At 40.1% G+C, this 230,686-nt stretch carries 194 protein-coding genes and 1 tRNA gene (1 of these 195 cut by a window edge); 88 read left to right on the plus strand and 107 right to left on the minus strand.

The genetic code is table 11. The annotated features are described in order from the left end of the window. The 4 genes from KO529_RS18645 to KO529_RS18660 all read right to left on the minus strand — a co-directional run. The coding region (locus KO529_RS18645; protein ID WP_215949382.1) for a DUF1549 domain-containing protein at positions 1-1,052 on the minus strand (1,052 nt) is incomplete at its 3' end. A gap of 201 nt (positions 1,053-1,253) precedes the next feature. Beyond that, positions 1,254-2,648 carry a DUF2231 domain-containing protein gene (locus tag KO529_RS18650; protein WP_215949383.1) on the minus strand — a complete coding sequence of 465 codons (1,395 nt, stop codon included), beginning with the start codon at positions 2,646-2,648 and terminating at the stop codon, positions 1,254-1,256. 43 nt (positions 2,649-2,691) lie between these two features. Continuing rightward, positions 2,692-4,203, minus strand: a complete 1,512-nt coding sequence (locus KO529_RS18655; RefSeq protein WP_215949384.1) for a DUF1501 domain-containing protein — start codon at positions 4,201-4,203, stop codon at positions 2,692-2,694. Between the two features lie 34 nt (positions 4,204-4,237). Then, positions 4,238-7,462 carry a DUF1553 domain-containing protein gene (locus tag KO529_RS18660; RefSeq protein ID WP_215949385.1) on the minus strand — a complete coding sequence of 1,075 codons (3,225 nt, stop codon included), beginning with the start codon at positions 7,460-7,462 and terminating at the stop codon, positions 4,238-4,240. Between the two features lie 214 nt (positions 7,463-7,676). Between KO529_RS18660 and KO529_RS18665 the strand changes: the two genes are divergently transcribed. Continuing rightward, positions 7,677-8,549 (plus strand): helix-turn-helix domain-containing protein, encoded by an 873-nt coding sequence (locus KO529_RS18665; RefSeq protein WP_215949386.1) that lies wholly within the window; start codon positions 7,677-7,679, stop codon positions 8,547-8,549. 119 nt (positions 8,550-8,668) lie between these two features. Here KO529_RS18665 and KO529_RS18670 read toward each other — a convergent pair whose 3' ends face one another. Together KO529_RS18670 and KO529_RS18675 are read right to left on the minus strand one after the other, a co-directional pair. Then, positions 8,669-9,217 carry a YceI family protein gene (locus tag KO529_RS18670; RefSeq protein ID WP_215949387.1) on the minus strand — a complete coding sequence of 183 codons (549 nt, stop codon included), beginning with the start codon at positions 9,215-9,217 and terminating at the stop codon, positions 8,669-8,671. Positions 9,218-9,263: 46 nt separating this feature from the next. Continuing rightward, positions 9,264-10,295 carry a formylglycine-generating enzyme family protein gene (locus KO529_RS18675; RefSeq protein WP_215949388.1) on the minus strand — a complete coding sequence of 344 codons (1,032 nt, stop codon included), beginning with the start codon at positions 10,293-10,295 and terminating at the stop codon, positions 9,264-9,266. Positions 10,296-10,456: 161 nt separating this feature from the next. Between KO529_RS18675 and KO529_RS18680 the strand changes: the two genes are divergently transcribed. Next, the gene (locus KO529_RS18680) at positions 10,457-13,171 is read left to right on the plus strand and encodes a M16 family metallopeptidase (RefSeq protein ID WP_215949389.1); all 2,715 of its coding nucleotides are present in this window, start codon (positions 10,457-10,459) and stop codon (positions 13,169-13,171) included. A gap of 194 nt (positions 13,172-13,365) precedes the next feature. On the opposite strand, the gene KO529_RS18685 is transcribed toward KO529_RS18680, so the two are convergent. The 7 genes from KO529_RS18685 to KO529_RS18715 all read right to left on the minus strand — a co-directional run bounded on the left by KO529_RS18685 (position 13,366) and on the right by KO529_RS18715 (position 23,455). After that, positions 13,366-13,548: a CPXCG motif-containing cysteine-rich protein gene (locus KO529_RS18685; RefSeq protein WP_215949390.1), complete on the minus strand. Its 183-nt coding sequence runs from the start codon at positions 13,546-13,548 to the stop codon at positions 13,366-13,368. Positions 13,549-13,618: 70 nt separating this feature from the next. Next, complete coding sequence (locus tag KO529_RS18690) at positions 13,619-14,983, minus strand: TolC family protein (RefSeq protein ID WP_215949391.1); 1,365 nt, start codon at positions 14,981-14,983, stop codon at positions 13,619-13,621. Beyond that, positions 14,984-18,283: an efflux RND transporter permease subunit gene (locus tag KO529_RS18695; protein WP_215949392.1), complete on the minus strand. Its 3,300-nt coding sequence runs from the start codon at positions 18,281-18,283 to the stop codon at positions 14,984-14,986. Next, positions 18,283-19,419, minus strand: a complete 1,137-nt coding sequence (locus tag KO529_RS18700; protein ID WP_215949393.1) for an efflux RND transporter periplasmic adaptor subunit — start codon at positions 19,417-19,419, stop codon at positions 18,283-18,285. The genes KO529_RS18695 and KO529_RS18700 overlap by 1 nt, the downstream gene beginning before the upstream one ends. Positions 19,420-19,575: 156 nt before the next feature. After that, positions 19,576-20,481: a leucine-rich repeat domain-containing protein gene (locus tag KO529_RS18705; RefSeq protein ID WP_215949394.1), complete on the minus strand. Its 906-nt coding sequence runs from the start codon at positions 20,479-20,481 to the stop codon at positions 19,576-19,578. Positions 20,482-20,493: 12 nt separating this feature from the next. After that, positions 20,494-21,372: a hypothetical protein gene (locus KO529_RS18710; protein ID WP_215949395.1), complete on the minus strand. Its 879-nt coding sequence runs from the start codon at positions 21,370-21,372 to the stop codon at positions 20,494-20,496. A gap of 166 nt (positions 21,373-21,538) precedes the next feature. Beyond that, the gene (locus KO529_RS18715; RefSeq protein ID WP_215949396.1) at positions 21,539-23,455 is read right to left on the minus strand and encodes an ABC-F family ATP-binding cassette domain-containing protein; all 1,917 of its coding nucleotides are present in this window, start codon (positions 23,453-23,455) and stop codon (positions 21,539-21,541) included. 65 nt (positions 23,456-23,520) lie between these two features. Here KO529_RS18715 and KO529_RS18720 point away from each other — a divergent pair, with 65 nt between their 5' ends. Next, positions 23,521-23,913 carry a DUF983 domain-containing protein gene (locus KO529_RS18720; protein ID WP_215949397.1) on the plus strand — a complete coding sequence of 131 codons (393 nt, stop codon included), beginning with the start codon at positions 23,521-23,523 and terminating at the stop codon, positions 23,911-23,913. Here KO529_RS18720 and KO529_RS18725 read toward each other — a convergent pair. The 8 genes from KO529_RS18725 to KO529_RS18760 form a co-directional block, all read right to left on the minus strand. After that, complete coding sequence (locus tag KO529_RS18725) at positions 23,903-24,958, minus strand: NAD(P)/FAD-dependent oxidoreductase (RefSeq protein WP_215949398.1); 1,056 nt, start codon at positions 24,956-24,958, stop codon at positions 23,903-23,905. The genes KO529_RS18720 and KO529_RS18725 overlap by 11 nt on opposite strands. 196 nt (positions 24,959-25,154) lie before the next feature. Continuing rightward, on the minus strand, positions 25,155-26,057 hold the full coding sequence (gene gldN, locus KO529_RS18730) for a gliding motility protein GldN (RefSeq protein ID WP_215949399.1): 903 nt from the start codon (positions 26,055-26,057) through the stop codon (positions 25,155-25,157). Between the two features lie 106 nt (positions 26,058-26,163). Then, positions 26,164-27,732, minus strand: a complete 1,569-nt coding sequence (gene gldM, locus KO529_RS18735) for a gliding motility protein GldM (RefSeq protein WP_215949400.1) — start codon at positions 27,730-27,732, stop codon at positions 26,164-26,166. Positions 27,733-27,790: 58 nt separating this feature from the next. Further along, entirely contained in the window at positions 27,791-28,441 is a 651-nt protein-coding gene (gene gldL / locus KO529_RS18740; protein WP_215949401.1) for a gliding motility protein GldL, read from the minus strand. Positions 28,442-28,526: 85 nt separating this feature from the next. Then, positions 28,527-29,882, minus strand: coding sequence for a gliding motility lipoprotein GldK (gene gldK, locus KO529_RS18745; RefSeq protein WP_215949402.1), 1,356 nt, complete (start codon positions 29,880-29,882; stop codon positions 28,527-28,529). Between the two features lie 115 nt (positions 29,883-29,997). Beyond that, positions 29,998-31,155, minus strand: a complete 1,158-nt coding sequence (locus tag KO529_RS18750) for a formimidoylglutamase (protein WP_215949403.1) — start codon at positions 31,153-31,155, stop codon at positions 29,998-30,000. Between the two features lies 1 nt (position 31,156). After that, positions 31,157-33,652 carry a type I DNA topoisomerase gene (gene topA, locus KO529_RS18755; protein ID WP_215949404.1) on the minus strand — a complete coding sequence of 832 codons (2,496 nt, stop codon included), beginning with the start codon at positions 33,650-33,652 and terminating at the stop codon, positions 31,157-31,159. Between the two features lie 117 nt (positions 33,653-33,769). After that, positions 33,770-35,017: an LVIVD repeat-containing protein gene (locus KO529_RS18760; RefSeq protein WP_215949405.1), complete on the minus strand. Its 1,248-nt coding sequence runs from the start codon at positions 35,015-35,017 to the stop codon at positions 33,770-33,772. Between the two features lie 156 nt (positions 35,018-35,173). Here KO529_RS18760 and miaB point away from each other — a divergent pair, with 156 nt between their 5' ends. From miaB to groL, 7 genes are all read left to right on the plus strand, one after another. Continuing rightward, positions 35,174-36,619 carry a tRNA (N6-isopentenyl adenosine(37)-C2)-methylthiotransferase MiaB gene (gene miaB / locus KO529_RS18765; RefSeq protein WP_215949759.1) on the plus strand — a complete coding sequence of 482 codons (1,446 nt, stop codon included), beginning with the start codon at positions 35,174-35,176 and terminating at the stop codon, positions 36,617-36,619. A gap of 3 nt (positions 36,620-36,622) precedes the next feature. After that, positions 36,623-37,891 (plus strand): sigma-54 interaction domain-containing protein, encoded by a 1,269-nt coding sequence (locus KO529_RS18770; protein ID WP_215949406.1) that lies wholly within the window; start codon positions 36,623-36,625, stop codon positions 37,889-37,891. A gap of 32 nt (positions 37,892-37,923) precedes the next feature. Continuing rightward, positions 37,924-38,442: an LptE family protein gene (locus KO529_RS18775; protein ID WP_215949407.1), complete on the plus strand. Its 519-nt coding sequence runs from the start codon at positions 37,924-37,926 to the stop codon at positions 38,440-38,442. Positions 38,443-38,445: 3 nt separating this feature from the next. Beyond that, entirely contained in the window at positions 38,446-39,375 is a 930-nt protein-coding gene (locus KO529_RS18780) for a hypothetical protein (protein WP_215949408.1), read from the plus strand. A 3-nt stretch (positions 39,376-39,378) separates the two neighbouring features. Beyond that, the gene (gene secG, locus KO529_RS18785) at positions 39,379-39,747 is read left to right on the plus strand and encodes a preprotein translocase subunit SecG (RefSeq protein WP_215949409.1); all 369 of its coding nucleotides are present in this window, start codon (positions 39,379-39,381) and stop codon (positions 39,745-39,747) included. Between the two features lie 142 nt (positions 39,748-39,889). Then, positions 39,890-40,168: a co-chaperone GroES gene (locus KO529_RS18790; RefSeq protein WP_072860635.1), complete on the plus strand. Its 279-nt coding sequence runs from the start codon at positions 39,890-39,892 to the stop codon at positions 40,166-40,168. A gap of 103 nt (positions 40,169-40,271) precedes the next feature. Next, positions 40,272-41,900, plus strand: a complete 1,629-nt coding sequence (groL, locus tag KO529_RS18795) for a chaperonin GroEL (protein WP_215949410.1) — start codon at positions 40,272-40,274, stop codon at positions 41,898-41,900. A 91-nt stretch (positions 41,901-41,991) separates the two neighbouring features. Here the strand turns inward: groL and KO529_RS18800 are convergent, their stop codons facing one another. From KO529_RS18800 to KO529_RS18810, 3 genes are all read right to left on the minus strand, one after another. Then, entirely contained in the window at positions 41,992-42,348 is a 357-nt protein-coding gene (locus tag KO529_RS18800) for a heavy-metal-associated domain-containing protein (RefSeq protein ID WP_215949411.1), read from the minus strand. Between the two features lie 40 nt (positions 42,349-42,388). Further along, entirely contained in the window at positions 42,389-44,590 is a 2,202-nt protein-coding gene (locus tag KO529_RS18805; RefSeq protein WP_252734485.1) for a TonB-dependent receptor, read from the minus strand. 120 nt (positions 44,591-44,710) lie between these two features. Further along, positions 44,711-45,127 (minus strand): HYC_CC_PP family protein, encoded by a 417-nt coding sequence (locus KO529_RS18810; RefSeq protein ID WP_247097702.1) that lies wholly within the window; start codon positions 45,125-45,127, stop codon positions 44,711-44,713. A gap of 161 nt (positions 45,128-45,288) precedes the next feature. Between KO529_RS18810 and KO529_RS18815 the strand changes: the two genes are divergently transcribed. The 7 genes from KO529_RS18815 (at position 45,289) to rodA (ending at position 53,023) form a co-directional block, all read left to right on the plus strand. Beyond that, the gene (locus tag KO529_RS18815) at positions 45,289-45,741 is read left to right on the plus strand and encodes a GAF domain-containing protein (RefSeq protein WP_215949412.1); all 453 of its coding nucleotides are present in this window, start codon (positions 45,289-45,291) and stop codon (positions 45,739-45,741) included. A 93-nt stretch (positions 45,742-45,834) separates the two neighbouring features. Beyond that, the gene (purH, locus tag KO529_RS18820) at positions 45,835-47,367 is read left to right on the plus strand and encodes a bifunctional phosphoribosylaminoimidazolecarboxamide formyltransferase/IMP cyclohydrolase (protein ID WP_215949413.1); all 1,533 of its coding nucleotides are present in this window, start codon (positions 45,835-45,837) and stop codon (positions 47,365-47,367) included. A gap of 55 nt (positions 47,368-47,422) precedes the next feature. Next, positions 47,423-48,451 (plus strand): rod shape-determining protein, encoded by a 1,029-nt coding sequence (locus KO529_RS18825; protein ID WP_069858480.1) that lies wholly within the window; start codon positions 47,423-47,425, stop codon positions 48,449-48,451. A gap of 116 nt (positions 48,452-48,567) precedes the next feature. Beyond that, positions 48,568-49,389: a rod shape-determining protein MreC gene (gene mreC / locus KO529_RS18830; protein WP_215949414.1), complete on the plus strand. Its 822-nt coding sequence runs from the start codon at positions 48,568-48,570 to the stop codon at positions 49,387-49,389. Continuing rightward, positions 49,376-49,885: a rod shape-determining protein MreD gene (gene mreD, locus KO529_RS18835; RefSeq protein WP_215949415.1), complete on the plus strand. Its 510-nt coding sequence runs from the start codon at positions 49,376-49,378 to the stop codon at positions 49,883-49,885. The genes mreC and mreD overlap by 14 nt, the downstream gene beginning before the upstream one ends. Then, the gene (locus KO529_RS18840; RefSeq protein WP_215949416.1) at positions 49,882-51,750 is read left to right on the plus strand and encodes a peptidoglycan D,D-transpeptidase FtsI family protein; all 1,869 of its coding nucleotides are present in this window, start codon (positions 49,882-49,884) and stop codon (positions 51,748-51,750) included. Before mreD ends, KO529_RS18840 begins: the two co-directional genes overlap by 4 nt. Then, complete coding sequence (rodA, locus tag KO529_RS18845; protein ID WP_215949762.1) at positions 51,740-53,023, plus strand: rod shape-determining protein RodA; 1,284 nt, start codon at positions 51,740-51,742, stop codon at positions 53,021-53,023. Before KO529_RS18840 ends, rodA begins: the two co-directional genes overlap by 11 nt. Here rodA and KO529_RS18850 read toward each other — a convergent pair. Further along, positions 53,020-53,832, minus strand: coding sequence for a DNA/RNA non-specific endonuclease (locus KO529_RS18850; protein WP_215949417.1), 813 nt, complete (start codon positions 53,830-53,832; stop codon positions 53,020-53,022). The two genes, rodA and KO529_RS18850, sit on opposite strands and share 4 nt — an antisense overlap. A 195-nt stretch (positions 53,833-54,027) precedes the next feature. Between KO529_RS18850 and msrB the strand changes: the two genes are divergently transcribed. From msrB to KO529_RS18875, 5 genes are all read left to right on the plus strand, one after another. Next, positions 54,028-54,492, plus strand: coding sequence for a peptide-methionine (R)-S-oxide reductase MsrB (msrB, locus tag KO529_RS18855; RefSeq protein ID WP_215949418.1), 465 nt, complete (start codon positions 54,028-54,030; stop codon positions 54,490-54,492). After that, complete coding sequence (msrA, locus tag KO529_RS18860; protein WP_215949419.1) at positions 54,482-55,033, plus strand: peptide-methionine (S)-S-oxide reductase MsrA; 552 nt, start codon at positions 54,482-54,484, stop codon at positions 55,031-55,033. The genes msrB and msrA overlap by 11 nt, the downstream gene beginning before the upstream one ends. Before the next feature lie 195 nt (positions 55,034-55,228). Continuing rightward, positions 55,229-55,525 carry a GNAT family N-acetyltransferase gene (locus tag KO529_RS18865; protein WP_247097698.1) on the plus strand — a complete coding sequence of 99 codons (297 nt, stop codon included), beginning with the start codon at positions 55,229-55,231 and terminating at the stop codon, positions 55,523-55,525. A gap of 7 nt (positions 55,526-55,532) precedes the next feature. Further along, positions 55,533-57,101 (plus strand): protein adenylyltransferase SelO, encoded by a 1,569-nt coding sequence (locus KO529_RS18870; protein ID WP_215949420.1) that lies wholly within the window; start codon positions 55,533-55,535, stop codon positions 57,099-57,101. A 27-nt stretch (positions 57,102-57,128) separates the two neighbouring features. Continuing rightward, a complete protein-coding gene (locus KO529_RS18875; protein WP_215949421.1) occupies positions 57,129-57,380 on the plus strand; it encodes a peptide methionine sulfoxide reductase in 252 nt (83 codons plus the stop codon). 70 nt (positions 57,381-57,450) lie between these two features. Here the strand turns inward: KO529_RS18875 and KO529_RS18880 are convergent, their stop codons facing one another. Then, positions 57,451-59,619, minus strand: coding sequence for a carboxy terminal-processing peptidase (locus KO529_RS18880; RefSeq protein ID WP_215949422.1), 2,169 nt, complete (start codon positions 59,617-59,619; stop codon positions 57,451-57,453). 355 nt (positions 59,620-59,974) lie between these two features. Here KO529_RS18880 and surE point away from each other — a divergent pair, with 355 nt between their 5' ends. From surE to KO529_RS18905, 5 genes are all read left to right on the plus strand, one after another. Continuing rightward, positions 59,975-60,754 carry a 5'/3'-nucleotidase SurE gene (surE, locus tag KO529_RS18885; RefSeq protein WP_215949423.1) on the plus strand — a complete coding sequence of 260 codons (780 nt, stop codon included), beginning with the start codon at positions 59,975-59,977 and terminating at the stop codon, positions 60,752-60,754. Next, positions 60,747-61,028: a hypothetical protein gene (locus KO529_RS18890; RefSeq protein WP_215949424.1), complete on the plus strand. Its 282-nt coding sequence runs from the start codon at positions 60,747-60,749 to the stop codon at positions 61,026-61,028. The genes surE and KO529_RS18890 overlap by 8 nt, the downstream gene beginning before the upstream one ends. A gap of 67 nt (positions 61,029-61,095) precedes the next feature. Further along, positions 61,096-62,220 carry a lipid-A-disaccharide synthase gene (lpxB, locus tag KO529_RS18895; RefSeq protein ID WP_215949425.1) on the plus strand — a complete coding sequence of 375 codons (1,125 nt, stop codon included), beginning with the start codon at positions 61,096-61,098 and terminating at the stop codon, positions 62,218-62,220. 190 nt (positions 62,221-62,410) lie between these two features. Further along, entirely contained in the window at positions 62,411-62,971 is a 561-nt protein-coding gene (locus tag KO529_RS18900; protein ID WP_215949426.1) for a C40 family peptidase, read from the plus strand. Then, complete coding sequence (locus KO529_RS18905) at positions 62,940-64,997, plus strand: ComEC family competence protein (RefSeq protein ID WP_252734476.1); 2,058 nt, start codon at positions 62,940-62,942, stop codon at positions 64,995-64,997. Before KO529_RS18900 ends, KO529_RS18905 begins: the two co-directional genes overlap by 32 nt. On the opposite strand, the gene KO529_RS18910 is transcribed toward KO529_RS18905, so the two are convergent. From KO529_RS18910 to KO529_RS18920, 3 genes are all read right to left on the minus strand, one after another. Beyond that, a complete protein-coding gene (locus tag KO529_RS18910) occupies positions 64,998-66,782 on the minus strand; it encodes a peptide MFS transporter (RefSeq protein ID WP_215949427.1) in 1,785 nt (594 codons plus the stop codon). Between the two features lie 130 nt (positions 66,783-66,912). Further along, a complete protein-coding gene (locus KO529_RS18915) occupies positions 66,913-68,271 on the minus strand; it encodes a peptide MFS transporter (RefSeq protein ID WP_215949428.1) in 1,359 nt (452 codons plus the stop codon). 16 nt (positions 68,272-68,287) lie between these two features. Next, positions 68,288-70,393: a S9 family peptidase gene (locus KO529_RS18920; RefSeq protein ID WP_215949429.1), complete on the minus strand. Its 2,106-nt coding sequence runs from the start codon at positions 70,391-70,393 to the stop codon at positions 68,288-68,290. Between the two features lie 280 nt (positions 70,394-70,673). On the opposite strand from KO529_RS18920, the gene KO529_RS18925 reads away from it, so the two are divergent. Next, positions 70,674-71,996: a hydroxymethylglutaryl-CoA reductase, degradative gene (locus tag KO529_RS18925; RefSeq protein ID WP_215949430.1), complete on the plus strand. Its 1,323-nt coding sequence runs from the start codon at positions 70,674-70,676 to the stop codon at positions 71,994-71,996. Beyond that, a complete protein-coding gene (locus KO529_RS18930; protein ID WP_215949431.1) occupies positions 71,993-72,916 on the plus strand; it encodes a GYDIA family GHMP kinase in 924 nt (307 codons plus the stop codon). Before KO529_RS18925 ends, KO529_RS18930 begins: the two co-directional genes overlap by 4 nt. Before the next feature lie 112 nt (positions 72,917-73,028). Here the strand turns inward: KO529_RS18930 and KO529_RS18935 are convergent, their stop codons facing one another. From KO529_RS18935 to KO529_RS18965, 7 genes are all read right to left on the minus strand, one after another. After that, a complete protein-coding gene (locus KO529_RS18935) occupies positions 73,029-75,146 on the minus strand; it encodes a peptidylprolyl isomerase (protein ID WP_215949432.1) in 2,118 nt (705 codons plus the stop codon). A gap of 105 nt (positions 75,147-75,251) precedes the next feature. Further along, positions 75,252-76,547 carry a hemolysin family protein gene (locus KO529_RS18940; protein WP_436835205.1) on the minus strand — a complete coding sequence of 432 codons (1,296 nt, stop codon included), beginning with the start codon at positions 76,545-76,547 and terminating at the stop codon, positions 75,252-75,254. Further along, positions 76,547-76,750, minus strand: coding sequence for a hypothetical protein (locus KO529_RS18945; protein WP_031445465.1), 204 nt, complete (start codon positions 76,748-76,750; stop codon positions 76,547-76,549). Before KO529_RS18945 ends, KO529_RS18940 begins: the two co-directional genes overlap by 1 nt. Next, positions 76,743-77,360, minus strand: a complete 618-nt coding sequence (lptC, locus tag KO529_RS18950) for an LPS export ABC transporter periplasmic protein LptC (protein WP_215949434.1) — start codon at positions 77,358-77,360, stop codon at positions 76,743-76,745. The genes KO529_RS18945 and lptC overlap by 8 nt, the downstream gene beginning before the upstream one ends. Before the next feature lies 1 nt (position 77,361). Then, positions 77,362-78,732 carry a tetratricopeptide repeat protein gene (locus KO529_RS18955; protein ID WP_215949435.1) on the minus strand — a complete coding sequence of 457 codons (1,371 nt, stop codon included), beginning with the start codon at positions 78,730-78,732 and terminating at the stop codon, positions 77,362-77,364. A 37-nt stretch (positions 78,733-78,769) separates the two neighbouring features. Next, positions 78,770-80,032, minus strand: coding sequence for a hypothetical protein (locus tag KO529_RS18960; protein ID WP_215949436.1), 1,263 nt, complete (start codon positions 80,030-80,032; stop codon positions 78,770-78,772). Further along, positions 80,033-80,761: a type III pantothenate kinase gene (locus KO529_RS18965; protein ID WP_215949437.1), complete on the minus strand. Its 729-nt coding sequence runs from the start codon at positions 80,759-80,761 to the stop codon at positions 80,033-80,035. 101 nt (positions 80,762-80,862) lie between these two features. On the opposite strand from KO529_RS18965, the gene KO529_RS18970 reads away from it, so the two are divergent. Continuing rightward, a tRNA-Phe gene (locus KO529_RS18970) sits at positions 80,863-80,935 on the plus strand. Positions 80,936-81,046: 111 nt separating this feature from the next. On the opposite strand, the gene KO529_RS18975 is transcribed toward KO529_RS18970, so the two are convergent. From KO529_RS18975 to KO529_RS19010, 8 genes are all read right to left on the minus strand, one after another. Next, entirely contained in the window at positions 81,047-82,186 is a 1,140-nt protein-coding gene (locus KO529_RS18975) for a sialidase family protein (protein WP_215949438.1), read from the minus strand. Between the two features lie 95 nt (positions 82,187-82,281). Next, on the minus strand, positions 82,282-83,958 hold the full coding sequence (locus tag KO529_RS18980) for an FAD-dependent oxidoreductase (RefSeq protein ID WP_215949439.1): 1,677 nt from the start codon (positions 83,956-83,958) through the stop codon (positions 82,282-82,284). 41 nt (positions 83,959-83,999) lie between these two features. Next, complete coding sequence (locus tag KO529_RS18985) at positions 84,000-85,730, minus strand: FAD-dependent oxidoreductase (RefSeq protein ID WP_354667785.1); 1,731 nt, start codon at positions 85,728-85,730, stop codon at positions 84,000-84,002. A gap of 54 nt (positions 85,731-85,784) precedes the next feature. After that, the gene (locus KO529_RS18990; RefSeq protein ID WP_215949440.1) at positions 85,785-86,810 is read right to left on the minus strand and encodes a metallophosphoesterase family protein; all 1,026 of its coding nucleotides are present in this window, start codon (positions 86,808-86,810) and stop codon (positions 85,785-85,787) included. A gap of 109 nt (positions 86,811-86,919) precedes the next feature. After that, positions 86,920-88,230, minus strand: a complete 1,311-nt coding sequence (locus tag KO529_RS18995; protein WP_215949441.1) for a TolC family protein — start codon at positions 88,228-88,230, stop codon at positions 86,920-86,922. A 1-nt stretch (position 88,231) separates the two neighbouring features. Next, positions 88,232-91,315 carry an efflux RND transporter permease subunit gene (locus KO529_RS19000; RefSeq protein ID WP_215949442.1) on the minus strand — a complete coding sequence of 1,028 codons (3,084 nt, stop codon included), beginning with the start codon at positions 91,313-91,315 and terminating at the stop codon, positions 88,232-88,234. Beyond that, positions 91,312-92,394, minus strand: coding sequence for an efflux RND transporter periplasmic adaptor subunit (locus KO529_RS19005; RefSeq protein WP_215949443.1), 1,083 nt, complete (start codon positions 92,392-92,394; stop codon positions 91,312-91,314). The genes KO529_RS19000 and KO529_RS19005 overlap by 4 nt, the downstream gene beginning before the upstream one ends. A gap of 325 nt (positions 92,395-92,719) precedes the next feature. Continuing rightward, positions 92,720-94,270, minus strand: coding sequence for a glycoside hydrolase family 32 protein (locus KO529_RS19010; protein WP_215949444.1), 1,551 nt, complete (start codon positions 94,268-94,270; stop codon positions 92,720-92,722). Positions 94,271-94,642: 372 nt separating this feature from the next. On the opposite strand from KO529_RS19010, the gene KO529_RS19015 reads away from it, so the two are divergent. Then, positions 94,643-95,368 (plus strand): energy transducer TonB, encoded by a 726-nt coding sequence (locus tag KO529_RS19015; RefSeq protein WP_215949445.1) that lies wholly within the window; start codon positions 94,643-94,645, stop codon positions 95,366-95,368. Between the two features lie 51 nt (positions 95,369-95,419). Here the strand turns inward: KO529_RS19015 and KO529_RS19020 are convergent, their stop codons facing one another. Then, complete coding sequence (locus KO529_RS19020; RefSeq protein WP_215949446.1) at positions 95,420-96,322, minus strand: metallophosphoesterase; 903 nt, start codon at positions 96,320-96,322, stop codon at positions 95,420-95,422. Positions 96,323-96,526: 204 nt separating this feature from the next. On the opposite strand from KO529_RS19020, the gene KO529_RS19025 reads away from it, so the two are divergent. Beyond that, the gene (locus tag KO529_RS19025) at positions 96,527-98,896 is read left to right on the plus strand and encodes a ubiquitin-like protein Pup (protein WP_215949447.1); all 2,370 of its coding nucleotides are present in this window, start codon (positions 96,527-96,529) and stop codon (positions 98,894-98,896) included. A 15-nt stretch (positions 98,897-98,911) separates the two neighbouring features. On the opposite strand, the gene KO529_RS19030 is transcribed toward KO529_RS19025, so the two are convergent. After that, a complete protein-coding gene (locus KO529_RS19030) occupies positions 98,912-100,102 on the minus strand; it encodes a Pycsar system effector family protein (RefSeq protein ID WP_215949448.1) in 1,191 nt (396 codons plus the stop codon). A 54-nt stretch (positions 100,103-100,156) separates the two neighbouring features. Here KO529_RS19030 and KO529_RS19035 point away from each other — a divergent pair, with 54 nt between their 5' ends. Beyond that, positions 100,157-103,864: a metallophosphoesterase gene (locus KO529_RS19035; protein WP_348646979.1), complete on the plus strand. Its 3,708-nt coding sequence runs from the start codon at positions 100,157-100,159 to the stop codon at positions 103,862-103,864. A 28-nt stretch (positions 103,865-103,892) separates the two neighbouring features. Here the strand turns inward: KO529_RS19035 and KO529_RS19040 are convergent, their stop codons facing one another. From KO529_RS19040 to KO529_RS19060, 5 genes are all read right to left on the minus strand, one after another. Then, positions 103,893-104,753 (minus strand): hypothetical protein, encoded by an 861-nt coding sequence (locus KO529_RS19040; RefSeq protein ID WP_215949450.1) that lies wholly within the window; start codon positions 104,751-104,753, stop codon positions 103,893-103,895. A gap of 66 nt (positions 104,754-104,819) precedes the next feature. Continuing rightward, positions 104,820-105,716, minus strand: a complete 897-nt coding sequence (locus KO529_RS19045; RefSeq protein WP_215949451.1) for an AraC family transcriptional regulator — start codon at positions 105,714-105,716, stop codon at positions 104,820-104,822. A gap of 73 nt (positions 105,717-105,789) precedes the next feature. Then, entirely contained in the window at positions 105,790-107,136 is a 1,347-nt protein-coding gene (locus KO529_RS19050; RefSeq protein ID WP_215949452.1) for a vanadium-dependent haloperoxidase, read from the minus strand. An 84-nt stretch (positions 107,137-107,220) separates the two neighbouring features. Continuing rightward, positions 107,221-110,469 (minus strand): VCBS repeat-containing protein, encoded by a 3,249-nt coding sequence (locus tag KO529_RS19055; protein WP_215949453.1) that lies wholly within the window; start codon positions 110,467-110,469, stop codon positions 107,221-107,223. Then, complete coding sequence (locus tag KO529_RS19060) at positions 110,462-113,818, minus strand: VCBS repeat-containing protein (protein ID WP_215949454.1); 3,357 nt, start codon at positions 113,816-113,818, stop codon at positions 110,462-110,464. The genes KO529_RS19055 and KO529_RS19060 overlap by 8 nt, the downstream gene beginning before the upstream one ends. Positions 113,819-114,229: 411 nt before the next feature. Here KO529_RS19060 and KO529_RS19065 point away from each other — a divergent pair, with 411 nt between their 5' ends. Next, positions 114,230-115,882, plus strand: coding sequence for a solute:sodium symporter family transporter (locus KO529_RS19065; RefSeq protein WP_215949455.1), 1,653 nt, complete (start codon positions 114,230-114,232; stop codon positions 115,880-115,882). A 94-nt stretch (positions 115,883-115,976) separates the two neighbouring features. Here KO529_RS19065 and KO529_RS19070 read toward each other — a convergent pair whose 3' ends face one another. Then, positions 115,977-117,533 (minus strand): RagB/SusD family nutrient uptake outer membrane protein, encoded by a 1,557-nt coding sequence (locus tag KO529_RS19070; RefSeq protein ID WP_215949456.1) that lies wholly within the window; start codon positions 117,531-117,533, stop codon positions 115,977-115,979. A 10-nt stretch (positions 117,534-117,543) separates the two neighbouring features. Next, positions 117,544-120,666, minus strand: coding sequence for a SusC/RagA family TonB-linked outer membrane protein (locus tag KO529_RS19075; RefSeq protein WP_215949457.1), 3,123 nt, complete (start codon positions 120,664-120,666; stop codon positions 117,544-117,546). A 458-nt stretch (positions 120,667-121,124) separates the two neighbouring features. Between KO529_RS19075 and KO529_RS19080 the strand changes: the two genes are divergently transcribed. The 6 genes from KO529_RS19080 (at position 121,125) to KO529_RS19105 (ending at position 129,439) form a co-directional block, all read left to right on the plus strand. Beyond that, positions 121,125-122,144, plus strand: a complete 1,020-nt coding sequence (locus KO529_RS19080) for a LacI family DNA-binding transcriptional regulator (RefSeq protein WP_215949458.1) — start codon at positions 121,125-121,127, stop codon at positions 122,142-122,144. A 161-nt stretch (positions 122,145-122,305) separates the two neighbouring features. Next, entirely contained in the window at positions 122,306-122,959 is a 654-nt protein-coding gene (pgmB, locus tag KO529_RS19085; protein WP_215949459.1) for a beta-phosphoglucomutase, read from the plus strand. A gap of 106 nt (positions 122,960-123,065) precedes the next feature. Then, the gene (locus tag KO529_RS19090) at positions 123,066-125,381 is read left to right on the plus strand and encodes a glycoside hydrolase family 65 protein (RefSeq protein ID WP_215949460.1); all 2,316 of its coding nucleotides are present in this window, start codon (positions 123,066-123,068) and stop codon (positions 125,379-125,381) included. Between the two features lie 211 nt (positions 125,382-125,592). Next, a complete protein-coding gene (locus tag KO529_RS19095; protein WP_215949461.1) occupies positions 125,593-127,383 on the plus strand; it encodes an alpha-amylase family protein in 1,791 nt (596 codons plus the stop codon). Positions 127,384-127,400: 17 nt separating this feature from the next. After that, positions 127,401-128,153 carry a glycerophosphodiester phosphodiesterase gene (locus KO529_RS19100; RefSeq protein ID WP_215949462.1) on the plus strand — a complete coding sequence of 251 codons (753 nt, stop codon included), beginning with the start codon at positions 127,401-127,403 and terminating at the stop codon, positions 128,151-128,153. Further along, complete coding sequence (locus KO529_RS19105; RefSeq protein WP_215949463.1) at positions 128,153-129,439, plus strand: NAD(P)/FAD-dependent oxidoreductase; 1,287 nt, start codon at positions 128,153-128,155, stop codon at positions 129,437-129,439. Before KO529_RS19100 ends, KO529_RS19105 begins: the two co-directional genes overlap by 1 nt. 7 nt (positions 129,440-129,446) lie before the next feature. On the opposite strand, the gene KO529_RS19110 is transcribed toward KO529_RS19105, so the two are convergent. Beyond that, positions 129,447-130,175, minus strand: coding sequence for an MIP/aquaporin family protein (locus KO529_RS19110; protein WP_215949464.1), 729 nt, complete (start codon positions 130,173-130,175; stop codon positions 129,447-129,449). Positions 130,176-130,193: 18 nt separating this feature from the next. Next, positions 130,194-131,693, minus strand: coding sequence for a glycerol kinase GlpK (gene glpK, locus KO529_RS19115; protein ID WP_215949465.1), 1,500 nt, complete (start codon positions 131,691-131,693; stop codon positions 130,194-130,196). Between the two features lie 202 nt (positions 131,694-131,895). Between glpK and KO529_RS19120 the strand changes: the two genes are divergently transcribed. After that, positions 131,896-132,450 (plus strand): DUF1697 domain-containing protein, encoded by a 555-nt coding sequence (locus KO529_RS19120; protein WP_215949466.1) that lies wholly within the window; start codon positions 131,896-131,898, stop codon positions 132,448-132,450. Positions 132,451-132,520: 70 nt separating this feature from the next. On the opposite strand, the gene KO529_RS19125 is transcribed toward KO529_RS19120, so the two are convergent. Further along, positions 132,521-132,994, minus strand: coding sequence for a TspO/MBR family protein (locus tag KO529_RS19125; RefSeq protein WP_215949467.1), 474 nt, complete (start codon positions 132,992-132,994; stop codon positions 132,521-132,523). Positions 132,995-133,088: 94 nt separating this feature from the next. Here KO529_RS19125 and KO529_RS19130 point away from each other — a divergent pair, with 94 nt between their 5' ends. From KO529_RS19130 to KO529_RS19170, 9 genes are all read left to right on the plus strand, one after another. After that, positions 133,089-134,171, plus strand: a complete 1,083-nt coding sequence (locus KO529_RS19130; protein ID WP_215949468.1) for a diphosphomevalonate/mevalonate 3,5-bisphosphate decarboxylase family protein — start codon at positions 133,089-133,091, stop codon at positions 134,169-134,171. A 117-nt stretch (positions 134,172-134,288) separates the two neighbouring features. Next, positions 134,289-135,227: a mevalonate kinase family protein gene (locus tag KO529_RS19135; RefSeq protein ID WP_072860574.1), complete on the plus strand. Its 939-nt coding sequence runs from the start codon at positions 134,289-134,291 to the stop codon at positions 135,225-135,227. 11 nt (positions 135,228-135,238) lie between these two features. Further along, positions 135,239-136,144 carry a geranylgeranylglycerol-phosphate geranylgeranyltransferase gene (locus tag KO529_RS19140; RefSeq protein WP_215949469.1) on the plus strand — a complete coding sequence of 302 codons (906 nt, stop codon included), beginning with the start codon at positions 135,239-135,241 and terminating at the stop codon, positions 136,142-136,144. A 74-nt stretch (positions 136,145-136,218) separates the two neighbouring features. Continuing rightward, a complete protein-coding gene (locus tag KO529_RS19145) occupies positions 136,219-137,061 on the plus strand; it encodes a pseudouridine synthase (protein ID WP_215949470.1) in 843 nt (280 codons plus the stop codon). Positions 137,062-137,547: 486 nt separating this feature from the next. After that, a complete protein-coding gene (locus KO529_RS19150) occupies positions 137,548-137,997 on the plus strand; it encodes a GNAT family N-acetyltransferase (RefSeq protein ID WP_215949471.1) in 450 nt (149 codons plus the stop codon). 4 nt (positions 137,998-138,001) lie between these two features. After that, positions 138,002-139,414 carry a BNR-4 repeat-containing protein gene (locus KO529_RS19155; protein WP_215949472.1) on the plus strand — a complete coding sequence of 471 codons (1,413 nt, stop codon included), beginning with the start codon at positions 138,002-138,004 and terminating at the stop codon, positions 139,412-139,414. Between the two features lie 26 nt (positions 139,415-139,440). Further along, positions 139,441-140,427 carry an NAD(P)-dependent alcohol dehydrogenase gene (locus tag KO529_RS19160; RefSeq protein WP_215949473.1) on the plus strand — a complete coding sequence of 329 codons (987 nt, stop codon included), beginning with the start codon at positions 139,441-139,443 and terminating at the stop codon, positions 140,425-140,427. Continuing rightward, the gene (locus KO529_RS19165) at positions 140,424-140,960 is read left to right on the plus strand and encodes a Crp/Fnr family transcriptional regulator (RefSeq protein ID WP_215949474.1); all 537 of its coding nucleotides are present in this window, start codon (positions 140,424-140,426) and stop codon (positions 140,958-140,960) included. The genes KO529_RS19160 and KO529_RS19165 overlap by 4 nt, the downstream gene beginning before the upstream one ends. A gap of 57 nt (positions 140,961-141,017) precedes the next feature. After that, positions 141,018-141,578 carry a DinB family protein gene (locus KO529_RS19170; protein WP_215949475.1) on the plus strand — a complete coding sequence of 187 codons (561 nt, stop codon included), beginning with the start codon at positions 141,018-141,020 and terminating at the stop codon, positions 141,576-141,578. A 32-nt stretch (positions 141,579-141,610) separates the two neighbouring features. Here the strand turns inward: KO529_RS19170 and KO529_RS19175 are convergent, their stop codons facing one another. Next, positions 141,611-141,889, minus strand: a complete 279-nt coding sequence (locus KO529_RS19175; RefSeq protein ID WP_215949476.1) for a hypothetical protein — start codon at positions 141,887-141,889, stop codon at positions 141,611-141,613. A 596-nt stretch (positions 141,890-142,485) separates the two neighbouring features. On the opposite strand from KO529_RS19175, the gene KO529_RS19180 reads away from it, so the two are divergent. Beyond that, complete coding sequence (locus KO529_RS19180) at positions 142,486-143,061, plus strand: DJ-1/PfpI family protein (protein ID WP_085498746.1); 576 nt, start codon at positions 142,486-142,488, stop codon at positions 143,059-143,061. A gap of 150 nt (positions 143,062-143,211) precedes the next feature. Then, entirely contained in the window at positions 143,212-144,012 is an 801-nt protein-coding gene (locus KO529_RS19185) for a penicillin-binding transpeptidase domain-containing protein (RefSeq protein WP_215949477.1), read from the plus strand. 82 nt (positions 144,013-144,094) lie between these two features. Here the strand turns inward: KO529_RS19185 and KO529_RS19190 are convergent, their stop codons facing one another. Continuing rightward, on the minus strand, positions 144,095-145,081 hold the full coding sequence (locus KO529_RS19190; RefSeq protein ID WP_215949478.1) for a metallophosphoesterase family protein: 987 nt from the start codon (positions 145,079-145,081) through the stop codon (positions 144,095-144,097). A gap of 499 nt (positions 145,082-145,580) precedes the next feature. On the opposite strand from KO529_RS19190, the gene KO529_RS19195 reads away from it, so the two are divergent. Beyond that, on the plus strand, positions 145,581-146,483 hold the full coding sequence (locus tag KO529_RS19195) for a hypothetical protein (RefSeq protein WP_215949479.1): 903 nt from the start codon (positions 145,581-145,583) through the stop codon (positions 146,481-146,483). A gap of 162 nt (positions 146,484-146,645) precedes the next feature. Continuing rightward, positions 146,646-147,377: a DUF6090 family protein gene (locus KO529_RS19200; protein WP_215949480.1), complete on the plus strand. Its 732-nt coding sequence runs from the start codon at positions 146,646-146,648 to the stop codon at positions 147,375-147,377. 798 nt (positions 147,378-148,175) lie between these two features. On the opposite strand, the gene argH is transcribed toward KO529_RS19200, so the two are convergent. The 19 genes from argH to KO529_RS19295 form a co-directional block, all read right to left on the minus strand. Further along, the gene (argH, locus tag KO529_RS19205) at positions 148,176-149,456 is read right to left on the minus strand and encodes an argininosuccinate lyase (RefSeq protein WP_111622362.1); all 1,281 of its coding nucleotides are present in this window, start codon (positions 149,454-149,456) and stop codon (positions 148,176-148,178) included. Between the two features lie 229 nt (positions 149,457-149,685). Further along, positions 149,686-150,753 carry a M20 family metallo-hydrolase gene (locus KO529_RS19210; protein WP_215949481.1) on the minus strand — a complete coding sequence of 356 codons (1,068 nt, stop codon included), beginning with the start codon at positions 150,751-150,753 and terminating at the stop codon, positions 149,686-149,688. Positions 150,754-150,755: 2 nt separating this feature from the next. Next, positions 150,756-151,535, minus strand: a complete 780-nt coding sequence (gene argB / locus KO529_RS19215; RefSeq protein WP_215949482.1) for an acetylglutamate kinase — start codon at positions 151,533-151,535, stop codon at positions 150,756-150,758. A 109-nt stretch (positions 151,536-151,644) separates the two neighbouring features. Beyond that, positions 151,645-152,010: an endonuclease domain-containing protein gene (locus KO529_RS19220; protein ID WP_215949483.1), complete on the minus strand. Its 366-nt coding sequence runs from the start codon at positions 152,008-152,010 to the stop codon at positions 151,645-151,647. Positions 152,011-152,448: 438 nt separating this feature from the next. Beyond that, positions 152,449-153,393 (minus strand): acetylornithine carbamoyltransferase, encoded by a 945-nt coding sequence (locus tag KO529_RS19225; RefSeq protein WP_215949484.1) that lies wholly within the window; start codon positions 153,391-153,393, stop codon positions 152,449-152,451. A gap of 4 nt (positions 153,394-153,397) precedes the next feature. Continuing rightward, positions 153,398-154,159, minus strand: coding sequence for a glutamate 5-kinase (proB, locus tag KO529_RS19230; protein ID WP_215949485.1), 762 nt, complete (start codon positions 154,157-154,159; stop codon positions 153,398-153,400). 35 nt (positions 154,160-154,194) lie between these two features. Beyond that, on the minus strand, positions 154,195-155,391 hold the full coding sequence (locus KO529_RS19235; protein WP_215949486.1) for a glutamate-5-semialdehyde dehydrogenase: 1,197 nt from the start codon (positions 155,389-155,391) through the stop codon (positions 154,195-154,197). Beyond that, a complete protein-coding gene (locus tag KO529_RS19240) occupies positions 155,388-156,515 on the minus strand; it encodes an aspartate aminotransferase family protein (protein WP_215949487.1) in 1,128 nt (375 codons plus the stop codon). Before KO529_RS19240 ends, KO529_RS19235 begins: the two co-directional genes overlap by 4 nt. Before the next feature lie 58 nt (positions 156,516-156,573). Then, positions 156,574-157,368 (minus strand): pyrroline-5-carboxylate reductase, encoded by a 795-nt coding sequence (gene proC, locus KO529_RS19245; RefSeq protein WP_215949488.1) that lies wholly within the window; start codon positions 157,366-157,368, stop codon positions 156,574-156,576. A gap of 113 nt (positions 157,369-157,481) precedes the next feature. Further along, the gene (argC, locus tag KO529_RS19250; RefSeq protein WP_215949489.1) at positions 157,482-158,456 is read right to left on the minus strand and encodes an N-acetyl-gamma-glutamyl-phosphate reductase; all 975 of its coding nucleotides are present in this window, start codon (positions 158,454-158,456) and stop codon (positions 157,482-157,484) included. Continuing rightward, positions 158,449-159,639: an argininosuccinate synthase gene (argG, locus tag KO529_RS19255; RefSeq protein WP_215949490.1), complete on the minus strand. Its 1,191-nt coding sequence runs from the start codon at positions 159,637-159,639 to the stop codon at positions 158,449-158,451. Before argG ends, argC begins: the two co-directional genes overlap by 8 nt. A gap of 43 nt (positions 159,640-159,682) precedes the next feature. Continuing rightward, positions 159,683-160,312, minus strand: a complete 630-nt coding sequence (locus tag KO529_RS19260; RefSeq protein ID WP_215949491.1) for a GNAT family N-acetyltransferase — start codon at positions 160,310-160,312, stop codon at positions 159,683-159,685. Positions 160,313-160,529: 217 nt separating this feature from the next. Then, positions 160,530-161,915: a polyprenol phosphomannose-dependent alpha 1,6 mannosyltransferase MptB gene (gene mptB, locus KO529_RS19265; RefSeq protein ID WP_354667786.1), complete on the minus strand. Its 1,386-nt coding sequence runs from the start codon at positions 161,913-161,915 to the stop codon at positions 160,530-160,532. A gap of 265 nt (positions 161,916-162,180) precedes the next feature. Then, entirely contained in the window at positions 162,181-163,665 is a 1,485-nt protein-coding gene (locus tag KO529_RS19270) for a cellulose synthase family protein (protein ID WP_215949492.1), read from the minus strand. A gap of 1 nt (position 163,666) precedes the next feature. After that, on the minus strand, positions 163,667-164,356 hold the full coding sequence (locus KO529_RS19275; protein ID WP_215949493.1) for a glycosyltransferase family 2 protein: 690 nt from the start codon (positions 164,354-164,356) through the stop codon (positions 163,667-163,669). 148 nt (positions 164,357-164,504) lie between these two features. Further along, entirely contained in the window at positions 164,505-166,085 is a 1,581-nt protein-coding gene (locus KO529_RS19280) for a 4Fe-4S binding protein (protein ID WP_215949494.1), read from the minus strand. A 9-nt stretch (positions 166,086-166,094) separates the two neighbouring features. Then, positions 166,095-167,441, minus strand: a complete 1,347-nt coding sequence (locus KO529_RS19285; RefSeq protein ID WP_215949495.1) for an NAD(P)/FAD-dependent oxidoreductase — start codon at positions 167,439-167,441, stop codon at positions 166,095-166,097. Positions 167,442-167,663: 222 nt separating this feature from the next. Beyond that, the gene (locus KO529_RS19290; RefSeq protein ID WP_215949496.1) at positions 167,664-168,710 is read right to left on the minus strand and encodes a sensor histidine kinase; all 1,047 of its coding nucleotides are present in this window, start codon (positions 168,708-168,710) and stop codon (positions 167,664-167,666) included. Beyond that, positions 168,710-169,396 (minus strand): response regulator transcription factor, encoded by a 687-nt coding sequence (locus KO529_RS19295; protein ID WP_215949497.1) that lies wholly within the window; start codon positions 169,394-169,396, stop codon positions 168,710-168,712. Before KO529_RS19295 ends, KO529_RS19290 begins: the two co-directional genes overlap by 1 nt. Before the next feature lie 325 nt (positions 169,397-169,721). On the opposite strand from KO529_RS19295, the gene KO529_RS19300 reads away from it, so the two are divergent. The 5 genes from KO529_RS19300 (at position 169,722) to KO529_RS19320 (ending at position 176,386) form a co-directional block, all read left to right on the plus strand. Beyond that, entirely contained in the window at positions 169,722-171,140 is a 1,419-nt protein-coding gene (locus tag KO529_RS19300) for a hypothetical protein (protein ID WP_215949498.1), read from the plus strand. Positions 171,141-171,233: 93 nt separating this feature from the next. Beyond that, positions 171,234-174,062, plus strand: a complete 2,829-nt coding sequence (locus KO529_RS19305) for a TonB-dependent receptor (RefSeq protein WP_215949499.1) — start codon at positions 171,234-171,236, stop codon at positions 174,060-174,062. A gap of 169 nt (positions 174,063-174,231) precedes the next feature. After that, positions 174,232-174,549 carry a T9SS type A sorting domain-containing protein gene (locus tag KO529_RS19310; protein WP_215949500.1) on the plus strand — a complete coding sequence of 106 codons (318 nt, stop codon included), beginning with the start codon at positions 174,232-174,234 and terminating at the stop codon, positions 174,547-174,549. A gap of 173 nt (positions 174,550-174,722) precedes the next feature. After that, positions 174,723-175,046 carry a T9SS type A sorting domain-containing protein gene (locus KO529_RS19315; protein WP_215949501.1) on the plus strand — a complete coding sequence of 108 codons (324 nt, stop codon included), beginning with the start codon at positions 174,723-174,725 and terminating at the stop codon, positions 175,044-175,046. A gap of 362 nt (positions 175,047-175,408) precedes the next feature. Continuing rightward, entirely contained in the window at positions 175,409-176,386 is a 978-nt protein-coding gene (locus KO529_RS19320; RefSeq protein WP_215949502.1) for an acyl transferase, read from the plus strand. On the opposite strand, the gene KO529_RS19325 is transcribed toward KO529_RS19320, so the two are convergent. Continuing rightward, a complete protein-coding gene (locus tag KO529_RS19325; RefSeq protein ID WP_215949503.1) occupies positions 176,381-176,911 on the minus strand; it encodes a hypothetical protein in 531 nt (176 codons plus the stop codon). The genes KO529_RS19320 and KO529_RS19325 overlap by 6 nt on opposite strands. A 68-nt stretch (positions 176,912-176,979) precedes the next feature. After that, positions 176,980-178,275 (minus strand): tyrosine--tRNA ligase, encoded by a 1,296-nt coding sequence (tyrS, locus tag KO529_RS19330; RefSeq protein ID WP_215949504.1) that lies wholly within the window; start codon positions 178,273-178,275, stop codon positions 176,980-176,982. Positions 178,276-178,380: 105 nt separating this feature from the next. Between tyrS and KO529_RS19335 the strand changes: the two genes are divergently transcribed. Then, a complete protein-coding gene (locus tag KO529_RS19335) occupies positions 178,381-179,388 on the plus strand; it encodes an NAD-dependent epimerase/dehydratase family protein (protein WP_215949505.1) in 1,008 nt (335 codons plus the stop codon). On the opposite strand, the gene KO529_RS19340 is transcribed toward KO529_RS19335, so the two are convergent. Genes KO529_RS19340 through KO529_RS19350 form a run of 3 tightly spaced genes read right to left on the minus strand, consistent with a single transcriptional unit; the run spans position 179,369 to position 181,867 of the window. Then, on the minus strand, positions 179,369-179,797 hold the full coding sequence (locus KO529_RS19340; protein ID WP_215949506.1) for a DUF4296 domain-containing protein: 429 nt from the start codon (positions 179,795-179,797) through the stop codon (positions 179,369-179,371). The two genes, KO529_RS19335 and KO529_RS19340, sit on opposite strands and share 20 nt — an antisense overlap. Beyond that, complete coding sequence (locus KO529_RS19345; RefSeq protein ID WP_215949507.1) at positions 179,797-181,137, minus strand: dihydroorotase; 1,341 nt, start codon at positions 181,135-181,137, stop codon at positions 179,797-179,799. The genes KO529_RS19340 and KO529_RS19345 overlap by 1 nt, the downstream gene beginning before the upstream one ends. A 1-nt stretch (position 181,138) precedes the next feature. Further along, positions 181,139-181,867: a polyprenol monophosphomannose synthase gene (locus KO529_RS19350; RefSeq protein WP_215949508.1), complete on the minus strand. Its 729-nt coding sequence runs from the start codon at positions 181,865-181,867 to the stop codon at positions 181,139-181,141. 546 nt (positions 181,868-182,413) lie between these two features. On the opposite strand from KO529_RS19350, the gene KO529_RS19355 reads away from it, so the two are divergent. After that, complete coding sequence (locus KO529_RS19355) at positions 182,414-183,079, plus strand: DUF4271 domain-containing protein (protein ID WP_215949509.1); 666 nt, start codon at positions 182,414-182,416, stop codon at positions 183,077-183,079. After that, entirely contained in the window at positions 183,076-183,822 is a 747-nt protein-coding gene (locus KO529_RS19360) for a uroporphyrinogen-III synthase (RefSeq protein WP_215949510.1), read from the plus strand. The genes KO529_RS19355 and KO529_RS19360 overlap by 4 nt, the downstream gene beginning before the upstream one ends. A gap of 74 nt (positions 183,823-183,896) precedes the next feature. Here the strand turns inward: KO529_RS19360 and pckA are convergent, their stop codons facing one another. Next, positions 183,897-185,513, minus strand: a complete 1,617-nt coding sequence (pckA, locus tag KO529_RS19365) for a phosphoenolpyruvate carboxykinase (ATP) (RefSeq protein WP_215949511.1) — start codon at positions 185,511-185,513, stop codon at positions 183,897-183,899. A 51-nt stretch (positions 185,514-185,564) separates the two neighbouring features. Beyond that, the gene (locus tag KO529_RS19370; RefSeq protein ID WP_215949512.1) at positions 185,565-185,957 is read right to left on the minus strand and encodes a DUF423 domain-containing protein; all 393 of its coding nucleotides are present in this window, start codon (positions 185,955-185,957) and stop codon (positions 185,565-185,567) included. Between the two features lie 77 nt (positions 185,958-186,034). Here KO529_RS19370 and KO529_RS19375 point away from each other — a divergent pair, with 77 nt between their 5' ends. Both KO529_RS19375 and KO529_RS19380 read left to right on the plus strand, forming a co-directional pair. Then, on the plus strand, positions 186,035-187,408 hold the full coding sequence (locus KO529_RS19375) for a saccharopine dehydrogenase family protein (RefSeq protein WP_215949513.1): 1,374 nt from the start codon (positions 186,035-186,037) through the stop codon (positions 187,406-187,408). A 48-nt stretch (positions 187,409-187,456) separates the two neighbouring features. After that, positions 187,457-187,927: an Lrp/AsnC ligand binding domain-containing protein gene (locus KO529_RS19380; RefSeq protein WP_072860523.1), complete on the plus strand. Its 471-nt coding sequence runs from the start codon at positions 187,457-187,459 to the stop codon at positions 187,925-187,927. 51 nt (positions 187,928-187,978) lie between these two features. Here KO529_RS19380 and KO529_RS19385 read toward each other — a convergent pair whose 3' ends face one another. From KO529_RS19385 to KO529_RS19400, 4 genes are all read right to left on the minus strand, one after another. Next, positions 187,979-188,674, minus strand: a complete 696-nt coding sequence (locus KO529_RS19385) for a zinc metallopeptidase (protein WP_215949514.1) — start codon at positions 188,672-188,674, stop codon at positions 187,979-187,981. Between the two features lie 134 nt (positions 188,675-188,808). After that, a complete protein-coding gene (gene ald / locus KO529_RS19390) occupies positions 188,809-189,909 on the minus strand; it encodes an alanine dehydrogenase (protein ID WP_215949515.1) in 1,101 nt (366 codons plus the stop codon). A 250-nt stretch (positions 189,910-190,159) separates the two neighbouring features. Beyond that, the gene (locus tag KO529_RS19395; RefSeq protein ID WP_215949516.1) at positions 190,160-190,414 is read right to left on the minus strand and encodes a SemiSWEET family sugar transporter; all 255 of its coding nucleotides are present in this window, start codon (positions 190,412-190,414) and stop codon (positions 190,160-190,162) included. 92 nt (positions 190,415-190,506) lie between these two features. Then, on the minus strand, positions 190,507-193,440 hold the full coding sequence (locus tag KO529_RS19400; RefSeq protein WP_215949517.1) for a leucine--tRNA ligase: 2,934 nt from the start codon (positions 193,438-193,440) through the stop codon (positions 190,507-190,509). A 111-nt stretch (positions 193,441-193,551) separates the two neighbouring features. On the opposite strand from KO529_RS19400, the gene KO529_RS19405 reads away from it, so the two are divergent. The 7 genes from KO529_RS19405 (at position 193,552) to KO529_RS19435 (ending at position 198,993) form a co-directional block, all read left to right on the plus strand. Next, positions 193,552-193,764 (plus strand): hypothetical protein, encoded by a 213-nt coding sequence (locus KO529_RS19405; RefSeq protein WP_215949518.1) that lies wholly within the window; start codon positions 193,552-193,554, stop codon positions 193,762-193,764. Positions 193,765-193,837: 73 nt separating this feature from the next. Beyond that, on the plus strand, positions 193,838-195,400 hold the full coding sequence (locus KO529_RS19410) for a T9SS type B sorting domain-containing protein (protein WP_215949519.1): 1,563 nt from the start codon (positions 193,838-193,840) through the stop codon (positions 195,398-195,400). A 139-nt stretch (positions 195,401-195,539) separates the two neighbouring features. After that, a complete protein-coding gene (locus KO529_RS19415) occupies positions 195,540-196,418 on the plus strand; it encodes a cell division protein FtsX (RefSeq protein ID WP_215949520.1) in 879 nt (292 codons plus the stop codon). Between the two features lie 9 nt (positions 196,419-196,427). Next, positions 196,428-196,694 (plus strand): DUF3098 domain-containing protein, encoded by a 267-nt coding sequence (locus tag KO529_RS19420; RefSeq protein WP_215949521.1) that lies wholly within the window; start codon positions 196,428-196,430, stop codon positions 196,692-196,694. Positions 196,695-196,697: 3 nt separating this feature from the next. Then, on the plus strand, positions 196,698-197,483 hold the full coding sequence (locus KO529_RS19425) for an undecaprenyl-diphosphate phosphatase (protein ID WP_215949522.1): 786 nt from the start codon (positions 196,698-196,700) through the stop codon (positions 197,481-197,483). Further along, complete coding sequence (truB, locus tag KO529_RS19430) at positions 197,483-198,178, plus strand: tRNA pseudouridine(55) synthase TruB (RefSeq protein WP_215949523.1); 696 nt, start codon at positions 197,483-197,485, stop codon at positions 198,176-198,178. Before KO529_RS19425 ends, truB begins: the two co-directional genes overlap by 1 nt. A 77-nt stretch (positions 198,179-198,255) precedes the next feature. Then, entirely contained in the window at positions 198,256-198,993 is a 738-nt protein-coding gene (locus KO529_RS19435; RefSeq protein WP_215949524.1) for a hypothetical protein, read from the plus strand. Here KO529_RS19435 and KO529_RS19440 read toward each other — a convergent pair. Both KO529_RS19440 and KO529_RS19445 read right to left on the minus strand, forming a co-directional pair. Beyond that, positions 198,970-199,593, minus strand: a complete 624-nt coding sequence (locus KO529_RS19440) for a thioredoxin family protein (RefSeq protein WP_215949525.1) — start codon at positions 199,591-199,593, stop codon at positions 198,970-198,972. The genes KO529_RS19435 and KO529_RS19440 overlap by 24 nt on opposite strands. Positions 199,594-199,712: 119 nt before the next feature. Further along, positions 199,713-200,648: a YitT family protein gene (locus KO529_RS19445; protein WP_215949526.1), complete on the minus strand. Its 936-nt coding sequence runs from the start codon at positions 200,646-200,648 to the stop codon at positions 199,713-199,715. A gap of 137 nt (positions 200,649-200,785) precedes the next feature. On the opposite strand from KO529_RS19445, the gene KO529_RS19450 reads away from it, so the two are divergent. From KO529_RS19450 to KO529_RS19475, 6 genes are all read left to right on the plus strand, one after another. Next, positions 200,786-201,403 carry a rhodanese-like domain-containing protein gene (locus tag KO529_RS19450; protein WP_247095983.1) on the plus strand — a complete coding sequence of 206 codons (618 nt, stop codon included), beginning with the start codon at positions 200,786-200,788 and terminating at the stop codon, positions 201,401-201,403. A 164-nt stretch (positions 201,404-201,567) separates the two neighbouring features. Further along, a complete protein-coding gene (locus KO529_RS19455; RefSeq protein WP_215949768.1) occupies positions 201,568-202,179 on the plus strand; it encodes a TIGR04282 family arsenosugar biosynthesis glycosyltransferase in 612 nt (203 codons plus the stop codon). A gap of 6 nt (positions 202,180-202,185) precedes the next feature. After that, positions 202,186-203,001 (plus strand): purine-nucleoside phosphorylase, encoded by an 816-nt coding sequence (locus tag KO529_RS19460; RefSeq protein ID WP_215949527.1) that lies wholly within the window; start codon positions 202,186-202,188, stop codon positions 202,999-203,001. An 80-nt stretch (positions 203,002-203,081) separates the two neighbouring features. After that, on the plus strand, positions 203,082-204,047 hold the full coding sequence (gene arsM / locus KO529_RS19465) for an arsenosugar biosynthesis arsenite methyltransferase ArsM (RefSeq protein WP_215949528.1): 966 nt from the start codon (positions 203,082-203,084) through the stop codon (positions 204,045-204,047). A gap of 62 nt (positions 204,048-204,109) precedes the next feature. Then, positions 204,110-204,865, plus strand: coding sequence for a DUF547 domain-containing protein (locus KO529_RS19470; RefSeq protein ID WP_215949529.1), 756 nt, complete (start codon positions 204,110-204,112; stop codon positions 204,863-204,865). Next, on the plus strand, positions 204,852-205,559 hold the full coding sequence (locus KO529_RS19475) for a TIGR04283 family arsenosugar biosynthesis glycosyltransferase (protein WP_215949530.1): 708 nt from the start codon (positions 204,852-204,854) through the stop codon (positions 205,557-205,559). Before KO529_RS19470 ends, KO529_RS19475 begins: the two co-directional genes overlap by 14 nt. 6 nt (positions 205,560-205,565) lie before the next feature. Here the strand turns inward: KO529_RS19475 and KO529_RS19480 are convergent, their stop codons facing one another. From KO529_RS19480 to KO529_RS19495, 4 genes are all read right to left on the minus strand, one after another. Then, positions 205,566-206,603: an N-acetylmuramoyl-L-alanine amidase family protein gene (locus KO529_RS19480; RefSeq protein ID WP_354667787.1), complete on the minus strand. Its 1,038-nt coding sequence runs from the start codon at positions 206,601-206,603 to the stop codon at positions 205,566-205,568. 33 nt (positions 206,604-206,636) lie between these two features. After that, positions 206,637-207,896: a POTRA domain-containing protein gene (locus tag KO529_RS19485; RefSeq protein ID WP_215949532.1), complete on the minus strand. Its 1,260-nt coding sequence runs from the start codon at positions 207,894-207,896 to the stop codon at positions 206,637-206,639. Positions 207,897-208,001: 105 nt separating this feature from the next. Beyond that, positions 208,002-209,003, minus strand: coding sequence for a glycoside hydrolase family 113 (locus KO529_RS19490; protein WP_215949533.1), 1,002 nt, complete (start codon positions 209,001-209,003; stop codon positions 208,002-208,004). Positions 209,004-209,047: 44 nt separating this feature from the next. Next, positions 209,048-209,926 (minus strand): hypothetical protein, encoded by an 879-nt coding sequence (locus KO529_RS19495; RefSeq protein WP_215949534.1) that lies wholly within the window; start codon positions 209,924-209,926, stop codon positions 209,048-209,050. Between the two features lie 392 nt (positions 209,927-210,318). Between KO529_RS19495 and trmB the strand changes: the two genes are divergently transcribed. The 7 genes from trmB (at position 210,319) to KO529_RS19530 (ending at position 215,040) form a co-directional block, all read left to right on the plus strand. Beyond that, the gene (gene trmB / locus KO529_RS19500; RefSeq protein ID WP_215949535.1) at positions 210,319-210,990 is read left to right on the plus strand and encodes a tRNA (guanosine(46)-N7)-methyltransferase TrmB; all 672 of its coding nucleotides are present in this window, start codon (positions 210,319-210,321) and stop codon (positions 210,988-210,990) included. A gap of 3 nt (positions 210,991-210,993) precedes the next feature. Continuing rightward, positions 210,994-211,623: a LysE family transporter gene (locus tag KO529_RS19505; protein ID WP_215949536.1), complete on the plus strand. Its 630-nt coding sequence runs from the start codon at positions 210,994-210,996 to the stop codon at positions 211,621-211,623. Next, positions 211,623-211,958: an MGMT family protein gene (locus KO529_RS19510; RefSeq protein ID WP_215949537.1), complete on the plus strand. Its 336-nt coding sequence runs from the start codon at positions 211,623-211,625 to the stop codon at positions 211,956-211,958. Before KO529_RS19505 ends, KO529_RS19510 begins: the two co-directional genes overlap by 1 nt. Before the next feature lie 166 nt (positions 211,959-212,124). Then, the gene (locus KO529_RS19515; RefSeq protein ID WP_215949538.1) at positions 212,125-213,267 is read left to right on the plus strand and encodes an Mrp/NBP35 family ATP-binding protein; all 1,143 of its coding nucleotides are present in this window, start codon (positions 212,125-212,127) and stop codon (positions 213,265-213,267) included. A gap of 2 nt (positions 213,268-213,269) precedes the next feature. After that, entirely contained in the window at positions 213,270-213,512 is a 243-nt protein-coding gene (locus KO529_RS19520; protein WP_072860500.1) for a NifU family protein, read from the plus strand. 69 nt (positions 213,513-213,581) lie between these two features. Next, on the plus strand, positions 213,582-214,640 hold the full coding sequence (locus KO529_RS19525; RefSeq protein WP_215949539.1) for an NAD(P)/FAD-dependent oxidoreductase: 1,059 nt from the start codon (positions 213,582-213,584) through the stop codon (positions 214,638-214,640). A 70-nt stretch (positions 214,641-214,710) separates the two neighbouring features. Further along, positions 214,711-215,040, plus strand: coding sequence for a 2Fe-2S iron-sulfur cluster-binding protein (locus KO529_RS19530; protein WP_031445582.1), 330 nt, complete (start codon positions 214,711-214,713; stop codon positions 215,038-215,040). 136 nt (positions 215,041-215,176) lie between these two features. Here the strand turns inward: KO529_RS19530 and KO529_RS19535 are convergent, their stop codons facing one another. From KO529_RS19535 to KO529_RS19555, 5 genes are all read right to left on the minus strand, one after another. Further along, positions 215,177-216,913, minus strand: a complete 1,737-nt coding sequence (locus tag KO529_RS19535) for an ABC transporter ATP-binding protein (protein ID WP_215949540.1) — start codon at positions 216,911-216,913, stop codon at positions 215,177-215,179. Between the two features lie 173 nt (positions 216,914-217,086). Continuing rightward, positions 217,087-217,848: an SGNH/GDSL hydrolase family protein gene (locus tag KO529_RS19540; RefSeq protein WP_252734478.1), complete on the minus strand. Its 762-nt coding sequence runs from the start codon at positions 217,846-217,848 to the stop codon at positions 217,087-217,089. Positions 217,849-218,156: 308 nt separating this feature from the next. Next, positions 218,157-218,798 (minus strand): hypothetical protein, encoded by a 642-nt coding sequence (locus tag KO529_RS19545; protein WP_215949541.1) that lies wholly within the window; start codon positions 218,796-218,798, stop codon positions 218,157-218,159. Between the two features lie 144 nt (positions 218,799-218,942). Further along, the gene (locus tag KO529_RS19550) at positions 218,943-219,317 is read right to left on the minus strand and encodes a DUF779 domain-containing protein (protein WP_215949542.1); all 375 of its coding nucleotides are present in this window, start codon (positions 219,315-219,317) and stop codon (positions 218,943-218,945) included. An 18-nt stretch (positions 219,318-219,335) separates the two neighbouring features. Next, positions 219,336-220,859, minus strand: coding sequence for an aldehyde dehydrogenase family protein (locus KO529_RS19555; RefSeq protein WP_111622421.1), 1,524 nt, complete (start codon positions 220,857-220,859; stop codon positions 219,336-219,338). A 248-nt stretch (positions 220,860-221,107) separates the two neighbouring features. Here KO529_RS19555 and KO529_RS19560 point away from each other — a divergent pair, with 248 nt between their 5' ends. Beyond that, positions 221,108-222,025, plus strand: a complete 918-nt coding sequence (locus KO529_RS19560; protein ID WP_215949543.1) for an AraC family transcriptional regulator — start codon at positions 221,108-221,110, stop codon at positions 222,023-222,025. 19 nt (positions 222,026-222,044) lie between these two features. Here KO529_RS19560 and KO529_RS19565 read toward each other — a convergent pair whose 3' ends face one another. The 5 genes from KO529_RS19565 to KO529_RS19585 all read right to left on the minus strand — a co-directional run bounded on the left by KO529_RS19565 (position 222,045) and on the right by KO529_RS19585 (position 226,758). Continuing rightward, the gene (locus tag KO529_RS19565) at positions 222,045-223,112 is read right to left on the minus strand and encodes a dipeptidase (RefSeq protein WP_215949544.1); all 1,068 of its coding nucleotides are present in this window, start codon (positions 223,110-223,112) and stop codon (positions 222,045-222,047) included. A 63-nt stretch (positions 223,113-223,175) separates the two neighbouring features. Then, positions 223,176-224,285, minus strand: coding sequence for a D-TA family PLP-dependent enzyme (locus tag KO529_RS19570; protein ID WP_215949545.1), 1,110 nt, complete (start codon positions 224,283-224,285; stop codon positions 223,176-223,178). A gap of 19 nt (positions 224,286-224,304) precedes the next feature. Continuing rightward, the gene (locus KO529_RS19575) at positions 224,305-224,769 is read right to left on the minus strand and encodes a RidA family protein (RefSeq protein WP_215949546.1); all 465 of its coding nucleotides are present in this window, start codon (positions 224,767-224,769) and stop codon (positions 224,305-224,307) included. A 14-nt stretch (positions 224,770-224,783) separates the two neighbouring features. Further along, entirely contained in the window at positions 224,784-226,100 is a 1,317-nt protein-coding gene (locus KO529_RS19580) for a gluconate:H+ symporter (RefSeq protein ID WP_215949547.1), read from the minus strand. Between the two features lie 82 nt (positions 226,101-226,182). After that, the gene (locus KO529_RS19585; RefSeq protein ID WP_215949548.1) at positions 226,183-226,758 is read right to left on the minus strand and encodes a phosphatase PAP2 family protein; all 576 of its coding nucleotides are present in this window, start codon (positions 226,756-226,758) and stop codon (positions 226,183-226,185) included. Positions 226,759-227,011: 253 nt separating this feature from the next. Here KO529_RS19585 and KO529_RS19590 point away from each other — a divergent pair, with 253 nt between their 5' ends. From KO529_RS19590 to KO529_RS19600, 3 genes are read left to right on the plus strand one after another with little or no spacing between them, the layout of a single operon-like run. Then, positions 227,012-227,767, plus strand: a complete 756-nt coding sequence (locus KO529_RS19590; protein ID WP_111622427.1) for a slipin family protein — start codon at positions 227,012-227,014, stop codon at positions 227,765-227,767. Positions 227,768-227,827: 60 nt separating this feature from the next. Then, positions 227,828-228,391 carry a DNA-3-methyladenine glycosylase I gene (locus KO529_RS19595; RefSeq protein WP_215949549.1) on the plus strand — a complete coding sequence of 188 codons (564 nt, stop codon included), beginning with the start codon at positions 227,828-227,830 and terminating at the stop codon, positions 228,389-228,391. After that, positions 228,381-228,947, plus strand: coding sequence for a hypothetical protein (locus tag KO529_RS19600; protein WP_215949550.1), 567 nt, complete (start codon positions 228,381-228,383; stop codon positions 228,945-228,947). The genes KO529_RS19595 and KO529_RS19600 overlap by 11 nt, the downstream gene beginning before the upstream one ends. Before the next feature lie 23 nt (positions 228,948-228,970). Here the strand turns inward: KO529_RS19600 and aat are convergent, their stop codons facing one another. From aat to KO529_RS19615, 3 genes are all read right to left on the minus strand, one after another. Then, a complete protein-coding gene (aat, locus tag KO529_RS19605) occupies positions 228,971-229,606 on the minus strand; it encodes a leucyl/phenylalanyl-tRNA--protein transferase (RefSeq protein ID WP_215949551.1) in 636 nt (211 codons plus the stop codon). 133 nt (positions 229,607-229,739) lie between these two features. After that, the gene (locus tag KO529_RS19610; protein WP_215949552.1) at positions 229,740-230,117 is read right to left on the minus strand and encodes a DUF3127 domain-containing protein; all 378 of its coding nucleotides are present in this window, start codon (positions 230,115-230,117) and stop codon (positions 229,740-229,742) included. A 200-nt stretch (positions 230,118-230,317) separates the two neighbouring features. Beyond that, positions 230,318-230,686, minus strand: the 3' end of a protein-coding gene (locus KO529_RS19615) for a flavin reductase family protein (protein WP_215949770.1). It continues 513 nt past the right edge of the window; 369 of the gene's 882 nt are visible here — the last part of the coding sequence; the start codon falls outside the window, past its right edge; it ends in the stop codon at positions 230,318-230,320.

Genomic DNA, 230,686 nt, shown 5'->3' on the forward strand with positions numbered 1-230,686 from the left:
TGGCATTTGGCACATTCCAAGGTAAGGCCCAAAATTCCCTTCCCCAAGGTGTTGGTACGGTCTACCACATAATAGGACTGGTACTCCTCCTGAATTACACCGCCCTCCTGTGTTATGGGATGGTTCCTGTTGAACCCGGTGGCAAGGATCTGCTCCTTGGTGGCATTGGGCATGAGGTCGCCCGCCAATTGTACGCTCAGGAACCCATCATAGGGCATGTTGTTGTTAAAGGCATGGATCACCCAATCGCGCCAGGGCCACATGCTCCTATAGCTATCGTCCTGATAGCCGTGGGAATCCGCATACCTGGCCACATCCAACCAGACCTGCGTCATGCGCTCCCCATAGCTCGGGGAGGCCAAAAACTCGTCTATGGCCTGTTCCAAAATGTTGTCCGAGGTATTGTTGAGATATCTTTTCACCTGATCGGCATTGGGGGGAAGGCCCGTAAGGTCCAGCCCCATTCTCCTTATAAGCGTATGCTTCTCCGCTTTTTCGGACGGGACCAGAGCGTTCTCCTCCAGTTTTTCCATGATAAAGGCATCGATCTCATTTTGTGCCCAATCCGTCCGTTCCGTTGTTGGCAGCTCCGCCTTCTTGGGCGGGATAAAGGCCCAGTGCTTATCGAACTTGGCTCCCTGTTCTATCCATTTTTTCAATAGTTTCTTTTCATAGGAGTTCAGTGCCAATTGCGAATCCGGTGGGGGCATCAACTGTTTTGGGTCATCCGAGACCACATGTTGGTACAGGAGACTATTGGCGGGCTTGCCCGCTACAATGGCATATTTCCCGGGATTCTCCGGCAGTTCCGACAAGGCCTCCTTCTCCAGGTCCAGGCGCAGACCGGCCTTTCGCTTGTTGGCATCCGGTCCATGACAGGTATAACAGTTGTCCGAAAGTATGGGCTTTATATGAAAATTATAATCCACCACCTCGGGCAGCTTCTGATCGGCATACCCGTCACCGGAGGATTTGAAAAGCCCCGACTTGAATGCGAAAAGCAGGGCCACCAAGGCCGATAAAATTATTCCTATGCCTATTTTTTGTTTCATTAGGGAACTATATTTTCATCTATTTAGATTTCGCTTGGAAAGGGCTGAAAAACCCGATATCCTCCAAGGGAAGGAAGCAACAGTATATTCCTGTTATCACATCATCATCAACTCGTCCGTACTTAAATTTTTACAATTAATTCCGCCGAAAATCAAATTTTAAGAATATTGCACTCTTTACTCCCCGGCTATCACTAATTTTTACATTCCCATTATTATGGCGGGACGATTTTCTTTTTCGGCAAAACTTGTAACCTCAGCTTCGGTTATTGCTGTACCCCAAGCGTATACGCGTTTCAATCCCTTCATTTTTATAAAGTTTTCAAAACTTGATGCAGTAATTTTGGTTTGATATAAATTAAGGCCTGTTATACTTTGAATCCCTGTAATTTCAGCTATACCCACGTCTGTGATCGGATTTTTTTCCAGCTCTACTTTTTGAAGGTTTACGAATTGACCGATGGTTTTTAAATGCCTGTCCCGCACATCATTGTCCTTAAGGGAAAGCCATATAATATTGTCCTTCATTGGAAGTAGCTTTTCCAGCTTTCCATCCAATTCCTCACCGTTCTTGGAACTAATAAAATGAGGGGGCAAAACAACCTCATACAAACCAGATTCAAATATTAATTCCCGAACTTTAAACCCTGCATCCGCAATATCCTTCAGTATTTCCTCATTCACTTGAACAGCTTTAGGCAAAGGAATTCCACTTTTACCGGTCACATCTTCCAAGCCTAACATGTTAGAGGCAATACTTGTTATTTCCTCAGGAGTTTCCAATTCCCCCATTTTTACCCTAAAATCCGCATTTGCCTTTTCTATCCAAAAAGTCAAAATTGATTTCTCCTCATCAGTAAGGGGAGTTTTACCTTCAGGAGGCATATAATCCTCATGGTGGGGATCCAGCATGGTACGTCTAATCATCTCGGACTTGGCGACATTTCCAGCTATAAAGGCCTCACCATTTTTACCTCCTTTTTTAATATCAATACTGTCCTGAAAAGAGAGTCCGCCCTTTTTCTTGTTGGAATTATGGCAACTAGCACACTTGGCATCCAGAATAGGATTTACCAAATAGTCATAGACCGCGGCATCCTCCAATTTGTCAATTGGGGGTAGCACTACTTTTTCCTTTCTACCAAATGGCGCATATTTTACCAAATAATCGCTTCCGTGAGTTAAATTACCTCCGTAATGCCCTGTAATACTCACCAAAACCACCACAAGGGTCAGACTGGCCATATTGGGTTTCAAACCCTTTAATTTTGTTATATTAAGCTTGCCCGAACGTATGGACCATGCGAAAAATACAACTAAAGTAGTTGCAATTCCAAACCAAAAATGGGTATCCAACATACTCTCGTCATAGTCCCCGCTCAAAGAAAGCATATACCCAAGAACACAGGCAACCGCGGCGCTTAGGGCCCCACCTAACAAAGCAAATTCAATAGCCAAGGAGGTCCCGGAATCTCTTTTCCAACGCCCATATAGTTCTAAAATAAAAGCAAAAATTAAGAACCCAATTGGCAAATGCACCACTAGTGGGTGAAATCGACCTAAGAACAATATAAAATCTGGCACACTACTTTCCATTCCTAACTTTTAAAACTGCTGGTAACATATTTTTCTTTTTGCATTAGATAAGAATATCCTTTACAACATCGCCATGCACATCGGTAAGTCTGTACCTTCGGCCTTGATGTTTAAAGGTCAATCGTTCATGGTCAATACCAAATAGATGCAATAAGGTAGCCTGAAAATCGTGGGTATGTACTGGATCTTTGATAATATTATAACCAAAGTCATCGGTTTCACCATAGGTAAATCCAGGTTTTACCCCTGCCCCTGCCATGAACATGGTAAAGGCCTTGGGATGGTGGTCACGACCGTAGTTCGTTTCAGTGAGCTGACCTTGGGAATAAACTGTTCGTCCAAACTCTCCGCCCCACACCACCAAGGTATCTTCCAGCATGCCACGTTGTTTTAAATCCTTTATCAATGCTGCGGTTCCCTGATCTGTATTTTTACTTTGATATTTTACTCCCCCAGGGCAATTGCCATGTTGATCCCAACCTTGATGATACAATTGAACAAATTTCACATCCTTTTCCAATAATTTACGGGCCATCAAACAATTTGCCGCATAAGTTCCGGGATTTCGACTATCTGGACCATACATATCAAAAATATAGTCGGGCTCGTCCGAAGTATCCGTCACATCAGGAACAGAAGTCTGCATTCTGTAGGCCATTTCATATTGCGCTATCCTCGCATTAATTTCCGGATCGCCAAAGGCATCATATGCCATTCCATTCAATTTTTTCAAATAATCCAGCATTTGTCTGCGGTCATTGCCGTCATAGTTCTCAGGGTCCCCTAAATAGAGTACAGGATCCTTTCCTGATCGGAATTGCACCCCCTGATGTTCTGTAGGCAAAAAACCATTGCCCCATAAACGGGAGTACAAGGGTTGCCCTGAACCATTTTTGGAGACCAAGGAAATAAAAGTGGGTAAATTATCGTTGTCCGACCCCAATCCGTAACTGATCCAGGAACCTATAGATGGTCTCCCCGGTTGTTGACTCCCGGTTTGAAAAAAGGTTATGGCCGGATCATGGTTAATGGCATCGGTATGCATGCCCTTAATAAAACAAAGATCATCCACTACCTCGGACAAATAGGGCATGGCATCACTGACCCAAGCCCTGGATTCCCCATACTGCTTAAAATTTAAAGTGGATGCGGCAATAGGAAAAGCAGTTTGGTCGGCGCTCATCCCCGTTAGGCGCTGTCCAGCCCTTATGGAATCGGGCAAATCCTGACCAAACATATCCTTAAGTTTGGGCTTATAATCGAACAGATCCAATTGTGAAGGACCACCACTTTGAAAAAGGTACACAATACGTTTTGCCTTGGGCAAATGATGTGGCAATCCCAATTTATTTTTAGCGAAGGAATTTAAAGAATCAATGGAGCCAGCTACAGGATTAACAGCACCCCAAAGTTTTTCCGACTGCAATAATGAACCAAGGGCCATAGCCCCAATGCCCAAAGAGGTCTTTTTAAAGAACTCCCTTCTATCCCATTGTTTTTCTATACTCTGAAGATCCCGATTGTTAGATCTTAATTTATCATGATGATCGCACATAACCTCCTGTTTAATTCTGCTTTTCTTTATTCTATTATCTTTTGGTAATACAGGCGTCCGCATTCATAATGGTGTTGGCCACCACCGCATTGGCGGCTACCAAAGCCTTATCGTCACCATTTTCCAATTTAAATTCACCCGTATTCAGCCATCCTTTTGTTCTTTCCAAATTGGTCGCGAATTTTTGGTATTCATTCTCCTGAAGTTCCACCAGCAATTGCAGCTCATCCTCTTTAATTTTTCTTCCAGTAAGCTGTCTAAAGACATTGGAAATGGCCAACTTTAAGTCTGCTGAATCGCTCATACGCTTGCCCAAAACTCTTGATGCTTCAATATAAGTGGGATCATTGAGCAATACCAAGGCCTGAAGCGGGGTATTGGTTTCCTGTCGTTGAATGGTACAAACATCTCGAGCCGGGGCATCAAAGGTAGCCAAGGTAGGATGTGGCACGGAACGTTTCCAGATGGTGTACATACTTCTTCGGTACAGTTTATCCCCGGTATCCTGCCTATAGGTAGCGTTGTTCACCCTCCATAGACCTTCAGGTTGGTAAGGACTAACACTTTCCCCACCAATGGTTTTGTTGAGCAATCCAGAACTGGCCAAGGCATTATCGCGCAACATTTCTCCGGATAGCCTCTTGGAAGGTCCTCTTGCCAAAAGCCTATTGTCGCTATCCATTTCCATCAATTCCTTACTTACCATTGAAGATTGCTGATAGGTGTGGGACATCACTATCAATTTCTGAAATGCCTTAACATCCCATCCCGAGTCCCTAAATTCCAGGGCCAACCAATCCAATAATTTAGGGTGACTTGGCATTTCTCCCTGATTTCCAAAGTCCTCCGAAGTCTTTACCAGGCCAAACCCAAAATAGTGTTGCCAGAACCTGTTCACCGCCACTCTGGCCGTAAGGGGATGGTCTTCATGAAACAACCATTTGGCAAATCCCAATCGGTTCTTTGGGTAGTCTTCAGGCATGGGCAATATAGCTTTAGGAGTATTGGGAAACACTTCTTCCCCCCTGGCGTTATACACTCCCCGATCCAATATGTAGGACTGCACCGGTTCCGGGGTCTCCTCCATGACCATTACTTCTTTTACCTTTTCCACACTATCCACATAGCTCTTACGCAATTCCGCCAATTTATGTTGCTGTATTTTGGTGGCTTGGGAAACCGACTTCAAATAGTGTTCCTGCAATATTTTTTTATCCCCCGACCCAAGACTAACGACCTCTTTTTTTAGTAATTCACTTAATTGAGGATCGCTTGCAAGTTGCATTACCTCCACGGCCGACAAATCCCTTTCATACACCCTTATCTCATCTACCACAGCTCCTTTTATTCCTTTACCCCTTAATCTTGCCCCCAATTGCAAGCCGGGTTCATTATTGTTTCTAAAAAGAATGTCCTTGTACAGATTATCAGTTTTTACGGTGGTCTCCATCTCCTTACCATTAACAAACAACCTATATCCTTCAGCCTTGCTGGAGCCATCATAGGTAATGGCAAAATGCACCCATTGGTCCCGTGGAAACGTATTTTTGGCAATCTCTACAATGGCATTGTTGGGTGCTGTATGTGCCATCATAAGTTCCAATTTATTATCCACTATCTTCAGATGATACCCACGCCAATTGTACAAAATGGCGCCATCGCCCTTGTGGAAAATATTACCATTCTCGATATTCGCAGGTATATTTGCCCATAAACCTATACTGAAGGCATCATTTCTTCCAAAAACCCCTGTCTTTCTCAAATCCAGCCAAGTATCTCCATCGAACAGAACCCCTTTGCCCTGTTTTCCCTCGGAAAGATTTATTTTTTGCCCTTCCGTACCTTCCCGCTTCATGGTTCCCCTATGCTTTGGATCGATGACATTTTGCAAACTTTGATCGTTTAGATTGAAGTAGGCCGTTAATCCGTTTGAAGGAACTTTCATCCCAATGGATTTGTATTGCTTTTGCGACAGCCACTTATCAAAATTGACAGCCACTTCCTCCTGTTCCATTTTTTCGATTTCCCCTTCTTTTTCTTGAATTAAACTGTCCATATAGGTTAACACCTTTTCCTCCTCTTCCGTGGTCATCATTAAGGTAGGTACCGGGGTGGCATCATTCCATGAAATCTGTCCCGATTCGTTTACATTATTGAAAAAACTGGTGAGTTCATAAAAATCCTTGTGTGATATGGGATCATATTTATGATCATGACATCTGGCACAGGCCACAGTAAGCCCCATAAACGCTTGTCCAGCTGTACTTGCACGGTCTACCGCATATTCCACCAGAAACTCTTCACTTACTATACCCCCTTCCATATTCTGTGGATGAACACGGTTGAAAGCTGTGGCCAAAATAGTTTCCCGAGTAGGTTTTTCAATAAGGTCACCTGCCATTTGCCAAGTTATAAACTGCTCATAGGACATATTTTTATTGAAAGCATCTATTACCCAATCACGCCAAGGGGACATATCTCGATATCTATCAACACTATATCCATGAGTATCTGCAAAACGGGCCAAGTCCATCCAATCCAAGGCCATTTGCTCGCCGTAGTGGGGGGAGTCCAATAATTTATCCACTTCTTTTTCGTAGGCTTCGGGAGAAGGATCCTTCATAAAAGCATCCATATCCTCCAAAGTTGGTGGCAATCCGGTTAAATCCAGGTACAGCCTTCTCAGCAATAATTCTTTATCCGCTTTTGCAGAGAACTGCAAATTCTCCTGCTCCAACCGTGCCAATACAAAATTATCGATAGGGTTTTGTACCTGTCCAGCCTTATCCATAACTTCTGGCACAGTGTATTCCTTGGGCTTTATAAATGCCCAATGATCTTTATATTCGGCACCTTGTTCTATCCATTTTATCATGACCGCCTTCTCATGGTCGGACAAACTAAGGTGGGAATCCGGTTCCGGCATTACATAGTTGGGGTCTTCCGATATAATTCTATGGAACACCTCACTTTTCTTTAAATTTCCTGGCTTTAAGGCAAACTTTCCCGGGGATTCCTTTAGTTCCCTATAGGCGGCTTCGGGGGTGTGCAATTGAAGGTCGGCCTTTATTTTTGCCTTATCCGGGCCATGGCATATAAAGCATTTATCAGAAAGAATGGGCTTAACATGCAGATTGAAATCCACTTTCTTAGGTAATTTATCATATTCAAGAGATACCAATTCAGGTATTTCCGGACCGCCACAGGAAAAAAATAATAAAACCCAGATATAAACTAAAAGCTTCTTAATAATTGCCATACTCGACCTATCTATTTGCTACCTTTTCAAAGATAAAATTTAAGGATTCATAATACAGGTCCAAATCAGTTTAAGTATTGCACATTTCCGACATTAACACCATGCCAAATCCTATTCCTCACTATAAAATTTATTAAATTAGTAGTGAATTAATCGGTATTTGGATAAAAATATATTGATTACTACTGTTCTAAATCCGACAAAAAATTGAGCCATGTCCAAAATTCTTCAATCCCTAAAATTAGCCCTATTGAATGTAGGTTACGCAAAACTCGGGCCCCTATGGGATTATGATGATGTTATTAGCCCATTTATTAGACTATATTACATCACCGAGGGAAGTGCCATGGTTTATCACAGCAATCAAGCCATTCAATTGAAACCTGGACACATATATATCATCCCCAGCTACACCTTTGGCAGATACAAATGTGATGAATACCACGAACAATATTATATCAGTTGTTTGGAAGAGATAAAGAATGGTTATTCCATATTTAATTATAGCAGTTTTATTTATGAGTCAAAAGCCAATCCAATGGACTTGTATTATTTTAAGCGCTTGTTGGAACTAAATCCAAATAGGCAGCTGGAAAATAACAACCCAAAAGTATATGACAACCGACCCACACTGATGGATTTTGAAAAGAGGAACGAAGAATTAAGTCCTTCGGCCTATATGGAAACCCATGCCATTTTGGAGATATTGATATCCAGGTTCATAAAGGATACCAACTCCCAATTCACAAAGAGTAATGTAAAAAAGGAATTTGGTATGGTATTAAACTATATTCATGAAAATCTCCACGAAAATTTAAGCGTAAAACAGTTGGCCGACTTCTGCCATCTAAACACAGATTATTTTTCTAGGGTCTTCAATGAAAATTTTGGCATGCGCCCCAATAAATACATTCAATCCAAACGAATTGAAAGGGCACAGCTACTCCTACTTTCAACAAATAATTCCTTAAAGCAAATTGCAGAAAAAGTGGGATTGGAAAACCTATCTTATTTCAATAGGATCTTTAAAAGCCATACCGGTAAAACCCCAGGAGTTTTCCGGGAGGAACAACTAGAAAACAAATAACTGCCTCCCTAGACAAGATTCGTAAAAACAAAGACCTTTTGGATAGAAGAATTTACCTTACATTAAGCATATAAGTTTAACCAAAACAATGGCATAGTTATCCCCGTTAACCAATAGGCTTACCCCTTCACAAAAACCAAATCGAAATCGATGGTGACATTATCCCCCACTATTATTTGACCAAACATTGCAGTAGGAGGCTCCATATTATAATCCTGCAACTTTATTTCCTTGCTTCCCTTAAAAAGGTATTTCCCACCCGCTTCTTGGAATTCCGACGTTATATCTACAGCTTTTTCAACACCTGCAATATTTAGCATCCCATGAATCTGAAAAGTATTTTCCGAATCGGTGGTTTTCTTGATTTCTTTAAATTTAAAGGATACTTCAGGGTGTTCTTCCATCTTCAGTGCCGCATGCATCTTTTTATCCATGGCCGCCCCACGCTCGCTTTTAATTTGGGCCACCTCAACCTGAAACACCAAATTCTTTACAGCACCGGCCTTCATTTTCATGGATCCCTTCATTGAATTGGCCGTCACAGTCCAATCATGAATGGTAGACGAACCATTAATTTTGAGGACACTTTCTTTGAACAGGGTAAATGATTCTTGGGAATAACCAGCAACAACCAGGAACGACAATAGTATGAACAGTGTATTTTTCATCTGTTAAATTTAGTGATTTGTTTACAAAAGGTTTTTCTTGATATTCCTACTCGTCCAACACAGTTTGCCAAAACTGCTTTTGCTCCTCTTTTGAGGGTTGCACTTTTGGACTCACCAATCTGAATCCAATAAAGTTGGAATCCGTGTTCCACCAAAAACTTTTTGGAATCTGAGGATCCCTCTTTTGCAATTTTAAGCTGGATGCGATCCTGGCGGAGGACCTAAGTGTCTTTGCATCATCATCCCAAGACCCTCCTTTGATTACCCTAGGATGAATCACAGTGGGTTTTACCCAAGGGTTCTTGGACTCGGTAATGGCCAAGGCATTTTCTTTGTACTCATCCAAAGTCCATTCGGAAACATTTCCGTGCATATCATACAATCCCCAAGGATTGGGCAGTTTGCTTCCCATCTTGGCATATTGATTATTGGAGTTTTTATAATACACGGCATATTCATCAATTTTGGAAATATCATCACCAAAAGAATAGGCCGTATTGGTCCCGGCTTTAGCAGCGTATTCCCATTCCGCTTCTGTTGGTAACCTATAAAACCTGCCTGTAACGGTACTTAACCACTTACAGAACACCAAGGCGGAATATGCTGACATACTTATCGCAGGATACCCAACCTTACCCATACCATAGGAAGGATCTTCATACGGAGGGCTAGGTCTTGTGATGGCATCTATGCCACTTAACTTATCCGCATCCAAAGTCTCGAACAAATTCTTGTTCTGTTTAAAGAACAACTCAAAAACCTCCCAACCTAGTTCGTATTTCCCCATATAAAAGGCATCCAATTCAACAGCCTTCATTGGACCTTCATCGTCCTTTCTATTCACCTGGTCCTCAGGACTACCCATCATAAACTTTCCTTCGGGTATCAATACCATGTCAAAAGAAATATCGGTAGCCGGGATTTTCTCCGTAAACACTTCTGCAACCGGAATTTTATTATCTGATGTGGCCGCTGCGGCCTGTCCCGTTTTACAGGCCTGCAAGGAAATCAATAAGAAACAAAGTGAGAGAAAATTGAAAAGAGGTAGATTAAATAATCTAGAGGCAATTCTTAGCATTTGATAAATTAGTTTAGGTTGATGGGCTAAAAATATTACAATTTTTCCAAAGAGCCATCCCTATGCCATAATATACCTCCAGAACTCAAAATTTCTAAGGCTATAACTCCTAAAACACCCTTTAATTTTTGTATTATTGAATATCAAAAAACTACACTACCATGAGAATAAAAATCTTATCTCTTATACTATTTTTCCTGATCTGCAATAGTCTTTCCTACGGGCAATTACAAAAAGTAGCTACTGTGGAGGGCATAACGGAGTATCAAATGGACAATGGCCTTAAAGTACTGCTATTTCCCGATAACTCGTCACAGACCATAACGGTTAACATCACCTATCTGGTTGGGTCCAGACATGAAGGTTACGGGGAAAAAGGCATGGCCCACCTTTTGGAGCACATGGTTTTTAAAGGTACTCCCAACCATCCGGATATCCCCAAAGAGTTAAGCTCGCATGGAGCCCGACCTAATGGAACTACCTGGTTCGACAGGACCAATTACTTTGAAACCTTTAATGCCACTGACGAAAACCTGGATTGGGCTTTGGACCTCGAGGCAGATCGAATGGTGAATTCCTATATTGCCAAAAAAGATTTGGAATCCGAATTCAGTGTGGTACGAAATGAATTTGAAAGTGGCGAAAACGACCCTTCAAGGGTTCTTATGCAGAATGTTATCAATGCCGGTTTTATATGGCACAACTATGGCAACAGCACTATTGGAAACAGATCCGATATAGAACGCGTTCCCATTGAAAACCTACAGGCCTTTTATAAAAAATTCTACCGACCGGACAATGCAGTTTTAATGGTTACCGGCAAATTTGACGAAGCCAAAACATTGGACTTGATCCAAAAAAAGTTTGGCAAAATTGCAAAGCCCTCTACTCCAATAAGGGACTCCTATACCGAAGAGCCGGCACAAGATGGGGAAAAAACAGTACAGCTCAATCGTGTTGGAGATCTACAGATAGTTTCGGCCATGTACCATACTCCTGCAGGCTCACATGAGGATTATGCCGCCATTTCCATTATTGAAGACGTCCTTGCGGACGAACCGTCCGGCAGGCTATATAAAGCCTTGATCGAGGCAAAGAAAGCCTCCTCCATATGGTCTTTCTCCCCATTCACCAAAGAACCTGGCTTTTTATATATCAACGTAGATGTACCTTCGGATAAGAATGCGGACGAAGTGGAAAAAGTACTAAAGGAAACTTTGAATGCCGTAAAAACCGCTCCTATCACTCAAGAGGAATTGGATCGTGCCAAAGCCAATCTTTTAAAACGAACCGATCAAATCTTTAGAAATTCTTCCTACTTAGGGACCTATATGAGCGAATTTATCGGTGGTGGCGATTGGCGTTTAGCGTTTATACAAAGGGATAGAATTGAAAATGCCAGTCTTGAAGCAGTAAATGAAGTGGCCAAAAAATACCTCATTACCACCAATAGAACCATAGGCAGATTTAATCCCACCAAAAAGCCGGAAAGAATAGAAATTGAACACACCCAAAATCTTGATGCCCTTGTATCAAACTATAAAGGCAAAGAAGACATGGGTACCGGTGAGGCTTTTGATGTTTCCTATGATGCCATTCAATCCAGATTGGACCAAGGTCAACTTTCCAATGGCATTGCCTACGGTATTATTAAAAAGAGTAATCGCGGCAAAACCGTCAGACTAAGTTTCAGTATTAGAAATGGAAACGTGGAATCCCTTAAAAACAAAGGGGTTGTCCCATCCTTTACGGCAAGCATGCTTAACAAAGGTACCCGCTCCAAGTCCAGGCAACAGATCGAGGACGAATTGAGCAAATTAAAATCTTCCGTATCCTTTAGAGCCAGTAATGGGAATGTTTATGCCAATGTAGTTTCTACCGAAGAAAACCTGATGGCCACATTGGCCCTAATGTCGGAAATGCTCAAAACCCCTTCCTTCGATGCGGCAGAATTGGAAAAATTAAAAACCGAGTCCTTGGCCTATTTGGAAAGCAATAAGACCGAACCACAATTTTTGGCCTCCAAAAGATTATCTGTTATAAATAACACCTTTCCCAAGGGACACCCTTTATACACCATGACAGTTGACGAAGAGGAAGCGGCTATAAGAGCAATCAACATAGAGGACATTAAAAGCTTCCATAAAGCGTTTTACGGCTTGGGCAAGTCCATTCTGGTAGGTATAGGTGATATGCAGCCGGAAGAAATTAAAGCCTACATGGAAAAAGAGTATGCCAACTTCAAGAGCAAAAATACCTATGCCAGGCTAAAAGATCCATTTACCGATTCCCCGGTAGTACATGAAGACATTCTTACCCCAGACAAGAAAAATGCCATGACCCTTGGAAACCTTAACGTTAAAATTAGCCAGGACAATGAAGATTATGCGGCGCTAAATATGGCAGCCACCATACTGGGTGGTGGTTTTCTAAATTCGAGGATTGCGGATAGGTTGCGGCAAAAGGACGGTGTTAGTTATGGTGCCGGTGCCGGCTTTCAGGCCGATTCCAATGCGGACGACCAAAATTCATCCATATACCTATATGCCATTTACGCCCCGGAGAACTATGACAAGGTGCAATTAGGGTTTAAAGAGGAATTGGATCGTTTTATAAAAGATGGCATTACAGAGGAAGAGTTGAAGAATGCGGTAAACGGCTGGGTGCAGGAGGAAAATGTTTCCCGGGCCAAAGATGCTGAACTGGCTGGCCTAATAAACAACAACATTTATTACGAGCGCACCATGGAATTCCAAAAAAACTTGGAAGAAAAAGTGAAGAATCTAACCGTAAGCGATATCAACAACGCCATTCTTAAATACATTAAACCTTATAAAAATTGGACTATTATCAATGCTGGGGATTATAAGAAATAAAAGGTATTAAACCTAGATGCCGCCGAAAAAGGCGGGATTAGTTCAACTTGCAATTTTAAGTGCGTCTTACTGACTTCTCAAAATTGAGTTTCACTAATAAATTTAGACTATAATACGGACTTTAAAAAGGACAGCTTAAATACATACATTTAGGCTGTCTTTTTTTTATGGGAAACATTGGTTTTCCCAACATGTTATTGACCAATATCCAAAGCCTCAAATGAAATTAGCTCCCCTTCATTAAAAACCGGAGTAACAGATATAGGATTACAACAAACCTCACAATCTTCCACATAGGTCTGTCGGGAAATGGAGGGATCCAACAACATGGATATTTCTTCCCAGCAATATGGACATTGAAAGTAGTGTTCGTACATGGATAAATGGCTTAAACTTTATAGCAATAAAAAGTCTGCTTTATTCCAATTGGACCGGAATGCAAATCTATCAAAATTCTACCGACAACAACTGCCCAGTTAATTGTAACAGCTGTAATTCCGCCAACTTGGCATCGTATTTGGCCAAATTCTTATTGGTCTGTGCGTTGAGCAAGTTTATTTGGGCCTGCCTAAATTCTATGGATGTTATACGTCCCAATTGAAATTGCTCTCTGGACCGTTCAAAATTATTTTGATTGGTCACAACGTTCTGTTCCTGGATTTTGAATATCTGCAACCTGTTTTCATAGATTTCCAAGGCATTCAAAATATCCCTATCCACTTCAAGTATTACTTGTTCCTTGAATATTTCCTGGTTCTCATAGGCTATTTTGGCATTTTTCACTCTTACGGTTGTTCCGCCACCGTCAAATAAATTCCAAGTAAGGTTGGCACCCAATGCCAAATTTAAACTGTTCCTATTGCTTCCAGGTATAATTTGACCAGGGAGAAATGAAGTTGCCGCACTTTGGTTCAAATTCCACCCGTAGCTACCGCTTAACCCCAAGGTAGGCAGATATCCCGATCTATTTACCTTAATATCATACTCGTTTATGGCCATATTGCGCTCTGTCTGAAGTATGGCCACATTGTTCTCTTTCGACTGGGCAATATAATCCTCCAACTGTAATTTTGGAATAAAAGTTACCAGGGTATCCACTACAAATGTCTCATTGAGATTTTGATTGAGCACCACATTCAAATCCCTTTTTGCATTGGCCAAGTTCTGCTGAACGTTCATTAAACCAATACTATCGTTGGTAACATCTACTTGGGCATTTAAGATGTCCAATTTCGTATTCTGTCCGTATTCAAAGGAATATTCCGCTCTTTTGATCCGGTCCTTGGAAATTTCCAAGGCCTGTCTTAAAACATTCTCGTTTTCGGTAAGCCTGGCAATTTCATAATACACACTAAATAATTGGAGAATAGTATTTTCTATGGTTTCCCTAGCTTGCAGCTCAGACAATTGATACTGTTCTTTTAATCGCTTAAAATTATAAAGTCTGCCCATACCATCGAAGAGGGTATAGTTTAAATTAAGTCCTGCATTATACACTTGGGACTCCGCATTTTTAATTTCCAAATCCTGTCTAGGATCTCCATTGGTTTCAAATTGTCCCGGGTACTCTGTAGTACTATTAAAATCGTTATAGGTGGCTCCGGCCGTCCCAGTAAGTCTGGGCAAATAACCAGAGTTCAAGATTCCCGCGTTATTGTCGGCAATGGCCACCTGATTTTTGGCAACCTTAATTCCAAAATTGTTTTCCAAGGCCAATGATACGGCAGCATCCTTGGACAATAACTCCTCTTGAGCACTTACAACTCCGCAAAAACCAATTAGCAGGCCTTCAATTATATATTTATATCCCATTTACTTATTGTCTTCCAATTCGTTAGATAGTACGGTTTCATCCTCTAACGAAGTTGATATTTCGGGAGAACGACCATTCTGCTCATGTTTTTCAAAATTTTGCATATGACTTTCTTCCATTTGTTCCTTTATTGCCCGTTCCACCTCTTCCTTGGTCACTTTTTTTCCGGTGATCAACCATTTGGAACCTACTTTTATTTTATTACTAAAGGCCAAAAACAAAGGCAACATCAATAAGGTCAAAACGGTTGCATACCCAATTCCATAAGCAATGGATATGGCCATTGGTTTCAAAAATTGTGCCTGTCTACTTTTTTCCAAAAGCAATGGTGCCAAACCGGCAATGGTCGTAATAGAAGTCAAAAATATTGCCCTAAACCTAGATTTACCGGCTTCATAAATGGCATCATCAAACTTCATTCCTTCCCTTAGATTACCATTAAATTTCCCAATAAGTACCAAGCCGTCGTTTACCATAATTCCTATTAATGCTATAATACCCAACATGGACAAAACGTTGATAGGAAAATCATGGATCCAGTGACCCCAGGCCACAGCGGTAATACTAAACGGCACTAAAATAATCAACATAAGGGGTTGACTAAAACTCCTGAAGGTAAAGGCTATGGTAATATAGATCAACAGCAAAACGGATAGGCCCACAAATTTTAAAGATCCAAAAAGCTTGGCGGTCTCCCTGTTCTGACCTTCATAGGATGCAGTTACCGTGGGATATCTAGAATGGATATCCGGCATTATAACCGTCCTTATTTCGTTCATAATATCGGTAGCACTAGTGGTCTTATCATCCTTAATATCTGCCGAAACCTGAATTTCGCGCTGACCTTCCAAATGGTTAATGGCAACATCCCCCCGTACTATTACGTAACTTGCAATTTCCTTTAACGGAACCTTACTCCCACTGGGAGTGCTGATCCTCATATCGTCCAAATCGTTGATAGACGATCGGTCAGAGCGGTCGTAACGCACCCACACCCTAATTTCATCCTGCCCACGTTGAAAGCGCTGAGCCTGGGCCCCAAAAAATCCGGCCCGCACCTGATTCATAACACTTCTTAAGTCCAATCCCATTAAATAGGCATTCTCCTTCAGCTCCAATCTTATTTCCTTTATTCCCGCCGGATCATTGTCCGCGACATCCTTTAAAAGGGCATTATTCTGCAAAATGGCCTTAAGCTCTTTTTTTGCTTCTTTTAATTCCACTATATTATTACCCAATAGGGAAACCGAAACGGGGCTACCCCCAAAATTGCCACCCGAACCATAGATCAGACTTTCAACCCCAATAACCGGACCTACCAATTCCTGCAATCTATTGGTAATCAAATCCGACCGTATTGCGTCTGGTCTTTCTTCCCCAGGTAAGAGGTTAATATCCAGCGAGGCCGTGGAGGAACCAGGTCCCACTTTCCTTATCATGTTTTCAAAAAGCTTTTTACCAGTCCCCTTTAAGTACTTTTCCGTTAGCTCCTGGTCCACAATTTTGGCCTTTTCCTCAATTAAACTAATAATGGAATCGGTTACCCTTTCATGTGTCCCATTAGGCATTAGCAAGTCTACGGACACCCGGTCACTTGCCACCCGTGGAAAAAACGCAGTTCTGATAATTCCGCCCCCTATGGAACCGAAACTCAAAAACAATAACATTACGAATATAGAAAACATCAGAATTTTATAGCGGAGCGAAAAGCGCAGAACCGGCCCATATAATTTATCGCGCATCCATACCATAAAGCTATCGCCCCATTCATTGATGACCCTTAATTTCGCAAACAACTTGGCTATTCCCGTTTTAGGTTTGTTGTCCAATGGCTGAAGGGCTTTGGAATGGGCCAAATGCGCTGGTAAGATAATTAAGGCCTCGATCAAGGACACCACCAAGGTTAAAATTACAATTACCGAAACTTCCCCAAAAAATTCCCCTATCCTACTATCCAAAAATAGGAATATGGAAAATGCCAATATCGTAGTGATGATGGCCGAAATAATAGGAGGCAGTACCTCCATAACACCATCTACCGCTGCTTGTATGGGGGGCTTACCCTTTTCGTAGTTCTGATAAATATTTTCGGCTATTACAATACCATCATCCACCAAAATACCGATTACGATAATCATTCCAAAAAGGGACAATACGTTTATGGTTACGTCAAAGAATCCTGCAAACACAAACATTCCCAAAAATGCAACAGGTAAGCCGAAGGCCACCCAGAACGCCAATCTGGTATTAAGAAACAGTGAAAGGAAGATGAGTACCAAAATCATCCCCATAATGGCATTTTCTGTCAACAATTGCGTGCGTTGCGTGAGTGTTACGGACTGATCGCTGACCACACTCAACTTTACGTTGTTATGCTTTTGATTATACTCTTCTATATATTCCTTTACCTTTTCGGATGATGTTATTAAATCTTCGGTATTGGTACTTGTAATGGCTATATTTACGGCTAGATTTCCATTAAAATAAGTAGCATTGGGCGTTTCTGAAAACCTATCCCTAATAACTGCCACATCCTTTAGCCGTACCGTTTGCCCGGAAGCATTTGCCCTAACGATTACATTTGATAATTCATTTCCATAATACGACCTATTGTTGGCCCTGATTAGAAATTCCTCAGCGCTAGTCTTAATATTACCCCCGGTAACCAAAATATTGGCATTAGAAACGGCTTGGGCTACCTCCTCAAATGACACATTATAAGCCAAAAGGCTATTCTCGTTCACGGCAATCTCTATTTCTTCGGCAGGATATCCGGTAATACTGATCTGGGAGATGCCCTCCATAGCCCTGATATCGTTCTCCACCTGCCTGCCTATCTGCTTCAAAGCAGACAAACTTATATTTTCACCACTAATAGCAAAACTAATGGTTTGCCGTACCGCCTCCAACTTGGAGACCACCAAAGGCTCCATACCCGTTGGGAACGAAGGCACCCTGTCTACGGCATTTTTAACTTCCAAGAGCATAAAGTCTATATCCCTGCCCTTCTCTATCTCCACATTTATAATACCGCTGTTTTCCCTTGAAGTGGAAGTAACCCGGTCCACACCCTCCAAACCTTTTAGGTTATCCTCTATCTTAAGTACAATGCCCTCCTCCACTTCTTGGGGGGAAGCACCTGGATAGGTAACATTTATAGTAATGTTTTTAGAGTCGGTTAGTGGAAAATACGAGGATTTTAATGATAAGGCCCCTACGATACCAAAAATAAGGAAAGCCACAATTATGACATTTACGGCCACGTGGTACTTTATAAAATAGGCTATAATATTCCTCATTATTCCTGGTTGTTGGTTACTTGGTCATTAAATACTTTTACCAACATTCCAGCATAGGCTCCCATAACCGGTTTTGATAGAATTGTTATTCCGTCTGGCACATCCTTTAAAACCACCCTGTTATCCGAAAAATAAACCGGCTTCACCGGTATTAAATCCAATACAGAGTCCCTGACCACAAATATTTCTTCGGTTTCCAGCAATAAACTCCTATTTATCTCAATAGCATTTGGCTCTTCCTTGGCTTTAAGATGGGCCTCAAGGTACATCCCCTCCCTAAGGTCCGGATCCTTTACCTCTATAAAGGCAGTAATGGTCTGGGAAGCCAAATCTACACGGCCATTTATCCTTGTAACTTTCCCTTGGTAGGTTTTGTTTCTATCTATACTTTTTAGTTCCACCACCTCGCCAACATTCAGTAGATCGCTGTAGGTTTTGCTAATGGCAACCTCCAGTTCATAATCGTTGGTATTGATAAATTCGCCCAATTTTTGACCAGACCTGACCAAGGTACCCTCTGTGACCAATGCTTCGGTCAAGACCCCATTAAAAGGTGCCGCTATAGTGTATTTGGCCAATCTTTGCTCTAAATTTTTTATGGTGTAGTAATTGGTCAAAATTCCTCGCCCGGAAATAAAATATTTTTCCTTGTCCGTAGACATTTCAGGAAGGGGAGGAATATTTTTGTTTATATCAAAATTGGCCAGAAATGTTTGCCATTTATCAAACACCTCCGGATAGTCCAACCGAAGGTCCGGCATTATGGAAGTGATTAAATTGTATAAATTACTTTTGGAAGATTGAACGTTGGCATAATATTCGGCAGCATCTATTCTTATTAGTATTTCGCCTGCCCTATATTCCTGTCCGGGTTTAAATAATTTGTTTCCAGCTTTAAAAACACCTTGGACCTCCGCGTATAGCTCCACCCTTCTTTTGGCCACAAGATTTCCGTTTGCAGGAACAATAATTGGCACATTACCATTCTTGACCTTTTCTACAACAACTGTCTTTACTACTTTTTCTGGTCGTGGTTTTGGAGTGGTCTTACTATTGATAATATATTTTGCACCAAAAAAGGAGCCTATTATTAGGAGACCCCCAATAATAGATAATGCAATTTTTCTAGAGTTCATAAAGGGTCTATAAGTTGGTTTGACTGCAAAACTATCTATTAGTTTAAGGGATTCTTGTTAAATGTATCTTAAAGTTCCTAAATACGATGATAATCAAAAAAAAAGGAATACAAATTGTATTCCTTCTAACCAAACCACTTTATTTTTAAGTAATTACTATTCCTCCATTTCATCCTCAAACTTCGTATCTGCCATTCTTGTTTTAATGACATCAAAATCCTTATACTTATTTTCTTTTTCTACTTCTACCTTATCATAATCAAAGACAAGGAATTGACCAGAATTCATGCTTTCCATATTATCAAAAGAGAAAATATTGTTATTCTGAATTTGAAGGACTTTTAGGCTTGACAATTGTCCAAACTCCTTGGGAATTTCCCCACCAAGTTCATTGTTCGCCAGCACCAACTCCTTTAATTCACCCAATTTCCCCAATTCTCCAGGAATAGAACCGAACAATTTATTTTCAAAAAGTCCCAAACTCTCTAATTTAGAAAGCTCTCCCAATGAATTTGGTATACGCCCCGTAAGATTATTGCTGGATAAATTAAGTTCTTTTAGGGTTTGAATGTTCCCAAGACTTTCGGGTATTCTTCCACTTAGGAAGTTATTAAAAGCAGAAAGTTTTACCAACGATTTCATATCCCCTATTTCTGAAGGTATTTCGCCTTCCAACCTATTCATCTCCAGTTTCAACACCTCCAATTTACTTAACTGGGCCATACTTTTCGGAATTTCCCCACTTATGACATTGAAAGCAAGGTTTAGATTCACCAAGTGTTTCAAATCCCCTATACTTTCCGGTAGGCTACCTACAAGGTTATTCCTAAAAAGGTTTATTTCCACCACATGCCCGTTTTGGACCGTAACCCCAAACCAAGTATCAACAGGGGCATTAACATCCCATGTAGTATTCCATTTTTGGCCTTGGGTACTTTTGTAAAGTTCCAATAGTACGTTTTTTTCGCTCTTTGGAACCATGGCATTCACCGCCGTGGTAAATACCAAACAAAATACAATCACCCCAAAAACGTAAGCTCTATGTAATTTTTGTTGTATCATATACATATTCTTTTAATTAAAACTATCTTCAAATCTGGTATCGGCCGTTCTAACGTCCTTATCACTATTTATTTTATTAAGATCAAAGTTTCTGTGATTACTTCCATCAAAATCAAAAAGGGCAAACTTATTTTTACCAGCATCGTTACTGAAATCATTTTCGCCAAATCTATTATTTTGAAGTTGTACCAATTTTAGATTAGGAAGGCTCAAGATATCCTCCGGAAATTCTCCCCTGAATCGGTTTTCCGCCAAAACAAGCATTTTAAGCTTGGTCAGGTTTTCCAGACTATCCGGCACTACCCCACTAAAATTATTATCGCCCAACTCCAAACGCTCTAAATCTTTTAAATTTCCAAAGGTTAAAGGAATAGAACCACTTAATCCGTTATGGGAAAGTAAGATTACCCTTAAACTTTTGATCTCACCCATGCTTAGAGGCAATTCTCCAGAAAGGTGGTTATAAAATAGATCCAACACAAGAAGCCTTTCAAGGCTTCCAATATTTTTAGGAATCATCCCTGTTATCTTATTTTTACCCAACCTTAGTACAACCAATTTTTTTAATTCCGTTATACTTTCTGGGATACTCCCACCAATATTATTCAAGGCAAGGTTCAATACTTTTAAATTCTTTAGGTCCCCTATTGAATTTGGTATGCTCCCCCTAAGGTTGTTATTCATTAAATTAATGGAAACCACCTTATTGTTCTCCAGGGTTACACCCTCCCAGGTAGAAACCGGGGCATTTAGATCCCAACTTTTAGTCCAGGTATCACCCTTTGCACTGTTATAGAGGTCTATAAGTACATTTTTTTCCAGATCGGTAACCTGCCCTGACAAAAATTGCCCAATTAAAACCACAAATAGCATAAGTATGCTTTTTTTCATATATTTCACTTTTATCCTAAATAACGAATAAGAATTGTCCTACAAAATAAGATTATTGTTCGTTAAACAGCAAAAATATTCGATGAAATAAGCCCGAAAGGCCCATATTTGTTGTGAAAGTGCAAAAAGTTGTGGTGAAAGAAATTTGTCCTCCTAGTTTTTTTTCCTACAAAGAGAATTCTTCAAGTTCCAAAGTGATATTTTCCCACGTTTTCATTAGGTTTTCCAGGTTCTTTTTTTTCTTCTGATAAGTGTCGAAAAAATTGGCCTTTGCAATTGTTGCGTCGTAATTCATGAGTAGGTCATGATCAATTCCCGCTATCTCCTTTTCTAAACGGGCAATATCACTTTCCGTTGAACTTAACCTATTTTTTAGGGATTTTATCTTTTTTTGATCTTCGAAATCGATGTGTTTCTCCTGGGATTTTTCTTTCTTTTGGACTACTGTTTGTTTCTTTTCTATTGCCCGGAAATCCTCAACTTTTCTCTGTTCCAAATAGAAATCGATATCCCCAAGATATTCCTTAATACTACCATCTTTAAATTCATAAACCTTGTTGGTAAGTCCCTGTAAAAAATCCCGATCGTGACTCACTAATATCAAGGTTCCATCAAAATTCTGAAGGGCCTGCTTTAGGACATTCTTGGATTTAATGTCCAAATGGTTTGTCGGCTCATCCATAACCAACACATTAAAAGGCTGTAGTAGCATTTTTGCCAGGGCCAATCTGTTCCGCTCACCTCCAGATAGTACTTTTACATATTTCTCCACCTCATCGCCCCTAAATAAAAAAGACCCCAATATATCCCTTACTTTACTTCTGTTCTTTTCATTTGCCGCATCTATCATGGTATCCAAAATAGTCTTTTCCCCATCCAAATATTCTGCCTGATTTTGTGCGAAATAGCCAATTTGAACATTATGCCCTAATTTTAGATACCCCTTATGGTCCAAATCTCCCACCATTATTTTTGCCAGAGTGGATTTCCCTTGGCCATTTTGTCCAACAAAGGCGGTCTTGGAGTCACGCTCTATCAACAGGTCTATTTTCTTTAATACATGGTTATCCCCATAGCTCTTGGACAAGCCTTCTATTTCCGTTACAACTTTACCAGGGGTAACGGAAATTTGAAATCTCAAGTTCATTACACTATTGTCATCCTCATCAACCTCTATCCGCTCCATTTTATCGAGCTTCTTGATCAATGACTGCGCCATGGAAGCCTTTGTGGATTTGGCCCTGAACTTTTCAATCAATCTTTCTGCCTGCTGTATTTCCTTCTCTTGATTCTTCTGGGCATTTAATTGCTGTTGCTTTATTTCGTTCCGCAGAACCAAGTATTTGGAATAGGGCTTATTGTAATCATATATTCTTCCCAAGGAAATTTCAATGGTCCTATTGGTAACATTATCCAAAAACATCTTATCGTGAGAGACTATCATTACACCCCCCGCATAATTCTTCAGGAAATTCTCCAACCAAATTATTGATTCTATATCCAAGTGGTTTGTTGGCTCATCCAATAAAAGCACGTCATTACTCTGTAATAAAAGCTTGGCCAATTCTATCCGCATGCGCCAACCTCCGGAAAAGGTTTCCGTTTTACGATCAAAATCTTCACGTTTGAAACCAAGGCCCAACAATACCTTTTCCGTTTCGCCCTGATAATTGTAACCTCCCAATATCTCATAGTGGTGGGTTACATCGTTCAAGTCTATAATTAACTGATTATAGGCCTCACTTTCATAGTCCGTACGTTCGGCCAGCTGATGGTTAATTTCGTCCAACCTAAGCTCCAAAGCCTTTATCTCCTCAAAGGCCTGATGGGCCTCTTCCTGAACCGTCCTTCCAAGATCAAAATCGATATCCTGCCGTAAGAATCCCATTTTAATATCTTTATCAGAGGCTATAGTTCCAGAATCTATGGGCATATCCTTGGATAAAATTTTCAAAAGCGTAGATTTACCCGCCCCATTTTTTCCTATTAGACCAACTCGATCCCCGGAATTTAAACGGAAAGATATTTCTTCAAACAGATATTCTCCTCCAAAAGAAACGGAGAGATTGTGGATATTAAGCATATTTGGTGACTAATGTTACACTGATTAATGCTACAAAAATGTAATTTTGTAGAAACTTTTTGCAAATGTTAAAAAAAGGAAACAAACTCTACAGCATTTTAACAGGAACTTGTCCTAAATGTCATGAAGAGAGTATGTATCAGGACAAAAACCCATACCATTTGGGCAATATCTTCAAAATGAACGAGCGTTGCTCGCATTGTGGTACCAAATATAAAATAGAACCCTCTTTTTTCTACGGGGCCATGTATGTTAGTTATGGTGTAGGTGTTGCCTTTGCCGTAGCGGCTTTCGTGATTTCCTTTTTATTTTTCAACGCCACCTTGATAAACACCTTTATTGCCATCATTGTTACAATGATCGTATTTATGCCTTTTATTATTAGGGTTTCAAGAAACATATGGATCAATTTTTTTATAAAATACGACCCAAAGGCCAACACCAAGGTCAGTTCCTAAAATGCTTCTTGGTAAAACGGGATAGGTCCATTTCGGGCACCATAGCCTCTTTATTTTCAATTAGAGCATAGAGATGCCTGGACGCCATTGGTGCAATCATGACCCCACGGGAACCTAAACCATTGAGCAAATACATGTTTTCATGTTCCGGATGCCTGCCTACAAGAGGTTTCCTATCACTTACCGTTGGCCTTATTCCAGCTACATGGTCAACAACTTCATATGGACATTTTAGGAAGGTGTCCAACTTTTGCAAAAGCTCCTGTTTGCATTCTTCAGTGGGAGTATTGCTTTTATCTTTCCATTTATAAGTAGCTCCTACCCTATACAGATCCTTGCCCAAGGGAATAATGAAAACAGAGGATTTTATAACCCGCTCCTCTTTTAAAGCCGGTGCCTTAATGGTCAACAATTCACCTTTGGTACCATTGAGCGGCAAATAATTGAAATATGGATTATTTTTTATCCCAAACCCTGTTGCAAAAACTATGTTCTTAGCCTTTGAACCACGGTATTCCACAGATCCACCTTGTAACTCTAGGGCTTCAAAATCAAAGGTTTCCCTAAGCAATAAATTTTTATTCCCCAGATACTGCCCGTAGTGCCTTAATAAAACAGCAGTATCTATCCTACCAGTATGCAATACTTCCCCATAGCCATATGGCGCTTCAATGTTGGGATTATGGTTGGAAAGTATTTTTGGGGCCACAAAATGGCCTAAATTAGGTTTGTCCGAAGCCTCAAACCAAAGGTTCTGTTCATTTATACTGGCAAAACGCCTTAGGATCGGAATCTTGTAATCCAATTGGATCTCTAATTTCTTTTCCAATTCTGAATAGAAAGGTATGGCCAGATCTAACTGTTCTTTGGCATTCCAGGCTAATGTAAAACGTTTAAGGGTAACCGGATTATATAGCCCCCCTGCTACCACGGAAGAAGTTTGGGAATCATCACTGATAACTTTAAACGATTTTTTATTTTTCTCCAATACTTCACAAAAGGAAATACCGGCCAAACCCAGACCCACAATTAGATAATCTACCATTTTGCAAAAGTAGAGAAGGAAATCCAAATCTTCATCAAATTGAAATAATAATCATAATCCGCAAAAAAAGCACATTTTAATATCTAGTCAAAAATTCAAAATCCTCCTCAAAACAAAACAAAACAAAACAAAAAAGAAGCGCCACATCTTAGGATGTGGCGCTTAGCTTTATATGTGAATTGGAATATTATTAAGGCTAGTAGGCCCACATATCTTGTTCCCTATCTCGGATAACCTCCTTAATTCGTTTGGATTCCAATAATTGGAACAAGGCATTATCAGCAATATAGTCCTTAACCTCACGGTCTCCATGCACGTTATCTTCTTTATAGATCGTTGCATTGAATCTTCTTGCATTCAGCAACATATCAAAAGAAATAGGCTGCGCGGAATTCCGTTGGTTAAACACTTTGGCCTCATGTAATATTTGTCTTGCACTAGGATACCATACCCAGAACAATGGAACTTTTGCCTCGGCCAAATCCATAGACTCATCATCTATAAAGTTAACATCCGGAGCTACAGGTGCAATACCCAACAATCGGTATTTTAATTCACCCAATCTTTTGTCGAAATACCAGATTCCTTTAATAAGGTACTCTTCCAAATCGGCAGCAGTAAGGTTCCTACGATTGATATATTCAGGAGAAATAGGCTCTCCCGCATTATACTGCTCGTAACCGTAGTCTGTAGTATCCACTTTTTGCAAAGTTGCAGCCAAATCGCTGAACTTTCTTTTTTCTGTAAAATAGGAATCTACATAAACATCTTGCAATTTTCCGTTTTTGATATTTTTGATCAACACATCGTACAAGGACCTTCTGTCCGGACCTATATCAATGGTGTCCAAAGGATAATACAGTGGAAAGTTTACACGCTCGTCCAAGTCGATTACCTCCCAAACGGTTTTGGACCAGAGAATATCCCTGTCGTCCACATAGGCGTAAGGTAAAGGAGCGTCGTTATCCTTAGCAATTTGCGCTTCTGTCTTCTTCCCTATCTCTTCCGGTAATTTGGCATTTAGAATATTTGCCTGGGCGGAAATAGACAATGGTAACAGGACCACTACTCCAATTAATAAAACATTTTTCCAATTCATCTGTTTAAATTTATTGTTTTTAATCTTCAGTCCTACCAAAGTTTGACTGGTGAATTAGCCATGGTAAACATTCTTCATTTGCCATGGCCATTTCACAACATTTTTACTAGTTTGTTATCTCCACAACAACAGGAGATACCTTTTTAAGCTTATAGCCTTTGTTATTTGTAATGTAAGCCTCGATATCGAATATCTGAACGGCATCGCCACGGCTTGCTCTTTTAAGGGCAGACTTGGCTCTAGCATCCAATTTGTTACCGTTTACATCTACAGTTGGCTGTCCTGGAACTTTAAATTTGAATCCACTAACCGCAAGGTTAAGATCAAAATCAAAGTCTTCCAATAAAGCTCCAATAGTAGAGATCTCTAGGTTGTTTTTACCCATTTTAGCGCTTCCGGATTCTCCTCTTACGGATCCTGAAGGTCTTGGAATATCCTTAATCCTAAACTCAGATGAAGTTTTAATCATTTGTCCATCAGGTAATTTACCTGAAGCAGTTATAGAAACGGTTCTTCCTGTACCAGGATTCATAGCGTATTTACTTCCACTCTGCTTACTAAGTCCTGGAGCAGATGCAGTTACGTTGTTATCAGGTATACCAGGTATGGATATGGTTATAGGGTTTGAAACACCACGATAAACAACATTCATCTTATCAGCTGAAATTACAGCGGCATTTGGTTTGGTAATAGTGGCAAATGTAGAGGATACTGGCACTTCTGTACGCTCTCCATCCTGCATAAACACCAAGTTACCTTCAATCTTATGATCACCAGCACTTCCAGCACTTACGGTTAACCTTACCTTACCGTCCTCGATTACATAATCGGAACCTTCATTTAACTTTCTACCATCTAGGGTCAAGTTAACTTCATTAGGTTTTGTAGTGGCATCTTTACGACCCAATACAATATTTCCTGCAAATTTTTCACCTGCATAAAAGGCAGATTTTTCTTGCTCCAACAAAGTGGTATAATTGGTCATGGAAACCTCACTGCTCAATTGTCCTTGAAGCATTGCTTTTAGGGCATCTTCTTCTGTGGCTTTAATATCTGCCTGAAGAGAAGTGATCTTGGTCAATGATGCAACCAAAGGATAACCTTCAAAGTTATAGTTCAACCAATCTTGCTTGGAACCATCCCTTTTTGTAACCTTACCGTTCTCATCTCCAGTTTCGAACCTAGAATTTACGGAAGACTTTACAGACTCCAATTCTTTAGGCATTACTGCAGCAATCTGGGAACGATAGTTCACCAAGCGATCCAAGAACTCTTTACCATCTGCTCCAAGTTGGTCTCCTTGAAAAAAACGTTGATCTAAATAATCGGTCTTGTCCATTACTTGATAATCTTTTGGATCCTCAACATCGGCCATCATCTCCTTTTTCAAGTTTTCCAAGTATAGGTAATACTCTGCGGACAATTCCTTTATTTTCTTGGCGTCCTCCAAAAGAGGGCCAAATTTCTCAGCATTTTCAGATGCTTTGGTTTCAAGACCACTTAGGAAAGCAGTATTGTTTTCCGTGGTTTTTATGTTAGAAGCTTCTAACTTTTCGTTCATAAGACCGAAAGCCGATAGAACTTCTTTTCCCATATTTAGGGCCAACATCGCGATGAAGATCAAGTACATTAGGTTGATCATCTTCTGACGTGGTGTTGCTTTTCCTCCTGCCATTTTTCTAATTAGTTTTAATTATTAATTGATTTGGGTTTGGTTATTGAATTGTAACTAATTAGTTTCTATTCATTGCAGATAACATACCACCGTAAACTCCGTTCAAAGAAGAAAGGTTGGTTGCCAAAGATTCCATTTGCTCTTTAAGGGCACTTGAATTCTGCACCACTTCCTCGTTGATAGATGCTTGTCTGCTTGCGCTTTCCAATTGTACTTTGTAAAGACTGTTCAAAGATTCCATTTGAGCGGCAGCTTGTACCATTTCATCAGAATACTTTTTAGTAGATTCCATAGCATCAACAGTAGGGGCTATACCTTTGGCAGCACCTTCAAAGTTTCTAATGCTAGATCCAAGACTTTCCATAAGGTTGGCATCTACACCGGCTTCTTTTAACAAATCATCCAATTTTTTGGATAAAGAAGCTTCAGCCTCCTTCATTTCAGCATTGGAATTTGATTTCCCTGAGGCAGCACCTCCGTTTAATTCCGGGTATACCAATGACCAATCGTATTCGTCATCTACTGGCTCAAATGCACTGATGGCAAAAATTAATGCTTCGGTAATAAGTCCGATTGCCAATAATAATCCTCCCGTAAGTGGGCCAAATTGCCAGTGAAGGATCTTAAATAATGCTCCTATAATTACTACAGATGCACCAAGGCCGTAGGCCATGTTAAATAATTTCTTAGTTGATTTTGACTGTGCCATAATTTTAAATTTAATTAAGTAATGTTAATAATAAGTATTTGGTTTAACGTTTGATTCAATATAAAGGTCTTCTTTATTTTATATTCTAATTGGTAGAGTCTTCCTCTCCCATGTAATCCTGTACGGTTCTAAAACCGATATAACTACGTGCCGAATCCTGGTATTCGTAATCCCTGGTGCTTACCTGTAGGAAATAAGCAACATCTTTCCAAGATCCACCTCTTATAACTTTTCTTGCATTTTGTGTAGATTCCGCATTTGGGTTCATAGTGGACACATATTCATAGGAATTTGGGTCATAACTACTGTTGGTCCATTCGGAAACATTACCTGCCATATTATAAAGGTTATAATCATTGGGCTCGTAAGCTTTTGCCTCTACCGTATACAGGGCTTGATCCGCTGCATAATCTCCTCGTTGTGGCTTAAAGTTGGCCATAAAACAACCAGTATCACTGATCACATAAGGTCCACCCCATGGGTATGTTCCTCCTTCTATACCTCCTCTTGCAGCATATTCCCATTCCGCTTCGGTCGGTAGTCTAAAGCGGTTGACAAATTGCTTGCCCCTACTTTTTTGATCGTCGTTCTTAAATTTAGTTCTCCAGTTACAAAAAGCCTGGGCCTGTTGCCAAGAAACACCCACTACTGGATAATCACTATAGGCGTCATGCCAGAAGTAATCGTTGTGCATTGGCTCATTATAGGAGTAGGAGAAATCTTTTATCCATACCGTAGTATCGGGATATATTTCCAATTCCTCTTGTTTTATAAAATCCTTTCTACTTCCCTTTTTGGCACGAGCTGCTGCTTCTATATCCATCCAGGTGTATTTGTATTTCAATTTGGTAACATCTATATGGCGTTGGCCATTATAGGATTCCTCCTGGGAAATATACAGGGAGTCCATTACCTCGGCATAATACTCATCCGGATATTTGGATGTATCCCAGGTTAGGTTTTGTTTTCTATCCAATGCCCTGCCTTCGTAGCCTGTTTCTCCCATACCGGCATAATTGTTCAGCATGTACTTATCGTAGGCAGACAATTTTGTGGTATCGGCATCCTTGAAGGCGTAGTCCCCTATACCTCCATCTTCTGGTCCCAATCCCAACTCATCGGCCAAGATAGCCAAACGGGTTCTTGCAATGGAGTCTTTTACCCATTCTACAAATTGACGATATTCACTATTCGTGATTTCCGTATCATCCATGTAGAAAGATCGAACAGTTACAGTCTTTGTCGGGGCGTTTAGTACCTTAGCCTGATCTTCCTCACTCTTACCCATGATGAATGCTCCTCTTGGAATCAATTCCATACCATAGGGTTTTTCAGGATACCACTTTTTTCCTTGAGCTCCGACCAGCTCTCCTTTTGTTTTGGACCCACAACTTGAGAGTAAAAAAACAAATGCTATAGATGACAACAATAGCTTCTTCATACGTTAGGTTAAATTTCGATTATGATTATAAATGCAAACACAAGTATTATTCTCTAAAACTTATTTTTAAATAATTTATTGTATAAATATTGTTTTTATACCCTAATTTATTATTTCAATTAAACCCTTTTTTGTAGGCTTTAAACCACCGCTCAGGAATATTTTGATTACATGCATCCAGATAATCCAATTCAGTGCATGGTAATAACGCGGGTGAATTTGTTTTAGTATGTGAAGTTAAAATTGAAGGTACCTCTACCCACCATCTTTCGCTGAGATGGCTTTTATAAAAGACGAGGGATTCGTCCTCGGTAGGTACGGTATACTTGGTGAAGTCGTTACTATTACTATTGGGGGACTCTTGAATCCTAAAGTTTAGGCCCTCTATAAAATACCATATTATTTGGGCAACAAGTTGAAAGGATTGATTGCTATTTTCGCATTCGTAAATCCCAAAAACGGATACGTTGTCGCTAATTCCGGCATATCTTGAAATGGCACAAATTTCCCTTCCGTTAAAACCGTTGGGAGAAAAGTTTCTGGAATACCCCATATCTGCAGCACGTATAGCACGCGCATCCAAACTTACCACATGGGCATTTCTAAGCACGGGCTCCGCCAGGGTTATATTGGAAATTAATTCCCCCAACCTATAGGAATCAAAAAAAAGACGCTCCATAAGGTCCATTTCTTCCTGGGAATTAAAATAACTTTGATAACCAATATTCGAGAAGTTAAAAAGATTGTTGGGCTTGTCGGTAATTATTTTACTCATATAGGAATGGGAAGAAATAAGCTCTTCGTCCATCCCAAAGTCGAACCTACTGTCTATGGACACTAGATTAACCATATTCTTAAGACCGTCAAAAGCCCTATATGTAGGGTAGGTCAGATCTTGGGTTGCGCCAATGACAATGGGAATAATATTTTCTTCCAGCAGCCCGGCAACAATTTCCTTGACCACGAAATAGGTATCCTCTACGGTATCACCTTCCTCTATATCGCCCAAATCTATGATGGAGGAATTCCAGTTCCCCATCATCAAATTATACAACTGAAGTCTAATTTCGGAAATATCCAGGCGCTCCGGTTTTTTCTCAAAAGCATTTCTGGATTCATTGACCCCTAGTATAGCTACACTTACATTTGCCAGCACGGGCAGACCATGCCGCGCAGTGTGCATGTAAATGTGTTTCCCCAATGCTTGGGCCGGAAGTAATTCGCAGTGGGCCAATACCCTGTCACTTACGGGTACTAAAAAATCGAATGCCATATTATTTTTTAGCCTTAGGTTTTGCTTTTGCTTTTGTTTTTTTCTTAGGTGTCTTTTTCTCAATTAATTCCTGCGCATCCTTAAGGGAAATCTTGGTAGCATCCACATCTTTGGAAACTTCCACCTTAATCTTACCCTTAATAATGGTATGTCTTCCCCATCTCGCTTTTTCAATTCGGATACCTTCTTCTGGCCATTCTTGGATCAATTTATCGATCTCTTTTTGTTTTTTGGCCTCTATAATCTCTTCAATATCCTGTTTTGAAAGACTATCAAAATCATATTTCTTACTAACATTAATAAACATTCCGTCCCATTTAATAAATGGACCAAATCTTCCTACCCCTTTGGTAACGTCCTTATCCTCATAAATTGCAATAGGGGCATCGGCTTTTTGTTTTTCTTTGATAAGTTCTACGGCCCTATCCATGTCTATCTCCATAGCATTTTCATCCTTGCCCAGTGAAACAAACTTTTTACCAAACCTTATATAAGGACCAAAGCGACCTACATTGGCCTCTACATCTTCCCCTTCATAAACCCCGAGCTTTCTTGGCAATTTAAACAAGTCCATAGCTTCTTCGTAGCTGATGGTATTTAAGGACTGGTCTGGCAAAAGACTGGCAAACAATGGTTTTTCCTCGTCATCTACGGTACCTACCTGCACCATAGGCCCAAAACGGCCCAATCTAACCGAAACCTGTCTTCCAGTTTTTGGGTCAGTACCCAAAACGCGTTCACCACTTGCCCTATCCGCATTTTCCTCAACATCCAAGACCTTGGGATGAAAATCCCCATAAAAATTCTTCAATACTTTTTGCCAATCCTCATTACCTGAAGCAATCTCATCAAAATCCTCTTCCACTTTGGCGGTGAAATGATAATCCAAAATTGTTTCGAAATGTCCTACCAAAAAGTCGGTTACTATTATTCCTATATCCGTAGGCACCATTTTCCCTTTGTCGGAACCTACATTTTCCTTTAGATCTTTAGTAGTAAGCTTATCGGATTTCAGCAGCAGCTGTACATAATTTCTTTCCGTGCCCTCTATGGTTCCCTTTTCTACATAGCCCCTATTTTGAATAGTGGAAATTGTAGGCGCATAGGTAGAAGGTCTTCCTATTCCAAGCTCTTCCAGTTTTTTAACCAAAGAAGCTTCTGTAAATCTATAGGGTGCCCTGGAAAAACGCTCTGTTGCTGTTATATAATTATTAAGGAGTTTTTCACCTTCTTTCATTGCCGGAAGCATTCCTTCCTGCTCTTCACTTATATCCTCCTCATCGGTACCTTCCAAATAGACCTTCAGGAACCCATCGAATTTAATTACCTCTCCGTTGGCAGAAAATTCTTCCTTATGGGTATTGGCCTTTATTTTAACATTGGTACGCTCCAATTCTGCATCACTCATTTGTGAGGCCAAGGTACGCTTCCATATAAGCTCGTATAATTTGGACTGATCCCTTTCCAAAGAAGGGGACTGATTGGTCATCTCCGTAGGGCGGATAGCCTCATGAGCCTCCTGGGCTCCTTTGGATTTCCCTGTAAAATTCCTGACCTTACTGTATTCCTTACCATAATTACTTATAATGGCATCCTTTGCGGCATCTATAGCATCCTGGGATAGGTTAACGCTATCCGTTCTCATATAGGTTATTAACCCTGCCTCGTACAGGCGCTGTGCCACCTGCATTGTCCTTGATACCGAAAAATATAATTTCCTTGAAGCTTCCTGCTGCAGTGTAGAAGTTGTAAATGGTGCTGCGGGCGATTTTTTGGCCGGTTTCTTATCCAGATTGGCAACCGAAAAATTTGCTCCAATATTTTCCTTTAGGAAAGCTTCCGCCTCTTTCTGGCTGGCATAGGTCTTATTTAACTTGGCCGTAAAAATACTTCCCTCGTTAGTTTTAAACTCGGCCGATATCCTAAAAGCTGCTTCAGGATTAAAAGCTTCTATTTCCCGTTCCCTTTCTACAATTAATCTCACCGCAACGGATTGAACCCTACCTGCAGATAATCCCGGCTTAATTTTTTTCCACAAGACCGGAGAAAGTTCGTATCCCACCAATCTATCCAGAACCCGCCTTGCCTGTTGGGCGTTCACCAAATCGTAATTAATTTCCCTGGGATTTTCAATGGCCTTCTGAATGGCCGATTTGGTAATGGAGTTAAAAACTATCCGCTTCGTTTTATCCTTGTCCAATTTCAACTCCTCTGCCAAGTGCCAGGAAATTGCCTCCCCTTCACGGTCCTCATCACTGGCCAGCCATATGGTATCCGCTTTGTCCGCCAAATCCTTAAGCTTTTTAACAAGGGCCTTTTTATCCTTGTCAACAATATATTTAGGAGCAAAATTATTATCCACATCCACTCCCAATTCTTTGGAAGGCAAATCGGCAATATGTCCAAAACTGGACTCTACCTTATAATCCTTTCCTAAAAATTTTTCAATTGTTTTTGCTTTAGCCGGAGACTCTACGATTACTAAATTCTTTGCCATTAACTAGTTTTTGGTGACACAAAAGTATATCAATTTTTTTATTTAATGGATTTTCATTTGTGCCACCATAAAAAAACACCCCTATTTTAAGGGGTGTTTTAATGTATTTCGAAAGAATTAATTAAGTTTAAATGTGCTGATAAGCTTGATTTTATTCCCCAGATATTCATATTGATAAAGAACTTCTTCCCCGATCATCAATAAATTATCCTCCATGGGAATAACATCAAAGGTATCTATATCCTTAAAATGGTTAAGTTGTACCAAATTCTGAACATTGGTCTTATCATAAACTTTAAGTCCTGAAGCCCCATCGCACACAAATAGTTTTTCATCCTTTACTCCCAGGCCATAAGGACCGTCCATGGGATAGGTCTTTACCAATTGAGGGTTGGTGATATCCGAAATATCTACGATAAAGAGGCCACTCTCCGTAGCACCGCACATATTACCGCCCCTTAAGGTTACATAGGCATAATCACCATCAACTACCACAGGATCACAGGCCGTACCGTGTTCAAATTCGGAAATCAAGCTAGGCGTGGCCGGAGATGAGATGTCATAGATATACATACCGCGCATACTGCCTAAAAACAATTGATCTCCCCTGTTAAAAATGGTTTCAATATCAAAACCGGCATAGACGTCATCCAGATCCTTGGGGTTTTCCAGATCTTCAATGTTGAATACATTAATATTATGACTGTCCACGGCATATAAATAGTCATTTACGATCTTAAAGCGTGCCAAGGACCCTCCCTGACCTGTTGGGGCGGAATTTTGGGCGGCATTGGACAGCATTACATCAAACTCACGTGAAAAATCTATCTGCACTTCTTCTATCAACCTTCTCTCCTTTACGGTTTCCCATCCAATCACAATATCATTGTCATAATCTATATCCTGCCACTCATAAATATCTACCTCAAAAGGAAAAATCACGTTGTCCCTCAGAACATTTTCCAAGCGGTTGACCATTTTAATATTATTGATGTCCGATATATCCATTACGATCAAATCCGTAATACTATCGGCATATAGGTAATTGCCCTTTACAGAAACATCTACGTTGCCCGGTATTTTAATAAAGGCTATTTTTTTGGGAGCTCTGGGGTCGGAATTATCAATGACATGAACCCCTTTATATTTCTCATTTACAAATATATAATCATCATAAACATAAATTTTACCGGATTCATCCAAGGGAATAGGAGCTATGACATCTATAGCCGTTTTAAAATCGGCCTTACTCATCTTTAACGGTTTGGCCACCACGTACTCCGCATATTTACCGTCATCCTCGTCATTACAGGAAACAAACCCAAGGGAAGTCAGCATAAACAAAAGTAGAATTGTTCTTCTCATACCAATATAATATTACGGGGTCACCTTTAGAGAGATGCCCCTTAACCCAAAAAGTTGCGTTCATTTTTGATAAATATTTAACTGTCAATATGTCATATTTAGCCATATAATACTATCTTTGCACACTCTTAAAGATGAGGTTGAATGCACAATAAAATGGAGAAGATTATAGATGAATCGGTACAAGGAACTGCCATAACCCTTGCGGAAAACGAAAATAGCACCAGAAAACTATACATAGAAAGCTATGGCTGTGCCATGAATTTTTCGGATAGTGAAATTGTTGCCTCCATACTGTCCAATGAAGGCTTTAGTACCACCCAAGAGTTGGAGGATGCCGACTTGGTCTTGGTCAATACCTGTTCTATTCGGGAAAAGGCAGAGCTTACCATTCGCAAGAGATTGGAAAAATTTAATGCCGTAAAACGGCACAGGCCACATATGAAGGTGGGGGTACTTGGATGTATGGCCGAAAGGCTAAAAACCAAATTGCTGGAAGAAGAGAAAATTGTGGATATGGTGGTTGGCCCGGACGCCTACAAGGACTTGCCCAATCTTATCCAAGAGGTGGACGATGGCAGAAATGCAGTAAACGTAATCCTATCCAAAGATGAGACCTATGGGGATATATCGCCGGTACGCCTCAACACCAACGGCGTAACCGCCTTTGTATCCATTACCCGTGGTTGTGACAATATGTGCACCTTTTGCGTAGTACCCTTTACACGGGGACGGGAACGCAGCAGAGACCCACAATCCATACTGGAAGAAGTAAACGACCTAGCCCATAAAGGATTTAAGGAAATTACCCTGTTGGGACAAAATGTGGACAGCTACCTTTGGTATGGTGGCGGATTAAAAAAAGGGTTCGAAAAAGCGTCCGAAATGCAAAAAGCCACCGCTGTAAATTTCTCGAACCTATTGGAGATGGTAGCTTTGGCGCAACCAAAATTACGTATCCGCTTTTCCACTTCCAATCCGCAGGATATGAGCTTGGATGCGGTTCGGGTCGTAGCAAAATATCCAAACATCTGTAACTATATTCATTTACCGGTGCAAAGTGGCAGTGATAGGATCTTAAAGGAAATGAACAGATTGCACACCAGGGAGGAGTATCTTGAACTGGTAAGGAATATCAAGGAAATAATTCCAGATTGCACCGTTTCACAGGACATGATCACGGGATTTCCGACCGAAACAGAAGAAGATCATCAGGATACTCTTTCCTTAATGAAAGAGATCAAGTATGATTATGGTTATATGTATGCCTATTCCGAAAGGCCCGGGACGGCTGCAGCAAGGAACATGAAAGATGATGTACCTCAAGAGGTCAAAAACAGAAGACTAACGGAAATCATTGCCCTTCAAAGGGAGCACAGCCATTTTAGGAGTAAGCAGCAGCTCGGAAAAACAGTTGAAGTTCTGATCGAGGGATCCTCCAAAAAATCGGATTTGGATTGGATGGGCAGGAACTCCCAAAGTTTTGTAGTGGTATTTCCGAAGGAAAACTACAAAATAGGCGACTTTGTGAATGTCGAAATTACCGATTGCACCTCCGGCACCTTAATAGGTAGGCCGTTGGGGCTATCCAATAACAATTAAATAATGGAATCGATTCAATCAATAAAACAACGCTTTGAAATCATTGGCAATGATGTAAAACTTAATCGTGCCATTGAAAAGGCCATTCAAGTGGCACCTACGGACATCTCCGTATTGGTTACCGGGGAAAGTGGCGTTGGTAAGGAGGCCATTCCAAAAATTATACACTCGCTTTCCCATAGAAAACATGCCAAATACATTGCGGTCAACTGTGGAGCCATCCCCGAAGGCACCATAGACAGTGAACTTTTTGGTCACGAAAAAGGGGCTTTTACAGGAGCAACAGCCACTAGAAGCGGATATTTTGAGGTAGCCGATGGCGGTACCATTTTTTTGGATGAAGTTGGAGAACTCCCCCTAACCACCCAAGTACGTCTTTTAAGGGTTTTGGAAAATGGGGAATTTTTAAAAGTAGGATCTTCCCAGGTCCAAAAAACAGATGTGAGAATAGTGGCCGCTACCAATGTTAATATGTTCGAGGCCATACAGAAGGAAAAATTCAGGGAGGACCTCTATTATCGCCTAAGCACTGTAGAAATCAACATTCCCCCATTGCGTGAACGCAAGGAGGACATCCACTTACTATTTCGCAAGTTTGCATCGGATTTTGGGCAGAAATATAAAATGCCCACGATTCGCCTGGATGACGATGCCGTGCAATTGCTTTTAAAGTACAGATGGCCTGGAAACATTAGGCAGTTGAGAAACATTGCAGAACAGGTTTCAGTCTTGGAGGAAAGCAGGCTTATTTCCCTTGCCACCTTAAACGGTTACCTTCCCAGTTCCGGAAATACCAATCTCCCCGCCATTGTAGGCAAGGAAAAAAAAGAGGGCGACTTTAGTACGGAAAGGGAGATATTGTACAAGGTCCTTTTTGATATGAAAGGTGATCTGAACGATTTAAAGAAATTAACACTGGAATTGCTTAAACACAACGACAGCGAGAAAGTACAGGAAGAAAACGAAAATCTTATCCGAAAAATCTACGGGGATGACGAGGAGGAATATACGGAACAAGAGGAAAGCCCTAGCAAAATTTTGCAGCTTCCCGAGCCTTATATAGAAAAACCAATAGTTAAAACAACGCAAGAGGACAAGTATCACTTTGCGGAAGAAATAGAAGAGGAAGAAACCCTATCTTTACAGGACAAGGAAATAGAGCTCATAAAAAAATCCTTGGAACGAAATAAGGGCAAAAGAAAAGCTGCTTCTGCAGAATTGGGCATCTCGGAACGCACCCTGTACAGGAAAATAAAACAGTACGACCTTTAACAGTAGTCAGTAAAAAATACAAAAAGAAATTAATGATCAAGAGTAAACATATTATTTTAATGCTTGTTTTAGTGGTAAGCATTTCTGGATGTGGTATCTATAACTTTACCGGGGGCGATGTGGGAACCGCCAAAACCTTTCAGGTCAATTATTTTCAGAACTACGCTTCCCAGAATCCAGGATCTACCTTTGAACCGGGAATGGACAGGGATTTTACACTGGCCCTACAGGATCTGATATTGAACCAGACCAGTTTGGATCTAGTTAAATCCAATGGGGATTTATTGTACGAAGGTGAAATTGTGGAGTACAGAATTTCACCTATGACGGCCACCTCCCAACAAACTGCGGCGCAAAACAGGCTGAGTATTGGCGTAAACGTAAGGTTCTTTAACAACACCAAGGAGGATGTAGATTTTGAACAACGATTTTCCTTCTTCTACGATTATCCGGCCAATTCCCAATTGGCGAGTGTTAAGGATGAGGCCCATCAGGTAATATTTGAACGTATTACCCAGGACATATTTAATAAATCATTGGCAGATTGGTAATTTATGAATGTACAGGACTTTACATATTTATTACAAAACCCTGATGAGGTGGTTTCCCCTGTGCAGACCAATCAACTGGAGGATGTATTGGCAGAGTACCCCTATTTCCAAGCAGCAAGGGCCATGCATCTAAAAGGCCTTAAGAACCTCAACAGTTTTAAATACAACAACGCCCTTAAATTAACTGCCGCCTATACCGCGGATAGGGATATTCTTTTCGATTTTATTACCTCCATAGATTTTCTGCAAAATACTATCGCCGATTCTATTTTGGGCAAATCCACCACCTTAAATGATACGCCAACAATTTCCGAAGAGATCGTATCCGAATTTAAAAAGGAAAGTGCACTTATAGAAGAATCGGATGACGAGCCCCTACCAAGGACAGTAAAGGATGCAGATGATATTTTGGATCCCTCCCTTTTTTCCTCCAAAGACCCGAAAATAGACAAGTCTATTTCGGACAATAAAAAAAAAGCTGAAGAGACACTGGAAATCGGGAAACCTTTAAATTTTACCAAAAAAGAAAAATATTCCTTTGGGGAATGGCTTCAATTAACCTCACATAAGCCAAAAAAGCTAAAATCCGAACCCAATACCACAAAAAAAGGAGTTGCCAAAACCAAGGTAGAACCCATTGCAAAGGTGGATAAACTAAAAAAGAAAAAATTTGATCTGATCGACAAATTCATTGAAACAAACCCCAAAATTGTACCCAAAGAAAATACCGTAAAAGTAGCAATCAAGGACTCCCTGAGCTTTGATAAAAATGAATTGATGACGGCCACTTTGGCCAAAGTATATTTGGAACAAAAGAAGTATAAAAAGGCTATTCAGGCCTACAAAATTTTAAGTTTGAAATATCCAGAAAAAAGTAGTTTCTTTGCAGACCGAATTAAAGCGGTAGAAAAGATACAACAAGAAAATAATTAAATAATGAATACAACATTTACAATATTCTTGGTCCTGATCATCCTAGTTTGCATCCTATTGATGCTCGTAATTATGGTGCAAAACCCTAAAGGTGGCGGATTGTCCTCATCCTTTGGCGGAAGTGGCAACCAAGTTGTAGGAGGCGTAAAGAAAACTGGAGACTTTTTGGATAAGAGTACCTGGACATTGGCAACCATATTGGTTGTCTTAATTTTACTTTCCAATGTAGCAATAAAGGGCAGTTTCAGTGATTCCGATTCAAAATTGCTTAACGGCGACCCAATTGAAACAACTGCACCGGATGCTTTGCCAGAAACTCCAATCCCTGCACCTGCCACTAATGGCACAAGCACCCCTGACAGTGCTGAATAATAAGAGAAAACACATTTAAAATATAAAAAATGCCAGCTTAAGTGACAAGCTGGCATTTTTATTTAACAAAGTGTCAGTTTTTAGGCAATGGCATAATTTCTGCCTATTAAAATCAAACTTAAAAACATAAAATCTAAATAATATGGCTAAAGTTAGCATTAAACCATTAGCAGATAGAGTTCTAATAGAACCTATGGCTGCTGAAACAAAGACTGCATCTGGTCTTTACATCCCTGATACCGCAAAGGAAAAACCACAAAAAGGCAAGGTAGTTGCCGTTGGCCCTGGTACAAAAGATGAAAAAGTGACAGTTAAAGTTGGAGATACGGTGCTATATGGCAAGTATGCCGGTACTGAGCTAAAGCTTGAAGGTACCGAATATCTTATGATGCGCGAGAGCGACATATTAGCAATTATATAAAATTGCTCTTGTTCCCTGCACGCTGGGAAAATCCCAAACAACAAACTAAAGAGTATAACTAATTTCATTCCGTTTTATTTGGAATGATAAATGAAATTAAATTATGGCAAAAGATATAAAATTTGATATCGATGCAAGAGACGGCCTAAAAAGAGGTGTCGATGCATTGGCTAACGCAGTAAAAGTAACTTTGGGACCTAAAGGTAGAAATGTAATCATCAGTAAATCGTTTGGAGCTCCAAACATTACCAAGGATGGTGTTACCGTGGCCAAAGAAATTGAATTAGCGGACCCTCTTGAAAATATGGGTGCCCAAATGGTAAAGGAAGTTGCTTCCAAAACCAATGATTTGGCGGGTGATGGTACCACCACTGCGACCGTTCTTGCACAAGCTATCGTAAAAGAAGGCTTAAAGAACGTAGCTGCAGGTGCCAATCCAATGGACCTAAAAAGAGGTATCGACAAAGCAGTAGAGGCTATTGTTGAAGATTTGGCCAAGCAGACCAAAAAAGTAGGCGACTCTTCTGAAAAAATCAAACAAGTAGCCGCAATTTCTTCCAATAACGATGAAACTATTGGTGACCTTATTGCCCAAGCTTTCGGAAAAGTTGGTAAAGAAGGAGTAATTACCGTAGAGGAGGCCAAAGGGACTGATACTTACGTTGATGTTGTAGAAGGTATGCAATTCGACAGAGGATACCTTTCTCCATACTTTGTTACCGATTCTGAAAAAATGACAGCCGATTTGGAGAATCCTTACATATTATTATATGATAAGAAGATTTCTTCCATGAAAGATTTGTTGCCTGTATTGGAGCCGGTAGCACAATCCGGAAAACCTCTTTTGATCATTGCAGAGGATGTTGATGGAGAAGCTTTGGCTACATTGGTAGTGAACAAATTAAGGGGATCTTTAAAGATTGCTGCTGTTAAGGCACCAGGATTTGGGGACAGAAGAAAAGCTATGTTGGAGGATATAGCTATCCTTACAGGTGGAACCGTAATAGCCGAGGAAAGAGGCTTTACAATGGAAAATGCCACCTTGGATATGCTTGGTACCTGTGAAAAAATTACCATTGACAAGGACAATACAACCATTGTAAACGGTTCAGGTGTTCCAAAAACTATTAAGACAAGGGTTAACCAGATCAAATCCCAAATAGAGTCTACCACTTCGGATTACGACAAGGAAAAATTACAGGAGCGTTTGGCCAAATTGGCCGGTGGTGTTGCTGTTCTTTATGTTGGTGCTGCTTCTGAAGTAGAAATGAAAGAGAAAAAAGACAGGGTAGATGATGCCCTTCACGCTACAAGAGCTGCAGTTGAAGAAGGAATCGTTGCCGGTGGTGGTGTTGCTTTGGTAAGAGCAAAATCTGTACTTGCCAAAATCAAGACTGAAAATGCCGATGAGGAAACAGGTGTACAAATCGTTGCAAGAGCTATAGAAGCTCCTTTGAGAACCATCGTTGAAAATGCTGGCGGGGAAGGATCTGTAGTAGTTGCCAAAGTTTTGGAAGGCAAAGGCGATTTTGGATATGATGCCAAATCGGAAAAATATGTGGAAATGATCAAAGCGGGTATTATTGACCCTAAGAAAGTAACTAGAATTGCATTGGAAAATGCGGCATCTGTTGCTGGAATGATCTTAACTACAGAATGTGCATTGACCGATATTAAGGAAGATGCTCCTGCAGGTCCACCAATGGGTGGCGGAATGCCAGGAATGATGTAAGTTTTAAAATTTACAACAATAAAAAAACCGCATTTGGAATTCCAAATGCGGTTTTTCGTTTTTTGTTAAGCCCGTAAAAAAAACAATGCTATTAATGATGCTGCCCATCATCGGTATTATCCTCACGATACTTGCAACAAGGATGTACACTTTCATATGCTTCTTCCGTAGCCTTTAATTCCTTGGTATCATGCCCTACCCCGACAATGGCGGATTTTATTTCCATGGAATTTGTTTTTCTCTCATCAATGATCAACGATAATTGATGGGTCGGAATATCCCATAATGCGTATTTAACCCCTTTTACCGCTAAAGCTGCTTCCTCTATTCTCTCTTTGCACATGGCACATTTGCCATTCACCTCGAAACTCATTTTCTTATTTTTCTCTTGGCCGTAGCCAACTGCCGTTAAAAAGACAAACACGGCTCCTAAAACTAAATTTTTCATTGCTATACTCTTTAAGTTGAATAATTGTTTTTATATAAAACTATAATTTATATCTAAATCCTGCATAAAACATCCTGCCCATTATAGGCGCATACACCATGGTGGTATCAAAATTGGTACCAAAAGGGTCTTCGGCACCTACCACAGGGTTATCCTGCATAAAATTAGTCAAATTTTCCCCTCCCACATATATTTCAAAATTATTGTTGAACACTTTGGTAAGCTGCGCGTTCATTAAACTGTAGGATGGCGAATACTCTCCGGAACTATTGGCGGTATATGGCAAACGCTGTCTTCCCAAGGTATGCACCGTATAATCCATGCGCCATTGGGACCCGTTTTCCTTAGGAACAGTAGTATATCCCAGATTGGCAAAAAATCGATGTTGGGCCTGCAACGGTTTTTGAAGGGTGCCGCTTAAGTAATCGGTTTCCACATCATAAAATTTGTAAGCCGTCCTTAACTCAAAATTCTTTAAAGCATTATAATTTATTTCAAATTGAAAGCTTTTGGCCAAACTCTTTCCCTCCAGGTTATAAAATGACACTTCCAAAGGGTTCTCCCAATCCACCACCACTTGATTTTTAAAATTGGTAACGTAATAATCCAAGGTTATGTTACCCGTTTTACCGAACAAATTAAATCCCTGTATATAACTTGCACCATAATTCCAGGCATCTTCGGGATCCAACCCGTAAATACTGCTATTATCCCCTAGAACCCTTATCTGTCTAGAGGAGGCAAATAATTGTTGGTTTTCCGCAAAGATGTTGGCGGCCCGTTTTCCACGGCCAAAAGACCCCCTAAAGCTCCCTCTTTCCCATGGCATATAGCGCACATGCAATCTGGGTGTAACAAAAGTCCCCAAATTATTGTGGCTGTCCACTCTTATGCCAGCAGTTAAACTCCACTCCTTTAAATTGTCATAACTATACTCAAAAAAAGCTCCAATGGATTTGTCCACCCTAGAAAAATCCTGGGTATTCACCATTTCCCCATAACCATCATAGGCAAAGGTAATGCCTGTTTTAAATTTGCTCTTGGTATCCCCAATTATTGAATTGAACAGCAGGTTGGAATAAATACTTTCGTGATCAATAGTATATTCATTAAAGCCAAAATAAGAATCCTGTTTGTGGATATTGTAGGCCGTTTGAAAACCAAGACTCTGAAAAGGTAGCTCCGGAAATACATAACCCAATTTTAAAGAAGTATCAAACCTTCTGGTATTTATTTCGCCCCCCCATGAATTGGTAGTGAATTTATCGGTAATAGGATCAAAATTTGTCTGCCCCACCTGTTTTTCATCATTTAGAAAACGAAGATTGATGAAACTCACCCAGCCGGTACTTGGGTTTTGGTATTGCCACCTGTTCAAAACGTTTATTTGATTGCCCAAGGGAGCATCCAGAAACCCGTCCCCATTACCATCTTCCTTGGCATCCCTCCGGTTGGTATGGAGATAAAGCCCTGTACTCCATTTATCCGTCAACTTCTTATTCAAATGGGTATTTAACTCCAACCTGCCATTCAAATTGGCATACCCATTAACAAATAAGGCCTTATCCGTTAGAGGTTTTACCAATTCCGTATTTATCTGACCCGAAATACTTTCGTAGCCATTAACCACACTACCCGCGCCTTTTGTAATCTGTATACTCTCCACCCAAGTTCCCGGGGTAAAGGTTAGCCCATAGGCCTGGGAGGCACCCCTTACCATTGGGATATTCTCTTGTGTTATCAATAAATAAGGACTGGTAAGTCCCAACATCTGTATTTGCTTTGTACCTGTCAGTGCATCCGAAAAGTTGACATCTATGGCCGGATTGGTTTCAAAGCTCTCGGACAGATTGCAACAGGCCGCTTTTAATAATTCGGCACTATTTATGGTGACCACGTTCTGTGGACTGAAATAGGATTTCTGTACGGCATCACGCTTCTTTTGAACCACTACCTCGTTTAAGGCATTGGAAGGTTTTAACCAGTGATTTACCATTTTAGGGGAATCAATGAACAAGGTGTCCGACTCAAAGCCCACATAGCTGATGACAAGTTGATTATACTCCTTTTTGAATGGAATTACAAAACTTCCATCCGTCTTGGTAATGGTTCCTGTTTGGGAATTCAACCAATAAACATTGGCTCCCGCCAAACCTAGGTGCTTATTTTCAGGATTGTCCTCCATGACCATACCCTCAATATTGTTCTGGGAGATAGCCAATAACGGAATCCATAAAAACATACTTACAAAAAAATTCTTCACTTATAATATTTTAATATTAGCAGATAATTGAAATCAAAAAAACCATCGGATTATCCAATTTCAAAAAATGGAAAACCGGGGTTACTACCAATAAAAAAATCAAATGAGGAAAACCTGGTCCAAGACATGTATATCTCTGACCAGTACGGGCGGTGGGTAATCGGCATGGGGAACATAGTGCTGCTCCCTTGGCTGAAATAGATTTATATAATAAGAAGCAAAGGCCACCAAAAATTGCTGCTGGCCCAAACTAAGATCATCATTGGAAATACTTAATTCGTCCTGTCCCTGAACAGAAATAATTTCGTCACTGCAGCAACCGTTGGAATCCTTATTCAGGGCTGCATTATCATTTAACAAAGGCATTTCCATACCACAGGTATCTGCTTCATGAAAAAAAGCAATATCCACCAAGGAGCCAAAGCAAAAATGCTTCTCCACTGTCCAGGAAACGGTGGAGACCAGCATAAAAAATGCCATTAACAGGGCCAGTATTTTATGGATCATTACTTTCATCAAGGCAAAAATAATCAAAAGTTATAACTCTATATTTTCCTTCCACAACATTAACTAAAATTTAGGGCAAAAATTGTCCAAATCAACAACAGATTGGAAGTTTAAGGAGGTTATGGCCCAAAGGATTTGGAAATAGCCTTATTTTTGCAAAAAATTATCCTATGCTCAGCACATTAAGACCAAAGGTTTCGGCAATTACAAACAGTACCCAAAAAAGTACAACCGAAAAAATGCAGGCCATATGCGAATTGCTAAAAGAGAATGTTCCCCATTACGATTGGGTAGGTTTCTATTTCAGAAACGGAAATAAAGAAGAGCTTAAATTGGGTCCGTATGCCGGCACCCCTACAGATCACACCATAATTCCGTTTGGCAAAGGAATTTGTGGGCAGGTAGCGGTCTCCAACCAAAACTTTGTAGTTCCCGATGTAATGGCCCAGGACAACTATATAGCATGCAGTATAACCGTTAAAGCGGAAATAGTAATCCCGCTATTTCTAAATGGCGAAAATATTGGCCAAATCGACATCGATTCCAATACTCCGGACCCATTTTCCGAAGAGGATGAGCACTTTTTGGAATACGTAAACCAAGAGGTGTCCAAAATTCTTTAAAACTTTAGGGCGATTGTTAATAAACGTGCTGATTTTTAAGCACAAAAAAATTACTTTTGTGTCCTTATAATCCATAACAACAATCACAACAAAATGAGTACCACTAAAAAAGCTTCCTCAGCCTTAATATCTGTTTTTCATAAAGATGGCCTAGAGCCATTGGTTAAAAAGTTTAATGAATTGGGAATTACCATCTATTCTACAGGCGGTACGGAAACATTCATTAAGGATTTAGGAATTGATGTAGTACCTGTAGAGGACGTTACCAGCTATCCATCCATATTGGGCGGTAGGGTTAAAACATTGCACCCTAAGGTATTTGGTGGTATTTTGAACCGTCAGGACAATAAAAGTGATCAGGAACAATTGAAGGAATTTGAAATTCCCCAATTGGATATCGTCATTGTAGATCTTTATCCTTTTGAAAAAACTGTTGCCAGTGGGGCTTCCGAACAGGATATTATTGAAAAAATAGACATAGGTGGTATATCTTTAATACGTGCGGCCGCCAAGAATTACAAGGATACGCTTTGCGTTTCCTCCATGAACGACTATGATGAAGTTCTGGATATGATTACCAAAGGAAATGGCAGCACTACTTTGGAAGACCGCAGACGTTTTGCGACAAAATCTTTCAATGTGTCATCCCATTATGATTCTGCCATCTTTAATTATTTCAACAAGAACCATGAAGAAGCTGCATTTAAATTAAGTGAAACCAACGGGCAAGTCCTGCGCTATGGTGAAAACCCACATCAAAAAGGTTTTTTCTTTGGTGATTTCGATGCGATGTTCAACAAACTTCACGGAAAGGAACTTTCCTATAACAATTTGTTGGATGTGGATGCCGCAGTCAACCTTATCCAAGAATTTAAGAACGATGCCCCCACCTTCGCCATATTAAAACACAATAATGCTTGTGGCCTTGCAACCAGACCAACAATTCACCAGGCCTATGTTGATGCCTTGGCAGGAGATCCTGTTTCGGCCTTTGGAGGAATATTGATCAGCAACGTTGAAATAGACAAGCCAACAGCCGAAGAAATACACAACCTGTTTTGCGAAGTGGTGATTGCCCCTAGCTACACTCCAGTGGCCCTAGACATCTTAAAAGGCAAGAAAAACAGAATTATTCTGGTACAGAATGAAGTTGACCTTCCAAAAATGACGGTTAGAACATGTTTGAATGGAGTTTTAGTGCAGGAAAAAGATGAAAAGACCGATAAAATTTCCGACCTTACCAATGCTACCAATAAAAAACCTACGGATAGGGAACTGGAAGATCTGATCTTTGCTTCAAAATTGTGTAAACACACCAAAAGTAACACCATTGTTCTTGCTAAAAACAAACAATTGTGCGCCAGTGGAACAGGCCAAACTTCTCGTGTAGATGCCCTAAACCAAGCTATCCACAAAGCCCAGTCTTTCAATTTTGATCTAAATGGAGCTGTATTGGCCAGTGATGCCTTCTTTCCTTTTCCAGATTGTGTAGAGATTGCGCATAAAAGTGGGGTAACCAGCGTTATACAGCCTGGAGGTTCCATTAAGGATCAACTTAGTATCGATTATTGTAATGAAAATGGAATTGCAATGGTAATGACTGGCACACGTCATTTTAAACATTAATTTTATTACTTTTAACGTTCAAACTGACATTTAAACCGAAATATAACAACATATAATGGGATTCTTTGATTTCTTAACCGAGGAGATTGCAATAGACTTAGGTACTGCCAACACCCTCATCATTCACAACGACAAAGTGGTGGTAGATAGTCCATCTATTGTAGCCAGGGACAGAATAAGTGGCAAAATCATTGCCGTTGGCAAGGAAGCCAATATGATGCAAGGAAAGACCCATGAAAATATAAAGACCATACGTCCTTTAAAGGATGGGGTTATTGCCGATTTTGATGCCTCTGAAAAGATGATCAATATGTTCATCAAGAACATACCCGCGCTAAAGAAAAAATGGTTTCCACCAGCCTTGAGAATGGTTATCTGTATCCCTTCGGGAATTACAGAGGTTGAAATGCGTGCCGTTAAGGAGTCCGCTGAACGTGTTAACGGAAAAGAAGTCTACCTTATTCATGAGCCAATGGCAGCTGCTATTGGTATCGGCTTGGATATAATGCAACCCAAAGGGAACATGATTGTTGATATAGGGGGTGGTACAACTGAAATTGCAGTAATTGCCCTGGGCGGAATTGTTTGCGACAAATCGGTGAAGATTGCAGGAGACGTTTTCACAAACGACATTATCTATTACATGCGTACGCAACACAACCTTTATGTTGGGGAGAGTACCGCAGAGAATATAAAGATTACCATTGGATCCGCCACAGAAGATTTACAGACCCCTCCGGACGAGATGTCCGTTCAAGGTAGGGATCTTCTAACCGGTAAACCAAAACAAGTATCCATTTCCTACCGCGAAATAGCCAAGGCCTTGGATAAATCCATTCTAAGGGTAGAGGATGCCGTTATGGAAACCCTATCACAAACGCCTCCCGAACTGGCAGCTGACATCTATAATACAGGTATTTATTTAGCTGGTGGCGGATCTATGCTCCGGGGACTTGACAGACGTTTGTCCCAAAAAACAGATCTACCGGTTTATATAGCGGAAGATCCACTAAGGGCAGTTGTAAGGGGTACTGGTATTGCTTTAAAAAATTTGGAGCGATATAAGAGTATTTTAATTAAATAGTTTATTTAATACCCTACCATCGGCACTACCTTTTTAAAAGGTTACAAATAGCAAACAGGCCTTAATTCCTTACTGGGCAGTTGCCCAAATAAGGTTTTACAAAACAATTTAAGTGAATGCGGCAGATTATCAACTTTATATTAAGATATAAAAATTTCTTGCTCTATCTTTTCCTGTTGATTATATCCTTGGCGCTGACCGTACAATCTCATTCCTATCACCGTTCCAAATACTTTAACTCTTCGAACTGGCTAACTGGAAATATCTATGCGACCACGAGCAATATAACCACCTATTTTGGCCTAGGGGAGGAAAACAAAAAATTAGTAGAGGAAAATAAGCGATTGCGGAACCTTCTTTTTAACCAAAAAAAGGAAGATTCCATGCAATTGGACACAACCAATATTACTTATAGGGTCATTGCTTCCCAAGTAATCAAGAACAGTTATAGCCTGCCTAGAAACTATATTACGATCAAAAAAGGAAGTGCACAGGGGATAAAACCCGATATGGGCGTTATTACTGCCAATGGAATTCTTGGAATAGTGGAAAATACATCCAAAAATTTTGCAACGGTACAGAGCATACTGAATACCAAATCCAGAATCAACGCAAAAATCAAGAACACCAACCATTACGGTTCATTGGTTTGGGATACGAAGGACTATAACACCGTACAACTTGCCGACGTTGAAAGATTGGTACCTGTAAAGATTGGGGACACTATAGTTACGGGTGCGAGTTCCAGCATCTTTCCTGAAAACATTCCCATAGGGATCATCAAGAATTTTGACCTGAACAATTCCCAAAGCTCATATAGTATAGACATTAAGCTCTTTAACAATATGGCCGCGGTTAGAAGCATTTACATAATAGATAACATTCAGCGGGAAGAAATAATAGAATTAGAAGCCAAGACCAATAATGATTCGCAATAGCTACTTTATTAACATAATTAGATTTGTACTATTAATTTTGGTGCAGGTATTGGTTTTTAATAAGCTCAATTTTTTTGGATATATAAACCCAATGGTGTATATTCTATTTCTCTATTGGTATCCCATTAAGGAAAAAAGACAATTGTTTCTACTGTTAAGTTTTCTTCTTGGTTTCTTGATAGATTTATTTTCGGACACCGTTGCCATTCATGCAGCAGCCACCGTTACCATTGCTTATTTGAGACCAACCATAATGCGCTTTTGTTTTGGGGTGAATTATGAATTCCAAAATTTTAAACTAACCAACACCACTAGGGCACAACAAATTACATTTTTAACGTTATTAATTATAATACACCATTTAGTTTTCTTTACCCTAGAAATTTTCAGTTTAGAAAATACACTGTTAATTTTGAAGAAAGTTTTAACTATCAGTATAGCCACTTTAATATTGTGCTTACTATTAAGTTCACTTTTTAGTGTTAAAAAAGAATGAGAAAAATCCTTTTATCCTCCATTATACTACTGGTTGGAATAACTTTTATCGGCAGATTGTCCTATCTCCAGATATTTAGTTTTTCCCCCAATCAAATATTGGAAGATCCGGCCATAAAAGCAGTTTATGACTATCCGGAAAGGGGTTATATTTATGATAGAAATGGGAAACTTTTGGTAGCTAACCAGCCGGCCTATGACGTTATGGTCATTCCAAGGGAGGTAAAACCATTGGACACCCTTGAATTTTGCAACCTATTGGGAATAGATAAAGAAAGGTTCATATCCCAGTTAAACAAGGCCAGAGTATATTCCCCTAGACTTCCTTCTGTTTTGGTACCTCAGCTATCCAAAGAAGACTATGGAAGGCTACAGGAAAAGATGCGGAGATTTGAAGGGTTCTATATTCAAAAAAGATCGCTACGATACTACGATACCAACAGTGGCGCCAACGTTTTGGGATACATCAGCGAAGTTAACGAATGGGATCTGGAAAGAAACCCATCCTACGCCGCGGGGGAATTAAAAGGAACTACCGGCATTGAAAAGGAATACGAGACCATCCTAAGGGGTCGCAAAGGCGTAAAACACATACAAAAAGACCGATTTAATAGGGATATTGGCCCATATAAGAACGGCACATTGGATACACTTCCTGAACAGGGAAAACAAATAACCGTCACTATAGACAAGATTCTTCAGGAATACGGTGAAAAGTTGATGACAGGGAAACATGGAGGAATAGTAGCTTTAGAACCCGCCTCCGGGGAGATATTGGCATTAATTTCGGGTCCAACCTACGACCCCGCCCTTTTGGTTGGCAGGGAAAGGTCAAGGAACTACAGCAAATTACATTACGACACCATTTCAAAGCCCACCTTTGACCGTTCCATTTTGGCCTCTCAATCCCCGGGATCGCCATTTAAGACCATAAACGCCTTGGTTGCCCTTCAAGAAGGGGCCATTACACCGGAAACTACTATTCATTGCTACAACGGTTTCTACGTTGGTAAAAGAAAAAGAGGCTGCCATTGCGGAGGAGGGACACGGAATTTAAATTCTGGCATATACCTCTCTTGTAACGCCTATTTTGCAGGGGCTTTTCGAAAAATTTACGACCAATTTCCAACTTCCGCTGAAGGCATGGATGTTTGGGAAAAACACGTAAAAAGTTTTGGCCTGGGAACTTTTTTGGGATATGACCTACCCACTGGAAGACCGGGACGAATACCCAACAAAGAATATTACAACAGAATTTATGGGGACAACAGATGGTCCTCTTCAACTATAATATCCAATTCCATAGGTCAAGGAGAAGTAGAGGTTACCCCTATTCAACTGGCCAATATGACCGCTGCCATTGCCAACAGAGGACATTATTTTACACCACATGTACTTAAAAAAATTGGCGGTGACCCAATCAGCATTCCAGAATTCACAGAAGCCAAACATACCACCATCGACAAAAGACATTTTGAACCGGTTGTACAGGGAATGGCCGAAGTATACAAAAAAGGTACGGCGGCCAGGCTCCAAATAGAGGGAATCGAAATTGCCGGTAAAACAGGAACGGTAGAAAACTTTACAAGAATCAATGGGGTTCGTACCCAACTAACGGACAACTCTGTTTTTGTTGCCTTTGCACCCGTAGACAATCCAAAAATAGCCATCGCCGTTTACATTGAGAATGGATACTTTGGATCACGATATGCAGGCCACATTGCCTCCTTAATGATTGAAAAATATCTAAAAGGTGAAATAACCCGGGTAGACTTGGAAAAAAGAATGCTGGAAAAAACATTGGAAGAAGAATATGCAAAGCCTTACAGCGGACAACCCTTTAAAATAAATGAGCGTGTCTGGTAAAAGTGTCCTAAAACGCCTGGATTGGTTTAGCGTTCTAATTTACATTTCCCTAGTTTTTATCGGTTGGATAAATATTTATTCCAGCACCTTTACCGACGACAACCCATCCATATTCAATTTTTCCTCATTACATGGAAAACAATTGTTTTTTATTGGAACAAGTGCCGTGTCCATTATTATTATCCTCGCTTTGGAAGCCAATTTCTACGAACGATTTTCCAGTCTGTTTTACATTGTATCCGTAGTATTGCTCCTGGGTCTTTTTGTATTTGGAAAGACTATTGCCGGGGCAACCTCTTGGTACGACCTTGGTTTTTTCAACCTTCAACCCTCTGAATTTGCCAAAGTTGCCACCGCACTTGCCCTGGCCAAATATTTAAGTGATATACAGACAGATATAAAGCGGCAGAAAGATCAAATGATTGCCATTTTAATTATATTGATACCCGCATTCTTGATCATTCCCCAACCAGACCCAGGAAGTGCCTTGGTCTTCTTTGCCTTGATCTTTGTTATTTTTAGGGAAGGTCTCCCACTCTATTATCTTGGAATAGGGTTTATGGTGATTCTTATTTTTATCTTAACGCTAATGTTCGGTACTATTTGGGTCAGCATAATCCTTGGGCTGTTATTGGCGCTGTTCCTATTATTAAAAAAGCCCTCCTTCAAGGTGCCCATAATACCGGTTGCCCTTATTTACGTAGCCATTGTTCTATTCTCCCTTTCGGTCAATTTTGTTTTTAATTCCGTTTTTGAACAAAGGCATAGGGATCGCTTTAGTCTATGGCTTCGATTGGAAAAGGACCCTAAGAAATTGGAAGAGATCCGAAGGGACATCGGTTACAACACCTATCAATCCGAAAAAGCTATTGAATCGGGCGGAAAATACGGGAAAGGATTTTTGGAGGGAACGCGCACCAAAGGGGATTTTGTCCCTGAACAACATACAGATTACATATTTAGCACCGTTGGTGAGGAATGGGGATTTGTAGGCACTGCCACCGTGGTAATTCTATTTACCACCTTACTATTACGGCTGGTATACCTATCCGAACGCCAAAAAAACGACTTTAGTCGTATGTACGGTTATGGCGTAATCTCTATATTGTTTGTACACTATTTCATAAATATAGGTATGGTTATAGGAGTACTGCCTACCATTGGAATACCTCTGCCCTTTTTCAGCTATGGAGGTTCTGGTTTGTTGTTTTTTACGGCACTATTGTTCATTTTCTTAAAATTGGATGCCAATAGATTAAATGAACTGACTTAAAATCTCCAACCGCTGGTACTTAAACCGGCTTCCAAAAAATCCTCTTGTTCATCGGGCAATCCGGCAAAGAAATCGATACCCGTCAATTTTTCAATTGAATCCACTGGGACCACAAATTGATCCAATTTCCCGTTATCTTGCTTATTGGGAAAAAGGAATCCTATGATCTTTAGATTTTCACCCTGTCCCTTAGCTACGATTTTATAAAAATATTTCGGAACGGCCACATCCTCATCCCCTATACTGGACAACCCCCCTTCCAAAACCCCTGCAGTTACAACAAATAATGGTCCATCCTTTTTGGCCCAATACCGCACCTGCTGCTCCAATCTATTCCAGACTCCTGCGTTAAAATCCCTGTCCTGTGGGGTAATATTGCTCGTATAAAAAGTTTCATTATAGGCATTTTTCGAGAATCTGCGATCCCCAGCCGGACACAAATGGCCCCTATCATAGCCCGAACCTTTGTAGTTCCTCCAATCTGCCGATTTGCTGCTCACCTTAGGGTCCTCAAGAAAAAGAGGTCTTTTCCTATCATCATTGGTTAAGTGGGATTTCTCCAAAACATAGGCCACCCACTCCGCCTGTTCATAAGCTTCGTTATAGGACAGGGCAAAATGGGCGTGCTGCACTATTTCACCAGTGGTGGAACTAGGCCATAGCCATTGCGGAATCTCTGTCCTATTTCCCTCCCCTTCTGGAGAGGAATATGGGGCGGGCGTATAAAAATTCTCGAACATCCAAAATAGGACCACACAAACCAGCAGCAGCGTGGTATAAATTATCCTATTTTTCCTATATTTATTCATAGTGTAAATATAGATTAAAACTACCATTCGGGAATTTCCATAGGTGTAAGTATTGGTCTTTTTGTACGACCAATTTGCTGTACATAAATGTTTATGACCAAAACATTTTAACACTCCAAATACCAATAGAGAAAGCTATTAATTATTTGCAATACCGATTACTATTTAAACAATAAAAAAGAAAGGAAAATATTCATGCTAACTTGGAAAGACGTTATTAATTACAGTGTTAAGGGAAACCCACAACCTGATAAAAGAGTGGAGAAAACAGAAAAGGAATGGCAGGAACTACTAACTCCTGAACAATTTAGGATTACTAGAAACAAAGGAACCGAAGCGCCACATAGCGGAGCTCTCTGCAGTACCCATGAGGCAGGGAAATACAGTTGCGTATGTTGCGAAACTCCTTTATTCGATTCCACCATAAAATTTAATTCGGGAACCGGCTGGCCCAGTTTTACACAGCCCATAAAAGAAAACGCCATTAAGTACCATAAGGACACTTCCTTTGGTATGGTAAGGGTAGAAGTAATGTGCAATACCTGTGATGCCCATTTGGGGCATGTGTTTCCGGACGGGCCAGAACCCAGTGGCTTGCGGTATTGTATTAATTCAGAATCCATGAAAATAATTAAAGTAAGGGTATCAGATGAACAATAAAAAATTAGAAACCGCTACCGTAGGAGGCGGATGCTTTTGGTGTGTAGAAGCCATTTTTCAGGAAGTGAATGGAGTACAAAAGGTAATTTCGGGATATACTGGCGGAAATGCTCCGGGCAGACCCACTTATAGGGAGGTTTGTTCTGGTCTTACCGGCCATGCGGAAGTGGTACAAATAACATTTGACGCCAATATCATCTCCTATGAGGACATCTTGGTCATATTTATGACCAGCCATGACCCAACCACCTTAAATAGACAAGGAGCGGATGTAGGGACACAATATCGATCTGTAATATACTATCACGATAATACCCAAAAAGAAATTGCCGGGTTGGTTCTAAAGGAAGTGGCCCCATATTACGAGCAGGCCATTGTTACAGAAATAAGTCCTTTGGAAACCTTTTACGAAGCCGAAGAATATCACCAGGATTATTATAGGAACAACCAGTCGCAGGGCTACTGCAGTGCCGTTATCTCGCCAAAATTGAGCAAGCTAAGAAAAATGCATGCCGATAAAATTAAAAAAACCAAGGTATAGGAGCATCTAGTATTGCAATAGCCTAGTTTGGGACCAATTAAAAAGGAAAAGTATAAAGCCCATAGCAAAAGTCCAATAGTTGAGTTAATCTTATTAATCTCTGCCCAATCCGTATTTATCCAATACGGTAGGCATTAAAAAGCAATTCCACCTCATGTGGAAATTATGCTCATCAAAATTTAGAGCGAGTAAAAAATGCACAATAACACAAATACAGGTAATTTGACAGTACAACACGAAAAAGACAATAAGAGATTTACCATGGCTATTAATGGCGAAATTGCCAAGGTGGAATACCAGTTACGGGATGATAAAATGTATTTGACCTATTCGGAGATACCTCTTAAACTTAGGGGAAAAGGATATGGCAAGGAACTAGTGGAAGGTACCTTTGAGCAATTAACAAAAGAAGGATATAAGGCAGTAGCTGTATGTTCCTATATAAAGGCCGTTGCTAGAAGAAGTGAAAAATGGAACTCGATAATTGAATAAACACCCTATGAACCTTAATATTAAAGATACCTTTAATACTGAACTCCCCGCCGACCCTGTCCATGAAAATACAAGAAGACAGGTCATGCAGGCATGCTTCTCTTTTGTTACACCAAAAACGACCGCAAAACCCAGCATGATCCATGCTTCGAATGAATTGGCCCAGGATCTGGGGCTGACCGAAGACGATCTCAAGTCCGAGGAGTTCAAAAGTATCTTTAGTGGTAACTCTGTTTTACCTGGCACCAATCCTTATGCCATGTGCTACGGAGGACATCAATTTGGCAATTGGGCCGGACAACTGGGAGATGGCCGTGCCATTAATTTATTTGAAGTTAACCATAATAATAAACAATGGGCACTACAACTAAAGGGCGCCGGGGAGACTCCTTATTCCAGAACTGCCGATGGACTGGCGGTATTGCGTTCCTCTATTAGGGAATACTTGTGCAGTGAAGCCATGTACCACTTGGGAGTACCTACCACCAGGGCACTATCACTGGCGCTCACAGGAGACCAGGTGCTAAGGGATGTGCTATACAATGGCAACCCAGAATACGAAAAGGGAGCCGTGGTGTGCAGGGTGGCACCCTCTTTTATACGCTTTGGAAATTTTGAAATTTTTTCCGCGAGACAGGATAAAAAAACTCTAAAAACAATCACGGATTATACTATAAGGCATTTCTTTCCCCATTTAAAGGAGGGTACCAAGGAAGGGTATCTTCACTTTTTCAGGGAGGTCACCAACAATACCCTTGATATGATCATACACTGGCAACGTGTAGGCTTTGTACATGGGGTAATGAATACCGATAACATGTCCATTCTTGGTCTCACTATAGATTACGGCCCCTATGGCTGGCTGGAAGGTTACGAGGAAGGTTGGACCCCCAATACTACCGACCGACAGTATAAACGCTATAGATATGGGAATCAAATAAACATTGGCCTTTGGAACCTTTATCAATTGGCAAATGCCCTCTTCCCTTTAATTGAGGATGTTAAGGAACTTGAAGACATATTAATGGAATACCGTAATAATTATTCCACAAAATATCTCTCGATGATGAAATCCAAAATTGGTCTTTTTAACTCTGACGAAGATGACGCAGAGCTTTTGGGTAGATTGGAAGACAACTTACAATTGACCGAAACCGATATGACCATATTTTTTAGAAATCTGAGCAGTATTACAAAGGATAGCCCCACAAATGAGGACTTTTTAGCCCCAGTGATGCATGCCTTTTACACACTAGAAGAAGTTAAGGGAGACATCCTTGAAAAATGGAAGCAATGGTTTACTGACTACAAAAATAGATTGCAAAAGGAAAGTATTGGCGACAGTCAAAGAGCGGAAAAAATGAACACTCTAAACCCTAAATATGTCTTGAGAAATTATATGGCGCAACTGGCCATAGATGCTGCGGACAAAGGGGATTACTCCTTGTTGGATGAGTTTTTCCAATTATTAAAAAACCCATATCATGAACAACCGTCAGCCGAAAAATGGTTTGCTAAGCGACCGGAATGGGCCAGGCACAAAGTAGGATGCTCCATGCTCTCCTGTAGTTCGTAGACCAGGAAAACATTATATCCTTGACAAATGCTATTAAAAAAAATAAAAACCATCCCATTGGGCTACTCTACCGTCCTGTGCTATGGCAAAAAATATGCCCTTACCCGAACCGATTTTAATGAAGGAAGGAGTACTAAAGTATATGCCGAGGAATTGGGCGGGAAAGATTTCATCAGTTTTAACTTTTATATTTCGGAAAAGGGAGAGAAATTAAAACCATGTGAAATGTCCCCCGAAAAGGTAATGGACTTTTTAAATAATTACTTCTTATTACAATGAGCACAACAAAATGAATTTCATAAAAAAACCTGCCACAAGAGCAGGTTTTATTTATTATGATTATCTACAATTAACCTTTTACACTGGCCAATTTAGAATTCTTTATATTACTTAATTTAAGATCCTGCAAGACATTAACAGCTTCCTCAACATAAACATCCTTGGCCAAATCTTTATGCCAACGATCACGCTTTTCCCTTAATACCGAATCCTTTACAAACAACTCTTTTTCATATTGCAAAGATTCAAAGGTTAGGTGTGAATCGTAATCCGAAATGGTTTTGAAATACTTGGCCTTTTCCTTATCCAATTCCAATCCTTTCTTATATTCTTCATATTTCAAAGAAACAACAGTTTCATCCTGCGCTTTTTTGATCCATTGCGCATTTTCTTCAATCAATTTTATTTGATTGTTCTGGGCCATTCTTTTAGTGCTGTTGGCAATAGTGGACTCATAGTCAATATAGCCATCCCAAGGAGTATACTCCGCTGGGGAAATCTTGTCCCAGGTCAAAGGATTTTCCTGATCTCTTTCTCCTAGGTCTATATAACTATAGCGATCTGGAACAACAACATCGCTCTTAACCCCTTCCAATTGGGTAGATCCTCCATTTATTCTATAGAATTTTTGAGTAGTAAGCTTTATAGCCCCAAGATCTCCGTGCTCATTACCTCTTACAATATTCTCCAAGGGGATTACATTTTGAACCGTTCCCTTACCGAAGGTTTGTTTGCTACCAATAACCACCCCTCTTTTATAATCTTGCATGGCCGCAGCCAAAATTTCGGATGCAGAGGCCGATAATTCATTTACCAAAATCACTAAAGGTCCATCCCATTGTATACGTTCGTCCTTATCATTGTAAACTTCTGGTTTTTTATCCGTAGACCTTACCTGTACAATTGGTCCGTCCTTAATAAATAACCCAGCCATTTCCACAACTGTTTTAAGGGATCCACCACCATTATCACGTAGGTCCAGGATTAGGCCCTCGGCTCCGGCTTGTTTTAATCTTTCTACTTCTTGGGCCACGTCCGTAGCGGCGTTTCTTTCATTATAGTCCTCAAAATCTACATAAAATTTGGGTAGATTAATAAGTCCATATTTTTGGTTGCCCTTTATTACGGCCGCAGATTTGGCATAGGACTCTTCCAATTCCACAACATCCCTGGTAAGAGAGATTACCACTAGGGAACCATCCACTTTTCTAACGGTCAAATCCACGATAGTACCTTTGGGACCTTTTATAAACTTAATGGCATCATCCAAACGCATACCAACAATATCCACCGGTGCTTCCCCATTTTGTCCTACTTTTAGTATCTCATCACCCACTTCCAATTGCTGATCTCTCCAAACGGGTCCACCAGATATAATCTCTACTATTTTTGTCTGATCTTTTTTCTTTTGAAGTCGGGCACCGATACCTTCAAATTTACCTGACATACTGGTATCAAATTTTTCTTTGTCGTCCGGAGCAAAATAGAAGGTATGTGGATCAAATACTTCAACAATGGTATTCAAGTATTGTACAAACCAATCCTTACGTTCCAGGTCATCCACAAAATCGAAATAATCATCCAAGGTATTTTTGGTAGATTCCCTTGCAGCCTTTTCAGCCTGCGCTGGGGTCAATGGTCCGGTAGCACTGTTATCCTCTTCAAATACAGCAGGCTCATCCCCATCTGTGCTGGCCTTGGCTGATTCCTTATTCAAATTCAGTTTGGAATCGTAAGTACCTAAAGTGGCATATTTTAACTGCTTTCTCCAACGCTCTTTCAAATCTTTGCGAGAGTCCACATATCCTTGACCATCGTAATTGATCTCAATAGATTCGTCCACCGAGTAATCAAAAGGTTCATCTAAAACCTCCTTGTAAATTTCCTTGGCGTCCTCCATTCGCTTCAATAGACGCTGGTAGACCATATCAAAAAAAGTTATATCGGTATTCTTTATCTGATCATCCAACTGAAACTTATATTTTTCAAATTCCTGAATGTCGCTTTCCAAAAAATATCTTTTTGTTGGATCCAAAATATCCAAAAAACCTTCAAAAACATTAACGGAAAAATCATCATCAATATCTTTTGGCTGGTAATGGCCGCGTTCCAAGACATAGGTAATAAGGTCCAACAACAATTTGTCCTTGTCATCAGTTTCAAATGATTTGTTGGTAAAACTGCATGAAGCTACCGCAACAAGCATTACAATCAATGCGTAGGCTAAATTTCTTTTCATCTATTCTTTTTTATTGTTTTTCCACATTTGGAGTAGTTTTTTAAACAGAAACCACCCCTCCATTTTATAATCTTACAATCATCTAAAATTAATCAAACCACCTCTGCAATCCAAGTTTTGCCTTTTAAAAGTGGTCTAATATGCCAATTACTCTAAGATAACGAAAAAATCGTGCCATATTATGCCTATCTGCCATTAATCTTTTGTTAATATCTCAATTGCCTTGGACACTCACAAAGGTTGGAAGTAAATTGCCATTTCTATAAATTCAGTGTAAAATTTGAGTATCTCCCCTTCATAATTGAAAAAGTGATAATAGATTAAAAACGTATTTTTGCAGCATAAATTATATACCATGGCTAAACCTTTGATCCTTGTCACGAACGACGACGGAATTACAGCTCCCGGCTTAAGGGCGTTAATTCGATTTATGATGGAATTGGGGGAGGTAGTCGTAGTGGCCCCGGACAGCCCACAATCAGGAATGGGACATGCTATAACTATAGACAACACCCTTTATATAAAAAAGATTAAAGTAGATTTGGAAAACGGTGCAAATGAAGAATACAGTTGTAGCGGAACTCCGGCCGACTGTGTTAAACTTGGCCTACAGGAACTCTTGGGAAGAAAACCAGATCTATGTGTGAGCGGTATAAATCATGGATCCAATTCCTCTATCAATGTTATTTACTCTGGAACTATGAGCGCAGCTATTGAAGCCGGCATTGAAGGTATACCCGCCATAGGTTTTTCCCTTTGTGATTATTCCTGGAATGCCAATTTTGAGGCCAGCAAGGAGGCTGTTCAAAAAATAGTGCAGGAGGCCCTAAGCAATGGCATTCCCAATGGGGTTGTGCTCAACGTTAATATTCCCAAAACCGACAACAAGGCACCCAAAGGCATAAAAATTTGCAGACAGGCCCGAGCCAACTGGAAAGAAAAATTTGACAAAAGAACCAACCCCAGTGGAAAGGAATATTACTGGCTTACAGGAGAGTTTGAACTATTGGACAAGGGAGAGGATACGGACGAATATGCCCTGTCCCAAGGCTATGTTTCTGTAGTCCCCACGCAATTTGACCTAACCGCACACCACGCTATTCAACATATTAACAATTGGAAACTAAATGATTAAAAAAGAAATATTAATCGGATTAATAGTTGGTATCATTGCCAATACCATTGGAACTTTACTGTATATATTGATCTTCTCGGACTTTGGTATTGTAGAAACCTACCAAGCCGCCGTTGAACAGGGGCATGTAGGCAGTTTATTGGCGCTAGGGGCCATTCTAAACCTGGTTGCATTTTTTGGTTTTTTAAAAATTCGGAGGGATTATAGGGCAAGGGGTGTTATGATTGCCACCCTTTTTACGGCTATGTTAATTTTGTATTATAAAGTTTTTTAGCATCGTACTTGGGGCTATTTATCTCAATAAACGGCAGAACTACTAATGAACCACAGAAACTAAACGGATGAAATATTATATCATCGCTGGCGAGGCATCGGGAGACCTTCATGGGTCCAACCTCATAAAAGCCCTTAAAAAAAAGGATTCGGAAGCCGACATTCGTTGTTGGGGTGGCGATTTAATGAAAGCTGCAGGAGGCAACCTGGTAAAGCATTACAAGGAAATGGCTTTTATGGGCTTCCTGGAAGTGATATCAAACATCAATCAAATTTTCAAAAATATCGCCTTTTGCAAGGAAGATATAAGCGATTTTAATCCAGATGTAATTGTCTTTATAGATTATTCCGGCTTTAATCTTAGAATAGCCTCTTGGGCAAAAAAGAACAAATTTAAGACCAACTACTATATTTCTCCGCAAATATGGGCCTCTAGGGAAGGAAGAATACATAAGATAAAAAGGGATATTGATGCCATGCACGTAATTCTTCCTTTTGAAAAAGAGTTTTATGAAAAAAAACACCACTATCCCGTTAATTTTGTTGGTCATCCACTTATAGACGCCATTGGGGACGTTCCCAGAATTGGCGATAAAAAATTTAGGGAAGAGAATAATCTGGATTTACACAAACCCATTATTGCTCTGTTGCCGGGAAGCAGAAAACAAGAGGTTCAAAAAATGCTTACCCTAATGTTATCGGTCACAAAATCTTTTCCGAAATTTCAATTTGTAATTGCAGGGGCACCTAGTTTGGATCTGGAGTTTTACCAACCCTTTCTAAAATCGTCCCAGGTAAGTCTTATTTCCAACAAGACCTATGATTTATTAAGTCTATCCTATGCCGCCCTAGTGACAAGCGGGACAGCCACCTTGGAAACGGCCCTTTTTAAGATACCCCAAGTGGTCTGTTACCGTGCCAATTGGATCTCCTATCAAATTGCAAAAAGGATCATTACCCTTAAGTTTATTTCCCTAGTGAATCTTATAATGGACAAAGAGGTTGTGAAAGAACTTATCCAAGGAGACTTGAATACCAAAAACCTAACCATGGAGCTCGATAAAATCTTAAACGGGCCCGAAAGAAAGAAGCAGTTTGAAGCCTATTACGAATTGGAAAAAAAACTTGGTGGCAAAGGAGCCAGCGAAAAGGCAGCATCCCTAATTGTTGAAAGTGCCAAATTGGATCATTGAAAAATTTTTGTAGTTCATGGAACACCGGTATATTCCATTTAATCCCACAACGAAACTGATAATCCTGTAGTTAAAAAAAGCAATTATTGGCGATTTAACTTGAGATAATTATAAGGGTTTTCTGAAAAAAATGACGGATTTTAAATTAATTATTTAAATTTGATACCCAAGAGCACTAACTTTTACTTGGATGATTCAAAGATTTCTTTCTTTATTCCTAATTATTTCGCTGGTTGGCTGCGGTGCGGCCAAGAAAAAAAATGTCTCTCGCGAAGAAAGAAAAATAACGGTAGAAGCTTCGGAAAAACCAGCAGAAATAAAAGGTGAGACTCCTTTAAGCGGTGAATCCATAAACAAACCGGCGACCAAAATAACCGAGCAAATCATAAATACTGCCCTAACGTTTTCGGGCACCCGCTATAAGTTTGGAGGCACTACCAATAAAGGTATGGATTGCTCCGGATTGCTGTATGTAGCCTTTGGGGAGCATGATATTCAATTGCCACGAGCTTCTTATCAAATGGCAGAGGAAGCGGAAAAAATAAATTTAAGGGAAGTTAGCAAGGGCGACCTACTTTTTTTTGGAACCTCCAGAAGAAAAAACAATATAAACCATGTTGGCCTGGTAGTTCAGGTAGACGGGGATGAAATAAAATTCATTCATTCCACCTCATCCCGAGGTGTTATAGTTTCCTCTTTGCAGGAGGGTTATTGGAACTATGCCTTTATTAAGGCTGCCCGGATCCTTTAGGATGCGATTGCTGCAGTTTACGACCGTAAAGCTTACTTTATGCCTAATCTGTGGAATTTTAATTGGTTATTACCTACGTCCGTCACTTCCGCTATCTTTTTCCTTAGCCCTGGTTTCATTGATCCTATTGGGAGTTGTTTTTGTCTTTTACCGTAAATTACCCACATTCCTTTTTACACTTTTTACCGGTCTTTTGGCCATAACCATTGGTATATTAAGCTTAACACTAAGTGAGTCCCGCAATTATGGTCGGCATTATAGCCAACAGAATCTTGACAAAAATTGGGGCTATACATTAAAAATTCGCGAAGTATTAAAGCCCAATGGCTATTCGGATAGGTATGTGGCCCATGTTAACAGCATGGACAGTTTAAAGGTCAGCGGTAAAATACTATTGAATATAGCGGTGGATTCTTCAATTGGTCCCCTAATGGTCGATGACGAAATAATGGCCTACACCACCCTCCACCCTATTACACCTCCCTTAAACCCACATCAGTTCAATTACAAAAAATACCTTTCCAATATTGGAATAGAGCATCAGATAAAACTTGCTGCACATGACTACTACATCATGCCCCAGGCCTCCACTACCATCTTTGGAATAGCCTACAAAATAAGGGACCATATCATCCAGAATTTAAAAAAAGAGGATTTTGGCACTGAAGAATTAGGCGTTATCCAGGCACTTCTTCTTGGGCAGCGAAATGAAATAACGGCGGAAATCGACACCGACTATAAGGATGCAGGAGCCTATCACATTTTGGCATTGTCAGGTTTACATATCGGAATTCTTTTGGGTTTGCTCCATTTTTTATTGAGGCCGTTGGAAATCCTTCCAAAAGGAAGAACCATAAAATTGGTTGTTATTGTCTTACTTTTATGGGCATTTGCCCTATTGGCGGGACTTTCCGCCTCTATTCTCAGGGCAACAACCATGTTTACCTTTGTAGCCTATACCCTGTACTTGAATAGACCTACAAGTCATTTTAATATCTTGGCTTTGTCACTGTTCTTTATTTTATTGTTATTGGATCCCCTACTATTATTTCAGGTAGGATTTCAATTAAGTTATGCCGCCGTTTTTGCTATAGTCTGGGTATACCCCTTATTACAAAAACTCTGGACTCCCCAATATTGGATTATAAAAAAAGGGTGGGAGTTGCTTTCCGTAAGTATTGCCGCTCAACTGGGAGTATTCCCTATAAGCCTATATTACTTTCATCAATTTCCAGGATTGTTTTTAATTTCAAGTCTATTGATCCTACCTTTTTTGGCCTTTATTTTAGGGTACGGAATATTGGTAATAGTATTGTCCGTGGCCAACAGTTTACCGCCTGTTCTCGTTACTTTCTACGATACTGTAATACATTGGATGAATTCGATTATTGGGATAGTTGCCCAGCAGGAAAGCTTTCTTTTTAGAAATATTTCTTTTGATGCCATTCAATTAATTCTCAGTTATGGTATTATCATAACAATGGTAACGGTCTTTATTAAAACATCCTATAAAAGGGTCGTGGTATTCCTAGCGTTTGTTCTTTGCTTTCAATCCTATGTTTTTATTATTAGGCATAATGCACAGAACAAGGAATCCCTAATGATAGGACATATTGCCCGTAATAGTGCCCTGATCCATCAAACCGGACAAAAGCTTACGATATTTACCACCAATCCCAAAGCCACATTAAAAATGACCAACGATTATGCCGTTGCACAAAACATCGTAGCGTTGCAACATCGACCTATAAAAAACAGTTATCTCATAAGAGGGAAAAGAATGGTTATATTGGACAGTGCCAATATAGCCCTTCCAAAAAATCATGATGTTTCTACCTTAGTACTGACCCAATCCCCTAAAATTAATTTAGAGAGGCTTTTGGATTCGATTGCGCCCAATATTGTTATTGCAGATGGCAGCAATTATAAAAGTTATATAGAGCGATGGAAAGCTACATGCCACAAAAAAATGCTCCCTTTTCACTATACGGGCGACAAAGGAGCATTTCTCTACACTTGGCAGTAGTTACCTTATGCCGTGCATTAATTTTTTTAAGAGCGGGTTTAAAATGATTGAAATAAGTCCAACACCCACGGGAACTAGTGTAAAAATTAAAAAGAAGGTACCCATGGAGTATTGTTCGGAAATCCTATCGATCATCCCTCCCATAGTCCCTGCTGCCTTTTGCCCGATAGCAATGGCCAAATACCAGATTCCGAACATAAAACCAATCATACGTGCCGGTACAAGTTTACTTAAATAGGAAAGTCCAACCGGGGAGATGCACAACTCCCCCATGGTATGTAACAAATAGGCCAAAATTAAAAATATCATGCTTACGGAAGCGGTCTGGGCCCCTGAAGGAATCCCCGATGCGCCAAATGACAGTACGGCAAAGCCCAATCCCAATAAGATAAGACCTATTCCGTATTTCATGGCGGCACTTGGGTTATATTTACTTTCCCACCATCTGGAAAAAAATGGTGCAAGGGTAATAATAAAAAATGAATTTAGAATGCCGAACCAAGTGGCATCCACTTGATTGCCCTCTTGGGAAAATTTATCCATTAGTCTATAGATCACTAATATCCAAAGTCCAACGAAAGCGATGGCCAATATAATATTTGACAAGCCAATACGGGTAAAGGTCTTTTTTGCCAATAACACCAATACCCAACTTATTATTGCCAGGGGTACTGTTGTCAACAAGGCATCTACCACTTTAAAGATCATGGCCGACTGACCAACAAGTTCCCTATTGGTATAATCCCTGGCAAAAATGGTCATAGACCCCAAGGATTGTTCAAAAAATGCAAAAAAGAAAACCGTAAAAAACCCGAAAATAGATACAGCTATAATACGATCCCTTACCACAGGTAGGTATCTGGCAATTCTGGTAACCAACAAAACCAAAAATAACAACAAGGAACAAAGGATTACCACATTGGTGCCACTCAGATTACCTAGGCTAAATGGCATCAAGTTGGTACCTTGTATTTTTTCAAAGGGATCGTTAAATAAATAAAGCAGCCCACCAATGGACGATAAAACGATCAACACCTTATCAAAAAGGGTAAAGGGATTCAATTTGGTTTCTACGTCATTATTCCCCTGCCCACCTTCTATACTATCCACTTCATTTGCCGATATGGCTGTTTCCTCTTTTTTAAGGGGTTTAGCACCAATATTTCCGAACAAATCCTTGGCCAACCAAAATTGGAACATACCCAGCATCATAAAAATACCCGCTAATCCAAAGCCCCAGGACCATCCGAAATTTTCGGCCAGATACCCACAAAGCATCATTCCAAAAAAGGCTCCAGCGTTAACACCCATGTAAAATATAGTATATGCACCATCCTTTTTGGATTCCTTACCATGGTACATTTCGGAAATAATGGAAGTAATGTTGGGCTTAAAGAACCCTGTACCAATTACCAAAAGGGCAAGGCCCAAATAGAAAGCAGCGGTAGTTTCGATGGCCATAGCAGCGTGGCCCAAGGTCATAATTAAACACCCTATGACCACTGCCACCCTATAACCCGTTATTTTATCTGCTATCCACCCACCAATAATAGGTGTTAAATACAAAAGGGAGGCATAGGTACCTATTAAGGCCAGAGCGTGTTCCCTTGGCCATTCCCAGCCTGGATTATCACTTATAATGGGCGCCGTTAAAAACAACACCAATAAAATACGCATCCCGTAAAATGAGAAACGCTCCCACATTTCGGTAAAAAACAATACAAATAGTCCTGCTGGATGTCCAAGAACCTTGTCCTTAAATAGATTTTCAATATCGGTATTCATATACAACAGAATTACAAATTATTAATTTTGGGATCAACAACAACTTACTACTGTATTGAACAATACAACAAGTTTTACAGGCTATTCATAAAATCCAATGGACTAATATACAAATTGCCGATTTAAGTTATTAGTGCGCAATTCTCTTCTCATTATCTTCGGCACCATGTGTCAATGCCTTTAATTTTTTCAAGAAGACTCTAATAAGCAATCCAAAAAGAATACAGAAAATGGCAATACCTGTAAATACCATATACTCTCCGAGATGTGAAGCAGATTCCCCTAATAATCCTGCTAATTTATTTCCAAAACCTGTTGTTGCAAAATATAGGCCCATCATTAAGGAAGCGTATTTGGCCGGAGCCAATTTGGTTACAAACGATAGCGATACTGGAGACAGACTCAACTCGCCCACCGTATGGAACATATACGCCAGCACCAACCAATACATGGCAGAGGACCCAGAGCTTTCAAACTGGGCCGTTGCCGCAGTCATAAATAAAAATCCAGTTCCCATAATAATTAGCCCAACGATCATTTTAAAAAGAGAGGAAGCTTCCTTTCCTTTAAGCTTTCGATTGGCCCAAAAGTTGGCAACCACAGCACCTAGGACAATAATAAAAAAGGCGTTCAGGGATTGGAACCATGAAGCAGGTACCTCCCAACCCATCAACATCCTATTGGTTTTTTCGGAAGCGTAGATATTCATTAATCCACCTGCCTGTTCAAACGCTCCAAAGAAAACGATTACCATTAAGAAGGAGAGGATTAAAACAATTACCCTGTCCTTTTCCATTTTATTAAGTGGTCTCTTTAAAGCCTCCTGGTCTTCCACATTCGTAGATTTTCCAAGAAAGTCGCCTACACCCACCAGATATTTCTGGCCAAGAATAAACTGTAAAAGACCTAAAAGCATACAAATACCGGCCAATCCGAATCCATAATGCCAACCATAGACCTCGCCCACATAACCTACAATTAAACTGGAAAGGAATGCTCCTATATTTATACCAATATAAAAAATTGTAAATCCTTTATCCCTTCTGATGTCACCTTTAGGATAAAGTCCACCGACCATAGTGGAAATATTTGGTTTTAACATTCCCACACCGGCAATAATAAAACCAAGGCCTGTATAAAACGCCCACATCTCTTCTATGGCCAATATACTGTGGCCTATTACCAGAAGTATCGCTCCAACGATAACCGCTTTTTTCTGTCCGAGCATCCTATCTGCAATGATACCTCCTGGAATGGAAGCCACGTAAACGAGCATGGTATACCAACCATAGAGTGCCAGAGCCTCCATATTGGTCCAGCCCAAACCAGGGTTCCTATCGGTGGTTTCGGTTATTAGATACAATACCAAAATAGCCCTCATTCCGTAGTAGGAAAATCTTTCCCACATTTCGGTGAAGAATAGTATATAAAGTCCCACTGGGTGGCCAAATAACTCCTTTTGATGCGCTGCTTTAACGGTTGTCTGCATAAGTATGGTTTATGAATTATAGATTTTGTTTTATAAAATTGGTCATTTTGGTGTATAGATGCAGGCGGGTGTTCCCCCCTTTGATACTGTGATTTTTGTCGGGGTAAATAGCCCAGTCGAATTGCTTGTTGGCCTGTACCAATGCTTCCACCATCCGCATTGTATTTTGCAGGTGTACGTTGTCATCTGCCGAACCATGAACCAATAAATAGTTTCCCTTTAAAAGCTCTGGATAATTAAACGGGGAGTTTTCATCGTAACCACTAGGATTTTCCTGAGGTGTACGCATAAAACGCTCGGTATAAATGGAATCATAAAAACGCCATGAGGTCACCGGCGCCACCGCAATTGCCATTTCAAAGGTATCATTCCCCTTTAGCAAACAATTGGTAGACATGAACCCTCCATAACTCCAGCCCCAGATCCCTGTCCTTGATTCGTCGATATAGGGCAATTCACTTAACTTTTTGGCTGCGGCTATTTGATCTTCCACCTCATATTTCCCCAATTCCTTATAGGTTACCTTTTTAAATTCGGCTCCCTTATATCCGGTACCTCTTCCATCTACACATACCACAATATACCCTTCATTGGCCAACATTTGAAACCAATAATCGTTGGTGTCCATCCAGCTATTGGATACCTTTTGCGAACCTGGCCCGCTATATTGGGTCATAAATAATGGATATTTTTTGGTTGCATCAAAATCTTGTGGCCTTATCATCCACATATTCAAGTCATTGCCATTTATGGCGATAGTAGAAAATTCCTTTGGATGTATCCTATAATTCTTCAATTTAGATATTAGCCCCCGATTATATAAAATATCCTTTACTTTTTTTCCGCTCAAAGAATTATGTAGCGTAAATTCCGGGGGATTGGTTGCACTGGAGTAAGTATTTATGAAATAGGTAAAATCGGCACTAAAATCGGCGGAATTGTGCCCTAATTTGTTAGTCAGACACCTTTTATCCTCCCCATTGCTACCAACACTATAGACATCCCGGTTTATAGATCCTTTTTCCGTGGATTGATAATAAATTAGATCTTCATTTTGGTCATATCCATAAAATTTGGTTACCTCCCAATGACCTTTGGTAACCTGATTCATTAATCTGCCCTCTACATCATACAAATAAATATGCTTAAACCCATCCTTCTCGCTGGTCCAGATAAAGCTGTCATCGGCCAAAAAGGTAAGATCGTCCGTTACACTAACATAAGCAGCATCTATTTCTTCCAATAAAAGACTGCTGGTACTATTTATTGAGTTTACCGAATATAACCTTAGTTTGTTCTGGTGACGGTTCAAGGTCTGAACGCTAAGAAAATTGGGGTCGTTCATCCATTTTATTCTAGGGATATAATAAGATTCGTCCAAATCAATCTGGGTAATAGTGTAAGTGTCCACATCTACAATATGAAGGGAAACCTCCGAATTGGCCTCCCCTGCCTTAGGGTATTTAAATATTGTTTGGGTCTGGTAAAGATTGCTGCCATAAACGTCCATGGAAAATTCAGGAACATTGGTTTCATCAAATCGTATGAATGCCAATTTAGAACCATCGGCATTCCACTCAAATGCCCTCACAAAGGCAAATTCTTCCTCGTAGACCCAGTCTGTTATGCCATTGATTATCTTATTTTTTTCCCCGTCCAATGTAAGTTGCTTGGTATCATTGGTGGCTATATCCCAAATAAAAATATTATTGTTCTGCACATAGGCCACCTTGCTGCCATCCGGAGAAAGGGAAGGTTCCTGAATTTTAGAACTTGAAACGGCGGATATTTTTTTTGATTTAAGGTCGTATACATAGAAAAATCCAAGGCTAGAACGTCTGAAGATAGGCTCAATTGCCGTGGCCAACAATAATTTTGATTCATCTTCACTAAACTCGTAGGAAGTAAAATATGGGACCGAATTTGACGAAGAAACTACTGTCTCCAGCTTTTTCTGGGTTTTGTAATCATATTTCAGGATAGCAGAAGTAGCTGTTGCCTTATCCACACTTAAAATGGTGTATTGTTTACCATTTTTCAAGGACTGCAATTTATCCAAACCTTCAACGCTAAAAGTACCATCATAAATCTCTTCCAGAGTCAGCTCCTTATTTTGGGCCATAAGAACTGAAAAATGGCACAAAAAAAATACTATTAGCAATAGCGAGGGGGATATTCTCACAAAAACAAAGGTTTATTAGATTTATTTTTACTGAAATTCAACTATAAGAATTTCAGAATTTTCAAAAAATTATTCAAATCACCAAGTTTACTAAAAAATCCACAAAGAAATAGACTTAACAGCTAAAAAATAACATTTTTTAACCTTTTTAAACCCATTTTAAGATGTACAGTGGATTGGCACCATATTACTATCTTTACACAAAGAAATTTAAAGCCTAATGACCACACCTATAGAAGGATTTTCCAAACTGTCCAAAGAGGACAAAATTAACTGGATTGCCCAACATTATACCCAACACCCCAAAGAAACCATTGCAGTTATAAAGCAGTATTGGAACGAGGATGAAAAATTGCAGAATTTGCATGATGAATTCATTGAAAATACCATCACCAACTTTTATTTACCCCTAGGGATTGCACCCAATTTTCTCATTAACAACAAACTTTACGCCATTCCAATGGCCATTGAAGAAAGTTCTGTGGTTGCAGCAGCCAGTAAGGCTGCAAAATTTTGGCAGACCCGTGGCGGCTTTAAGACTACCATTCTGGGAACTGAAAAAGTAGGTCAGGTACATTTCATGTATCACGGCGATAGCGAAAAACTTACTAAATTTTTCAAGCTTGTGAAGCCGAGATTGATCAACAGTGTAGCACCCATTGTCAAAAACATGGAAAAAAGAGGCGGTGGAATAAAAAATATTGAATTAAGGGATAAAACATCGGATTTGGATGACTATTTCCAACTGCATTGCACATTTGAAACCTTGGATGCCATGGGAGCCAATTTCATAAACTCCTGTTTGGAAGGGTTTGCCCAAAGCCTAAAGGAAGAAGCCCTGTGTTATGAAAAATTTACGGATACTGAGAAAGATATTGAAATAGTCATGAGTATTCTTTCCAATTACATCCCGAACTGCGTGGTAAAGGCAGAGGTAAGCTGTCCCGTTTCCGATTTGAAAGCACACCATGGCATTACTGCCGAGGATTTTGCCAAAAAAATTGTGCGTGCCGTAAATATTGCAAAAGTGGAACCCTACAGGGCAGTTACACACAACAAAGGGATCATGAATGGAATTGATGCTGTAGTTTTGGCTACGGGAAACGATTTTAGGGCCATAGAAGCAGGGGCTCACGCCTATGCATCAAAAGATGGACGCTATACCAGTCTTACACACGCAAATATAGAAAACGGAATATTTAAATTCTGGATAGAGATTCCCTTGGCCCTGGGAACGGTGGGTGGCCTAACCACATTACATCCGCTGGTAAAACTTGCCTTGGAAATTTTACAAAATCCTACCGCAAAAGAACTAATGCAAATTGTAGCCGTAGCCGGACTCGCTCAAAACTTTGGCGCCGTACGTTCTTTGGTAACCACGGGTATCCAACAAGGACATATGAAAATGCATCTATTGAATATCTTGAACCAATTAGGCGCTACGGAAGACGAGAAAATAAACTTAATAGACTATTTTAAAAAGCATACGGCCTCCCATAGCGCAGTAGTGGAGGCCTTTAAAGAGTTGAGAAACAAAAAATGATAAAACAATATTACAGTAACGGAAAACTATTGATTACCGGGGAGTATCTGGTTTTGGATGGTGCCCAAAGTTTAGCGGTACCCACCCTTTACGGACAATCATTATCTGTAAAAGAGACTCAGGACAAGCTGCTGACATGGAAGAGTTTGGACGAAAAAGGAAAACCGTGGTTTGAAAGTACTTATGAATTGGAGGGTTTTAGCCCGGTTTCCAAAAACACCGTTTCCGAGGAAGCATTGGCTATTTCGGCTACCCTTAAAAAAATTCTTTCGGAAGCCAGAAAATTGAACCCTAGTTTTTTAACCAATTCCCAAGGCTATGAAATTACCACGGCATTAAATTTTCCAAGGGAATGGGGATTGGGGTCATCATCTACCCTGATCAACAACATAGCCCAATGGGCCCATATAGATGCCTATGCCCTACTATGGAACGCGTTTTCAGGTAGTGGGTACGATATTGCCTGTGCACAAAATAATTCTCCGAATACCTACCAATTAAAGAACAACATACCTATTGTACAGCCGGCATCCTTCAACCCCACATTTAAAAACGACCTGTACTTTGTATATCTAAATCAAAAACAGAACAGTAGGGAAGGTATTGCCCTGTATCGTAAAAAAGAATTCAACACCTTTTCCGCCATATCCCAAATTAATAGTATTACCCAAAGAATATTGACCTGTACGCGCTTGTCCCAATTTGACAAACTCATTAAAAAACATGAAACAATTTTAAGCGAGATCCTAGGAATGCCCACGGTTAAAGAACGGTTGTTTCCGGATTACAAGGGAGCTATTAAAAGTCTAGGGGCCTGGGGAGGAGATTTTATACTGGCAACAGGAAACAAAACCACTCCAGATTACTTTAGGGAAAAGGGGTATGCCACTGTTATTCCCTATTCAAGAATGGTAAAATAGCCCTAAAGCTTAAAATTACCAGAATGCCTCCATTATAATGAAACCGAGTTACCAAAAACAATAAAGCCTCCCGTTTGGGAGGCTTTATTGTTTTATAAGAACCTAGGTTCTACTAATAAAATGTTGCTCTTTTATCCTCTATATTAGAAGATTCTTTTAAGGCATTGTAAACGGCGAAGTTTACTCTACCGGCAGCACTGGCCTGTAAGTTATTGGCATAGGTACTGTAGTTATCCAATTTGGCAGCCTCTTCTTTTTTGGTGACCGTTAGCATATACACGCCACTATCGCCCTTAATTAAACCAGAGGTAGCCCCTTGCTCCATAGCAAAGGCAGTACCAACTACGAAAGCCTCCGATCCGGCACCTGGGATGATAGGGGATTTCATGGTCAAAGCAGAAGCTGTAGAAGCTATAACATTATTATCCTTGGCGAAATCATCCATAGTTTTACCCTTATTGGCTTCTATGATTTGTGCCGCCTTTTTTTCCTTTCGCAATTTTGGAAGTACCAAAGCTGATGCGTCTTCCACACTCATAAGCCCTTCAGCATACTTTGCTGTCAACCTAACAACGGCATAACCATTGTTTATATTGAACCTTTTAACCTCACCCAATTTGGTATCTTCGTTAAAAGCCCATTGAACAATGGCACGTTGGGCCGAAAGTCCTGGTAGGTTTTCATCCATTTCCTTAATTTTATTTACCGGCCTAACCACGAAATTACTTTCTTTGGCTGCTACAGCAAAATCTTTATCCGAGGTAGTTTCCATTTCAAATTTGGTCGCCGCGGTGAACAAGGTATTGATAGTTTCTTCGGACGGCTCTATTTCCCTTGCCAAAGTGGCAATTCTAACAATATCCTGCTTATCATCTATCTTAACGATGTGGAATCCAAAATCTGTTTCTACCAAACCTATGGCTCCAACCGGATTACTAAATGTGAAGTCGTTGAATGGTGCTACCATTACCCCTTCCTGATTATATCCTAGGTCACCACCTTGGGGCGCAGAAGGTCCGTCTGAATTATCCCTGGCCAATTCGGCAAAAACAGTCCCAGTTCGTTTTGCCTCTACCAGTAATTCCTTAGCTTTTTTCTCAGCTTCCTCTTTAGTACGGGTAACCTCTGGATTGGCACGTTGAGCCCCTGCATAAGAAATTAGGATATGACTGGATTTTACAGTACCATTTGCCTTTCTATCCATCATTTTGGATACCTTAAAGTAATCCCCATCGCGATAAGGACCGAACATACTTCCTTTTTCCAAGGACATTAGCGTATCCGCAAATTTAGCAGGCAAATCTTTCTTAGCCTTAAAAATAGTATCGAATTTTATATCCGAATTTCTATCCAAAAAGGCAATCATATCAGTGGTATTCTTGAAACCTTTAATGGTATCGTTTGCGTCCTTTTGAGTATTGTACTCAACGCGATCCTCCAATAGTTTGTTAATTTCCTCCTTTACAGCATTCTCATCTTCCAAAGAAGCCTTTTCCTCGAAATAGACAAATTCTAAATCTCTGGCCTTATCTTGTTTATAATCTTTCTTGTGATCATTGATATATGCCTCGATCTCTTTCTTGGTAACCGCTATGGAAGAATCAGGAATAGAGGAAAAAGGCACACGCACATACTTAATATCCACTTTATCATTGGCCAATTTATAATCCAATTCCCCTTCTTTCAGGGTTGAACCAACACCTGCTTTTATAAGGTTAAAATAAGTCTGCTCCTTTGCATTCTGAATAATGGCCTGTTCATCCTGTAACCACAAAGCGTAACGACCTGGATTGTTTGCTTTCCAATCGGCCACCGCTTCCCTAAACTTATTCTCATCAAAAACACCGCTGGCATTATGAAATTCAGGATTTTGAACATAGGAAGGAATAGTTTTGATGTAGTTTATTATCTGATCCTGTTCTATATTAATACCCAACTCATCAAATTGCTGAGCAAGAATGGTATTCCTAACCTGCCTATCCCAGACCTGATTGACCAATTGCATTGAAGAAGAAGTTGGACCGGCCATTCTAGAATACGCCTCCACATCCCTTCTAAATTGATCTATGGAAATTTCGTCCCCATTGATCTCTGCTATGGAAGAACCAACCTTTCCACCACCCAATTCATTGCTGCTGAACACTCCTGAAATTACGAATGCGAACAAAGCCAAACCAATGATTAAAATTAAAACGGTAGTTCGTTTCCTTATATTCTCTAAAATTGCCATTATGTAAACTGTTTAAATTTATCCCGTTACTATCGGGAGGCGAAATTACTACTTTCTTTTGAAATAATAAAAACTAAAAAAAACCAAAAAAAATCCCTCAAATGCCTATTCATCGTCAAGCACTTCCAAGGACACCATATCTATTTTATTACTTGAAACTTCCAACACCACAAAAAGGAAATTACCGATCTTAATCTCGGAGCTTTTTTCTGGGATCTCTCCGGTTTCATTAATGATCAGACCTCCCAATGTTTCATACTCATCACTTTCGGGAAGCTCCAATTTATATTGTTCATTAATATAATCTACTTCCAACCTACCCGAAAACTTAAAGGAGTTTTGATTTATCTGTTCCTCATACAAATCGGTAGTGTCATGTTCATCCTCTATGTCTCCGAATAGCACCTCCACAATATCCTCGACCGTCATAACCCCCGAAGTACCACCATACTCGTCCAGAACTACTGCGATACTCTTCCTTTTTTTGGTCAAAATATTAAGAATATCATTGATTAGCATTGTTTCCGGAACAAACTCTACAGGCAGTAGGATACTCTTTATAGTTTTGGGTTTCTTGAAAAGCTCGTAGGAATGCACATAACCAATAATATTATCTATGGTATCCTTGAATACCAATATTTTGGAATAACCTGTTTCTGTAAAAAGCTTTGCCAAATTTTTAGGGGTCTCATGAAGTTCCACTGCCGCAATCTCTGTTCTGGGCACCATTACTTCCCTAGCCTTTACCCCTGAAAACTCCAAGGCATTTTGGAAAATTTGTATCTCGGAATCCACCTCGTCTTCCTTCTCTACAGCTTCCATTTGCTCGGTGATATAATCTCCCAATTCTATTTTACTAAAGGCCAATTGCACCTCATCCCCATCTGTTTTAAAGAGCACCTTAAGAATTATATCGGAAATCCAAATAACGAAATCCGATATTACAGAAAATAACACATAGAAAATATAGGCCGGTATTGCCAATAACCTCAGCATAGTGTTGCTGTAGATCTGAAATAATACCTTGGGCAAAAACTCCGCGGTCAGTAAAATAATCAAGGTAGAGATAACGGTTTGGGTAACCAAACTGAAATCGGTAAGCATTAAACTTAAAAAGCCACCTGGGGTCAACTCGATTCCCGCAAATAGGCTCATAAGCAGATCCCCCATAAAAAGTCCGTAGACCACTAAGGCAATATTATTGCCAATAAGCATGGTAGCAATGAACTTGGAAGGTTTTTTGGTAAGTAGCGTCAGCACCTTTGGCATAAATCCATCCTGCTTCTTTTCTATTTCTATGTGAATTTTATTCGCAGAAATAAAGGCTATTTCCATTCCTGAGAAAAAAGCCGAAAACAGCAATGAAATAACAATGATAATGACAATATATGCCTCCAAGATTATTGTTTATTGTTTTTTTGACGCTCTTCAAATCTTTTTCTATAGGTCTTCTTAAAAATGAACATCCCTATGGAAACAATTCCAAAGAAAACAAACAAATAGGCCCTTTGCCTATCTATGTTCCACTGTTCGTAAACCTCAAAAACGGACACTACGGCCACTGCCAAATAAAGGTATTCCGTATATCTTAAAATCTTAATCATTTTCTTCTATCTTCTTTTCTTTTATACTCATATAACCGTAGGTCTTATTAGCATTAAAAAAACTAAAATCCCTATTAAAATCCATTCCCTCACCATCCATTATAGTTCCTTCCTCTGGATTGGTATATTTAAATTTCTGTTGGGTAAAAATCCAATCATTGGCCCTATCCCAATATAATTGTGGTGCCTCCAATTTTTTACCATCACTGGATTCCATAACCACATTACCTTGCAAATCTATTAAATTAGTACTGGAATAAATAATTCCGTAATCTGCAGTAACAGTGCTCTTTTCTCCCTTTTCATCAAAAAACTCCAAAATGAGTCCATCGGGGAAAGTTGTATAAGGGAAAAGCAGATTGTCAAATTCATTGCTGACCGGGCTTTTTAACACGGCAATAACATGTGCAGTAACAACCCCTTCATTTTTTTCAAGTTCATCGGTCTCCGTATAAGTTAAGGTAAATTCCTCCGCAACAGCACTAGGAAATATCTTTTTTATTGCCTCGTCCCCAACTCTCTTATAATTATCGGCACAGGAATAAAAAAGCATTGCCATAGAAAAAACTATGGCAATGCTCCTTAAATTATATAAATCTTTTTTTTTCATCTTATAGGTTGGGCACTTTTACACTACCACCTACCCAACAAGAGAAACTTACTGTTTTACCGGCCATACCGGAATTAAATATATCCGTTTTGGATGGCGCCTTGGCTGAGTAACTAGCGGCTGCCTGACCTGCCCTACCACTTAAAGCTGGATCCACACGACCTGCCTGGCGGGCCATTTCTGCAGCTTTCCAATAGATAGCCCTTTTCTCGAATGGAGTGCTACCACATTCATTGGCGCTACCCGCATACAAACTGGCAATCAACAAATAGGCCTTACCATTGGAAGGGTTGGCATCAATAGCTTTTTGCGCATAACTCCTGGCAGTAGATTTACTACCTCTTCTATAACTTGTAGCAATTTTATAAGCGATATTGGATTTTTTTCTGGAATCGGTTTCCAACTCCAATGCTTTGTTGAAATCTGCAATAGCACCACTGGTATCTCCTGCATTATTCTTTAGGGCACCACCATACATATATGCACTGGCGGAAGGCTCCAAGGCCAATTGTACCTCGAATAATTTTTTGAACATTGGATCTTCAGTACACTCCTTGCTGTACATTCTTCCAACAGCTCTCTTAACCCAGGTTATATCTCCTTTTTTTGATTCAAAATTCTTTTGATACAAAGGAATCAAGTTTTCACAGTTCGCTAAGGCACCCAATTTGCTGTCTATACTTTCAGCTATTTTACCATAGCTTTCAGAATAACTATTGTAAGAACTCAATTGCTTTTTCTCTTTTGAAGTCAAAGTACCTGCATCTTCCTTAGGAAGAAGTTTGGTTATAACCTCTGTAAGCTTATCATTTTCCTCATCTATTTTTTCGGTGATGTTGTCATATTTCTCAAATACTTCCTCAACATCCTTTTTGCCGGCACTGTTTAAATCAACCAAGCTGGAGAAATACAAATACAAGGCCTTAGGATTTTTGAAATTGGCCTTATCCTCTGTAAAAGCCTTGTCTAGCTGAGAGTAGATTTCCTCATCGGTAATCATTTTCTCATCATATTTCAACAATACCTTATCTATAATGGTCTCCGCAACGTCTGTCTTTGCAGGAAAGTACTTCATCCTGTTATCATATAGTTCCATTAAGGCATTAATATTGGCAGTTTTGTCTGCCCCGGTAGATTTTGAAAGCCTATCCTTTAAAATCCGTTCACCATATAATATGTTGGCCCAGTTTAAGGTAGGGCAATTTTCATATACCATTTTCCATGGCGTATAAGCAGCCTCATAATTCTTAACTTTCACATGCTCCGTGTAAATGGAAAGATTGGTCATACACTCCGGGTTTTGAGCTTGGGAATGCCCTAAACCCACAAATCCCATGGCGGCTATCGCTGTGATGTAGAGTTTCTTTTTCATCTGTCTGTTTATTTTAAGGTGGTTAAAGTAATAATTTTTAATTAATTTTTCTCGGTATGAACCATTTATCGTTTAAAGATAGGCCCACATTAACTTTGAAATAACTTTCCTCTACTAAATCCCCATATTTGGTTCCTCTTTTTCCAAGTTCAAAACCGAGGTTAATATTTGAAAGATTACGACCCAGTGGTAAACCTAATCCAAAAGTTATGCCAAAATCATTAATCTCCTTATTATCTACTATTATTCCCGATTTGGAGACTTTTGCTCCGGCCCTATAGGTAACTCTTTTCAAATAACTTGTAAAAGAGGTGTATTCGGGGATGTAATATCCGCCAAGTCTATAGGTCTGGGCATTTTGGTACTCCAAATTGCTAGCAGGCGAAAGCTCGTTCTCAAAAGAGCTTAATTCCTGAAAACTATATTCCGCCCCTAAAAACCACTTTTTATCTTGACCATAACCCACCCCTAGTGTGGCGGTAGTTGGAATCTGCACCCCTGTACGCGCCAAGCCCTGTGCTTCCAAATCCACTTCTGTTACTTCAATATCCCTACCGCTAACGGTGGAAAATGAACCTATGGTCCTAGTATTTTCAGAAACCAAATTGGCCTGGGTATTTACTACAATGCTGGTAAAAAGAGTATGTTTTTCGGTAATGGCCGGTGTAAAACTGGCTCCAAAGTTAAAATCGAAGCCCTTAATCCTGGATTCTATCTTGTTAAAAGAACCAAACTGAACATCTTCAACAGTCTGATAACTATTGGTAATCTGGTTCCCAAAATTAAAATTACTGGTAACTCCTAAACTTAAGTTTTTGAAAAGTTCATAGCCAACAGAGATATAAACCCTGTTTAAACCTCCCTCTCCATTAAACGATTCGGATACGAGTCCTTGGGAAGTGGTTCTTTCAGATTGAAAATTGTACCCTACGGAGGAATACGGCATAATACCAAAACCAAGACCAAAGCCTTTTCCCAAATTAAACCCTAATGACAAGTAGTCCAAATTTGAAATAGAGGCATTTTCTTTGGAATCGTTGGTTTCAAACCTGTACTCCTTACGTGATAGTCCCGCTGTGTACGTCGTTAACCCCAATTTACTATATGCTGCGGGATTATTAAGATTGATGTGAATACTATCCGTATAAACACTCAACCCACCCATCATTTGATTCTCCACTGTGCCGGTAGCCCTTAAATCCCCAACACCAAAGTAAGAATAGGGGGAAGCAGTACTATTCTGAGCATATATGCTTACCGAAGTTACGCATAAAATTGCAATAATAAAATTTTTGATCATCTAGCGCTTGTTGTATTCTAACAAATGGTATAACCCCAACAGGAGAAATTTAGAATGCGCAAATATGGTATTTTTTAATCGTTTTGACAAAAATTGAGCATCACCTCCTGTTAAAATAACTGTTAAATCGACAAATCTACTTCTATATTGATCAATTATTCCGTCAATTTCATTGCAAATGCCATTGACAACACCACTATGCATGCTAGTTTCAGTAGTGTTTCCAATAAAGTCTATTATGGCCTTTTTTTTCAACAACGGCAATTTGGACGTTTGTTCGTGCATAGCTTTGTACCTCATGGCTATTCCCGGCGAAATGGCCCCGCCCAAATATTCCCCATAGTCGTTAACGGCATCATAGGTTACGCAGGTGCCCGCATCTATGACCAGGGTATTTCCTTTAGGGTTATGATAAAAGGCCGCTGTTGCAAGGGCAATTCTGTCCACACCCAGGGTCTGGGGGGTAGCATAGGAATTCTTGAAGGGAGTTTTGGAGGTGTAACTCAGGACATGAACCTTACAGAAGACGCATAACATGGCTATTTCCTCATGGCCCATCCCTCCTACGTTGGAAACAATGGCATTTTGAATAAGAAAGTACTCGGCAAAAATAGATTTCACACTTTTTGCAAAATCTGCACAGGGAATTTTTCGATAGGAAATAATTTTACCATTATCGAAAACCGCCATTTTTACTAGGGTATTACCCACATCTACAATCAAGTTCATACTGTAAAGATCAAAAAACTTAAAAAAACAAAAACCTTTTTTTTCATTTTTGTTTGTATATCCTAAATTTGAATTTATATTTGCACCCGCTTACAGCGTTTGGTGCCTTAGCTCAGTTGGTAGAGCAATGGACTGAAAATCCATGTGTCCCTGGTTCGATTCCTGGAGGCACCACCTCAAAAGCCCTTGATTATCAAGGGCTTTTTTTATTTTTACCCCCTTTGCTTGCCTCAATTATAAACTACTTTATTATTTAGTACTAAATATTGGCCCAAGAAGCCTATTTTACTTTTCCAAGAGTTTTGTTATGCTTACCGACTCCCAAATTATTCCTTGGTAGGCACTTTTATATCCACCTTCATATAATATACCAATATTTTTTCGATCAATAAAGGTCAAATCCGAATAAGCAGAAGGACCTTGAAAAATTTGTTTTTCAACCGGCCAAGTCTTTCCATCGTCCCTACTTAATCTTAGCGTCATATTCACCCTATTTTTAGCATTTGCCGGATTTGCAAAGAGAACATATAACTGACCTTTAAAATCAAAGCGCAAGGTACTGGCCTGACAAATTGGTTCTATCAAAGACTCATGATGATGCATGTCTTTCCACGATTCCCCGCCGTCATCGCTATAGGCAAGCTGCCTACTGCTCATATTCCGATCATAATTACGCATATTCAACATTAGACTATGATTGGAAAGTTCCACTACTTCACATTCATTTACTTGATCAAGGGGAGTACTTCCTCCCAACTTCCATGTGCTCCCATGATCGTCAGAATAAATGGTATGCGAATAATACTTTTTGGTTACCGCCTCAATATGATCACTTGCGATTACCAACCTGTCTTTGTACTTACCTCCAAGAATTTGTATGCCAGACCCAGGTCCTGTGGCATACCACGTCCAATTGGGCAATTTTACGTCTGAAGTGATTTCTTTGGGTGCACTCCAACTTTTGCCCTCATTTTCCGATTTTATTACAAACACCCTGCGAGTGTCCTTGCTCTTTTGGGCTATTATTTCCGATTCATGGTCTTCCCCTAAATTCCAGGTGGACAATAAAAAAATATCTCCCGTTGTACGATCTACTACCGGTGAAGGATTTCCACAGGTATTTCCTTCATCGTGCCAAAGTACTTCCAATTTGCCCCAGGTCTTTCCACCGTCTGTTGACCGCTTCATTACCAGATCGATACTTCCTGTATCGCTACAGCCATTTTTCCTACCCTCGGCAAAAGCCAATAAAGCACCTTTTTTTGTTGTAACTACAGCCGGAATGCGAAAACATTTATAACCTTCATTACCTCCTTCAAAAATATAATTCAAGGTTTTTTCTTGCTCTTTTCCCCCTTTTGGCGATTGGGAAAATAAGGGAGATGTCCAAGAAACAAACAAGAGAAGAAATAAACATCGCTTCATTAATGTGTTGGAATTAATCATTTGGTTCCTTCTTTAGGGTTCAAAAAAAAAAAAAAAAAACAATTACAATATTGTATCATAAATAAATACAGGGCCTAATCCTTTTCCAAAATCTGCCCCTTGGCCAACAAGACCTCCCTTAATTTAACATAGTCCACTTCCTGTACCACCGCATTTTCATCGATTGCCAGCACTGCTGCAGCGGCGGCCGATTGCCCCAAGATCATGAACACGGGCTCCATACGGATAGAACCAAAGGCAATATGACTGGAAGATAAACAAACAGGGACCAATAGGTTCCTGCACTCTTCCTTCTTTGGCACTAAAGTTCCATAGGATATAGAATAGGGCCCATTGGTGCTTACTCCTATATCCCCTTCGTTCTGCACAAAACCATCGGGCTTAATATATCGCTGAACATTATGGGAATCCATTGTATATGAACCCATACCTATTGGTTTAGGGGTTGGCCTTTTTTTCAAAAGCTCATTTTCGGTCATCACGAACTCCCCAATCATCCTCCGGGCCTCCCTTACATAGATTTGGTGTGGCCAGTTTCCATTGTCGGTAAATTCATCCTTGGCCAGGCCCCATTTTTGCATTTCGGACTGTATATCCTCTGGAACCCTAGGATCGTTGGCTACGAACCACAGTAGTCCCTTTTGATAATTCTCATGTTCCTTTATAATCTCTTTTCTTCTTTCATAGGTGGCCTCCGGATAGTCGTAATTCATACCAATATTATCACTGCTCAAAGGACCGTGGTTGTTGGTGTCGGTTTTGTGGTTTGGTATGGCATCAAACTTCTCGAACCAATCCTTCCTTCCGGTTTCCAAGGACCTTGCCAATAATTCGTAGTTCATGGGGTCATAATCCTCAGGTTTAGGAAAGGGAATTCTATTATCTGGATAATTGCTCATACACAACCTAAAGCAATAGGCTTGGATCTTATTGTCGCCGCTGTGCCTTTCCCCAGGATCTTCTCCCGACACCCTTGGCAAAAGACCACTGGAGGGGTCTCCAGGCACTACATAAGGGGAAATATCCGATTGAAACCAATGTTTATGATGCAAAATCCCGGTCTGCACCCCATTCCATTCTTCGCCGTATACTTCCTTGCCCTCTCTACCCACATGATAGCTTACGCCCGCCGAAGCCATAAGGTCTCCTTCATAAGTGGCGTCCAAAAACATCTTGCCAGAATACGTTTTTCCCGATAAAGTGGTAATCGAAACAATATTACCATCCTTCATCTCTACCCCATTTTCCCTATCCAACCATTCATCGCGGTCTACACGTATCTGCTCTTCCTTAATCAAATCCTCGAACACTTTTTCCGCCACATGGGGCTCAAAGATCCACATGGTCCTATTTTCACCATCCATGGCAGGAGTACCCTGTCCTTTGTTACCATATTCCTCTTTTTTTTGCCAGATCCAGGCTTCTTCCGTGTTGTAATGTTGCCAAACCCTATGGTAAAATTCCCTGGCCAGCCCGCCAATAACACGTTTGTCCCCGGTATCTGTATAACCTAAGCCACCTGAAGACAATCCCCCCAAATGAATGTCGGGCGACACCACAATCACGGATTTTCCGGAACGTTTTGCTTCCACCGCCGCCGAAATAGCAGCAGAAGTTCCGCCATAAATAATGATATCTGCAGTAGCTATCGAGTTACTTTTTTCTTCGGCCTGTTTGCAGCCTGTAAGCCCCATCATTCCAGCTATAACAAGGACAAAGATTAATTTAATAGTCTTTCTTTTTTGCTTCATTTTGTTTGGTGGTTCAAATTGATCTCTATAAAAATTGTGATTTACTTTAGCCTTTGACTATCTTTTAGAAGTTGCTCCCTTAAATTAGGGTAAGGTACATCCTGAACATCAGTATTGGCATCTATGGCAAGTGATGCTGCAGTGGCCGCGGATTGTCCCAGCACCATAAATACAGGCTCCATACGGATAGATCCAAAGGCAATGTGCGTTGAACTTACACAGACCGGGACAATAAGATTGTTGCATTCCTCCTTTTTGGGCACTAAGGACCTGTAGCTTATGGGATAGGGCTTAAAGCCATGGGCTTCTACATTGCCCTCATTTTGAACAAATCCATTGGCATCTACATATCGCTGTACATTATGGGAATCCATACCATAAGCCGCCAACCCAATGGCTTCTTCTGCCACTATTAATGCCTCGCAATTTTTTTGGGTCATAACATAATCGCTGACCATCCTTCTGGCCTCGCGGATATAAAGCTGCTGTTGCCAGCCATCCTCTCTTTCAAATTCATCCTTGGTAGTGCCCCATCTGGATGCTTCTTCACGTACTTCCTCAGGAATTCTTGGATGATTGGCCAAGGACCACATAAGCCCCATCTGGTAGTTCCTATGGTCCTCAATAATCTTATCCCTTTCCGCATAGGAAGCCTCGGGATAGTCATAGTTCCTGCCTATATAATCAGTAGAAAAACCGAACTTGTTGTTCGTATCCGTTTTTCTATTGGGCATACTGGAATTGATCCAGGGCAACAGTGTATTGCTATAGCTGTACATATCCCTTATTGGCCCCTTTCTTGCCTCATAATTACGGAACAACAGTTCATAGTTGATCTCATCATAATTTGAAGGCTTCTGGAAGGGAATACGGTTTTCCGGGTGATCCGTAAGGCACATCCTAAAACAATAGGCTTGGATCTTTTTATCTCCTTCCCCCTCCAAACCAGGTTTTTCATTGACATTGGGCAATAGGCCACTTGTGGGATCTCCTTTTATCACATACGGATCTACCCCTGGGATAAAATTATGGTTGAAAGCATTTTTGGAAACAAATCCGGTCAAGGCCAAATTTATGCTATTGGCCTGTACCCCGTTCAAGGTTTCCCCAAATTCCGCGTTACTTTCCCTGCCTACAGCATAGGAAACACCGGCCGAGGCCATTAAATCGCCCTCATAAGTGGCGTCCAGGTAAACCTTTCCCTTGTAGGTCTTGCCACTTTCCATGGTAATAGACTCTATTTGGCCATCTACTTTTTTGACCCCAGATTCCCTGTTCAACCTTTCGTTGTAGACCATCTTTATTTTTTCCTTGTCCATCATGGACTTATAGACCGCAAGGGCAGCGGAGGGCTCAAAGGTCCACATGGTTGGCTCTCCCTCTTCCGTACGGGTTTGGCCCCCGTCCTTATAATCCGATTTTTTCTCCCATTTCCAATTCTTCGGATCGTCGTAATATTTTTTGATATTCTCATAGAATTCCCTAGAAATACCACCAATGGCCTGTTTGTTGCCAATATCGGTCTGGCCGAGGCCTCCTGTGGTAAGTCCCCCTATTCGATTGGTCGGCTCTATGAGCACAACGGACTTGCCCATTCTGCTACTCTGCAGGGCAGCTGCGACCCCAGCGGAGGTTCCACCGTAAATTACAATATCAAACTTCTTGGTCTGACCGTTAGTCACTAGGGTCACCAACCCCAAAAACAAACAACAGATCAACTTTAAAGAATAATTTATTACACCCACTTGAGTTACTTTTCCAAATATTCCCACTTTTTGAATTTTATATGTTCTACTTCTATAACTTTTATTGCCATAATGGACAACCTAAAAAATTAGGGATTTGTCCTTGGGCTCCAAGGGCAAAAAATTAACATCCAAATAACCACCACTGGCATTGTCATCGGTTACTATTTGTGGTTTTCCCTTAATCGATTCTATTGAAAAACGATGAATATGACCCGCAAATACACCCAATAGATTTGGGGCAGAAAACACCGCCTTATGAAAATCGAAGGTAGTTTTCGTATGTCCCGCTTCCGGCCACTTTAATCGGCCTTCCAGCTCATGATTCCGATCGGAAGAAGCCCCCCAATCCGGGTTTCCACATCCAAAACCAATAGATTTCCCTGGAGCGTACATAGGTATGTGTACCAATAGCACCAAGGGAACGTTGCTTGCAACCTGCTTTTTAAAAAAGGCCAATTGATCATCATTTATTTGATAGGTGGAATTGTCGATGGCCAAAAACCGAATTCCTTTTAAATCGTATGCTGCCATTAAAGGGTGATTGCCCTGATATAAAGGAAGCAATCTTTCCTTGATCCATTTGTTTCTCAAATTTTCGAGTGTCCCTTCCATACCTTCATAATGCCAATCGTGATTGCCGGCAACATAAATATAGGGAATATTCACTTCTTTTAATTTGGCCATTACCCACTCGATAGCGGCTTCCGACGGAAAACTAAAAATATCACCGATAAGGGTAATTAAGTCGGCCTGGGACTCCTTGGCAAAATTTAGAGCGGCTTCAAATGCCAATTCGGGATTGGTCAATTCATCTGTTTTAAAGTGTCTGGTCTGATTATAGGCCTTGGCCATACGTCCACTATACGTCTTGTAAGGAACTCCGCGCTCATCGTCCCTAAAGAGATGGGTGTCGGCTATATGTACAATCTTTATAGGCTCCTTAACGACTTCTGAAAAAAATTGAAGCTTGTTTTCCTCTATAGTAACACAAAACTGGATGTCTTTTTCGAAGGGTTGTGTAGATTTATCATTGGTTGAATACTTGGTTAGTCCCAACCCTATGGATGCCGAAGCGGCATTTTTAAAAAATAATCGACGTTTCATCTATTCGCAATTGTTGTTTTCACCAAACAGGATAAGCAATAACAATTGGCCCAACCTGTATTTTATGGTTAAAATAACACAAATAACTGTACCCCCGAATTTAAGAAGATTATAAAACTAAATTCCCAGCGAGCTGCTTTAGGATAATTTCCGACAATTTTGCTTGAAATTTGGCATTGCTATGGCGCACCTTTGCATTGATATAATTTAATTGGGCCGTCCTAAATTCAATGGTAGGGATGATTCCGATTCTATATTTTTCAACAGTAATCTCCATATTTTCCTGTGCAATTGCCTCATTTTTACCTTCCAATTCAATTAGACTTATATTGGTCAGATAGGTTTGATAGGTTGTATTTACCAGGGACATTAATTCCTGTGTTCTTTGGGCAATGGCCACTTCCGTATTTTCAATTTGAATCTTCGCTATTTTCTCATTTCGATTTTGGTTAAATCCGTCAAAAACATTTAGGCTTGCTCCAAAACCATAATTCCATCCCCTTGAATTGGAATTGGTTGTAAAACCCAAACTGGATTCGGTGCGACCAAAATTATAGCCTGTACTTGCAAAAATTGTAGGGTAGCGCAATGCCCTGGTTTGCTTCAATTCCAGTTCACTTATCCTTTTGTTGATCTGTTCCACTTGAAGGGTCGGATTTTCTTTCGCCACTAAGGTTTCAAGTTCTGGCAATTGCAGTGCTTGATCTACAAAAATTTCGGGCACTACCTCAAAATCGATCTTCAGATCTCGCGCTAGATATTCGTTCAACTGAACCTTGGTATTAACATATAATTCCTTTTGACGCTGCATCAAGGTTTCATCCGTATTTAAATCTACCTGGGCGTTCAGCACTTCCAATTTTGAGGCCTTTCCTATGGTAAAGCGGTTATAGGCCAGATCAACCCTTTGTTCCGAAATAATAATGGTACTGTCCAAAGCCGTGAGTTGCTGTTTCTGTTGTACAAGATCAAAATAGGTAATCATAACCTCTCCTACCTTGTTAAGGATAACCTGTTTTAATTGGGCTTCCCCCAATTTCTGGGTTTCTTTTAGCTGCTCATAATCGGCAAACATTCTTAAACCATCAAACAAGGTCCAATCCATGGCAATTCCGTAGTTGAGACTATTATTTTTGGCATTGTCCCTTTCCACAACACTTCCATCCGACCTTGTCTGGCTTAAATATTGTACGCTATTATTATCGATTAAATTGAGTCCAACCTGAGGAAGCATCCCTGCATTGCCCACACTTACCGAAACCTCATCTATTTGTAGCTCATTGGCCGCGATCTTTATCTGATAGTTGTTCTCCAAGGTTATTTGGACGGCTTCCTCTACGGTAAGGATTTCCTGCCCATTAATTAGGTTGGTTAAACCAAAGAAAACAAATAGTATGGTAGCGTAATTATAGTTATTCATTTTAATAGGATTCGAGGGCTTTAAACTCAGGATGTTGTTTTTTATCCCTGGACCATAAGAAATACAATGCCGGGATAACAAATAAAGTCAGCACCAATGAGAACATGGTCCCACCAATAATTACTACCCCCATACCAATACGGCTGGTCGACGCCGCTCCTAGGGACAAGGCTATGGGCAAGGCTCCCAAGGCAATAGTTAGACTGGTCATGAGAATAGGTCTTAATCTGGACTCCGACGCTTTTAAAATGGCCTCCATTTTAGACATCCCTTCCTCCCTAAGTTGATTGGCGAATTCCACAATCAATATACCATTCTTGGTAACCAGTCCAATCAACATAATAGTGCCTATTTGACTAAAAATATTCCAAGTCTGTCCAAAGAGCCAAAGGGAAAACATAGCCCCTGCCACGGCCATGGGTACCGTTAAAATTATAATTATCGGGTCTATAAAACTTTCAAATTGTGCAGCCAATATCAGAAAAATTAGAAGCAGGGCAAGGCCAAAAGCAAACAAGGTATTGGAACTACTTTCCACAAAATCTCGGGATTCCCCGCCTAAATCCGTGGTAAAGCTTTCATCAAGTACTTTTTCCTTTATTTCTTCCATGGCGGCTATCCCATCGCTAAGGCTCTTCCCGGGGGCCAAATTTGCGAAAACAGTTGCCGAGGTATACCTATTGTTGTGAAATAGTTGGGGCGGACTACTATGTTCCGATGTGGAAACGAGATTGTCCAATTGAATTAAGAGACCATCTTTGTTCTTTACGAATATGGAAGTAAGATCCAAAGGTGCGTCCCGATCCTTTTTATCAAACTGGCCAATAACCTGATATTGTTTACCGTTCATTAAAAAATACCCAAACCGTTGCCCACTGAGGGATAATTGCAAGGTTTGCGCAACATCCAACACGGAAACCCCCAAACTTTCCGCTTTTTCCCTATTGATGGTTACATAGAGTTCGGGTTTATCAAATTTCAGGTTTACATCGGTAAAGGAAAAGGTTTCATTTTTTTCGGCTTCCTGCATAAATTCTGGAATTTTTTCTTCCAGCTTTTTAAAATTCTGTGCCTGTATAATATATTGAATAGGTGCTCCTCCACGGCGATTTACAGCAATTGTTGGTCTCTCCGACACATTGGATTTTCCGCCAACATAAGATTTTGCCCATCTTCCAAGATCCTCTGCAATTTCCTTTTGTGATCGCTCCCTTTCATTTGGTTCTACAAGCGCAATATTTGCACGACCACTATTCACAGAGGAAGTTGTTCCAAAACCGGGGGAAGTCAGTACTAAACTTACCTTTTTTTCCGGGATAGAATCATTGACCAGGTTTGTTATATCATCCATTAACCGATCCATATATTCATAGGAAGAACCTTCCGGCGCTGTAACGCTCAAGCGAATAAAACTGCGATCGTCATAAGGTGCCGTTTCCTTTTGAAGCAAACCATAGAAAAGTGCAATAAGCCCTATACATGCCAACAATATTGGAAAACTCATCCATTTTCTTTTCATAAAAGCACCTAATGCACTGGCATAGGATTCATTCATTTTCACAAAATAGCGCTCCGTGAAATTATAGAATTTGGAATGGCTCTGCTTTCCTGGCTTAATAAGATATGCATTTAGCATGGGGGTCAAGGTAAGGGAGACGAAAGCGGACACCAACACCGCCGAACCCAGCACAACTCCAAATTCCCTAAACAATCTCCCTACAAAACCCTCTAGGAATATAACAGGGAGAAAAACCGCCGCAAGGGTAATGGATATGGATATTACCGCAAAGAAAATTTCGTTGGAACCTTTTATTGCAGCCTCGATCGGACTCATCCCGGCCTCCACCTTCCTATATATATTTTCGGTTACCACAATTCCGTCATCCACAACAAGTCCCGTTGCCAGAACAATGGCCAAAAGGGTAAGGACATTGATAGAAAACCCGAACAACCACATAATGAAGAATGTGGCTATCAATGATACCGGAATATCTATTAACGGACGCATTGCCATTGACCAGTTTCTAAAAAATAGATATATGACCAAAATCACCAGGATAATCGATATTAACAGGGTTTCCGCTACTTCGGTAACCGCCTTTCTTACAAAAACGGTATCATCTATTACAATGTTTAATTTAAACCCTTCAGGCAGATCTTTTTTAAGCTTTTCATATTCCAGATAGAATTTATCGGCAATTTCAAGATAATTGGTTCCTGGTTGGGGTATAACGGCTATGGCGACCATAGGCTGACCGGAATCGCTCATCTTGGTTTCCATGTTTTCCCCTTCCAAAGAAGCCTTGCCAATATCGCTTAGGCGTACCAATTTTTCGCCATCGGCCCTGATTATTATATTATTGAAGCCTTCCTCAGAATCAAGATTACCAATGGTCTTGACCGTTATTTCGGTATTATCACCTGTTAACTTCCCCGATGGTAACTCCACATTCTGCGCCAACAGTGCACTTCGTACTTCCGCCACAGTTAAACCGTAGGAAGCCAATTTAAAAGGATCAATCCATAGCCGCATGGCATACCTACGTTGTCCCCATATTTGTACACTACTTACTCCTGGTATGGTCTCAATTCTTTGGGATATCACATTTTCGGCATAATCCGAAAGCTCCAGTATATTTTTACTATCGCTCTGAATGGTCATCGAAAGTATCCTATCCGCATCGGCATCGGATTTTGAGACTACAGGAGGAGCATCCAGATCATCGGGCAGACTTCTTACCGCCTGTGACACCTTATCGCGGACATCGTTGGCTGCGTCCTCCAAATTTTTATCGAGATTAAACTCTATACTTATGGAACTAGATCCCTGAATACTGGAAGAAGTTATGTTCCTAATACCATCGATGGAATTTATGGCCTTCTCCAAGGGTTCCGTAATCTGGGATTCAATAATATCGGCATTGGCCCCCGAATAATTTGTACGAACCGATACTTGGGCGGGATCTATGGAAGGAAATTCACGAACTCCCAAATAAGTAAAGCCAATAATCCCGAATAAAATTATGACCAAATTCATTACAATGGTAAGTACCGGCCGCTTAATGCTTAATGTTGATAAACTCATTGTTCCGCAGTAAGAGTTTCAGTTTCCTTTAATAATACCTTTACCGGAGCACCGTCCTTTAAGGCCATAACCCCATAGGTAAGCACAGTATCCCCAACCTTTAATCCTGAAATGACCCTCACAGAACTTCCTGTACGAGCACCAATTTCCACATCTATTTCCTTGGCCTTGCCATTCTCGACGATAAAGATTTTTTTACCATTCTGAACGGGAATCAAAGATTCACTGGGTACCAATAAGGCATCGTTGACAGTTTCCAAGGGTAATATTACATTGGCAAAAGCGCCAGGAAAAAGCTTGCCCCCTGGGTTTTCGGCCGTTGCCCTCATTTTTAAAGTTCTAGTAGCAACCTCCACTTCTGGTTCAATTGCATATATTTTTGCACTGTATACCTCCTTGGCATCGGCCGTTGTGAAAGTGAAGGAAGTACCAACCTTAATCTGGGTGGCATATTTCTCTGGAATGGAAAAAGTAATCTTTAGCTGATCTGTATTCACCAATTTTGCTACGGCCGTTGCCGGACTAACATAGGTCCCTTTTGAAATAGAACGAAGCCCTATAATTCCAGAAAATGGGGCTCGGACAGTTGCTTTTGATAATTGTGCAGCTATCAATTCCGATTCTGCACTGGCCGACTGAAAATCGGCACTTGCAATGTCATACTCCTCCTGACTGATGGCTTGCTTTTCCAATAGAAGTTTTGCCCGCCTTTCGTTTTCGGCAGCCAGCTTCTGGGCGGTCCGTACTTTGGACAATTGCGCTTGCAATTCAATATCGTTCACCCGGAACAATACCTGGCCTTGGGAAACCTTACTACCCTCCGCAAAATTTATACTTTCAACAACACCCGACACCTCACTTCTTATCTCTATTTGCTCATTGGCCTCCAGGGTACCTGAAAGGGAAATATTATCATTAAATTCCTGTGGACGAAGAATCATGCCAGAAACAATTGGGACTGTACTGGTGTTGGCAGAACTTCCTGATTTACCCGCTTCACTATTTTGCAAAATACGATAGGTTACCAATCCTCCCAATCCAATTAGCAATAAAGTATATACGATGTATTTTATTTTCATAATTTTCTGGAGATAGCAACCAATAGTAAAAACGTTAACAAGACTCTAACAAATCTAATTCTTATGACTTATTTTTAAGAATAGTTAAACTTTATTTAACAGTGATTAACATAAAACCAAAAATTTACACCAGATGTTTGGGATAAAAACAAAAAAACACAAGGTTTCTTAAAGATTTCTAGTCAGATTTATCTCCAATTTTGAATATAAGAAGCGATAGAGAATATTGGAGGGGAATAATTTAATTTCTCCTGCCAAGAATTACTCCTGCACAAATCTTGATTATTCCCAGGCTTGCGGTAAAGTCTAACTTAGATTTTTGTCGTTACCAAATAGATTTTATGGGGCTTATTGTAAATCCATCCAATTCCAATTCCATATCAGCTGGATTAGAAATCAACAAGGTCCGGTAAAATTCGTTTGGAAAGATCTGGGCGGTCATTACATATTGCCCACCATTTATAAATATCTCCACCGAGGACCAATCCATCAAGATCCGTACTTCATATTCCGCATTGGGCAAATTGGGGATAGGCATGGTCTGCACTTTTTTAGCGAAATCCTCATCAAAAGAAGTTTTCCCCGAACGTGACCTATCAAGAATAAATTGTTGGGCCACACCGTCCAAAATCAAATTCAAATGCTCTCCCGAACTATTTTGAAAATCCAGACTGAATGCCCGTGAACTAGTCGTGAATTTCACTTCGGACTTATTAAAATGATCAAAAGTCAACGACTTATCCAATTTCGGACCTATTGCGATGTCCTCTGAAGAATCTGGACCCCGAATTTCATCAACACTATCCAAGGGGTAATTAACCAATTCAAACTTATCATTTATCTGGTGTAGGGAAAGTTTTCTGGGCAGCGTCATTGCACTACGCCATTTTTCGGTGGGTGTTTCCTGGGCATAGGCCCAGTTACTCATCCAACCAATAAAAATCCGATCATTATTGGGAACATTATTATAGGTTACCCCTGCATAGTTATCGGTACCCCAATCTATCCATTTATGCTCCTTTTGATCGCTTGTAAAGGTTGTGCCATCAAAATCACCTACAAAATATTGGGTTCCGCTGCCTCCGTTCGGGGCACCTGGGTTAATACTGATCAAGAGCACCCACTTTTCCAAATCGCTACCTTCCACCTTTAATGGAAATAAATCCGGACATTCCCAAACTCCGCCATGGGCCCCTTGATCCTTTCCAAACTCGCTCACCTTGACCCATTCCTTTAAATCAGGGGATTGCCATATTTGGAGATGATCCCCTGCCACCAATAACATTGTCCAATTGCCAGTTTTATTATTCCAAAAGACTTTGGGATCCCTAAAATCCCTTATTCCTTCATTTTTTATGACGGGATTGCCTTCATATTTAACCCAAGTATCCCCATTATCCAGACTATAGGCAATTCCCTGGGTCTGAAAATTATCTTTTCCTGCTTTTTCACCTACCGGATCATGATAGGTAAATATGGCCACTAATGGTGGGTTATCCTTGGTTCCAAATCCCGAGGAATTATTAGTATCTACAACAGCACTTCCCGAAAAAATGTAACCGTGTTCATCAGGAAATAAGGATATAGGCTTATTTTGCCAATGCACCATATCCTTACTTATTGCGTGACCCCAATGCATGGGTCCCCAAACAATATCCTCTGGATAATATTGATAAAAAAGATGGTACACCCCTTGGTGATAGACCAAACCATTAGGGTCGTTCATCCATTTTTCAGGTGGCGTAAAATGAAATTGGGGTCGGTGGGTTTCCTGATAAAGTCCCAACTCGGCATCCACACTTTGAACCGGACCTACTTTTTTCTCTTCCTTGCACGACAAAAGTGCCAATCCCAAAACAATCCACAACAACTTCATATCTTATTTTTTTAAAGCTACATTTTTATTAAAAATAGCGAATAAATGCCCATACCAAAAATATCACTGAACGATTTTGCTTCCAGGGCCCAATAATCAACATCATGCCCTTTGGATTATCCAATTCCAAAAAGGGGAAGGTGATATTTCTGACTGGTGATTAAAGTAGCAATGTGCCCCAATTATTCCACAACAATATAAATCGCAGGGGGAATCCAGGGAATAAAGTAGCTTGATAATTATGGCATGTTTAGTCCCCTTCTCCAGTAATAAATGGGCACTACGACTCGAAGAAAGAATAATGCAAAAACTGATCTATGTCATATGAATTGAAGTAAATACTTGATAACTTATGTGTTAAAATACTGTGTCATGGAACCAAAAAAGAATCCTAGGGCAGATTTAAACAGAAAAAGTGGACTTTTCTTTGTAATTGGCCTAGTTATAGTACTATTTGTAGTATGGAGGGCTTTGGAGTTAAAAACGTATCCCAAGGCAAATACTGCCATAGAGCAGTTGACGGTAACAGATTACTTGGAAGAAAAAGTACCGGTTACCGAGGCATTGAATGTTCCACCACCGCCCCCTCCTCCAGCAGCTCCCGAAGTTATAGAAATTGTTGAGGATGTGGCCGAAATAGAGGAAACGGTGATTCAAAGTACAGAAATAAATCAGGAAACAATAGTGGAGGAGGCTATATTACAAGTTGAAGATATAGCAGTGGTGGAGGAAGAAGAGGAAGATATTGAAGTGCCTTTTGCTGTAATCGAAAATGTTCCTGTTTTTCCAGGATGTAAAGAAACCTCCAACGAGGCCCAGAAAGCTTGCTTTCAGAAAAAAATCCAGGAACACATCATAAAACAATTTACCTATCCCGATGTTGCAGTGGAATTGGGCATTGAAGGCAAGGTATATGTACAATTTATTATCGATAATACCGGTTTTATAACCAACATTAGAACAAGGGGACCGGACAAAATGTTGGAAAAGGAAGCCCACCGGATTATTGCCGCATTACCGCAAATGACGCCAGGAAAGCAAAGGGGAAGGGCCGTTAAGGTTCCCTATACCATCCCTATAACTTTTAGGCTGCAATAACAAAACAGACCCATTCATAATTGTACATCCTATTCCCTATAAGTTGTAGACCTAGGATTTAGCTTTATTATAACTGATAAGTTGTTGAGGCCCGTCCAGCAAAATTCTAACAATCTGCAGGGTGCCATCGTCCTTTGTAGCTATTTCCCATTTTATGAGGGCAATGGTCCCCTTCTGGATCTCCAACCCGGTAATACTCCGAGGATGCACACAGCTACCATCATTAAAAAATGGAATATCCCCGGGAGCAGGAAAGCGGGGTCTGTGGGTATGGCCTGCTATCGTCAGCATCTCATTGTTGGCCAAAATCCATTTTTTTATACGCCTTTCAATTTTTATCAGCTCCTTGTAATTCTTTGCTGGACTCGTAGGATCGGCAATACCCCATACCTGCAACGGCTTCCATAATACACGCACCAAGAATCTGCCCCAGCGCCAAAAGGTATAGTTCCACCAGTCTGCCTGGTGTCCATGGGTCAAAAACAACTCTTGCCCGCTGTTCTTATGCTTTAAAATTATGGCCTCGTGATAGGTGATGTCTTCAAACAATTCTTTATTGCAATCATCAATGGGCTCAAAATAGGATGATAAATTTTTTTTTACATACAAAGGATCTTTATAAACCATATCATGATTCCCCCAAATCATATGGAGTCTTTTTTCTAGATGAAATTGCTTTAAAAGTTTATATACGTTCTTATGTGCAGTAAAAATGGAGTCAAAGTTTAGATTCTCCCAAAGTTCATCACCGTCCCCCAATTCGCAATACGTATAACCCTCGTTGAAGTAGTGCCTTAGGGCATGAAAATAAATATTGCGATTATTGGCAAATTCGTCGGCAAAACTACTATCGCCCCTATGGCAGTCACTAAAAAGAATAATTTTTGAGCTGTCGTCAAAAGGCAGAATCTTGGCATTTTTATAAGCCCTGGACAATCTGGCAGATGAGGTCATTGGTTTTGGGTTAAAAGTTAATACTTTTTAGTTGAAGACAATGAGGTTTATATATATGTTCAAAAAAAATGACCTTGTAAAATGGCCAAACAACAGATATTCGTTAAATAACCTAAAAACAAGGTTGTTTCAATATTGACACTATAGAGAAAGAAAGCAATTTCTTTTGTAATTTTACGGTTCAAACTTGGACTAAGGTGAGTAATGAAGGGATTATCTGAAAAAATATCACCACTGGAACATCATATAAGCTTTAATAAATTATTAAAGCAGTATGATGAAATGGTAGAAAGCGAAGATTCGTTTTTGGCCACCAAGGCACGATATATTTTAAATGCCCAAGCTCCATTTCCAGAATTGCGTGATGGCTTCAAAGACATCATCCTATTGGAAAAGCATAAGGACGTAATTCAAATTATTTTGCAAGATTTGTTTTCGTCCGTACTTACCACCAACGAAATAAAAACGGCTTCTTCACCATACACGGACATCATATTTAATTCCAGTAAGCGCTTTGAAAAAATATTGGCAGCTGCCGGACCAGATTATCTTCCGCAAATAAGGAACCAAGAAGGAGAGGTGAACTATATTATGGCCTGTGTGGTCATCCTTAACTTTTATTACGGATTTAATTTAGATTTCAAAAGGCCCTTTTTTTACGATATTCCCGATGCCAATGGGGTTATGAGGCATTACCGGATTTTGTACAATGCCGATTTTATGGAAATCATTCCCAATGGGACCCCATTAACAATTACCCAAGAAGACGTAAACAAGTTATTGGAAAATATAGACAATGTGGATCTTTGGAAACAGAAGATACCGCCCAATAGTTTTATCAGTAAAGGTTTTGTAATCTCGAATATGTTCGATGTTACCGCGGAACATTCTATTTCGGAAATTAAATCCAACCTGATCATTAACGATAAAACTGGAGGTAATTTCATCACAGGGGTGGAAGAAACCTTTAAATCTTTATTTGGGTTGCCAAATTTACGTATTGGATTCTCGGTGTACAATTCCAAAGAAGAGCAATTTGAGAGGGTTTCCGTAAACGGAATAGATAGTTTCATCTTGCAAAAAAAACAAGTTGAAACTTGTAATGAGGCCCTTTGCAAGTCCTCATACAGTAAGTTAATTGATCAAAACCACTGCTTTGTAATAAGCGATGTTGACAAGTACTACAAGCTTTCAAATGGTATGGCGCCATATAAGTGTTTGCACGAACAAAAAATTAAAAGTGCCCTTTTGTCTCCCATTGCTAAAGATGGGCAGTTGCTGGGAGTATTGGAACTGGTCTCCGATAAGGCCAATGACCTTAACAGCGTAAATGCCACGAAATTGGACGATGTAATTCCCTATATCGTTTCTGCAGTATTACGTTCAATACAGGAGGAGGAAAATTTGATCGATGCGGTTATCCAGAACGAATGTACTTCTGTGCATCCTTCCGTGTACTGGAAATTTAAGGAGGAGGCAAAGCGTTTTATATTGGACGATATGGAAGGTTTACAACCCTCTTTCCGCGAAATTGTTTTTGATGAAGTATATCCATTGTACGGGCAGGTAGATATCCAAAATTCCTCCCAGGAAAGAAATATGGCAATTCAAAGGGATCTTATGATCCAGTTGTCCGAAATTAGGCAAATAATGACCGAGGTTTGGCAGAAGTATGGTTTGCCAATTTACGAAGAACTTATATTCAGGGTGGACAACCACCTTGATGAGATCAAAGAGGTCTTACATACCAATAGCGAACAGGCTATTTTCGATTTTGTGCAAGAAGAAATAAACCCGGTGTTTGCCCATATCAAAAAATCCGATACCCAAATTCAAAATCTATTACTTTCCTATGAAGCCAAAATAGATAAGGGAACCGGTTCCTACTATGATCACAGAAAAAATTATGATCAAAGTGTAATGCTGATCAACAAAAAGTTGGCATCGGTAATAGACAACAAACAGGAAGAGGCACAGGAAATGTATCCCCACTATTTTGAGCGCTACAAGACCGATGGTGTGGAACATAATATGTACATAGGGGATTCCATAACCGGAGCAAGGGCGTTCGACCTACTTTATCTCAACAACCTTAGGTTGTGGCAGTTACAGGTTATCTGTGAGATGGAAAACAAGCATTATGACCTTAAATCCAAGCTGCAGGTACAATTAAATGTGGCATCGCTTATACTTGTCTACAACGGCTCTTTATCCATTCGATTTAGGATGGATGAAAAACGTTTTGACGTAGACGGTACCTACAATGCCAGATATGAGATCATAAAAAAACGAATTGACAAGTCGTACATTAAAGGCACCAATGAAAGATTGACCCAGGCAGGCAAAATTGCCATTGTCTATTCACAAAAAAAGGATGAACTGGAATACTTACGATATATTAGGTTCCTTAAGTCCAAAGGTTATTTCAGCGGCAAGGTAGAAATTGTTGAATTGGAAGGGCTACAAGGGGTTTCCGGCCTAAAGGCAATTAGGGCTTCCATTCTATACAAATCCACTAAAGAAAAGGACAAGACCTATACCTACGAAGACTTAATGCTGGAATTGAACAAATAACATTGTTTCCATTGGTCATATACCACGATCCGGACCAAAATACTTAAAGGCCACGACAAAGGCAATAACGGAGACAATCATTCCTATAATAAAAATAGTATAAGTCCATCTCAGTATTTTATACTTCCTGTTCAATACCAATCCTAGATAATAGAGATCCTTGGTCAATGAGGAATATATATAATCCTTGTCCTGTACCAATTCGTTTATGGCCCATTGGTAATCCTCCAATTTCATTTTGTGAAAATTACCAAAAAACAACAAATTTACTTTGCGTTGCCTTACATCCTCCTTGGTAAACTCGCCCTGGGTAACATTTGGCCTTGTCGCAAGAACAGCAAGTACCATGGACACCACACTAAAAACAACAAATAATAAGGTGGGATAGATCAAGTAATTGTTGGACGGATTGTCCAGTTTGGTCATAAGGTTGGACAACACCAAAGATATAATAATGGCATTTACGGAGAGCAGGATATTAGCTTTGGTGTCCGCTATATCACTGAGCATTAAATGATTCTTTAAAGTTACCCTAAACAAGGTCTGTATACCCCGATCGGGACTTTCACTTTTATATTTAGCCTTTAATTTCTCCTTTTTTACTAAATTTTCCTCCGCTTTTTTCCCCTTAATCAGCCTTCTTATATTTTTATTCTTTTCTTCCTGCCAATTTTGAAGGGCATAATCGGTATAAAAACGCTGTTCCGTTTGGAACATCTTGAGATTAGCGTCTCGCCATTCCTTTTGTGTATAAGTTGCCAACCCTAAAATATCCAACTCTTCCCTAAGCAACTCGGCGGTTTCCATATAGCTCTTTTTTCCAAAATGGGAACAATCGGCATCCCTAATAATCTCCTCCAGGAGATTTTGGGGCTCATAGAACCTTTTGGTTGCCATTATAAGGCTACAAATACTTTCTATCTTCTTTTTATCATAATTCTGTGCTGCCAAAAACTCCCGGGCTATACCACAACTGGTTTCCTCATGGTTCTCCGAACCTTTGGTATATCCAGTATCATGTAACCAAGCCGCCAATAATAGCATTTCAGTTTCCTCCTCACCCAAATTATAAAAGTTCAATAATTCTTTAGTACTTTTAACAACCCGCTGCGTATGGCTTAAGTTGTGGTACAAATAACTGGAATCTAGTTTATTAGATAATAAATCAACAACAAAGTTTTTAGTTTTTTCGAGGATTTCCGACATAATAGTTAATTATGACCCACAAATTACAAAATTTTGATTTCTAAACAGATGTACATGAGGAAACATTACCTACTTATAATAATACTTTTTCTATTGGTAGGCTGTGCCACATATAAAACGAAATATGCGGATGGTGCCATTGGAAGGGATATATCCAGCGACAGTGAATTGTTGCATACCTTTTATTTGATAGGGGATGCAGGAAAATCACCTATGAACGATCAAAGTGAAGCGCTTAAAGCTTTTCAAAGGGCCTTGGAAAAAGCCAACAAAAATAGTACTGCCCTCTTTTTGGGAGATAATATCTATCCTGCCGGAATGCCAGACAAAAAGGATTCCACCCAAGCCTATCTGGAAGCTAAAAACAACATAGATGCACAACTAAAGACCCTGGCCCAATTTAAGGGCAATCCCATATTTATTCCAGGAAACCATGATTGGTACAATGAGGGGCTGGAAGGGCTGGAAAGACAACAAAAATATATTCAGAAGAAATTGAAAAGCAAAGAGGTCTTTTTTCCCGAAGATGGGTGCCCTATAGAGAAAATAGACATCAATGATGAAATAGTGCTTATCGCCATTGATACGGAATGGTACCTGACCAATTGGGACAAACACCCTAAGATGAACGATAAATGCGAAATAAAGGACCGAGTAACATTTTTTGAGGAACTGGAAAGCCTTATCAAAAAAAACCGTGACAAGACCACCATATTGGCCCTACACCATCCTATGTTCAGTTACGGCCCACACGGCGGACAGTATTCGGCAAAACTCCATTTAAACCCTGCAGGCGGCAAATTTCCCTTTCCTGTATTAGGCTCTTTTGTAAACCTTATTAGGAAAACCAGTGGCGCCTCCTACGCGGATCTCCAGAATAAAAGATATACGGAATTAAGGAATCGTCTAGTAACCATATCGCAGTATTCGCAAAAAGTTATATTGACTTCGGGACATGAACATACCCTTCAATATATTGTGGAGGATAATACCCCCCAGATCGTTAGTGGTTCCGGGGCCAAGGAAGGAGCTACCAGATTATTGAACGGTTCCAAATTCTCCACGGGAAGAATGGGCTTTGCAGAATTAAAGGTATTCAATGATGGTTCCTCCCAGGTAAGATATTTTGGGGTCGGGAAAAATAATGATCCCGACCTTCTATTTTCTACACAGGTACTACCCCCGGATAGAAAGGAGAATTACGAGTTCAGCGACAAAGATTTTCCAAAAGAGGTAAAGGCTAATGTTTACTCCAAGGAAGACATTGAAAAAAGTAAATTCTTCAAAACTGTATGGGGCGATAGGTATAGGAAATACTACGGCATGGAAGTAAATGCCCCTACCCTTAGGTTGGACACTTTATATGGAGGTTTAAAACCGGTCCGTAAAGGCGGGGGAAACCAATCCAAATCCCTGAGATTATCCGACAAGAATGGGAAGGAATACGTAATGAGGGCCGTTAAAAAGAGTGCAGAGGTCTATCTACAGGCCATGGCGTTTAAGGATAAATACGTCATAGGGGAGTTTAAGGGCACCTATACCGAAAAACTCTTAATGGATTTTTATACAGGTGCATTGCCTTACGGCCTTCTTACAGTAGGAACCCTTTCCGATGCGCTGGATCTCTACCATACCAACCCTAAATTATACTATATCCCAAAACAAGCGGCCTTAGCGGAATTTAATAGCGAATTTGGGGATGAGCTTTACATATTGGAAGAACAGGTGGGCGACGGCCATGGCGAATTGGGCAGTTTTGGATATGCCAATAAAATTGAAAGTACCTGGGACATGATCGATAAAATTAAACGGGACGAAAAATATGTGGTAAACACGGATAGATATCTAAGGACCCGCTTGTTTGATATGGTGATGGGGGATTGGGATAGGCATGACGATCAATGGCGCTGGGGCGAAGTCAAGGATAAGGAATCAGGAAAGATTGTTTTTGAGGCCATCCCAAGGGATCGGGACCAAGTGTATTCCATTTGGGGAGATGGGGCCTTAATGGGGGTTGCAACAAGAATAATTCCCGCCCTTCAAATGATGGAAGGATTTAATAATGACATTAGAAATGTGGAGGCCTTTAACAAGAGTGCCTATGGACTGGATGTAACCTTGTTGGCCGAAACTACAAAATCCGATTGGGATAAAGAGGTGTTTTATATACAGCAAAACCTAAGCCAGACGGTAATCGACGAAGCCTTTAAATCCTTTCCCCAAGAAATTATGGACGAAAATATCCTTGAATTAAAGAATATACTTATATCCAGGATCAAGAACCTTCCCAAAATTGCCGATGAGTATTTTTTGGCACTTAATAAATATGTAGTCATAAAAGGTACCGATAAGGACGATTGGTTCGAAATCAACAATTTGTCCGAACAAGAAGTGGAAATCAAAGCTTTTAGAAACATAGACGGAAAAAAGCAAAAGCTATTTTTTCAAAAGAAATTCAACCGCAACATCACACAGGAAATTTGGATCTATGGTTTGGACGATGATGATATTTTTGAAGTTGCTGGGACTAAGGGCAACAAGATCAAAATTAGACTTATTGGCGGGCAAAACAACGATGTTTATGATGTATCGGAAAGCACAAATACCTGGATTTATGACCATAGATCCAAAAAAAATACATTCAAGAAAATCAAGGGAGCAAAACTAAGACTTACCAACGATTACGAAACCAACACTTACCAACCACTTAAACTTAGGAATAACACACGGCAGATAATACCGACCATCGGATTCAATCCCGATGATGGAATGAAGCTTGGCTTTAATGCCACAAGTACCTTTTATGGACTACGACAAAACCCTTACACAACCCAACACAATTACAATGCCGCCTATTATTTTGCCACCAACGGTTTTGAATTGGGCTACAAAGGAGAGTTTGCCCATATTTTCGAAAACTGGAATTTGGAACTGGCCGCCCGTTTTACCAGTCCCAACTTTAGCATTAACTTTTTTGGAATCGGGAATGAGACCGAAAATTTTGATGATACTTTGGAGATGGATTACAATAGGGTGAAAATTCAAAACTTAAATTTTTCTCCCTCTTTGATTTGGCGTGGACAGCTAGGGGCTAAATTCAGAACGGGCATTTCCTTGGAAAGTCTGGAAGTGGAAGAAACCGAAGATAGGTTTGTGAACACCTTTTACCTGGCCAACGGAGAGGAGAATAGAAACAGTTTTATTGGGGTGGACGCGGAATACAGCTATGAAAATTTGGACAATGCCGCCTTCCCCACTATGGGGATGGCTACTGGATTATTGGTTGGCTATAAGGCCAGTCTGGAAAACCAAGGACAGGCTTATGCCTTTATAGTTCCAAGTCTTTCCTTTGATCATAAATTAGTGTCCAGTGGCAGATTGGTCCTTGCCTCTAAATGGAAAGCCCATTTTAATTTAGGGGACGAATATGAATTTTACCAAGCAGCCAGCATTGGTGGGATAGATGGTTTAAGGGGTTTTAGAAATCAACGATTTTCCGGCAAGACCAGTTATTACCAGAACACAGACCTTAGATACAGTCTTAAAAGCCTAAAAACCGGATTATTGCCAGTTACGGTGGGGGTATATGGTGGTTTTGATTACGGAAGGGTCTGGACTCCCAACGAAAATTCCGATTTATGGCACACCTCCTACGGAGGAGGATTTTTTCTTAACGGAGCAGATGTGATGACCGCAAGGGTAGCCTTGTTCAACAGTGTTGACGGCCCAAGATTTTCATTTGGTGTTGGTTTCGGATTCTAGGATAAATTACAAGGCTTTGGGTGCGGAGCTAGTTGCCCACCACAAATGAATATAGATTTCTTCCCGTTTTTCCGGACTCCTCGTCCGAAAGCAACAAGGTATTGTTATTGGTAAAGGAAACCGATTCCAATTGCGTATATACCCCCAGGTCTATCGTTTTTAGCGTCCCACTAGAAAGGAAATTGTCCATTGTAAAGTTCGTAAACACCCATAAAGTACCATTTCCCAATAGAACTATGGTCTTACCATCAGGAGAAATATCGGCAGAGGTTACTTGCCCTTTTATCTTGCCTTTAGGAGGAACAAACGATCCTATATACTGGGCCTTGTGCTTGCCCTCTACGGCAGGCACCTTGTACAATAGGGCTTCCCTGTTAAAAGGTTGTGTCCTATTCTTTGTTACGATGTAGAAGTTGCTGTTGTAATAAAAAAATGACTCGGCATCAAAGAGCAATTTATTCTTTTTTGGAGGAAAATCTTTCTGTTCAGGATAATTAAACTCAATCTTTATCGCCTCAATATCATCTCCAGATTCAGCATTTGGATTTGGGATTTTATAGATGGCCAAATTCTTCCTGTCGTTGTTGTTATTGCCAAAATCCCCAATGAATACATTCCCTTTTTCATCACTTGCCATATCTTCCCAATCGTGGTTTTTGGCATTCTTTACTTTTAATTCCTTTAGGAGGTCCCCACTATAATTCACCTGATAAATTTTATCGGGATTTCCTCTATCCATAACGATCCAAACCGTTGAATCCTTGGCCGGGACCATTCCGGAATTCTCAGTTAATTTATGGGGAAGTTTGGTAACATAGGTCAGTTGGCCGTAATTACTGGCACAGCTAATGATGGTTCCCCAGAGCAACAGTAACAAGTATTTTTTCATCCAATTCAAAATTTAATTATTTAGGTGGCCAAACAACAATTTAATCCTGCGTATCCTTATTTCCTTTTATTCTTTTAGGGGCATATAGATTTCAGCTATCCAATCCAGTTCGTTTCCCCCAAAATTCGGGTTGCTAAAAAATACCTCAACTGGTCTTTCCCTCACCATAATCCCATTTCTTTTGGCATAATCCAACAAGGCGTACCAAGCACGGTCAGAGGTAATATAATTTCCGTTATATATAGCTTTCAACGCCCTAACACCCTCAAATTTCTTATACTTTATAATATCATTCTGCGGAAGGCTATCACTTTTGATAATTGGATAACAAAAATTATAGGAAACACTGTCCACCTCCCTATTCCAATTGGTAATTTCCAGAAATGGCCTGCCGTTCAATGCTACATTATTGTCCACAAGCACAGTACTTAAAATAGGGTAATTTTGCATCATTCCTTTGGCTTTGCCCACCTGTGAAGCCTTTATAGGGATATAGGCGCAATAGGTATCCGGAAGCAGTTCTATAGTATCCAAAACGGTGACCTTAAATTTCTCCAAATGCTCCGTTAGCACATCGTTGAAGTCCAACATGGTACGTTTGGTACGTTTTTCAAAATCCGTATCCAAAAAGGGAATTTTCAATCTATTCTCCAAGCTATGCTCTGCCTCCTTTATGTAGACCTTTATCTTTGTAGTAGAATCATTAACTGGGGTTATTTTCCATTGATATTGGTATATAGAATCATTGAACTTTAATTGCTGATCAATATTCAAAAAATCTCTTTCTTCCAATAACACATTATTCTTATTGGTATTGCCCCATGACTTTATACTCTGATTGATGGTACCGGGGAATGTCTTGGATATAATGGATACCGAATAATCATAGGGTTTTAAAAACAGATACCAAACCAATGATCCCAGAAATAGGAAAACTACGAAATAAACAATTTTGTTTCTCACTAATTGTAATTTTTTACCGGGTAAGTAATTCTTGAAGCCTTTGGAAATAATATATAAATCCAATCTATAAAAACTACTTGGATACCAATTCCTTATTCCCCTTCATTTCCAGTTTATCCACAATAAATTTGCCCAAATCCCGACCTTGTCCTACCCCTACTTCTACTGCTGCCCTATAATGGATGCCCCCATACATTCTACTTATGGCGGCTTCATCTGCAGCCTGATTAAAGGAAGTGAAACTTCTTATAGGCAGACCATAGGGTATTTCGGTATCGTCATCAAACGCAAAATTATCCCCAAAAATACTGGTCAATGCTGTAGCTGCAGCCCCTGAGACCACGGAGTGTCCACTAGTATACTCAGGAAATGGAGGTGTTTGAAGGACGGGTGCCCAGTTTTCGTCTATATACTGATTTATTACGGTTTCCGGACGTATTAAATTAGAGCGGTATTTTTCGTCCCAACAACTTATAAAGGCATCTGCTATGGCCATTGAAGTTTTGGTGTAGGCAAATACGGTTTTGTCAAAATCCGAATTTGTTTTCTCGCAGGCAATTTTGGTAATCCCTATCCAATGGGCCCCTGGAGTGATCTTTTTGGTTGCGAACATTAAATGGCCCCTGGTTACGGAGACATAGGGGTTACAATCCCAAAATTTTGCAATGGCTATTTCTTCCGAACTATCCCCTTTGGCAGTAATCTCTTGGCTAATATCGTACACCTCCTTTACTTCCCTGTAAAAATCGGACCCTTTATCCATAGAAAATGCTGGCGGTGGTGCTGGCACAAATTGATTGGCCGAGTCAATAACAAAGGGCCTTATTTTGCTCCAATGAGGCTCTATACCATCCATATAGGCCGGCGGGGTGGGTTGCCATCGAGAGTTGTCGTCTGTATTAATAGTAAACTTGGGCATAGTCCTGGTCTGCTTATAATTATCCTTGTCCAACCAATCCCCTATGTGCTTTGCCACGGCAAGACCATATTCCTCAGAGTTCTTAAAAATGGTCAAGTTTTTAGCTTGCCAATTTGCATACAAACTATCTCGGTGTACCTCAATCCTATCCTCGGAAAAAATTAAACGCTTACTTATTTCCATATGGGCTATTAGGGCTGCCATTTGATAATTGATAGGCTTGTCCTCCGCTGGTACCGGAATAGGGGTCAAATCTGTTACCTGCCCTACCAATGACTTATAATCACTATTGTTAAGGGCTACAATTTCATATGCCGCTATATTGGGATATGCAAAAATTCTGCTGGCCACTGGAGGAGAAAAAATATCATGGATCATAACTTCCGTAACCTTATGTATAGAATTATGTAAATCCTGAGGAGTAATAACTATTGGCTCCTCCTTTTTGTTGCATGATATTACAACCGCAAATAATACAAATAATCTTAAATATAGCTTCATCTTAACTTTTTTGTCCAAATAATACATAGATCACTATTAATCAAAATATCCCCTGAAAAGGATGCGATAGACCAATTTACCTTTTTATTCGCTCAGGTCATACACCTGGGCCTTGTCATCATTAAAGGTAACCAAGAGGTAGGTCTTACCATTTAAATCAACCATATTCATGTGTCTCACAGATTTAAGCTCCAGTTCCAGGCCTAATTTATTACCCAAAATTACATCATTTTTGTCCTTTATAAGCGCTCCTGAGAAGGAATCCAACCTCCCGTGATATGGCTTAACACCAAAATAGTTCCCCGCTGCAAGAATTTCCGTATTCCCATCTTTATCAAAATCATACTCTAAGAAGGCTCTTATTGGAGCAACCTGTAATTCCGATATAAAGGGAACAAATGAATATTTCCCGTCATTATTCTCCAAATAACCCGATTCTAGCGTATTCACTTCGAGAACGTTACTATTCTTAAGGGAATTTTCATCCAGAATATCCTCTATGGGCTTTCCTGCAAAGGACTTATAGGTCAAAAATTTCTTTCTAAGACCAACCATTTGGGCCGATAGTTCGTCCAATCCTTCCAAAGGATAATACCTGCCATTTTTTTCAGTTGCCACGATAGTCTCTGTACTTCCGTTCTGGTCAAAATCTGAATAAAACATTTTCATTGGATATTTATCCGAAGCTTTAAATTTGGTATTGTTCCCCCAATTTCCAAGTAGATAATCCAAGTCTCCGTCCTTATCTATATCAAAGGGGATTATACATTCCCAGAGTCCGTTATAAGGGCGGTCCAAAGGTAAAACTTCCTTTAATTGCCCCTTGTTGTTCTTAAAGAATTTCGGCGACATCCACTCCCCTACCACTATTAAATCCAATACCCCATCATTGTCAAAATCGGACCAAGCGGCATCAGTGACCATCCCTACCTTTTGTAGTTCCTTATTTTCCACAATCGAGAACCTTCCTTGGTCATTCCTTAACAAAAAGGAATTGGGGATATTGCCAAAATCGTTGGTTATGGCATTATTGCCTATAAATAAATCCAAGTCCCCATCGTTGTCGAAATCACTTTCCCGTATTACGGCAGCATTTTCAAAATATTCCGGTAACACACCAGGCTCAAAACCGGTAGTGTTTTGAAGGTAATAACTATCTTTTAAGGGTGGCATTGTATTATAAAAATCCCCGCCTCCGGATCCTATTACAAGATCGGCCATCCCATCTTTGTTCAGATCCGCTATTAGGACAGTAATATCCTCCTTTATAGAGTCATTGGCAATTTTATCTATTCTCTTTTCCAGATAGGTAGTATCGCCTTGTAAAAATATTCTGGACGGAATGTATTTGGAACCTCCAAAGAACAAATCCTTTTTACCATCACCGTTCAAATCCCCTATGGCCAATGCCGGACCACGATCCGATATTTGATAGGGAATCAATTTCTGTCTGTTGATATCCAGATAATTGTCTTCCTCATGCTCAAAATTGATTCCCAAGTTACCTGTAACCTTTTGGAACATCTTTTTGGAAGTAGGCGTTAGCGTATTATAACTGAAGGGTTTTGTGTTTACCGGGGAAATAACCAAGGTCTGATTGGTGGCCACTTCTTTTATAACTTGAAAGGTCCTATTGGGCCAGACAATTTTTAGGGAGTCTATCTTCTCCTGTTTTCCAAAACCAAAATGGACCATGGGTTCTGAAGAGGCTTGGAACCCTCGAACGGTATATAGTTCCTTGTACTGTAACTTCCCATTTAGATAGGCAAAAACTTTGGTGCCAATACCAAATTTGTTCTTGGCCGTATAATTAAACCTTAGTTTTAAATAATTGGCCTTGGCGTCCGTTTTGTTGATATACAATGCCGCTGGACTGTTAAGGGTATTGGTTATAACATCCAGATCACCATCATTGTCCAAATCTGCCATGGCCGTTGCCCCGGAAATCAAAGTATCCTTTACTGTCCATTTTCCGGACATATCCTGATACTTCATGTCCTCCCCGCCTTTAAAAACATAATTATGGATTACTCCGGACGGCATCATATTAATGGCTTGTTGGTCCACAAGTTTGGTATTGTTTAGCTTGTTTTTTATTTGTTCGTCCGAGGCGAATTTTATAAAGTCGAGGTCGTTGGGCCTTTTGGGAATACCATTGGAAATAAAGATATCCTGTTCCCCATCTTGGTCATAATCGCCAAAAAGCGCACTCCAACTCCAATCGGTCGCTGCAATTCCACTTTGGATCGCTGTTTCGGAATAGGGCGCATTTTGCTGGTTTACAAACAACATATTCCTGGAATATTGGTAATGGTACCCAAAACGGGCCACCCTCAGAATTTGGGTTTGGGTGAGGTCATCCCCCTCTGAAGACTTAAGGACCTTTTCATCTTCGGGAAGCATGTCCAAAGAAATAAGATCTGGCCAACCATCGTGATTAATATCGGCTACGTCATTCCCCATGCTAAATTTGGTAGTATGCCCAAAATAGCTACGCAATTGTTCGGAAAATGTCCCATTGCCGTTGTTGATGTAATAATAATCGTCCTCGTGAAAATCGTTCCCAACATAGATATCCGGATATCCATCCTGATTAAAATCGGCTATGGCAATGCCCAGTCCGTATCCATTGGCGCCGCCATAAATACCTGCTTCCTCGCTAACATCTACAAAAATGCCCCCATCATTGCGCAACAGCTTGTCCCCGGATTGAACATTTCTCTTTTGCCGTACTTCGGCTTTTCCATAAGATTCCTGGGTATGTACGGCATGATTGAGCAGGTACATATCCAAATCCCCATCCAAATCATAGTCCAACAAGGCTGCAGAACTACTGTAGGTATCAAAATCGAGTCCAAATTCGGCAGCACTTTCCGTAAAAGTATTATTACCGTTGTTTATATACAGTTCGTTATGCCCATTAAACCCATTAATGCCCACTACTGCGCAGACGTAGATATCCAGGAGACCGTCCCCATTAATATCTCCCATAATGGCTCCCGTATTCCAGGAGCTTTCCCCAGCAATACCCGCAGTGTCCGTAATATCCCTAAACTTTAGGTTCCCCTCATTAAGGTATAATCTATTTTTAACTTGGTTCCCGGAAAGAAAAACATCTGGCAGTCCATCCCCATTAATATCCCCAATAGCTACTCCACCTCCATTGTAGAAATAGAGATAGTCGAGAATATTCAAGTCATCGGATTCCGTAACGGTATTCTGAAAGTCGATCCCCGTTTCGCTTGGCGATGGGTTCCTGAAAATTTCACCTTCCTTGGGGCCACAGCCCAAGAGAACCACAGCGAATAAAACATATAAGCTACATCTACTCATCCAGTACAAAAACTTTTGGTTTGTTATCATTAATGGCAGCAATTATAAATCGTTTTCCATTGCTGTCCTGAAACCGTTCAATATGCTTCACTTCCTCTTTTATTAAAAACCCGCTTTCATCATAATTTTGCCATTCAAAGTCCAATTTTTCATTTCCCAAAAGTATACTTCCAAAATTGGCATCCAGGCGTGAATATTGAGGTTTGAATTCAAAATTATTACCTCCCATAATAAGGTCCAAATAGCCATCGCCATTAACATCTGCACAGGTAATTCCACAGACGCAGGACAATTGCACGCGCCCTGGTAATTTTTTAATGGTAAATTGTCCTCCCCCTTCATTAATGGCAATTACAGATTCCTGTATGGTACCCTCCTTTACTATAGATTTATCAAAAGTTTCGCCAGAAAACAATTCCCCTATGGTTCTTTTGGCATATTCGGAAGCCTTAAGGTTTTGTTTTTTCAAGGCCACCATTTGGGTGGTCAGCTCTTTCTTTTGGTGAATAGGGTAGTCTTTTCCCTCAAAATTTCGAGTCGTAATTTGTTCTATGGTCCCATTATTATCAAAATCATTGACCCATAATTTCATGGGATTTTCCTTGGAGCAGGAATAGGGCACATTGTTACCCTGATTTCCCAAAATCAAATCATAGTCGCCATCATTGTCCAAATCTTCTGCACTCACTACATTCCACCATCCGGTTAAACTATCCAATGCAGTATTCATCTTGGACAATCTCTTGCCCGAGTTTTTATAGATTACCGGCCTTCCCCAATCCGCCACCGTTATTAAATCTTTCTTCTGGTCACCATCCATATCTACCCAGATAGCGTCCGTTACCATGCCTGCCTGTTTGGTATCGTAGGCAAGACGTTCCGTAGCATCCACGAAAGTGCCGTCTCCCTTATTTTCAAGGAATAAATGGTCTGGATCCAAACCATAATTCCCTACAACACTCCTAGACCCTATAAAGACGTCCATATCCCCGTCACTATCAAAGTCATGGGGCGCAATCACGGCAATATTTTTAAAGGTACTGGGCAAAATTTCAGATGAAGCCTCAAAAACTCCCTTGCCGTTATTAATGTAAAGCCTTGCCCTATAGAGTTTTTCATCCCCTACCTGATTTCCGCCATTACCTACCATCAGGTCCATATCGCCATCACCATCTACATCCAAAAAAGCTGCGGCCGTATCCTCCAGCGACACATCCTTTTCAAAGGCCTTTTGAACGCTGGCCGTTAATTTTCCATTGCCATTATGAAGATAGAGTACCCCGGCCTGATTTGCCCCGCCTCCAATAAAAACATCCTCATTACCATCACCATTAACGTCAGCCACAGCCAAGGCCGGTCCTTCTTGGGAGAGCATTTTAGAGATCAGTCCTTCGTAATCAAAGTCATTGTAATTATTCTCTTTGTGCTGCAATAGCTTGGCATTGGCCAGCTCCTTAAGTAGAGGGTTAACATTGCTTTTATTATTGGGAACAAATATATCCTGGGCCTCAGAATTCTTAAGTGTCAGGAATTGATTGGTTTTAATATTGCTAAATTTTTGGGTACGGTCGTCGGGCCAAATTACCTGCAGGGAATCAATGGAGGTATTCTTGCCCAGGCCAATGGTCATTATATAGTCTACTGAGGATTGAAAACCTCTAGAAGGCATTAATTCCTGTACTATTACCTGATCGTCAAAAAAAAGTTTTACTGTGGCCCCAATGGCAAATTGGTTCCCATCCTTGCCTTCAAACTTTAATTTAAGATAATTATTTCCGGACTTTTTTTCACTGTGATTCTCATATACAAAAGCCTCCATATTTACATTATTGACCACAATATCCAGGTCCCCATCATTATCAAGGTCACCGTAAGCCGCTCCATTGGACATACTGGGCAATTCCAAGCCCCATTTTTTGGTTTCATTGGAAAACGTAATGTCCCCATTGTTCCTATACGCGTAGTTAGGTTGGGGAGCAATGGGCATTTTGGATATTATGGAATCTATGGATTGTTTCTCCCCAGTAAGTGCCATTTCCTGGATAATCTCGTTAGCAAAGAAGTCCACAAAATCCAGATCCGTAAGATCGTGGTTTATACCATTGGTTATGTAAATATCCTTTAAACCGTCATTGTCCATATCGAACAAAAGTCCGGCCCAACTCCAATCGGTCTTGGCAACACCGCTGTAATAGGCCACCTCGGAAAACGAATTATTTCCGTTATTTAATTGCAAGGTGTTTTGGATGTACTGCTGGTAAAAATCCTTGCTCTGCTTTAGTTTAAAAACGTTGTAGCCTTCAAACTCCATAACCGATTTCACCCTTTGGTCCCCTTCCGGTAGCATGTCCGTAATAAAGATATCCGCATAACCGTCATTGTTTATATCGGCCATATCTATTCCCATGGCAGATAAACTTAAATGAGAGGTCCATTCTTCAATTTCTTCTTTAAAAGTGCCATCTTTTTGATTGATATAGAGGTAATCCCTTTCATAAAAATCATTTGAAACATAGATATCCGGATACAAATCCCCATTGATATCACTGACCATTACTCCAAGTCCAAAGCCTATTAAACTTCCATAAATACCAGCCTTTTCACTAACATCCACAAACTTGCCGTTGTCATTTCTAAGAAGCATATCCCCCACACCTTTAAAGATATCCGGTACTCCTGCCCAATCTTGGGCCCTTACCTCGCGCTGTTCCGCATAACCCAGACTACTTACGGGCACATTACTGTTATTTAAGATGTAGGCATCAAGATCACCGTCCTTATCGTAGTCAAAAAATGTGGCATGGGTAGAAAAACCGGTCTTGGCCAAATTATATTCAGCTGCCTTCTCGGTAAAAGTAAGATCTCCATTATTTATGTAAAGGTCATTGTCATGGTTATTACCCTCCATGTTACCTGCATTACTTACATACAGATCCAACAAACCATCATTATTAATATCTACCATGGTTACTCCGGTAGACCAAGGTTTATTTCCCTGTACACCGGCTTTCTCGGAAATATCCTCAAATTGGAGATTACCTTTGTTCAAATAGAGTTTATTGGGAACCATATTCCCGGTAAGATAGATATCGGGCAGGCCATCGTTATTAATATCGCCAATCGCCACTCCCCCGCCATTGTAGAAATTTCTATACTTAAAAATATTAAAGTTTTTCTGGTTTACCACCTTGTTTACAAAGTCGATACCTGTTTTTTCCGAAGCTAATAAAGAGAATAAGGTATCCTCATTATGTTCGGCCTCTTTATCAACTTCTTTTTTTGGGGAACAAGACCCCAACAATAACACTCCCATTAAAATAAGGCTTCCCCTTATAATAAGATTCCCCATATATCTTTGTGATTATTTTTCGAGACAGCTTTAAAATCCAATAAATGTATTTTACGCCTATTTACCATTTTTAATTATAATCCATTTTCCGATATTTTTTCCAGCCAGCTAGGAAAGGTAAATTCCATAAAACACATGGCCTTTTTGGACCTCCTTTTAAAAGATTTAAAATCGTTATAAAAGCTGGTTTCCAAAGGGAAAAAACCACCCTTTAAAAATTAAGGCCAAGATAACCAAAGTTCAATAAATTACAGGTGTAGGCACTGTTAATAATTGATATTTTTTTGCGCTTTACCGATAGAATTTTGATATGCCTGAAAATTGCATTTTGTGATAAAGTGAATATCCATGCCATATATTATAAATAATCCAATATATTTAGCCCAACAATCAATTAAACTCGATTTTATAATGTTAGGAATTCTTTCTTTCGTAGGCTTTACCCTTTTAGTGGCCCTTATTGCCTACCTAGCTACCCGAAAAACTGATGAAAGTTCCTCTGACGGTTATTTCTTGGGGGGCAGAAGCCTTACCGCCGGAGTAATCGCAGGTTCTTTACTTTTAACAAATCTTTCCACAGAACAAATTGTAGGCCTTAACGGAAGTGCCTATACCGATGGTCTATCGGTAATGGCCTGGGAGACCTTGGCGGCAATTGCCATGGTAGTTACGGCCGTTTTTTTATTACCAAGGTATTTAAAAGGAGGGCTTACCACCATTCCCCAGTTTTTGGCAAAAAGATTTGATGTAACCACAAAAACCATAACTTCAGGCCTCTTTTTAACAGGCTACGTAGTAGTTCTTTTACCCGTTATCCTATATTCCGGATCCGTGGCGATCAGTGGCATGTTCAATGTTCCCGAACTTTTGGGGGTTTCAGATTCAACCGCCCTGGTATTGTGCATTTGGGGTATTGGAGTCATTGGGTCTATTTATGCGGTTTTTGGCGGACTTAAGGCTGTTGCTGTTTCGGATAGTATTAATGCCGTTGGACTCATTATTGGTGGAATCTTAATCCCCATTTTTGGATTGATGGCCATAGGGGACGGAAATATGTTTACGGGTCTTGATAATTTAATTACTTCGGATGCCGCACGATTTGACTCTACCGGTGAAGCCGGACAGGAAGTACCATTTTCAACGATTTTTACAGGTATGATGCTAGTGCAACTTTTTTATTGGGGCACCAACCAACAAATTATTCAAAGGGCCTTGGGAGCCAAAAATTTGGCCGAGGGCCAAAAAGGATTATTGTTGGCCTCTTTTCTAAAGATTCTGGGACCCTTAATTTTGGTATTGCCCGGAATGATCGCCTACTATTATTTTGATGGCGGTTTGGCTTCAAGTGACCTTGCCTATCCAGAATTGGTACGTGCCGTATTGCCAAAACCTTTGGTCGGATTTTTTGCGGCTGTATTGTTCGGGGCCATTTTAAGTTCCTTTAACAGTGTGCTCAACAGTTCGGTAACCCTGTTCGGAATTGATATATACAAACAACATATAAATAAGGAAGCCCCTGAAAAAACAGTGGTTAAGTATGGAAAGATATTTGGAATATGTTTGGCCTTGGCCGCCATGTTCATAGCTCCGATGATCGCCAATGCCGGAAGTTTGTTCAATTACCTACAGGAAATAAACGGTATATACAGTATTCCAATTTTCACCATTATTGTAGTAGGGTATTTAACCAAAAGAGTCCCTGCCATTGCGGCCAAAATCGGCATCTTTTCCGGATCATTATTATATATTATAAGTCAGTTTATCCTCAAGGGCAAGTTTGTAGAAAATGCCTTGGAAGCAGCCAAGGCGTCGGGCATTACGGACCCTGCCGCATTGAAATTAGTAGAGGCAGATGCCTATCCACACTTTTTGCACATTATGGCCATATTGTTTATTGCCAATACAGCGATAATGCTTCTTATAGGAAAATTTTTCCCTAGAAAAGAAGCCTTTGAATTGGAATACACTAAACAAGTCTCTATTGAACCCTATAAATATGTAAACCATGTAGGGATTGCTATATGCGTTATAGTAGTAGGGATCTATATTTATTTTGCCAAATAGTTATCCGGCAATAGAGCCAAACACCTTTACCACATAAAAAGAGGGCTGTTCAAACGAACAGCCCTCTTTTTCAATATACACCTAAAATAAATTTTTAGTATCCTGGGTTCTGAACCAAATTAGGGTTGGAAAGCAATGCAGTTTCCGGAATGGGGAAAAGATTCAAATTGGGATCTCCACTTACCTCCTTTAAACCCCAAGGGGCGGTAAATTTATCAAATCGAACCAAATCGTTCCTTCTCCAAAATTCTATATATAGCTCCCTACCGCGTTCTGCCAATAATATATCCTCTGTAACACTGGGCAAATTAGGGGTGTTGGTCCTAGCTTGACGCAATTCATTGACCATTGAGGTTATATTCTCTCCCATACGCATCATGGCCTCGGCCTTCATCAAATGGGCATCGGAATATCTAAACAGAATCTGGTGCTTTCTAAAAGAGTTTATTTCTCCCCCGTCATTCGGGTGATATTTAAGAATTCTGATACCATCGGCTTCTCCATTTCCTACCAAGGAAGTCAATTCCTTTTTCAGTATTAGATCTCCTCCCTGTCTATTTTTCAATTTAGTCCCGTCTTCATTGTACTGCTGATTGATCAAAAAGCCGTACCCAAGACCTAAATTAACATTATTGGCATTGGAAGCATCCGGAACCCAACCTCTTCTTTCTTCTTGGCCATTGCCCACATAATTGCTATTGGGATCACCTTCAAAAGAATCATAGAATTCGGCCAATGTTGAAAATCCGTTCCAGCCACCACCAGTATTATCCGGGGAGTTCATATTGTAATGCATACTATTCCATATCCTCGCCCCAATATCGCTATTCAAATAGAAAATAGTCTCAATATCATCCGAGGATTCGAATATTTGAAAATACCCCGTTTCTATTCCAAAGCCCAAATCCGCTATATCATCAACAGCATCTATTACTTTTTGCATATTGACATCTTCAACAGCACCCCCGTTATAGATATGGGAATTAAGGTATAATTTGGCTAAAAGAAAATTCGCTGCAGCCTTAGTAGCAGTTCCCGTATTGGCAGTACCTGGACTACCATCGGGCAAGCCCGGCAATGCTGCCAATAAATCAGACTCCACAAAGCTGAAAGCCTCACTTCTGGTCAAGACCTTAGGATTAATTTCCGGACCTTCATCCACTTCCCTAAAAGGAACGGATCCAAAAAAGTCCATCAGAAAAAACATATTGAATGCCCTTAGATATTTGGCTTCCGCCAATACTGCAGCATCCGGATTACTTTCTATAATCTCTGAAGCCCTAAATACATTCTGATTTAAATTGTTCCAGGCATTTTTAATAAATAAATGCGCAGGGGTCCAAGTATGGGTATGCAGCTGTCTCCATATCCCATTATCGCCCCAGTCCGTTCCACGAGTTGGTATCAAAAGCTCATCCGTAGTAACTTCGGACATGGCGTACATGTTTTCTTGAGTTGCAAAATCGCCACCCACTTTGTTATAAAGGTCACTAAGTGAGGAGGCCGGATTGGCCACTGGTGTAAATCCGCCACTGGTCGCCTTAGTTATGATCGAATCCGTTTCTTCTATCTCCAGGTTGGTACAGGCAACAAGTCCTACCAGCACAAATATGGAGCCGAAAACGGGTTTCATATATTTTTGTATGTTCATAATGCTATGATTAAAAAGTTACGTTAAATCCTAATGTGTATGTTCTTGGTCTTGGGAAGGCACTATAATCGATACCCGCTATAGGTAGACCATTTAGTAGAGCGGCACTTGCCGGCGCCACACTAACCTCTGGATCAAGACCGGAATAATCAGTAATCACAAAAAGGTTCTGACCGGTAAGACTAAGTCTCATAGACTTGAACAAGCCATCCTTTAAGGGAACGTCATACGAAATAGAAGCTGTTTGCAGTCTCACAAAATCGCCTTTCTCCAAGAATCTAGTAGAAACCGAAGCTTCTGCAAATCTACCTTCCTGTCCTGCCAATTCCACCACATTCTGGGTTACATTATTACCACTACCAATGGCACCTCCGGTAAAAAAGGCGTTGGCGGTATTGTTGTAAATATAGTTTCCAAATTGCCCATTAAAATACATGGATGCAGACCAGTTTTTATAACTGGCAGAGGTAGAGAAACCTCCTGTGAAATCCGGTAGGGCACTTTTACCCACGAACTGTTGGTTATCCACACCACCCTCATGCACAGGGTTCCCATTGGCATCGAAACCTGTAAACTCCCTTAAATAAAAGGAATACAAAGGTTGTCCGGATGCCAAGCGTTGTGCGAAGGCGTTGGACAGACCAGCACCGCGAATGGTTCCCGCTGCAATCTCTCCGTCGAAATCCGTAATTTCATTTTTATTATAGGCCACGTTAAAACCAGCAGTCCAATCAAAATCATCTCCTTGTAAGATATCGTAATTTAGGGAGAATTCAGCTCCTTGGTTCAACACAACAGCATCCAAATTTTGGAAAAAAGTGGGCTGTGGGGAAGGCTGGGCCGCTTCTATATTAAGCAGTAAATCCCTAGTTTCCTTGCGATACACATCAACCGATCCGCTAAAACGATCATTGGCAAACCCAAAATCCAGACCTACGTTATATTGGGTAGTTTCCTCCCATTTTAGATCAGGATTGGCAAATTCCACGGTTGTAATACCAGGAACGTTTACGTCTCCACCATCACTGATATTAGGATCACCATTAATCGTAGTGGAATATCGTTCCCTACGCGCAAAACGGCCATATCCCAAACCATCCTGGTTTCCTGTAATACCGTAGCTCAACCTAAGTTTTAAGGTAGACATTGCGTCCCCCATAAAATTTTCTTCATTGATCTTCCAAGCAAAAGCTGCGGAAGGGAAAATACCATATCGGTTATTTTCACCAAAACGTGAAGAACCATCAGCCCTGACCGTTGCAGTAAACAAATACTTACTTGCTATACTATAATTGGCCCTGGCAAAAAAGGATTGTAACTCGTCCGTATTGTCGAAGGTATTTGTGAAAATAGATTTCACAGGAATACTTACCTCTCCCAACTTATCAGTTTCCGGTGTTGGAAAAAGCCTATTCACAAAAAGATCGGCATCACCCCCGGTGGCATAACCATATTGCTGGTAAGAGCCTGTTATCATAGATTCTATCTTACTCGCGGCATCGGTTAAATTCCTGGCCATGGAGTTTAAATTGGTTGTGGAATAACCCCAACCTTCAACATTTCTACCTTCCGTGTTAAAATCCTGATAGGAGAAACCTCCTAGAACATCCAATACTGAATTATCGAACTCTTTTTTATATGACAAGGTCAATTCCAATAACCTATTCTCCAAATTAAGGTCATTTAAGGTACCTCTACCATTACCCCCGGCACCACGGCCTACATTAAAGGATTTACTGCCCAATTCAGCTTCACGCGTAGAATTGGATTTATCGTAACCTACGGTAGCCTTGGCCGTTAAGTCTTCCACAATATCATATGAGGCTGAAAAATTGACCAGAAAACGATCGGTAAAGGTTAAACTTTGCCAGTTCTCCAACAAGTTCAATGGGTTGATCCTATCCCCTGGGTTGAAAGTGCTGTTGGCTGGCCAGGTAGGATTGGCGGAATAAGCTGCACCCAACATATCCCCAGTAGACCCTGCACTACCACTTAATGGTGGTGCCTCGTCATTTACCCGTGAAAGTGTAGTTTGCAAATCCAACCTTAACTTATCCTCAAACAGCCTTTGGGAAAGGTTTATTCTTCCTGTGACCCTCTCCTGTGAGGATTTTGGGACTATCCCGAATTGTTTCCCGTAATTAAATGTAGCTCTTACGTTACCCGATCCATAATTTTGGGAGTAGGCAAGGTTGTTATTGGTCGAAGATGAATTTCTGGTGACCAATGATTGCCAATCCGTATCATTCCCTAAATCGGTAGCAGTTCCACCAAAGGCAGAAACAGCAGATAGGAATTCGCTCCTATTCAATAAATCAAAATCATTGGCCGGTGATGAAAAGCTTAGATCGGAAGAAAACTCCCAGGTACCTCCCTGTGCACCGCCCTTACCACTCTTGGTAGTAATAATAACCACCCCGTTGGCACCTCTGGAACCATAAATGGCCGTTGATGAAGCATCCTTTAAGATACTCATGCTTTCAATATCATTTGGGTTCAAAAAGCTAAGTGGGTTTCTGGCCGAACTAGACCCTACACCTATATCCGTACCTTCAGAAGAACTACCTCCAGAAGGAAGCGGAACACCATCTACCACGAACAAGGGATCGTTATTGGATCTAACCGAAGAAGTACCCCTAATCCTGATGGCAACACCAGAACCTGGTTCACCACTTCCTTGGGAAATTTGAACCCCAGCGGTTTTACCCTGAATTAATTGTTCGGGAGATGAAATAACCCCTCCGTTAAAATCCTCGGAAGTTACTGCGGAAACCGCACCTGTGGCATCCTTGACAGTAGTAGTACCATAACCAATGATAACTACCTCGGCCAATGCCTGTGCATCTTCTTCCATCATTATATTAAGAGTGGTCTGGTTCCCTACTGCCACCTCCTGTGTTTTGTAACCGATATAGCTAAAAACAAGGGTGGAACTTGCATCCACATCACTAATGATAAAATTTCCATCAAAATCTGTTTGTGCGCCATTGGTAGTTCCCTTTACCACGACACTGGCTCCCGGTAAGGGGCCAGTAGCATCAGATACCGTACCTGATACTTCTTGAGCCGATGCTAATCCAAAACACAAAAATGTTCCAAATAGCAAAAAGCTTTTTAGTAATTTAAGCTTCATACATTGTTAGTTTTAATTGAGTTAAATAAATGAAAGTTGTAATTGAGTTAAAAAAATAATTGAGTTTACTAATTCATAAAATTTCTTGTTCCATTATCGAAGATAAATAATATTATCTCCATTTATTGTTATATTTCTATTTTTAACGCTAAAAATTTAACTAAAACGTTTTCGTAAAATTTTACATTTAAGTGGCTATAAACAAAGCGCAAAACAACCGATCACCATCCTTTTTGTGATTTCCGAAATGTTAAATATTGTACGAATATACACCATTTTTTATTTCAATGGTATTTTGACCAAAATATGTACTATTTAAACAAATATCCAAAATAGATTTCACTCCTTACCTGAATATACTATTTTTACATCTTGTAATTTATTATTCCAATTTGTGCCCAACCAGCGCAAATGCTTTTGTATTTTTACTAGTATATTCACTTGAAAAAAAAACACCTTTGAAAAGAAAAATCACCCTCAAACATATTGCAAGGGAATTAGGGGTTTCCATTTCTACGGTTTCCAAAGCTTTGAAAAATAGTGAGGAAATTGGATCGGACACTAAAGAGAAGGTCCAGGCTTTTGCCAAACTATACAATTACAAGCCCAATAATATTGCGATCAGTCTAAAAAACAAGCGCACTAAAAATATTGGGGTTATAATTCCGGATATCGTACATCATTTTTTCACCACAGTTTTCAGGGGAATTGAAAAATACGCCAATGCCAAAGGCTATAATGTTATTGTCTGTGTCTCCGATGAATCTTTCGACAAGGAGGTCATAAATATGGAATTGCTTGCCAATGGAAGTATAGACGGGTTTATTATGGCCCTTTCCTCCGGCACACAATTGAAAAACGACTACAACCATTTAAAGGAAGTTACAGAACAGGGCATACCCTTGGTATTATTTGATCGTGTTGCGGAGGATATAAAATGCGACAAGGTAATCATCAATGATAAAAAGGGCGCTTATAATGCAGTCACCAAATTCATAAAAGACGGCAGGAAAAGAATAGCCCTAATTACTTCAGAGGACTATATAAGTGTAAGTAGGGAAAGAGCTGCTGGTTATAAGGAGGCATTGTTGGACAATAACATAGAATATAATGAAGATCTGATATTAAAATTTCCTTCCATGGAAATCAATGAAAACCTAATCGAAGACTTCTTTGAAAGGGAAAAAGTAGACGCCGTGTTGAGTGTAAACGAAATATTTGCCATTCACAGTATGCGCTACGTACAAAGTAAAGGCTTAAAAATTCCTGAGGATATTTCCTTTATTGGTTTTACAGATGGGCTTCTGTCCAAATACGCCTCCCCTGGGCTAACCGCTATTGCCCAACACGGTGAACAAATGGGAGAAATAGCCGCAGAAATACTTATAGACAAGGTAGAAAACGATATGGAGGAGGAAACCTACGTTACAAGAATTTTGGAACCTACATTGATAGAACGGGGATCAACCGTTAATTAGGAACCAAAACACTTCGTTACGAGGTCTAAATTATCCAATTATTGCACGAAATTTGGCCATATTGCCCTCTGTCCAAAACTACAGGCCGCCTATGGTTATTTCCCCAACAATAAACACCTCCTTTTATGTGCCGGCCAAATTTTAATTAATATCTTAAACCAATGAAGAAAACTGGATTTATATTTGATTTGGATGGTGTTATTGTGGATACTGCCAAATATCATTATCTGGCCTGGAGAAAATTGGCCAATGAATTGGGATTTGAATTTACACAGGAACAAAACGAACAATTTAAAGGGGTAAGTCGTAAAAGATGCTTGGAAATCCTATTGGAAATTGGGGGCATAAAGGCATCGCAAGAACAGTTCAACAAATGGCTGGTGGAGAAGAATGAGGATTATTTGTCCCTTATAGAAAAAATGGATGAATCGGAAATTTTGCCAGACGTCCAAAAGGTACTGCAGTTTCTTAAAAATCACAGCATGCCAATAGCCTTAGGGTCCGCCAGCAAAAATGCCCGTCCAATTTTGGAAAAGGTAAAATTAATGGATTATTTTGATGTCATTGTAGATGGCACCCACGTAGCCAAAGCCAAACCCGATCCCGAAGTTTTTTTGATAGCCGCAAAACAATTGGGGGTTCCTCCAGAGGATTGCGTAGTCTTTGAAGATGCGGTTGCCGGAATAGAGGCCGCCAACAATGCAGGAATGCTGAGCATAGGCATTGGGGAAGAAAAAGTGCTTTCCGAGGCAAAATTTGTGTTTACAAATTTCACGAAAATGGATGATAAATTCCTAAATAGGCTATTAGAATAAACTCCGTGACGAACATTCACAATAATTAATTAATTTGGTGTCTTTCTATTTGGAACCTGATATTGATCATCAAACCCCATTGCGATAACCGAGAAACACTAGCACAATGAATCAAGATTATATAAAGCCCGATAACTGGTCTATCATAGAAGAAGGATTTGAAAAAGAAAGAGTAAAATCCTCCGAAAGTTTATTCAGTCTTGGAAACGGCGCCATGGGGCAACGCGCCAATTTTGAAGAGAAATATACCGGACCCACTTTTCAAGGAAGTTATATTGGAGGGGTATATTACCCGGACAAAACACGTGTAGGATGGTGGAAGAACGGCTATCCGGAATACTTTGCCAAGGTGTTGAACGCTCCTAACTGGATCGGGATCAACGTCCTTATTAACGGCGAAACTTTAGACCTGAACACCTGTAAAAATGTACAGGATTTTCGCAGGGAATTAAACATGCAGGAAGGGTGGTATACACGTAGCTTTAAGGCTACTTTGCCCAATGATACCATTATAGAAGTAAAGATTACCCGCTTCCTTAGTTTGGACCATGATGAAGTAGGTGCCATTAAATACCAAATTAAGGCGATAAACCAGGATAGCGCCATGGCCTTTCACCCCTATCTTGATAGCGGGATTACCAATGAGGACACCAATTGGGACGACCAATTTTGGAATACCACAGGGGTTACAACGTACGGTTCACAAGCCTTTATCGAGGCCCATACCATGAAGACCAATTTCGCTACCTGTACTTTTATGGAATCCAAATTGTTCCATAACAATGAATTGGTATTGGAAAAACCGCTGGAAGCCTTATCAGAGACTACTGTAGTACATCAATTTAAAAAGGACATTAAAAAAGGAGACACCCTTACCCTAATAAAATTTGGCGGATATACTGTTTCTACCAATCATAAGCCCAATGAACTGATATTGGCAGCCAAAAAAGTTTTGCAAAAAGTAACCGAAATAGGTTTTGAGGCCCTGTTGGAGCAACAAAGGATATCATGGTCCAAAATCTGGGAAATGAGCGATATTACCATTGAGGGCGATGTAAAGGCTCAACAGGGAATTCGCTTCAATATTTTTCATTTAAACCAAACCTATCTGGGCAGGGATTCCAGACTTAATATTGGCCCCAAGGGATTTACTGGGGAAAAATACGGAGGAAGTACCTATTGGGACACAGAGGCTTACTGTATTCCCTTTTATATGGCCACCAAAAATAAAAAGGTAGCAAGAAACCTATTGACCTATAGGTACAACCATTTGGAAAAGGCTATTGAAAATGCCAGAAAATTAGGTTTTGTAAATGGAGCGGCCCTATATCCCATGGTAACCATGAACGGGGAGGAGTGCCATAACGAATGGGAAATAACCTTCGAGGAAATACATCGTAATGGGGCGATAGCCTTTGCCATTTACAATTATTACCGTTTTACAAGTGATTATACCTATATCCCGGAAATGGGGCTGGAGGTCTTGATCGGGATTGCCCGCTTTTGGCATCAAAGAGCCACATTTTCTACCCAAAAGAACAAATATGTAATTCTTGGGGTCACGGGTCCCAATGAATACGAGAACAATGTAAACAATAACTTTTACACCAATTATATTGCAAAATGGTGCATTAATTATGCGCTTCAGGAACTACAAAAAGTTAAGGACGGCTATCCAGACGATTATCACAGAATTATAGGAGTAACCAAACTTTCAGAAAATGAGACAGAGGCCTGGGCCAAAGTAGCGAAAAAAATGTACTTTCCCTTCGATGAAAAATTGGGCATTTATTTACAGCAAGATGGCTTTTTGGACAAGGAACTAATCCCTGTAAAGAAATTAAACCAAAAAGAACGCCCTATTAACCAGAAATGGAGTTGGGACAGGATTTTAAGATCCCCGTACATAAAACAGGCAGATACCCTACAGGGATTTTATTTTTTTGAAGACCATTTTACCACAGAAGAACTGGAAAAGCATTTCGATTTTTACGAACCTTTTACCGTCCATGAATCTTCCTTATCCCCATGCGTTCATAGTATTCAGGCTGCAAAGCTGAACAGAATGGACCAGGCATATGCTTTTTATCTCCGCACTTCCAGATTGGATTTGGACGATTATAATAAAGAAGTAAAGGAAGGACTCCATATTACATCCATGGCAGGCACCTGGATGAGCATCGTGGAAGGCTTTGGAGGTATGCGGATATTGGAAGACAAACTATCCTTTACCCCAAGAATACCAAAGCAATGGAAATCCTACTCCTTCAAGGTGAATTTTAGGAATAGAATTCTAAAGGTGAAGGTTACGGAAAACGAAACCACATTTGACCTTGAAGGCACGGACGAAATGTCTATTAGGGTAAACGGAAAACGTGTAGTTTTAACCGCTGGCAGGAAAACCTATTCCCTGGTGAATTAAGTTCAAAGTAATATCACTCACCCCAAAACATTTGAAAAATGAACGATTGGGATTGTTTTTTGAAAAAACTTTAAATAATATGGCCAAAAGTTGCTCCCCAGATAAAAATTTATGAAAAAATTGACCCTAATTCCAAAAACAAGTATCATTATTGCACTGAAAAGCTAAGCAGCACATAGTTAGGCTTTTTGTTCCGAAAAGAAAGCACAAAATGAAAGAGACCACTGAAATTAGAAAAACAGTAGTTTATCAAGTATTTACCAGATTGTTCGGGAATACCAATACCACCAATAAACCTTGGGGGACCATTGAGGAAAATGGAGTGGGCAAATTTAGTGACTTTACGCAAAAAGCTTTAAAGGAAATAAAAGATCTGGGGGTAAGCCATATTTGGTATACGGGTATTCCCCATCATGCCCTTATAAGGGACTATACAGCCTACGGCATCTCCAATGACGACCCGGATATTGTTAAGGGCAGGGCAGGTTCCCCATATGCCGTAAAGGATTATTATAGTGTTAACCCAGATTTGGCCAATGACCCTAACAATAGAAATTTGGAGTTCAAGGACCTGTTGAACAGGAGCCATAAGGCCGGTCTAAAAGTTATCATTGATATTGTTCCCAACCATATTGCCAGAAAATATGAAGGCAAGAACAATCCGAAAGGGGTGGTAGATTTTGGGACCAATGACAATACCAATGTGGTCTACAACAAGGACAATAATTTTTATTACAATCCCGGGGAGTCATTTTTGGTCCCGGATTGGCGAAATGGCTACCTGCCCTTGGGAGGGGAGCAAATCAACAAAGCCGATGGCAAATTTACTGAATCCCCAGCAAAATGGACGGGAAATGGATCCCGTTTGTCCAAACCCGATTTTAATGATTGGTATGAGACCGTAAAGATCAATTACGGAATTAGTCCGGACGGACATACGGATTTTGCTCCGCTGCCAGAAGATTTTGGCCATAAAAACTTTTCTGAACATTTTGAATTCTGGAAAAACAAAGAGGTCCCGGATTCCTGGATAAAATTTAGGGATATTGCCTTGTACTGGTTGGACGAAGGAGTCGACGGATTTCGATATGATATGGCCGAAATGGTTCCCGTAGAATTCTGGAGCTTTATGAATTCGTCCATAAAAATGAAAAAACCTGATGCATTTTTAATGGCAGAGGTGTATAATCCACAGCTGTACAGGGATTATATCTTTAAAGGAAAAATGGACTATCTCTACGACAAGGTAGAGTTTTATGACTCCTTAAAACACATCATGCAGGGGCACGGGTGGACAGACCATATCCCTGTTGTCCAAAACGGACTCATGGATATTGAGCACCAAATGCTCCATTTTCTGGAAAACCATGACGAGCAGCGTATTGCCTGTCCCGAATTTTTGGGAAATGCCGAAAAAGCCAAACCCGGCATGGTAGTTTCCGCAACTATTAGCACCTCGCCCACTATGATCTACTTTGGACAGGAAGTTGGCGAACCTGCCGCCGAAAGTCCTGGATTTGGATCCCCAAGTAGAACCTCCATCTTCGATTATGTTGGGGTTCCCCATTTTCAACGCTGGGTAAACAACAAAAAATTTGACGGAGGGCAATTGTCCCCAAAAGAAAAAGAGCTAAGGACATTTTATAGGAACTTGCTCAATTTCACCATTAACAGTAGTGCTTTAATGGGAAAATACAAGGATATTCATTTTTATAACAAAGATCATACAGAATATTATAATCATAGGGTTTTATCCTTTGTTAGATGGTCCAAGAACGAAAAACTCATAATTATTTCTAATTTTGATGCTGGTCAGACCTTTGGGTTCGATCTAAAACTGCCTAGGGAAATTATCAGGGAATGGGGGCTTCAAGATAGCACCTACCAGATGAAGGACGAATTGTTCAAGGAAAAAGAATTGTCCCTATTTGTAGAAAACGAAATTGGGCATATAAGAATAGACATACAACCCTTGGAATCCTTAATATTAAGTTTAAATTAATTTTATAGCATTACATTATGAAAACATCATCAATAGTTGGATCTTTCTTCTTGTTTCTATTAATTATAAGTTGTGACAATATGAATAAACCCTTGGTTATTGGCCACAGAGGTGCTATGGGGCATGAAACGGAAAACACACTGGCATCTATTCAAAAAGCAATAGATCTGGGTGTTGATATGATCGAAATCGATGTCTTTAAAATAAAAAGTGGCGAAACGGTAGTGTTCCACGATGAGGAAGTGGAAAGACTTACGGATAGCATTGGAAATATAGAAGATTATAATTTTGAAGACCTGCAGAAATTAACCTTGATCGGCAATCATAAAATACCTACCCTGCAGGATGTCCTAAACCTAATAGATAAAAAAGTACAGTTAAATATAGAACTTAAAGGCGCCAATACAGCCGACAGGGTAAATTTTATAATGAACTACTATGTAAAGGAAAAGGGTTGGCCAATGGATAAATTCATAATTTCCAGCTTTAGATGGGATGAACTTAAGACCATGCGTACGCTTAATGCCCAAGTACCCATTGCCATCCTTGTGTATGGAGATCCGCTGACTGCTTTGGAAATTGGAAAAGAATTGCAAGCGGTCGCCATAAATCCATATTTTGAGGACCTGACCCTGGAAAACGTAAACGAAATAAAAAAGGCAGGATTCAAAATTTATCCTTGGACAGTAAATGAGCCAGAAGAAATTGAGGCTGTAGAGAGATTGGGAGTGGATGGCATTATTACCAATTATCCAGAACGCATTAATTAATGTTCGATGTAATTGTTTTAGGAGGAGGTGCCGCAGGTTTCTATGGCGCCATTCATATAGTAGAACGTAACCCCAAATTAAAAGTAGCCATTTTGGAACGTGGCAAAGAGGTGCTGACCAAGGTGAAAGTATCCGGGGGTGGGCGCTGTAACGTTACCCATGCCGAATTTGACCCCAAAGAACTTTCAAAAAATTATCCCAGGGGAGAAAGGGAACTTGTAGGGCCGTTCCACACCTATTGCACTGGCGACACCATGGCTTTCTTTGAAAAAAGGGGTGTACAATTGAACATTGAAGCGGATGGAAGAATGTTCCCCTCTACCAATTCTTCCCAAACCATTATAGATTGCTTTCTTCAGGAAACGGACCGCTTGGGAATTAAAATCCTTAAGAACAGTTCCATTGTCGGGATAACATCACTGCACGAAAATATAGATAAAGGGGATTACGCCTGGGATATCAAAACTATTCGAAACACCTACCAAGCCAAAAAAATATTGGTCGCCACGGGTAGCAACCCTAAAATATGGGAACTATTAAAACAAATGGGGCATACCATAATAGCCCCTGTTCCTTCGCTTTTCACCTTTAATATTAAGGATGAAAGAATAACTGGCATACAAGGGGTTAGTACCAATGCCAGCATCAAAATAATTCCCTCCAAGGTCAACAACGGAAAATTTAAGTCGGCCTTGAAAAAATATTCCATCCAGACTTCCGATCTAGAATCCGAAGGCCCACTTTTAATTACACATTGGGGAATGAGCGGTCCGGGTATCTTGAGATTGTCTGCCTGGGGGGCACGGATATTGAATGAATTGAATTATAAGTTTTCAATAAAAATAAACTGGCTTCCTGCCTATCATGAGGAAGGATTGACAAGGCAACTTCAACAAATAAAGGAGATTGAAGGAAAGAAAACCATTCTACGCACCAAAGCGTTTGATCTTCCAAAACGATTATGGGGCAGTCTGGTAAGGGCAGCGCAAATTTCTGACACGGATAAATGGGCCGATATTTCCAAAATTCAACTACAAAATTTAGCGAAGCAGTTGACGGGTTCCCAATTTAGGGTAGATGGGAAAAGCCCATTTAAGGAGGAATTTGTCACAGCCGGAGGGGTGGACCTAAAAGAAATAAATTTTAAGACCTATGAAAGTAAAATACTCCCCGGGCTCTATTTTGCTGGGGAAGTGATAAATGTAGATGCCATTACGGGCGGATTCAACTTTCAAAATGCCTGGACCGGAGCCTATATTGCTGCCCAGGCAATTGCCAAACCTTAATAAAGGACTAACTCAACAATATCATCAGTAAAGCGGCCAATATAGCCCCAATTACTGGACCTACAATGGGAATCCAAGCATAGCCCCAGTCACTGCCTCCCTTACCTTTAATAGGCATTATTGCATGCATTATTCGCGGCCCCAGATCTCTCGCAGGATTAATAGCGTAACCCGTGGTACCTCCTAAGGAAAGACCTATCCCCCATACTAGAAAAGCAACGGGCAGAGCACCCAAAGACCCTAGTCCAATTACTGTTTCAGTTTCGGTTATTGAGGCATCCGTAAAATAGAGTACCACAAATACCAAGGTAAAAGTACCTACTACTTCACTAAATAGGTTATTAATGGGATTTCTTATGGCCGGAGCAGTACAAAATACCGCTTTTTTGGTGTCCTGGTCCTCTGTTGCATCAAAATGATCTTTGTAGAAGAGCCAAACGAACAAGGCGCCCAACATGGCCCCTATGAATTGCCCCAATACATATGTGGGGACCAAGGCCCATTCAAACTTTTCAGCAACCGCCAGTCCAATGCTAACAGCCGGATTTAGATGTGCCCCGCTATAGGGTGCGGCTACTGCCACCCCAACGTACACAGCCAATCCCCAAGCAGTGGTGATGACCATCCAGCCCGCGTCGTTGGATTTTGTTTTGTTCAGGATTACGTTGGCAACAACCCCGCCCCCTAAAAGGATCAGGAAAAAAGTGCCGATAATTTCAGCAATAAATGGAGTCATAATTGGTTGGTTTTATATTTAATCGTTTAGTTTGGACCAATATTCTACAGCATCAATGGCCTTGTACCAGCCTTTAATATTTTGTTCTATTTCTTTTCTTTCTGTTGTGGGATCAAAATTGGCATCAATTTGCCATATTTCCTGAATTTCTTCCAAACTTTCCCAGAATCCGACCGCCAAACCGGCCAAATAAGCCGCTCCCATGACCGTAGTTTCTATCACTTTTGGTCTTACGGTAGAGGTATTCAACACATCGGCCTGAAACTGCATCAACAGATTATTGACGGTTGCTCCCCCATCGACCCTTAATTCTTTTATAGAAATTTTAGAATCTGCTTCCATAGCCTTTAAAACATCCATGGTCTGAAATGCAATGGATTCCAAAGCTGCTCTAGCAATATGGGCGTCCGTACTTCCTCTGGTAAGCCCAAAAATACTTCCTTTGGCATGTTGGTTCCAGTAAGGTGCTCCCAGACCAGCAAATGCAGGTACCAGATAGACCCCTTCGGTGCTGTCTACAGAACCAGCCAGCTTTTCTACATCCTCAGACTTTTTAATGATCTTTAAGCTGTCCCTCAACCATTGTACAACGGCACCAGCAATAAAAATACTTCCTTCCAGGGCATACTGGGTTTTACCGTTTATGGTCCACGCAACCGTAGTTAGTAGATTATTTTCAGAAACTATGGGCTTTTCCCCAATATTCATTAGCATAAAACAACCGGTGCCATAGGTGTTTTTAACCATTCCCGGTTTTGTGCACATTTGGCCAAAAAGTGCCGCTTGCTGATCTCCTGCGATTCCGGCAATAGGTATTTTACTGGCAAAAAAATTAGGATTGGTATTACCGTATACTTCACTGGACTGTTTCACTTTGGGCAACATGCTCTTTGGAATAGTTAAAAGCTCCAACAACTCATCATCCCATTCCAAAGTATTGATATTAAAGAGTAATGTTCTAGAGGCATTGGTAACATCGGTAATATGTAGTTCGCCTTTGGTCATATTCCAAATTAACCACGAATCTATGGTTCCCATAATCAAGTCTCCAGCTTCCGCCTTTTTCCTAGCTCCTTCCACATTATCCAAAATCCATTTCACCTTGGTACCCGAAAAGTAGGAGTCGATTACCAAACCCGTTTTTTCCCTAATAAGCTTGGATTTCCCTTGGCTCTTTAATTCGTCGCAGTAGTTGGAAGTCCTCTTGTCCTGCCAAACAATGGCATTATACACTGGTTTTCCAGTGTTCCTATCCCAAACTACTACAGTTTCCCTTTGGTTTGTAATTCCTATCGCCGCTATATCGGCGCCATAAATTCCTTTTTTAGTGGTGGCCTCTGCGGCTGTACTTACTTGGGACGACCAAATTTCCAAGGGATCGTGCTCTACCCAACCAGGTTTCGGAAAATATTGGGTGAATTCCTTTTGGGCCACCGAAACGATGTTACCTTTTTTATCAAAAACAACAGAACGGGAACTAGTTGTACCTTGGTCCAGCGCCAGTATATATTTTTCCATATGGTAGCATAAATTTTAAATGGGTATCAAGATAACAAAATATAGACACTAAATTTGAAAAATTAATAACCAAACCTAATGCATTTCATCAAATGTGTTATTTGTTGCTAAGTCCAAAATTGACGGTTATGCCACAAAGTCCCGAATATTTCCATTATAAAATATTGTTATTTTTATCCATAGGTTGATTAATAAGATCCAGATGACGAAATATATTGTTCTGCTTAGGGGAATCAATGTAAGTGGCAAAAAGAAAATTAAAATGTCCCAGTTAGTAGCAATGCTGGAATCGCTGGGTTTTTCCGAGGTAAGTACCTATATACAAAGTGGCAATATTGTTTTAAAAAGTAATGTTGCCTCGCCAATAAAAGTATCACAAATAATCAAAGAAGGCATTTACACCACATTCGGCTTTGATGTTCCGGTATTGGCAAAGACATTTATTGAATGGAAAGAAATTATAGCGCAATCCCCTTTTGAAGAGCATAACGACTTGGAGACTAAAAAATGGTACTATGTACTGTTGCAAGAAACTCCCTGCAAGGAATTGATCAATAATCTACAACAAGAACAATTTGCCAATGAACGGTTTGTGATTTCCAATAGCTGTGTCTACCTCTATTGCGACAAGGGATATGGCAAAGCAAAATGTGATAATAATTTTTTCGAAAAAAAACTTCAGGTAACCGCTACTACAAGAAACCACAGGACCATGATGCAGCTATTGGAAATGGGGAAACAAATCAGTGAACAGTAATCAGTAAAAAGAACAATTATCTATTTGGAATTTTCATTTACCCCACACCATATATAGCAAGGCAAAAAAGTTAATTCAATTCCCAAATCTTATAGTTCAGGGCAGTAGCAAAACATACCCAAAAAAGATAGGGGATCAATAAATAGGCAGCTGTGGTGCTCACTACTTTAAACCATTTTATGGTAAAGATTAAAAGTACCAATAGGGCCAAAATAACCAGCAAGGCTGCGAAAGGATTCTTAAATCCAAAGAAAATTATACTCCAAAGGGCATTGAACAGCAATTGAATGCCAAAATGGTATAAGGCCGTTTTTACCCAAATATGATAAAACCCTTTTGCCCAGACAATCCCTGCGGCAACCCCCATCATAATATAAAGTATTGTCCAGACCGGGGCAAAAATCCAATTGGGCGGATTAAAACTTGGCTTATTCAATTCCAAATACCAATCATTTACGGAAGATTGTGTAGCAAAACTGGATAAAAAGCCAATAGTTAAGCATACGGTTACTGAAATTGCGATATAGGTAAGCTGCTTTTTCAAGGATTGGTTGTTTACGCCCTAAATTAACAATTTATTTTAACAGGATCTACAGTAAAACTACTTAAAAGCTATCTTTGCACAAATTGTTTCCAATATGACCGATAAAGACTTTATACCTTCCACTTATACCACAGACAAAACGGAAGGAAAAGTTACTTATAAATCGCCCAGTAATATCGCCTTGGTAAAATACTGGGGGAAAAAGGAACATCAGATTCCCGCCAACCCATCCATTAGTTTTACCCTGGATATCTGTGCTACCACCACAACGGTCAGCTATAAAAAATTGAAAAATAAGGCCTCCGACTTTTCGTTCGACCTCCTTTTTGAGGGTAAGCCAAAAGAAGATTTTAAACACAAAATAAGTACCTTTCTTAAGAGGACGGAACCTTATCTGCCCTTTATAAAGGCCTATCATTTTACCATAGAAACCTCCAATTCCTTTCCCCACAGCAGTGGCATTGCATCATCGGCAAGTGGCATGTCGGCCCTGGCGCTATGCCTTATGGAACTGGAAAGGGAACTAAACCCCAATATGGATAGCGATTTTTTTAAAAGAAAGGCTTCCTTTTTGGCTCGTTTGGGATCTGGTAGTGCCTGCAGGAGTATTGAAGGGGACATGGTGCAATGGGGATTACATAAAGGCACTTTAAATAGCTCCGATCTTTATGCCATAAGATATCCCTATAAAGTACACCCGGTTTTTAAGAACTATCAGGATACCATCCTTCTGGTGGACAAAGGGTCCAAACAGGTGAGCAGTAGCCTTGGTCATAATTTAATGCACGATCATCCCTTTGCGGAACAACGGTTCGACCAAGCGCATAAAAATCTGACCAAATTAAAAAGGATTTTTGAGGAAGGAAATTTGTTGGAGTTTATTAAAATCGTGGAAAGTGAAGCCCTCACATTACACGCCATGATGATGACCAGCATGCCGTATTTTATATTGATGAAACCCAATACCTTGGAGATTATCAATAAAATATGGGCCTTTCGGGCATCGTCCAAAACCCATGTATGTTTTACGTTGGATGCGGGGGCAAATGTGCATGTGCTATATCCTGAAAACGAAAAGCAAGAAGTTTATCAATTTATTAGTAATGAGTTGGTTGCATATTGTGAAAACGGGCAGTATATTTGCGATCAAATTGGAAATGGGGCAAAAAAGCTGTAATTTTCATATGAAAAATGAATAATTAATAGCGGTATATTACGTTAATTGTTCAATTGCATCTGTTGTTATTTTAATGCCTTTGCAAGAATTTTAATTATTTATGATTATCTTAAAGAAATGAAAGGACCGTTATTTTACTCTAAAATTTTACTTTTTGGGGAATATGGAATCATAAAGGATTCCAAAGGGCTTTCCATACCCTATAATTTTTTTAAGGGAGCACTAAAATCAAAAAACAAGGATTCCGAGGCGGCAAAGAAGTCGAACGCCAGCCTTAGGGCCTTTGCAGAGTATTTGAAAGACCTGCAGCAGAAAGACCACGAATTGGTAACTTTTGACCTGGAGGCATTGAATAAGGATGTAGCTGGCGGAATGTATTTTGACAGTTCCATTCCGCAGGGATATGGCGTAGGTAGTAGTGGTGCCCTAGTGGCGGCCATTTACGATAAATATGCCATTGAAAAAATTACCGTTTTAGAGAATCTTACCAGGGAGAAATTATTAAAATTGAAGACTATTTTCGGGAAAATGGAATCGTTTTTCCACGGTAAGTCTTCGGGCCTTGACCCCTTGAACAGCTATCTAAGCCTGCCCATTCTTATAAATTCCCAAGACAATATAGAATCTACCAGCATTCCATCCCAAAACTTGGATGGCAAGGGAGCCGTATTCCTGTTGGACAGTGGCAGCACTGGAGAAACCGCACCAATGGTACATTTGTTTATGGAACAAATGAAACATGAAGGATTCCGGGCCATGCTAAAAGATCAGTTTATTAAACATACGGACGCCTGCGTAGAGGATTTTATAAATGGGAACGTAAAATCACTGTTCGGGAATTTAAAGCAGTTGTCGCATGTGGTACTCGATAATTTTAAGCCCATGATCCCGGTGGAATTCCATAAACTCTGGAAACAGGGTATAGATACCAACGACTATTATTTAAAACTCTGTGGTTCCGGTGGTGGAGGTTATATTTTAGGATTTACCGAAGACATCAATAAGGCAAAAAAAGCCCTGAAGGGCTATAATTTAGAAGTGGTATACAACTTCTAACAACCTCCTTTATGCTTAGTAGAAAAAACAAGCTCTTGCTATTAAAGTTTCTGAGCCTGTTTTCTGTGGTCAGAGGCTACAACATTCTTATGATCATTTTGGCCCAGTACCTGGCCTCGATATATATTTTAGCTCCCCATTTACCCTTGCGAAAAGTTGTTTTTGATGGCAACCTGTTCGTTATTGTTCTCAGTTCGGCCTTGGTCATAGCGGCAGGATATATCATCAATAATTTCTACGATGCGGAAAAGGACCTGATCAACAAACCTAGAAAGAGTATGCTGGACCGCCTGGTAAGCCAGCGTACCAAGCTCACCACTTATTTTGTATTGAATTTCCTTTCGGTAATCTTTGCCAGTTATGTCTCCTTTAAGGCCGTTGTGTTCTTTTCTGCCTATATTTTTGGAATTTGGTTCTATTCCCACAAATTAAAGAAAGTACCATTTTTGGGTAATTTCGTTTCGGCAACCTTGGCCATTGCCCCCTTTTTCGCCGTTTTTGTGTATTATAAGAACTTTGACACCGTGATTTTTGTGCATGCCCTTTTTCTTTTCCTATTGATATTGGCCAGGGAAATGATTAAAGACCTAGAAAACATTGCTGGGGACATGGCCCAAAACTACAAGACCATTCCTATATTGTACGGAGCAAAGTTTTCAAAGACCTGTATCGCTATTTTGATAGGCCTAACGCTGCTTCCCTCCTTTCTCCTGATCGAATATTTTGATGTAGGCTATATGTACCTCTATTTTATAGGTTGTATTTTTTTGCTATTGGGGTTTTTGATCCTTTTGGTAAAATCCAACAGCAAAAAACACTACGTATGGCTGCATAACATTCTAAAGTTGATCATTATACTGGGAGTGTTCAGTATTTTATTGATCAATGTGGATCTGGTATTGAACAGAATTCTCTAAGAATCACTAATTACCGCTACAATAGCTTATACATAACATTTCCTTTGCTACCTTTGCAATAAATTATAGTACATATGAGTAGGTCAGATTCCAACAACGACAAAAAAGCATCAGGAAGACAAGGGGGCACTTTTAGAAAAAAGAGCCATGCACGGGGCAACGCACCTATAAGAAAGAAAACGGAAGCCAAGCCACCATCCGACCCCAATGTAATGCGTCTAAATCGTTATGTTGCCAACTCTGGTGTATGCTCCCGTAGGGACGCCGATATTTACATTTCTGCCGGGAACGTGACCGTAAACGGCAAGCCTATAACCGAAATGGGATACAAGGTAAAACTGACCGATGAAGTAAAGTTTGATGGCCGCTTGTTAAATCCAGAGAAAAAGGAATACGTACTACTGAACAAACCCAAGGATTTTGTTACCTCGCCAAAAGATGAGCACGGAAAAAGAACTGTAGCCTCCCTTATTTCCAATGCTTCCAAATCCAAACTCTCGGTGGTGGGGAGAATGGACAAGAACACTACTGGTCTGCTGTTGTTTACAAATGACGGGGAAATGACAAAGCGACTAACAAAGCCTAAAAACGGACTTCGTAAAATATACCATGTAGAGCTGAACAAAAACTTAAGGGGCGAAGACCTTATTAAGATCAAGGAAGGCATTTCTATAGACGACAGCGTGGTTAGGGTAGATGATGTTAGTTTTATTGAAAACGCACCTAAGCGCGAAGTAGGGATAGAACTAAAAAGTACCCGTAACAAAATTGTACGCCGAATCTTCGAGGAATTGGAATACGAGGTCGTAAAATTGGATAGGGTGGTCTATGCCGGACTCACCAAAAAAGATCTTCCCCGTGGACACTGGAGACACCTTACACCTCAGGAAGTCATTAATTTGGGGATGATTAAATAAGGATAAAAATCCTTTCCGATTCATTATCATCAGAGTTATTTATTCTATTTAAGCACATCCCATTTTTAACTACTAAAAGTGGCATTTGCAGACGTCTTGTGCTGCACTAATTTGGCCTATAATATTATTTCCCAAGTAGCCCGTCAATCCATTTTAAAGGATGGGTTTGCTCGTACATGGGGATGATCATCCTGCCATGGAGTCCTCCCCCTAGCCCCCTCCCAAGGAGGGGGAACAAATCTATCCTTAAAACGTTTATTAAAACCTAAGCTCCCCCTCCTTGGGAGGGGGCCGGGGGGAGGTCGGTCCGGGAAGTCCCGACTAATATAGGTAGACATACCTAACGAATAGGCAAGCGTAGCACCGCTCTGTTATTTAAACGTTGAACCTTAAACCCCCAACAACGCCTGAGAAACAAAGAATTGCTATATTAGAGACTTCATTATAATCAGTAATCCATAATTAAGGCAGTCTTATAAATAAACAATGATCAAAAAAATAACCCATTCCGAAATTTCCAATGCAGAAAAACTTCATGCGCTTTTTCAAGTTTCCTATCGCATTGAAGCTGAATTATTGGGTGTTACGGATTTTCCACCTTTAAACAGAAGAATTATTGATTTTCAAAACAGCAACACCCAGTTTTTTGGATTGTGGAAAGATGATGTTTTGGCCGCTGCAGTTGAAATAGACCAACTAAAAAACACTCTTAAAATCTGTAGCCTGGTAGTACATCCAAAATATTTTAGGCAGGGAATTGCCCGTAAGCTGTTGTTGTTCGTTGAAGATTATGACGATTCCGAGACCCTTATTGTAGAAACTGGTTGGGCCAATGCCCCAGCAATAACCTTATATGAGAAGTTTGGGTTTCAAGAGACACGGGAATATATCGGCCCGGGAGGCATCAAAAAAAAATGCTTTAGCAAAACAAAATAGGAAAATGACAGGTATTAAAGCTAAAGCGAACTTCAACTTATTGATCCTTATTTTTATTATTTCTTTTATTGGAAATACCTTTGGCCAAAGCTTGACCAATACCAAAATCAACGGCTACAGGGGCATTTGGTTCGAATTAAATCAGAAGTACGAGTATGGGGACAAATACTCAGGAGCGCTGGGCACCTACACCGCAAAGCACGTACCTTTGGCCATTTATGCTCCCGAAGTTAAAAAAACCTTTTTTGTATATGGGGGAACACCCTCTGAAGACCAACGTTACCTTCTTTGTATGATCGGGGAGTTCGACCATAAAACGAAAATGGTCTCAAAACCCACCGTGGTCTATGACAAAAATGGAGTAGACGACCCACATGACAACCCCTCCATTCTAATCGATGGCTCAGGGTATATTTGGGTGTTTATCAGTGGGCGGGGTGCCAAAAGGCCAGGTTATAAATACAAAAGCAAAGCGCCCTATTCCATTAAGGAATTTGTACGGATTACGGAAGAAGAAATGACCTACCCACAACCCAGATATACGGATTTTGGCTTCTTTCAATTTTTTACAAAATATACAGGGGTACGCCAGCTCTATTTTGAAACCAGTAAGGACGGTATCTCTTGGACAGATGATAAACTGCTCGCTGCCATCCCTGAAAAGGAAGGTGAAAAATCAGGGCATTATCAGACCTCAGATGTATTTAATGGCAAGGTGATAGGGACATTTTTTAACCGGCACCCCAATGGCAATGTCGACAAAAGAACCGACCTGTACTATATACAGTCGGCCGATTTTGGAGCCACATGGGCCACTGTTAATGGTATAAACACCCCAATACCGGTAACGGACCTGGGCAGTCCCGCTAGAGCTGTGGATTATGCCTCCCAAAATAAAAACCTGTATCTAAAAGATATGGGCTTTACTGCGGAAGGTTATCCTGCCTGCCTATATATTAGAAGCAATGGCCACGAACCCGGCCCCAAAAGCGCCCCGTACGAATGGTGCATTACCAAATGGAACGGCACGGAATGGCAAACTACTGTGGTAACCACCTCCGACCATAATTATGATATGGGAAGCCTCTTTATAAGTGAAAACGACTGGAAAATTGTTGGACCTACGGAAAAAGGACCCCAAGAATGGGGCGTTGGTGGGGAATTGGCCATCTGGCAATCCAAGGATGAAGGAGAAAGCTGGAAAAAGATAAATACTCTAACAGAGCATAGTTCTTTAAGTCATTCCTATGTACGCAAAGTTGTAAATTTTAAATCCCCATTTTGCTTTTTCTGGGCCGATGGAGATTCGCATCAGTTCAGTAAGTCCGAACTATATTTTGGAAATTTCCAGGGCGACATTTGGAAAATGCCCTATAACATGACCAAAGATTATGAAATGCCAATTAAGATCAAATGATTAAATTAGGACTTCAATAGAACCACATGAAAGCTATTAAATGTGAATCCTATGGTCCTCCCGAAAAGGTGGTTAGGATAACCGAAGTCGCCATACCCTCACCTAAAGACAATGAGGTTTTAATAAAGATCCATGCCACTACCGTAAACGACTACGACTGGAGTCTAGTTAGGGGCAAGCCCTATTTATACCGAATATTTTTCGGGCTATTTAAACCAAAACATGGCTTGGGCATGGAATTATCGGGCACCGTCGCGGCTTTGGGGGCGAAGGCTACGAAATTCAAGATTGGGGATGCGGTTATGGGCGACACCGCGGATTTTGGTTTTGGCACCTTTGCGGAATATATCAGTATTAACGAAAATGCGGTTATCCAAAAACCCCAAACCCTAAGTTTTGAGGAAGCGGCTGCCATTCCGCATGCCTCCTGTCTGTCATTACAGGCTTTGCGGGACATAGGTGAAATAAAAGAGGGACAAAAAATACTCATAAACGGTGGAGGCGGTGGCGTAGGAACCATTGGCCTGCAAATAGCCAAACTGTATAATTGTGAGGTTACAGGAGTGGATTCACAAGAAAAATTGGCTATGATGACGTCGCTTGGTTTTGACCATGTATTGGACTATAGAAAAGTGAATTTCACCAAGGCCGGGGAACGGTACCACCTCATCCTGGATTGTAGGTCCAATAAAGCTTCCCTTAGCTACCTAAAAGCCTTAAACCCCACTGGGCGATATGTTAGTATAGGTGGCAAGCCTTTTAATCTAATTGGATTATTGCTGTGGGGTAAACTTGTACCCCTGTTCAGCTCCAAAAGGTTAAAGATACTCGCCTTAAAATCAAATATTGGGTTGGAGTATATCTGCGACCTGATTGCCCAGCAGAAAATTAAATGCCAGATAGACGGCCCATATCCCCTGGAGGATGCGGGGCGCTTGATCCAGTATTTTGGAGAGGGTAAACATAAGGGGAAAATTGTTATTGGTATCAAAGCCTTATCACATAAGAAATGAATCCTATTGCCCACTTAAAAGAGCAAATAGACCGGGAAGGTTTATGGATCACTGCACTGCAACTGGAAAGGAACCAATATTTAAAGGTACAGGGAAGTATGGATACCAACCTCTATTGGGTGGCAGAAGGGAGTTTAAGAATTTTTGTGGTAGAGGAAAATGAGGAACACACCATTAGGTTCGGCTATACCCATAATTTTATTACTGCCCTGGATTCTTTTTTGGATGAAAAACCTTCCGATCTCTATATACAGGCACTAAAAAAAACCACCGTTAAAGTTATTGACAAGGCCACTTTTATGGATTTTATGCAATCCTCCCCAGAAAATAGTACCACCTGGCAACTAATGTTGGAGCAATTGGTATTACAACAGATGGAAAGGGAGCGGGATATTTTGACCGTATCTCCCTTGGAAAGGTATAAGAGGGTCCTAAAGCGCAGCCCTCAACTCTTTCAGGAAATACCCAATAAATACATAGCCTCTTATTTACGAATGACCCCTGAAACGCTTTCCAGGATTAAAAAATCTTGATTTCGATCAATGTTTTAAAGCTTTAAAATGCCAATTTTTGCCGTAAAAAATAAAGACATGCTTTCTAAGGATTTATTACAGGATTTATTGGAGCGTACCCAGGAAAACAAAAACAAGGCCGAAGGCTTAAAAACCTTGCCATCGGAAACCTTGAATTGGAAATCCTCCCCTGATAGCTGGAGTATTTTGGAATGCCTGGAACATTTAAACCGGTATGGGGATTTTTATATTCCTGAAATTGAAAAGCGGATGGCATCTTCCCAACAGAGGCCTGCCGAAAATTTCAAAAGCGGATGGCTGGGCAACTATTTTGCCAAAACCATGCTTCCCCAGAAAAAGCTGAACAAGATGAAAACATTTAAGTCCATGGATCCGATAGGCAGTACCCTGGATAAGGAGGTACTCACCAAATTTATTTCCCAACAACAGGCCTTGATCAACCTATTGAACAAATCCAAAGAGGTAGACCTCACCAAGACCAAGACGGGAATTTCCATTTCAAAATGGATCAAGCTTAGATTGGGAGATACCTTTAGGGTGGTCATTTACCACAATCAACGTCACATGGCCCAAGCGGAAAGGGTGTTAAAAGAGGCTGGTAGGCTGTCAGCGGTTTAGCAAGAAAGTATGTAGGTTTCACCTTATGGACTCTAACCATGACTATCGGGATGCTCTACCTGATCTTTTAAGGTCATGGCGAGAATACCTAGCCGGTAGACAGGCATAGTGAGACAATCAGTTTTTGACTGACGAGATTGCTTTTGGTGAGGTTGATTATCCTGCCTTAATGTCCTCCCCCTAGCCCCCTCCCAAGTAGGGGGAATTTGATCCATGCAGTGCAAAGTCTCCTGACTTGGCACTTCATAAACCCTTTCGCGTAAAAAAACTAGCTTTTCGTTCCAATCCCTTTCGTTTCCTGTTTTCGTCATTGCGAACAAAGTGCGGCAATCTGTTTTTAGAGGAAAGAGCTTGCTTCGTCAATGTTGATGATTATCCTGCCTTAATGTCCTCCCCCTAACCCCCTCCCAAGTAGGGGGAACTTGATTATCGACAAAATTATCCAATACGTTCTCATTTAATGAAGAAGGTAATAAGGAGGTCTTTTACAAGTGTAATAACATAATTATAATGTGAGGAACGTCGATTTCCAGTAACTCCCCCTCCTTGGGAGGGGGCTGGGGGGAGGTCCGTCCAACTCAAATCCAAGGGAAGAAGCTGTTGTATTGTCATCACCATGAACCTTGAACCTTGAACCTTGAACACAAAGACCCTGTAATGCCAACAAAACAACAAAAGTGTATTAAAAGAAGGTTAATTTTTAAAAAGCCCCGAAGTTTTAATCGACTCAAAAACAACGTATTACACCCCTACCCTAACTCTTGGCAAAAATAACTGGGCCTAATGCAAACCAAATATTTACTAACTTGAAGGGTATAATTTAAGAACAAGGTGATTAGCTTTTCTCCTTAGGATCTTAAATACCAATAATACTGAGTAAATAATTTTTTAACCCTAAATAATAACAATGAAAAAAGTATTGTTTTTAACTGGAGATTTCACTGAAGATTATGAAACCATGGTCCCATTTCAAATGCTGGAAATGGTAGGATACACCGTACATACGGTTTGCCCGGACAAAAAAAAGGGGGACATAGTAAAAACGGCCATACACGATTTTGAAGGCGACCAGACCTACACGGAAAAGCCAGGTCATAATTTTGCCTTGAACTATAGCTTTGCAGATGTAAATGTATCCGACTATAATGGTTTGGTGATTGCCGGAGGAAGGGCTCCCGAATATTTACGATTGAACAAAAAAGTGCTCGAAATAGTACAACACTTTTTCACCACCAACAAACCTGTTGCCGCCATCTGTCATGGCATTCAAATTTTAACCGCTGCAGGTGTTGTTAAAGGAAGAAAACTCACTGCCTATCCAGCTGTGGGGCCGGAAGTAACCTTGGCGGGTGGGGAATTTCAATCCATTCCCGTAGATGGGGCCTTTGTAGATGGCAACTTGGTTACCTCCCCAGCCTGGCCGGCGCATCCTAGTTTTATAAGGGAATTTTTAAAAGTAATGGGCGCTAAGATCCAATTGTAAAGAATATAAAAAATAGCAACCTAGGTCCAAAGGATTTAGGACCTGTCATACGCTGAATATCCAATAGGCCCACTTAAATAAGTGGGCCTTGCGGATTTAAGAAAATGAGTGTACAACATCCCTTTCAACACATTTATTTATAAGGAAACAATGAAGAAAATAATGCTTGCGGCCGCTGTTTTAAATTGCAGTTTTTTCTACTTGTTCGGCCAAGAGGACCTATCCAAACCTTTTTGCGACTGCAATATAAAAGGAAGTACAACAATTTATGATTACCAGGCCAAGAAATGGATTTCAAGTGATATTGAGGATAGCCAAAAAGGCACTTTGCCCGCTTCCACCTTTAAAATCATCAACACTTTAATCGCCCTAGAGACGGGGGTGGTTAAAACTGAAAATGAAATAATTAATTGGCCGGGGGCCACGGATACAATTAAATACGGTTATCGCCCCGATATTTATCACGATATGTCCATGAAAGAGGCTTTTAAAACCTCGGCAGGTTGGGTATATGTTGAGTTGGCAAAAAAAATTGAAAAAGAAAAATACAAGCAATATTTGGAGGGCTCCAATTATGGCAACACCGACCTGTCCATAAACGATGACGATTTCTGGAATTTTGGAAATTTGGCCATTTCCCCTGCCAATCAAGTAGCCATTTTAATAGGGGTATATGAAGAAACGCTACCCTTTAAAAAGACTTCCTTTCAAATCTTAAAAGAAATGATGGTCCAGGAACAGACGGCAGATTATACAATTAGAGCCAAGACTGGTTGGACCAGGGACGGCGGTAAAGATACCGGTTGGTGGGTAGGTTATTTGGAACGAAGTGATAATGTCTATTTTTTTGCTACCAGATTGATCAAAAATAGGGCCGAAAAAAATCCCGATTTTGGCGCGTGTAGAAAAGAAATCACCAAGAACATCCTTCGGCAATTGAATATGTTATAATAAATCTCTCCGGATAACTATCGGGACGCTTAACCTATCATTTTAATGCCATTGCGGGAGGGCTGGGGAGAGTTCCACCCATCTATTCCACAAAAGAATCCGGCCAGGTACAGGGGTAGACTTTTTTTCCGTTTACCTCCCGTATCCAGGTATCAAAACTACGTTTCCCCTCTTTTAAAACAATTATTCTTGCCCCTTCTACAGGAGCTTTGTTGTAAGTTTTGGTTTTGGTAACCCTGCCATAGGCCAAGGCCATATTATAGTGCACCCCTATATAATCGTTATTGTGATCGTGGCCCACAAAGGTGCCCATCACATCCTTGGCTTCCAACATGGCGGCAAACATGCCTGTATTAATTTCCGGGCCACATTCCTGCTCTTTTCGTTTTCCTATGGCCTTTACTTTTTTGTTCTTCCACGCCTGGTAATATTCAGGCAACGGAATATGGAAAAAAGCAATGGCCGGTAGCGGCTGGTTGTTGTTTAACTGGGTGTATTCCTTACTTTTTTCCTTGTACCAGCTTACTTGGCTATTATCAAACCAGCCCCAACCGTCCACCTCGGGTTTTAGGGTGCTATAGGCATTGGAATCCATGATGTAAATAAGGGCCTTGTTTTTATTGTCGGTACTGCGGACAGGATATACAAAATTGGAGTTACCATAGGTATCCCCCTGGTCATTGTTTAGGCAGTAATTTAAATTCTGAAGGAAGTCGGCCACTTCTTTTCTGGAAAGATCGGCCTGGGAATCATGATTTCCAAGGGTGACTATCCAGGGCATCTTGGCTTCCGTAAAAATAGCTTCAAACTCCTTATATGTTTTTTCCGGATTGCCATCGGTGGCAACATCCCCTGTTAGGACCACCAGATCCGGTTTTTCTAATGCCATAATCTTTTTTATGGTAGTAAACGCATCCACGTTTTTATCGCTCTCCACATTAATATGGGTATCCGTAAACTGTACCACCTTAAATTCATTGTTCTTATTAAAGTGTAATTTGGATATGTCTTGGGATTGCACTGTGATGGTCAAAATAATATAAAACAAAAAAGCAACTCTAGTTCTCATGGGTACTGGCGGTCATTATGGTTAACAGTTTACAATAATAAGCAAGTTATTCCCTTTGGCACAAAATCATGATTATATTTTTGTTATTATTGGGAGTCCCTGAAATTGGGCTCATATTGAAGTAGCTGCTATGTCCACTTTTCATTGTAAGCCAACGTCGCTGATTCCCATTTACTGAAAACTGACTACTGTAAACTGTTTACTGAAAAAGGTCGTTCATCGAAGAATTTTGAACTTTATCGATTACTCCAATCCGAAACCATATATTCACTACCTTAGAAAGTTAGTAGCCAACTTTTGGTTGTAGTACTCCCCCAGCTATACCTCCACGAAAATAATAGGATAAATTGTATACATAAATGTATTAAAAAAACAGATTATCTAAAATGGAAATACAGGTACTTGTTACTATATTCTTATGTTAGTGACAATTCATAGCTTGATGAATTTCATCTAAAGAAATGTTTCGCTAACTTAAGCTACCCAAAAACCAAAATATATGAAAAGAAGACAATTCATAGTGCAGTCTGGTTTAGTGGCAATGAGTATGTCGGCCTTTGGAAGCGTTAGCTGGAATGGGAAAGAATTCGTGGGTGATACTCCTACCACCAGTGACATTCTTGGTCCATTTTATCGTCCCGGATCTCCGCTAAGAACCAACCTTATTCCGCCCGATAGCAATATGCCAATTATGGAGCTTTCAGGAACAATTTACGATGAGGATGGTGTCACTGTGTTACCTAATGTTTTAATCGAATCATGGCAATGCGATGAAAATGAAAAATATGATAACATTTCAAACGAATACATTTTAAGAGGTTCACAAAAAACAAATGAGAATGGGCAGTATAATTTTCGAACTATAATCCCCATTCCGTACCAGGATGAAGTAGTGGGCTGGAGACCTGCTCATATACACCTACGAATTTCCAGTCCTGATCGACAAGATTTAATTACTCAGGTATATTTCAAAAATGACCCCTATATATCCTCTGATCCCTCCGCAAATTCTAGCGAATCTCAGAACAGGATATTAGAATTACAACAAACTTCAACAGGTGAAACTCAGGTAGAATTCAATATTGTACTCGGACAAAGCTATTCACTTGATGATGCGGGATATCAAAAGATTACTGGATTATACCAAGTAGAACAAGGCTTGGTTGAATATTATCGAGAGGATGACTTGTTGTTTGCCAAATTAAATGGTCAAATCCTTGAGGGTTTTGTATATCAGGGAAACAACACCTTTGTAGGTGGCAATAAAATGAACAGTGTGAGATTTGAATTTTCCCTCGATGGTTCGACAAAAGCACATATTACATATTGGGAAAACTGGCCAGGAGTTGAAGGATTTCCAATGAAAATGGAAGGTATTACAGCTTTTAATTATGGTCATTGATAAATTCTGGGCAATAGTAAAAAGTCGCTAACAAATGCTAAATTGAATATGCAAGTTGAGGACTTTGAAAGGTCTCTACAAACATCATAATTAATCAAGTTGAGCAATTGCGGCCATACTCATTTTGGCTTGACGTTCCTGGTCATTGAAGCAAAATAAAATATGAAAACCATGTTAATATTACTTCGGAGAATAAGGCAAAAACTGTTGTATGAAGGTAGCCTGAAAAAATACATGTTATATGCGGTTGGAGAAATATTTCTCTTAGTTATAGGTATTCTAATTGCTCTGCAAATAAACAATTGGAATGAAGCGAAAAAAGCAAGAAAAATTGAACTCTATATTCTTAAAGAAATACATAAAAACCTCGAATTAGATGTACTAGACCTACAGGAAAATGACAGACTTCTTGCCAAATCTATAAATCATATGAAAATAATATTGGATTATTTAGACAATAAAAGACCGTATGATGATACTTTAGAACTCCATCTTCAAAGTTTTTCTTTATTCCCACATTTTTGGCAAAATACAAGCGGTTTTGAAATGCTTAAATCGCGAGGACTTGAAACTATCTCCAATGAAATTTTAAGAACTGAAATAACGTATCTATATGATAATGATTATGAATTAATGAAAACTTGGGAGAGAGAAATATTAGACTTTATTAATATTTATGTATACAAAGAGGAATTCTCAAAATTTCTGACTAAAAATTCTAAAACTGTTCCAAAGAATTATGAATTACTAATTGAAGACACTCATTTTAGGGAAATAGTTTCAAAGAATTCCTCTTTGTTCAAATATATTTATAATCGTTATTTTTCAGCCACTTTAAAAAGAGCCATAGTTTTAAATAAGAGAGTAAATACAGAAATTAATCAACTAGAATAGCATAATAAGCCCCGCTGGCGCGAGCATCACGCTCGCGCCTATACCTTTTACTGCGCAAAGCCCCTAGGCTTGAGCAATCAGAACCCTCCGTCTTCTCCTACGTCGAAGCCACCTCCCTTCGCACTTCGACTTCGCTCAGCACAGGTCTGAAGGGAGGAGCTCTTGGTTTCCGTCTTAAGCAATGATCATCCTGCCATGGTGTCCTCCCCCTAGCCCCCTCCCAAGGAGGGGGGACTTGATTCTCAACAAAACTATCCGATATGTTAGCACTTCTAAGTGAAAGCTATCTGAAAACTTTTTAAAAGAGTATTGACATTTCTAAAATGGGAAGAACATCGATTTCCAATTGCTCCCCCTCCTTGGGAGGGGGTTGGGGGGAGGGGAGGTCAACCCCGCTGTGCAAAGTCTCGACTCCTCTCGACCTGACAACAATTCGTCATTGCGAGCCAGTCTGCCGCCTAGGCAGGCGCAGCGCGGCAATCTGTCAATTGTTTGAAGAGATTGCTTCGTCGCCATAGCTCCTCGCAATGACGGATTGGTTTTGAGTGAAATAATCACAATAAAAACTTTACCCCCCCCCCCCGCTGGCGCGAGCGTCACGCTCGTGCCCAAGTAACATGGTGTACAAAATACCATGGCTTAGGTTTCAATCCCTTCCGTCTTCTCCTCCTTTGGTCGGAGAATCCACCTTGTCCTCCCGCGGAAAACGCGGGACAGGCTTAACCAAGGGAAGGAGCCTCTTATTTTTAACATTGTAAGCTTTTTACTGTTTACTGCTCACTGACCACCGTTTACTATTTAAGAAATCTTGTCCATTTTCTTTCTGATCTCTGCCAAGCAAAGATTACCAAAACTGCCTTCATGGGTGTGCCTTATGTCCCTTTTGGGGGTAAAGGTGCCCTCGTTGATTTCCTTGCCCATTTTCTTATAGGCATCACGGAAAGGTGTGCCGCTCAATACCAGTTCGTTCAAGGTATCCACACTAAACAGATAATCGTATTTGGGATCGTCCAGGATATTTTCATTTACCCGTATTTCCTTTAAACTAAAGGTCATAATCTCCAAACAGGCCTTTAGGTCCTGGATGGCAGGTACAATCACCTCTTTTACCAATTGCAGGTCCCTGTGATAACCACTGGGCAGGTTGTTGGTGATCAAGATCAATTGGTTGGGCACGGTCTGGAGTCGGTTACACTTACCGCGCACCAATTCAAACACATCCGGGTTCTTCTTATGGGGCATAATACTGGAACCTGTAGTAAGCTCATCCGGGAAGGAGACAAAATTAAAATTCTGGCTCATATACAGACAGATGTCCATCGCCATTTTGGACAGGGTGGCGGCAATGCTGCTCATGCCAAAGGCGGCTGCCTTTTCTACCTTGCCACGACCCATTTGTGCGGCCACTACATTGTATTTCATAGTTTCAAAGCCCATTTCCTCCGTGGTAAAACTACGGTCTATAGGGAAGGAACTTCCATAACCTGCAGCACTACCCAAGGGATTTTGGTCGGCTACCTTAAAGGCGGCATCCACAAAGTAAAGATCGTCTACCAAACTCTCGGCATAGGCGGAGAACCAAAGTCCAAAGGAAGAGGGCATAGCCACCTGTAAATGGGTATAGCCAGGCAACATCACTTTCTTGTGCTTGTCCGCCAAATTTAAAAGTAAGTGGAACAAATCCTTGGTCTGGTCCTTTATTTCCGTTAACTCATTCTTTAGGTACAAATGCATGGCCACCAAAACCTGATCGTTCCTGGAACGGGCGGTGTGAATCTTTTTACCGGCATCTCCCAACCTTAGGGTGAGCAGAAATTCAATTTTGGAATGCATATCCTCAAAACTGTCCTCTATGGTAAAGGTACCGTTCTCTATGGTCTTGGCTATATTGTCCAACTCATGTACCAGGGAATCGGTTTCCTTAAGGGTCAACAGACCAATTTTACCCAGCATTTTTGCATGTGCCTTGGAGGCGATTACGTCGTATTTTGCCAAAAGCAAATCCAGTTCCCTATCATTGCCCACCGTGAAATGGTCTATTTTTTTGTCGGTGCTAAATCCTTTGTCCCAAAGTTTCATTTGATATTTTTTATAGTTTTTTTATAGGTCAAATGTAATTCGCCATCAATCTTACCTCCTAATTAAATAGATCTATGTTGGCTCATTTCATCTATTTTTCAATTAACAATTAGCAATTAACAATGCCCTTTGTTAACAGGTTAATTTAATATTTACTATTCTAGTTTAAGATCCAATTTTTTATAGGTCAATTACAATGAACAAATCAACATTGTTAATTGATCACTGTTTATTGTTTCAAGAATCCTTGCAAGATCTTAATATACAAATCTATTCCTTCTTCTATTTCCGCTACATAAATAAATTCGTCCGCAGAGTGACTACGGGTGCTATCGCCAGGTCCCAATTTTAAGGACTGACAATATAAGGCCGCCTGATCCGAAAGGGTAGGCGAACCATAGCTGCTTCTGCCCAAGGCCAAGCCCGACTTTACCAAAGGATGGTCCTTATTGATGGAAGAAGAGTTTAAGCGCAACGAACGGGGCTTTACCTCACAAGGGGCTTCGGCAGTAAGTATGTCCGCTATTTCCTTGTTGGAGTAACAGTCGTTTACCCGTACATCTATCACCAAATCTACATGGCCAGGCACAACATTGTGCTGGTTACCGGCACTTATCTGGGTTACCGTAAGCTTTACCTCCCCCAGCACTTCCGATACCTTGGGAAACTTATAGTCCTTGAACCACTGCAGTACCTCTATGGTATTGTAAATAGCATTATTATCGTTGGGGTGGGCGGCATGGGATGGTGTACCACTTACCTTGCCTTCAAAAACCACCAAACCTTTTTCTGCAATGGCCAAATTCATCAAGGTAGGTTCCCCTACTATAGCCACATCTATCTTTGGCAGGATAAGCAACATACTGTTAAGTCCGTTGGGGCCAGAACTTTCCTCTTCCGCTGAGGCCACGAGCACTATATTATGGCTTAGGTTTTCCTGAGCGTAAAAATGGGTAAAGGTAGCGATAAGGGATACCAGGCACCCCCCGGCATCATTACTGCCCAGTCCAAATAATTTTCCGTCCTCAATATGTGGATGAAAGGGATCTTTGGTATAGGCCGAATTGGGTTTTACCGTATCGTGATGGGAGTTGAGCAGCAGCAAAGGCTTGCTCTCATCATAGTATTTGTTAAAGGCATATACATTGTTCTTCTCCCTTTTAAAAGGGATGTCGAAGTGTGTAAACCATGCCTCAATGGCATCTGCCGTCTTATCTTCTTCGGAGGAAAACGACTGAATTGAAATCAATTCCTGTAACAGCTCAATAGCCTTTTCCGTAAGTTTTTGTTGATCCATGTTTATAAGGTAATAGTGGTAAATAAGGTAGCATTAGGGTTTAACATATCCAAATCCCCAATACAGACCTTGCCCACATTTTTATGAAGTGCATGAAAGCAATTTTCCAATTTTGGCAGCATGCCATCCGCTATAATCTTCTTTTCCAATAATTCTTGGTAATTCTTAGGCTCCAGGTGTTTTACCACAGAGGTTTCGTCCGAAATATCCATCAACACCCCTTTCTTCTCAAAGCAATAGTAGAGCGTGGTGTCATAGTTCCCGCTCATCCCAATGGCCACTTCCGAAGCAATGGTATCGGCATTGGTGTTCAGCAATTGCCCTTCCTTGTTATGGGTAATGGCGCAAAACACTGGAACAAAGTCGGCCTGCAACAATTTGTCAATAGCCGCTGCATTTACTTCCTCCACATCTCCCGCAAATCCGTAGTCTATTTCACGGACCGGTCTTTTTACGGCGCGGATGGTATTGCCATCGGCCCCGCTAAGGCCTATGGCGTTGGTATCCCTGGCCTGTAGTTGTGCCACAATATTCTTATTGGCCAATCCGCCGTAGACCATGGTGATTACTTTTAGTCCCTCTTCATCGGTAATACGTCTCCCTCCTACCAATTTGGATTCTATTCCTAATTTTTCCGCGATTTGGGTGGCTAGTTTTCCCCCGCCATGCACCAAAATCTTAGGGCCTTCCATAGCAGCAAAGGAATCCAGGAATTTGTTGAGTTCGGTTTCGTTCTCAATTACGTTCCCTCCAATTTTTATTATAGATAGTTTTTGTTTCATATCTTTTTTTACTTCCCGCTTGGGTCTCTGTTTTTTTCTGACCAGCTGTTTCAGTGCTTTCATTGAGGTCTCAACTGCGCTCAGCACAAGTCTGATGGGAGAAGCTTATTTACGTTCTAAAATTATCTTTTATTTCACTTAATACCGATTCTAAATGATCAAATACCATTTTGTTTTCAAATCGTATCACTTTGTAACCCATTTTATTAAAATAAGCGGTTCTTTTTTCATCATAGTCCATGGCCTGGGGATGATTGTGGATTTCTCCATCCAACTCCACTATCAACCGCTCTGCTGCACAATAAAAATCCACCACGTATTTTGAAATACTATGCTGTCTAGTAAATCTTCTACCCATAAGTTGACGTGAACTTAACTGCTTCCAAAGAAATGCCTCGGCTGGAGTCAGTTTGGAACGAAGCTCACTCCTGAATCCTGCAAGTTCTTTTTTTGTATGTAGCTTATCCTTTGTCATTCCTTTTTTACAGCTCGCCTAACTTTCGTCCTTATTCCAAAATCCGCGCTTTCAAAACCCTCCGTCTTCGCTTGTGGCGAAGCCACCTCCCTTCGTCTGAAGGGAGGAGCCGTGTTAACATTTCAAAATTATATTTATTACTCAAATCAAACAGCTCCCCTCTTGGAACGAAGAGGGGAATGAATTTCCCCGCCACTAGCGGGGAGAGAAAGGGGAGTTTGAAATCCCTAACCTTTGGTCTAAACCCAAACTTTCTCTTTTGTTCCAAAATCCGCGCCTTCAAAACCCTCCGCCTTCGCTTGTGGAGAAGCCACCTTCCCTTGCTAAGGGAAGGAGTCCCTTATTTTCATCATTCACTGTTCACTACCACTGTATACTGACTACTGCAAACTGTTTACTGTAAACTGCCAACTGAATACTGTTCACTGACAACTGTGCCTAAGCACCCAGACTCTCCAGCAACTTCTTCAACACAATCTGTGCGGAATAGGTCCTGTTGTTGGCCTGTTGAATGGTCAATGAATTATTGCCGTCCAAAACCTCATCGGCTACCACTACATTTCGCCTTACGGGCAGACAGTGCATAAACTTGGCATTGCCCAACTTTTTATTGGTCATGGTCCAATTTTTATCTTGGTTGATCACCTTGCCATAATCCTGGTAGCTGCTCCAGTTTTTAACATAGACAAAATCGGCATCTTCCAAAGCCTTGTCCTGATCGTATTCTATTTTGGCACCCTTGGTCACCTCAGGATTTAGATCGTATCCTTTGGGGTGGGTAATTACAAAATCGGCCTCCTGCAAATGCATCATTTCCACAAAGGAATTGGCCACTGCATGCGGCAATGCCTTTGGGTGTGGCGCCCATGACAAGACTACTTTTGGTCTTTTCTTGGTATTGTTTTCCGCTAGGGTTATGGCATCCGCCAAAGCCTGTAACGGATGGCCTACGGAACTTTCCATATTTACCACCGGTATCCCGGCATACTTTTTAAAACCGTTCATGACCACTTCGGCCTCGTCCTTTTCCTTATCGGTCAAGGAGGCAAAGGCCCTGATAGCCACTATATCGCAATATTGTGCTACTACCTGTGCAGCTTCCTTGATGTGCTCGGAAGTGCCCTGATCCATGATGGTGCCGTCTCCATATTCCAATGCCCATCCTTCACTTCCAAAGTTCATTACTATAACCTCCATCCCCAAGTTCATGGCCGCTTTCTGTGTGCTTAAACGGGTTCTTAGGCTGTTGTTAAAGAATAACAAGCATATGGTCTTGGTCTCTCCCAAGGCTTTAAATTGAAGCGGATTCGCCTTTAATGATCTAGCTTCTTCTACCCATTGCGGTAGGGAATCGATATCTTTTAAGGATAAATAGTGTTGCATTTCTTTATTTTATGGTTGTAAAAGCGGTTTTGTTCTCTATCGCATCGATGATAAAATTGTCCTTTAGGCCATTTACGATCCAGGTTTCTATATTGGCCTGTCTGGCGATGTTGGCTGCCTCGATTTTGGATTCCATGCCTCCGGTACCATGGGAAGATTTGGAACTACTGACCTCATTTTGCAGATCGGCCAGATCGCTTGCCAAACGAATGGTTTCTGGAACCTTGTTGGCAAACGATTCCTTGGTGTATATGCCATCGGTGTTGGTAGCAATGATCAATAGATCTACCTTCATCAAGGCTGCCGTTAATGCCGCCAATTTATCGTTGTCCCCAAACTTGATCTCATCGGTCGCTACCGTATCGTTCTCGTTGATGATGGGGATAAAATTATTGGCCACCAGTACGTTGATGGTATTACAGATATTTTCCTTGGAAACCTCTTTTTCAAAATCGGAATAGGACAAAAGACATTGGGAAGTAAACAATCCCAACTCCCTAAAGTTCTCTTGAAAAATTCGCATTAAATGGGGCTGACCTATGGAAGCCAAGGCCTGTTTAACGGTAATTTCCTGCCCGTTGTGTTCCAATTTTACAAACTGCTTGGCAGCGGCAATGGCCCCGGAACTTACAATGATGAATTCGTAACTATCCTTAAGTTTTGCGATTTGCCTCCCAATATCCTCGATTTTCCCCCTAGAGATATGGTCCGTTTCTTTGGTAAGGGTATTGGATCCTATTTTTAATAATATTCTTTTCTTCTGCATGCTCTTTTTTTTAGACCTATTGTTAGGTCTGGCTACTACCTTATTTGACCATCGCCCTTTACATACCATTTGTTGGTCACCAAATGCTGTAGGCCAATGGGCCCCCTTTGGTGCAATTTATCCGTGCTGATGGCCAATTCCCCGCCCAGTCCAAATTGTCCACCATCCGTAAAACGGGTAGAAACATTATGATATACTGCCGCGGAATCTACGGAATTCATAAAAAGGTCGGCTTCCTGTTCCTCTTCGGTAACGATTACCGCGGAATGTCCCCCGCCATAGGTATTTATCTTTTCAACAGCTTCCTCCGTATTTCCCACTTCCCCGATAAGGATCTTATAATCCAAAAATTCTTCAAACCAACTTTCCTCTCCAGTAATTTCGGAAGTACCCTCTGTTTCGGCCAGGCTGTTATCTACCAGTATTTCAACTTTTTTCGCTTTTAATTCAGCTATCAAATCTTTTATAAAAGCTTCCTTGTTGGGCAGTTCGCTATCTATCAACACCTTGTCCAAAGCATTACAGGCCGATATCTTTGTGGTTTTGGCGTTAAGGATAATGGACATTGCCTTTTTTAGGTCCGCCTTGGGGTGAACGTAAAGAAAGTTATTTCCCCTTCCACTGACTATTACCGGACAGGTAGCATGCTTTTTGGTAAAAGCGATCAGCTTTTCCCCTCCACGTGGTACTATCAGGTCTAACTTTTGGGTAGGCTTTTCCAAAAAGGCCTGTGTCTGTTCCCTATTAAATTCCAGATAAGTGACCCAATCTTTGGAAATGCCGTGTTGCTCCAAGGACTTATGCCAGAAATTCACCAATATCAAATTGCTTTGAAGCGATTCCTTTCCGCCTTTCAACAAAATTTTATTGCCCGATTTAAAGGCAATGGCAGCAGCTTCAATGGTAACATCTGGCCTAGATTCATAAATGATCAGGACCGTGCCAAAAGGCGCCGTTTTATTGCTAACGTGCATCCCATTTTCATGGGTAAAATTAAAACGTTCCAAGCCCAAGGGGTCTTCCTGGCTCGCCAACTGCTGCAGGGATAGGATCATACCTTCAATCTTGGCATCGTCTACCTTGAGTCGGTCGTACATGGCCAAATCATCGCCATTATAGGCCTCGAGGTCTTTCTTATTGACCTCCAGAATTGTGCTTCGTTCCGCATCGATCAGCTGTGCCATGGTACTTAGCACCGCATTCCTTTGGGCTATGTCTAAATACAAACTCATGCCAATTCCTTTTTTAAGGCATCAAAAAACTGATCCAAATTTTCCTTGGTAATATTCAATGCCGGTAATACTCTCAATACATGTTTGTCACTGGCGCCACCGGTGAACATATGTTGATTGTGAATGAGTTTCTTTCGTAGCTCCGCCACTTCAAAATCAAATTCCAGCCCCAACATAAGTCCCATTCCCTTTACCCTTTTTACTTGTGGGATGGAAGCTGCTTTTTCCTTGAAGTATTCGAAAAGCTCTGCGGCATTTTCAATTAAATTTTCTTTCTCGATTACTTCCAACACTGCCAATCCTGCGGCACATGCCAAGTGATTGCCCCCAAAGGTGGTTCCCAGCATACCATAGGAAGCCTTGATGCTATCATGGATCAGGACCCCGCCTATAGGAAATCCGTTGCCCATTCCCTTGGCTACCGTAATAATGTCCGGTTTAATGCCATAGTGTTGGAAGGCAAAAAATTTACCACTTCTTCCATAACCACATTGCACCTCATCTGCAATAAGCAGTGCACCATTTTCCTTACATAGTGCAGCTATATTCTTATAAAACTCTTGGGAAGGCTGGTCCAGACCCCCTACCCCTTGAATGGTCTCTATAATTACGCAACACACATCCCCTTTGGAAATCTCGCTTTTAAAAGCAGCCAAATCCTCGAAGGGAAGTATGGTTACCTTTTGTTGCTTGTTTATAGGAGCATTTATCTTTTCATTATCGGTAGCGGCCACAGCGGCAGAAGTTCTACCGTGAAATCCGTGCTTAAAGGCGATTACCCTAGATTTACCCGTTTGGAACGATGCCAGTTTTAAGGCATTTTCGTTGGCCTCTGCCCCGGAATTGCACAGGAAGAGATTGTAATCTTCACAGCCCGAAAGTTCTCCCAATTTATGCGCCAAGGCTTCTTGTATAGGATTCTGAATGGCATTGCTATAAAAACCGATCTTGTCCAACTGCTCCTTCAATCTTTTCACATAATGTGGATGGGAATGTCCTATGGAAATTACGGCATGACCACCGTAGAAATCCAAATATTCCTGGCCTTTTTCATCGGTAACCGTTATTCCCTTGGCCGAAACGGGAGTAACGTTATATAATGGGTATACATCAAATAATTCCATCTTCTATATTGTATTATGAACCTCCCTTGTATAATAACCTTGAAGGTTTAGGTAGAGGTTATCCTTTTTTTATTTCGTTTATCTTGTCAAATGAGGCCACTATACCTCTGATCAGGGAGGAGCTTAGTCCTTGGTGTTCCATTTCGTTCAATCCGGAAATGGTACATCCCCTTGGAGTAGTTACCTTATCTATTTCATTTTCTGGGTGACTGTCAGATTCTATAAGTAGACTAGCAGCCCCATTACAGGTATGCATGGCCAATTCCTGTGCTTCCTTGGCATCGAATCCCAATTGAATGGCCCCTTGTGTGGTGGCTCTAATCAATCGCATCCAAAACGCAATTCCACTGGCACAAATAACGGTTGCGGCCTGCATCTGGTCTTCCGGAATTTGCATGGAATGCCCCATACGGTTAAAGATGGCCTTGGCCAGGTCTACCCTTTTGGCCCCTTTCTCATTGCTGCAGATACAGGTCATGGATTTCCCTACGGAAATAGCGGTATTGGGCATGGCACGAATAATAAAGTGATCCGGCCCTATAACCTCTTCCATTCTTGCAATACTAAAACCGGTAATGGTAGAAATAATAACATGCTTTTCCGTAAGTATGTCCTTTACCTCTCCTAAAATCTTAACAAATTGGCCTGGCTGAACGGCAAAAATTAAAATGTCCGATTTGGCCACTGCTTCCCTATTATCTGTAGTGGTGGTAACAATTCCATATTTTTCAATCTCCTTAAGCCCGTTAAGATTTCTCTTGGTAAGGACCATGGAAGTGGCCCCATTAGTGCTCAAAATGCCTTTGGCTATGGATAGACCTAAATTACCTGCTCCAATAATGGCTATTTTCATTCCTTAATTGTTATTTGTTTCCTTCCTACTTCTGCAGCAAGGGTTGATTGGTTTATTCTTAGTTTATCGGTTTACCTTTTTCCACTACCGTTGACCTACTGGGCCGACCGATATTAAAATACGCCCGCTTTTAATTGCAGGCCTTCCGTTTCCTTAAATCCGAACGCCAAGTTCATATTTTGCACGGCCTGTCCTGAAGCCCCTTTCAACAAATTATCTATGGCCGAGGTAATCAAGAGCGTATTGTTGTGCTTGTGCAAATGAATATGACATTGGTTGGTATTCACTACCTGTTTTAGGTTGATGTCCTCTTCCGTCACCTGGGTAAAGGCCGCATCCTTGTAAAACTCGTTGTACAGTTCATAAGCTTCCTCCAAACTCCCATCGAATTCGGTATAGGCCGTGGCCAAAATTCCCCTGGTAAAATTACCCCTGTTGGGCAAAAAAAACAGTTCCCCGGTATTTTCCTGAAGACTGTGCAAGCTTTCATTTATTTCCCCCAAGTGCTGATGCGTAAAGGGCTTGTACCAGGACACGTTATTGTTCCTCCAGCTAAAATGTGAGGTAGATGAAAGGCTTACTCCCGCCCCTGTACTTCCGGTTACGGCATTTATATGCACCGGTTTATCCAGTTTATGGGCCTTTGCCAATGGCAACAATCCCAACTGAATAGCCGTGGCAAAACAACCTGGGTTGGCAATATATTTCGCCTTTTTAATTTCTTCCTTCTTCAGTTCGGGCAAGCCGTAGACAAAAGCTTTTCCGTCCAGAACGGCATCGGCCTCCAGCCTAAAATCATTACTTAAATCTATGATCCTAGTGTTTTCGGAGAACTCATTTTCCTTTAAAAAACTAGTAGAGTTCCCGTGGCCAAGACAAAGAAATACTACATCCACATCCTTGTTTACCTCTCCTGTAAATACAAGATCGGTAACCCCCAAAAGGTCCGGATGTGCCGTGGTAATTTTTTTACCTGCCCTAGTGGTACTAAAAACAAAATCTATAGTTGCATGGGGGTGGTTCAGGAGGATTCTGATGAGTTCCCCACCAGTATACCCTGAACCACCTATAATTCCTGCCTTAATCATTATTCTGATTTACGTGGTTATATATTTTTCCCGAATTGGAAAGTATTTTTATAAATCCTTTGGCATCATCGGCGGTCCATCCTTTGTTCATCTCGCCATAACTACCAAAAGAGGCGTTCATTAAATCGTGGGGTGAAGATATCCCGTCCAATTCAAATCGATAAGGGTGCAGACTTACAAAAACATCACCGCTTACATTCTTTTGGGTATCGGTGAGGAAGGCCTCGATATTGCGCATAACCTCATCCAAATAATTCCCTTCGTGCAACAGCATACCATAGAAATTGCCCTGCATTTCCTTTTGATACTGTTGCCATTTGGTAAGGGTGTGTTTTTCCAATAAATGATGGGCCTTGATAATGATCAAGGAAGCAGGTGCTTCAAACCCTACCCTACCTTTTATGCCAATAATGGTATCCCCAACATGGATATCCCTACCTATGGCATATTTGGAAGCAATAGCCTCCAATTTTATAATGTTGTTCACAGGAGTATCATTATCGCCATCCAAAGCAATTAATTCACCCTTGTGGAAAGTAAGTTTCAACTGAGCGGGTTCTGTCTTTTGCAGTTGGCTTGGATAGGCAGAATCCGGTAAGGACTTGTGTGAGGTAAGTGTTTCCTCGCCTCCTACAGAAGTTCCCCATAAACCTCTATTGATAGAGTATTTTGCTTTCTCCCATGGGTAATCTACCCCATTCTGTTTCAAATATTCAATTTCTACCTCCCTGGCCAATTTATTATCCCGAATCGGGGTAATAATTTCAATCTCGGGTGCAATGATCTGGAAGATCATATCAAACCTAACCTGATCGTTCCCAGCTCCAGTACTCCCGTGGGCAATATATTTGGCACCAACTTTTTTGGCGTAGTTTACAATTTCAATAGCCTGAACAATTCGTTCTGCACTTACCGATAAAGGATAGGTATTGTTCTTTAGTACGTTCCCAAAAATTAAATACTTTACTACCTTTTCATAGAAAGTTTGTACGGCATCTATGGAAGTGTAGGAAGTGGCCCCTAATTCCAAGGCCTTTTTATGAATGCTCTCTATTTCTTCCTTTGAAAACCCTCCTGTATTTACACTTACGGCATGTACTTCAAAACCTTGATCCTTTGACAAATACTTGGCACAATAGGAAGTATCCAATCCACCACTATACGCTAAAACTAATTTTTTCATGCTAAACTATTATTATTTTTATTTTCTCAGCAGTACTTTACTACTACTTTGTTTTCTTGTTTAGGAACAAACTTTCCTTTATACTTTTTAATCTTTGAAAAGCCTTGGAATTCAATTTCTCCTTTGGTTCCTTTATAGCCTCCTTGGCTTTGGTTGCAGGGTCGTACAACATGCCGGTACAAAGACACATTTTTTGTTCTGTCCTGGTAAGGATATCAAAATTTTTACAGGTCTGACAGCCTTTCCAAAACTCGGGATCCGTAGTCAATTCTGAAAATGTAACCGGTTTATAGCCCAGTTCATAGTTCATCTTCATCACTGCCAAGCCCGTAGTGATCCCAAAAATTTTGGCATCGGGAAACTTACTCCTGGAAAGGTCAAAAATTTCTTTTTTTATTTTCTTGGCCAAGCCCTGATTCCTGTAATCAGGATGCACTATTAGACCTGAATTGGCTACAAATTTTTCATGTCCCCAAACCTCAATATAACAGAAACCGGCAAACTTATCGCCGTCCAAGGCAATAATGGCATTGCCATTATGCAGTCTTTTTTGAATATATTCTGGAGTGCGCTTTGCAATCCCGGTACCCCGCACTTTGGCCGACTCTGCAATGGTTTCGCAGATAACCTCGGCATATTTAAAATGGGAATCGTTAGCAATAACAATCTTCATTGAATGTTGCTTTTAAAATTAAAATTATAATTTATTTTTTTTGAGAGGGAAATGGACTCACCTATTTCCATAAAAGAAGCGCACCCTTACGGGCGACGACGTGTAGGCGTAAATGAATAAGCAAGGTTGGAAACCTTGTTTACGTTAAGTATGTAATATGAGTTATTCATTCTACCATCAAAAGTACAAATAAAAATGAATTTTTGTGATTGATGTGCTAATTTTTACTAAATAGCAACTTTTTGTTATGTAATCTAACAATTTCATAACACATAAAACCATATACTGCAATATATTCAACAGATAACAACCAATAATTCTCCTTAAACCCTGCATTGGAATAGGCCCAGTAGCTCAAAATGATACTCAAGGACCAAACCATTGGAAACCTAAACTCGGTAAACAGGCCTAAAATCACTAAGAAAATAATATACCATGGGTGCACGGTAGCCGACAAAAAATAATACAAGGTCAACACCCACATCATGGAGGTCAACAAGGTTGAAATCTTTCTATTGTCCCTAAAAAACGTAAACAGGGCCACAGAGGCAATAACGATTATCGGGGTAATTTTTCCATAATCCTTGATTAGCTCCCAAGGTTTTGCTTCGAAATTCAGGGCCACTTTTTTTATTACATTATATAAACCGGCATTAAATTCAAAATTGGAGAACCACAGCCCTACTGTCTGCATGTAATTATTTGCAAAATCCAGGGAATAGAATGGGAGTACCAAAAGGACCGTTGTTATACCCACAACAGCATAGAAGAGGATGCTTTTCTTGAACCCGAAATATTTTAAGAACAAGGGCAGAAATAGTAAAGGGACCAATTTTACAGAGATCGAAAGCGCATATACAATAGCCGCCAATAGCCATTTTTTATTGAACAAAAGGCAAATAGACCAAACAAAAAAGAACAACATTACCCCTTCAAAATGCAGATTACCGGTAAGTTCCAAAATAACCAATGGGTTTAAGAAATACCAAAAGATCAAATGGGTAGATTTATTGAGCTTTTGCAATAATTTGCGCCCGAAATATAGGATTCCCAAATCGGCCATAATTATAATGGTCCTCATGACCAATACACTTCCCACTAGACTCTTTCCTGCCAACCAAGTGGACAACGCAAAAATAAACTGGTTCAATGGAGGATAATTACTATAATTTGACGCACTGAGGCTTCCCATGCCACTCACCAATTCCCCGGCATTGTGCATGAGGTGGCCATTTTCTATTATCAAGTCCTTGGGGAGGTGAAGGTAGGGACTCATCCCATGGTTGATCAATTGTCCATCCCATATAAATCTATAAAAATCCTGGGAAAGATTGGGTTCCGCAAAAAGCAGTATTAGCCGGAAAAGCGTCCCGGAAATGGCCAAAAATTTAAAGTTCCATTTTTCAAATTGAATCAGCTTATAACACAAAAAGGACAAAGCCAAATAAAGGCCGAGCAGCTTTATAAAATCCGTTCTATCCAAATGGTAACCAAAGGAAATATAGAAGAGGATGCTAAGCAGCACCATTAAAATTGGAATCCTGTGAAGTTTCCAATAAGAAATGGCCCTTTGGATAATATTTGTCTGGTGGTTCTTGGTCACTTTATTATTTCAGCAATCTCCCAAATTTAAATGAAATTATCAAATAACAGCACTTCCAATTTTGGTTTTGGCAATGAAACCCTTATTTTTTTGAAATTCACAAATGTAGGTAGCTATTAACTTACCTCCAATGTCTGTGCCGGAGCAGCACTATCTCTTTCTTAACTAGTGGTTTAAGGATATAAACCTGTTTAACGATATCAAAATTAAAAAAGCCCTGTCTTTAGAAAGAACAGGGCTTTTGAATAGCGTTTATAAATATTATTTAAGCCCTTGCCATAAGGGATTTGAAGAATACGTAACCGAAGCCCAAAAATAACATAAAGTGAAATGGAAAAAGTCCAAAATCGTTCAAAGGAATGGCACTGTACATTCCAAAAAGGAAGTAAAGCATTAGGGCCGCTTCCAAAATCATATTGGGAGAAAGTTTGGTAGCCAAATATTTATTCCCCTTCCAGCTGTCCGTTATATTGTTCAAATTAAATTTTGGGGTCCTGACAAACTCGGATCTTTTACCCATATGACCTTCCAGTACGGCAATGGAGTTGTGCAATGAAAATCCAAGGGCCACGGAGAAAAATGTAAAGAAGATTCTTATATAGTCTACAAAATTATCAAAACTACTACCCTGTATGCTCTTATAGGTAAACCAATAGCAGACGAAAAGGATAATGGTACTTAAAATAAAAAATTTGGTAGCTTCAAAAATCCATCCCAAATGATCATAGCTATTTTTTATGTACATCATTGGAATACTCAAAAGTGCCACCAAGAATACACAAAGGAACATGGAGCTATTCAACAAGTGCATCACCCCGTGAAATTTGGTCTTGAACGAGATGTTCTTGGCGGATATAACGCTCCAAACGGTTTTTCTAAAGTTTTCTGCCCCACCTTTGTTCCAACGAAATTGCTGGGAACGGGCAGCGCTGATTACCACTGGAAGTTCTGCAGGTGTCTCTACATCCTCCAAATATTTAAATTTCCAGTTCTTTAATTGGGCGCGGTAGCTAAGATCCAAATCCTCGGTAAGGGTATCTCCTTCCCAGTTTCCGGCGTCCAGAATACATTCCTTTCTCCAAATACCTGCGGTACCATTAAAATTTATGAAATGGCCTTTGGCATTACGTCCTACCTGTTCCAATGTAAAGTGGGCGTCCAAAGCAAAAGCCTGTATACGGGTCAAAGTGGAATATTCCCTATTGATATGTCCCCATCTTGTCTGAACTACACCAATTTCCTGATCTTTGAAATAAATTACGGTTTTCTTCAACCAATCATTGGAAGGCAAGAAATCCGCATCAAAAATGGCAATAAACTCCCCTTTGGCTATATCCAGACCTTCTTTTAAAGCACCTGCCTTATAGCCTTGCCTATTGGTCCTTCTTATATGCTGTATATCCAATCCTGTTTCCTGAAGCGCCTTAATTCTCTTGGCAGTGTCCAATACGGAGTCGTCCGTGGAATCGTCCAAAACCTGAATTTCCAATTTGCTCATTGGATATTCTATTTTCGAAATATTGTCCAACAAACGCTCCACAACATACTCCTCATTATAAATAGGAAGTTGTATGGTAACAAATGGTATTTCTTTTGGATCCAATAAATTGAATTTTGGAGCCTCCTTATTTCTCCTTTTATACCCTAGATAGTTGACCAGTAAATTAAGCTGGGCCAAGCTATAAAAAAATATCAATAGTAAGGAAATACTGTAAATCGCAATGATAAAGTAAGTAATTGTTAGTCCCATATTATTTTAAACTGTATTTAAATATCCAACCCAGGATTTTTACGCCTGCAAATATAGTACCTTTTACAGTACCTGATACTTTTGATATGCCAATTCTTTTTTTATAACGCACTGGTACTTCGGTATATGTAAATCCCTTTTTTAGAACCTTCAACTGCATTTCCACGGTCCAACCGTAGGTCTTATCCTCCATTTCCAGCGCCAAAAGCTTGTCGTACTTTATGGCCCTAAACGGACCCAGATCAGTAAAAGAAGCTCCAAAGAACCATTTCATTAAAGTGGTGGCCAATGCATTTCCAAAAACCTGTTGTGGCGTCATAGATCCTTCTTCCCTCAACTCCTTTGTTCTGGCCCCAATAACGAAATCCAAATCGTTTTGCACTATGGGCTTTACCACTTTGGAAAGTTCTTCGGGATAATCCGAATAGTCTCCGTCCATAAATACGATAATATCGGGTGTTTTGGATTGTTTGGAAACATAATTAATTCCCATAAGGCAGGCATAGCCATATCCCATCCTCTCTTCAGTGAGTACAGTAGCCCCGGCCTCCCTAGCATTGAGGGCTGTATCGTCTGTAGAATTATTGTTTACAACAATTATTTCGGAAACAATTGTTGGGATTTCTTTTATTACGTTCGCAATGGAATCAGCTTCGTTATAGGCAGGGATAATTACTTTTATATCGGTCATTAGAGTATTTGAAGGGTCATTCTTATTTATCCATTGTTAGGTATCTTGGGTATCCATAATTTTGATAGCGCAAAGGTATCAATACTTTCATCAATCCATTGACCTCCCTTTAAGGATTGCAACAATTATTTCATCACCAATCGCAGGCTTATTTTTTATTGACCAGGTCCATTAGATCAACATCGTTCCCTAACAGAATTTCGGTAGGGTTTATCCTTCCCTTGAGCGGTCCATTTTCCAATTTTAAGACCCCTCTTGGACAGACCGCGGAACAAATACCACAACCTACGCAACTGGACCTTATAATATTTTCACCTTTTTGGGCGTAGGCCCTGACATCTATACCCTGCTCACAATAGGTAGAACAATTACCACAGGAAATACACTGTCCACCGTTGGTGGTAATCCTAAAGCGCGACTTGAACCGCTGTACAAATCCCAAATACGCTGCCAGAGGACAACCAAACCTACACCATACCCTATTTCCAAAAATGGGGTAAAATCCGGTACCGATCACTCCTGCGAAAAATGCACCTATCAACAGACTATAGGTATTTTGCACACTCTGTGTTTTTAAACCCAACACTGTGCCAGACTCCGTAAAGAAACTGTAGAGCGTCATCAAGGTCATTCCCACGGCAAAGACCAACACCCCATGTACCAACCATCTTTCCACTTTCCATGAAAATAGGGACTTGCTGGAGTGCTGCCTATAGGGATCCCCTAGGGTCTCTGCCAAACCTCCACATCCGCATACCCAGGAACAGTACCATCGTTTTCCAAAAAAATAGACCATAACGGGCACAATAACCAAAGTAAGTACAATACCCCATACTAGAATAAAGAGTCCTATTCCCCCACTGTTCAACAAGGATTTTAAATTCCATTGGAAAAAGAAATCATAATCCAAAGGAAAGGCATTTTTAAAGTCGTAATACGGCATTTGTAGCCTTACCATAATTTCCGGAATAAGAAAGGCAAAGACTATTTGAAAAAACAGGACAGAGGTAGTACGTACCATTTGATACATATTATGCCTATACTTAATGTACATGCGCACGGCCATTACGGTCATCACCGTACAATACATAAAGCCGTAGACAAACCAATGTCCGGCAGGATTTCCACTTAGAAATTCGCTTATTGGATCTACTAGGTAAGTCCAGTTTACAGCATATTCCGAACGGAAATAAAGCACCAAATAAAAGGAAACCAGAAAAACAAAGACCATCCAAGCAATCCACCCCCTATTGGTGGCATTCTCATGGTAAATACCATTATTCTTAACCCCTTTTTTACCTAATAAAACTATATTGGGAATTATAAAAAGTAATGCCCCCAATATGCCCAGGCCAAAGGTCAAGAACCACATAAGTCCCTTATTTTCAACTATAAATCCACTCCCGGAGGCCTTGCCAACGGCAGCAGCCAAGTCATGTGGACCCGTATAGATAATCTTCTTATATTCCTTGTCCTTTCTATGTTGGGCATTGGCAGCCTCCAGTGTCTGGGTTATTTTGGGAGATAATGAAAGCATTCCCTGGAACTGTTTGCCAACCACATTTTCTTCCATCCCCTGTATAAAAATTTCGCTCGAAATTCCCTTTTGCTGAATTATTTGATCCATTGTTGCAGGGGTCACCTTAAACTCACCAATAAAAGGAAGTATCGTAAATATGGTAAGGCCAATTAAAAAAATGAAGAGGCCAATTTTTTTTATTATTTGCATCTGGTAATCTTATATGTTGCTAAAAATTCGTTTCCAACTTTTCTTCTTGGGAGTAATATTCGTACCAAATTGGGAATTATACTGGGATACAATGGCTTTCTCATATTCCGCGTAAAATTCAGGATCAAAATTGGCATCCTTTAAAAACTCCATTACATAAGCTATACTTCTATTCTCCGTAAGCCACCTGTCCAAAATTTCGTGACGCATCCGAATTCCAAAAGTATTGATCCCCAAAAACTGTTTGGTGTCTTTGTGGAAGGCGATGGTGACACATATTTTTTCCTTGGGATGCCGCCAATGAAAATGTTGTTCATGGTCTTTTTTCGATTTCTCACTGAATACCCATCCATAAGTTTGATACTCTATGTCCAAAAATTTTGCTGAATTAAACCAATGCCCAGGGTTATAGGCCCTTTTGTTACCGCAAATAGTCTGTGCCAAAGTTTCCCCCATCATTCTTCCCGTATACCAAACAGCCTCCACCGGCCTGCGGCTGCCAATGGCCTCATGTTGTTCGGCGCAATCACCAATAGCATAGACATCTGCTATATTGGTTTCCAAAAAGTTATTGACCTTTACCCCTTTCCCTGTTTCTATTCCAGAGCCTTTCAGGAAATCAATATTTGGAGTAACCCCGGCGGTCAGCCCCACCACCGTACATTGGATCGTCTCCCCTTTATCCGTAACCACGGCATTTGCCCAACCATTTTCATCCGAAATAATTTCCTTCAGATTGGTATCCAATTTCAGGTCTATATGATGTTCCAGAATGTGCTCATTGATCATTTGGGATTCCCCTTGGGGCAAGACCCCGTTCCAAAAGCTGTTTTCACGGACTAAAAAAGTAACTGGGATATCCCTACTCCTAAGCATTTCTGCCAATTCGATCCCAATTAATCCGCCCCCAACAATAACTGCCCTTTTACATATTTCATTGTTAGGTGCATTGGCCTGCAATAACTCCAAATCCTGTTTGGAATACAATCCCTGTACCCCTTTCAAATCCTGTCCGGGCCATCCAAATTTATTGGGTTTGGAACCTGTGGCGATAATAAGTTTATCATATCCAATTTCCTCGGAACTTTTTAAAATTACCTTTTTACTGGCCGTATCTACTTTTGTTACATATCCATTGACCAAATTCAAGCGGTTTTTTTTCCAGAACCAATTTTCGTAAGGCTGGGTATGCTCAAACTTCATATGCCCCATATACACATACATCAGAGCAGTTCTTGAGAAAAAATAATCGCTCTCAGCGGAAATAATGGTGATTTTTTTGTCGGATAGTTTTCGAATATGGCGGGCTGCCGTAATTCCAGAGATTCCATTACCAATAATAACAATGTGTTCCATAGGATTTAGGTTGATAAGTACTAGGTCGTACCTAAAGATAATAACTTAATCGTTCCTCTTTATTTAGAATTATTCAAAGCAATGGAAAATTGCTATAATGAAGTCGGGAATTGGATATTATTCGCCAAAATTGGCAGACCGGCCCATTGGTCCTGCAGAAGGACAATTTATAGCCATGGCAATCCTGAAATAATGAAATTTATACAATTTGGCAGTAAGGATTTACTTGGTTGCCTTCTCCAAAGTAAAGGAAAATTCGGACCCTATATCTAGTACGCTTTCCACGTAAATCTTCTCGTTGTGGGCCTCTATAATATGCTTTACAATTGCCAATCCCAAGCCAGAACCACCTTCGGCCCTACTCCCACTTTTATCTACCCTATAAAATCTTTCGAAAATTCGCGCTAGGTGCTGTTTGGAGATACCCTCGCCATTGTCGGTTACCCGAATAATGACCTTGTTTTTAATTAAATTCTCTATACTGACCTCGGTTGTACCGTTCTGCTGTCCATATTTAATGGAATTCACCACTAAATTTGTAATTACCTGTTGTATTTTCTCTTTATCGGCCTTAACGTAGATGGGATCCTTATAATCCATATCAAATGTCAGGGTAATATTCTTTTTTGCGGCCTTCATTTCCAAAAGCTCAAAAACATTCCTCACGAGTTCCAAAATATCAAAATCCTCTATCTCCAAGTTTAGGTCCCCAACTTCCAATTTGGTTATCAGATCCAAATCCTTAACAATGTAGATAAGTCGCTCCACACCCTTATTGGCCCGTTGAAGATACTTTTTCCTCAGATTTTTATCGTCCATGGCACCATCCAAGAGGGTTAAAATATAACCCTGGACGGTAAATAGTGGTGTTTTTAATTCATGGGAAACGTTACCCAAAAAATCCTTTCTATATTCCTCCCGGATTTTTAAGGTATCAATTTCAATTTTTTTGTCCTTGGCAAACTTCTCTATTTCATCTGTCAAGGACCGCATGTCCGTTGTAATGGTCTTAGGAGCCAAGGAGGTGGACTCCAACAGGGATACATCTTTATAAATGCGTTCAATGTTACGGTAGATAAATTTTTCTATCCTTAATTGAACTACGAGAAAAGAAATTAGGGAAGAAGTTACCAAAATGACCGCTAGGAGCTGCCAATCCACGGAACCATTGTTCCACAAAAATATCCCCAAAACGGTAGTTAAAAGGAATGAAATTAGAATTGTTGTACGCAAGGCAAACCTATACGATTTTTTAATCCTCGTTGCCATTATAGTACAAACTTATACCCTACCCCTTTTACCGTTTTAAAATGATCATCACCAATTTTTTCGCGAAGCTTTCTAATATGGACGTCGATAGTCCTCCCCCCTACAACCACTTCATTGCCCCATACCTTGTCCAGGATAACCTCCCTTTTAAAAACCTTATTCGGCTTGGAAGTCAATAGTGCCAAGAGTTCAAACTCTTTTCTGGGAAGAATTATTTCCTCTCCCTGATTAACAATTTTGTATTCCTCCCTATTTATGGTAATCTCACCAACTTTAAAGATATCTTCTACCTCCTGCTCCTCATTCTTAAGCCTTCTAAGCAAAGCTTTTACTTTGCTCACCAAGACCTTAGGCTTAATAGGTTTGGTTATATAATCGTCCGCACCCGCATCAAATCCGGCCATCTGCGAATAGTCTTCGCCCCTAGCGGTAAGGAAGGTGATCAAGGTATCCTCCAAACCTTCGGTTCGCCTTATGATCTCGCAGGCTTCAATGCCATCCATTTCCGGCATCATTACGTCTAAAATAATTAAGTGGGGCTTCTTCTTTTTTGCCTTCGAAACCCCTTCCATACCATTTTTTGCAGTGAAAACCTCATACCCTTCGGCAGATAAATTATACCCTACAATTTCTAGAATATCCGGTTCATCATCCACCAAAAGTATCTTAATATCCTTTTTTTTCATGCCTTATTTTTTTGTCTTTAAACGGTCATCTACAACCCATTTCCTTTTGGAGGGCGGTTACTATAATCTATCACAACCCAAAATTGTGACCTATTAAAACATGCCCGTTTAACCTTCAATATTTATTGGTTATCCGCGCCAAAAGTAAAGATAATACTATTACACCAAACCTCTTAACATGGATTTAATATAGTAACATTTAGATAACATTAAGCCAACAAACTATTAATCTGAGGGTAACGCGACTTTTACAGTTAGGCCATTTATTTGCCATGTTTAAATAAAACAAGTGAACTCAAAAATGAAACCAAAAAATTCAGTTGAAATGAAAAAACTTTTATTATCCGCATTGGCCATAAGCGCTATGGCTTTTACATCTTGCACAAACGATGACGAACCACCAATAGCCGATGTTGTTGCTACCTGTAATGACGGAATTCAAAACCAAGGAGAAACTGGTGTTGATTGTGGTGGACCTAACTGTCAGCCCTGTACCGAAGCAACAGCTACTTGTGAGGACGGCATCCAAAATGGAGATGAGACAGGAGTGGACATAGGTGGTTCTTGCGCCGAAATCATTACGGTTTCCGGTGAAATAAGCACCGATACCACTTGGTCTGCAGAGAATATATATGTATTGGCAGGAAAAGTTGTTATTGGAATTGGAAAAACCTTGACTATTGAGCCAGGTACCATAATTAAAGGTAAGCCAGGTTCAGGATCTTTAGCTTCTGCCCTAATTGTACAAAGAGGGTCTACTATTATGGCCAACGGTACTGCCGAAAAGCCAATTATATTTACTGCCGAGGCCGACAATATAGGTGTAGGACAGACAGCTGGAACCAACTTGGACCACAATCAAAGAGGACTTTGGGGAGGACTAATTGTTTTGGGAAGAGCTACCGGTTCTTTCAAAGGTGATGTTACCGAAGTACAGATAGAAGGTATACCTGCCGATGATACTTTTGGCCTTTACGGTCCTGGTGATGCATTAAACGACGATGACAATTCAGGAGAATTGGAATACATCTCCATTCGTCACGGTGGCGCCTTGATAGGAGAAGGAAACGAGATTAACGGTCTAACTTTAGGTTCTGTAGGCCGTGGTACAAAAATTAACCACATAGAAGTTGTAGGTAATGTTGATGATGGCATCGAATTCTTTGGTGGAACCGTTGACGCCTCCAATCTATTGGTTTGGGCCCAGGGCGATGATGCTTTGGATATTGACCAAGCCTATTCCGGAACTATAGACAATGCAGTAGTAATATCTGGTGAGGCTTCTGATCATGCTTTTGAAATTGACGGTCCAGAAGGTTCAATTAACGGTTCCTTCACCCTTCAAAACGCTACTATTTTTGGAAGTTCAACTGCTGCCGATGGTGAATATGCAGACTACAGAAGTAATGCAATGGGTACTACCAAAAACATCTACGCCCTTGGATTCCAAAACGGAAAAGACGTGGAATTGGACGCCAATGATGTAGCCCAAAACTTCTTGGATGGGGAATTAACCTTTGAAGCTTGGCAAGTTGTAGGCTTTAACAATAGCATTTTCGCTGAAAAAGTTAAAAAGGATGACGCCGGAAACGAAGTGGAATCAACAATCATCTTAGCTCCAACATTTACCGAAAGAGCTGCTGACTGGACTACCCAAGTTACCGCTGGGGCCCAGACTGTAGGTGCTGACCTTAACGTATTTTCTTGGACTTACGCAAGTGCTAAAGCTGGTTTAGGTTTCTAGTAGAAACAATACACCCCTTTAAAAATAACAACCGTGCTCGCCCAAACATAAGGGCGGGCATTTGGTTTATTACGATTTAACTATCAATTACTTATGAAATATTCACTTAGACTTTCAACTTTTACCTTTTTTATTTTTCAACTCATTTTTTCACAAACTGGCGAGGTAACGGGATCATTAATCGATGCAGATTTTCAAGACCCTGTACCCTTTGCCAATATTTTGGTTAAAGGCACCACTATAGGTACCACCTCAGATTTCGATGGTAATTACAAACTTACCCTTGAAGAGGGCAGCCACACTCTTACTTTTTCATTCCTAGGTTATAAGACCGTTGAAATTACCGATGTTGTCATTAAGGCGAACGAGGTAACCAACATAAATGTTACTATGGAAACCCTGGCCGAAGGGCTTGATGAAGTGGTGGTATCCGTAAGCGTTAAAAAAAATACGGAAACTGCTGTTTTGGGTATCCAGAAAAAAGCCGTGAACCTTTTGGACGGATTATCTGCCGAGGCCTTCAAAAAAACTGGCTCGGGAGATGTGGCCAGCGCCATAAAATCTGTACCAGGGGTATCCGTACAAGGCGGAAAATATGTATATGTTAGAGGTCTAGGGGATCGCTATACCAAATCTATTTTGAACGGAGTGGATATACCTGGTCTGGACCCAGATAGAAACACTATTCAATTAGACATATTCCCCACTAATATCATAGACAATATCTTGGTCCTTAAATCTGCATCTGCAGATTTGCCTGCAGATTTTACCGGTGGTATCGTAAATATCGTGACCAAGGACTACCCCACAAAAAAGGAACACAGCATTTCCCTTAGTGGCAGTTACAATCCCGATATGCACTTTAATGAAAACTATTTGGATTACAAAGGCAGCACTACAGATTTCCTAGGATTTGACAATGGTAACCGAAGTGTTCCTATTAACCGAAATCAGGATATTCCCAACACTTTTGAGTATAATCCATTATTAACAGCGATTACCAAAAAGTTCAATCCGGTGTTATCGGCCATGAAGGCAAATAGCGCTATGGACTACAGCTTTGGATTTACCACGGGTAACCAATACATGGTAGGAGAAGGCCAGAACAGATTGGGATATTTAGCATCTGTTTCATATAAAAACACTACCACCTTTTACGAAGGGGCAGAAAACAACTTCTATAGAAGAAATGCTGACACCTCTGTTTTTGAATTGGAAACCGATAGGACACAAACTGGGGATTTAGGTAGAAATAACGTATTGGTAAGCGGTCTTTTGGGCACTTCTTTTAAGACAGAAAAATCCAAATACAAACTTAATCTCCTTCATATTCAGAACGGAGAATCTACAGCAGGTTATTTTAGCCAGACCTTGAATTTTTCGGATTTCGTCAATTTCTCAAAAGATAACTTGGAATATACCCAACGCTCTATCACCAACGCATTGCTTAGTGGAATACATTCCAGCGAAGATGCATCATGGACAACGGAATGGGCACTTTCCCCTACCCTGTCCAAAATTCAGGACAAGGACATTAGAACAACATCTTTTAGGGTAGAGGATGGCGTATACTCCATTCCCCAGAACAACCAGCCAAAAAGAATCTGGAGGGATTTGGAAGAGATCAATGCAGTTGCAAAACTAGATCTTACCAAAAAATATGATTTTCTGGAAAAAGATGCCAAATTAAAATTTGGTGCCTATGGCTCCTACAAAACTAGGGACTTTAGCATCTTGAACTTTGAAATTGAGAACAATGGGCAAACCACTATATTCAATGGTGTTGCAGACAATATCCTTTTGGACGAAAACCTATGGACCGTTAACAACAACTCCGGTTCCTATATTGATCCGGACATATCCGTTGCCGAACCGGCCAACACCTATGAGGCAGCACAACAAAATATAGCAGGTTATGTCTCCAACGAGTTTAAACTTGGGCAAAAATTGCGCACTATCCTTGGTGTGAGGGTGGAAAAATTTGAATCCAAATATACCGGGGAAGACAATAAGGACATTAATGATCCTCAAAAGGTTATTTATGATAATGAAACCATAATAGATAAGTTTGATCTTTTCCCTACAGCCAATTTAATCTATGAACTTACAGAAGACGTTAACCTAAGGGGATCCTATTCCCGAACTACGGCAAGACCTTCTTTTAAGGAAGCTTCCATAGCCAAGATATTTGACCCACTATCCAACAACACCTTTATAGGCAATATTGATTTGGATCCAACCTACATTAACAATTTCGATTTCAGGGTGGAATGGTTTGGTGAAAGTGCAGAGATGATTGCATTGAGCGGCTTTTACAAAAAATTCACCGACCCCATTGAACTAACGTACTTCGAATCTTCATCCGATAACTTTACCCCTCAAAACCTTGGTGATGCGGATGTGATCGGATTGGAATTTGAATTAAGGAAAAATTTAGGGTTCATTGCAGCTCCACTACAAAATTTTAGCTTAAACGTAAATACCTCCATCATTAAATCTACCCAAGTTTATAGTGAAAGTGAGCGTAATCTTAGAACGCTGGGACTTAGGGATGGCGAAACCTTGGGCAATGACCGGGAATTACAGGGACAGTCACCTTTCCTTATCAATTCCGGGTTAAATTATGAAGGAGCCGAAAACGGGATCCAAATGGGAATGAACTATAATGTACAGGGAAAAACATTACAGGTAGTGGGTAATGGATTTGTACCGGACGTGTATACCATGCCCTTTCACAATTTAAACTTTAACTTCTCCAAGAGCTTCGGTGAAAACCAAAATCAGAGTGTTAGTTTTAAAATAAGCAATCTTTTGGATGATGATGTAGAAAGTGAATATGAGTCCTACAAGGCTGAAAACAAGACCTTCTCCAAAAGAAGTCCTGGAAGAACATTTACATTGGGATACAACATTAAGTTTTAAATTTTATAATTGTAATTAATAAAAAAGCGGCCGAGTTCCTTGTTTTTTAACATAGAATCCGGCCGCTTTTTGCATTTCATCGAATTTTTAAGTATAAATTTAGCTGCCGCAGACGTACTGCACCTAAAATTCTTACATTTACGGTATATTATTTGCTGTTAAAGTTTCTATGAAGCAACTCTACTTAGTTATAGCCTTACTTTTTATCTCTATTTCCTTTGGACAGGATCCTAAAGGCAATGTTGGGGGAGGGGATATTCCTGGGTTTAAGATATACCCCAATCCAGTCACTAATGGCAGGGTATATATCAGTACTTCCTTGAACGCTCCGAAACAAATCTTAATTTTCGACATTTTTGGATCCCAGGTACTGGAAACCACCATTATTGGTTCGGAACTAAATGTCAATGATTTGGACGCCGGTGTTTATATGTTAAGGGTAAACGAAAAAAACAAAATTGCTACAAGAAAGCTAATTATAAAATAGCGTTTCCCAACCTATAAAAGCTCCATAATTACCTCATCTTTAGGTCTTAATACCATAGTACAGCACTTAAAATAAGGATACACATACAAAAAACACTCATTTACAACATTTATTACCACTTCTATACTTGTTTTCCTACATTTACTGTATTGATCCCAAATCAATGCTAACCTATGAAAATATTTTACACCCTACTGTTCATGGTATTTTCTATGGCCGTTTCTGCACAGGAATTCGTTGAAGAGCCACTAGACAGAACTACCCAAACCAATACTTTTAAATTATACCCCAATCCCGCCTATCAGGAGGTGGTACATATTACCACAAAGCATAATGGAGTAAAGGATGTTGTAGTCTATGATGTTTTTGGAACCATAGTTTTACAGGACCGGATTACCAATACTCTTTTGAATATATCAAAGTTGTCACCGGGAGTTTACGTATTGCAAATTACTGAAAACAGGGTAACGATGACCAGAAAATTGGTCGTGAAATAAGCCATTCGGACTGTACATTTTTCTTTCTATACCCCACCCTATAACCAATACTTGCCTATTCCTTTTTACATTTCCATTTATGGGGATATGGATAGGGAGAATTCATACTTTTCCCAAAGGGAGATTTAAGACTATACCAATAACAGGTATTAAACCTCAGGGCAAGCCCTGAATCCAATAATAGGAATCGACCCAAGGATCGAGGTATTGAACCTAGATCCCGCCGAAAAAGGCGGGATTAGTTCAACTTGCAATTTTCAGTGCGTCTTACTGACTTCTCAAAATTGAGTTTCACTAATAAAACCATAAAATAGGGTTTCCACTATCTTGTTATCACTACTTTTGTAGTAGTGATTTAGAATATGCCTCTCGAAAATATTTTTACAATTTCAACGGACGAAGAGTTCAATGCCATGGCATTGAAAACATTTCAGGTCCAATTTCATGAAAACTTGGTGTATCGGGAATTTTGCCGACACTTAGGTAAAAATGTGTCCTCTGTTAAAACCATTGAAGATATTCCCTTTCTACCGATAGAATTTTTTAAATCAAAAAAAGTAATTTGTGGTTCATTTGTGCCCCAGATTACCTTTACCAGCAGTGGCACTACCGGAAGTGAAGTAAGCAAGCATTACGTAAAAAATCTTAAACTGTACGAACAAAGCTATCTATCGGCCTTTAGACAGTTTTATGGGGATATAGAGGACTATTGTGTACTGGCTTTACTACCTTCTTATCTGGAAAGAGAGGGGTCTTCCTTAATCTATATGGCCAACGACCTCATCAATAAAAGCAGACATTCCGAAAGCGGCTTTTATTTGGATGATCTTGACCGTTTACAAAAGACCTTGGTTGAATTGGATAGCCATGATACTAAAATATTACTACTAGGTGTTTCCTTTGCCCTATTGGACATGACGGAAAGATTCCAATTAAAACTAAAGAATACCGTAGTTATGGAAACCGGTGGCATGAAGGGACGAAAAAAGGAATTGATCCGGGAGGAATTGCACCAACTATTAAAAAAGGGATTTGGGGTGACATCCATCCATTCGGAATATGGAATGACAGAGCTTTTGTCCCAAGCCTATTCCCAAGGCAATGGACGTTTCTTTTCCCCTAAATGGATGAAAGTCTTGACACGGGAAACCGAAGACCCTTTAACCTTGCAGAAAGAGGGTAAAACGGGAGGTGTCAACATCATTGACCTGGCCAACATACACTCCTGCAGTTTTATTGCCACTCAAGATTTGGGCAAGGTACATACCGACGGAAGTTTTGAAATATTGGGCAGGTTTGACCATTCCGATATTCGAGGCTGTAATTTAATGGTGTTATAAGCCCAAGATCTTGGCATCTACAAAAAAGGTAGTGGCAATGTTTATTTCATAATCCGAGGACAAAAACTCATCGGTTACAGTCTTTAGCCTTAAAGTATAAGAATCCTTTTTAATATATTCCTTTAAATCTTCTGCCGTGGTTACCAATTCCAGCTGTTCGCCAGCAGTGGCCGATACTTCTTCATTCCAAGCTATTTTAATCTCAGGCAAATCCTCTGCGGACATATATATAATAATCGATTCCAAAAAACTGAAATCCTCCCCTTCAGGAGCCTCAACCGTCATCACCAATTTCTTCAGGACGATTTCCTCTATAAGATCTTTTCTGGTATCGTTTACCTCAAACTCGGCAGATGAATTGGTCTCTTTTTCAGGGGTAAAGATATCAAAAGGCAAATCTACCCCTGTTGTTGAAGGTATTACCACCGTCTGATCATAATCCATATCAAATTTGGTAAGCTCATCCAATTTATCACAAGAACTAAAAAGTCCCACTAAGGCAAATAACAAAAAATACTTCTTCATAATATCCAATTTATTAGGCTAACGGGTATATCCTAATTTTATTGGGGATAACTAGGGAAAATACAGTGCTATTTAATGACCAGCACAAAATAATTCTTCTTCCCGCGCTGCAACAAAACAAATTTATTGTTGATCAGATCTTCTGAAGAAATGATATAATCCTCTTTGACTTTTTCCTTATTAACGGAAATGGAATTTTGTTTCAATTCGCGCCTAGCTTCCCCATTCGAAGCTAAAAAACCTGTTTTCGCCGCCAAGGCCGCAATCATATCCAGGCCATTGTTTATGTCCTCTTTGGATACCTCCGCCTGTGGTACACCTTCAAACACTTCCAAAAATGTCTTTTCATTAAGCTTTTTCAAATCGCTGGAGGTCGATTTTCCAAAGAGGATGTCACTTGCCTTTACGGCATTGTCCAAATCTTCCTGTGAATGTACCATTACCGTAACCTCATCTGCCAAACGCTTTTGAAGGACCCTTAAATGCGGGGCTTCATGGTGGGTTTTTACCAAATTTTCTATTTCTTCCTTCGGTAAAAAGGTGAAGATTTTTATATATTTTTCGGCATCCTCATCCGAGGTATTCAACCAATATTGATAAAATTTATAGGGCGATGTTCTTTCTGAATCCAACCATATATTACCCCCTTCGGATTTCCCAAATTTGGTACCATCGGCCTTTGTAATCAAAGGACAGGTAAGGGCAAATCCCTTTCCGCCCCCTATTCTACGAATAAGTTCCGTACCTGTGGTAATATTTCCCCATTGATCACTACCCCCCATTTGAAGGGTACAGTTATACTCTCTATAAAGATGTAAAAAGTCATATCCCTGCACCAATTGATAGGTAAATTCCGTAAAGGACATACCTTCTTTGGCTTCGGCCGATAAACGTTTTTTCACAGAATCCTTGGCCATCATGTAATTTACAGTAATGTGCTTCCCCACATCCCTTATAAATTCCAAAAAGGAAAAATCCTTCATCCAATCATAGTTATTCACTAAGATGGCACTATTGTCCTTTCCACTGTTAAAATCCAAAAAACGGGAAAGTTGTGCTTTTATAGCGGCCTGATTATGCGCCAATGTAGCCTCATCCAGCAAATTTCGCTCAGTAGATTTTCCTGAAGGATCACCGATCATTCCGGTTGCTCCACCTATCAATGCATAAGGTTTATGTCCAGCCAATTGAAAATGGCGAAGCATCATAACCCCAACCAAATGTCCAATATGAAGGGAGTCTGCCGTAGGGTCTATTCCCACATAGGCAGATTGCATTCCGCTTAACAAATGTTCTTCCGTACCGGGCATTGCATCGTGCAACATTCCTCTCCAAGTCAACTCTTCTACAAAGTTCGTAATCATGCTATAAATCTTCTAATTCAATAATAGTCGCAAATATAAAATAATAGGTTGTTTAACTCCTGCCAAAAACGGATTAAATTGGAGGCAATTGAGTAAATTTGCGCCATGATTTTAGTCACAGGAGGAACTGGTTTGGTAGGAGCGCACCTTCTTTTGCACTTATTGCAGTCGGGTGCTACGGTAAAAGCCATTCATAGAGAAAAGAGCAACCTAAAGGAGGTTGAAAAGGTATTTGGGTATTATACCGACCAATCCCACCAACTGTTTCAAAAAATAAATTGGGTAAAGGCCGATCTTAACGACCTACCAGCCTTGGAAATTGCTTTTGAAAATGTGACACATGTTTATCATTGTGCGGCCTTAATTTCCTTCAACCCCAATGATTATGACCTGTTGCGTACAGTAAATTATGAAGGCACCAAAAACATTGTCAATCTTTGTATTACCAAGGGTGTTAAAAAATTATGCTATACCAGTTCCATAGGTGCCATAGGGAGAACAGTAGGTAACCAAGAGGCTACTGAAGAAACGGATTGGACCACCCAACAAAGCAATGTATACGCCATGACCAAGATGGATGCCGAACTGGAAGTTTGGAGGGGAGCACAGGAAAATGTTCCTGCGGTTATTGTAAATCCGGGGGTTATTTTGGGCCCTGGATTCTGGGAAACGGGAACTGGCATTTTATTCAAAACCGCCTATAAGGCCCGTAAATATTATCCGCCAGGAGGGACAGGTTTCGTCACTGTAAATGATGTGGTCAAGGTAATGACCCAATTAATGCAGTCTTCCATAACCAATGAAAAGTATATTCTTGTGGCCGAAAATTTGACCTACAAAGAAATCCTGGAAATGATTACAAAGGCCTTCGGCAAACCAGGTCCCGGCAAAGCAATTAAATTTTGGCAATTAGAGGTGTTTAGACGATTGGATTGGCTAAGGAATATTTTCTGGAACAGCGGAAGAAAGCTTACCAAAAATTCGATTCAATCCTTACGAAAGAACCAATTGTTCAGTTCCGACAAAATTCAAAATCAATTAGGGCATTCCTTTGAAGCTTTGGACGGCGCTATTGAACTTTCCTGCAAAAAGTTTATGGAAGAGAATCCTTAGAAGTTTCTGGTTTCTTTTTGAGATCGGGGTTCAACTTTTCTTTGGCCTCCATTAAGGAATCCTGTTTCTGCTGCCTTTCTTCCTCAAAAAACTTTTCATCCTTCTCCAACCTATCTTTTACCTTGGTATAGATGTCCTCATATACAGTGGGCATAGAGGCGTAATAGGTATCACTTTTTACAAATTGAACGCTATCTATCCCATACTTGGTATAAATATACCCCATAGGCTCAATATCATATTCATTTAAAATGCTCTCGTTAATTATCTTACCCGCATTTAATAATGAAATGTCGTATAAAATGGTAGCCATTTTATCCTCCGGAATAAGGTTTTCCGGTTTCTCCACCACCTTTTCATTACATGAAAATAACAGCCCTAGAAAAATGACAACAATATATCTTAGCATTACTCTCTATTAAAAGTTAACCTCATTGCTTTTCGCTCCTGCGAAAAATTGCCATTTTCATAGGCCAAATGGCCATTAACAAAGGTATGGGTTATCCTGGATTTGAACGAGTTACCTTCAAAGGGGGACCACCCGCATTTATAGGCAATATTTTCCTTGGTCACTGTCCAGGAATCATTAAGATCTAACACCACCAAATCGGCATAAAACCCTTCCCTAATAAAACCACGTTTTTTTATTTGGAACAACTTTGCCGGATTATGGCACATTTTCTCCACAATTTTCTCCAAACTTATCTTTCCGCTATGATATTTCTCCAGCATTGCTGGCAAAGCATGCTGCACCAAAGGCCCTCCGGAGGGAGCAGAAGTGTACACATTGTTCTTTTCCTCCAAAGTATGGGGTGCATGGTCCGTGGCTATAACATCTATACGGTCGTCCAATAAGGCTTCCCAAAGCTGATCCCTATCGGAAGCAGTTTTAACGGCCGGATTCCATTTAATTAATGTTCCTTTAGTTTCGTAATCCTCTTCCGAAAACCAAAGGTGATGAATACAGACCTCAGCTGTAATTTTTTTATCCTCTAGTGGAATATCATTCCTAAAAAGCTCGGTTTCCTTTCCTGTAGATAAGTGAAAGACATGAAATCTTGCCCCGGTTTTTTTGGCCAAGGCAATGGCCCTTGAGGAAGAAAGATAACAGGCTTCGGCACTCCTGATCAAAGGATGGTATTTTACGGGAATATCGTCCCCATATTGCTCCTTATATTTGGCAAAATTTGCCTTAATCGTGGACTCATCTTCGCAATGTGCAGAAATGACCATCTCGGTATTCCTAAATATTTTTTCGATCACTTCTTCATTGTCTACCAACATATTACCTGTGGAGGAACCTAAAAAGAGTTTAATCCCGGAACAGGCATTCTTATCCAACTTTTTTATCTCTTCCAAATTATCATTGGTACCTCCAAACAAAAAAGAGTAATTGGCAAAGGCAGAATTTCTTGCCATTTCAAACTTTTCCTCCAAAGCTTCAATGGTAGTTGTTTGGGGATTGGTATTGGGCTGTTCCATAAAGGAGGTTATTCCGCCTGCAACCGCTGCCCTACTCTCCGTAGCAATAGTACCCTTATGGGTTAGACCAGGCTCTCTAAAATGCACTTGATCGTCTATAGCCCCTGGTATTACATATTTCCCTTCCAAATCAATCACCTTGGCCACCCCATCCGATGAAATTTGGTCCTCAATTTTAAGAATAATATCATCCTCCAGCAGTATATCGGCAGGGAATATTTTATTGTCATTAACAATTGTAGCGTTTTTTAAAAGTATTCTTCCCATCTTAAAATTTCTTTTTGTGAAACAAACTGCGCAACTTCATCTGTAGTACCCCGAACACCGCCTCATTAATAATGGAAGCACTCATTTTTGATTTTCCCCTTATTCTATCGGTAAAAATAATAGGCACCTCTTCAATCCTATAATTTTGAAGATGGGCTCTGAACTTCATTTCGATTTGAAATGCATAGCCAATAAATTTAATGGAATCCAAATTGATGGTTTCCAAGACCTTTCTACTATAGCAGACAAATCCGGCCGTAGGGTCGTGCACCTTCATTCCCGTTATCAACTTCACGTAAAATGAAGCCCCATAGGACAATAATATTCTATGCAAGGGCCAATTTACTACATTAATTCCCTTTTTGTACCGTGATCCTACGGCCACATCCGCCCCATCAATACAGGCTTGGCGCAGCTTTATAAGATCTGATGGGGCATGTGAAAAATCGGCATCCATCTCAAAAATATATTCATATTTCTTTTCTATGGCCCATTTAAACCCATGGATATAGGCAGTTCCCAATCCAAATTTATCCTGTCTTACCTCTAAAAATAATTTATTCAAATATTGTTCCTGCAAAGCTCTTACCGCCTCAGCTGTACCGTCAGGAGAATTATCATCTACAACCAGGATATGAAAATCCTGCTCCAAAGCAAAGACGGAATGAATAATGAGCTCAATGTTTTCAATTTCATTGAAGGTAGGAATAATGACCAAGCTATCCGCCATCTAGGTATTGCAATTTTAGCAAAAATAGTATTTTATAAACTGTAGTGAAATATCAGGGAACTTTTATGATTTTTTTAAAGATTCCATATAATGGCAAATGTATGGTTTTGGCCTTTAAATAGAACTTCCTAAATGGAGCCACGGCTATATTGAATTCAATAAATATCATCATTGGACAACATCTTGTTCAGTAGCGGAGATATAAGTATTTATAAAAAGGGAAGGGCACACATGGCGGCAACGGCAAATCCATTAATAATCCTATAACGCCGTCCTAACTGGTTTCTTATCTTTTTCCATGGATATGGTCCTAAAAAAGCTTAGGTTTGGGCTGATTATTTAATCGACCCAAAAAATAACAAGTGCCCCATGTCTGGCTGGAAGGATTGATTAAATTGCTTACGACACTAAAGTATTTAAATATACGTTGTTAGCAATAATATCTGCCAAAGCACAAGACTTTAAGCACAGAGAAAAACGGGTAGAATATTTAGATAAATGATTGTTTTTTTGAATCTGTCGGGAAATAAAAACTAGACCGTATAAATGGAAGCTATTTTAAGAAATGACTATACCGTAGATTGGATAACCATTATCCTATTTTCCAGTATCTTTTTTATGGTACTTGCAAAAACATCCTTTTATAGCCGTTTCTTGAACTATATTATTTTACCTTTCAACAACAAATATATCTTCCTTTACCAGAAGAAAGACAAACTCTTTAATTGGTTTAGTATTTTTTTCAGTATTTTTCAATTACTTAATTTTTCCCTTTTCCTATATTTTGCTTACACAATTTTTTTCAAGATTCCGGAAGGTCAACAGTTCGTAGCCTACGGTATAATCTTTATATCGCTTTTTTTATTTTTTACTATTAAAATACTTTTGCAATTGGGTAACGGTTTTATTTTCAATTCCAATAAGGTCATTTCCGAAATAATTTTCAAGAAACTCTCCTATCTTAACTATAGTGGCATTGTAATGCTATTTGCCAATCTTCTATTAAATTATGTTTTCAGGGAGTCAAAAGCAGTAGTTTTTATAAGTCTTTTACTAGTATTTCTTATAAACGCTATTGGTTGGACAACAACGTTGAGAAATCATCAAAAATTCATCGCCAGTAATTTTGTGTATTTTATTTTGTACCTTTGCGCTCTTGAAATAGCACCAATTATTATAGTTGGAAACTATCTAATAGATCGAAACCTATGAAAGTAAAAACGATTTTGGTTTCTCAGCCAGAACCTAAGATGGAAAACTCCCCCTATTCCAAGCTTATTGATAAGGAGAAAATAAAGGTAGATTTTAGACCTTTTATCCACGTGGAAGGTGTTGATGCCAAAATGGTCCGACAACAAAAAATTGACCTTAAGAATTTTACTGCCATTATTCTTACCAGTAGGAATGCGGTGGATCATTTCTTTAGGATCGCGGAGGAAATGAGGTTTAAGGTTCCTGATACGATGAAATATTTTTGTCAGTCAGAGGCAGTAGCCTACTATTTACAAAAGTACGTTGTATACCGTAAGCGTAAAATATATGTCGGGAAAATGAATTTTCCAGATTTAAATGCTTTGATCAAAAAATATAAGGACGAAAAATTTTTATTACCGTCTTCTGACGTTCTTAAACCTATTGTTCCTGAAACTCTGGATAGTTTGGGAATAGATTGGACCAGAGGTATTTTTTACAGAACCGTAATTAGTGATCTTTCCGATTTAAGGGATGTGTACTATGATGTATTGGTATTCTTTAGTCCTTCGGGAATAGAATCATTATTAAAGAATTTCCCCGATTTTAAACAGAACGAAACCAGAATAGCGGTTTTTGGAAATTCAACGGTTAAAGCGGCCACGGAAGCAGGGTTAAGAATAGACATTCAGGCCCCTACCCCGGAAACGCCTTCTATGACCATGGCACTTCAGAGATACATTACTAGTGTAAACAAGAAATAATAATTATTGCCGAAGAATTAATTTAGCAATACTCCATTATAAAAAACCCCGAGGCACGCCTCGGGGTTTTTCTTTTAGAATGCATATCGTTGTGGCCCTCCACGTCTTATTTCTTCATTGGCATAGACTTCAAATTTTTTAAAGTTTTCACGAAAGGCATTGGTCAATTTAAAAGCCGTTTTGTAGTAGGCCTCATCATTGTTCCATGTTGCCCGTGGACTTAGCACACTTGTGGGGACTCCAGGACATTCCCTAGGCTGCGCCACTCCAAAAACGGAGTGGATATGGTATTTATCATAGCTGTACAGTCCCAGTTCGCCACTTAATGCCGCATGGATCATAGCCCTGGTATATTTCAATTTCATTCTGGTACCCACCCCGTAAGGGCCACCGGTCCAACCTGTATTTACCAACCATACATTTACGCCTGCATCCAACATCTTCTTACTGAGCATCTCTGCATATTTGGTTGGATGTAATGGCATAAACGGCGCTCCAAAACAGGCCGAAAAACTGGGTACAGGTTCCACCACCCCTGCCTCGGTACCAGCCACCTTGGCCGTATATCCCGATATAAAATGATAGGCAGCCTGACTAGGGGTCAGCTTGGAAATTGGAGGCAATACCCCAAAGGCATCTGCCGTTAAAAAGAAAATATTCTTTGGGTTCTTACCAATGGACGGTACCTGTATATTATCTATATTATAAATAGGATAACTTACCCTGGTATTTTGGGTAATGGAGGTATTTGCAAAGTCGACCACCCCATTGGCATCCAGGACCACATTCTCCAAAAGCGCCCCTTTCTTTATAGCTCCGTAAATTTCGGGCTCATTTTCTTCCGAAAGATTAATGACCTTGGCATAACAACCTCCCTCAAAATTGAAAACGGTATTTTCTTTGGTCCACCCATGTTCATCATCCCCGATCAATTTTCTATGTGGATCTGCCGACAAGGTAGTCTTGCCCGTTCCGGAAAGTCCAAAAAAGATAGCTGTGTCCCCATCCTCGCCAACGTTTGCCGAACAATGCATGGGAAGACAATTCTTAAATACCGGGAGAATAAAATTCAGTGCAGAAAATATTCCCTTTTTAATTTCCCCGGTGTAGCCGGTACCTCCTATCAAGGCTATTTTGCGTGTAAAATTCAAGATGGCAAAATTATGCTGCCTTGTTCCATCTTCCTCTGCATTTGCCATAAACCCAGGTGCATTGATCACCGTCCATTCCGGATCAAAACCCACCAACTCTTCTTCCGTTGGCCTTAAAAACATATTATAAGCAAACATATTGGACCAGGGGTATTCGTTGATAACCCTAATGTTCATCTTGTAATCATCATCAGCGCAAGCAAAGCAATCCCTTACATAAAGCTCCTTTTCATTGAGATATTTGATGACCTTGTTGTAAAGGGCATCAAACCTTTCGCTTTCAAAGGGAATATTCACATTTCCCCACCAAATTTTATCGGCCGTAATATCATCCTTTACAATAAACCTGTCCATTGGCGACCTACCTGTAAATTCGCCAGTATTTATAGCCAAGGCTCCGGTAGACGAGGTTACTCCCATTCCCTTTTCCACTGTAATTTCATGAAGTTTGGACGGTGCCAATTGGTAATGAATTTTTTTACTGGATATACCATACGTCTCCAACGCAATCGATTTAGTTGAGGGTGTTGATGAATTCATAATAGTTGAGTTTTATTAGAAAAATATAAGTGCTCTATGAGCTTGTTAGTTTTAATTAGCTGGTTTTTGATTAAGAACCCTAATACCCAAAAGTATCCAGCCTGTAATCAGAAGAACACCTCCAAGAGGAGTCAATAGCGCCAGTTTCTTGAAATCAAAACTTGACAATTCATTGATGGCCAAAAGGTAAATTGAAAAAGAAAAACATACAACCCCGGCCACGATAAAATAATAAACCATCTTTTTGCGCTCGTTGGCCAATACGTTGCAACCTCCCAAAATCATAAGGAACAATGCATGGTACATCTGATATCTTACCCCGGTTTCAAAGGTCTGAATTGCCTTGGCATCGATCATTTTTTCCAAACCATGTGCCCCAAAAGCTCCCAAAAGAACTGCTGTTAAACCGAAAAAAATACCAGTACCGAAAATTGTTTTGTTCATAACTTATAAGGGCTTATTTCTTACAAATATAACAATTTGATACCTTAGTATCCGTAAAATAGAAAAGCAAAAAACCAATGCGTCGAAAAATTCTTGTTGTCGGCAGCGGAAAATCCACTGCATATTTGTTGGATTATTTATTGCAAAAAGCCGAATCCGAAAATTTACATATTACTATATGTGACTTAAATCCGGAAGTCCTTCCTGAGAAAATAAAATTACATGGGGCCTGTACTATATTAAAATTGGACATTTTCAATGATAAGGAAAGAAGTAAGGCCATAGAACAATCGGACATAGTCATTTCCATGCTCCCTGCCCGTTTTCACATCAAGGTAGCAGTGGATTGCATTCAATTTACAAAACATTTGGTTACAGCTTCCTATATAAGCGATGAAATAATGGCTTTGGACCAACAGGCCAAAGAAAAAGGCCTGATTTTTATGAATGAAATTGGCTTGGATCCCGGTATAGACCACATGAGTGCCATGCAGGTAATAGATAATATACGGGAACGTGGCGGCAAAATAATTCTCTTCGAATCTTTCACCGGCGGGTTGGTGGCCCCGGAAAGCGACAACAACCTGTGGAACTACAAATTTACTTGGAACCCTAGAAATGTGGTGGTGGCCGGACAAGGGGGAGTAGCCAAATTTATTCAAGAAGGTACATACAAATATATTCCCTACCACAAACTATTTCGAAGAACCGAATTCTTGGATGTAGAAGGCTACGGAAAATTTGAAGTGTACGCCAACAGGGACTCTCTAAAATACAGGGAAGCCTACGGACTGGAGAACGTACTCACCCTATATAGGGGAACCATGAGAAGGGTAGGTTTTTCCAAGGCGTGGAATATGTTCGTCCAATTGGGCATGACCGATGACAGCTATACCATTGAGAATTCCGAAGGAATGTCTTACCGCGAATTCGTAAACTTATTTCTACCCTATTCCCCTACCAATACGGTAGAACTAAAACTGCGGCATTATCTTAAGATAGACCAGGACGATATAATGTGGGAAAAATTAATGGAATTGCACTTATTTGATTCGAAAAGGAAAATTGAATTAAAAAACGCTACGCCCGCACAAATTTTACAAAGAATCTTAGAAGATAGCTGGACCTTGGCCAGTACGGACAAGGATATGATTGTTATGTACCATAAATTTGGATACGAACTTAATGGAAAAAAAGCACAGATAGATTCCAATACAGTGGTTATTGGGGAAGACCGGACCTATACTGCAATGGCCAAAACAGTTGGATTACCTGTAGCCATGGCCACCCTTTTGATATTAAACAAAAAAATCACCACTCCAGGGGTACAATTACCTATAAGGCGTGAGGTATACGAACCTATATTAAAGCAACTTAAAAGCTATGGAATTCACTTTAAGGAATACCAGGTACCCTACTTGGGTTATAATCCCGACTCTGTTGCTAGTTAAGATGTAAAACCATTTTGGTATCTTTATATAGAAATTGAAGTAGAACCAATGAAATCCAATAACGAAAACATAAAAATTGATGGTATCGACAAAAAGATACTAAGATTTTTGATGGACGATGCCAGGAAGCCCGTTCTGGAAATTGCCAGAAATATTGGGATTTCAGGTGCTGCTATTCATCAAAGGTTGCGAAAATTGGAAGCTTCAGGTTTAATAGCAGGCTCTAAATTCATTATCAACCCCAAAGTTTTGGGATATACCACCATGGCCTATATTGGCATCTATTTGGACAAGGCCATGAGCAATCCGGTGGCGGTTAAGGAGCTTGAAAAAATTCCAGAGGTACTGGAATGCCATTATACTACAGGAAACTGGTCCATTCTTATAAAAGTACTTTGCAGGGACAACGAACATCTTATGCATGTACTTAACAGGGATATACAGCAGATAGAAGGGGTATCCAGAACAGAGACCTTTATTTCTTTGGACCAACAAATAGACCGACAAATAACGATATAAAAAAAGGGACATCCAGAAAGATGTCCCTTTTTATTTGATTTGTCATAAGTCTTAGTCCCTACTTCCCAAGACCTGCATAGCCCAATAGACCAAAGTGGCCAACGAGCCAATTGCTGCTACCAAATACGTTCTGGCCGCCCATTTTAAGGCATCTTCAGAACCTTTGTATTCCTCAGGAGTTACCATATTCTTATTCTTTAACCAAGCCAAGGCACGGTTACTGGCATCGTATTCTACGGGTAAAGTGATAAAACTGAATAAGGTAGCGAGTCCCATCATTATTAGACCTGCCACGGCTACCCAGTATCCAAGACCAACTCCCGCTGCAGCTCCCAACATAATACCACCGAAGACTACCCACATGGACATTCCCGAGGTAACACTTACCACTGGCACCAATTTGGAACGTAAGGTCAACCATTCATATGCCGTAGCGTGCTGTACCGCATGTCCACATTCATGGGCCGCAACCGCTGCTGCTGAAGCGTTTCTTTGATTGTAGACCCCCTCACTTAAATTTACCGTTTTATTTACCGGATTGTAGTGGTCTGTTAACATTCCTGGTGTGGAAATAACCTTTACATCCCTAATTCCGTGGTCTGCCAACATTTTTTCGGCAATCTCGGCACCGCTCATACCGTTGCGCAAATGCACTTTGGAGTAGAACTTAAATTTACTTTTTAGCTTATTACTAACCAACCAACTTACCAGAGCTATGGCACCCAGTAATATATAATACATCATCATAACAATTCTCTTTTTAAAATTAATCCAATATACTAAAGTTTCCTTTTCCTAATATCAAGTAATTCTTTCTTTTCTATTTAATCAAAAACCCCGCCAAATTATGACAGGGTTGGAAGTATGACAAAATGTACTTTCTATTGATCCCTTGACTCCCACTTAAAGGCATCCAAAATCTCTTTAGAGATCACTTTTCCCTTTACTATACTCAGTCCCTTTTGCAGGGATACGTCCGACTGGCAAGCTTCTTCCCAACCCAAATTAGCTAATTTCAACACATAGGGCAAGGTTACATTGGTCAAGGCCATAGTTGAAGTATATGGAACTGCTCCCGGCATATTGGTAACGCAGTAATGTACCACATCATCTATAATATATACCGGATTCTCATGCGTAGTAGGCCGCGTAGTTTCTACACATCCTCCTTGATCTACGGCCACATCCACAATTACCGTCCCTGGACGCATATCCTTAAGCATATCTCTAGTAATAATCTTAGGGGCTTTGGCTCCCTTTAATAAGATACCCCCAACAATTAGATCATGGTCCTTAATATGTTTCCTAATATTGAATTCATTTGAAAATTCTGTCACCACATGACTTGGCATTACATCATTTACATAACGAAGCCGTTTCATATTAACATCCAAAATAGTAACATGGGCCCCAAGTCCGGCTGCCATTTTAGCAGCTTGAATCCCTACAACACCAGCTCCTAGTACCAAAACCCTTCCCGGTGCCACTCCAGGAACCCCTCCCAAGAGCACCCCTCGGCCTTTTTCTGGTTTCTCCAAGTATTTGGCCCCTTGTTGAATGGCCATTCTACCAGCAACTTCGGACATGGGCGTCAATAATGGCAATGTTCCATCTTCATCTTCTACAGTTTCATAGGCTATGCAAATACCCTTACGATCTATCATGGCTTCAGTAAGTCCCTCACTAGAGGCAAAATGAAAATAGGTAAATACAACTTGCCCTCTTTGAACCAGGGCATACTCCTCCTTTATAGGCTCCTTTACCTTAACAATCATATCGCTCATGGCGTAAACCTGACCTATGGTATCCAAAACAATGGCTCCCACTTGTTGATAATCGCTATTTGAAAACCCACTGCCATCACCGGCTCCGGTTTGCACATATACCGTATGGTTATTTCTCACCAGTTCAAAAACCCCGGCAGGTGTTATGCCCACCCTACTTTCATTATTTTTGATTTCTTTTGGAATCCCGACTTTCATTGTCAATTCTTTTTTTAAACTAAATGAAAAAAACACCACTTTCAGGCAAGAGTCATTATTTATTACCACTTTTAAATGATGGTAAGAATTCCAAAAATGGAAAAAATAAGTATAAGAAAAAAAGAAAATCCCCTAAATGAGGACAGAATCATTGATTATTACACTTTTCACATTATGTGTACGAACCCAATAAAAAGGCTGGCCATATACAGCACCAAATAATAAGAAATTTCAATAAAGAAATTGCCAGCTATTTATATCTTAGCTTAAGAACTATCATAATAAATAGTAACACCGCAGTAATAAAATTGGCCAAGATCATGGGCACACTTTCATGATATATACCATAAATCAACCATAGTACCACTCCAAGGAACATTGCCAAATACATGGTGAGCGAAATATCTTTGGTAGATTTATTGCTCCAGGTCTTATATACCTGCGGCACTATAGAATAGGTAGTTAGTACGGCTGCCACCATGCCCATAATTTCGATATTTTCCATCCCGATAGATACAATTTTATGGACAATCCCCACAATGTGAATTTAAATCCAATGATATTCCTGAATAAAACTTAACCTTCAGATCAATCTCCTTATCCTACTATATTGACAATTTTTCCCGGGACCACAATCACCTTTTTAGGGGTACGACCCTGTAGTTGTTCCTGTGTTTTGTCATGCGTCATTACAGCAGCCTCTATTTCCTCTTTGGAAAGATCTGCCGGCAACTCCAATTTAAAGCGCACTTTCCCATTGAAAGAAATAGGGTATTCCTTACTGCTCTCCACCAAATACTTCCCTTCAAATTTAGGAAAGGGAGCAGCGACTATAGAGGTGGCGTGTCCCAATTTACTCCACAGCTCTTCCGCTATATGCGGTGCATAGGGAGAAACCAAAATAGTCAAGGGCTCTAAAATAGCCTTGCTGGAACATTTCTGGGCAGACAATTCATTCACAGCAATCATAAAGGTAGATACAGAGGTGTTGAAAGAGAAGTTCTCAATGTCCTCTTCCACCTTCTTGATAGTTTTGTGCAAAGTCTTTAAATTATCTGCGGTAGGTTCGGCATCGGTGACCAAAAAGGCCCCTTCATCTCCCCCGTGGAACAAACGCCACATTTTCTTAAGAAAACTGTGAACCCCTGTAATACCCGCAGTATTCCAAGGTTTGGATTGCTCCAAAGGTCCTAGGAACATTTCGTACAAACGCAGGGAATCTGCACCGTACTCCTGGCAGATATTATCCGGACTTACCACATTGTATTTGGACTTGGACATTTTTTCCACTTCACGACCTACAATGTAAGTATCGTTATTATCTTTAATAACTTCCCCTTTTTCACCAATAAAAATAGCATCCTTAAATTCAGAATACATTGGGTCATTTCTAAAAGATTCAATATCTAATTCATCAGAAGAATTAACATATTCAACTGGGGAGTGTATTCTATTTAAAATACTATATCTAAATGCCTTCTCGTTAACTGGATGAGTGTTTCTCCAATTTTTTATTACCTCATCAACCCTGCCCCACGCACTTTTCGACACAGCAATGTAAAATTGTTTGTCCTTGGCAAAACGCGCTACAACAAAATAAACAAAAGCACTTGTCCCCGTGATCATTCCCTGATTGATCAGCTTTTTGGCAAACTCGGGTTTTGGCACTATGCCTTTATCGAACATAAACTTCTGCCAAAAACGGCTGTACAGCAAATGTCCGGTAGCATGCTCGCTACCTCCAATATATAAGTCTACATCCTGCCAGTAAGTAATGGCCTCTTGGGAAAATACTTCCTCCTTATTATTGGGATCCATATAACGGTTAAAGTAGTACGAACTTCCTGCCCAACCCGGCATGGTATTCAACTCTAACGGGAATACGGTTTTATGATCTATTAACTGATTATTGACAACTGTAGACTTCTTTACGTCCCAGGCCCAAACCGTAGCATTGCCCAAAGGGGGTTCCCCCGTTTCGGTTGGTAAGTATTTTTCAACTTCAGGTAGTACAATAGGCAAATGTTCGGCTCTGATCATTTGGGGCATCCCGTCCACATAATATACTGGAAAAGGTTCCCCCCAATAGCGTTGGCGACTAAATACAGCATCTCGCAACCTGTAGTTGATCTTTCCAGTTCCTTGTTCCAATTTCTCCAATTCGAAAATGACGCGTTTAACTGCCTTTTTATAGGGAAGTCCATTTAAGAAGTCGGAATTGGCAATGACTGTCTTTTCCTTATCGGCAAAGGCCTCTTCAGAAATGTCCACTCCGTCGAATATATTTGGAATAGGAATATTGAAATGCTTTGCAAAGTCGTAATCGCGCTGATCTCCACAGGGAACGGACATTACCGCCCCGGTACCATAACCGGCCAATACATAATCCCCTATCCAAATTGGAATGGGTTCCTTGCTAAATGGGTGTTCCGCAAAAGCACCGGTAAAGGCTCCCGTAATGGTCTTTACATCGGCCATACGATCGCGCTCACTGCGTTTGGCCGTAGCCGCTATGTAGGCCTCTACTTCTTCCTTTTGCTCAGAAGTAGTTATTTTGGCAACCAATTCGTGCTCTGGGGCCAAGGTCATAAAACTAACCCCGAATATCGTATCTGGGCGGGTGGTGAAAACATCTATCACTTCTTCACGCCCCTTAACCCTAAACGTTACTTCCGCCCCCTCGGACCTACCGATCCAATTGGTTTGGGAGTCCTTTAAGGGCTGAGGCCAATCTACCATAGTTAAATCGTCCAACAACCGCTGGGCATAGGCAGATATGCGCATGCTCCACTGCGTCATTTTTTTACGGATCACCGGATGACCACCCCGTTCCGAAACTCCATTGACAATCTCGTCGTTCGCCAAAACCGTCCCTAAGGCGGGACACCAATTTACTTCGGTCTCCGCCAAATACGTCAACCTATATTGCAATAACACTTCCTGTTGTTCCTTTGCGGTAAAGGCTTTCCAATCGGCTGCTGAAAATGCTGCAACATCTTCATCACAAACAGCATTTACACTTTGATTGCCCTCTTTTTCAAAAATAGCGATCAGACTGGAAATATCTTCCGCCTTATCGGTATCCTTATTGTACCAGGAATTAAAAAGCTGGATAAAGATCCATTGAGTCCATTTGTAATAACTGGGATCCGAGGTACGAACTTCCCGGCTCCAATCAAAAGAAAAGCCTATTTTATCCAATTGCTCCCTATATCTGTTGATATTGGTCTCTGTGGTAATGGCAGGATGTTGCCCTGTTTGAATAGCATATTGCTCCGCAGGCAATCCAAAGGAATCGTATCCCATAGGATGCAATACATTAAAACCTTTGTGCCTTTTGTAACGTGCATAGATATCACTGGCAATATAACCTAAAGGATGCCCTACATGCAAACCGGCACCGGAAGGATATGGAAACATATCCAACACATAAAACTTTTCTTTTTGGGAGTTATTCTCCGCTTTAAAGGTTTGGTTTTCCGCCCAAAATTTCTGCCACTTTTCTTCAATCTTCCTAAAATCGTAAGTCATCCTAATGTATTGTATTTTAATCCAGTGTACCTACTGCACACCCCTGCATTTATTAATGTAGCGCAAAAATAAGTTTAATCTATGAAATGAACTATCACAATAGGGCCTAAGATGAAGATTATAGTGGTAAGAATATATAAATTAGGAATTGTTTCAAGCAGGCTACAACAACATCTCTTCCAGCCATTTTCACACCTTAAAAATAAATCCAATGAATACCCTAGCCCCAAGGATAAATGGCATGCTTCTGAAAAAACAGGTTACATTAAAGGCCGGCCTGACTGGAATGGGCAGGCAAGCCTTGGAGAATTAAACCCACTATAAGGGATTACAAGCGGCAAAATGACATGTCAACGATACAAGTTGCTCATTTGTCACAAAATATATAACTTTCAATATGAACTATTTCTCAGGACAACTGTGTACTAAACTACTTTTAGTAGTTTGCTTTTACAGCAATTTTGTTTATGGAGAATTTAAGCATAACACAATACATACTGGCCTGCCCCTATTTTCGGTATGGGATGAAACCGAAAGCAGCCAAGGCTGTATTTCTCCACACGCACTCGCATATCCCCCTCATAAAGAGCAAACAATTACAATCCCAAAAAAGGTGAATACTGTTGCCCAAAATTGCCGCGTTCAGACTGTCGTGTACGATGAATGGGGTAATACTAGTTTTCCCCGCTGTGAAACAGCGCCTCCTACCAGTATAAGACTTCAAGTAAATTCTACAATCATTCGTTCAAGCCCTCAACAAACAGAAAATTTTAAATACGTCAATAAATGGCAGAAAAGTACAGATGGCAGAGATTGGGAAGACGCTATTAGTAATGTACCAGGACTCAGTAACCGATATATTATTCCATCGTCGTCGACCAATTATCGCTTTTATAGGTATGTATTAATCGATGAAGAATCACCAGGCTCTTTATGTAATTTTGATTATCAAGTATACGAGATTTTCAGCGTACCCCAGCCCGACCCTCCCCTGAGCCTTGGAAATATAGAAGCTTGTAGATCCGAAAACAGGATGCTAACTGTAAGCATAGATGAAGAAGTGGAATGGTATGAAGATTTAACAGTGGATTGGTATGACGAACCCATAGGCGGTAATCTGTTGCTTGCCAACAGTACGACTCTTTTGGCTCTAACATCGGGCACGTATTATGCTGAAGCTCGGGCTTTGCCCGCCCCTTTGGGACCACCTGTCCCTGGCTCCTTCGTTCACGATCCCGATTCCATATTGAGTTGTTCCTCCAGCCAAAGGACACCCGTATCCATTATTGTACACGACGACCCCCAAAAACCAACAGATGAAACCCTGAGTTTCTGTGAAAATACGACCATCACCTTGTCCTCCGACACAAGTAATGTAGACTATGAGTGGAGTACCGGCGAAACTACCTCTGATATTAATGTTAGTACCCCCGGAATCTATACTGTTACACTAACCAATGACAATGGCTGTTCTACCAAAAAAACCATTACCTTAAATCAAATTGATGCGCCTAAAATAAAAACAGCCATTTCGGAGGAATACACCCTTACCATAATCATGGATAATAATGGGGATTTTGAATATTCCCTAGATGGTTATAATTACCAAGACGATAATCAGTTTACCAATACTGAGGGCGGATTATATACCCTCTTTGCCCGTGAGAAAAACAACTGTGGCACAACAAATCTCCCTTATGTTCATTTGGTAATCCCTAAATTTTTTACCCCTAATGGAGATGGTATACATGATACTTTCAAGATTAGTGGGGCCGAAAATTTAAAACCGGCACAATTAAGTATTTTTGACCGCTATGGCAACCTTTTAAAAACCACAATGAACAGTCCTTTCGAATGGGATGGTAGTTATAATGGGCGAGAACTTCCCGCCTCTGATTATTGGTTTCAATTTAAAGTTAACAACAACATAAAAAAAGGCCATTTCGCCTTAAAAAGATGATTTCTAGTAAAAAGAAGAGGTTTTCAAGAGGCCAAATGAAACCGCTAGACCATAGTACAGCTTCTAATTAGTGAGGAAAGGAGCCTCTGCTATTTTTAATTCAATTTACTTTCCTATTTTTACATATTGATTTTGTACTATGAGCACATCATTCGAACGTTTTCAAAAAAGAAAACTGATTTCTTCCTATTTCTCAGTAGTCCTAAGTATTGGCCTAGTCCTTTTTCTATTGGGGATTTTGGGACTTTTAGTATTGAATACTAAAAAGTTGGCAGACCATTTTAAGGAGCAGATTACCATATCGGTATTTCTTAAGGACAATGCCAAAGAGGTGGAGGTTGATCAATTGCAAAAAAGTTTGGCCATGGCCGAATATACCAAAAAGGCCACCTATGTTTCCAAAGAACAGGCAGCAGAACAACATAGTGAGGAAATTGGAGAGAATTTTTTGGATTTCTTGGGATATAATCCCCTTAAGAATTCCATAGACGTGCAACTTAAGGCCGATTATGTTTCTACAGAGAAGATTGCTGAAATAGCAGAGGAAATTTCAAGTCGGGACTATATTGAAGAAGTGAGCTACGACAAACCCTTGATTACACTTTTAAACGATAACGTAAAAAAAATAAGTTTCTGGATTCTGGTCGCGAGTGGTATTTTCACCTTTATCGCTGTGCTTTTGATAAATAGTTCCATCCGACTATCCATTTACTCCAAGCGCTTTATTATAAAAACCATGCAGATGGTTGGAGCCACTAAAACTTTTATCCGCAGACCCTTTATTTGGACCAACATTAAATTGGGGGTCCTTGGAGCGGTTATAGCCTTAATTGCTCTAGGCTTTGTAATATACTATGTAAATATAAATTTTCCGGAACTCAACCTTTTTCAGGACCCTACAATTCTCATATTTCTTTTTGCAAGTGTCTTCTTTTTAGGGGTCTTGATTTCCTTTATAAGTACATTTTTTGCAACACAACGTTTCTTAAACCTTAGAACAGACGATTTATATTATTAACTTTGCGGCATGAGTAAAAAACAAAACAATAATCAACCACAAAAGCCTAGACAGGAATTTATTTTTCAGAAAAAAAATTACCTTTTTATGTTTGTTGGTTTGGCCTTAATAAGCCTAGGATTTATCCTTATGAGCGGTGGAGGAAGTGACGATCCCAATGTCTTTAATCCTGAAATTTATAATTTCAGAAGAATACGCTTGGCCCCAACATTGGTATTGATTGGCCTTGGGATAGAAGTTTACGCCATTCTGTTGAATCCGCATAAGAAGAAATAAATTTTGGACATATTTGAGGCTATTATTCTTGCCATTATTGAAGGTATAACCGAGTATTTACCGGTTTCTTCAACTGGACACATGATTATTACATCTTCCTTTTTTGGTATTGCCCAGGAAGATTTCACCAAATTGTTTACTATCGTCATACAATTAGGTACCATCCTTTCGGTCGTGGTACTATACTTTAAGCGATTCTTCCAAAGTATCGATTTTTATTATAAACTTTTGGTCGCTTTTATTCCAGCGGTGGTCTTTGGCCTACTTTTAAGTGATTTCATAGACGCCTTACTGGAAAGTCCGCTGGTAGTTGCCATTTCCTTGGTTATAGGAGGATTCATTCTATTAAAGGTGGATGACTGGTTCGGAAATTCAGAAAACACCGATATTTCCTATGCTACAGCGTTCAAGATTGGACTCTTCCAGTGTTTGGCAATGATTCCTGGAGTATCTAGAAGCGGTGCCAGTATTGTTGGAGGTATGACCCAGAAATTATCCAGGACAGCGGCGGCAGAATTTTCATTCTTTCTGGCCTTGCCTACCATGCTCGGGGCTACCCTTAAAAAGAGTTATGATTATTACAATGCCGGATTTACCCTTACCTCCGAACAAATAAATTTATTGATTATAGGTAACGTAGTTGGTTTTGTAGTGGCCCTTTTCGCAATTAAGACCTTTATTGGATATTTAAGCAAACACGGTTTTAAGGTTTTTGGCTACTACAGAATAGTAGTAGGTTTCGCAATCATTATCATACATTATTTTATAAGTCCGCTAACGGTAATCTAATGACAAAGGAAGACTTTTTAGACGGACAGGTTTTACTAATAGACAAACCGCTTGGTTGGTCATCCTTTCAGGCAGTTAATTCCTTAAAATGGAAAATTAGAAAGAAATTTCAACTAAAAAAAATCAAGATAGGCCACGCCGGGACCCTTGACCCGCTGGCGACAGGATTATTACTTATCTGTACAGGAAAAGCCACCAAAACCATAAACGAACTACAGGGTCAAGAAAAAGAATACACGGGCACTATAACCCTAGGTGGCACAACCCCTTCCTATGATCTGGAAACGGAAATAAACGAAAACTTCCCCACAGATCATATTACCAATGAACTGATACACAGTACCACTGCCCAATTTATTGGAGATATAGAACAAATTCCACCAGTTTTCTCAGCTCTAAAAAAAGATGGCAAAAGACTTTATGAATACGCAAGGGAAGGCAAGGAAGTAGAGATTAAAAAAAGAGGGGTCACTATCACAGAATTTGAAATTACCTCTATAGAACTGCCAATGGTCCACTTTAGGGTGGTCTGCAGCAAAGGCACCTATATTAGGTCTTTGGCCCATGATTTTGGAAAAGCGCTGCAATCCGGCGCGCATTTATCCTCGTTGAAAAGAACCAAAATAGGTGATTACAACGTAAATAAGGCCATAACCCCCGAGGAATTTGGTAACTTACTGCAAATCGACAGTTAAACTTCGATAATAAAAGTGGTAACCTAACCGTTCGTCGATAATTTGAAATATTTTTGATAAAACGTGGTTATATCACTATGAATTTAAACCGTAAACAGCTTTCTTTCTTAATAACATTCTTTTCCATGGCCTTGGTGGTGCTAGGTTTATACAACATCCACCTTGGGCAGGAAGAAAAGGAAGAGTATGTTATTGAATTAAGTTTGTTGGAAGAGGAGGATTTGGAAAAGCAAATCGAGGAAGAATTAAAAGAAATGGAGGAAATGGCCAAGGCCGATCCCGTTAAAAGTCATATGGCCTATAATGAGGCCAATAAACCAAGTTTTGGCAATCCTGAGCCACTCAAAACATTAGAGGAAATTTTGGAAGAACAGGAGCTGTCCTCCGATAGTGACGACCCCACGGACTATCTTAGCTCCGACTCCGAATACGCCGCAAGAGTAAAAGAATTGGCAAAGAGAAGAAGGGAAAAACAAGAACTATTGGGAGAAAAGGAAGCTAGTAAAGAAGTAATGACCAACAATTTGGCCAAAAGAAGGACTTCTATCTCCTACTCCTTGGTAGACAGAAGGCATACCAGCCTTCCCATACCCATTTATACCTGCATAGAAGGGGGCAAAGTGGTCATTAACATTAAGGTTGACCCCTTAGGAAAGGTCATAGAGGCCGATGTTAACAAAAAAAGTTCCAGCACCCTCAATGGTTGTCTAGTGGATAACGCTATTGAATATGCCTTAAAATCCAAATTCAATACCGGAGAAAAGGCTGAACAAATGGGCACCATTACCTATCTATTCCAAGAAAAGCAAAGATAATAGGTCTGCCACCGTATTTTGTCCCTTATCTTTATTATACCAGAGTTGTAGATCCTGTTTAAATTCTGGCGTCAACTTCCCATATTTGCTTTTGTAATCCTGCACCATTTTGGCAGCAATAGAGGGCCGGGAACCCCATTCCCCAATTACCTTGCCCGTAGTATCATCAATGGAAATCAGCTTAGGAATAGCCATAGCCCCATTGGACAAAAACTGCTCCATCAACTCTAAGTTTTCATCTCTCAATACAAGTCTTAAGGAAATATTCTCATTTAAATCCGCAATCTTATTCATTACAGGAAGCGTTTGGGCGGCATCGCCACACCAACTTTCAGTAAGCACCAACCAGGTAGTTTTTTTATCCACTCCCTTAATTTTGGCTTCGGAATCAGCATCGATCTTAATAGTCTTGTCCAAACGTTTCATCCTCTGATCGTTCAGACGTGTATAATCACTCAATTCCTGACTTTCTATTGATCCCGTGGATTTTCCCTCTAAAGCCAAATTGGAAACCATTAACCTGTAATCCACATAACCCATAGACGACTTTAAACCATCCCGTACCAATTCCTGTTTAGTATTCTGTACTGCTTGTTCCATAAAAATGTACTACTATTTACACCCAAAATTAGTCCTTCTTAATCCAACAATGGGTAACAATAGTTACATTGGTAGCAATACTTCCACAATACTTACATATCTGTTAAACAATTGGAGTTTTAATGGTTCAGGGCCCGCTTTTTAATCATGCCCCCTTTAGTGTCATTTATGCTGTTCATTACAACAAAGGCATTGGGGTCTATTTTTTCCAGTTCAGTATTTAATTTACTAATCTCCAATCTGGTAATTACCGCATAAATAATGTCGTACTCATTATGTACGCCGCTTTTTCCATATCCGCCATGACCCTTATAAATGGTAAGGCCTCTACCTAATTTTTCCGTAATCATAAGTCTGATCTCCTCACTTCGGGCAGATATAATGGTAACCCCAGTGTACTCCTCGATCCCATCCACCACAAAATCCAAAGTTTTCGAAGCCGATAAATAGGTCAACATTGAATAAAGTGCGGTTTCCAAAGAAAGGAAGTAGGCCGCTGCCAAGAATATTATTATGTTTATCACTATAATATTATCCCCAATTTTGGTCCTTAATTTCCTGCTCAGATAAATGGCGAGAACCTCGGTGCCATCCAAGACACCACCTCCCCTAATGGAAAGACCAATTCCGGCACCTAGGAAGAAACCTCCAAAAACGGCTACCAGGAGTTTGTCCTCTGTTACTTCAGGAAAGTGTACCGTGGCCAAAACTATGGCCAAGCCAATAATTGCCAAAGAGGCCTTGATGGCAAATTGTTTGCCTATCACTTTATAACCAAGAAATATAAATGGAATATTAACAAGAATAATCAATATATATAAGGGCATAGACGAGATTTCCGAGATCAAGAGTGAGATTCCCGTTGCCCCACCATCAATAAAGCTGTTGGGCAATAGAAAACTCTCCAGACCAAAGGCAGCAGAAAAAATTCCCGCTATTATAAACAGGGCATCATGTATGTCAGCAAAAATCCCAACCCTAAACCTCCGGGATTTTTTCCAATAGGAATAGAGGTTGGAACTAAAGTCATGATTCTTTTTCTTTTTATCGGGCATATAATAATATTAAAATGAGCTTTATCAATAGCAAAGGCAGATTATCAAGGTGATTGCCAAAAAAATATCTTCAAAGATTAAAAGAAAACAAATTGCGCAATTACGGAACCGTGAAATTAAAAAATCAAATTTTAATAATGGAGATCCCTTCGGTCTTAAATAAAATTAATTTGCAGCCATTGGTTGTCCCATCAGGTTATATTACCAATATACTATCTTTGCCCTACGATGTACATCTTCCTATGAAATATCTGTTCCATATAATCATAAGCCTTTTTTGCCTTTACGGACTGCACGGTCAAAGTAAGATAGACAAGGCATTAAGGAACTTCAACAACAACAGTGTGCCTTATATAAAGGTGGACGAATTAACGCAGAATAACGAGTTCTTACTCCTTGATACCAGGAAAAAGGAGGAATTTGAGGTGAGTCATCTTAAAAATGCCGTATGGGTCGGTGACAAAGAATTTGATATAGATATGGTTTCCGACAGCATTCCCGATAAAAACACCCCCATTGTTGTCTATTGTTCCATTGGGGTGCGTTCTGAAGATGTGGGAGAAAAGCTTTTAAAAAAGGGCTATATGGAGGTTTACAATTTATACGGGGGTATTTTTGAATGGAAAAACAAGGATTTTCCAGTATATGATTCCATTGGACAAGAAACGGATAGGGTGCATGCCTATAACAAGCACTGGGGTAAAATGTTGAACAATGCCACTAAAGTATATGGACAAAGAAAACACAACAACTAAATACTTACTTTGCCAAAAGGCATAAAGCTGCCTTAATGGGCGGGACAAACAGATGGCGTCTTATCAAAATCTCAATTTCCAGCCTGCAATTCAGTAATGAATACAAAGCTATAACGACCATTAAGACCAAGTCCAATAAATTAAAAAGATATTCAACAGTCAATATGAACCACCCCAAAGACCTACTTATCATATTTACACGTAACCCGGAACTTGGCAAATGCAAAACGAGGTTGGCAGCAACTGTGGGCGACGAGAGTGCCCTTAACATATATAAATTTTTACTTGACCATACCAAGAATATTACAAAGGGTCTAAAAATTGGGAAGTGGGTGTACTATTCCGATGATATTTGGGAAAATGATATTTGGGATAAATCCGTTTATGAAAAAAAAGTGCAATCCGGTAATGATTTAGGTGAGCGCATGTCCAATGCCTTTATTGACGGATTTAATGCAGGCCATGAAAAAATTATTATTATTGGCAGTGACATGTACGATTTAAACGAAAATGATTTGTTGGAAGCTTTTCAAATCTTGGATCATCATGATTACGTAATAGGTCCGGCCATTGATGGCGGCTATTATTTGCTGGGGATGAAAGTCTTGAACCCCGCTCTTTTTAAAAATAAAACTTGGGGTACTGACACTGTATTGGAGGATACCATACAGGATTTAAAAGGTAAAAACTACGACCTGTTGGCTCCTAAAAATGATATTGACTATTTTGAAGATATCAAGGATATTGAAATCTTCCGAACCTTTTTAAAAAATTGAAATTATATGACAGGTAAATTACTGAAGGAATCTACTGATTATCTAATAGGAAAGGGCTTTGAAGCCCCTGAAATTGGCATTGTACTAGGAACAGGTTTGGGCAAACTGGCAGATGAAATTGAAAATCCGATAGAGGCACATTACAATCATATTCCCTATTTTCCTTTGGCTACCGTAGAATTCCACTCCGGTAAATTGATCTATGGAGTCTTGGAAGGCAAAAAAGTAGTCGTCATGCAGGGCAGGTTTCACTTTTACGAAGGATATGATCTTTTGGACGTTACCTACCCTATTCGGGTAATGCAAATGCTTGGAATAAAAAAACTATTTATCTCCAATGCTGCAGGGGCCATTAACCCCGATTTTAAAAAAGGTGACCTCATGCTTATCGAGGACCATATTAACCTTCAAGGCGGGTCTCCCCTAGCATTTAAAAACGTTAGTGAATTTGGAGATCGCTTTACTGATATGAGCGAACCATATGACATTCCAATGCGCAAAAGTTTGGAAAAAATAGCCAAAAAGGAAAACATTACCCTTCAGAAGGGGGTTTACGCCTCCGTGGTAGGGCCACAACTGGAAACCAAGGCGGAATACCGAATGCTGAAAATTATCGGTGCCGATGCAGTAGGAATGAGCACCGTGCCAGAGGTAATCGTTGCCAATCACCTGAAATTGCCGGTAGTGGCCGTATCTGTACTAACGGACGAATGCGACCCTGACAATCTAAAACCCGTCAACATTTCCGAAATAATTGCAATTGCAGGGAAAACGGAACCAAAAATGATAAAATTATTTAGGGAATTGATCAAGGGAATATAATTACTATTAGTGATTAGTGATTAGTGATTAGTGAGGAAAGGATATTACAAACCCGATGACTAACTTTTAAGCATAAAGACATGAGTTATTTAGAAGCAACAAATGAGTTATATAAGAATGCCGCATTGACCCCGGATGTTGGACTGTGCTGCACCACGAATCCTATTTGGCAGTTCCCTGGATTATCCGTCCCAAAAATTATGCAGGAGATGAACTACGGTTGTGGAAGTACGGTTTCTGCCCAGGATTTGGTCAATAACCCAAAGGTGCTATATGTAGGTGTCGGGGGCGGAATGGAGCTATTGCAGTTTTCATATTTTTCCAGACAAACGGGCGGGGTAACCGGGGTTGATGTTGTGGATGAAATGCTGGAAGCCTCCAAAGAAAACTTTAAAATAGCGGAACAGGAAAACCCTTGGTTTAAGAGCGAGTTCGTAAACCTTGTGAAAGGGGATGCCCTACACCTACCCATTGAGGATGAAAGTATAGATGTTGCAGCACAGAACTGCCTATTTAACATCTTTAAGACAGAAGACTTGAAGAAGGCCGTTTCGGAAATGTATCGTGTATTAAAACCCCATGGCCGATTGGTTATGAGCGACCCTACCTGCGAACAGCCTATGAACGAAACATTGCGTAACGATGATCGACTTAGAGCCCTTTGTTTAAGTGGCAGTATCCCAATTAAAGATTATGTGAAGGTTTTGACGGATGCAGGTTTTGGTACCATAGAAATTAGAGCTCGAAAATCCTACCGTGTTCTTTCTCCCAATCACTATCCGACAGATGATTTAATCTTTATTGAATCTATTGAAATTGCTGCCATCAAAGACCCTATGCCCAAGGACGGCCCTTGCATTTTTACTGGAAAAACAGCCATTTATTACGGTAATGAAGAATATTTTGACGATAAAAACGGCCATGTTCTAATGCAGAACCAGCCATTGGCAGTTTGTGACAAAACAGCATCGGCACTACAAAAAAGTAATTCTGAAATTCATATAAGCGATAGTACTTGGCATTATAATGGCGGAGGTTGCTGTTAATAATCAATTCGATGTAAGGTTTAAGGAGTTGGCTACACTAATAAGAGGTAAATAATATTACTATGCGCCTTAAATTATCCATATTACTGATTCTACTATTAATTGGCAGTGTTCATAGTATTGCCCCTACCCCAAGGTATACGTTAAATGATGCTCCTGAAACTGAATTTCAATTAGATCATTCCAAATGGGACATTTTACTCAAAAAGCACGTAGACGATACAGGAAATGTCAACTATAAAGGCTTTTCCGAGGATATCAAAGCACTAAAGAATTACTTGGATTATTTGGCAAAGAACCGCCCAATGGATAAGTCTCCCAAACCCGAAAGACTTGCTTATTATATAAACCTTTACAATGCCGCTACCGTAAAACTTATTTTGGACAATTATCCTACCAAAAGTATCAAGGACATCAAAAATCCATGGGGGAAAAATATTGTGCAAATGGGAGGTGAAAAAATTTCTTTGGGCGATCTGGAACACAAAATACTGCGTAAAATGGATGAACCGCGAATTCATTTTGCCATTAACTGCGCCTCTTATTCCTGTCCAAAATTATTGAACACAGCTTTTACTTCTGCCAATCTTGAAAAAATGCTGGAACAAACGGCTATAGATTTCATTAATGACCCCAAAAGAAACTTGCTATCAAAGGAAAAAGCTTCCCTATCCGAAATTTTCAACTGGTACAAAAAAGATTTTACTAAAAATGGTTCCTTGATAGATTACCTTAACAAGTATGCCTATCAAAAATTGACTTCCAATACCAAAATAAGTTATTTGAACTATAATTGGGGATTAAATGAAATTGAGTAATTCAACAACTCTTAGCATAATAATCCCAACCCTCAATGAGGCCGCCCATATTGGTAATTTGTTGCAGCATTTAAAAGCGAACAGCAACCCCGAGAATATCAAGGAAATAATTGTTGTGGATGGTGGCAGTACGGATGGCACCCCAAGCTTGGCAAAAGCTTTGGGAGCAAGGATCATCACCTCAGAAATGGGGCGTGCCAAACAAATGAACAAAGGCGCGGAATTGGCCACGGGCCACGTCCTTTACTTTTTGCACGCCGACACCTATCCGCCAAAAGACTTTGACCTTTATATTCTAAATGCCATACACCACAATATATCTTCGGGCTGCTTTAGAATGAAGTTCGATACCTCCAAAAAGTTTTTACGATTCTTCGCCTGGTTCAGCAGAATTAACCACAAGTTATGTAGGGGCGGCGATCAATCGCTGTTTATTGTTAAGGACCTATTCCAAAAATCGGGCGGCTTTAATGAAAATTATATTATTTACGAAGACTCAGAATTTATTGGCCGCCTTTACAAAATATCAAATTTTACAGTTCTGCCACATAGCGTTTTAACCTCCGCAAGAAAATATGAACAATATGGTTCTTATAAACTTCAATATCACTTTGGAATAATTCATTTGAAGAATTTATTGGGTTTTGGCCCCGACCAATTGTACCGCTATTACAAGAAAAATATCGCCCCTTAAATATCCCTAATTTCTGTTGTCAAAATCCAACAACACCCCTTCTGAAATCCATTTGGCAAGAGCTTGCCTATTGTCAGGGTCCAGGATACGCTTTTGGTCCTTTTTGTTTTTAATATTCCCAATCTCTATATAGGCCATGGCAGGCAAGGTATTTTTAACCAAATACAGTCCACTTCTATCTGCGAAGGTACCTTCATAATTTCTGTTAGGCTGGTACAACTGGTATTTTTTCAAAAAGGTCTCATGGATACTTTCCGCCAAACGCTTTCCATTCTTACTTTTCTCATGATGATAGAAAAACACGTCTATATTCTGGCCCCTGCTGCGGCTATCTACATGGGTCACTATTAACCGCTGATATTTTCCCGAATTTTCCAAATAGAGTTTGTTCACTATATCAACACGCTGCTTTAAACGCATTAATTGGTTCAAAGGGATTTCCTCATTGGGATAGGCCACCTCGTCCCTATCTATTTCCAGAACACGCTGATCCCTTATACCATCATTGGAATCCCTGATAATAATGTAGGTCTTGGCCCCATGGGATATAAGCTCCTTTGCCAATCGCAACGTAATATCGTAGGCATACTCGTCCTCAGCTATAATTTTGCCTTCATATTTTTCTATAGCACCGGGATCCGGCCCGCCGTGACCTGATATTAAATAATAAATGGCCCCTTGCAACTTATTACTTTTTATTTCAGTGGTAGCGTAATCCTTACCAAAAATATCATCGTTGAGGATATTGGATACTGCCTTAATTTCGGTAGTCTTTTTTACAACGGATTCCTCTATGGAAACAGTATCTACTGGCACGGGAGGTATAATGTATTCCCGTCCCTCATAAAGATGCATGCTATCCCGTAAATTATCTTGGTTAAGATCAACAAAATGTCCGTAGTGCCTAACCGGATTCATCCCTTGCTTCCTAAGAATGGAATAAATACCATCTCCCTTTTCCGCAATTACGGTTTTAACCGAAGTTTGGGAGAAAACCGGAAGGGAAAAAAGGGCAACTATGCAAAATACGACAAATGGTTTCATGACCAACATGATACTAATTTTACACAAATATTATCAAAAATACTGCCCAATTCCAAAAACAATCCCTTGTGAGGCATTTTTTGTGACCCCATAACCATAATCTATTCTGAAAATAGCGTTAAATATGCGCTTATGTATAAATCTGAAACCAATGCCTGGATAAATCCTTAGATTTTCACTATCCATAAAATCACTAAAATCTCCCCCAGGGTTACGCCATGTTCCTGAATCGACAAAAAAATTGCCCTGTAATACAAACCAATCCTTGTCTATAAAACTATATCTATATTCCGTATTAAACACTAAGGTGGCCGTACCCCTGTCTATTTTATTTCCCACACCCCGTATATTAATATTGTTATCTACCGAAAAAGGAGCAAAAGGTGTATCAATATTGCTGGCAATGCCCAAACGCAAGCGATTAGCCCAATTTCCTCGATATCCTATCCTTTTAAAATAGACAAAGTCATTGATCCCAATTAAGAATTCAGGTAAATTTTCATTGGGACTTTTGACATATTGAAAATTTAAAGTGCTGCCAAAACCTGAACGATAATGATAATCATATTTTATATTCTCGTAATAGTAGATAGCCTTATACAAATATTTGTCCACTTGTAATTCTTGGGGGACATTTGGGCTGGTAGCACCAGTCAGATAACTGTAATCTTCTGTAAACAAATTAATTCCAAAGTCGATCCTGTTCTTGTTGTTGATGTTGTACAAACCCAAAATTTCAAAAGCCTTGTTGTTATATCTGTAATCCGCTGTATTATTGTTAATAAAAACTGGTTCTTGGGTTGTAATATTATTGTAACTAAGTGCAAATCCAAAGTTGCCCCTAATAATATAAGGCACCCTCAAGTTTATTCCATAAGAATTAAAGATATCCCTTTGATAAAATCCACCCAATATCATGTTTCTGCCAAAAAGATTGTACTCTTGCAACCCTATTTTAAATGCAAATTCGTCGTTGGTCGAAGTATAAAGATTGGCGAAAGGAATTAAAGTAAAATGTTCTTCAACCGTATAAATAACAAATTTCTGGTCATCCGAATCGGTTTCCACACTAAAAATAGCATTGGCAATGGAAGGCAATTGTTTTAAGCGTTGAACGTCTTCTTTCAAAGCCACAGAATCCAATAAACTGCCCGACTTCACCTTTATAAGATTTTCTAAAAAAGAAACACTAGTCCTAGTGGCCCCATTAATGTTCACGGCAGTAACCGTAGGTTGCTGGGTGTATCCTGCTAAAAATAAAAAAAACAATAATACACTTAAACCAATTTTCATTATCAATGTGCAATTATATGGGAAGAGTAATCATGAATTAAATATGAAAAGGCTCCAAAAACCAAAAGGACCAAGTTCAATGATTCGGAAACCTGAAAGTAAACCCTAATACATCTTATAGAAACTCTTTATCACCTCTTGGGCCGGCTTATTTTGTGGGGTAAACCTATTATCGTTTATCCCACCCGCCTTTTCATGATCAATAAACCATTTCCACACAAATCCTCCGGCAAACCACTCCTCCTTCCAAAATTCTTCAAAAATAGCTTTGGTAGCATTTGCCTGGGCCTCAAGATTTACATCGTCCTGACTATGATCCACCAACCAAGGTTTCTTTGCCGTGTAATTATTACTTCTATATCCGTATTCCGTGAAAATAATTGGTTTGTTTTTCATCAAGGCCAACGACCTTATTTTTTCTTTATGAGGCTGCCACCCCCTCCTTAATTGTTCCACAGTAGGGGTCCTCTCATCACTCAGCGGAAAGTAGGCATCTATCCCTATTAAATCCAGATCATCCCAAAAAGGCGTCCTTCCATATTCGTCCCAATTGGCAGCATAGGTAAGTTTCCCCTTATAAACACTCCTGATTTTTTTGATAAGTCCTACCCAATACTCCGGTCTATGATTAACAAATTGCTCCAACTCGGTTCCTATACAAAATGCGTCGGCTTGGGTTTCCTGCGCCAAAGTAGCATAAGTCACAATAAAGTTGGTATAAGAATTCTCCAAGGCCTTCCAATTTTCCTCAGAATTCATGGTTAAGTTACCTGTAAATTCACCCCTGGAAATCCATATTTGGGGCTTCAACATTACCTTTAAGCCATTCTGGTGCAAGATGTCTATATATTGTCTGGCCCCAGTCCTTGTTTCCCCGAACCATTGTCTTGAGGTGTCGAAAATAATTTCCGGTGAATCTGCATCCCTTATAAATCCAAAAGGCATAACTGCAGCACACTTGGCATTGACATTCCTCACGGCATCAACATGTTCTTGTGAAACCTTATCCCTAGAGGCCACGAAACTTACTCCATTAAATTTCTCAACGGCCTGACCGCTACAACCAAGCTGTAAAAAAATTAAGATAAGTAGGCCCAGATTTCGCATCAATAAAGAATTTGAACTCTAAATTAGGCTATTTATTGGTCATTTTAAAAAATAGCCCGTAAGCCTAAGTTAAATGTTTGTCCCAAACCTGTGTTTTCACCTCGTACAAAATTGGTGTATAAAGCTTCTATATTTAAAGCATTTGTTAACTGATATTTTACACCACCTCCCAAGGCCGTATAGTTTTGAGCAAAATTATTCCCTAAATCCAATCTTTGGGAGTGTTGTGCCAGAGCCAAAATGGTAAATTTAGAACTTGGAAAATAACTTAAAAATATCCCCGGAGACAAGTTTAAGCTGTTATTAGCAAAGCTTTCACCAGCTTTTCCGAAACTTAATTCAGAATTTAGTTCAGTAAACAATTGCCATTTCCTATTGGAAAAAGTAAGGTCATAAAAAAATCGGTTTTGCCATATGTAACCTTTTTGATCCAAAAACACCCCATTTTCGGTTTCATTATCCACAAGTGGAATAAAAAAGGAACTCTGAATTGAAAAATTACTCAGCGCTTCAATAGGTACAAATTTTACGGAAGGAGCTATAGAAGTTATCCCAGACCTGGCCGTAGTATTTTCTCCATCGAACTTAAAAACATCCAAGGCATCTCTTCCACCAACAACATTGGACCTTAGCTCTATAATAGCACCAAGATTCCATCTATTATTTTCACCCGTGCCCGTATATACCTCAATAGTAGAAGTGAAAAATGTTTTTCGGGCCTCCTTACCACTGGAAAAAGTACTTTTCGTTTCCGTATAAAGATTATTAAACCATTTTAAATCCCATTGCCCTTTACCCATTAATTTAGAGGGAGTGTACTGTTGAATATTACTATCCGTATCCTGGTCAAAATCTTGGGAAATACCCATTGTAAAAACAAAGAAAGCAACCATTAAGGGCCATTTATTTTGAATGTTTTTCATTTCTATACTATGTTATGTTTAGTTCTTATAATAGGTCGGCCAATTTCAAAACCATTACATGGGGCCAAAAAAAATACGGTCTATTTAATACCCGATCTGCAAATTGCAACTAAGATTTATTTAATTTCAAAAAACCTGCAATTCAGGCACTTTAATAGTGCTTAACAGTTTAAGTTTCCCTAACACCTTCAAAAATCCCAAAAAAGTATCACATATTTATTACAAAATATTTTTTTAAGTTAGTATTTATCTAGGGTATCTAGGCGCATATCCCGATTTGATTTAAAAAAATCCAAATACCAGATAACAACAATTCCTGATGATAGACATTCCATATTAGAAACAAACTTAGATTTCATTAGCTTTGCCAAATATTTAAATAAATAGTACCGGTGGGAAGTAAGAATAAGCTGAAGCGATTCAAAGAGAATGAAACCTTTAAGAATGTAGTTCAACCCAACAGGGAGGAAATTACTAATGGCACTTTCTCCTTAAAAGGTAAATGGAATGAATTTTTTGGCAATGACAACCCTATAGTTTTGGAGTTGGGCTGTGGTAAAGGTGAATACACCATTGGGATGGCCAAGCAAAATAAAAATAAAAACTTCATTGGAATAGATATCAAGGGAGCCCGCTTTTGGCGTGGTGCCAAAACGGCCATAGAAGAGAATGTATCCAATGCTGCCTTTTTAAGAACCCAAATAGAATTAATTGACGGACTTTTTGCCGCCAATGAAGTTTCCGAGATCTGGATTACCTTTCCAGACCCCCAAATTAAATATAAGCGCACCAAGCACCGACTTACCAATGAGGCTTTTTTGGAGAAATACAAATTGATTCTTAAGGAAGATGGTGTAGTCAATCTAAAAACCGATAGCGAATTTATGCACGGCTACACCTTGGGCCTTTTACACGGAAAAGGATTGGAAGTACTCTATGCCAATCATGATGTATATAAAAACGAAGGTAGCCCAAAAGAGGTTTTGGAAATACAGACTTTCTACGAAAAACAGTATCTTGAAAAAGGAAAACCGATCACCTATATCAAGTTTAGAATTAGTTAAACCATGGAACATTTGCTAATCCTTTTTTTTGCCACATTTTCAGCTGCCTTCATGGCCACTGTTCCACCAGGGCTATTGAACATGAATGCTGCAAAAATTAGTGTGGAAAAGGGTAAGACCAATGGTATTATTTTTAGTCTGGGGGTGTCTACCATGATCATTATCCAGGCCTATATTTCAGTGTTGATTTCCAAATTTCTATTCAAACATCCGGAGATTATAGACCTTCTTTTAAAAATTGCTCTTATTGTCTTTGCTTTTTTTACCATCTATTTCTTTCTAAAGGGCAAGAAAAATAAACTTAATCGACCCAAAATAGTTAAGGTAAGCAAGAGAAATAGTTTCTTTAAAGGAGTATTGTTGGCGGCGGTAAATTTACTGACCATTCCCTATTACAGTGGCTTGAATGCCATGTGGAACGCCTCCGGCTGGATAAAATTTCAATTCCGCGATATAGCCACCTTTATTCTAGCTGCCGGATGCGGCACTTTTACAGTACTCTATTTGTACACGGTCTATTTTACCAAATTGGAAACCAAGAACAACGGGTTTTCAAAAAATTCCAATTATATCTTAAGTGCCTTAATGATGCTGCTATTGGTGATTACCTTAATACGTATTTTTTATACCTGATGAAACCCGAAAATGAAAACTTTTTTGAAAAAGTATATGCAGTGGCCAGGCAAATACCATATGGACGGGTTACCTCATATGGTGCCATTGCCAAATATCTAGGTACCGCCAGAAGCGCTAGAATGGTGGGATGGGCCATGAACGGCGCCCACAAAATTGGAGATATTCCCGCTCATAGGGTAGTTAACAGAAAAGGGCTGTTAACAGGAAAACATCATTTTGAAGGCACTAATTTAATGCAGCAGTTATTGGAAAATGAGGGAATAGAAGTGGTGGATAATCAAATCGTGGATTTTGAAAATCTCTTTTGGGATCCCTGGCAAGAATTGAAGTAATTTTCTTGATTACAATTGCCGATAATATTGGATAAATCGCAACGTATAAAGGATACTTATTGCCTTATTTTACTTTTCAATTACCTTCCTTCCTAATCTCGCTCCTAAGCCCTATCTTTGTAATTTAGAATCAGTTTTAATAATGACTGAATAAGAATGATTTAGGATGAAATTAGACAAGAAAGACATACTTAAAGCCCTTGAAAACATCACTGTCCCAGGAGAAGGACAGAATATGGTGGAAAGTGGCGCGGTTAAAAATATTATGGTTTTTGGGGACGAGGTAGTTGTTGATATTACCATTTCCAACCCAAGTTTACAGGCGAGAAAGAAAACCGAAGTTGAAATTTTGAAGGTGATACACGAGAAGGTCTACAACAAGGCCAAGATTACCGTGAACGTAAAAGTGGATGCCCCCGCTGCCAAGCCCAAGGTTAATGAGATAAAAGGAAAACCCATCCCAGGGATTAAAAATATTATTGCGGTCGCTTCTGGAAAAGGAGGGGTAGGAAAATCCACGGTTACGGCAAATTTGGCCGTCACCTTAGCTAAAATGGGGTTTAAAGTGGGCCTATTGGACGCAGACATTTATGGTCCTTCCATGCCCATCATGTTCGATGTTGCCCAGGAAAAACCTTTGGCCGTAAATATTGAAGGGAAATCCAAAATGAAGCCCGTAGAAAATTATGGCGTAAAACTCTTGTCCATTGGATTTTTTACCCAACCCAATCAGGCGGTAATTTGGAGAGGCCCCATGGCTGCCAAAGCGCTCAATCAAATGATTTTTGACGCCCATTGGGGTGAGTTGGATTTTATGTTGCTGGATCTTCCTCCAGGAACGGGGGATATACATTTAAGCATTATGCAATCCTTACCAATTACAGGGGCAGTGGTAGTAAGCACCCCGCAGGAAGTGGCCTTGGCCGATGCCCGAAAGGGAGTGGCCATGTTCCAACAAGATTCCATAAATGTACCCGTGTTGGGAATCATAGAAAATATGGCGTATTTTACACCAGAGGAATTGCCCAATAACAAATATTATATTTTTGGAAAAGAAGGAGCCAAGCATTTGTCAGAGGATTTAAATGTTCCTTTTTTAGGGGAGATACCTCTAATCCAAAGTATTAGGGAAGCCGGTGATGTAGGAAGGCCAGCGGCACTACAAACGGCAACTGCAATTGAAACAGCTTTTGAGGAAATTACAAAAAATGTAGTTCAGGAAGTGGTGGATAGAAACAAAAGTTTACCTCCAACGGAGGCTATTAAAATAACTACAATGGCAGGTTGTTCGGCTGTTAAAAAGAAGTAATTATGACATCGATTGAACTTAAAAACAACGTTGAAAAGGCTTTGGAGGAAATCCGTCCTTTTTTGCAAAGTGATGGAGGGGATATTTCCCTAATTTCCATAGACAATGATAATTCGGTTAAGGTTAAATTGGAAGGGGCCTGTGTAGGCTGTTCGGTAAACCAAATGACCCTAAAAAGTGGCGTGGAAATGACCATAAAAAAATATGCCCCGCAAATACAGGAGGTCATAAATGTGGTCCAATAAGCTGACTTTTATCATAATCTATTTTCAATTCCTTTTTTAGCTTTGTAGCTATTTTAAGTTCTTTTTTCCATGATTAAAACCGATATTCTGATTATAGGTGCAGGCCCAACAGGACTTTTTGCAGTTTTTGAAGCAGGCCTGTTACAGCTTAAATGCCATTTAATAGACGCATTACCACAAGCAGGTGGGCAGTGTTCCGAAATTTATCCTAAGAAGCCTATTTACGATATACCAGGATTCCCTGAAGTATTGGCAGGTGATCTGGTAAATAACCTTATGGAACAAATAAAAGCCTTCCAACCCGGATTTACTTTGGGGGAACGGGCCAATACTATCGAAAAATTGGAAGATGGCACCTTTTTGGTAACTACCAACAAGGGTACCAAACACAATGCCCCAATTGTGGCAATTGCCGGTGGCCTTGGTAGTTTTGAACCTAGAAAACCCTTAATAGATAGAATTAAGGATTATGAAGACAAGGGTGTGGCCTATTTTATAAAGGACCCAGAAATATATCGCAATAAAAAAGTGTTGATTGCCGGTGGTGGTGATTCCGCCCTGGACTGGAGTATCTTCTTGGCCGATGTTGCTTCGGAAGTAACTTTGGTACATAGAAGAAATGAGTTTAGAGGTGCTTTGGATTCCGTAGAGAAGGTACAGTCCTTAAAAAACCTTGGAAAAATAAATCTTATTACCCCCGCAGAAGTAGTTGGCTTAAAAGGATCGGGGAAATTAGAGGCCGTAGTAATCAACAAATCCGGCGATGAGGATGAAGAAATCATCAAAGAAATAGACCATTTCATCCCCTTGTTCGGGCTGTCGCCCAAGCTGGGACCTATTGCGGATTGGGGATTGGAAATTGAAAAGAATGCCATAAAAGTGGATACTTTCGATTACCAGACCAACATTCCAGGTATTTATGCCATTGGGGACGTAAATACGTATCCCGGAAAACTAAAATTGATCCTTTGTGGCTTTCACGAGGCAACCCTAATGTGCCAAAGTGCCTACCAACGTATTTTCCCGGACAAGAAATATGTAATGAAATATACTACCGTAGGCGGTGTATCCGGTTTTGATGGAAGTAAAAAAGAAGCCCCTAAGGCAGTAGTAAAGGCCATTGATTAAAAAAAACAACCAAATCCTAAAGTAAATCCCTTAAATTTGCTGGCTATTAGCAAAAAAGAATATTTCTGGCATGAGCGATGTTAAAATAAAAATTAAGGACAGGGACGGGGTTGTTCACGAGGTAGACGCACCCACGGATATGAATATGAACCTAATGGAGATAGTTCGTTCCTACGAACTTGCCCCTGAGGGAACCATTGGTATATGTGGTGGTATGGCCATGTGCGCCTCCTGCCAATGTTATGTAGAGTCTGACCATCAATTACCCGAAATGTCCGATGATGAGGACGCCATGCTTGCCGAAGCTTTCAATGTAAAGGATAACAGCCGCCTAGGTTGCCAAATCCATATCACAGAAGATTTGGAAGGCCTAGAAGTGGAGTTGGCGCCTGAGAGTTAACAATTAGCATTATTGTGCATCTCCGGGATTATTGTATTCTTGGACCCCACAATCCAATACACATAGTGTACCGTGGTTGAGAGCTAACTATTGGCATCCTAATATCAAATCAGGTCACAAGTACTGCCAATAGAAATTAAATCCTCGCCTGATAGGTAAATAAGTTAAAGTATCGTCCTTCTTTTGCTATTAGCTCATCATGAGTGCCTTTTTCCGCAATTCTCCCATCTTCTATTACAAGAATCTGATTGGCTTTCCTTATGGTACTCAATCTATGGGCGATGACAAAAGTAGTCCTTCCTTCGGTTAGGGTGGCTAAACTTTTTTGAATCAGGGCTTCACTTTCCGTATCCAAATTGGAAGTAGCTTCATCCAATATCAAAATTTTTGGATTGGCCAAAACGGCCCTGGCTATAGCAATACGTTGGCGCTGTCCGCCTGAAAGCTTCACTCCGCGTTCCCCAATTAGTGTGTCCAATCCTTTTTCGAACCTATCGGTGAATTCATCCACATAAGCGGCCTTAACGGCCTTTATAACTTCATCCTCCGTTGCATTGGGCCTAGGGAACATTATATTTTCCCTGATAGTGCCTTCAAACAAAAATTCATCTTGCAGAACAACCCCTAAATTCCGGCGATAACTGCTCAAATCAACTTTGGAAAGATCCTGACCATCCACGGTAATGGTCCCGGAGAGAGGGTTTAAAAAGGTTGCCGCCAAACCGGCTATGGTGGATTTTCCTGAACCGGAGCTGCCCACTAGGGCTACCACATTGCCCGACTTTACTTCAAAACTAACGTTGTGCAATACATCCTTATCCTCTTCATAGGCAAAAGAAACATCATTAAAGGCTATATCCCCTTTTATGTTTTCCAGGATAATTGTCCTTTCCTCTTCATTGGCTTCAGGTATCATATTCATTAGTTCTTCCGTACGGTCCAAGCCGGCAAGTGCCTCTGTTAGTTGACTCCCTATATTGCTCATTTGCACAATAGGTGCGATCATGATGCCCAAAACAAAGGTAAAGGACAAAAAATCCCCAAGACTCAAGCCTTCATACATTATTTTATACCCACCAATTCCCATAATTCCTGTAGTGGCAATACCAATTAAGAAAGTGGCCGAACTGGTCATAAAAGCGGTTGCCGTTAGGCTCTTTTTTACATTTTGAAACAACAGTTCCACCCCGTTCTCAAAAACCTTGGTCTCCTGCTCCTCAGCATTAAAGCCTTTAATTACCCTGATTCCGCTCAAGGTTTCTGTAAGCCTCCCTGTAACTTCGGCATTTATTTTTCCCCTATTTCTAAAAATAGGTCTAATAATCTTAAATGCTTTTAAGGCTATAAATGCAAAAATGGCCAATGGAATAAAGGTAAAGAAGGTCATAGATGGACTTATCCACAACATGTAAACCAAGGCACCTATGGCCGTAATGCTTCCCCCTACCAATTGTACCAGTCCTGTCCCAATAAGGTTGCGAACTCCCTCGACATCGGACATGATTCGGGAGACCAAAGCCCCTGATTTTGCATTATCGAAAAAACGGATCGGGAGCGAGAGTACTTTTTTCTGTACTTGAGCCCGTAGCTCCGAGATAAGGTATTGAGCCTGCACACTTAAAATTTTTGTCAACATAAAAGAAGTTATGGCCCTTACCAAAATAGACAGGATTACCACGCCTACCAAAATTTTGAGCATGTCCATATTTTTATTGGGTATAACATCATCCATAAAATATTTCAGGGAGATAGGGCCTACAAAATTGGCGGCATTGCTTATGACAATCAAGAACAGACCAATAAAAACCATATTTCGCCGAGGCCAAATTATAGTTTTAAAGGCGGTAAGCATACTAACTTTTTTATCGGACATTATGAATTATATTTTGATTGAGAGGATTTTTGAGGTATAAATGTACTTAAAGTTATTGGTAGGCAAACCATGAAACTTTCTCTGTTACTACTTAATTATAGTCCTCAGCTAACATTAAAAAACAGAAAGTATCCTAAGACTTGATCACAAATCTGAATGGAAGAGAATTGTCATTAATCAAAAATAGGAAGTACTACGGGATACAATTCATCCACGAATCTCTTATACGCCTCCCCTGAAGGATGTAGGCCATCCCCTGCTACTAAATCGGGATTGGTCAATCCATTGCGCGTTATGTCCGTAATATTTACAAAAGGAACACCATTCTGCAAAGCCGTAGCTTTTGCAAAGGCATTGTATTCATCAATTTCCTTGGAAATTTTATCTGTATTTCTACCTTCCGCAAATGGGGTATAAGCATAATCCGGAATGGAAATAACCACTACATTTTTTGGATTACCATAAGCCAATGTAATGGCCCGTTCCAAAAGTTGGGGAAACTCTTTGGTATATACCCTAAATGGCTTGCCTTGATATTGATTATTGACCCCGATTAAAAGGGTTACCAAATCATAGGAAGGCAACAAGGTCCCCTTGTTTATTGCATCCAATAAATTATCTGTACGCCATCCGGTTACAGCAATAATTTCGGTATTGACCGACACTTTTAAACCTTGCTCCAGTCTCTCCTTTAGTTGGATTGGAAAGCTTTCTGCAGTAGTAACGCTGGCACCAATGGTATAACTATCCCCCAAAGCCAAATAATTATATGTCCCAGATTCATTTAAATGTGGTCCAACCGATTCATTGGCAAGGGTAGAAGGCGGCTCTGTTTCCAAAATATTGTCCATGGAAGGTTCAATAGAGGACAACTCCCTTTCTTGGGAACATCCGAAGAAAACAATAGCAATGACAAATAACAATGATAACCGCATTGAAAGTGTTTTTTATAATTTACGAAAGAAAAGGCTAAGAGGTTTGTTCCAATTCAAAAAAGATCAAATCTTTTTTTAACCCCAATAATGACGAATTTTAAATTCAAATATAAAACTACCTAAACCATAGCGGTTTCCTTGATAATTAAAATCTGGTAAACTTGTGGCAATAGCGCTTGTGAATTACTTATTTCTTCTAGAATTCCTAAGCAATCTTAAGGTATAGGGGATTAGGATAAGCAGTAGGTTAATAATCAATAAATAGTAATATCCTTTCATACTGGTCAGTGTTTTTGATATTTATCGAGTTATTCCTTTATGATAATTATGGTGGCTTTGGACCCAGTGGATAAATTCCACATATTGGAATGTATCATTTTACCTTCATCATCATAAACATTAACTTGGGCCGTATTGGGACCTGAAGTACCTTGGTTCAGTGCCTCGAAATCAATTCTATTAAAGCCCTTCTGTAAATCTAGGTTAATTCCTTTAAAGGAACCTGTTAGAAATATATTAGGTTCCACCACCTTATCATTGAGCAATATTCTTACCCTGTCGCCATCTACGTATTCATGGTCACGGCAAACAATACCTACGAATTTCCCATTGCTCTTAATATCGCCCAAATACATATTCCCGAAAAAGGTAGAAGAGCCTTCCTTTTCCTTTTCACCAATTTTTGGATCTATTTTTAAACCATAGCCAGCCTGCACCAATTCCCTGTCCGGAAGCATCTTCACATTTCTAGCGGTAAGGGAATCCCTGAGATTGGTAGTGGGTTTTAAGGTAATAATGGACGGCATTTTCAAAGCAGTTCCCTGATTGGGATTTTCCCTAACCCCCCTGTCCCCTTCTATTTTTAGAGGATTGGTGGTAGGAAGGTCTGTTTGGGCCATACCCAACTGCGAAAATAAAAATAGAACGCAAAATAAAAATACTATTCTCATATAGCCATTTAAGGTACCTATCAGCTACAAAAATATCAAATACCTTGCCATGTGTCACTAAAATGCTGTTAAATTCACAGAATAACAAAAAAACCGGTTTAAGCATGAGCTTAAACCGGCATTAATAATTCAGGGGAGAATTCCTTAATTTTTGACCGTATCCACCGGACCCAATTGGGCAAATTCATCCTCTGTAAATAAACGGGACTTAATAACAAAGCGCAATCCCAATGGTATTTCCAAGGAAAAACTAGAACCCCGGCCTTTGGTGATATCTATGGTCAATTGGGTATGTTTCCAATATTCAAATTGATCCTTCGACATATAGAAAGGACAGTTTGCAATATCTCCTAGATAAACATCGGTTTCATTTAGCATTAATTCCCCTTTTGGAAAACACATGGGCGAAGACCCATCACAACAACCTCCAGACTGATGGAACATGAGCTGCCCATGCTGGGACTTTAGTTGCTCCAATACCCGCCTTGCATTTTCTGAAATCAATACCCTTTTCACCATTTCACATTACTTTAATTCTTAAAAGAACCCAAGTGCTTTTTTGTCGTAGGAAATAAGCATGTTTTTAGTCTGCCTATAGTGGTTCAACATCATTTTATGGGTTTCCCTACCAATACCGGATTTCTTATACCCTCCAAAAGGAGCATGTGCTGGATACGTATGATAGCTATTTACCCATACCCTACCGGCTTTAATGGCCCTTGCTACCTTATAAGCCTGGTGCGTGTCCCTTGTCCATACTCCGGCTCCCAGTCCATATAAAGTGTCATTGGCAATCTCAATGGCCTCGGCCTCATCCTTAAAGGTTGTTAGGCATACAACTGGGCCAAAGATCTCTTCCTGAAAGACCCTCATTTTATTGTTTCCTTTTAGAATGGTAGGCTGAATATAGTAACCTCCTTCCAAACCTTCATTGTAGGCGGCACTACCACCCGTAAGCACTTCACAGCCCTCCTCTTTTCCTATTTTGATGTAGTTCAGTATTTTTTCATATTGATCATTGGAGGCCTGGGCGCCCATCATGGTTTCAGGATCTAACGGATGTCCCAACCTAATTTTGTTGGTACGGGCTACAACCCGCTCAATAAATTTTTCATAAATACTTTCCTGTACCAAGATACGGGATGGAGAGGTACAAACTTCGCCTTGATTAAAGGCAAACATTGCGGCTCCCTCCAAGCATTTGTCGAAGAATTCATCATCTGCCTCCATAATACTTTCAAAAAATACGTTGGGCGATTTACCTCCTAATTCCAAGGTAACAGGGATTATGTTTTTGGAGGCATACTGCATAATAAGTTGGCCTGTAGTAGTCTCACCTGTAAATGCAATCTTATTGATCCTTGGATTGGAAGCCAAAGGTTTACCTGCCTCAATACCAAATCCGTTCACTACATTGAGCACACCGCCCGGCAATACATTTTCTATAAGTTCCATTAACACAAGAATACCCACTGGGGTTTGTTCTGCTGGTTTTAAAACTACACAGTTTCCAGCAGCCAGTGCAGGTGCCACCTTCCAAGCGGCCATAAGCAGTGGAAAGTTCCAAGGAATAATTTGCCCAACAACTCCTAAAGGCTCCGGAATGTTTAACGAAAGGGTATTGGCATCCAGTTCACTGGCCGTGCCTTCCTCTGCCCGTATGACCCCCGCAAAATAGCGAAAATGATCTATGGCCAAAGGCAAATCGGCTGCCATGGTTTCCCTAATTGGCTTACCGTTGTCCCAGGTTTCGGCCCGTGCCAAGACTTCTAGGTTTTGTTCCATGATATCCGCAATTTTCAATAACAAATTGCTCCTGGACGCCGCTGAGGAATTATTCCATTCCGGGGCTGCAGCCCATGCGGCATCCAACGCCAGTTCAATATCCTCTGCAGTAGATCGTGCTATTTTCGTAAAACTATTGCCATCCACCGGTGAGATATTATCAAAATACTCCCCTTTGGTGGGCGAAACCCATTTACCCCCAATAAAGTTTTCATACTGACTTTTAAATACTGGTCTTTCAACCCTGTTCTGTGCTGTGGTCTTTACATCTCCCATGATCGTATATTTTTAATTAATATTAAATTTCATTTTGCCAATCGCCATTGGCCGAGCCATATCCTAAGTGTAAGTGGCTTGTTTTCAAATGTATGAAGCGTTTTTGTTAAAATTCTGACCCATCCTATCAATAACATGAACTATCCTATCAATAATTGCCTATATCCTAATTTGACGGGTTTAATTTTGTATTTTTATTAAAATAAGCTCGTAGAATTATAATTAATGACAATTTAAACAAGTCCGTGATGCAGCTGTCCAACGCTTACTTTAATAATAGGAAATTGGAAACTTTGGTCGAGAATCAAACGACCTATACGTTGAACAATGCTGCCATGCACGTTTTTGAAACCCATCAGCAGGCGGAACAAATATTGCTCCAATTTGACCAACCCGTACTGGCAAGTATGCTAAGTGGCAAGAAAATTATGCATCTCAGGGACCATGAGTCCTTTAACTTCTTACCCGGTGAGTCGCTAATATTGCCATCCAAAGAAGTAATGTGTATTGATTTTCCCGAAGCAAAGGCCAGCAACCCTACCCGTTGCCTGGCCATGGCCATTTCTGAAGATAAAATAAAGCAGATGTTAAGGGTAATGAATGAAACCATGCCCAAATTGGATGGCAAGGAATGGGCTTTGATGGATTATAATTTTCATTTCACCAATGATATCGGTCTCTATCAGATTTTACAGCGATTGCTTTTTCTATTCACAGAGAATCATCCGTCCAAAGACCTTTTTGTAGACAATATGCTAAGCGAATTGATAGTGCGGATATTACAGAGCAATGAGCGCAAAATTTACACGGAACAAACACTGGAAATCAGCAACACCAGCAGGCTAGGGTATATAGTCTCCTTTATTAGGGAAAACATTTACCAGCCTCTAAGTATTGAAACATTGAGCAAAAAGGCCCATATGAGCGAGTCCCATTTTTACAGGGTCTTTAAAAATGAACTTGGCATTTCTCCTGTGGAATTCATTAATAATGAACGAATTAAACTGGCCGTTAGCCTTTTGCAGGACCCAAAACGCACCATAAAAGAAGTTTTTATGGAATGCGGGTTTGAAAGTAGATCTTATTTTAACCGTGTATTCAAGAGAAAGAAAAATGTTTCCCCAGGTGAATATCAAGCCAATGTTGTTCGGGAAAAGAGATTTTAAAGGTATCGGAAACGACCCATTAACTACCCCAAACCTTTCTTAGAAACCGAATAAAATTATTGCTCATTATATTTTCAATATCCGCTTCCGAATAGCCTCTTTCTGAAAGCAGCTTAGGAACCTTTTGAAGGTCTGTGATCGTATCCAGGTCGGTTGGACATTGCTCTTTCCCAAAGCCTCCATCCAGATCGGTCCCTATCCCAACATGCAGGGAATTTCCAGCTAACTGGCAGATATGGTCTATGTTGTTGATCATTTGTGTAAGGGTAACATCCATTCTCTCAGGTGTTGAAACCCCTCGAACCCAATCAGGGACCATCATCCAAGCATCCAGGGCTATTCCAATTACTGCATTCCTACCTATAAGTTCCCTTATTTGTTCATCAGTGAATTGTCTGTTATGCTCCACAAATTTTCGGCAATTATTGTGGCTTGCCCAGACCGGACCATTGTAAACCTTCATGGTTTCCCAAAAACTTACATCGCATAAATGGGTAGCATCCAGTATTAGGTTTAATCGTTCTATCTCCTTTAGAAGCTCCTTCCCTTTATGTCCAATCCCTCCAACCGAATCCGTTCCGTGTGCATAGGTCCCCGGACCATAATGAGCAGGACCAATGGCCCTGAGACCCTGTTCATAGGAACGCTCCAGATGTTCTAAAGTAATTATGGAATCGGCACCTTCCAAACTAAGTATATAGCCAATGGGGCTTTTGTCCTTGCCTTTTTTCCATACGTCCAAATGTGCATCCAACTCGGCCAAATTTCTAATTTGGACCATTTCGCCTATTTCCTCCATAGCCCTGTACCAAGCCAACTGTCCCTGGGTCTGGGCCCAAGCTTGGTAGGGAGAGTTCCACCCGGGCAAAGGGTTTTCCTTCTTTACATATCTTGCTATTTGGGTGGCAACACACAATCCTATATTCCCATTGCGCATGGCATCAAAAGACACCGTATTATTGGCTCTATCCGGTTTATCGGTCATGCCCTTTTCGCTTTCCCTGATATCAGCTATGGTCCAAGTTAAATCCCTGTTCCATTCCATGGCATTCATAGCCAGATCCAAATGGGCATCAAATACGAACATATTTTTAAATTTATCCCAACTGTAGGCCCAACCTATAATTATTGGTCCTGGTAAAGGAGAGGTTTATATATTTATTTTAAGATTTCTTGCAGCTACCTGCCAGGCACCGGTTAAGCTTCCATCAACTACGGTTAGGACTTCTTTATATTTAGCTACGGTTGGACAAATATGTACTGGAATAGCATAAACGGCGTCCCCCACCGTGAACATTTCATCATTGGGGCATTGCACAATTAAATGCTCTTCACTCTGCCCTATTTGGGTACAACCTTCTCCTTCCAACAACATTACCCTTGGGAAATTCATCTCTGAAGCCAAGTGTTTATGTCCCAAATCGAAACAGACTAAATTGGCCTTAGGTTTACTGATTACCCTGGTCAATAAAACAGCGGCCGGCAGAAACTCCATGTCCTTATAGGAGGCCGCATAGCCAGCATCCCATAAAAGTGTTGTTCCCGGGCTAGTTTCCACCCCTTCGCGCTTTAAATGAATGGGAAAGGTTGGCGAACCACCGGCCACAATGGCGGGAATGGGAAAGCCCAGTTCTTCCAAAGATCTTTTCAAATCCAAAACCGCTTCAAAATCTTCATTGCATTTCTTCTCTCTTTCAAGTAGCTCCTTGTTGTGAATGTGCCCGTCATATACGTGCAATCCTGCGGCCTTCAAATTGGGGTCTTCATATATTTTTTTATACAATTCCACAGCCTCGGCATTGGGTGGAATACCAGTTCTGTTCATCCCATTGTTTATATCCAACCAAAGAGGTACAAGAACGCCTTTTTCCCTGGCAATTTTAGCAATTTTTTCAACAATCCGCACGTTATCAACAATGGCAGAAAATTGACTGTTTGGAAATTCCAAAATCAGCCTAAAAAATCGGTTTATATTGGGGCCCACAGGTTGTACGGCAAGTAGTATATCCGCTGCGCCGCAATTCCCCAGGAGTTCGGCTTCGGCAATGGTAGCACACTTAAATTTTTGGATACCTCTATTTAACTGTAGTTGAACAATCTCTGCGGTTTTATGTGTTTTTATATGTGGCCTAAAGTTTAGGGTACCACCGGCCATGGCTATCATGGTGCTTATGTTTTTTTCTATCCTATCCGGATAAACCAAAAGGGCAGGGGTAATTATATCCTTTGGGTCCGTAATTCTATACCATTCCTCGTTCATTATAGCATTGGGTTTTACATCAATAAAGCTCAAACATCGCCTCAACCTCTACGGGAATATTATCGGGTAGCATCATCCCTACAGCACTGCGTACACCAATACCATTTTCCTTACCAAAAACATCGGCCAACAATTCACTAAAGCCATTTATTACAAAGGGCTGTTTTCCAAAATCCGGGGTTGAATTTACCATCCCCAAAACCTTTACTACCCTTTTTATTTTGTCCAAGCTACCAAAATGTGTCTGAATCGTAGAGAGCATTGTAAGACCTACCTGTCTTGCAGCCAGTTTGGCTTCTTCGGCGTTCATATCAAAACCTGCTATCCCGATCATTAAAGATCCGTCGTTTTGAATTGGGCCCTGGCCCGAAACATATAAAAACTTATCTACTACCAAAATAGGCCTATACACCCCGGCCGGTTTTGGGGCTGGAGGAAAAACCAATCCTAATTCCTTAATTTTTTCTGTAGGTGAACTACTCATAATTGATTCTTTAATTAAACAAACAAACTCAAAATCATTACTCCTATCAATCCCATTACGCCCACAGTGGTTTCCATAACCGTCCACGTTTTTAGGGTATCCTTAATGGAAAGGTTAAAATATTCCTTGAACAACCAGAACCCTCCATCGTTTACATGGGAAAGCATTAAACTCCCAGACCCAATGGCGAGCACCATTAATTCCGGACTCACCCCGGTAGCGCCTATTAAGGGCATTACTATACCAGCAGTAGTTAATCCAGCAACCGTTGCCGAACCCACGCACACCCTAATAACAGTTGCCACAAGCCAGGCCAAAAGTAAAGGGGAAAAGCTGGAATCCTTTAGGATATTGGCAATATAATCACTAACCCCACTATCTACTAATACCTCTTTTAGTGCGCCTGCGCCAGCAATAATTAAGAGTACCATGGTTATACCGGAAATGGAACTTGCAACAGACGCCATTATTTCGGTCATTTCCTTCCCCCTAGCCAGACCCAAGGTATAAATGGCTACTAAAACAGCGATCAACATAGCAATTACCGGGTTGCCTATGAAATTGACAATAGGTAAAATAGCAGTATCCTTAGGCAATAAAAGATCTGCCACAGTGGCCAGCATAATTAAAATAACAGGGAGAAGTGCTGTAAAAATACTGACATTTATACCTGGCATTTCTTCCTCCTTCAATATAGTCGGGTTTACAAATTCTTGAATAGGAGTGGCCGTTATATTTTTAATGGTCCGGGAAAATACTGGACCTGCCAATGTAATTGCCGGAATTGCAATAATAGTTCCATAGAGAAGGGTTTTACCAATATCAGCATTAAACATTGAAGCTATTGCCGTAGGCGCAGGATGCGGAGGAAGAAAACCATGCGTTACGGAAAGTGATGCGATCATTGGCAGCCCCACATATAATAATGGCAACCCGGTTGAAGCCGCAATAGTAAAGATCAAAGGAATCAATATTACAAACCCTACAGAGTAAAACATGGGGATGCCTACAATAAATCCTGTCAATACCAAAGCCCATTGAATATTTTTGATACCAAATTTGGCCACCAATTTGGTCGTTATTTGCTGTGCTGCACCACTATCCGCAACCAGTTTGCCTAACATTGCCCCTAAACCTAATATGATTACCAGGAAACCTAGCGTATTCCCAATCCCATTTTGGATGGAATGTATTACCCCCTGCAATTCCATTCCCTCGGCAATACCCACGGCAAGGGACACGATGATAAATGCTATAAAGGCGTTAAGCTTAAATTTGGCAATGAGTAAAAAGAGGAGAATTAATCCAAGTACAACAATAAGTAAAGGCATAGTATTGGTTTGGTATTTAGTTGAATACAATTCTTAAATATACTATATCACTTCATAAAATTGACATCCCATTAGGAAAAATTTAGAATTGGTACGTGAAGGTCAAAGAATAGGTATTTCGATAATTAGCAAAGCCAAGTGTCATCTGCTCCTTTTTATAGGGTTTGGTAAAAATATAAGTGCTGCCGATGCCAATAGCAGCACCGGCAAATACATCCCAGAAATCATGGTAGCCGTCCGGGGCTTCGGTTCTGCTAACCGCAACTATACTAGCAAGGAGATATGCTGGGACCCCATAACTCCATCCATACCTGCGCTGTATAAATGACGCTCCGGAAAAGGCGGATGAAGTATGACCGGAAGGAAAGGAATCATAAAGCTTCCTTCCTTCGGGCCTTTCTTTTTTGGTGAAATGTTTTAAGGAATACGTCAATGCCATGGTTGTACCATAAGAAAAAGCCATTTTTTTGATGCCCTTGTAATCCTTCTTTATCAAGGTCATGATTCCAGCCGTTAAAGGTAGTGCCAATTGAAGCACGTCGCCAGTATCTTCCAAAACATATTCCCATTTCTCATGTCCTCCCTCTGTATCTTGGGAATAACATGAATTGGTTATAATCAAAAATGCACATACCAAGGTTAACGGCCATTTTTCCATAGAGAATCATTATTGTAATAGGTTCAAGATAAATAAATTATAATTGCCATTATAGACAAATCAATTTAGGCGGACTATTATTTTCACCTGCTTGGTAATTTTCGTAACTTTAAGTAAATCTGCCCTTTACAGAATTGGAGTTTTAGAATTTCTTTCTGATGTTGACCAGGGACAATTGAAAAAAACAACCAGTTTTCCATTCTGTCCAAATAATTTTTTAGGAGCTAATTACAAATTTAACAACGCAAATATCATGGCACCACCCTTCATTCTCAGCATTATTATTTTATTGTTTTTATTAGCTGGTATACGCATTATTTTCGAGTACAAAAGAGCGCTTAAATTTAGGTTTGGAAAGTATGTAAAAACGCTGCAACCAGGTTTTAGGTGGATTATTCCCTTAGTGGAGACAATACAAACCGTGGATATTCGGGTTATCACAATAAATATAATTTCCCAGGAAGTAATGACTGAGGACAATGTTCCCTGTAGTATAGATGGCGTAGTTTTCTTTAAAATAAACAATCCCGAGAAAGCAGTACTGGAAGTGGAAGAATACCGCTTTGCAATTACCCAATTGGCCCAAGCTGCATTAAGGGATGTCTGTGGAAAGGTGGAACTGGATACCATCCTCTCCAAGCGTGAGGAAATGGGAAAAAACATCAAGGCCATAGTTGAATTGGAAACCAAAGAATGGGGAATTGAAATTATCGATGTTAAAATTAAGGACATTCAATTACCGGAAAACATGAAGCGTATGATGGCCAACCAAGCAGAAGCCGAAAGGTCCAGAAGAGCTCGAATTATATTGGCCCTTGCCGAAGAACAGGCCGCCGGTAAATTATTGGAAGCGGGAAAATTGATCGATCAATCGCCTTCCGCCATAAAACTAAGGCTCTACCAAACCCTATCCAATATAGCGGCAGAAAAGAACTCCACTATCCTATTTCCCTTCCCGGAAGAGGTTTTGCCAAGAAACCCTGTGAAAAAATCCAAAAACAAAAAGTAGGTAAATCCCATTATTAAAATCAAGGTTTCTTTATCTTTAAAGAAAGTTTTAATATTAAAAATGGAAAAACATAGATGTGGCTGGTGCAAGGGCGATGCTCTATATGAAAAGTACCACGACGAGGAATGGGGAGTGCCCCTAAAAGACGATGACCTATTGTTCGAATTTTTGATTTTGGAAACCTTTCAGGCCGGATTAAGCTGGATTACCATCTTGAGAAAAAGGGAAAATTTTCGACAGGCCTTTGATCATTTTGATTACAAAAAAATAGCTAAATACGGGGAATCGAAAATTGAATCCTTGTTACAGGATGCCGGAATTATTAGGAACAAACTCAAGATAAGGGCCACTGTTACCAACGCCCAAGCCTACATTGCTGTCCAAAAGGAATTTGGAAGTTTTAGTAATTATATCTGGGGATTTGTTGATGGCCAGCCCATTAAGAACAATCATAGGGATTATAAAAATGCCCCGGGAAACACCCCATTATCCGACACCATAAGCAAAGATTTGAAAAAACGCGGTTTCAAATTTGTGGGAAGCACCGTAATTTATGCCCACATGCAGGCCACCGGGATGGTAAACGATCATGAAATAAATTGTTTTAGATATAATGAAGTATAGCTATATAACCTTAATGCTATTATTGATGCTCGGATTAAAATCTTTTTCCCAAACAAAATTGGAACGGGAACATCGCATTAAAAAATCGCAATTTCCCATTATCAACATGGATAACCTGCCTTTGGAGAACACCAGATACATAAAGTACTACCGAGAAGTTGACACCTCCAAAATTACCTATACCTTAAAATTTAAGAAAGGAAAAATGCATTATCATTTAGATTACAATGAAAAGGGAATTCTTCAAAATACAGGATTCAGGGTAAAGGAAGTAGATATACCAACGGATGCCTACGCCAGTATAAGATCCGTATTGAATGCGAATTTCAAAAAAATAAAAATCAAATATATCCAACAGCGCTATCCAGGTTCCTCTGAAAATGTGCTAAAAAACACTTTTCAAAATCTGATTTTGCCAAGCAATACCTACAAACTAATGCTACGCGGCAAAAAAATAGATAAAAAGGAGGATTATATAGCGATATTCGATGCTGAGGGAAATTTGATAAAAACCACAATGGCATTACCTGCCAATTACGATCGTGTATTATATTAAAGGCGTGTATAGAGATCCAACAGCTACCCTTTTAAAATTTCGATAAATTGTTTTCTAGGAATCTCTTCCGCTCCAAGGCTTTCCAAATGTGAAGTGTATACTTGACAATCTATTAGTCTATACTTCTTTTCCTGCAACTCCTTGGCCAGACTTATAAAAGCAAATTTTGAAGCATTACTAGTTTTGCTGAACATACTTTCTCCGCAAAATACATTTCCAAGGTCTATTCCATATAGCCCTCCTACCAAAACATCATTTTCCCATACTTCAATGGACTTTGCAATTCCCATTTGATGCAATTTTGAGTATGCGCTTTTCATTTCTGGGGTAATCCAAGTTCCTTCCTGCCCTTGGCGCTTTATGGCAGAACATTCATTAACCACCTCTTCAAATTGTGTATTCCAAGTAATCCTAAACCTATTGGATTTTATAACTTGGGCCATACTTTTCGAAATCTTTATATTGTTTGGAAATAGTACCATTCGTGGATCTGGACTCCACCAAAGAATCATGGAATCCTCATTGAACCAAGGGAATATCCCATTCTTATAGGCCAATAGCAATCGCTCCGGAGACAAATCGCCCCCAACTGCCAATAATCCGTCTTCATCAGCTTTTTCTACATCCGGAAACAGTAAGCGATGATTAAGGAGAAACATTTTGAAATTGATTTATAATCCTAAAATTAAGAAAACCTATTCGGTTACAAACTGAATAGGTTTTCCTTTTTTTGAAATTACACCTCATTTAAAAACGGGTATAATTATGCTGTTTAAACTTTTATACCACTAATTAAAATGGCAAATCGTCGTGGTCATCGTCATTTATATTGTCCGCTGGTTCAAAAGCATCCATAGGCGGTACCGGAGGCATCCCTGGAGCATTTGCTTCCTCCTGTAAACTTTCTATTCTCCAACCTTGTATGGAATTAAAATATTTGGTTTCCCCTTGTGGGTTTACCCATTCCCTACCTCTTAGATTAATACTTATTTTTACCGCTTGGCCAGCACCGAAATTATTTAAAAGGTCGCATTTATCCTGTACAAATTCTACCATAATATGTTGTGGATACTGTTCCTCCGTAGTCACCACTACTTCCCTCTTTCTAAATCCGTTGCTCCCAAATGTTTGGGTCTCACCTACCATTTTAATTTTCCCTTGTACTTCCATTTTGCTATTTATATAATTCTACTTTGTATTCTTATTTTTGTCAATATTAAGCATTTTGATCAGGAACACCTAAAACAAAATATCACATCTTAGTTATTAGGGGTTCAGCCCATAGAATATTGCTTTGCATCATTCTACTTTACTCCCCATTCTTACTTCAATCTAAACAAATAAATGTTAAAAATCTAATGTTAATTCTTCTATGAGGGTATCTCTGCCAACAAAACCTTCCATGCAGAGAGTACATCCTTGGTTTTTAACAACTCTTGGGCCCTTGAATGGAGTAAATCCTCATTACCCGAACTCAATATGGACCTTAAGTCCACATGATTATCAACGTACTGTCTCACCTCTTCCTGGGATGGCAATTTGTCTATATTGCCCAACATTCCCAAATCGTTGCCTGTAAGAACATTGCTCAACCTAATATGTTCGGGAATTTCATCAACGCCAATCCCTAAATTGGAAACTGGTTTGGGCACTTCAAACAATCCCATATTGGCCCTACTGTACCAGTTGCCCCCCATCCGGGCTACTTGATCTATTTTATATTGATCAATGGTTCCATT

This window comes from Arenibacter algicola (assembly GCF_018860365.1).
Lineage (GTDB): Bacteria > Bacteroidota > Bacteroidia > Flavobacteriales > Flavobacteriaceae > Arenibacter > Arenibacter algicola_B.

Coding starts and splice junctions, on each gene's coding strand:
- KO529_RS18650 (WP_215949383.1), bottom strand. CDS start 2,648: ATGGAAAGTAGTGTGCCAGATTTTATATTGTTCTTAGGTCGATTTCAC.
- KO529_RS18655 (WP_215949384.1), bottom strand. CDS start 4,203: ATGTGCGATCATCATGATAAATTAAGATCTAACAATCGGGATCTTCAG.
- KO529_RS18660 (WP_215949385.1), bottom strand. CDS start 7,462: ATGGCAATTATTAAGAAGCTTTTAGTTTATATCTGGGTTTTATTATTT.
- KO529_RS18665 (WP_215949386.1), top strand. CDS start 7,677: ATGTCCAAAATTCTTCAATCCCTAAAATTAGCCCTATTGAATGTAGGT.
- KO529_RS18670 (WP_215949387.1), bottom strand. CDS start 9,217: ATGAAAAATACACTGTTCATACTATTGTCGTTCCTGGTTGTTGCTGGT.
- KO529_RS18675 (WP_215949388.1), bottom strand. CDS start 10,295: ATGCTAAGAATTGCCTCTAGATTATTTAATCTACCTCTTTTCAATTTT.
- KO529_RS18680 (WP_215949389.1), top strand. CDS start 10,457: ATGAGAATAAAAATCTTATCTCTTATACTATTTTTCCTGATCTGCAAT.
- KO529_RS18685 (WP_215949390.1), bottom strand. CDS start 13,548: ATGTACGAACACTACTTTCAATGTCCATATTGCTGGGAAGAAATATCC.
- KO529_RS18690 (WP_215949391.1), bottom strand. CDS start 14,983: ATGGGATATAAATATATAATTGAAGGCCTGCTAATTGGTTTTTGCGGA.
- KO529_RS18695 (WP_215949392.1), bottom strand. CDS start 18,283: ATGAGGAATATTATAGCCTATTTTATAAAGTACCACGTGGCCGTAAAT.
- KO529_RS18700 (WP_215949393.1), bottom strand. CDS start 19,419: ATGAACTCTAGAAAAATTGCATTATCTATTATTGGGGGTCTCCTAATA.
- KO529_RS18705 (WP_215949394.1), bottom strand. CDS start 20,481: ATGATACAACAAAAATTACATAGAGCTTACGTTTTTGGGGTGATTGTA.
- KO529_RS18710 (WP_215949395.1), bottom strand. CDS start 21,372: ATGAAAAAAAGCATACTTATGCTATTTGTGGTTTTAATTGGGCAATTT.
- KO529_RS18715 (WP_215949396.1), bottom strand. CDS start 23,455: ATGCTTAATATCCACAATCTCTCCGTTTCTTTTGGAGGAGAATATCTG.
- KO529_RS18720 (WP_215949397.1), top strand. CDS start 23,521: ATGTTAAAAAAAGGAAACAAACTCTACAGCATTTTAACAGGAACTTGT.
- KO529_RS18725 (WP_215949398.1), bottom strand. CDS start 24,958: ATGGTAGATTATCTAATTGTGGGTCTGGGTTTGGCCGGTATTTCCTTT.
- gldN (WP_215949399.1), bottom strand. CDS start 26,057: ATGAATTGGAAAAATGTTTTATTAATTGGAGTAGTGGTCCTGTTACCA.
- gldM (WP_215949400.1), bottom strand. CDS start 27,732: ATGGCAGGAGGAAAAGCAACACCACGTCAGAAGATGATCAACCTAATG.
- gldL (WP_215949401.1), bottom strand. CDS start 28,441: ATGGCACAGTCAAAATCAACTAAGAAATTATTTAACATGGCCTACGGC.
- gldK (WP_215949402.1), bottom strand. CDS start 29,882: ATGAAGAAGCTATTGTTGTCATCTATAGCATTTGTTTTTTTACTCTCA.
- KO529_RS18750 (WP_215949403.1), bottom strand. CDS start 31,155: ATGGCATTCGATTTTTTAGTACCCGTAAGTGACAGGGTATTGGCCCAC.
- topA (WP_215949404.1), bottom strand. CDS start 33,652: ATGGCAAAGAATTTAGTAATCGTAGAGTCTCCGGCTAAAGCAAAAACA.
- KO529_RS18760 (WP_215949405.1), bottom strand. CDS start 35,017: ATGAGAAGAACAATTCTACTTTTGTTTATGCTGACTTCCCTTGGGTTT.
- miaB (WP_215949759.1), top strand. CDS start 35,174: ATGGAGAAGATTATAGATGAATCGGTACAAGGAACTGCCATAACCCTT.
- KO529_RS18770 (WP_215949406.1), top strand. CDS start 36,623: ATGGAATCGATTCAATCAATAAAACAACGCTTTGAAATCATTGGCAAT.
- KO529_RS18775 (WP_215949407.1), top strand. CDS start 37,924: ATGATCAAGAGTAAACATATTATTTTAATGCTTGTTTTAGTGGTAAGC.
- KO529_RS18780 (WP_215949408.1), top strand. CDS start 38,446: ATGAATGTACAGGACTTTACATATTTATTACAAAACCCTGATGAGGTG.
- secG (WP_215949409.1), top strand. CDS start 39,379: ATGAATACAACATTTACAATATTCTTGGTCCTGATCATCCTAGTTTGC.
- KO529_RS18790 (WP_072860635.1), top strand. CDS start 39,890: ATGGCTAAAGTTAGCATTAAACCATTAGCAGATAGAGTTCTAATAGAA.
- groL (WP_215949410.1), top strand. CDS start 40,272: ATGGCAAAAGATATAAAATTTGATATCGATGCAAGAGACGGCCTAAAA.
- KO529_RS18800 (WP_215949411.1), bottom strand. CDS start 42,348: ATGAAAAATTTAGTTTTAGGAGCCGTGTTTGTCTTTTTAACGGCAGTT.
- KO529_RS18805 (WP_252734485.1), bottom strand. CDS start 44,590: ATGTTTTTATGGATTCCGTTATTGGCTATCTCCCAGAACAATATTGAG.
- KO529_RS18810 (WP_247097702.1), bottom strand. CDS start 45,127: ATGAAAGTAATGATCCATAAAATACTGGCCCTGTTAATGGCATTTTTT.
- KO529_RS18815 (WP_215949412.1), top strand. CDS start 45,289: ATGCTCAGCACATTAAGACCAAAGGTTTCGGCAATTACAAACAGTACC.
- purH (WP_215949413.1), top strand. CDS start 45,835: ATGAGTACCACTAAAAAAGCTTCCTCAGCCTTAATATCTGTTTTTCAT.
- KO529_RS18825 (WP_069858480.1), top strand. CDS start 47,423: ATGGGATTCTTTGATTTCTTAACCGAGGAGATTGCAATAGACTTAGGT.
- mreC (WP_215949414.1), top strand. CDS start 48,568: ATGCGGCAGATTATCAACTTTATATTAAGATATAAAAATTTCTTGCTC.
- mreD (WP_215949415.1), top strand. CDS start 49,376: ATGATTCGCAATAGCTACTTTATTAACATAATTAGATTTGTACTATTA.
- KO529_RS18840 (WP_215949416.1), top strand. CDS start 49,882: ATGAGAAAAATCCTTTTATCCTCCATTATACTACTGGTTGGAATAACT.
- KO529_RS18850 (WP_215949417.1), bottom strand. CDS start 53,832: ATGAATAAATATAGGAAAAATAGGATAATTTATACCACGCTGCTGCTG.
- msrB (WP_215949418.1), top strand. CDS start 54,028: ATGCTAACTTGGAAAGACGTTATTAATTACAGTGTTAAGGGAAACCCA.
- msrA (WP_215949419.1), top strand. CDS start 54,482: ATGAACAATAAAAAATTAGAAACCGCTACCGTAGGAGGCGGATGCTTT.
- KO529_RS18865 (WP_247097698.1), top strand. CDS start 55,229: ATGCACAATAACACAAATACAGGTAATTTGACAGTACAACACGAAAAA.
- KO529_RS18870 (WP_215949420.1), top strand. CDS start 55,533: ATGAACCTTAATATTAAAGATACCTTTAATACTGAACTCCCCGCCGAC.
- KO529_RS18875 (WP_215949421.1), top strand. CDS start 57,129: ATGCTATTAAAAAAAATAAAAACCATCCCATTGGGCTACTCTACCGTC.
- KO529_RS18880 (WP_215949422.1), bottom strand. CDS start 59,619: ATGAAAAGAAATTTAGCCTACGCATTGATTGTAATGCTTGTTGCGGTA.
- surE (WP_215949423.1), top strand. CDS start 59,975: ATGGCTAAACCTTTGATCCTTGTCACGAACGACGACGGAATTACAGCT.
- KO529_RS18890 (WP_215949424.1), top strand. CDS start 60,747: ATGATTAAAAAAGAAATATTAATCGGATTAATAGTTGGTATCATTGCC.
- lpxB (WP_215949425.1), top strand. CDS start 61,096: ATGAAATATTATATCATCGCTGGCGAGGCATCGGGAGACCTTCATGGG.
- KO529_RS18900 (WP_215949426.1), top strand. CDS start 62,411: ATGATTCAAAGATTTCTTTCTTTATTCCTAATTATTTCGCTGGTTGGC.
- KO529_RS18905 (WP_252734476.1), top strand. CDS start 62,940: ATGCCTTTATTAAGGCTGCCCGGATCCTTTAGGATGCGATTGCTGCAG.
- KO529_RS18910 (WP_215949427.1), bottom strand. CDS start 66,782: ATGAATACCGATATTGAAAATCTATTTAAGGACAAGGTTCTTGGACAT.
- KO529_RS18915 (WP_215949428.1), bottom strand. CDS start 68,271: ATGCAGACAACCGTTAAAGCAGCGCATCAAAAGGAGTTATTTGGCCAC.
- KO529_RS18920 (WP_215949429.1), bottom strand. CDS start 70,393: ATGGCCCAAAATAAGGAGCTGACTCTGGAAGAGATTTATGATGGTACT.
- KO529_RS18925 (WP_215949430.1), top strand. CDS start 70,674: ATGACCACACCTATAGAAGGATTTTCCAAACTGTCCAAAGAGGACAAA.
- KO529_RS18930 (WP_215949431.1), top strand. CDS start 71,993: ATGATAAAACAATATTACAGTAACGGAAAACTATTGATTACCGGGGAG.
- KO529_RS18935 (WP_215949432.1), bottom strand. CDS start 75,146: ATGGCAATTTTAGAGAATATAAGGAAACGAACTACCGTTTTAATTTTA.
- KO529_RS18945 (WP_031445465.1), bottom strand. CDS start 76,750: ATGATTAAGATTTTAAGATATACGGAATACCTTTATTTGGCAGTGGCC.
- lptC (WP_215949434.1), bottom strand. CDS start 77,360: ATGAAAAAAAAAGATTTATATAATTTAAGGAGCATTGCCATAGTTTTT.
- KO529_RS18955 (WP_215949435.1), bottom strand. CDS start 78,732: ATGAAAAAGAAACTCTACATCACAGCGATAGCCGCCATGGGATTTGTG.
- KO529_RS18960 (WP_215949436.1), bottom strand. CDS start 80,032: ATGATCAAAAATTTTATTATTGCAATTTTATGCGTAACTTCGGTAAGC.
- KO529_RS18965 (WP_215949437.1), bottom strand. CDS start 80,761: ATGAACTTGATTGTAGATGTGGGTAATACCCTAGTAAAAATGGCGGTT.
- KO529_RS18975 (WP_215949438.1), bottom strand. CDS start 82,186: ATGAAGCGATGTTTATTTCTTCTCTTGTTTGTTTCTTGGACATCTCCC.
- KO529_RS18980 (WP_215949439.1), bottom strand. CDS start 83,958: ATGAAGCAAAAAAGAAAGACTATTAAATTAATCTTTGTCCTTGTTATA.
- KO529_RS18990 (WP_215949440.1), bottom strand. CDS start 86,810: ATGAAACGTCGATTATTTTTTAAAAATGCCGCTTCGGCATCCATAGGG.
- KO529_RS18995 (WP_215949441.1), bottom strand. CDS start 88,230: ATGAATAACTATAATTACGCTACCATACTATTTGTTTTCTTTGGTTTA.
- KO529_RS19000 (WP_215949442.1), bottom strand. CDS start 91,315: ATGAGTTTATCAACATTAAGCATTAAGCGGCCGGTACTTACCATTGTA.
- KO529_RS19005 (WP_215949443.1), bottom strand. CDS start 92,394: ATGAAAATAAAATACATCGTATATACTTTATTGCTAATTGGATTGGGA.
- KO529_RS19010 (WP_215949444.1), bottom strand. CDS start 94,270: ATGAAGTTGTTGTGGATTGTTTTGGGATTGGCACTTTTGTCGTGCAAG.
- KO529_RS19015 (WP_215949445.1), top strand. CDS start 94,643: ATGGAACCAAAAAAGAATCCTAGGGCAGATTTAAACAGAAAAAGTGGA.
- KO529_RS19020 (WP_215949446.1), bottom strand. CDS start 96,322: ATGACCTCATCTGCCAGATTGTCCAGGGCTTATAAAAATGCCAAGATT.
- KO529_RS19025 (WP_215949447.1), top strand. CDS start 96,527: ATGAAGGGATTATCTGAAAAAATATCACCACTGGAACATCATATAAGC.
- KO529_RS19030 (WP_215949448.1), bottom strand. CDS start 100,102: ATGTCGGAAATCCTCGAAAAAACTAAAAACTTTGTTGTTGATTTATTA.
- KO529_RS19035 (WP_348646979.1), top strand. CDS start 100,157: ATGAGGAAACATTACCTACTTATAATAATACTTTTTCTATTGGTAGGC.
- KO529_RS19040 (WP_215949450.1), bottom strand. CDS start 104,753: ATGAAAAAATACTTGTTACTGTTGCTCTGGGGAACCATCATTAGCTGT.
- KO529_RS19050 (WP_215949452.1), bottom strand. CDS start 107,136: ATGAAGCTATATTTAAGATTATTTGTATTATTTGCGGTTGTAATATCA.
- KO529_RS19055 (WP_215949453.1), bottom strand. CDS start 110,469: ATGAGTAGATGTAGCTTATATGTTTTATTCGCTGTGGTTCTCTTGGGC.
- KO529_RS19060 (WP_215949454.1), bottom strand. CDS start 113,818: ATGGGGAATCTTATTATAAGGGGAAGCCTTATTTTAATGGGAGTGTTA.
- KO529_RS19065 (WP_215949455.1), top strand. CDS start 114,230: ATGTTAGGAATTCTTTCTTTCGTAGGCTTTACCCTTTTAGTGGCCCTT.
- KO529_RS19070 (WP_215949456.1), bottom strand. CDS start 117,533: ATGAACATACAAAAATATATGAAACCCGTTTTCGGCTCCATATTTGTG.
- KO529_RS19075 (WP_215949457.1), bottom strand. CDS start 120,666: ATGAAGCTTAAATTACTAAAAAGCTTTTTGCTATTTGGAACATTTTTG.
- pgmB (WP_215949459.1), top strand. CDS start 122,306: ATGAAGAAAACTGGATTTATATTTGATTTGGATGGTGTTATTGTGGAT.
- KO529_RS19090 (WP_215949460.1), top strand. CDS start 123,066: ATGAATCAAGATTATATAAAGCCCGATAACTGGTCTATCATAGAAGAA.
- KO529_RS19095 (WP_215949461.1), top strand. CDS start 125,593: ATGAAAGAGACCACTGAAATTAGAAAAACAGTAGTTTATCAAGTATTT.
- KO529_RS19100 (WP_215949462.1), top strand. CDS start 127,401: ATGAAAACATCATCAATAGTTGGATCTTTCTTCTTGTTTCTATTAATT.
- KO529_RS19105 (WP_215949463.1), top strand. CDS start 128,153: ATGTTCGATGTAATTGTTTTAGGAGGAGGTGCCGCAGGTTTCTATGGC.
- KO529_RS19110 (WP_215949464.1), bottom strand. CDS start 130,175: ATGACTCCATTTATTGCTGAAATTATCGGCACTTTTTTCCTGATCCTT.
- glpK (WP_215949465.1), bottom strand. CDS start 131,693: ATGGAAAAATATATACTGGCGCTGGACCAAGGTACAACTAGTTCCCGT.
- KO529_RS19120 (WP_215949466.1), top strand. CDS start 131,896: ATGACGAAATATATTGTTCTGCTTAGGGGAATCAATGTAAGTGGCAAA.
- KO529_RS19130 (WP_215949468.1), top strand. CDS start 133,089: ATGACCGATAAAGACTTTATACCTTCCACTTATACCACAGACAAAACG.
- KO529_RS19135 (WP_072860574.1), top strand. CDS start 134,289: ATGAAAGGACCGTTATTTTACTCTAAAATTTTACTTTTTGGGGAATAT.
- KO529_RS19140 (WP_215949469.1), top strand. CDS start 135,239: ATGCTTAGTAGAAAAAACAAGCTCTTGCTATTAAAGTTTCTGAGCCTG.
- KO529_RS19145 (WP_215949470.1), top strand. CDS start 136,219: ATGAGTAGGTCAGATTCCAACAACGACAAAAAAGCATCAGGAAGACAA.
- KO529_RS19150 (WP_215949471.1), top strand. CDS start 137,548: ATGATCAAAAAAATAACCCATTCCGAAATTTCCAATGCAGAAAAACTT.
- KO529_RS19155 (WP_215949472.1), top strand. CDS start 138,002: ATGACAGGTATTAAAGCTAAAGCGAACTTCAACTTATTGATCCTTATT.
- KO529_RS19160 (WP_215949473.1), top strand. CDS start 139,441: ATGAAAGCTATTAAATGTGAATCCTATGGTCCTCCCGAAAAGGTGGTT.
- KO529_RS19165 (WP_215949474.1), top strand. CDS start 140,424: ATGAATCCTATTGCCCACTTAAAAGAGCAAATAGACCGGGAAGGTTTA.
- KO529_RS19170 (WP_215949475.1), top strand. CDS start 141,018: ATGCTTTCTAAGGATTTATTACAGGATTTATTGGAGCGTACCCAGGAA.
- KO529_RS19175 (WP_215949476.1), bottom strand. CDS start 141,889: ATGACGAAAACAGGAAACGAAAGGGATTGGAACGAAAAGCTAGTTTTT.
- KO529_RS19180 (WP_085498746.1), top strand. CDS start 142,486: ATGAAAAAAGTATTGTTTTTAACTGGAGATTTCACTGAAGATTATGAA.
- KO529_RS19185 (WP_215949477.1), top strand. CDS start 143,212: ATGAAGAAAATAATGCTTGCGGCCGCTGTTTTAAATTGCAGTTTTTTC.
- KO529_RS19190 (WP_215949478.1), bottom strand. CDS start 145,081: ATGAGAACTAGAGTTGCTTTTTTGTTTTATATTATTTTGACCATCACA.
- KO529_RS19195 (WP_215949479.1), top strand. CDS start 145,581: ATGAAAAGAAGACAATTCATAGTGCAGTCTGGTTTAGTGGCAATGAGT.
- KO529_RS19200 (WP_215949480.1), top strand. CDS start 146,646: ATGAAAACCATGTTAATATTACTTCGGAGAATAAGGCAAAAACTGTTG.
- argH (WP_111622362.1), bottom strand. CDS start 149,456: ATGAAACTTTGGGACAAAGGATTTAGCACCGACAAAAAAATAGACCAT.
- KO529_RS19210 (WP_215949481.1), bottom strand. CDS start 150,753: ATGGATCAACAAAAACTTACGGAAAAGGCTATTGAGCTGTTACAGGAA.
- argB (WP_215949482.1), bottom strand. CDS start 151,535: ATGAAACAAAAACTATCTATAATAAAAATTGGAGGGAACGTAATTGAG.
- KO529_RS19220 (WP_215949483.1), bottom strand. CDS start 152,010: ATGACAAAGGATAAGCTACATACAAAAAAAGAACTTGCAGGATTCAGG.
- KO529_RS19225 (WP_215949484.1), bottom strand. CDS start 153,393: ATGCAACACTATTTATCCTTAAAAGATATCGATTCCCTACCGCAATGG.
- proB (WP_215949485.1), bottom strand. CDS start 154,159: ATGCAGAAGAAAAGAATATTATTAAAAATAGGATCCAATACCCTTACC.
- KO529_RS19235 (WP_215949486.1), bottom strand. CDS start 155,391: ATGAGTTTGTATTTAGACATAGCCCAAAGGAATGCGGTGCTAAGTACC.
- KO529_RS19240 (WP_215949487.1), bottom strand. CDS start 156,515: ATGGAATTATTTGATGTATACCCATTATATAACGTTACTCCCGTTTCG.
- proC (WP_215949488.1), bottom strand. CDS start 157,368: ATGAAAATAGCCATTATTGGAGCAGGTAATTTAGGTCTATCCATAGCC.
- argC (WP_215949489.1), bottom strand. CDS start 158,456: ATGATTAAGGCAGGAATTATAGGTGGTTCAGGGTATACTGGTGGGGAA.
- argG (WP_215949490.1), bottom strand. CDS start 159,639: ATGAAAAAATTAGTTTTAGCGTATAGTGGTGGATTGGATACTTCCTAT.
- KO529_RS19260 (WP_215949491.1), bottom strand. CDS start 160,312: ATGAAGATTGTTATTGCTAACGATTCCCATTTTAAATATGCCGAGGTT.
- KO529_RS19270 (WP_215949492.1), bottom strand. CDS start 163,665: ATGGGACTAACAATTACTTACTTTATCATTGCGATTTACAGTATTTCC.
- KO529_RS19275 (WP_215949493.1), bottom strand. CDS start 164,356: ATGACCGATATAAAAGTAATTATCCCTGCCTATAACGAAGCTGATTCC.
- KO529_RS19280 (WP_215949494.1), bottom strand. CDS start 166,085: ATGCAAATAATAAAAAAAATTGGCCTCTTCATTTTTTTAATTGGCCTT.
- KO529_RS19285 (WP_215949495.1), bottom strand. CDS start 167,441: ATGGAACACATTGTTATTATTGGTAATGGAATCTCTGGAATTACGGCA.
- KO529_RS19290 (WP_215949496.1), bottom strand. CDS start 168,710: ATGGCAACGAGGATTAAAAAATCGTATAGGTTTGCCTTGCGTACAACA.
- KO529_RS19295 (WP_215949497.1), bottom strand. CDS start 169,396: ATGAAAAAAAAGGATATTAAGATACTTTTGGTGGATGATGAACCGGAT.
- KO529_RS19300 (WP_215949498.1), top strand. CDS start 169,722: ATGAAAAAACTTTTATTATCCGCATTGGCCATAAGCGCTATGGCTTTT.
- KO529_RS19305 (WP_215949499.1), top strand. CDS start 171,234: ATGAAATATTCACTTAGACTTTCAACTTTTACCTTTTTTATTTTTCAA.
- KO529_RS19310 (WP_215949500.1), top strand. CDS start 174,232: ATGAAGCAACTCTACTTAGTTATAGCCTTACTTTTTATCTCTATTTCC.
- KO529_RS19315 (WP_215949501.1), top strand. CDS start 174,723: ATGAAAATATTTTACACCCTACTGTTCATGGTATTTTCTATGGCCGTT.
- KO529_RS19320 (WP_215949502.1), top strand. CDS start 175,409: ATGCCTCTCGAAAATATTTTTACAATTTCAACGGACGAAGAGTTCAAT.
- KO529_RS19325 (WP_215949503.1), bottom strand. CDS start 176,911: ATGAAGAAGTATTTTTTGTTATTTGCCTTAGTGGGACTTTTTAGTTCT.
- tyrS (WP_215949504.1), bottom strand. CDS start 178,275: ATGATTACGAACTTTGTAGAAGAGTTGACTTGGAGAGGAATGTTGCAC.
- KO529_RS19335 (WP_215949505.1), top strand. CDS start 178,381: ATGATTTTAGTCACAGGAGGAACTGGTTTGGTAGGAGCGCACCTTCTT.
- KO529_RS19340 (WP_215949506.1), bottom strand. CDS start 179,797: ATGCTAAGATATATTGTTGTCATTTTTCTAGGGCTGTTATTTTCATGT.
- KO529_RS19345 (WP_215949507.1), bottom strand. CDS start 181,137: ATGGGAAGAATACTTTTAAAAAACGCTACAATTGTTAATGACAATAAA.
- KO529_RS19350 (WP_215949508.1), bottom strand. CDS start 181,867: ATGGCGGATAGCTTGGTCATTATTCCTACCTTCAATGAAATTGAAAAC.
- KO529_RS19355 (WP_215949509.1), top strand. CDS start 182,414: ATGGAAGCTATTTTAAGAAATGACTATACCGTAGATTGGATAACCATT.
- KO529_RS19360 (WP_215949510.1), top strand. CDS start 183,076: ATGAAAGTAAAAACGATTTTGGTTTCTCAGCCAGAACCTAAGATGGAA.
- pckA (WP_215949511.1), bottom strand. CDS start 185,513: ATGAATTCATCAACACCCTCAACTAAATCGATTGCGTTGGAGACGTAT.
- KO529_RS19370 (WP_215949512.1), bottom strand. CDS start 185,957: ATGAACAAAACAATTTTCGGTACTGGTATTTTTTTCGGTTTAACAGCA.
- KO529_RS19375 (WP_215949513.1), top strand. CDS start 186,035: ATGCGTCGAAAAATTCTTGTTGTCGGCAGCGGAAAATCCACTGCATAT.
- KO529_RS19380 (WP_072860523.1), top strand. CDS start 187,457: ATGAAATCCAATAACGAAAACATAAAAATTGATGGTATCGACAAAAAG.
- KO529_RS19385 (WP_215949514.1), bottom strand. CDS start 188,674: ATGATGATGTATTATATATTACTGGGTGCCATAGCTCTGGTAAGTTGG.
- ald (WP_215949515.1), bottom strand. CDS start 189,909: ATGAAAGTCGGGATTCCAAAAGAAATCAAAAATAATGAAAGTAGGGTG.
- KO529_RS19395 (WP_215949516.1), bottom strand. CDS start 190,414: ATGGAAAATATCGAAATTATGGGCATGGTGGCAGCCGTACTAACTACC.
- KO529_RS19400 (WP_215949517.1), bottom strand. CDS start 193,440: ATGACTTACGATTTTAGGAAGATTGAAGAAAAGTGGCAGAAATTTTGG.
- KO529_RS19405 (WP_215949518.1), top strand. CDS start 193,552: ATGAAGATTATAGTGGTAAGAATATATAAATTAGGAATTGTTTCAAGC.
- KO529_RS19410 (WP_215949519.1), top strand. CDS start 193,838: ATGAACTATTTCTCAGGACAACTGTGTACTAAACTACTTTTAGTAGTT.
- KO529_RS19415 (WP_215949520.1), top strand. CDS start 195,540: ATGAGCACATCATTCGAACGTTTTCAAAAAAGAAAACTGATTTCTTCC.
- KO529_RS19420 (WP_215949521.1), top strand. CDS start 196,428: ATGAGTAAAAAACAAAACAATAATCAACCACAAAAGCCTAGACAGGAA.
- truB (WP_215949523.1), top strand. CDS start 197,483: ATGACAAAGGAAGACTTTTTAGACGGACAGGTTTTACTAATAGACAAA.
- KO529_RS19435 (WP_215949524.1), top strand. CDS start 198,256: ATGAATTTAAACCGTAAACAGCTTTCTTTCTTAATAACATTCTTTTCC.
- KO529_RS19440 (WP_215949525.1), bottom strand. CDS start 199,593: ATGGAACAAGCAGTACAGAATACTAAACAGGAATTGGTACGGGATGGT.
- KO529_RS19445 (WP_215949526.1), bottom strand. CDS start 200,648: ATGCCCGATAAAAAGAAAAAGAATCATGACTTTAGTTCCAACCTCTAT.
- KO529_RS19450 (WP_247095983.1), top strand. CDS start 200,786: ATGGAGATCCCTTCGGTCTTAAATAAAATTAATTTGCAGCCATTGGTT.
- KO529_RS19455 (WP_215949768.1), top strand. CDS start 201,568: ATGAACCACCCCAAAGACCTACTTATCATATTTACACGTAACCCGGAA.
- KO529_RS19460 (WP_215949527.1), top strand. CDS start 202,186: ATGACAGGTAAATTACTGAAGGAATCTACTGATTATCTAATAGGAAAG.
- arsM (WP_215949528.1), top strand. CDS start 203,082: ATGAGTTATTTAGAAGCAACAAATGAGTTATATAAGAATGCCGCATTG.
- KO529_RS19470 (WP_215949529.1), top strand. CDS start 204,110: ATGCGCCTTAAATTATCCATATTACTGATTCTACTATTAATTGGCAGT.
- KO529_RS19475 (WP_215949530.1), top strand. CDS start 204,852: ATGAAATTGAGTAATTCAACAACTCTTAGCATAATAATCCCAACCCTC.
- KO529_RS19480 (WP_354667787.1), bottom strand. CDS start 206,603: ATGAAACCATTTGTCGTATTTTGCATAGTTGCCCTTTTTTCCCTTCCG.
- KO529_RS19485 (WP_215949532.1), bottom strand. CDS start 207,896: ATGAAAATTGGTTTAAGTGTATTATTGTTTTTTTTATTTTTAGCAGGA.
- KO529_RS19490 (WP_215949533.1), bottom strand. CDS start 209,003: ATGCGAAATCTGGGCCTACTTATCTTAATTTTTTTACAGCTTGGTTGT.
- KO529_RS19495 (WP_215949534.1), bottom strand. CDS start 209,926: ATGAAAAACATTCAAAATAAATGGCCCTTAATGGTTGCTTTCTTTGTT.
- KO529_RS19505 (WP_215949536.1), top strand. CDS start 210,994: ATGGAACATTTGCTAATCCTTTTTTTTGCCACATTTTCAGCTGCCTTC.
- KO529_RS19510 (WP_215949537.1), top strand. CDS start 211,623: ATGAAACCCGAAAATGAAAACTTTTTTGAAAAAGTATATGCAGTGGCC.
- KO529_RS19515 (WP_215949538.1), top strand. CDS start 212,125: ATGAAATTAGACAAGAAAGACATACTTAAAGCCCTTGAAAACATCACT.
- KO529_RS19520 (WP_072860500.1), top strand. CDS start 213,270: ATGACATCGATTGAACTTAAAAACAACGTTGAAAAGGCTTTGGAGGAA.
- KO529_RS19525 (WP_215949539.1), top strand. CDS start 213,582: ATGATTAAAACCGATATTCTGATTATAGGTGCAGGCCCAACAGGACTT.
- KO529_RS19530 (WP_031445582.1), top strand. CDS start 214,711: ATGAGCGATGTTAAAATAAAAATTAAGGACAGGGACGGGGTTGTTCAC.
- KO529_RS19535 (WP_215949540.1), bottom strand. CDS start 216,913: ATGTCCGATAAAAAAGTTAGTATGCTTACCGCCTTTAAAACTATAATT.
- KO529_RS19540 (WP_252734478.1), bottom strand. CDS start 217,848: ATGCGGTTATCATTGTTATTTGTCATTGCTATTGTTTTCTTCGGATGT.
- KO529_RS19545 (WP_215949541.1), bottom strand. CDS start 218,798: ATGAGAATAGTATTTTTATTTTGCGTTCTATTTTTATTTTCGCAGTTG.
- KO529_RS19550 (WP_215949542.1), bottom strand. CDS start 219,317: ATGGTGAAAAGGGTATTGATTTCAGAAAATGCAAGGCGGGTATTGGAG.
- KO529_RS19555 (WP_111622421.1), bottom strand. CDS start 220,859: ATGGGAGATGTAAAGACCACAGCACAGAACAGGGTTGAAAGACCAGTA.
- KO529_RS19560 (WP_215949543.1), top strand. CDS start 221,108: ATGCAGCTGTCCAACGCTTACTTTAATAATAGGAAATTGGAAACTTTG.
- KO529_RS19565 (WP_215949544.1), bottom strand. CDS start 223,112: ATGTTCGTATTTGATGCCCATTTGGATCTGGCTATGAATGCCATGGAA.
- KO529_RS19570 (WP_215949545.1), bottom strand. CDS start 224,285: ATGAACGAGGAATGGTATAGAATTACGGACCCAAAGGATATAATTACC.
- KO529_RS19575 (WP_215949546.1), bottom strand. CDS start 224,769: ATGAGTAGTTCACCTACAGAAAAAATTAAGGAATTAGGATTGGTTTTT.
- KO529_RS19580 (WP_215949547.1), bottom strand. CDS start 226,100: ATGCCTTTACTTATTGTTGTACTTGGATTAATTCTCCTCTTTTTACTC.
- KO529_RS19585 (WP_215949548.1), bottom strand. CDS start 226,758: ATGGAAAAATGGCCGTTAACCTTGGTATGTGCATTTTTGATTATAACC.
- KO529_RS19590 (WP_111622427.1), top strand. CDS start 227,012: ATGGCACCACCCTTCATTCTCAGCATTATTATTTTATTGTTTTTATTA.
- KO529_RS19595 (WP_215949549.1), top strand. CDS start 227,828: ATGGAAAAACATAGATGTGGCTGGTGCAAGGGCGATGCTCTATATGAA.
- KO529_RS19600 (WP_215949550.1), top strand. CDS start 228,381: ATGAAGTATAGCTATATAACCTTAATGCTATTATTGATGCTCGGATTA.
- aat (WP_215949551.1), bottom strand. CDS start 229,606: ATGTTTCTCCTTAATCATCGCTTACTGTTTCCGGATGTAGAAAAAGCT.
- KO529_RS19610 (WP_215949552.1), bottom strand. CDS start 230,117: ATGGAAGTACAAGGGAAAATTAAAATGGTAGGTGAGACCCAAACATTT.